Origin of the sequence: Micromonospora sp. MA102, assembly GCF_025460765.1 — a bacterium.
Lineage (GTDB): Bacteria > Actinomycetota > Actinomycetes > Mycobacteriales > Micromonosporaceae > Micromonospora > Micromonospora halotolerans.
In genome coordinates this window covers 172,243-394,351 of the sequence record NZ_JAMWEG010000005.1, presented here as the reverse complement: position 1 = coordinate 394,351, position 222,109 = coordinate 172,243, and the positions used below count along the sequence as shown (strand labels likewise).

Annotated in this window: 221 protein-coding genes (1 of these 221 cut by a window edge); 85 read left to right on the top strand and 136 right to left on the bottom strand. The window is 74.1% G+C overall.

All coding sequences use genetic code 11. The features are described from left to right. A protein-coding gene (locus NFX44_RS13745) for a response regulator transcription factor (protein WP_315974592.1) crosses the window boundary here: on the bottom strand, positions 1-32 show its 5' end (the start). Its footprint begins 607 nt before the window's first position; the window shows 32 of its 639 coding nt (coding positions 1-32); the start codon lies at positions 30-32; its stop codon lies off the left edge, out of view. A gap of 5 nt (positions 33-37) precedes the next feature. Further along, positions 38-1,240, bottom strand: coding sequence for a sensor histidine kinase (locus NFX44_RS13740; RefSeq protein ID WP_262283904.1), 1,203 nt, complete (start codon positions 1,238-1,240; stop codon positions 38-40). 45 nt (positions 1,241-1,285) lie between these two features. Between NFX44_RS13740 and NFX44_RS13735 the strand changes: the two genes are divergently transcribed. The 3 genes from NFX44_RS13735 to NFX44_RS13725 all read left to right on the top strand — a co-directional run bounded on the left by NFX44_RS13735 (position 1,286) and on the right by NFX44_RS13725 (position 2,974). Continuing rightward, positions 1,286-1,879: a CDP-alcohol phosphatidyltransferase family protein gene (locus tag NFX44_RS13735; RefSeq protein ID WP_262283903.1), complete on the top strand. Its 594-nt coding sequence runs from the start codon at positions 1,286-1,288 to the stop codon at positions 1,877-1,879. Further along, positions 1,876-2,346, top strand: a complete 471-nt coding sequence (locus tag NFX44_RS13730; RefSeq protein ID WP_262283902.1) for a VTT domain-containing protein — start codon at positions 1,876-1,878, stop codon at positions 2,344-2,346. The genes NFX44_RS13735 and NFX44_RS13730 overlap by 4 nt, the downstream gene beginning before the upstream one ends. A gap of 64 nt (positions 2,347-2,410) precedes the next feature. Continuing rightward, positions 2,411-2,974 carry a dihydrofolate reductase family protein gene (locus NFX44_RS13725; RefSeq protein WP_262283901.1) on the top strand — a complete coding sequence of 188 codons (564 nt, stop codon included), beginning with the start codon at positions 2,411-2,413 and terminating at the stop codon, positions 2,972-2,974. A gap of 113 nt (positions 2,975-3,087) precedes the next feature. On the opposite strand, the gene NFX44_RS13720 is transcribed toward NFX44_RS13725, so the two are convergent. Beyond that, positions 3,088-3,864 carry a hypothetical protein gene (locus tag NFX44_RS13720; protein ID WP_262283900.1) on the bottom strand — a complete coding sequence of 259 codons (777 nt, stop codon included), beginning with the start codon at positions 3,862-3,864 and terminating at the stop codon, positions 3,088-3,090. Between the two features lie 104 nt (positions 3,865-3,968). After that, entirely contained in the window at positions 3,969-4,934 is a 966-nt protein-coding gene (locus NFX44_RS13715; RefSeq protein WP_262283899.1) for a phosphotransferase enzyme family protein, read from the bottom strand. Between the two features lie 116 nt (positions 4,935-5,050). On the opposite strand from NFX44_RS13715, the gene NFX44_RS13710 reads away from it, so the two are divergent. Next, complete coding sequence (locus NFX44_RS13710) at positions 5,051-5,836, top strand: pentapeptide repeat-containing protein (RefSeq protein WP_262283898.1); 786 nt, start codon at positions 5,051-5,053, stop codon at positions 5,834-5,836. On the opposite strand, the gene NFX44_RS13705 is transcribed toward NFX44_RS13710, so the two are convergent. The 4 genes from NFX44_RS13705 to NFX44_RS13690 all read right to left on the bottom strand — a co-directional run bounded on the left by NFX44_RS13705 (position 5,828) and on the right by NFX44_RS13690 (position 8,121). Beyond that, entirely contained in the window at positions 5,828-6,511 is a 684-nt protein-coding gene (locus NFX44_RS13705) for a hypothetical protein (protein ID WP_262283897.1), read from the bottom strand. The two genes, NFX44_RS13710 and NFX44_RS13705, sit on opposite strands and share 9 nt — an antisense overlap. 280 nt (positions 6,512-6,791) lie before the next feature. Next, entirely contained in the window at positions 6,792-6,950 is a 159-nt protein-coding gene (locus NFX44_RS13700; protein ID WP_262283896.1) for a hypothetical protein, read from the bottom strand. 52 nt (positions 6,951-7,002) lie between these two features. After that, positions 7,003-7,371, bottom strand: coding sequence for a hypothetical protein (locus NFX44_RS13695; RefSeq protein ID WP_262283895.1), 369 nt, complete (start codon positions 7,369-7,371; stop codon positions 7,003-7,005). Between the two features lie 33 nt (positions 7,372-7,404). Continuing rightward, entirely contained in the window at positions 7,405-8,121 is a 717-nt protein-coding gene (locus NFX44_RS13690; protein WP_262283894.1) for a vancomycin high temperature exclusion protein, read from the bottom strand. A gap of 58 nt (positions 8,122-8,179) precedes the next feature. Here NFX44_RS13690 and NFX44_RS13685 point away from each other — a divergent pair, with 58 nt between their 5' ends. After that, on the top strand, positions 8,180-8,635 hold the full coding sequence (locus NFX44_RS13685; protein WP_262283893.1) for a hypothetical protein: 456 nt from the start codon (positions 8,180-8,182) through the stop codon (positions 8,633-8,635). A gap of 9 nt (positions 8,636-8,644) precedes the next feature. Here the strand turns inward: NFX44_RS13685 and NFX44_RS13680 are convergent, their stop codons facing one another. The 4 genes from NFX44_RS13680 to NFX44_RS13665 all read right to left on the bottom strand — a co-directional run bounded on the left by NFX44_RS13680 (position 8,645) and on the right by NFX44_RS13665 (position 10,584). Beyond that, positions 8,645-9,367, bottom strand: a complete 723-nt coding sequence (locus NFX44_RS13680; protein WP_262283892.1) for a bifunctional 2-polyprenyl-6-hydroxyphenol methylase/3-demethylubiquinol 3-O-methyltransferase UbiG — start codon at positions 9,365-9,367, stop codon at positions 8,645-8,647. Between the two features lies 1 nt (position 9,368). Next, positions 9,369-9,731 (bottom strand): PH domain-containing protein, encoded by a 363-nt coding sequence (locus tag NFX44_RS13675; protein WP_262283891.1) that lies wholly within the window; start codon positions 9,729-9,731, stop codon positions 9,369-9,371. Positions 9,732-9,829: 98 nt separating this feature from the next. Continuing rightward, complete coding sequence (locus tag NFX44_RS13670) at positions 9,830-10,144, bottom strand: hypothetical protein (protein WP_262283890.1); 315 nt, start codon at positions 10,142-10,144, stop codon at positions 9,830-9,832. A gap of 131 nt (positions 10,145-10,275) precedes the next feature. Beyond that, positions 10,276-10,584, bottom strand: a complete 309-nt coding sequence (locus NFX44_RS13665; RefSeq protein ID WP_151462084.1) for a 4a-hydroxytetrahydrobiopterin dehydratase — start codon at positions 10,582-10,584, stop codon at positions 10,276-10,278. 184 nt (positions 10,585-10,768) lie between these two features. Here NFX44_RS13665 and NFX44_RS13660 point away from each other — a divergent pair, with 184 nt between their 5' ends. Next, positions 10,769-11,206, top strand: a complete 438-nt coding sequence (locus NFX44_RS13660) for a (deoxy)nucleoside triphosphate pyrophosphohydrolase (protein ID WP_262283889.1) — start codon at positions 10,769-10,771, stop codon at positions 11,204-11,206. 85 nt (positions 11,207-11,291) lie between these two features. On the opposite strand, the gene NFX44_RS13655 is transcribed toward NFX44_RS13660, so the two are convergent. The 5 genes from NFX44_RS13655 to NFX44_RS13635 form a co-directional block, all read right to left on the bottom strand. Then, positions 11,292-12,395 carry a succinate dehydrogenase/fumarate reductase iron-sulfur subunit gene (locus NFX44_RS13655; protein ID WP_262283888.1) on the bottom strand — a complete coding sequence of 368 codons (1,104 nt, stop codon included), beginning with the start codon at positions 12,393-12,395 and terminating at the stop codon, positions 11,292-11,294. A gap of 3 nt (positions 12,396-12,398) precedes the next feature. Continuing rightward, complete coding sequence (locus NFX44_RS13650) at positions 12,399-14,309, bottom strand: fumarate reductase/succinate dehydrogenase flavoprotein subunit (protein WP_262283887.1); 1,911 nt, start codon at positions 14,307-14,309, stop codon at positions 12,399-12,401. A gap of 11 nt (positions 14,310-14,320) precedes the next feature. Next, positions 14,321-15,127, bottom strand: a complete 807-nt coding sequence (locus tag NFX44_RS13645) for a hypothetical protein (protein ID WP_262283886.1) — start codon at positions 15,125-15,127, stop codon at positions 14,321-14,323. Between the two features lie 239 nt (positions 15,128-15,366). Then, positions 15,367-16,761 (bottom strand): TldD/PmbA family protein, encoded by a 1,395-nt coding sequence (locus NFX44_RS13640; protein ID WP_262283885.1) that lies wholly within the window; start codon positions 16,759-16,761, stop codon positions 15,367-15,369. Then, positions 16,758-18,194: a TldD/PmbA family protein gene (locus tag NFX44_RS13635; protein WP_262283884.1), complete on the bottom strand. Its 1,437-nt coding sequence runs from the start codon at positions 18,192-18,194 to the stop codon at positions 16,758-16,760. Before NFX44_RS13635 ends, NFX44_RS13640 begins: the two co-directional genes overlap by 4 nt. Before the next feature lie 256 nt (positions 18,195-18,450). On the opposite strand from NFX44_RS13635, the gene NFX44_RS13630 reads away from it, so the two are divergent. The 5 genes from NFX44_RS13630 to NFX44_RS13610 all read left to right on the top strand — a co-directional run bounded on the left by NFX44_RS13630 (position 18,451) and on the right by NFX44_RS13610 (position 24,423). Beyond that, positions 18,451-19,554: an ABC transporter ATP-binding protein gene (locus NFX44_RS13630; RefSeq protein WP_262283883.1), complete on the top strand. Its 1,104-nt coding sequence runs from the start codon at positions 18,451-18,453 to the stop codon at positions 19,552-19,554. Then, a complete protein-coding gene (locus NFX44_RS13625) occupies positions 19,551-20,585 on the top strand; it encodes an ABC transporter ATP-binding protein (RefSeq protein ID WP_262283882.1) in 1,035 nt (344 codons plus the stop codon). The genes NFX44_RS13630 and NFX44_RS13625 overlap by 4 nt, the downstream gene beginning before the upstream one ends. Next, complete coding sequence (locus tag NFX44_RS13620) at positions 20,582-21,583, top strand: ABC transporter permease (protein ID WP_262283881.1); 1,002 nt, start codon at positions 20,582-20,584, stop codon at positions 21,581-21,583. The genes NFX44_RS13625 and NFX44_RS13620 overlap by 4 nt, the downstream gene beginning before the upstream one ends. A 13-nt stretch (positions 21,584-21,596) precedes the next feature. Further along, on the top strand, positions 21,597-22,583 hold the full coding sequence (locus NFX44_RS13615) for an ABC transporter permease (protein ID WP_262283880.1): 987 nt from the start codon (positions 21,597-21,599) through the stop codon (positions 22,581-22,583). Between the two features lie 94 nt (positions 22,584-22,677). Next, positions 22,678-24,423 (top strand): ABC transporter substrate-binding protein, encoded by a 1,746-nt coding sequence (locus NFX44_RS13610; RefSeq protein ID WP_262283879.1) that lies wholly within the window; start codon positions 22,678-22,680, stop codon positions 24,421-24,423. A gap of 52 nt (positions 24,424-24,475) precedes the next feature. Here NFX44_RS13610 and NFX44_RS13605 read toward each other — a convergent pair whose 3' ends face one another. Beyond that, positions 24,476-26,620 (bottom strand): prolyl oligopeptidase family serine peptidase, encoded by a 2,145-nt coding sequence (locus tag NFX44_RS13605; RefSeq protein WP_262283878.1) that lies wholly within the window; start codon positions 26,618-26,620, stop codon positions 24,476-24,478. Between the two features lie 87 nt (positions 26,621-26,707). Here NFX44_RS13605 and mshB point away from each other — a divergent pair, with 87 nt between their 5' ends. The 3 genes from mshB (at position 26,708) to NFX44_RS13590 (ending at position 28,678) form a co-directional block, all read left to right on the top strand. Then, entirely contained in the window at positions 26,708-27,634 is a 927-nt protein-coding gene (gene mshB / locus NFX44_RS13600) for an N-acetyl-1-D-myo-inositol-2-amino-2-deoxy-alpha-D-glucopyranoside deacetylase (RefSeq protein WP_262283877.1), read from the top strand. Positions 27,635-27,651: 17 nt separating this feature from the next. Beyond that, complete coding sequence (locus tag NFX44_RS13595; RefSeq protein ID WP_262283876.1) at positions 27,652-28,125, top strand: hypothetical protein; 474 nt, start codon at positions 27,652-27,654, stop codon at positions 28,123-28,125. Between the two features lie 88 nt (positions 28,126-28,213). Further along, positions 28,214-28,678 (top strand): hypothetical protein, encoded by a 465-nt coding sequence (locus NFX44_RS13590; RefSeq protein WP_262283875.1) that lies wholly within the window; start codon positions 28,214-28,216, stop codon positions 28,676-28,678. On the opposite strand, the gene NFX44_RS13585 is transcribed toward NFX44_RS13590, so the two are convergent. After that, the gene (locus NFX44_RS13585) at positions 28,679-29,629 is read right to left on the bottom strand and encodes a GNAT family N-acetyltransferase (protein WP_262283874.1); all 951 of its coding nucleotides are present in this window, start codon (positions 29,627-29,629) and stop codon (positions 28,679-28,681) included. Between the two features lie 79 nt (positions 29,630-29,708). On the opposite strand from NFX44_RS13585, the gene fdxA reads away from it, so the two are divergent. After that, entirely contained in the window at positions 29,709-30,035 is a 327-nt protein-coding gene (gene fdxA, locus NFX44_RS13580; RefSeq protein ID WP_007464872.1) for a ferredoxin, read from the top strand. Beyond that, complete coding sequence (dapC, locus tag NFX44_RS13575; RefSeq protein ID WP_315974593.1) at positions 30,032-31,141, top strand: succinyldiaminopimelate transaminase; 1,110 nt, start codon at positions 30,032-30,034, stop codon at positions 31,139-31,141. The genes fdxA and dapC overlap by 4 nt, the downstream gene beginning before the upstream one ends. A 51-nt stretch (positions 31,142-31,192) precedes the next feature. Here the strand turns inward: dapC and NFX44_RS13570 are convergent, their stop codons facing one another. After that, positions 31,193-33,034: a M48 family metallopeptidase gene (locus tag NFX44_RS13570; protein WP_262283873.1), complete on the bottom strand. Its 1,842-nt coding sequence runs from the start codon at positions 33,032-33,034 to the stop codon at positions 31,193-31,195. 145 nt (positions 33,035-33,179) lie between these two features. Here NFX44_RS13570 and NFX44_RS13565 point away from each other — a divergent pair, with 145 nt between their 5' ends. From NFX44_RS13565 to NFX44_RS13550, 4 genes are all read left to right on the top strand, one after another. Next, positions 33,180-34,148, top strand: coding sequence for a DUF4034 domain-containing protein (locus NFX44_RS13565; RefSeq protein ID WP_262283872.1), 969 nt, complete (start codon positions 33,180-33,182; stop codon positions 34,146-34,148). 77 nt (positions 34,149-34,225) lie between these two features. Then, a complete protein-coding gene (locus tag NFX44_RS13560; protein WP_262283871.1) occupies positions 34,226-35,251 on the top strand; it encodes a prephenate dehydrogenase/arogenate dehydrogenase family protein in 1,026 nt (341 codons plus the stop codon). A 5-nt stretch (positions 35,252-35,256) separates the two neighbouring features. Next, on the top strand, positions 35,257-35,898 hold the full coding sequence (locus NFX44_RS13555) for an SIMPL domain-containing protein (RefSeq protein ID WP_262283870.1): 642 nt from the start codon (positions 35,257-35,259) through the stop codon (positions 35,896-35,898). Beyond that, positions 35,898-36,545, top strand: coding sequence for a nucleoside/nucleotide kinase family protein (locus NFX44_RS13550; RefSeq protein ID WP_262283869.1), 648 nt, complete (start codon positions 35,898-35,900; stop codon positions 36,543-36,545). Before NFX44_RS13555 ends, NFX44_RS13550 begins: the two co-directional genes overlap by 1 nt. Here the strand turns inward: NFX44_RS13550 and NFX44_RS13545 are convergent. The 3 genes from NFX44_RS13545 to dapD form a co-directional block, all read right to left on the bottom strand. Next, positions 36,522-39,110 (bottom strand): hypothetical protein, encoded by a 2,589-nt coding sequence (locus NFX44_RS13545; RefSeq protein ID WP_262283868.1) that lies wholly within the window; start codon positions 39,108-39,110, stop codon positions 36,522-36,524. The genes NFX44_RS13550 and NFX44_RS13545 overlap by 24 nt on opposite strands. 84 nt (positions 39,111-39,194) lie before the next feature. Next, the gene (locus tag NFX44_RS13540) at positions 39,195-39,761 is read right to left on the bottom strand and encodes a sugar O-acetyltransferase (RefSeq protein ID WP_315974591.1); all 567 of its coding nucleotides are present in this window, start codon (positions 39,759-39,761) and stop codon (positions 39,195-39,197) included. A 103-nt stretch (positions 39,762-39,864) separates the two neighbouring features. Continuing rightward, entirely contained in the window at positions 39,865-40,824 is a 960-nt protein-coding gene (gene dapD / locus NFX44_RS13535; RefSeq protein ID WP_262283867.1) for a 2,3,4,5-tetrahydropyridine-2,6-dicarboxylate N-succinyltransferase, read from the bottom strand. Positions 40,825-40,848: 24 nt separating this feature from the next. On the opposite strand from dapD, the gene dapE reads away from it, so the two are divergent. Further along, on the top strand, positions 40,849-41,922 hold the full coding sequence (gene dapE / locus NFX44_RS13530) for a succinyl-diaminopimelate desuccinylase (protein WP_262283866.1): 1,074 nt from the start codon (positions 40,849-40,851) through the stop codon (positions 41,920-41,922). Between the two features lie 49 nt (positions 41,923-41,971). On the opposite strand, the gene NFX44_RS13525 is transcribed toward dapE, so the two are convergent. Continuing rightward, the gene (locus tag NFX44_RS13525) at positions 41,972-42,133 is read right to left on the bottom strand and encodes a hypothetical protein (protein ID WP_262283865.1); all 162 of its coding nucleotides are present in this window, start codon (positions 42,131-42,133) and stop codon (positions 41,972-41,974) included. Between the two features lie 156 nt (positions 42,134-42,289). On the opposite strand from NFX44_RS13525, the gene NFX44_RS13520 reads away from it, so the two are divergent. Both NFX44_RS13520 and NFX44_RS13515 read left to right on the top strand, forming a co-directional pair. Continuing rightward, positions 42,290-43,156 carry a TIGR00730 family Rossman fold protein gene (locus NFX44_RS13520; protein ID WP_262283864.1) on the top strand — a complete coding sequence of 289 codons (867 nt, stop codon included), beginning with the start codon at positions 42,290-42,292 and terminating at the stop codon, positions 43,154-43,156. 2 nt (positions 43,157-43,158) lie between these two features. Next, positions 43,159-43,704, top strand: a complete 546-nt coding sequence (locus NFX44_RS13515) for a TIGR00730 family Rossman fold protein (protein ID WP_262283863.1) — start codon at positions 43,159-43,161, stop codon at positions 43,702-43,704. 126 nt (positions 43,705-43,830) lie between these two features. Here the strand turns inward: NFX44_RS13515 and carB are convergent, their stop codons facing one another. Genes carB through pyrR form a run of 5 tightly spaced genes read right to left on the bottom strand, consistent with a single transcriptional unit; the run spans position 43,831 to position 51,121 of the window. Beyond that, entirely contained in the window at positions 43,831-47,178 is a 3,348-nt protein-coding gene (carB, locus tag NFX44_RS13510; RefSeq protein WP_262283862.1) for a carbamoyl-phosphate synthase large subunit, read from the bottom strand. Next, entirely contained in the window at positions 47,171-48,346 is a 1,176-nt protein-coding gene (carA, locus tag NFX44_RS13505; protein WP_262283861.1) for a glutamine-hydrolyzing carbamoyl-phosphate synthase small subunit, read from the bottom strand. Before carA ends, carB begins: the two co-directional genes overlap by 8 nt. After that, complete coding sequence (locus NFX44_RS13500) at positions 48,343-49,620, bottom strand: dihydroorotase (protein ID WP_262283860.1); 1,278 nt, start codon at positions 49,618-49,620, stop codon at positions 48,343-48,345. The genes carA and NFX44_RS13500 overlap by 4 nt, the downstream gene beginning before the upstream one ends. Then, the gene (locus NFX44_RS13495) at positions 49,617-50,543 is read right to left on the bottom strand and encodes an aspartate carbamoyltransferase catalytic subunit (RefSeq protein WP_091309760.1); all 927 of its coding nucleotides are present in this window, start codon (positions 50,541-50,543) and stop codon (positions 49,617-49,619) included. The genes NFX44_RS13500 and NFX44_RS13495 overlap by 4 nt, the downstream gene beginning before the upstream one ends. Further along, positions 50,540-51,121, bottom strand: coding sequence for a bifunctional pyr operon transcriptional regulator/uracil phosphoribosyltransferase PyrR (pyrR, locus tag NFX44_RS13490; RefSeq protein ID WP_151461582.1), 582 nt, complete (start codon positions 51,119-51,121; stop codon positions 50,540-50,542). The genes NFX44_RS13495 and pyrR overlap by 4 nt, the downstream gene beginning before the upstream one ends. A 285-nt stretch (positions 51,122-51,406) precedes the next feature. On the opposite strand from pyrR, the gene NFX44_RS13485 reads away from it, so the two are divergent. Next, positions 51,407-51,895 (top strand): transcriptional regulator, encoded by a 489-nt coding sequence (locus tag NFX44_RS13485; protein ID WP_013285505.1) that lies wholly within the window; start codon positions 51,407-51,409, stop codon positions 51,893-51,895. Positions 51,896-51,957: 62 nt separating this feature from the next. Here NFX44_RS13485 and nusB read toward each other — a convergent pair whose 3' ends face one another. The 4 genes from nusB to aroB form a co-directional block, all read right to left on the bottom strand. Continuing rightward, positions 51,958-52,368, bottom strand: a complete 411-nt coding sequence (gene nusB, locus NFX44_RS13480; protein ID WP_210406048.1) for a transcription antitermination factor NusB — start codon at positions 52,366-52,368, stop codon at positions 51,958-51,960. 23 nt (positions 52,369-52,391) lie between these two features. Continuing rightward, on the bottom strand, positions 52,392-52,949 hold the full coding sequence (gene efp, locus NFX44_RS13475; RefSeq protein ID WP_151461581.1) for an elongation factor P: 558 nt from the start codon (positions 52,947-52,949) through the stop codon (positions 52,392-52,394). A gap of 128 nt (positions 52,950-53,077) precedes the next feature. After that, the gene (gene aroQ, locus NFX44_RS13470; RefSeq protein ID WP_262283859.1) at positions 53,078-53,509 is read right to left on the bottom strand and encodes a type II 3-dehydroquinate dehydratase; all 432 of its coding nucleotides are present in this window, start codon (positions 53,507-53,509) and stop codon (positions 53,078-53,080) included. Beyond that, positions 53,506-54,582: a 3-dehydroquinate synthase gene (gene aroB / locus NFX44_RS13465; protein ID WP_262283858.1), complete on the bottom strand. Its 1,077-nt coding sequence runs from the start codon at positions 54,580-54,582 to the stop codon at positions 53,506-53,508. The genes aroQ and aroB overlap by 4 nt, the downstream gene beginning before the upstream one ends. Positions 54,583-54,719: 137 nt before the next feature. Between aroB and NFX44_RS13460 the strand changes: the two genes are divergently transcribed. Then, positions 54,720-55,244, top strand: coding sequence for a DUF2243 domain-containing protein (locus tag NFX44_RS13460; protein WP_262283857.1), 525 nt, complete (start codon positions 54,720-54,722; stop codon positions 55,242-55,244). Then, positions 55,241-56,014, top strand: a complete 774-nt coding sequence (locus tag NFX44_RS13455) for a cytochrome c oxidase assembly protein (RefSeq protein WP_262283856.1) — start codon at positions 55,241-55,243, stop codon at positions 56,012-56,014. The genes NFX44_RS13460 and NFX44_RS13455 overlap by 4 nt, the downstream gene beginning before the upstream one ends. Here the strand turns inward: NFX44_RS13455 and NFX44_RS13450 are convergent. The 12 genes from NFX44_RS13450 to NFX44_RS13395 form a co-directional block, all read right to left on the bottom strand. After that, the gene (locus NFX44_RS13450) at positions 56,004-56,513 is read right to left on the bottom strand and encodes a shikimate kinase (protein WP_262283855.1); all 510 of its coding nucleotides are present in this window, start codon (positions 56,511-56,513) and stop codon (positions 56,004-56,006) included. The genes NFX44_RS13455 and NFX44_RS13450 overlap by 11 nt on opposite strands. Then, positions 56,510-57,688, bottom strand: coding sequence for a chorismate synthase (gene aroC / locus NFX44_RS13445; protein WP_262283854.1), 1,179 nt, complete (start codon positions 57,686-57,688; stop codon positions 56,510-56,512). The genes NFX44_RS13450 and aroC overlap by 4 nt, the downstream gene beginning before the upstream one ends. Before the next feature lie 100 nt (positions 57,689-57,788). After that, on the bottom strand, positions 57,789-58,604 hold the full coding sequence (locus NFX44_RS13440; RefSeq protein WP_262283853.1) for a shikimate dehydrogenase: 816 nt from the start codon (positions 58,602-58,604) through the stop codon (positions 57,789-57,791). Next, the gene (gene mltG / locus NFX44_RS13435; protein ID WP_262283852.1) at positions 58,604-59,824 is read right to left on the bottom strand and encodes an endolytic transglycosylase MltG; all 1,221 of its coding nucleotides are present in this window, start codon (positions 59,822-59,824) and stop codon (positions 58,604-58,606) included. The genes NFX44_RS13440 and mltG overlap by 1 nt, the downstream gene beginning before the upstream one ends. Further along, positions 59,821-60,282 carry a Holliday junction resolvase RuvX gene (gene ruvX, locus NFX44_RS13430; RefSeq protein ID WP_262283851.1) on the bottom strand — a complete coding sequence of 154 codons (462 nt, stop codon included), beginning with the start codon at positions 60,280-60,282 and terminating at the stop codon, positions 59,821-59,823. The genes mltG and ruvX overlap by 4 nt, the downstream gene beginning before the upstream one ends. 74 nt (positions 60,283-60,356) lie before the next feature. Further along, positions 60,357-63,035 carry an alanine--tRNA ligase gene (alaS, locus tag NFX44_RS13425; protein ID WP_262283850.1) on the bottom strand — a complete coding sequence of 893 codons (2,679 nt, stop codon included), beginning with the start codon at positions 63,033-63,035 and terminating at the stop codon, positions 60,357-60,359. After that, a complete protein-coding gene (locus NFX44_RS13420; RefSeq protein ID WP_262283849.1) occupies positions 63,032-63,337 on the bottom strand; it encodes a DUF6167 family protein in 306 nt (101 codons plus the stop codon). The genes alaS and NFX44_RS13420 overlap by 4 nt, the downstream gene beginning before the upstream one ends. 31 nt (positions 63,338-63,368) lie before the next feature. Next, on the bottom strand, positions 63,369-63,830 hold the full coding sequence (locus NFX44_RS13415) for a DUF948 domain-containing protein (protein WP_091321699.1): 462 nt from the start codon (positions 63,828-63,830) through the stop codon (positions 63,369-63,371). 152 nt (positions 63,831-63,982) lie between these two features. Then, the gene (locus tag NFX44_RS13410) at positions 63,983-64,600 is read right to left on the bottom strand and encodes a hypothetical protein (RefSeq protein WP_262283939.1); all 618 of its coding nucleotides are present in this window, start codon (positions 64,598-64,600) and stop codon (positions 63,983-63,985) included. Between the two features lie 2,801 nt (positions 64,601-67,401). After that, positions 67,402-68,892: a replication-associated recombination protein A gene (locus tag NFX44_RS13405; RefSeq protein WP_262283848.1), complete on the bottom strand. Its 1,491-nt coding sequence runs from the start codon at positions 68,890-68,892 to the stop codon at positions 67,402-67,404. Between the two features lie 73 nt (positions 68,893-68,965). Further along, positions 68,966-69,178 (bottom strand): hypothetical protein, encoded by a 213-nt coding sequence (locus tag NFX44_RS13400; protein WP_091309808.1) that lies wholly within the window; start codon positions 69,176-69,178, stop codon positions 68,966-68,968. 109 nt (positions 69,179-69,287) lie between these two features. Continuing rightward, on the bottom strand, positions 69,288-69,842 hold the full coding sequence (locus NFX44_RS13395) for a GNAT family N-acetyltransferase (RefSeq protein ID WP_262283847.1): 555 nt from the start codon (positions 69,840-69,842) through the stop codon (positions 69,288-69,290). Between the two features lie 26 nt (positions 69,843-69,868). Between NFX44_RS13395 and NFX44_RS13390 the strand changes: the two genes are divergently transcribed. Further along, complete coding sequence (locus tag NFX44_RS13390; RefSeq protein ID WP_262283846.1) at positions 69,869-70,609, top strand: GNAT family N-acetyltransferase; 741 nt, start codon at positions 69,869-69,871, stop codon at positions 70,607-70,609. Positions 70,610-70,757: 148 nt separating this feature from the next. Here the strand turns inward: NFX44_RS13390 and NFX44_RS13385 are convergent, their stop codons facing one another. The 3 genes from NFX44_RS13385 to NFX44_RS13375 form a co-directional block, all read right to left on the bottom strand. Further along, complete coding sequence (locus tag NFX44_RS13385) at positions 70,758-72,134, bottom strand: MFS transporter (protein WP_262283845.1); 1,377 nt, start codon at positions 72,132-72,134, stop codon at positions 70,758-70,760. Continuing rightward, the gene (locus NFX44_RS13380; RefSeq protein WP_262283844.1) at positions 72,131-72,724 is read right to left on the bottom strand and encodes a helix-turn-helix domain-containing protein; all 594 of its coding nucleotides are present in this window, start codon (positions 72,722-72,724) and stop codon (positions 72,131-72,133) included. The genes NFX44_RS13385 and NFX44_RS13380 overlap by 4 nt, the downstream gene beginning before the upstream one ends. A gap of 69 nt (positions 72,725-72,793) precedes the next feature. Continuing rightward, a complete protein-coding gene (locus tag NFX44_RS13375; protein ID WP_262283843.1) occupies positions 72,794-73,603 on the bottom strand; it encodes a sugar nucleotide-binding protein in 810 nt (269 codons plus the stop codon). 155 nt (positions 73,604-73,758) lie between these two features. Between NFX44_RS13375 and NFX44_RS13370 the strand changes: the two genes are divergently transcribed. Continuing rightward, the gene (locus NFX44_RS13370) at positions 73,759-74,994 is read left to right on the top strand and encodes a low temperature requirement protein A (protein WP_262283842.1); all 1,236 of its coding nucleotides are present in this window, start codon (positions 73,759-73,761) and stop codon (positions 74,992-74,994) included. 78 nt (positions 74,995-75,072) lie between these two features. On the opposite strand, the gene NFX44_RS13365 is transcribed toward NFX44_RS13370, so the two are convergent. Beyond that, positions 75,073-75,630, bottom strand: coding sequence for a hypothetical protein (locus NFX44_RS13365; protein ID WP_262283841.1), 558 nt, complete (start codon positions 75,628-75,630; stop codon positions 75,073-75,075). Between the two features lie 214 nt (positions 75,631-75,844). Here NFX44_RS13365 and NFX44_RS13360 point away from each other — a divergent pair, with 214 nt between their 5' ends. Then, positions 75,845-76,441, top strand: a complete 597-nt coding sequence (locus NFX44_RS13360; protein WP_262283840.1) for a TetR/AcrR family transcriptional regulator — start codon at positions 75,845-75,847, stop codon at positions 76,439-76,441. Positions 76,442-76,598: 157 nt separating this feature from the next. On the opposite strand, the gene aspS is transcribed toward NFX44_RS13360, so the two are convergent. After that, positions 76,599-78,404, bottom strand: coding sequence for an aspartate--tRNA ligase (gene aspS, locus NFX44_RS13355; RefSeq protein ID WP_262283839.1), 1,806 nt, complete (start codon positions 78,402-78,404; stop codon positions 76,599-76,601). Positions 78,405-78,541: 137 nt separating this feature from the next. Between aspS and NFX44_RS13350 the strand changes: the two genes are divergently transcribed. Further along, the gene (locus NFX44_RS13350; protein WP_262283838.1) at positions 78,542-79,255 is read left to right on the top strand and encodes a DUF998 domain-containing protein; all 714 of its coding nucleotides are present in this window, start codon (positions 78,542-78,544) and stop codon (positions 79,253-79,255) included. Here the strand turns inward: NFX44_RS13350 and NFX44_RS13345 are convergent. The 3 genes from NFX44_RS13345 to NFX44_RS13335 form a co-directional block, all read right to left on the bottom strand. After that, positions 79,224-80,828, bottom strand: coding sequence for an MFS transporter (locus NFX44_RS13345; RefSeq protein WP_262283837.1), 1,605 nt, complete (start codon positions 80,826-80,828; stop codon positions 79,224-79,226). The two genes, NFX44_RS13350 and NFX44_RS13345, sit on opposite strands and share 32 nt — an antisense overlap. Before the next feature lie 97 nt (positions 80,829-80,925). After that, complete coding sequence (locus tag NFX44_RS13340; protein ID WP_262283836.1) at positions 80,926-81,975, bottom strand: S1 family peptidase; 1,050 nt, start codon at positions 81,973-81,975, stop codon at positions 80,926-80,928. 210 nt (positions 81,976-82,185) lie between these two features. Then, positions 82,186-82,659: a helix-turn-helix domain-containing protein gene (locus tag NFX44_RS13335; RefSeq protein ID WP_262283835.1), complete on the bottom strand. Its 474-nt coding sequence runs from the start codon at positions 82,657-82,659 to the stop codon at positions 82,186-82,188. Positions 82,660-82,714: 55 nt separating this feature from the next. Here NFX44_RS13335 and NFX44_RS13330 point away from each other — a divergent pair, with 55 nt between their 5' ends. Then, positions 82,715-83,224, top strand: coding sequence for a PaaI family thioesterase (locus tag NFX44_RS13330; protein ID WP_262283834.1), 510 nt, complete (start codon positions 82,715-82,717; stop codon positions 83,222-83,224). A 20-nt stretch (positions 83,225-83,244) separates the two neighbouring features. Here NFX44_RS13330 and NFX44_RS13325 read toward each other — a convergent pair whose 3' ends face one another. From NFX44_RS13325 to NFX44_RS13315, 3 genes are read right to left on the bottom strand one after another with little or no spacing between them, the layout of a single operon-like run. Continuing rightward, positions 83,245-84,180 (bottom strand): acyl-ACP desaturase, encoded by a 936-nt coding sequence (locus NFX44_RS13325; protein WP_262283833.1) that lies wholly within the window; start codon positions 84,178-84,180, stop codon positions 83,245-83,247. A 51-nt stretch (positions 84,181-84,231) separates the two neighbouring features. Further along, entirely contained in the window at positions 84,232-85,572 is a 1,341-nt protein-coding gene (gene hisS / locus NFX44_RS13320; protein WP_262283832.1) for a histidine--tRNA ligase, read from the bottom strand. A 58-nt stretch (positions 85,573-85,630) separates the two neighbouring features. Further along, entirely contained in the window at positions 85,631-86,350 is a 720-nt protein-coding gene (locus NFX44_RS13315; RefSeq protein ID WP_262283831.1) for an MBL fold metallo-hydrolase, read from the bottom strand. Between the two features lie 258 nt (positions 86,351-86,608). Between NFX44_RS13315 and NFX44_RS13310 the strand changes: the two genes are divergently transcribed. Both NFX44_RS13310 and NFX44_RS13305 read left to right on the top strand, forming a co-directional pair. Beyond that, positions 86,609-87,478 (top strand): peptidylprolyl isomerase, encoded by an 870-nt coding sequence (locus NFX44_RS13310; RefSeq protein ID WP_262283830.1) that lies wholly within the window; start codon positions 86,609-86,611, stop codon positions 87,476-87,478. 65 nt (positions 87,479-87,543) lie between these two features. Further along, the gene (locus NFX44_RS13305; protein WP_262283829.1) at positions 87,544-88,380 is read left to right on the top strand and encodes a peptidylprolyl isomerase; all 837 of its coding nucleotides are present in this window, start codon (positions 87,544-87,546) and stop codon (positions 88,378-88,380) included. A 61-nt stretch (positions 88,381-88,441) separates the two neighbouring features. Here the strand turns inward: NFX44_RS13305 and NFX44_RS13300 are convergent, their stop codons facing one another. The 8 genes from NFX44_RS13300 to ruvC all read right to left on the bottom strand — a co-directional run bounded on the left by NFX44_RS13300 (position 88,442) and on the right by ruvC (position 97,905). Further along, the gene (locus tag NFX44_RS13300) at positions 88,442-90,886 is read right to left on the bottom strand and encodes a bifunctional (p)ppGpp synthetase/guanosine-3',5'-bis(diphosphate) 3'-pyrophosphohydrolase (protein WP_262283938.1); all 2,445 of its coding nucleotides are present in this window, start codon (positions 90,884-90,886) and stop codon (positions 88,442-88,444) included. 257 nt (positions 90,887-91,143) lie between these two features. Then, positions 91,144-91,710 (bottom strand): adenine phosphoribosyltransferase, encoded by a 567-nt coding sequence (locus NFX44_RS13295; RefSeq protein WP_262283828.1) that lies wholly within the window; start codon positions 91,708-91,710, stop codon positions 91,144-91,146. Positions 91,711-91,805: 95 nt separating this feature from the next. Next, positions 91,806-92,999, bottom strand: a complete 1,194-nt coding sequence (gene secF / locus NFX44_RS13290; RefSeq protein WP_262283827.1) for a protein translocase subunit SecF — start codon at positions 92,997-92,999, stop codon at positions 91,806-91,808. A 1-nt stretch (position 93,000) separates the two neighbouring features. After that, positions 93,001-94,947 carry a protein translocase subunit SecD gene (gene secD / locus NFX44_RS13285; RefSeq protein WP_262283826.1) on the bottom strand — a complete coding sequence of 649 codons (1,947 nt, stop codon included), beginning with the start codon at positions 94,945-94,947 and terminating at the stop codon, positions 93,001-93,003. A 222-nt stretch (positions 94,948-95,169) separates the two neighbouring features. Next, a complete protein-coding gene (gene yajC / locus NFX44_RS13280) occupies positions 95,170-95,532 on the bottom strand; it encodes a preprotein translocase subunit YajC (protein ID WP_262283825.1) in 363 nt (120 codons plus the stop codon). A 123-nt stretch (positions 95,533-95,655) separates the two neighbouring features. After that, the gene (ruvB, locus tag NFX44_RS13275) at positions 95,656-96,720 is read right to left on the bottom strand and encodes a Holliday junction branch migration DNA helicase RuvB (RefSeq protein ID WP_262283824.1); all 1,065 of its coding nucleotides are present in this window, start codon (positions 96,718-96,720) and stop codon (positions 95,656-95,658) included. A gap of 58 nt (positions 96,721-96,778) precedes the next feature. Next, positions 96,779-97,381, bottom strand: a complete 603-nt coding sequence (gene ruvA, locus NFX44_RS13270) for a Holliday junction branch migration protein RuvA (RefSeq protein ID WP_262283823.1) — start codon at positions 97,379-97,381, stop codon at positions 96,779-96,781. Then, entirely contained in the window at positions 97,378-97,905 is a 528-nt protein-coding gene (ruvC, locus tag NFX44_RS13265; protein ID WP_262283822.1) for a crossover junction endodeoxyribonuclease RuvC, read from the bottom strand. Before ruvC ends, ruvA begins: the two co-directional genes overlap by 4 nt. Before the next feature lie 181 nt (positions 97,906-98,086). Here ruvC and NFX44_RS13260 point away from each other — a divergent pair, with 181 nt between their 5' ends. Then, the gene (locus NFX44_RS13260; protein WP_262283821.1) at positions 98,087-98,869 is read left to right on the top strand and encodes a 3-hydroxybutyrate dehydrogenase; all 783 of its coding nucleotides are present in this window, start codon (positions 98,087-98,089) and stop codon (positions 98,867-98,869) included. A 14-nt stretch (positions 98,870-98,883) separates the two neighbouring features. Further along, on the top strand, positions 98,884-100,803 hold the full coding sequence (locus NFX44_RS13255) for a helix-turn-helix domain-containing protein (protein ID WP_262283820.1): 1,920 nt from the start codon (positions 98,884-98,886) through the stop codon (positions 100,801-100,803). A gap of 15 nt (positions 100,804-100,818) precedes the next feature. Here NFX44_RS13255 and NFX44_RS13250 read toward each other — a convergent pair whose 3' ends face one another. The 10 genes from NFX44_RS13250 to NFX44_RS13205 form a co-directional block, all read right to left on the bottom strand. Next, the gene (locus NFX44_RS13250; RefSeq protein ID WP_262283819.1) at positions 100,819-101,427 is read right to left on the bottom strand and encodes a TetR/AcrR family transcriptional regulator; all 609 of its coding nucleotides are present in this window, start codon (positions 101,425-101,427) and stop codon (positions 100,819-100,821) included. An 11-nt stretch (positions 101,428-101,438) separates the two neighbouring features. After that, complete coding sequence (locus tag NFX44_RS13245) at positions 101,439-103,004, bottom strand: MFS transporter (protein WP_262283818.1); 1,566 nt, start codon at positions 103,002-103,004, stop codon at positions 101,439-101,441. Positions 103,005-103,152: 148 nt separating this feature from the next. Beyond that, a complete protein-coding gene (locus tag NFX44_RS13240; RefSeq protein ID WP_262283817.1) occupies positions 103,153-104,319 on the bottom strand; it encodes an acyltransferase in 1,167 nt (388 codons plus the stop codon). Positions 104,320-104,368: 49 nt separating this feature from the next. Beyond that, the gene (locus NFX44_RS13235; protein ID WP_262283816.1) at positions 104,369-105,682 is read right to left on the bottom strand and encodes a glycosyltransferase 87 family protein; all 1,314 of its coding nucleotides are present in this window, start codon (positions 105,680-105,682) and stop codon (positions 104,369-104,371) included. A gap of 176 nt (positions 105,683-105,858) precedes the next feature. Then, positions 105,859-106,878 carry a branched-chain amino acid ABC transporter permease gene (locus tag NFX44_RS13230; protein WP_262283815.1) on the bottom strand — a complete coding sequence of 340 codons (1,020 nt, stop codon included), beginning with the start codon at positions 106,876-106,878 and terminating at the stop codon, positions 105,859-105,861. Next, positions 106,875-107,756: a branched-chain amino acid ABC transporter permease gene (locus NFX44_RS13225; protein WP_151461886.1), complete on the bottom strand. Its 882-nt coding sequence runs from the start codon at positions 107,754-107,756 to the stop codon at positions 106,875-106,877. The genes NFX44_RS13230 and NFX44_RS13225 overlap by 4 nt, the downstream gene beginning before the upstream one ends. Positions 107,757-107,823: 67 nt before the next feature. Continuing rightward, positions 107,824-109,074: an ABC transporter substrate-binding protein gene (locus tag NFX44_RS13220; protein WP_262283814.1), complete on the bottom strand. Its 1,251-nt coding sequence runs from the start codon at positions 109,072-109,074 to the stop codon at positions 107,824-107,826. A gap of 47 nt (positions 109,075-109,121) precedes the next feature. Beyond that, positions 109,122-109,814, bottom strand: coding sequence for an ABC transporter ATP-binding protein (locus NFX44_RS13215; RefSeq protein ID WP_262283813.1), 693 nt, complete (start codon positions 109,812-109,814; stop codon positions 109,122-109,124). Continuing rightward, positions 109,801-110,562 carry an ABC transporter ATP-binding protein gene (locus NFX44_RS13210; protein ID WP_262283812.1) on the bottom strand — a complete coding sequence of 254 codons (762 nt, stop codon included), beginning with the start codon at positions 110,560-110,562 and terminating at the stop codon, positions 109,801-109,803. The genes NFX44_RS13215 and NFX44_RS13210 overlap by 14 nt, the downstream gene beginning before the upstream one ends. Before the next feature lie 220 nt (positions 110,563-110,782). Beyond that, positions 110,783-111,982 (bottom strand): FAD-dependent monooxygenase, encoded by a 1,200-nt coding sequence (locus tag NFX44_RS13205; protein WP_262283811.1) that lies wholly within the window; start codon positions 111,980-111,982, stop codon positions 110,783-110,785. Positions 111,983-112,138: 156 nt separating this feature from the next. On the opposite strand from NFX44_RS13205, the gene NFX44_RS13200 reads away from it, so the two are divergent. Then, positions 112,139-113,065 (top strand): TetR/AcrR family transcriptional regulator C-terminal domain-containing protein, encoded by a 927-nt coding sequence (locus NFX44_RS13200; protein ID WP_262283810.1) that lies wholly within the window; start codon positions 112,139-112,141, stop codon positions 113,063-113,065. Here the strand turns inward: NFX44_RS13200 and NFX44_RS13195 are convergent. Genes NFX44_RS13195 through NFX44_RS13185 form a run of 3 tightly spaced genes read right to left on the bottom strand, consistent with a single transcriptional unit; the run spans position 113,049 to position 116,263 of the window. After that, positions 113,049-114,125 (bottom strand): zinc-binding dehydrogenase, encoded by a 1,077-nt coding sequence (locus NFX44_RS13195; RefSeq protein ID WP_262283809.1) that lies wholly within the window; start codon positions 114,123-114,125, stop codon positions 113,049-113,051. The two genes, NFX44_RS13200 and NFX44_RS13195, sit on opposite strands and share 17 nt — an antisense overlap. Continuing rightward, complete coding sequence (locus tag NFX44_RS13190) at positions 114,122-115,564, bottom strand: aldehyde dehydrogenase family protein (protein ID WP_262283808.1); 1,443 nt, start codon at positions 115,562-115,564, stop codon at positions 114,122-114,124. Before NFX44_RS13190 ends, NFX44_RS13195 begins: the two co-directional genes overlap by 4 nt. Before the next feature lie 45 nt (positions 115,565-115,609). Further along, positions 115,610-116,263: a TetR/AcrR family transcriptional regulator gene (locus tag NFX44_RS13185; RefSeq protein WP_262283807.1), complete on the bottom strand. Its 654-nt coding sequence runs from the start codon at positions 116,261-116,263 to the stop codon at positions 115,610-115,612. Positions 116,264-116,491: 228 nt separating this feature from the next. On the opposite strand from NFX44_RS13185, the gene NFX44_RS13180 reads away from it, so the two are divergent. Further along, positions 116,492-117,664 carry an acyl-CoA dehydrogenase family protein gene (locus NFX44_RS13180; RefSeq protein ID WP_262283806.1) on the top strand — a complete coding sequence of 391 codons (1,173 nt, stop codon included), beginning with the start codon at positions 116,492-116,494 and terminating at the stop codon, positions 117,662-117,664. Between the two features lie 51 nt (positions 117,665-117,715). Here NFX44_RS13180 and NFX44_RS13175 read toward each other — a convergent pair whose 3' ends face one another. Then, a complete protein-coding gene (locus NFX44_RS13175) occupies positions 117,716-118,753 on the bottom strand; it encodes an aminotransferase class V-fold PLP-dependent enzyme (protein ID WP_262283805.1) in 1,038 nt (345 codons plus the stop codon). Positions 118,754-118,914: 161 nt separating this feature from the next. After that, positions 118,915-120,303 (bottom strand): cation:dicarboxylase symporter family transporter, encoded by a 1,389-nt coding sequence (locus NFX44_RS13170; RefSeq protein WP_262283804.1) that lies wholly within the window; start codon positions 120,301-120,303, stop codon positions 118,915-118,917. Between the two features lie 133 nt (positions 120,304-120,436). Between NFX44_RS13170 and NFX44_RS13165 the strand changes: the two genes are divergently transcribed. The 3 genes from NFX44_RS13165 to NFX44_RS13155 all read left to right on the top strand — a co-directional run bounded on the left by NFX44_RS13165 (position 120,437) and on the right by NFX44_RS13155 (position 123,110). Next, entirely contained in the window at positions 120,437-122,023 is a 1,587-nt protein-coding gene (locus tag NFX44_RS13165) for a sensor histidine kinase (RefSeq protein WP_262283803.1), read from the top strand. Further along, positions 122,020-122,700, top strand: coding sequence for a response regulator (locus tag NFX44_RS13160; RefSeq protein ID WP_262283802.1), 681 nt, complete (start codon positions 122,020-122,022; stop codon positions 122,698-122,700). Before NFX44_RS13165 ends, NFX44_RS13160 begins: the two co-directional genes overlap by 4 nt. A gap of 68 nt (positions 122,701-122,768) precedes the next feature. Next, positions 122,769-123,110 carry an NIPSNAP family protein gene (locus tag NFX44_RS13155; protein WP_262283801.1) on the top strand — a complete coding sequence of 114 codons (342 nt, stop codon included), beginning with the start codon at positions 122,769-122,771 and terminating at the stop codon, positions 123,108-123,110. A gap of 49 nt (positions 123,111-123,159) precedes the next feature. Here NFX44_RS13155 and NFX44_RS13150 read toward each other — a convergent pair whose 3' ends face one another. Further along, the gene (locus NFX44_RS13150; protein ID WP_262283800.1) at positions 123,160-123,747 is read right to left on the bottom strand and encodes a suppressor of fused domain protein; all 588 of its coding nucleotides are present in this window, start codon (positions 123,745-123,747) and stop codon (positions 123,160-123,162) included. A 12-nt stretch (positions 123,748-123,759) separates the two neighbouring features. Then, positions 123,760-127,293 carry a DNA polymerase III subunit alpha gene (dnaE, locus tag NFX44_RS13145; RefSeq protein ID WP_262283799.1) on the bottom strand — a complete coding sequence of 1,178 codons (3,534 nt, stop codon included), beginning with the start codon at positions 127,291-127,293 and terminating at the stop codon, positions 123,760-123,762. Between the two features lie 186 nt (positions 127,294-127,479). On the opposite strand from dnaE, the gene NFX44_RS13140 reads away from it, so the two are divergent. Next, on the top strand, positions 127,480-127,821 hold the full coding sequence (locus tag NFX44_RS13140; protein ID WP_091309963.1) for a PadR family transcriptional regulator: 342 nt from the start codon (positions 127,480-127,482) through the stop codon (positions 127,819-127,821). Beyond that, positions 127,818-128,762, top strand: coding sequence for a permease prefix domain 1-containing protein (locus tag NFX44_RS13135; RefSeq protein ID WP_262283798.1), 945 nt, complete (start codon positions 127,818-127,820; stop codon positions 128,760-128,762). The genes NFX44_RS13140 and NFX44_RS13135 overlap by 4 nt, the downstream gene beginning before the upstream one ends. 66 nt (positions 128,763-128,828) lie before the next feature. Here the strand turns inward: NFX44_RS13135 and NFX44_RS13130 are convergent, their stop codons facing one another. Then, positions 128,829-129,398, bottom strand: coding sequence for a GNAT family N-acetyltransferase (locus tag NFX44_RS13130; RefSeq protein WP_262283797.1), 570 nt, complete (start codon positions 129,396-129,398; stop codon positions 128,829-128,831). A 170-nt stretch (positions 129,399-129,568) separates the two neighbouring features. On the opposite strand from NFX44_RS13130, the gene NFX44_RS13125 reads away from it, so the two are divergent. Both NFX44_RS13125 and NFX44_RS13120 read left to right on the top strand, forming a co-directional pair. After that, positions 129,569-130,108: an RNA polymerase sigma factor gene (locus tag NFX44_RS13125; protein WP_262283796.1), complete on the top strand. Its 540-nt coding sequence runs from the start codon at positions 129,569-129,571 to the stop codon at positions 130,106-130,108. Continuing rightward, entirely contained in the window at positions 130,101-130,643 is a 543-nt protein-coding gene (locus tag NFX44_RS13120; RefSeq protein ID WP_262283795.1) for a hypothetical protein, read from the top strand. The genes NFX44_RS13125 and NFX44_RS13120 overlap by 8 nt, the downstream gene beginning before the upstream one ends. 9 nt (positions 130,644-130,652) lie before the next feature. Here the strand turns inward: NFX44_RS13120 and NFX44_RS13115 are convergent, their stop codons facing one another. Then, the gene (locus tag NFX44_RS13115) at positions 130,653-132,053 is read right to left on the bottom strand and encodes a serine/threonine-protein kinase (RefSeq protein ID WP_262283794.1); all 1,401 of its coding nucleotides are present in this window, start codon (positions 132,051-132,053) and stop codon (positions 130,653-130,655) included. 169 nt (positions 132,054-132,222) lie between these two features. On the opposite strand from NFX44_RS13115, the gene NFX44_RS13110 reads away from it, so the two are divergent. After that, positions 132,223-132,816 carry a hypothetical protein gene (locus NFX44_RS13110; protein WP_262283793.1) on the top strand — a complete coding sequence of 198 codons (594 nt, stop codon included), beginning with the start codon at positions 132,223-132,225 and terminating at the stop codon, positions 132,814-132,816. 72 nt (positions 132,817-132,888) lie between these two features. Here the strand turns inward: NFX44_RS13110 and NFX44_RS13105 are convergent, their stop codons facing one another. The 7 genes from NFX44_RS13105 to pgsA form a co-directional block, all read right to left on the bottom strand. After that, positions 132,889-133,638: a YebC/PmpR family DNA-binding transcriptional regulator gene (locus NFX44_RS13105; protein ID WP_151464323.1), complete on the bottom strand. Its 750-nt coding sequence runs from the start codon at positions 133,636-133,638 to the stop codon at positions 132,889-132,891. Positions 133,639-133,818: 180 nt separating this feature from the next. Continuing rightward, positions 133,819-134,472, bottom strand: a complete 654-nt coding sequence (gene pdxT, locus NFX44_RS13100) for a pyridoxal 5'-phosphate synthase glutaminase subunit PdxT (protein WP_262283792.1) — start codon at positions 134,470-134,472, stop codon at positions 133,819-133,821. 56 nt (positions 134,473-134,528) lie between these two features. After that, positions 134,529-135,446 (bottom strand): pyridoxal 5'-phosphate synthase lyase subunit PdxS, encoded by a 918-nt coding sequence (gene pdxS / locus NFX44_RS13095; RefSeq protein ID WP_107075150.1) that lies wholly within the window; start codon positions 135,444-135,446, stop codon positions 134,529-134,531. Positions 135,447-135,583: 137 nt separating this feature from the next. Further along, entirely contained in the window at positions 135,584-136,087 is a 504-nt protein-coding gene (locus NFX44_RS13090) for a hypothetical protein (RefSeq protein ID WP_262283791.1), read from the bottom strand. Between the two features lie 82 nt (positions 136,088-136,169). Continuing rightward, positions 136,170-137,330: a glycosyltransferase family 4 protein gene (locus tag NFX44_RS13085; protein WP_262283790.1), complete on the bottom strand. Its 1,161-nt coding sequence runs from the start codon at positions 137,328-137,330 to the stop codon at positions 136,170-136,172. A gap of 14 nt (positions 137,331-137,344) precedes the next feature. Beyond that, positions 137,345-138,274 (bottom strand): phosphatidylinositol mannoside acyltransferase, encoded by a 930-nt coding sequence (locus NFX44_RS13080; RefSeq protein ID WP_262283789.1) that lies wholly within the window; start codon positions 138,272-138,274, stop codon positions 137,345-137,347. Further along, positions 138,271-138,891, bottom strand: a complete 621-nt coding sequence (gene pgsA, locus NFX44_RS13075; protein ID WP_262283788.1) for a phosphatidylinositol phosphate synthase — start codon at positions 138,889-138,891, stop codon at positions 138,271-138,273. The genes NFX44_RS13080 and pgsA overlap by 4 nt, the downstream gene beginning before the upstream one ends. Before the next feature lie 251 nt (positions 138,892-139,142). Between pgsA and NFX44_RS13070 the strand changes: the two genes are divergently transcribed. Beyond that, positions 139,143-141,305, top strand: coding sequence for an elongation factor G-like protein EF-G2 (locus NFX44_RS13070; protein WP_262283787.1), 2,163 nt, complete (start codon positions 139,143-139,145; stop codon positions 141,303-141,305). Between the two features lie 57 nt (positions 141,306-141,362). Here the strand turns inward: NFX44_RS13070 and NFX44_RS13065 are convergent, their stop codons facing one another. From NFX44_RS13065 to thrS, 4 genes are all read right to left on the bottom strand, one after another. Continuing rightward, positions 141,363-142,421, bottom strand: coding sequence for an aldo/keto reductase (locus tag NFX44_RS13065; protein WP_262283786.1), 1,059 nt, complete (start codon positions 142,419-142,421; stop codon positions 141,363-141,365). A 74-nt stretch (positions 142,422-142,495) separates the two neighbouring features. Then, positions 142,496-143,116 (bottom strand): hypothetical protein, encoded by a 621-nt coding sequence (locus NFX44_RS13060; protein WP_262283785.1) that lies wholly within the window; start codon positions 143,114-143,116, stop codon positions 142,496-142,498. Positions 143,117-143,162: 46 nt separating this feature from the next. Continuing rightward, a complete protein-coding gene (locus NFX44_RS13055) occupies positions 143,163-143,675 on the bottom strand; it encodes an HIT domain-containing protein (protein ID WP_262283937.1) in 513 nt (170 codons plus the stop codon). A gap of 116 nt (positions 143,676-143,791) precedes the next feature. Then, positions 143,792-145,816, bottom strand: coding sequence for a threonine--tRNA ligase (gene thrS, locus NFX44_RS13050; RefSeq protein WP_262283784.1), 2,025 nt, complete (start codon positions 145,814-145,816; stop codon positions 143,792-143,794). Between the two features lie 206 nt (positions 145,817-146,022). On the opposite strand from thrS, the gene NFX44_RS13045 reads away from it, so the two are divergent. Next, entirely contained in the window at positions 146,023-146,907 is an 885-nt protein-coding gene (locus NFX44_RS13045; RefSeq protein ID WP_262283783.1) for a YcnI family protein, read from the top strand. Between the two features lie 89 nt (positions 146,908-146,996). On the opposite strand, the gene NFX44_RS13040 is transcribed toward NFX44_RS13045, so the two are convergent. Beyond that, a complete protein-coding gene (locus tag NFX44_RS13040) occupies positions 146,997-147,923 on the bottom strand; it encodes an ADP-ribosylglycohydrolase family protein (RefSeq protein WP_262283782.1) in 927 nt (308 codons plus the stop codon). A gap of 73 nt (positions 147,924-147,996) precedes the next feature. Here NFX44_RS13040 and NFX44_RS13035 point away from each other — a divergent pair, with 73 nt between their 5' ends. From NFX44_RS13035 to NFX44_RS13025, 3 genes are all read left to right on the top strand, one after another. After that, positions 147,997-148,686: a response regulator transcription factor gene (locus NFX44_RS13035; RefSeq protein ID WP_089155714.1), complete on the top strand. Its 690-nt coding sequence runs from the start codon at positions 147,997-147,999 to the stop codon at positions 148,684-148,686. 29 nt (positions 148,687-148,715) lie between these two features. Further along, positions 148,716-150,104, top strand: coding sequence for a HAMP domain-containing sensor histidine kinase (locus tag NFX44_RS13030; RefSeq protein ID WP_262283781.1), 1,389 nt, complete (start codon positions 148,716-148,718; stop codon positions 150,102-150,104). A 237-nt stretch (positions 150,105-150,341) separates the two neighbouring features. Continuing rightward, on the top strand, positions 150,342-150,617 hold the full coding sequence (locus NFX44_RS13025) for a hypothetical protein (protein WP_262283780.1): 276 nt from the start codon (positions 150,342-150,344) through the stop codon (positions 150,615-150,617). Here NFX44_RS13025 and NFX44_RS13020 read toward each other — a convergent pair. Further along, complete coding sequence (locus NFX44_RS13020; RefSeq protein WP_262283779.1) at positions 150,574-151,599, bottom strand: adenosine deaminase; 1,026 nt, start codon at positions 151,597-151,599, stop codon at positions 150,574-150,576. The genes NFX44_RS13025 and NFX44_RS13020 overlap by 44 nt on opposite strands. Continuing rightward, positions 151,596-152,423, bottom strand: coding sequence for a trans-aconitate 2-methyltransferase (locus NFX44_RS13015; protein WP_262283778.1), 828 nt, complete (start codon positions 152,421-152,423; stop codon positions 151,596-151,598). The genes NFX44_RS13020 and NFX44_RS13015 overlap by 4 nt, the downstream gene beginning before the upstream one ends. An 84-nt stretch (positions 152,424-152,507) precedes the next feature. Here NFX44_RS13015 and NFX44_RS13010 point away from each other — a divergent pair, with 84 nt between their 5' ends. Both NFX44_RS13010 and NFX44_RS13005 read left to right on the top strand, forming a co-directional pair. Further along, positions 152,508-153,491: an aldo/keto reductase gene (locus NFX44_RS13010; RefSeq protein WP_262283777.1), complete on the top strand. Its 984-nt coding sequence runs from the start codon at positions 152,508-152,510 to the stop codon at positions 153,489-153,491. 91 nt (positions 153,492-153,582) lie between these two features. Continuing rightward, entirely contained in the window at positions 153,583-153,780 is a 198-nt protein-coding gene (locus tag NFX44_RS13005; protein ID WP_262283776.1) for a hypothetical protein, read from the top strand. A gap of 93 nt (positions 153,781-153,873) precedes the next feature. Here NFX44_RS13005 and NFX44_RS13000 read toward each other — a convergent pair whose 3' ends face one another. From NFX44_RS13000 to NFX44_RS12970, 7 genes are all read right to left on the bottom strand, one after another. Beyond that, complete coding sequence (locus NFX44_RS13000; protein ID WP_091424054.1) at positions 153,874-154,077, bottom strand: cold-shock protein; 204 nt, start codon at positions 154,075-154,077, stop codon at positions 153,874-153,876. A gap of 288 nt (positions 154,078-154,365) precedes the next feature. Continuing rightward, the gene (locus NFX44_RS12995; protein WP_151462148.1) at positions 154,366-154,638 is read right to left on the bottom strand and encodes a DUF4235 domain-containing protein; all 273 of its coding nucleotides are present in this window, start codon (positions 154,636-154,638) and stop codon (positions 154,366-154,368) included. Further along, complete coding sequence (locus NFX44_RS12990) at positions 154,635-154,976, bottom strand: DUF3618 domain-containing protein (RefSeq protein ID WP_262283775.1); 342 nt, start codon at positions 154,974-154,976, stop codon at positions 154,635-154,637. The genes NFX44_RS12995 and NFX44_RS12990 overlap by 4 nt, the downstream gene beginning before the upstream one ends. Continuing rightward, positions 154,973-155,407, bottom strand: coding sequence for a phage holin family protein (locus NFX44_RS12985; protein ID WP_262283774.1), 435 nt, complete (start codon positions 155,405-155,407; stop codon positions 154,973-154,975). Before NFX44_RS12985 ends, NFX44_RS12990 begins: the two co-directional genes overlap by 4 nt. A 306-nt stretch (positions 155,408-155,713) precedes the next feature. Further along, complete coding sequence (locus tag NFX44_RS12980; protein WP_262283773.1) at positions 155,714-156,910, bottom strand: mechanosensitive ion channel family protein; 1,197 nt, start codon at positions 156,908-156,910, stop codon at positions 155,714-155,716. Positions 156,911-156,987: 77 nt separating this feature from the next. Beyond that, on the bottom strand, positions 156,988-157,809 hold the full coding sequence (locus NFX44_RS12975; RefSeq protein WP_262283772.1) for a DUF1206 domain-containing protein: 822 nt from the start codon (positions 157,807-157,809) through the stop codon (positions 156,988-156,990). A gap of 63 nt (positions 157,810-157,872) precedes the next feature. Then, complete coding sequence (locus tag NFX44_RS12970) at positions 157,873-158,238, bottom strand: hypothetical protein (protein ID WP_262283771.1); 366 nt, start codon at positions 158,236-158,238, stop codon at positions 157,873-157,875. A 74-nt stretch (positions 158,239-158,312) separates the two neighbouring features. Here NFX44_RS12970 and NFX44_RS12965 point away from each other — a divergent pair, with 74 nt between their 5' ends. Beyond that, on the top strand, positions 158,313-159,539 hold the full coding sequence (locus NFX44_RS12965; protein WP_262283770.1) for a cysteine desulfurase-like protein: 1,227 nt from the start codon (positions 158,313-158,315) through the stop codon (positions 159,537-159,539). Next, positions 159,536-159,823 carry a GNAT family N-acetyltransferase gene (locus NFX44_RS12960; RefSeq protein ID WP_262283769.1) on the top strand — a complete coding sequence of 96 codons (288 nt, stop codon included), beginning with the start codon at positions 159,536-159,538 and terminating at the stop codon, positions 159,821-159,823. The genes NFX44_RS12965 and NFX44_RS12960 overlap by 4 nt, the downstream gene beginning before the upstream one ends. A 26-nt stretch (positions 159,824-159,849) precedes the next feature. Here the strand turns inward: NFX44_RS12960 and NFX44_RS12955 are convergent, their stop codons facing one another. After that, entirely contained in the window at positions 159,850-161,352 is a 1,503-nt protein-coding gene (locus NFX44_RS12955; protein ID WP_262283768.1) for a glycoside hydrolase family 3 protein, read from the bottom strand. A gap of 135 nt (positions 161,353-161,487) precedes the next feature. On the opposite strand from NFX44_RS12955, the gene NFX44_RS12950 reads away from it, so the two are divergent. The 5 genes from NFX44_RS12950 to NFX44_RS12930 all read left to right on the top strand — a co-directional run bounded on the left by NFX44_RS12950 (position 161,488) and on the right by NFX44_RS12930 (position 166,069). After that, positions 161,488-161,610 (top strand): hypothetical protein, encoded by a 123-nt coding sequence (locus NFX44_RS12950; RefSeq protein WP_255474570.1) that lies wholly within the window; start codon positions 161,488-161,490, stop codon positions 161,608-161,610. Positions 161,611-161,699: 89 nt separating this feature from the next. Beyond that, positions 161,700-162,650 (top strand): TIGR03557 family F420-dependent LLM class oxidoreductase, encoded by a 951-nt coding sequence (locus tag NFX44_RS12945; protein WP_262283767.1) that lies wholly within the window; start codon positions 161,700-161,702, stop codon positions 162,648-162,650. Between the two features lie 52 nt (positions 162,651-162,702). Beyond that, the gene (locus NFX44_RS12940) at positions 162,703-164,334 is read left to right on the top strand and encodes a RecQ family ATP-dependent DNA helicase (protein WP_262283766.1); all 1,632 of its coding nucleotides are present in this window, start codon (positions 162,703-162,705) and stop codon (positions 164,332-164,334) included. A 66-nt stretch (positions 164,335-164,400) separates the two neighbouring features. Beyond that, positions 164,401-164,904 (top strand): hypothetical protein, encoded by a 504-nt coding sequence (locus tag NFX44_RS12935; protein WP_262283765.1) that lies wholly within the window; start codon positions 164,401-164,403, stop codon positions 164,902-164,904. A 124-nt stretch (positions 164,905-165,028) separates the two neighbouring features. Further along, positions 165,029-166,069 (top strand): helix-turn-helix domain-containing protein, encoded by a 1,041-nt coding sequence (locus NFX44_RS12930; RefSeq protein ID WP_262283764.1) that lies wholly within the window; start codon positions 165,029-165,031, stop codon positions 166,067-166,069. Positions 166,070-166,253: 184 nt separating this feature from the next. Here NFX44_RS12930 and NFX44_RS12925 read toward each other — a convergent pair whose 3' ends face one another. Genes NFX44_RS12925 through NFX44_RS12890 form a run of 8 tightly spaced genes read right to left on the bottom strand, consistent with a single transcriptional unit; the run spans position 166,254 to position 174,849 of the window. Beyond that, entirely contained in the window at positions 166,254-167,243 is a 990-nt protein-coding gene (locus NFX44_RS12925; protein WP_262283763.1) for a DNA topoisomerase IB, read from the bottom strand. Continuing rightward, positions 167,227-168,198, bottom strand: coding sequence for a glycosyltransferase family 9 protein (locus tag NFX44_RS12920; protein ID WP_262283762.1), 972 nt, complete (start codon positions 168,196-168,198; stop codon positions 167,227-167,229). Before NFX44_RS12920 ends, NFX44_RS12925 begins: the two co-directional genes overlap by 17 nt. Further along, positions 168,195-168,896 (bottom strand): SDR family oxidoreductase, encoded by a 702-nt coding sequence (locus tag NFX44_RS12915; protein ID WP_262283761.1) that lies wholly within the window; start codon positions 168,894-168,896, stop codon positions 168,195-168,197. Before NFX44_RS12915 ends, NFX44_RS12920 begins: the two co-directional genes overlap by 4 nt. Further along, positions 168,893-170,371: a PfkB family carbohydrate kinase gene (locus tag NFX44_RS12910; RefSeq protein ID WP_262283760.1), complete on the bottom strand. Its 1,479-nt coding sequence runs from the start codon at positions 170,369-170,371 to the stop codon at positions 168,893-168,895. Before NFX44_RS12910 ends, NFX44_RS12915 begins: the two co-directional genes overlap by 4 nt. An 11-nt stretch (positions 170,372-170,382) precedes the next feature. Then, positions 170,383-171,075, bottom strand: coding sequence for an SIS domain-containing protein (locus tag NFX44_RS12905; protein ID WP_262283759.1), 693 nt, complete (start codon positions 171,073-171,075; stop codon positions 170,383-170,385). Beyond that, the gene (locus NFX44_RS12900; RefSeq protein WP_262283758.1) at positions 171,075-172,292 is read right to left on the bottom strand and encodes a glycosyltransferase; all 1,218 of its coding nucleotides are present in this window, start codon (positions 172,290-172,292) and stop codon (positions 171,075-171,077) included. Before NFX44_RS12900 ends, NFX44_RS12905 begins: the two co-directional genes overlap by 1 nt. Then, entirely contained in the window at positions 172,277-173,251 is a 975-nt protein-coding gene (locus NFX44_RS12895; protein ID WP_262283757.1) for a glycosyltransferase, read from the bottom strand. Before NFX44_RS12895 ends, NFX44_RS12900 begins: the two co-directional genes overlap by 16 nt. Continuing rightward, a complete protein-coding gene (locus tag NFX44_RS12890) occupies positions 173,248-174,849 on the bottom strand; it encodes an HAD-IIIA family hydrolase (RefSeq protein ID WP_262283936.1) in 1,602 nt (533 codons plus the stop codon). Before NFX44_RS12890 ends, NFX44_RS12895 begins: the two co-directional genes overlap by 4 nt. A 263-nt stretch (positions 174,850-175,112) precedes the next feature. On the opposite strand from NFX44_RS12890, the gene NFX44_RS12885 reads away from it, so the two are divergent. From NFX44_RS12885 to NFX44_RS12875, 3 genes are all read left to right on the top strand, one after another. Beyond that, positions 175,113-175,550: an SRPBCC family protein gene (locus NFX44_RS12885; protein ID WP_315974589.1), complete on the top strand. Its 438-nt coding sequence runs from the start codon at positions 175,113-175,115 to the stop codon at positions 175,548-175,550. Beyond that, positions 175,547-176,548: an SDR family oxidoreductase gene (locus NFX44_RS12880; protein WP_262283755.1), complete on the top strand. Its 1,002-nt coding sequence runs from the start codon at positions 175,547-175,549 to the stop codon at positions 176,546-176,548. Before NFX44_RS12885 ends, NFX44_RS12880 begins: the two co-directional genes overlap by 4 nt. Positions 176,549-176,662: 114 nt before the next feature. After that, the gene (locus tag NFX44_RS12875) at positions 176,663-177,430 is read left to right on the top strand and encodes a polyprenol monophosphomannose synthase (RefSeq protein WP_262283754.1); all 768 of its coding nucleotides are present in this window, start codon (positions 176,663-176,665) and stop codon (positions 177,428-177,430) included. Between the two features lie 303 nt (positions 177,431-177,733). Here the strand turns inward: NFX44_RS12875 and NFX44_RS12870 are convergent, their stop codons facing one another. Continuing rightward, a complete protein-coding gene (locus NFX44_RS12870) occupies positions 177,734-179,326 on the bottom strand; it encodes an NAD(P)/FAD-dependent oxidoreductase (protein ID WP_262283753.1) in 1,593 nt (530 codons plus the stop codon). Positions 179,327-179,398: 72 nt separating this feature from the next. Here NFX44_RS12870 and NFX44_RS12865 point away from each other — a divergent pair, with 72 nt between their 5' ends. Further along, the gene (locus NFX44_RS12865) at positions 179,399-180,832 is read left to right on the top strand and encodes an aldehyde dehydrogenase (protein WP_262283752.1); all 1,434 of its coding nucleotides are present in this window, start codon (positions 179,399-179,401) and stop codon (positions 180,830-180,832) included. Positions 180,833-180,892: 60 nt separating this feature from the next. On the opposite strand, the gene NFX44_RS12860 is transcribed toward NFX44_RS12865, so the two are convergent. Further along, the gene (locus tag NFX44_RS12860; RefSeq protein ID WP_262283751.1) at positions 180,893-181,297 is read right to left on the bottom strand and encodes a ChaB family protein; all 405 of its coding nucleotides are present in this window, start codon (positions 181,295-181,297) and stop codon (positions 180,893-180,895) included. 144 nt (positions 181,298-181,441) lie between these two features. On the opposite strand from NFX44_RS12860, the gene NFX44_RS12855 reads away from it, so the two are divergent. The 4 genes from NFX44_RS12855 (at position 181,442) to NFX44_RS12840 (ending at position 183,811) form a co-directional block, all read left to right on the top strand. Further along, positions 181,442-182,419: a YihY/virulence factor BrkB family protein gene (locus NFX44_RS12855; RefSeq protein ID WP_262283750.1), complete on the top strand. Its 978-nt coding sequence runs from the start codon at positions 181,442-181,444 to the stop codon at positions 182,417-182,419. Positions 182,420-182,505: 86 nt separating this feature from the next. Then, positions 182,506-182,922: a DUF2795 domain-containing protein gene (locus NFX44_RS12850; RefSeq protein WP_262283749.1), complete on the top strand. Its 417-nt coding sequence runs from the start codon at positions 182,506-182,508 to the stop codon at positions 182,920-182,922. Positions 182,923-182,977: 55 nt separating this feature from the next. Beyond that, a complete protein-coding gene (locus NFX44_RS12845; protein ID WP_262283748.1) occupies positions 182,978-183,439 on the top strand; it encodes an SRPBCC family protein in 462 nt (153 codons plus the stop codon). 108 nt (positions 183,440-183,547) lie between these two features. Beyond that, on the top strand, positions 183,548-183,811 hold the full coding sequence (locus tag NFX44_RS12840) for a hypothetical protein (protein WP_262283747.1): 264 nt from the start codon (positions 183,548-183,550) through the stop codon (positions 183,809-183,811). A gap of 37 nt (positions 183,812-183,848) precedes the next feature. Here NFX44_RS12840 and NFX44_RS12835 read toward each other — a convergent pair whose 3' ends face one another. Then, a complete protein-coding gene (locus tag NFX44_RS12835) occupies positions 183,849-185,093 on the bottom strand; it encodes a sugar MFS transporter (RefSeq protein ID WP_262283746.1) in 1,245 nt (414 codons plus the stop codon). A 181-nt stretch (positions 185,094-185,274) separates the two neighbouring features. Between NFX44_RS12835 and NFX44_RS12830 the strand changes: the two genes are divergently transcribed. Then, positions 185,275-185,484 (top strand): hypothetical protein, encoded by a 210-nt coding sequence (locus NFX44_RS12830; RefSeq protein ID WP_262283745.1) that lies wholly within the window; start codon positions 185,275-185,277, stop codon positions 185,482-185,484. Here NFX44_RS12830 and NFX44_RS12825 read toward each other — a convergent pair whose 3' ends face one another. Continuing rightward, entirely contained in the window at positions 185,485-185,931 is a 447-nt protein-coding gene (locus NFX44_RS12825) for a hypothetical protein (RefSeq protein WP_262283744.1), read from the bottom strand. 164 nt (positions 185,932-186,095) lie between these two features. On the opposite strand from NFX44_RS12825, the gene NFX44_RS12820 reads away from it, so the two are divergent. Next, positions 186,096-186,458 carry a DUF6401 family natural product biosynthesis protein gene (locus tag NFX44_RS12820; protein WP_262283743.1) on the top strand — a complete coding sequence of 121 codons (363 nt, stop codon included), beginning with the start codon at positions 186,096-186,098 and terminating at the stop codon, positions 186,456-186,458. A 58-nt stretch (positions 186,459-186,516) separates the two neighbouring features. Here NFX44_RS12820 and NFX44_RS12815 read toward each other — a convergent pair whose 3' ends face one another. Beyond that, positions 186,517-187,380, bottom strand: a complete 864-nt coding sequence (locus tag NFX44_RS12815; protein ID WP_262283742.1) for a hypothetical protein — start codon at positions 187,378-187,380, stop codon at positions 186,517-186,519. Positions 187,381-187,580: 200 nt separating this feature from the next. Here NFX44_RS12815 and NFX44_RS12810 point away from each other — a divergent pair, with 200 nt between their 5' ends. From NFX44_RS12810 to NFX44_RS12800, 3 genes are all read left to right on the top strand, one after another. Continuing rightward, positions 187,581-189,719, top strand: coding sequence for a SpoIIE family protein phosphatase (locus tag NFX44_RS12810; protein ID WP_262283741.1), 2,139 nt, complete (start codon positions 187,581-187,583; stop codon positions 189,717-189,719). Between the two features lie 40 nt (positions 189,720-189,759). Beyond that, positions 189,760-190,521, top strand: a complete 762-nt coding sequence (locus NFX44_RS12805; protein WP_262283740.1) for an HAD family hydrolase — start codon at positions 189,760-189,762, stop codon at positions 190,519-190,521. A gap of 65 nt (positions 190,522-190,586) precedes the next feature. After that, a complete protein-coding gene (locus NFX44_RS12800; RefSeq protein ID WP_262283739.1) occupies positions 190,587-191,882 on the top strand; it encodes a sodium:proton antiporter in 1,296 nt (431 codons plus the stop codon). On the opposite strand, the gene NFX44_RS12795 is transcribed toward NFX44_RS12800, so the two are convergent. Both NFX44_RS12795 and NFX44_RS12790 read right to left on the bottom strand, forming a co-directional pair. Then, positions 191,832-192,887, bottom strand: a complete 1,056-nt coding sequence (locus NFX44_RS12795) for a sensor histidine kinase (RefSeq protein WP_262283738.1) — start codon at positions 192,885-192,887, stop codon at positions 191,832-191,834. The two genes, NFX44_RS12800 and NFX44_RS12795, sit on opposite strands and share 51 nt — an antisense overlap. Before the next feature lie 66 nt (positions 192,888-192,953). Then, entirely contained in the window at positions 192,954-193,922 is a 969-nt protein-coding gene (locus NFX44_RS12790) for an NAD(P)/FAD-dependent oxidoreductase (RefSeq protein WP_262283737.1), read from the bottom strand. Positions 193,923-194,003: 81 nt separating this feature from the next. Between NFX44_RS12790 and NFX44_RS12785 the strand changes: the two genes are divergently transcribed. Then, entirely contained in the window at positions 194,004-194,228 is a 225-nt protein-coding gene (locus NFX44_RS12785; RefSeq protein ID WP_262283736.1) for a DUF3072 domain-containing protein, read from the top strand. A 1-nt stretch (position 194,229) separates the two neighbouring features. On the opposite strand, the gene NFX44_RS12780 is transcribed toward NFX44_RS12785, so the two are convergent. Next, positions 194,230-194,730, bottom strand: a complete 501-nt coding sequence (locus NFX44_RS12780) for a metallophosphoesterase (protein ID WP_262283735.1) — start codon at positions 194,728-194,730, stop codon at positions 194,230-194,232. A 68-nt stretch (positions 194,731-194,798) separates the two neighbouring features. Further along, positions 194,799-196,625 carry a glycoside hydrolase family 15 protein gene (locus NFX44_RS12775; protein WP_262283734.1) on the bottom strand — a complete coding sequence of 609 codons (1,827 nt, stop codon included), beginning with the start codon at positions 196,623-196,625 and terminating at the stop codon, positions 194,799-194,801. A gap of 109 nt (positions 196,626-196,734) precedes the next feature. Here NFX44_RS12775 and NFX44_RS12770 point away from each other — a divergent pair, with 109 nt between their 5' ends. Continuing rightward, positions 196,735-197,322 (top strand): general stress protein, encoded by a 588-nt coding sequence (locus NFX44_RS12770; protein WP_262283733.1) that lies wholly within the window; start codon positions 196,735-196,737, stop codon positions 197,320-197,322. A 51-nt stretch (positions 197,323-197,373) separates the two neighbouring features. Here the strand turns inward: NFX44_RS12770 and NFX44_RS12765 are convergent, their stop codons facing one another. Continuing rightward, positions 197,374-197,958, bottom strand: a complete 585-nt coding sequence (locus NFX44_RS12765) for a DUF1684 domain-containing protein (protein WP_262283732.1) — start codon at positions 197,956-197,958, stop codon at positions 197,374-197,376. Between the two features lie 126 nt (positions 197,959-198,084). On the opposite strand from NFX44_RS12765, the gene NFX44_RS12760 reads away from it, so the two are divergent. Together NFX44_RS12760 and NFX44_RS12755 are read left to right on the top strand one after the other, a co-directional pair. Further along, positions 198,085-198,567, top strand: a complete 483-nt coding sequence (locus NFX44_RS12760; protein ID WP_262283731.1) for a MarR family winged helix-turn-helix transcriptional regulator — start codon at positions 198,085-198,087, stop codon at positions 198,565-198,567. An 11-nt stretch (positions 198,568-198,578) separates the two neighbouring features. After that, positions 198,579-199,565, top strand: coding sequence for a pirin family protein (locus NFX44_RS12755; protein WP_262283730.1), 987 nt, complete (start codon positions 198,579-198,581; stop codon positions 199,563-199,565). 51 nt (positions 199,566-199,616) lie between these two features. On the opposite strand, the gene NFX44_RS12750 is transcribed toward NFX44_RS12755, so the two are convergent. Continuing rightward, a complete protein-coding gene (locus tag NFX44_RS12750; protein ID WP_255474581.1) occupies positions 199,617-199,745 on the bottom strand; it encodes a hypothetical protein in 129 nt (42 codons plus the stop codon). Positions 199,746-199,884: 139 nt separating this feature from the next. Here NFX44_RS12750 and NFX44_RS12745 point away from each other — a divergent pair, with 139 nt between their 5' ends. Then, positions 199,885-201,474, top strand: a complete 1,590-nt coding sequence (locus tag NFX44_RS12745) for a phospholipase D-like domain-containing protein (RefSeq protein ID WP_262283935.1) — start codon at positions 199,885-199,887, stop codon at positions 201,472-201,474. Here the strand turns inward: NFX44_RS12745 and NFX44_RS12740 are convergent. Then, positions 201,423-202,178, bottom strand: coding sequence for an acetoacetate decarboxylase family protein (locus tag NFX44_RS12740; RefSeq protein WP_262283729.1), 756 nt, complete (start codon positions 202,176-202,178; stop codon positions 201,423-201,425). The genes NFX44_RS12745 and NFX44_RS12740 overlap by 52 nt on opposite strands. 354 nt (positions 202,179-202,532) lie before the next feature. Between NFX44_RS12740 and NFX44_RS12735 the strand changes: the two genes are divergently transcribed. Then, positions 202,533-203,357, top strand: a complete 825-nt coding sequence (locus NFX44_RS12735; RefSeq protein WP_262283728.1) for a SigB/SigF/SigG family RNA polymerase sigma factor — start codon at positions 202,533-202,535, stop codon at positions 203,355-203,357. Between the two features lie 92 nt (positions 203,358-203,449). Here NFX44_RS12735 and NFX44_RS12730 read toward each other — a convergent pair whose 3' ends face one another. Continuing rightward, entirely contained in the window at positions 203,450-204,181 is a 732-nt protein-coding gene (locus tag NFX44_RS12730; protein ID WP_262283727.1) for a class I SAM-dependent methyltransferase, read from the bottom strand. Between the two features lie 96 nt (positions 204,182-204,277). Between NFX44_RS12730 and hrpB the strand changes: the two genes are divergently transcribed. After that, complete coding sequence (hrpB, locus tag NFX44_RS12725) at positions 204,278-206,869, top strand: ATP-dependent helicase HrpB (protein ID WP_262283726.1); 2,592 nt, start codon at positions 204,278-204,280, stop codon at positions 206,867-206,869. Positions 206,870-206,875: 6 nt separating this feature from the next. Here hrpB and NFX44_RS12720 read toward each other — a convergent pair whose 3' ends face one another. Further along, on the bottom strand, positions 206,876-207,601 hold the full coding sequence (locus NFX44_RS12720; RefSeq protein WP_262283725.1) for a PP2C family serine/threonine-protein phosphatase: 726 nt from the start codon (positions 207,599-207,601) through the stop codon (positions 206,876-206,878). 208 nt (positions 207,602-207,809) lie between these two features. On the opposite strand from NFX44_RS12720, the gene NFX44_RS12715 reads away from it, so the two are divergent. Both NFX44_RS12715 and NFX44_RS12710 read left to right on the top strand, forming a co-directional pair. Further along, complete coding sequence (locus NFX44_RS12715) at positions 207,810-210,419, top strand: glycoside hydrolase family 9 protein (protein ID WP_262283724.1); 2,610 nt, start codon at positions 207,810-207,812, stop codon at positions 210,417-210,419. Between the two features lie 65 nt (positions 210,420-210,484). Next, positions 210,485-210,805: a multidrug efflux SMR transporter gene (locus tag NFX44_RS12710; protein WP_262283723.1), complete on the top strand. Its 321-nt coding sequence runs from the start codon at positions 210,485-210,487 to the stop codon at positions 210,803-210,805. A 37-nt stretch (positions 210,806-210,842) separates the two neighbouring features. Here NFX44_RS12710 and NFX44_RS12705 read toward each other — a convergent pair whose 3' ends face one another. Next, on the bottom strand, positions 210,843-211,355 hold the full coding sequence (locus NFX44_RS12705; protein ID WP_262283722.1) for a GNAT family N-acetyltransferase: 513 nt from the start codon (positions 211,353-211,355) through the stop codon (positions 210,843-210,845). Between the two features lie 121 nt (positions 211,356-211,476). Here NFX44_RS12705 and NFX44_RS12700 point away from each other — a divergent pair, with 121 nt between their 5' ends. Genes NFX44_RS12700 through NFX44_RS12690 form a run of 3 tightly spaced genes read left to right on the top strand, consistent with a single transcriptional unit; the run spans position 211,477 to position 214,316 of the window. Then, entirely contained in the window at positions 211,477-212,517 is a 1,041-nt protein-coding gene (locus tag NFX44_RS12700; RefSeq protein ID WP_262283721.1) for a serine hydrolase, read from the top strand. After that, on the top strand, positions 212,517-213,770 hold the full coding sequence (locus tag NFX44_RS12695) for an MFS transporter (RefSeq protein WP_262283720.1): 1,254 nt from the start codon (positions 212,517-212,519) through the stop codon (positions 213,768-213,770). Before NFX44_RS12700 ends, NFX44_RS12695 begins: the two co-directional genes overlap by 1 nt. 12 nt (positions 213,771-213,782) lie before the next feature. Beyond that, positions 213,783-214,316, top strand: coding sequence for a GNAT family N-acetyltransferase (locus NFX44_RS12690; protein ID WP_262283719.1), 534 nt, complete (start codon positions 213,783-213,785; stop codon positions 214,314-214,316). A gap of 4 nt (positions 214,317-214,320) precedes the next feature. On the opposite strand, the gene NFX44_RS12685 is transcribed toward NFX44_RS12690, so the two are convergent. The 5 genes from NFX44_RS12685 to NFX44_RS12665 are packed head-to-tail and all read right to left on the bottom strand — an operon-like array spanning position 214,321 to position 218,888. Further along, positions 214,321-214,578 carry a UBP-type zinc finger domain-containing protein gene (locus NFX44_RS12685; protein WP_262283718.1) on the bottom strand — a complete coding sequence of 86 codons (258 nt, stop codon included), beginning with the start codon at positions 214,576-214,578 and terminating at the stop codon, positions 214,321-214,323. Beyond that, positions 214,575-216,155, bottom strand: a complete 1,581-nt coding sequence (locus NFX44_RS12680) for a Na+/H+ antiporter (protein WP_262283717.1) — start codon at positions 216,153-216,155, stop codon at positions 214,575-214,577. The genes NFX44_RS12685 and NFX44_RS12680 overlap by 4 nt, the downstream gene beginning before the upstream one ends. 37 nt (positions 216,156-216,192) lie before the next feature. Next, complete coding sequence (locus NFX44_RS12675) at positions 216,193-217,158, bottom strand: TIGR03885 family FMN-dependent LLM class oxidoreductase (protein WP_262283716.1); 966 nt, start codon at positions 217,156-217,158, stop codon at positions 216,193-216,195. A 41-nt stretch (positions 217,159-217,199) separates the two neighbouring features. Continuing rightward, complete coding sequence (locus NFX44_RS12670) at positions 217,200-218,612, bottom strand: NADP-dependent succinic semialdehyde dehydrogenase (RefSeq protein WP_262283715.1); 1,413 nt, start codon at positions 218,610-218,612, stop codon at positions 217,200-217,202. Positions 218,613-218,624: 12 nt separating this feature from the next. Then, the gene (locus tag NFX44_RS12665) at positions 218,625-218,888 is read right to left on the bottom strand and encodes a DUF6343 family protein (RefSeq protein ID WP_262283714.1); all 264 of its coding nucleotides are present in this window, start codon (positions 218,886-218,888) and stop codon (positions 218,625-218,627) included. A gap of 168 nt (positions 218,889-219,056) precedes the next feature. On the opposite strand from NFX44_RS12665, the gene NFX44_RS12660 reads away from it, so the two are divergent. Next, positions 219,057-219,899 (top strand): GDSL-type esterase/lipase family protein, encoded by an 843-nt coding sequence (locus NFX44_RS12660; protein WP_262283713.1) that lies wholly within the window; start codon positions 219,057-219,059, stop codon positions 219,897-219,899. 56 nt (positions 219,900-219,955) lie between these two features. On the opposite strand, the gene NFX44_RS12655 is transcribed toward NFX44_RS12660, so the two are convergent. From NFX44_RS12655 to NFX44_RS12645, 3 genes are all read right to left on the bottom strand, one after another. Then, a complete protein-coding gene (locus NFX44_RS12655) occupies positions 219,956-220,693 on the bottom strand; it encodes an EcsC family protein (RefSeq protein ID WP_262283712.1) in 738 nt (245 codons plus the stop codon). A 39-nt stretch (positions 220,694-220,732) separates the two neighbouring features. Next, positions 220,733-220,879: a hypothetical protein gene (locus tag NFX44_RS12650; protein WP_262283711.1), complete on the bottom strand. Its 147-nt coding sequence runs from the start codon at positions 220,877-220,879 to the stop codon at positions 220,733-220,735. 93 nt (positions 220,880-220,972) lie between these two features. Continuing rightward, positions 220,973-221,848: a peptidase M23 gene (locus tag NFX44_RS12645; protein ID WP_262283710.1), complete on the bottom strand. Its 876-nt coding sequence runs from the start codon at positions 221,846-221,848 to the stop codon at positions 220,973-220,975. Positions 221,849-222,109: the final 261 nt, after the last annotated feature.

Below are 222,109 nucleotides of genomic sequence, written 5' to 3'. Positions count from 1 at the left end.
CGGACCAGCTGCTGGTCGTCGGCGATCGCCACACGGATCACGGTTTCGCCACCGGCAGGTTGGCCTGAACGACGGTGCCGCCGCCAGGTCGCCGACTCAGCTCCCAGCTCCCACCGCGAGCGCGCACGCGCTCCTCGATGCCGAGTAGGCCCGAGCCGCGCGTGGGTGCAGGGGGCGGCCCGATGCCGTCGTCGCTGACCCGCAGACGGGTGCGGTCGCCGATGCGGACCAGTTCGACGCAGGCGGCCGTGGCTTTCGCGTGGCGGGCGATATTGGTGAGGGCCTCCTGGGCGATGCGGTAGACGGTCAACACGCCGATCTCGTCCAGGCCTGGCTCAGGGTCCAGACGTACCTGCACCGCCACGCCCTGCTGGCGCAGCGGCTCCGCGAGTAGCTCGTCGATGTCGGACAGGCGCGGCGGCGCGCTCACCGCGATCGCCGCGTCCGGGTCGCGCAGGTGCACGACGAGCGTGTCGAGCTCGCCCAGTGCGGTGCGTCCGCTGTCCGCGATCGCCCGCAGCGCCGCCCCCGGGTCGTCACTGAGCTGGCCCGCCTCGGCTTGAACCACCATCGCGGTGACGTGGTGGCCGACCACGTCATGCAGCTCGCGGGCCAGGTTCGTGCGCTGCTCCAGCCAGGCTGCCTGGCCGCGCAGCTCGCCTGCCTCCCGGGTGAGGGCGTAGCCGCGTGACCACGACCGGAACAGGATCGCCAGGAGGTAGCCGGCCGTCACGAAGACGATCGGCTGCTCGTACAGCCCACGCTGGTCGAGCTGCGCGACAGCGAGGGCGCCGGCGGCACCGGTCAGCCCGACAACCCACCCCAGCCACGGGCGTCGGGCCGGGTCTTCGCAGGTCGAGACGAACACGAGGCCGGCGGCAGCGAGGCCCAGCTGCACCGACTCCCCGGTGCTCACCATCGCCACGAACCCGGCGCAGAGCGCGAAGACCAGGGCCCGGTAGCGCGGCCGCAGCGCCACGGCCCCGAGGCCGATGGGCAGCACCAGCCGCGCCCAGCCCGCCGGCACGGAAAGGCCCCCCTCGACGGTCGTGACCACGACGGCGACGATCAAGCCCGCCGCGCCGTACGCGAGCCGGCGCACCCGCCCCGGGCCGCGCAGCCCTTCCCGGATTCTGGTCCTCACCTGCACAGTCTCGGCGATCAGCCCGGAAGCCGGCCAGGTACCCCGGTACCAGATCGGCCGGCACCCCGGTGCCGCCCCCGCGACCTCGATCGGCACCTCGGCACGTTCCGCCCGGAACGCTCACCGCACGACGCTGCAGAGGTGACTCTTGTCGACCCCCGCACCGCTGTCACCGTCGGCCCTCTCCGTACGGTTCCCAACTACATCACGGCCATCCGCACGGTCGTCTCTGTCACCGTCGGTGTCGCCGCCCTCGTCGCCGGATCCGTCGTACTGCTGGCGGTGGCGTACGGCATCTACTGGCTCGGCGACGTGCTTGACGGCTGGGCCGCCCGCAGGCTCGGACAGGAGACCCGGGCCGGGGCCGTCCTCGATATCGTGAGCGACCGCGCGTGCACCGCCGTGCTCTGCGTGGGTCTGGTCTCACTCGTGCCCGACGTCGCGGTCGTGGCCCTGGTGTTTCTGCTCTCGTTCCTGGTGCTCGACACCATGCTGTCGCTGGCGTTCCTGTGCTGGCCCGTGATCAGCCCCAACTACTTCTTTCTGGTCGACCGGCGGGTATGGGCGTTGAACTGGTCGCCCATGGCGAAGGCCGCCAACACCGCCGGGGTTGTCGGCGCCATCGCGTTCGGGCAGTACCGGCTCGCGCTGGCCGTCGCCGTCGCCGTCGTTGCGGTCAAGCTGTGGTCGACCGCGGCGATGGTCCGGCTGCTCGAACGGGACGGCCGGGCATGAGCAGCCTCGCCGAGGCGGTACTGGCGCTCGGGTACGGTCTCGCCTCGGCCCTCGTCCCGATCGTCAACGCCGAGGCCTACGCCGTAGTCGCCGGACACCGTGGCGGCCACGCTCTGGTCGCCGTCCTCGCCCTGGCGGTCGGGCAGACCGCCGGCAAGCTGCTCCTGTTCGAAGCCGCGCGTCGCGGAACGGGGCGGCTGGCCCAGAAACTCGCGCATCGGAGCCGATCGGGTCGCGCGGCGGCCAGGGGCGCCCGTTGGGCCGGGCGGATCCAGCGCTGGCTCTCCCGCCGGCGCACCGCCCTGCCGACGGTGCTCGTCTCCGCCGCAGTCGGGGTTCCACCGCTGGCCGGAGTCAGCCTCGCCGCCGGCACCGCGGGCCTTCGACACTGGGAGTTCGCCGTCGCGTGCCTACTCGGGCGAGTGTTCCGTTTCGCCCTCCTCGTCCTTCCGGCGGCGTTGGCCTGACCGGTGATTCTTCCGCGCCGTGCTGGTCTGTACGTCGAGTACCGACTCACGGGAGGCTGACACGATGCGAAAACTGACCTTCGGCATGAACCTGAGCCTGGACGGCTACATCGCCGCGCCCGGCGACGACCTCGGGTGGAGTGTGCCGAGCGACGAGTTGTTCCAGTGGTGGTCCGACCGGGTGGGGTCGACAGGCACGGCGCTGTACGGGCGCAGACTGTGGGAGACGATGAGCTCCCACTGGCCGACCGCCGACCAGCAGCCGGGCGCCACACCGGCGGAGATCGAGTTCGCCCGCCGCTGGCGGGACATGCCCAAGGTGGTGTTCTCCTCGACGACCAGCACGGTCGACTGGAACACCCGCCTGGTCACCGGCGACGCGGTCACCGAGATCACCCGGCTCAAGGCCGGGGACGGCGGCCCCATGGATATCGCCGGCGCCACACTCGCCGCAGCGGCCATGCGGGCCGGGCTGATCGACGAGTACGCGATGGTCACCCATCCGGTCCTGGTCGGTGGTGGCACGCCGTTCTTCGCGGCCCTGGACGACTGGGTGAACCTGACCCTGGTGGAGACCCGGACGTTCCCTGGCGGCGTGGTCCTGACCAGGTACGAGACCAGGCGCTGAGTACCCGACCTCGGATCCGGCCGGACTTCGGGCCGCCCATTGGTAACGGCGGGTGACAGGCTTGTGCGACGGGTTGCGGACCACGCCCGGCAATGGGGGACCAGCGAGCGCGGTCACGCTGCCCGGGCGGAATCGCGCGCGGTGGCGTCCGGCGTCGGGTCGCCGTCCGGCTTCCGCCGCTTCAGCCGGGCCACGCCGACGATGTTCGGACCGGCACCCCAGATCAGGAGCACGACGAGCCACTGGGCCCAGTTCGCCGCGCTCATCCGGCCCGAGAGCAGGTGCCGGACCGTGGCGTAGGGGGTGAATGCCTGCGCGGGCTGGAGGAGGTCGACCGCCCCCAGCACGGCCCACGTGCCCAGCGGCAGCACGATGGTGGCGAGGCACGCGACGACGGCGGGCCGCAGCAGCAGGCCCAGCCCGGTGCCCACCAGTTGGGCGACGATCTGCACGAGCACGCCGCCCAGCACGATGGTGGCGGCGTGGCGCCAGGGGTCCGGGGCGGTGCCCGACGGCGCGAGTGCGACAGCGGCGGCGGACACCAGGCCTCCGAAGGCTCCGACAGCGGCCGCCAGGAGCGTCGCCGCCAGCAGGGTCGGGGCGAACCGGGTGGTGCGGGGTGCCCGGCGCAGGTCCTGGGCCAGCAGGACGCCGAGGAACGGCACCGTCACGGACATCAGGCTCTGCACCGGATCGGAGAGGGTGGCGAAGGTCAGGTCGCCGGGTTGCTCGGCGGCGGCCATCGCCATCGCGGCCAGCGGGCCCAGCAGCAGAGTGATCGCGATCAGCCACCCCCGGGGCCGCGTCCCGACCGAACGGCGGAGCGCACGGAGAGTCGCCGGGGCCAGTGCGGCCGGTTGGTCGTCGGTGTCCACAGTGTGCTCGCTCACGTCCCTGCCCCCGTCCTGCCGTTCCGTCATCTTCTCGCGTCCGGACCGCTCGGCGCTGTCCCGGCCACGGGATCGTGTTCGGACGGTGGGCTGGTGTCGCGACGTCAGGCCGTGTAGCCGGGGTCGGCGACGGTCTCGGCGATCCGGGTCAGCCAGTGCAGGTCGTTGGCGCGGGATTCCGGACTGGCCCCGGAGTGGAGGATGCTCCTCAGGAAGACGGCGGCGTCGTCGAGGTGCCGTTCGCTGCGGTAGTAGCTCAGCGTGGTCCGGTCCGGTTCCAGCGGCCCGTAGCCCCGGCGGAAGAGCTCGGCGCGGCGCGCGTTGATCGGGTGGTCGCCGAAGTCCCGGCTGAAGACGAACATCAGGTCCCGCTCGCGAGGCGCGAGGATCGGTGCGTCCCAGTCCACGACGTGCAGTGGGCCGTCGCGGTCGGCGATGAGGTTGCCGGGGTGGATGTCGGCGTGGCACACGACGTGCCGACCGTGCGTCACCCGGGAGGCGAGGTCGTCGACCGTTTCCGACAACCGGTGCAGCGCGGCACCGTACCGGCCCCAGAAGGCGGCGAGAATCTCGCTCGCGGCGGCCTGCTCGCCGAGGGCGCGGAGCCGATCGCCGGCGCTCGACCGCCAGGTCTCGACCGGCAGGACCGCGGCGATGTCGGCGCTCGGCGTGACCGCGTGCAGCCGACCGAGGAACTCGCCGTACTCGATCCACTGGCGGTCGGTGAGGCCGCGGCCCCACAGACTGCCGCCGTCGTGGAACGGGTAGAGCAGCAGCCGGTGGTCGCCGAACCGGCGACCGACCCCGCCGTCCGGCCGGTCGATCGGCGCGACGACCTGCCGGACGCCCTGGGCGCGGAGGAAACCGGGCAGCAGGACGGCGGCCCGCGTGTACTCGCCGCGGCGCATCTTCAGGAAGTAGCGCCCGCCGTCGGACGTGTCCACCCGGTACGCCCAGGCGTCCCCGTCCAGTCCGACGGGCATGAAGACGAGGCCGACGATGTCCACGCCCCAGGCGCCGGCCACCTCGGCCGCCAGCAACCGCTCGTCGACATCCGGCTTGTCGATCACGGTCGGAGCGTCGCAGCCGGCCGACCCTCCGGCAAGTCATTTCGCCCGCCGGCCGGGCCGCGCCGCCGACTCTTCCGGGGGCGCGGTGTGCCGGGCGTCGCGGCTAGCCTGCTGGGGTGGCTGAATTCACTGCCGCCGATCTGCGCGGCTCGCGGTTCGAGCACGTCGACCTCAGCGGCGCCCAGCTGCGCGCCGTCGACCTGTCCGGTGCCCGGTTCCGTGGCGTCGACCTGAGCGGGGCCAGCATGCGTGGCGTCGAGCTGGTCGGCGTCGACATCCACGGTGAGATCGAGAACCTGACGATCAACGGCGTCGACGTCGGGCCGCTGATCCAGGCGGAGCTGGACCGGCGGCACCCGGACCGGGCCAGGATGCGCCCGACCGACCCGGCCGGCTTCCGCGCGGCGTGGGACATCCTGGAGCGGCTCTGGAGCGGGACCGTCGAACGGGCCGGCCGGCTGCGGCCCGAGCTGCTGCACGAGTCGGTCGACGGTGAGTGGTCGTTCATCGAGACGCTGCGGCACCTGGTCTTCGCCACCGACGCGTGGATCGGGCGGGCGGTGCTCGGCGACCCGTCGCCGTGGGATTCCCTCGACCTGCCGTGGGACGAGATGCCGGACACGCCGGGTGTGCCGCGCGACCGGGACGCGCGGCCCCCGCTCGACGCGGTGTTGGCGCTGCGCCGCGACCGGATGTCCACGGTGCGCGAGGTCATCGAGCGGCTGACCCCCGAGTCACTCGACGGCCGCACCGAGCCGGTGGAGGGCCCTGGCTGGCCGCGACCCCGCAGCTACCCGATCCGGGAGTGCCTGCTGGTCGTCCTCAACGAGGAGTGGGAGCACCGGCTCTACGCGGAGCGCGACCTGGCCGTGCTGGAGGCACGCGGGGCTGGTTCAGGCTGACCCGTTGACGAGCTTGCGGAGCGCGGCGACGGCGGCCCGGTCGCTGACCTCGGCGTAGATCTTCTTGTCCGGGCCGGCCAGGACGACGTACGGGCACGCCTGGTCGTCGCCCGTCATGGCCTTGTCGAGCAGCTTGCGGCCGGTGGACACCTCGTACACCCGAAGGCGCCAGCTCGCCCGCAGCAGCGTCAACGTCAGCGGCTTCGGGTCGTCGTACTTGCAGCGGCGGATCGTCGCACCGCTGCTGACCCGGTCGAGGCAGGCGACCATCTGCACCTTCGTGGGCGACTCCGCCGCCCAGGTCTGCTCCACCTTCTTCGACAGGCCCTGTGAGAAGTAGTAGGTGCCGTTCTGGTAGCGCAGGCCGGAACCGTCCCCGATGAGCAGCACCAGCGGGTGCGGCGCCTTGCCGGCGCGTTTCGGCGACTGCGGGTAGTAGACGCCGTCGTCGCACACCCGGTTCAGGTCGGAGATCTCCTCGGCCGGGTACTGGCTGGCCTGCGGCCCCTGCTGCACGGGCTCCTCGCTCACGTCGGGCTCGGCGGTCGCCCCGGGGCTGTGACCGGTGCTGGGCGGCGGGGGCGCCTCCCGCGCCGGTCCGGACGCGGTGGTCGTCGCGGAGCGCAGCAGGAGCACGCCGCCGGTCAGACCGAGGCAGCCCACCAGCAGCACCACGCCCACGATGACGGCGGCGACGACGAGGGTGCGGTTGCGCGGGCCGGGCGGCGGCGCCCACGGCGCCGGCGGCTGCGGCCCGAACGGGACCGCCGGTGGCGCGTACGGCGGCGGTCCGTATCCGGGCGGCGGCGGCCCGAGTGGGTGAGGTGCCGAAGGATCGGCTGGTCCTGTGCCCGGTGCCGGCTCCATCGCCGGTCCCGCGCCCGATTCGGCCCCCGTGCCGGTCATGCGCAGTTCCTCATTCCATCGAGGCGAAGCGCGAAATCTACCAGGACCGTCAGCCCGGGTGGGGGCGCGTGAGCGGCGCCCGGAGCGCGATCCAGTAACGCCGGGCGGTGCCCAGTTCGGTGTCCTCGTGGCGGCCGGGACCCCACTCCCGGTGGGCCGCCAGCCGGGCGGAGTGCAGCCGGACGGTGGGCGCGATCAGCGCGGGCATCCGGCAACGATAGCGCCGGCCGCGGACGGCCGCCGGGCAGCCAGGTGCCCCGCTAGTCGGTCCCCTGTGGCGCGAGGAGCCGGTCGTGCAGGACGTCCCGGCAGCGCAGCAGCCGCGCGGTGATCTCGTCGAACAGCGCCGGATCGGTCCGGCCACCGCGCCACACGGCCCGCAACGCGGCCTGGCCCACGGCCAGCTGGGTCGCCGCCCCCTCGACCAGACTGGCGTAGTCCGCCCGGATCGGCGGCGGGGCGGACCGCGCCGCCTCACGGGCCGCGAGCAGCGGCGCCCCGGCCCGCGCGAAGATCTCGTCGGGGTCCGCCTCACCCGCGCCGAGCCGGGACAGCACATGCTCCAGTTCGGTCGCCGCGACGGTCATCCGACCGACCGCCGCCAGCGTCTCCTCGGCCAGCTTCACCACGCCGCGACCCTACCCCGACGGCCGGGCCGCGCCTCAGCCCGCGCGCAGGGCGTCGTCCACCCCGGTCTCGCGGCGCCCCAGGTGCACCGGATCCCGGCCGGAGAGGACGTCCAGCGTGGCCTTGACGCAGGCCCCGTACTCCCGGGTGGCGCTGACCCGCCAGCGTTGCGCGTACCGCCGGGCGGTGTCGTCGCCCACGCCGTTGGCGGCCACGCCGAGGTGCCGGCAGAGCGACACGGCCCGGGCCAGGTGGAAGGACTGGGTCACCACGGTCGCCCGCTCCACACCGAAGACGCGCCGGGCCCGGGCACAGGAGTCGTAGGTGTCGAAGCCGGCGTGGTCGAGCACCACCTTCCCGGCCGGCACGCCCCGGTCGACGAGCCAGCGCCGCATGGCGTCGGGCTCGTCGTAGTCGTCGTTCATGTGGTCGCCGGAGACCAGGATGACCCGGACCTTGCCGGCGGCGAGGAGCCGCTGCGCGATCTCCAGCCGGGCGGCGAGGAACGGCGACGGGGTGCCGTCGGCCTTCACCTTGGTGCCGAGGACCAGGGCGACCGGGGCTTCCGGCACGTCGGCCTCGGTGAACAGGTGGCCCTTCGCGCCGCCGCGGACCCACGCCACGCTGGCCGCGGTGCCGGCGGCCACCAGCGCCGCGCCCACCACGACCACCGCCACGGTACGGCGGATCCGGCGTACCGTCGGTCTGCGGTCGGTGCACCATCCCCTGACCCTCGCGAACAGCCCCCGCATGCGGGCGATTCTGTCAGGCGGCGGCGCCCACCGGGTTCCCGGCGGCAGGAGGACGGCGATGGGGAAGCGGCATCCGGCGCTCGCGCGGCTCGACGTGCTGGTCGGTCGGTGGACGGTGCATCCGGAGGTCGAGGGTCTCGGTGCCGGCTGGACGGAGTTCACCTGGGTGGAAGGGGGCCGGTTCCTCCGCCAGCACAGCGACGCCGAGCCGGTGCCGGAGACGGCGCCGCTCGCCTGGCGGGAGAACAACCCGCTCCCGACCACCCAGCTGATCGGCCTTGACGACTCGGACGAGGAGTTCGCGGTGCTGTACGCCGACGCCCGCGGCGTGCACCGGGTCTACCGGATGACGTTCGCCGACGGCGTCTGGCGGATGTGGCGGAACGTGCCCGGCTTCCACCAGCGGTTCATCGGGACGCTGCGGGAGGACGGCACCGCCATCGACGGCCGCTGGGAGCGGTCCGCCGACGGCGCCGACTGGACGCTCGACTTCAAGCTGTCGTACCGGCGCTGACCCTCGGGGTCACCGTGCCGCGCGGGCGAGCACGATCAGCTCTCCGTCGTCGCCGGCGCCGACCGGCTCCCCGGCCCAGCCGCCGAGCACCCGCTCGACCGTGAAGCCGGCCCCGGCGAGGGCGGTCCGCAGCTCCGTCTCGGTGCGGAAGCGCAGCGTGCCCGGGGTGCGCAGCTCCGCGCCGCCGGGCAGCAGGTAGTGGTGCAGGAAGCTCACCAGGCCGTCGCGTACGGCGGTCAGCTCGGTCCAGGCGTCCACCGTCGTGCCGTCCGGCAGGGTGAGCCGGCGAAGCGAGTCGGTGGGGTTCCAGCGTTCCCAGCGCCGCGCGGCCGGGTCGCGGGAGTCGAACGCCAGCCGGCCGCCGTCGACCAGGGCCCGGCGCAGGTGGCGGAGGGTGTCCGCCCACGTCCCGTCGTCACGGATCTCCTGCGCCACGTGGCTGGTCAGCACGGCCACGTCGTACGCCGCGTCGGGCAGGTCGGCGGCGGTGCCGGGGAGCCAGGTGACCCGGTCGCCACCGGGTCTGGCCCGGGCGGCGGCGAGCGACGCGGCCTCCGGGTCGACGCCGGTGACGCGCTGGCCGGCGGCGGCCAGGGCCATGGTGAGCCGGCCGGTGCCGCAGCCCAGGTCGAGGACCCGGGCGGGCGTCCGCCCGACGAAGCTCAGGAAGAAGTCGTCGTCGCGCCCCCACGCGTTGTCCGCGTCGTAGAGCGCCGGCAGGTCGACCGGCACGTCAGGAGATGTGGTGGAGGATGACGTTGTGCACGTGGTGGCTCTTCTGCGCGCCCCGGAACTCCACCTCGTAGGTGTGCGTGCCGACGTGGATGGCGATGGCCCCGCTGGAGAAGAACGAGCCGCCCCACGACTTGTTGCTCACCACGCTCACGCTGGTGATCTTCGCGTACGGGATGCTGGTGATCGCGTACCGCTTTCCGACGAAGGAGCGGTCCTGGATGACGACCCGCCGGTCGGTCAGGCCGATGAACCCGGTGCCCGTGCCGACCGCGTCGTACACGGCGATGATCTGCTCGCCGGGCAGGAGCCCGCTCTGGATCTGCTGGAACTGTTCCTTGCGGTCATACGTCGGATCGGCCATGCCCTCGACGGTAGGTGGGGCTCGCCAGCCGGCCGGCGCCCCGGTGACCGACGGCGGCAGCCCCCGTCCTCCGGGACGGGGGCTGCCGGGGTTCGGGGTCAGTGGTCGACGCGCGGGTCGTGGTCACGGCTGCGGCTGCCGGCCTTGGCCAGGCCCCGGCTGATCAGGTAACCGACGGTCAGCAGGGTGATGTACCACCAGGCCTTGTCGGCGGCGAAGTAGTCCCCGCCGTTGTTCGCGGCACCGTCGCCCACGGCGTTCGAGGCGATCAGGACGCCGATGACGGCGAGCAGGTAGACCGCCAGCTCGGTGGTCTTCCACGCCGGCTTGGTCTCCTCGCCGTGCCGGTGCGGGTGCCGGACGTCGCGTTCGACGTGGTCGGTGGCCCGGTTGGTGGCCGTGGGCGTCGTCATGGTCAGCTCCTCAAGGGGTTTGGCATGTTCCGTCGTCTTCGGGAGCCTTTGCGGTTCCCTGGTGCCGGATGTCCTACCCCGGAGGATTTAGTTGCTAACAAGAAACTATCAGGGATCTTTCAGGAGGACGCTCAGAGATCGGTGACCGCGCGGACCGCGTCCTCGATGCGCGCGGCCAGCAGCACCTCGCCCTCGGTGAGCGGTTCGCCGTCGCCGTGACCCACCCTGATCTGGGTGCGGTCGGCCCGGCGGCTGATCTCCGGACGCAGGCGCAGCGCGTCGGCGACCACCGCGACGCGCTCGGTGAGCGCGGCGTGCTGGGTGTCGTCGATGACGAGCGTGCGGCGGATCTGTTCGCCCTCCCGCGTCCAGCCGGACAGCAGGGCGAGCGCGTCGCTGAGGTAGTCGTGCTTCGCCCGGCCGTTGAACAGCACGCGCATCACCGCACCTCCAGGGCGTCGTTCCCGGCTTGTGGCCAAATCGTCGCCATCCCGTGTCCCAGTCGACGCCCTCTAGTCTGTCGTCGCACAGATGGTGTGTCCACGCCCACACTTCCGTGTTCTGCTGACCTGACGGTCGACTCAGCTACCCAAACCGCCGATTGATCTGGCACGCTGGACGCCCGTGCGGACCGAATGGGTTAGCGGGAACGGGCAGGACCGGCGGGAGCCCAGGGTGGTCGTCGGGGCGGCGATCATCGCGGACGGCAGGGTCCTGGCCTGCGCGCGCTCCGCGCCACCGGAGGTGGCCGGGCGCTGGGAGTTCCCCGGCGGCAAGGTGGAGCCGGGAGAGACCGAGACCGAGGCGCTGGCCCGCGAGTGCGCCGAGGAACTCGGCGTCCGGGTGGAGATCGGCGCGCGGGTCGGCCGCGACGTGCGGATGGCCCACGGCCGTTCCGTCCTCCGGGTGTACGTGGCCCGCCTCCTCCACGACGACCAGCCGAAGGCCCTGGAGCACCTGGAGCTGCGCTGGCTCGCGGCCGGCGAACTCGACACCGTCCCCTGGCTGCCGGCCGACGTGCCGATCGTCGCCGCCCTGCCCCCGCTGCTGGCCGGCTCCTGATCGACGGACTCGGACACCGGGACGGAAACGGGACGGGGGCCGGCGGCATGTGCCGCGGCCCCCGTCGTCGTTGTCAGCGTGCTGCTCAGTGCTTCGGCTCGTCCTGCTGCGGGTGGGCGAAGTTCAGGTGCTCCGGGGGCAGCGGGAAGGTCACGTCGTCACCGAACGGCGACGGCGCGGCGGCCCGGTCGAAGGTCAGTTCGGTCAGCGGCAGCTTGCCGTTGACGTCGACCGCGGGAGCGGTCGGGTGCGGCACCTCGCGGTGCCAGTTGACACCCTGCTGCGCCTGCCGTTCGGCCGCCGTGTCGTGCGAGCCGCCCGCGTGCGAGTGCACCCCGCCGTGTGCCGCACCGGCGGCCACCGCGCCACTCGAATGCCCGCTGGTCACGCTGGTCTGAGGCACCTGACCCCTCCGGAAGATCTTGCTACCAAGCCACACAAGGGGATCGTACCTGCGGTCGACGACCCGCTCCTTCATGGGGATGATCCCGTTGTCGGTGATCTTGATGTGCTCGGGACAGACCTCGGTGCAGCACTTGGTGATGTTGCAGAAGCCGAGCCCCATCTCGGACTGCGCGTACTCCTTGCGGTCGGTCTTCGCGTCGAGCGGGTGCATGTCCAGCTCGGCGGCCCGGATGAAGAACCGGGGACCGGAGAAGGCCGGCTTGTTCTCCTCGTGGTCGCGGATCACGTGGCAGACGTTCTGGCAGAGGAAGCACTCGATGCACTTGCGGAACTCCTGCGAGCGCTCGACGTCCACCTGCTGCATCCGGTAGTCGCCCGGGGCCACGTCGGCCGGCGGCGCGAACGCCGGGGTCTCCCGCGCCTTCTCGTAGTTGAACGAGACGTCGGTGACGAGATCCCGGATGACCGGGAAGGTGCGCAGCGGGGTGACCGTGACGGTCTCCCCCTCCTCGAACGTCGACATCCGCGTCATGCAGCTCAGCCGGGGCTTGCCGTTGATCTCCATAGAGCAGGAGCCACACTTGCCGGCCTTGCAGTTCCACCGGCACGCCAGGTCCGGCGCGTCGGTGGCCTGGAGGCGGTGGATCACGTCGAGGACGACCTCGCCCTCGTTGACCTCGACGGTGTAGTCGCGCAGCTCGCCGCCGCTCTCGTCGCCCCGCCAGATGCGGAAGGGCCGCTTCGTGCCCGGCTGGCCGGTCGCCTGCGTCTTGTCAGTTGCCATACCTCAGCGCTCCCCCTCGGTGAGGGCGTCGAACTCGGCGAGTTCCTCGTCGGTCAGGTACTTGGCCAGCTCGGCCCGGTCGAACAGCGAGATCAGCTCCGCGCGCATCTTCGGCAGCGGCTTCCGGTCGAGCCGGACCGTGTCGCCGTCGAGCGAGCAGACCAGGTTCACCCGCCGCCACTTCGGGTCCATGGCCGGGTGGTCCTCCCGGGTGTGCCCGCCGCGTGACTCCCGCCGCTCCAGGGCGGCCTTCGCGGTGCACTCGGAGACGACCAGCATGTTGCGCAGGTCGAGGGCGAGGTGCCAGCCCGGGTTGTAGCGCCGGCCGCCGGCCGCGCTCACCTTTGCCACCCGCTCCCGCAGCTCGGCCAGCCGGCTCAGCGCGTCGACCAGCTCACCCTCCCGGCGGATGATGCCGACCAGGTCACCCATCACCGCCTGAAGGTCCTGCTGGAGCACGTACGGGCTCTCGCCGGTGTCCCGCTGGAGCGGGGCCAGCGCCGTCTCCACCGCAGCCTCCACCGCCGCCACCGCCACCGCGGGGCGGGAGGTGAGCTGGTCGGCGTACGAGGCGGCGTGGCCGCCCGCGCGCTTGCCGAAGACCAGCAGGTCGGACAGCGAGTTGCCGCCGAGCCGGTTGGAGCCGTGCATGCCGCCGGAGACCTCACCGGCGGCGAAGAGCCCGCGCACCGTGCCGTACGCCGCACCGGAGTCCGGGTCCACCTCGACGCCACCCATCACGTAGTGGCAGGTCGGGCCGACCTCCATGGGCTCCTTGGTGATGTCGACGTCGGCCAGCTCCTTGAACTGGTGGTACATCGAGGGCAGCCGGCGGCGGATCTCCTCGGCCGGCAGCCGGGAGGCGATGTCCAGGAAGACACCGCCGGCCGGCGTGCCCCGACCGGCCTTGACCTCGCTGTTGATGGCGCGCGCGACCTCGTCGCGGGGGAGCAGCTCCGGCGGGCGCCGGTTGTTGTCCGGGTCCTTGTACCAGCGGTCCGCCTCGGCCTCGTTGTCCGCGTACTGCTTGCGGAACACGTCCGGGACGTAGTCGAACATGAACCGCTTGCCCTCGGAGTTCTTGAGCACCCCGCCGTCGCCGCGGACCGACTCGGTGACCAGGATGCCCTTCACCGAGGGCGGCCAGACCATGCCGGTCGGGTGGAACTGGAGGAACTCCATGTTGATCAGCGTCGCCCCGGCGCGCAGCGCGAGGGCGTGACCGTCCCCCGTGTACTCCCAGGAGTTCGAGGTGACCTTGTAGGAGCGACCGACGCCGCCGGTCGCCAGGACCACGGCCGGGGCCTCGAAGAGGATGAACTCGCCGGACTCGCGGTAGTAGCCGAACGCGCCGGCGACCCGGTCGCCGTCGAGCAGCAGCTCGGTGATGGTGGTCTCGGAGAAGACCCTGATCCGGGCCTCGTAGTCGCCGTGCTCCCGCTTGTCCTCCTGCTGGAGGGACACGATCTTCTGCTGGAGGGTGCGGATCAGCTCCAGGCCGGTCCGGTCGCCGACGTGCGCCAGCCGCGGGTACTCGTGGCCGCCGAAGTTGCGCTGGGAGATCTTCCCGTCCTTGGTCCGGTCGAAGAGCGCCCCGTACGTCTCCAGCTCCCAGATCCGCTGCGGCGACTCCTTCGCGTGCAGCTCGGCCATCCGGAAGTTGTTGAGGAACTTGCCGCCGCGCATGGTGTCCCGGAAGTGCACCTGCCAGTTGTCCCGGGAGTTCACGTTGCCCATGGCGGCCGCGGCGCCGCCCTCGGCCATCACCGTGTGCGCCTTGCCGAACAGCGACTTCGAGATGATCGCGGTCTTCTTGCCGGCCAGCCGGGCCTCGATCGCCGCGCGCAGGCCGGCGCCGCCGGCCCCGATCACGACGACGTCGTAGTGGTGTCGTTCGATTCGCGTCTCAGTCATGTCAGGGGCCTTCAGTTGATGAACCGCAGATCAGGGAACCACTCGGCCGCGACCGCCATGACGTAGAAGTCGGTCAGCGCCAGGGTGCCGAGGGTGATCCAGGCGAGCTGCATGTGCCGGACGTTCAGCCAGGACACCCCGCTCCACGCCCGGTAGCGCAGCGGGTGCTTGGAGAAGTGCTTGAGCCGCCCGCCGATGATGTGCCGGCAGGAGTGGCAGGAGATGGTGTACGCCCAGAGCATCACCACGTTGACCAGCAGCACGATGTTGCCCAGGCCGAAGCCGAAGCCCTTGGGCGAGTGGAACGCGTAGATCGCGTCGTAGGTGTTGATCAGCGAGATGATCGCGGCGGCGTAGAAGAAGTAGCGGTGCAGGTTCTGGCCGAGCAGCGGGAACCGGGTCTCACCGCCGTACGCCTGGTGCCCGTCCGGCACGGCGCAGGCCGGCGGCGACAGCCAGAACGACCGGTAGTAGGCCTTGCGGTAGTAGTAGCAGGTGAGCCGGAACAGCAGCAGGAACGGCAGGGTCAGCGCCGCGTCCGGGATGATCCACCAGCCGGGCAGGAAGCTGCCGAAGTGCGAGGACCCCTCGACGCACCGCTCGGTGACGCAGGGGGAGTAGAACGGCGTCAGGTAGTGGTACTGGTCCACCCAGTACCACTTGTGCATGAAGACCCGGACCGTCGCGTAGATGACCCAGGCGCTGAGCCCGACGACGGTGATCAGTGGCGCGAACCACCAGCGGTCCGTTCGCAACGTCTTCGCCGCGATGGCGGCGCGCCCCCGCGCCCCCCGCGGCCTCGTTGCCGTTGATGTCATTCGAGTCGTCTCCCTGACGGCGCCCTCGCGGGGGCGGCGGATCACACCTTCCGTACCGGTCAGCGGACCGGCGAGACCGCGTCCACTGCCACGTCTTGCGCACGCACAGACCGCACCGGCGAACCGGTGCAGCTAAATGACACACGTTACGCCGATCTTCGCGGCCCGGCCGCGCAACGCAGTGTCCCGTGTGTCCGGGAGGTTGGAAAGACCCGTACCAAGATCAATATCTTGGACCGTCAGCCGGACGCGCCGCCGGTGAAGTTCCAGGACGCCAGCCGCAGCGCCGGGGCCTCCCACCAGAAGCCGTCCATCCGGTCCGGCTGGCGGACCGGCACGCGGCCCAGGCCGAGCACCCGGCCCGGACCCATCGCCCGCGGGTAGGACTCGGTGAACCGGAAGTCGCGGACGGCCCGGGTGGGCACCCCGTCCTCCACCAGCCAGACGCCGTTGCGGGTCAACCCGGTGACCACCAGTTGCTTCGCGTCGAGCACCCGGGTGTACCAGAAGTCGCTGACCAGCAGGCCCCGCGCCATCCCGGCCACCAGGCCGGCGGTGTCCGGGTCGGCCACCGCGCCGGTCACCCCGGCGCTGAGCTGCCCGGCGGCCACCTTTGCCGGGCCGCCCACGGGCAGCAGGCGGAGATTGCGCGGGAGCGGACCGAACGTGGACGCGCCGACCATCCCGTGCCCGGTGGACCCGGTGCCCGCCTCCGCGCCGCTGCGCCGGTCGTGCGCCACCGCCGCCGTGGTGCCCGCCTCGACCAGGGTCAGCGGCCGGCGGGGCGTGCCCTCCAGGTCGTACGGCAGCCCGGAGGCGTGCAGCGGATCGTCCACGAGGGTCACCGCCGGGTCGAACTGGGCCGCGCCAAGCTCGGCGAAGGACTGCCGCTCGGCGTGCCGCTTGCCGTTGAAGCCGTACCAGGAAAGGTTCTGCAGGAGGTCGGCCACGGCGGCCGGTTCGAGCACCACCTCGTAGCGCCCCGGGGGCAGCTCGACGGGGTCCGCCGCGGCCCGGGCCTTCGCCGCCGCCCGCGCGCCGAGGGCCCCGCCGTCGAGGTCGGCCAGGCGGTCGGCGGCGTGCCGGGCCACTCCGTCGGCGCCGCCGGCGCGGGCGATGCCGTCCATGGCCGCCTCGACCGACCGCCCCACCGCCGACTGGCCGGCCGAGTTGGCGAACGCCCCGGACCGGTGGGCCGTCCGGCAGTAGCCGGCCGCCTCCAGCCCTTCGACCGCGTCCACGAAGGCGCTTACCCGGGCGGCCCGCTCGTCGGGTGAGGCCGCCGCGGTGGCCTCGTCGACGGGCGCGCCGGACGGGACCGGCGCCGGCGGGGTGAGCCCCGGCCAGGCCGGGTCGGGCGGGGCGAGCCGGGTCGCGGCCAGGGTCCGCTCGACCAGCGCGGTCAACCCGTCGGGGTCGACCAGGCTGCCGCTGCCCGCCGCCGTCCGCCCGTCGGCGTGCAGCCGCAGCCGGACCGCGGTGCCCGACTCGGCGACGTTCTGGTGGATGAACGAGTTGGCGAACCGGGTCAGCGCCAGGTCGGCCCGGGTCACCACCACCTCGGCCTGGGCGTCCGGCCCGGCCAGCCGCCGGACCAGCTCCACCACGCGGCCGGCGAGGTCCAGCTCGCTCATGCCCGCACCCCCACCCGGACGTTGCGGAAGCGGGCCGGGGCGGCCGGGTGGCCGGTGTGCCCGGTCTGGCCCGGCTGCCCCTTGCCGCAGTTCGGCGTGCCCCACGGCACGATCTCCGATGAGAGCATGTCCATGGACCGCCAGAAGACCGGCCCGATCCCGGTGTAGGTGGGGTTGCGCAGCATCCGCCCCCGGCGGCCCTTCTTCACCTCCCAGCCGACCTCGCAGCCGAACTGGAAGTTGAGTCGCTTGTCGTCGATGGACCAGGAGCGGTTGAGGTCCATGAGCACTCCGTCGTCGGTGGCCGCGATGATCTCGTCGAGGGTGTGCGGGCCCGGCTCCAGGCCCACGTTGGTCATCCGCACCATCGGCAGCCGCGCCCAGCCGTCCGCCCGTACGCTGCCGCCGTAGTCCAGGCCCGCGACGGCGGCCGAGTCCCGGCCGGCGAGCACCCCCACCCAGCGCCCCTCGCGGACCGCGTCCCGCTTGACCGCCGGGGAGCCCTCGTCGTCGAAGCCGAAGCTGCCCAACGCGCCGGGGATGGTCGGGTCGATGGTGACGTTCATGAGCTCGGAGCCGTACTGCAGCGCGCCGAGCCGGGTCAGGTCCAGCCAGGACGTGCCGGCGAAGGCGGCCTCCCAGCCGAGGATCCGGTCCAGCTCGATGGCGTGCCCGACCGACTCGTGGATCTGCAGGGCGAGCTGCTCGCCGCCGAGGATCAGGTCGGTCTCGCCGGACGGGCACTCCGGGGCGGTGAGCAGCTCCCGGGACTCCTCGGCGATCCGGGCGGCGTGCGCGGCGAGGTCCAGCGAGGTGACCAGCTCCCACCCCGTGGTGCCGTACTGGCCCCGGTAGCTCGGATAGGAACGGCGCTGGGTCTCGCCGTCGCCGATCGAGGTGGCCGAGATGCCGCCGCCGCACTCGCGGATGCGCTGGTCGATGCGGTGCCCCTCGCTGGAGACGAACCACTTGGCGGTGTCCCAGATCTGGTAGAGCCCCTCGGCCAGGTCGGCGCCGTGCTCGCGCATCGTCGCGGTGGCGCGGGCCAGCAGGTCGCCCTTGTCGGAGAGCGGCACGCCGAGCGGGTCCACGTCGCAGGCGGAGGCCCAGCTGGCCACCGTCGCCTCGGCCGGGAGCAGGTCGATGGGCGGGCCCGGGACCCGCGCGCTCGCGGTGGCGATGGCCGCGGCGCGCCGGCCGGCGTCGCGGGCCGCGGCGTCGGACAGCTCGGGTACGGCGTGGAAGCCCCAACTCGACCCGACCAGGGCGCGCACGCCCAGCCCGATGCTCTCGTCCTGGGTCAGCTCCTCGATGTCGCCGTTGCGGGCCGACATCGACTCGTAGCGGCGGTGCATCACCCGGGCGTCCGCGTACCGCGCTCCGGCGTCGAGGGCTGCCTGGACAGCGGCGGTGGCCGCGTCGAATCCGGTCATGCGCCCGACCCTAGGCGAACCGACCGACGTGCGTCAGCCGAGCAGTTCCTCGGGGTGGATCGCCGCATCTCCGGTCGCGCCTCGCCTGCGACGGCGAGGCGGCGTTGCCCAGTCGCAACCATGAATGTCCAGGTGAGGGCTGTTCAGGTTGGAAACCCAGTCGTTACGCTCGGGCCGCTGACAGGCCGCGTTTTGTAGCTTATTTTCGCCTCCAGAAGTTTGTTGTAAGTTCTCTTCGTCACAGAGGGAGGCGGTCATGGGCAGGTCGGAGACAACGCCGTCCGGGGAGCCGGACCGCCCCGAGGTGCCGGAGCAGCGCACCGGCGAGGGCCCCTATCTGCAGGTCAAGGACCTGCGGGTGCGGTTCGAGACCGAGGACGGCGTGGTGAAGGCCGTCGACGGGGTCTCGTTCGCCGTCGAGCGCGGTCGCACGCTGGGCATCGTGGGGGAGTCGGGTTCGGGGAAGAGCGTCACGTCGCTGGCGATCCTGGGTCTGCACAACACGAAGCGGGCCACCATTTCGGGGGAGATCTCGGTGGGTGGTCGTCAGTTGGTCGGGTTGCCGGAGGAGGAGGTGCGGCGGCTGCGGGGCCGGGACATGGCGATGATCTTCCAGGATCCGTTGTCGGCGCTGCACCCGTACTACACGGTCGGCAGGCAGATCGCGGAGGCGTACCGGGTGCATCATCCGCGGGCGGGGAAGCGGGAGGCGCGGACCCGGGCGGTGGACATGCTGGGCCGGGTGGGGATCCCGCAGCCGGGGAAGCGGTTCGATCAGTATCCGCACGAGTTCTCCGGGGGTATGCGGCAGCGGGCGATGATCGCGATGGCCCTGGTCAACGACCCGGATTTGTTGATCGCTGACGAGCCGACCACGGCGTTGGATGTGACGGTGCAGGCGCAGATCCTGGATCTGCTCAGTGATCTTCAGGATGAGTTCCGGTCGGCGATCATCCTGATCACGCATGACCTGGGTGTGGTCAGCCAGGTGGCCGACGACGTCCTGGTCATGTACGGGGGGCGGGCGGTCGAGCACGGCAGTGTGGAGCAGGTGCTGCGGCGGCCGCAGCATCCGTACACGTGGGGGTTGTTGTCGAGCGTGCCGTCGCTGCACGGTGACGCGGACGCGGACCTCGTGCCGATCAAGGGCAACCCCCCGTCGTTGATCAACCTGCCGTCGGGGTGCGCGTTTCATCCGCGCTGCCGGTACGCCGGCCGTAACGGCGACCGCTCCCGCACCGAGGTGCCCCAGCTCCGGGCGGCCGGGGAGGCGGGCCACCTGGTCGCCTGCCACCTGCCGGCCGAGGAGCGCACCCGGCTCTACCAGCAGGACATCGCCCAGGTGGGAGTGGCCCGATGAGCACCGAGACCGAGCCGCTGCTGCGCGTGCGGGGGCTGACCAAGCACTTCCCGGTGCGCGAGGGCTTCCGCGCCACGGGCGCCGTCCGGGCGGTCGACGGCCTGGACTTCGACGTCCGGCCGGGGGAGACCCTCGGCCTGGTCGGGGAGTCCGGCTGCGGGAAGACCACCACGGGTCGGATGCTGGTGCGGTTGCTGGAGCCGACCTCCGGCACCATCGAGTTCGCCGGGCGGGACATCACCCACGCCCGGCGCGGCGCGCTGCGGCCGCTGCGGCAGGACCTGCAGATCATCTTCCAGGACCCCTACGCCTCGCTGAACCCCCGGCACACCGTCGGGCGGATCGTGGCCATGCCGTTGCAGGTCAACGGCATCAACCCGCCGGGCGGCATCCGCAAGCGCGTGCAGGAACTGCTGGAACTGGTCGGGTTGAACCCGGAGCACTACAACCGCTACCCGCACGAGTTCTCCGGCGGGCAGCGCCAGCGCATCGGCATCGCCCGCGCCCTCGCGCTGCGCCCGAAACTCATCGTCGCCGACGAACCCGTCTCGGCCCTGGACGTCTCCATCCAGGCCCAGGTCATCAACCTGCTGCGCGACCTGCAACGCGACCTCGACCTGGCGTTCGTCTTCATCGCCCACGACCTCGCCGTCATCCGGCACTTCTGCCACCGCGTCGCCGTCATGTACCTCGGCAAGATCGTCGAGATCGGCGACCGCGACGACATCTACCAACGACCCCAGCACCCGTACACCCGGGCCCTGCTGTCGGCCATCCCCGACGTCACGGCCCTCGGGCCGGCCGGGCGGATCCGCCTCACCGGCGACGTGCCCACCCCACTCAACCCGCCGTCGGGCTGCCGCTTCCGCACCCGCTGCTGGAAGGCGCAGGAGCGGTGCGCCACCGAGGAGCCGGCGCTGGTGCCCCGGGACGGCGGCAACCAGGCCACCGCCTGCCACTTCCCGGAGACGGGAACGATCAGCCAGGGCGCCGGACCGGCCGCCGCGACCGCCGAGGAGGTGTCGAAATGAGCCTGTCCCCGGTCGAGGGCGTGGCGCTTGCCGAAATCGAGTCCACCGGTGCGGGCCCCGAGGAGAAGGGGCTCGTCGGGCGCTCGCCCGGCCAGCTGGTCTGGAACCGGCTGCGCCGGGACCGCACCGCTCTGATCAGCGGCATCGTGCTGGCCGTGTTCATCGTGGCGGCGGTCGCGGCGCCGCTGCTCCAGCGGCTCTACGGCATGTCGCCGAGCCAGCAGTTCGGTGACCTGCTGGACTCCACCGGCATGCCGCTCGGCTACGTGGGCGGGGTGAGCGGCGACCACTGGTTCGGGCTCGAACCCGGCCTGGGCCGGGACATCTTCATCCGGATGATCTACGGCATCCGCACCTCGCTGCTCATCGCGCTGGGAGCCGCGGTCGTCACCACGGCGATCGGGGTGGTGCTGGGCATCGTCGCGGGTTACCTGGGCGGCGTCGTCGATTCGGTGATCATGTGGGTCACCGACGTCGCGCTGGCCATGCCGTTCCTCATCTTCGCGCTGGCCGTGGTCCCGACGTTCTCCCTGCGGTTCTACGGCCCCCGGGACGCGGTGCCCACCTGGTTCGCGGTGACCACGTTGATCGTGGTGTTCGCCGCGTTCGGCTGGACCGGCACGGCGCGACTCGTCCGCGGGCAGGTGGTGTCGCTGCGCGAGCGGGAGTTCGTCGAGGCGGCCCGGGCCAGCGGCGCCGGGCTCGGCCACATGCTCTTCCGGCAGTTGCTGCCGAACATCTGGGCGCCCATCCTGGTGGCGTTCTCCCTCGCGGTGCCGTCGTACGTCACCGGTGAGGCGGCGCTGTCCTTCCTCGGCGTCGGGCTGCCCGAGTCGGTCCCGAGCTTCGGCCGGATGATCTACCGCAGCATCGACTACCTGCAGACCGACCCGGCGTACGTCTTCTTCCCGGGCATCACCATCTTCGCGCTCGTGCTGGCGTTCAACCTCTTCGGCGACGCGCTGCGCGACGCGCTCGATCCGAAGTCGTCACGGTAAGGGGTTCGGCGCCATGGTGCGGTTCCTGCTGAAGCGAGTGCTGCTGGCGGTCTCGGTGCTGCTCGCGGTGAGCATCGTCAGCTTCCTCATGTTCTTCGCGCTGCCCCGCGACCCGGTCACCGGCATGTGCCCGAAGAACTGCAACGCCGAGCGCCTGGAGCGGGTGCGGACGGAGCTGGGTCTCAACGACCCGAAGCCGACGCAGTACGCCAACTACATGAAGGGCATCTTCGTCGGCCGCGACCTGGGCAGCGCGCAGGGCGGCGAGTGCGAGGCGCCCTGCCTCGGCTACTCGTACGTGAACAGCGAGGCGGTCAGCGACACCTTCGCCCGGGTGCTGCCCGTGACGTTGAACATCGTGCTGCCCGCGGCGGTGCTCTGGCTCGCGCTCGGGGTGGGGCTCGGGATGATATCGGCGCTGCGCCGGGGCTCGCTGCTCGACCGCGTCTCGATCGGGCTCACGCTCACCTTCGCCTCGTTGCAGCTCTACTTCGTCGGCGCCGTGCTGTTGCTGATCTTCGTGTACTCGTTGAAGATCCTGCCGACGCCGCGGTACGTGCCCTTCCTCGACAACCCGGTCGAGTGGGCGCGCGGGCTGGTGCTGGCCTGGGTGACGCTGGCCCTGCTGTTCTCCGCGATCTACGCCCGGCTGTCCCGGGCGCAGATGCTGGAGACGCTCTCCGAGGACTTCGTCCGGACCGCCCGGGCCAAGGGCGTGGCGAAGCGGAAGGTCTACGGCCGGCACGCGCTGCGGGCGGCGATCACGCCGATCGTGACGATCGCCGGTCTGGACGTGGGCGCGGCGCTCGGTGGCACGGTCATCACCGAGACGACGTTCGGCATCCAGGGGTTGGGGCGTACCGCCGTGGAGGCGGTCCGCCAGGGTGACCTGCCGACCATCATGGCCACCGTGCTGATCTCGGCGCTCTTCGTGGTCGTCGCGAACATCGTGGTCGACCTGCTCTACGCGTTCATCGATCCACGGGTGCGTCTCGGCTGAGCTGGCAGGTCGCAGTCGATTCGTTATCTGCTCGAAATTTACCGCGGATGAAACCTAAGCGAAGCTTTCCTTCATCGGACCCGGAGGAGTGAGTATGCGAGCAAGACTCGCCACCGCCATGGGCGGTGCGATGGCACTGGTGGTCGCCCTCAGTGCATGCAGCAAGAACACCGGCGACAACGCCGACAAGGTGGACAGCAACAAGCCCCGCAGCGGCGCCATCGCGACCGACCCCAAGGACTCGCTCGGCCCGGCGGCGGACGTTCCCGGCGCGGCCAAGGGCGGGACCTTCTACATCCTGCGCGAGAACAAGATCTCCCACCTGGACCCGCAGCGGGTCTACTCGTTCGCCGGCCTGATGGGGAGCCAGCTCTACGCGCGCTTCCTCACCACGTTCAAGGACGACGGCAAGGGCAACGTGACCCTGGTCGGCGACCTGGCCGAGACCCCCGGCAAGAACGTGAACAACGACTGCAAGGTCTGGGAATTCAAGATCAAGCAGGGCGTCAAGTTCGAAGACGGCCGGCCGATCACCTCGAAGGAGATCGCGTACGGCATCGCCCGCTCGTTCGACCCCGACCTGACCGGTGGCCCGACCTACCTGCAGGAGTGGCTGGTCGACAGCCCGCAGTACGACACCAAGTGGAACTTCAAGGCCAACAAGACCTCGCTGCCGCCGGGCCTGAGCACCCCGGACGCGCAGACGCTGCGCTTCGAGTTCAGCAAGCCGCGCTGTGACCTGCCGTTCGCCGTGTCGCTGCCGGCCACCGCGCCGCTGCCGGCGGACAAGGACACCGGCGTCAACCTGGACAACCAGCCGTTCTCGTCCGGGCCCTACAAGATCACCAAGCACCAGCCCGGCGTGGAGATGGTGCTCGAGCGCAACGAGAACTGGGACCCGGCCACCGACCCGGTGCGGCACGCCTACCCGGACAAGTTCATCTGGTCGTTCGGTGCGGACAACGCCACCCAGACCAACCGGGTGCTCGCCGGCACCGGCAACGACGCCGCCGCCGTGGGCACCGGCGGTGTGCCGTCCGAGCTGATCGCGAAGGTCACCGGCGACGCCAAGCTCAAGGAGCGGATGATCGTCGCCGCCACGCCGAACGCCTACCGGCTGAGCATCAACACGACGCGGGTCACCGACCTGTCCGTGCGGCAGGCGATCAACTACGCGATCGACCGCAGCAGCATCACCAAGAACCTCGGCGGCCCGTACGGCGCCGTGCCGCTGACCACGCTGCTGCCGCCCACCACGCTCGGCTACAAGCAGTTCGACGCGTACCCGGCGGGGGAGAGTGGCAACCCGGACAAGGCGAAGGAGCTGCTCGCCGGCAAGCCGGTGAACCTGGTGCTCGGCACCTCCGACGACACCCCCTCGCAGGAGACCGCCACCCAGGTCAAGAACGCCCTGGAGAAGGCCGGCTTCACCGTCACCATCAAGCCGATCCCCGAGGACGGTTACCTCGACTTCGTGAAGAAGAAGAGCAACCCGTGGGACATCTGGGTCGACTCGTGGGCGGCGGACTGGCCCAGCGGCGCGTCGATCCTGCCGGTGCTCTTCGACGGCCGCAACATCAAGGCCGAGGGCAACAGCAACACCTCCCAGCTCAACAACGACGCCATCAACGCCGAGTTCGACCGCGTGCTCGCGGAGGACCCGGCCAAGCAGGCCGAGGAGTGGAGCGCGCTCGACGAGAAGCTCATGAAGGAGTCGGCGCCGGCGGTGCCGCTGTACAACGAGGTCGTCTCCGTCGCGCACGGTGAGAAGGCCGGCGGCCTCTTCATCGGCAGCATCTTCGGCTGGCCCAGCTTCGTGAACGCCTACGTCAAGCAGTGACAGCCTGACCCCGCGGGGGCCCCGGTCCGATCCGGCCGGGGCCTTCGCGCGTTCACAGGTGCCGGCGGAGGAAGTCCAGCTCCAGGCGGAGCAGCCGCTCGGCCACCCCGCCGGCGGCCATGTGGCTGGCCCCGGTGAGCGGCAGCACCGCATGCGGCCGGCCGGCGGCCAGCAGCGCCGCCGAGAGCCGCAGCGTGTGCGCGGCCAGCACGTTGTCGTCGACCAGGCCGTGCACCAGCAGCATCGGCCGGGCCTGCGCCGGGTCGCCGACCGGCTCGGCCGCCAGCTCGACCAGCGAGTGGTGGGCGTAGACGTCCATCCCGTCGTCCGGCATCCCCAGGTAGCGCTCGGTGTACGCGGTGTCGTACAGCGTCCAGTCGGTGACCGGGGCGCCGACGATCGCGCACCGGAACAGCTCCGGGTGGCGCAGCACCGCCAGCCCGGCCAGCCAGCCGCCGAACGACCAGCCGCGCACGGCCACCCGTTCCAGGTCCAGGTCCGGGTGCTTGCCGGCCAGCGCGGTCAGCGCGTCCACCTGGTCGGACAGGATCACGTCGGCCACCCGCCGGTGGATCGCCTTCTCGAAGGAGGGGGCGATGCCGGGCGTGCCCCGGTTGTCGATGGTTACCACCGCGAAGCCCTGCTCGGCCCACCACTGCCGTTCCAGCCAGGCCCCCCGCGCCGCGATCACCTCCTGGTGGCCCGGGCCGCCGTAGATGTCCAGCAGCACCGGCAACTTCGTGCCCTTCACGTGCTCCCCCGGGTAGAGCACCGCACTGGGCAGCCGCCGGTCGGTCACCCGGACCAGCGTCGGCCGCGGCGCGTACGGCGGGGTCGCGGCCCGCGACGCCAGCTCGCCCACCTCGCGGTCGTCGTGCCAGACCCGCCAGCGGGTGCCCGGGTGCTCCAGCGAGGCCGCCCCCACGGCCAGGGTGCTGCCGCCGATCGCGGCGGTATGCCAGCCGGGGTCGCTGCCCATCCGGCGGGCGTCCACCCCACCCCCGATCGCCGTGCGCACCCGGTAGAGGTGGCGCTGGCTCGGCTCGCCCTCGCTCGCCTCGACCAGCAGGTCCGACGCCGAGTTCGGCCCGGCCGGCAGCCGGCCCACCACCCGCCGCACGTAGAGCGAGGGCGGGGTGAGCAGGGTGCCGTCGGCGAACAGGCAGCGGGCGTCGTACCCGTCGTGGGCCAGCTCGCCGCCGACCAGCACCCGCCCGTCGGGCAGGTGCGCCGGGGTGCCCGGGATCGGCTCCACCCAGCGCGGGTCGGCCAGCTCCGCGTGCACCTGCGTCTCGCCGGTACGCGGGTCGACGGCCAGCACCAGCCCGTGCTGCTGCGACCGGCGCAGCACCGTGATCAGCGGGCCGCCGTCCGCCCAGTCGACCGAGGTCAGGTACGGGTAGGTCTCCCGGTCCCAGTGCACGTCGACCCAGCCGCCGTCGAGGTCCAGCAGGTGCAGGCTGACCTCCGCGTTCGGCCCACCGGCCCGGGGGTACGCCACGGACGTCGGCGGGCTCGCCGGGTCGGCCGGGTCGTGCAGGTGCCAGCGGTCCAGCCGGGACTCGTCCACGCGCGCGGCCAGCACCGAGCGCCCGTCCGGGGACCACCAGTAGCCGCGGAACCGGCCGAACTCCTCCGCCGCGATGTGCTCGGCCAGCCCCCAGGTCACCCCGCTGTCCTCGCCGGCCAGCAGGTTGTCGGTGCCGTCCGGCTCGACCACCCGCAACTGGCCCCGGCGCACCCCCTCGGCGGCGTCGGTGACGTAGGCCAGCCGTTCGCCGGTCGGGTCCGGACGCGGGTCGATCACCGGGCCGACGGCGGCCACCTCGACCACGTCACCGTGCACCAGGTCGGCCCGGAACAGCCGGCCGGCCAGCGCGAACGCGGCCACCCGGCCGGCGCCGTCCAGGGCGTACGAGCCGATGCCCGCGGCGCTGAGCCGCAGCCGCTCGCGCAGTGCCCGTTCGCCCGGCGCCAGCGCGGCCGGTTCGCCGTCCGCGCCGAGCAGCACCGCCGGGTCGGCGACGAGCTGCTCCTCGCCGGTGGCGACGTCGAGCAGCCAGAGCGCGTCGGCCGGGTCCTCCGGTCCCGACGAGCGCAGAAAGATGACCCGGGAGCCGTCGTCGGCGACGGAGACGGAGCGCGGCGCCCCATGGCTGAACCGACGGGTGCGGGCGGCCAGCTCGGGAAAGTCCACGCCTGTAGAGAGTAGGCCGGGGCCGGGCGTGATGTGGCCGACCTGGGCGGACGCGTAAGCATCGGGCGGGCAGGACCGCCGGTTAGAGTGACGGGCGTGACGACGCTGCCCGACCGACGCCTGCTGCTGGTCCACGCGCACCCCGACGACGAGTCCATCGGCACCGGCGCGACGATGGCGCACTACGCCGCCGCCGGCGCCCACGTCACCCTGGTGACCTGCACGCTGGGCGAGGAGGGCGAGATCCACGTGCCGGCGCTGGCCCAGCTCGGCGCGGGCGAGGCCGACCAGCTCGGCGGCTACCGGATCGGCGAGCTGGCGGCCGCCTGCGCCGCGCTCGGCGTCACCGACCACCGCTTCCTCGGCGGCGCGGGCCGCTACCGCGACTCCGGGATGATGGGCCTGGCCACCAACGAGCACCCCCGCGCGTTCTGGCAGGCCGACCTCGACGAGGCCGCCGGGCACCTGCTGGAGATCATCCGGGAGGTCCGCCCGCAGGTGATGATCACGTACGACCCGAACGGCTTCTACGGCCACCCGGACCACATCCAGGCGCACCGGGTCGCCATGCGCGGCGTGGAGCTGGCCGCCGCCGAGGGGATCGCCCCGGCGAAGGTCTACTGGACGGCGATGCCGCGCGGTGTGCTGGAGGCCGGCCTGGACGCGTTCACCGAGTCGTCGGACAACCCCTTCGCCGGCATCGACAGCATCGACGAGCTGCCCTTCGGCACCCCCGACGAGGGGATCGCCGCGCGCATCGACGCCACCGACCAGCACGCCGCCAAGGAGGCGGCCATGCGGGCCCACGCCACCCAGATCCCGGCCACCTCCTGGCTCTACTCGATCGCCGGCAACTTCGGCGCCGAGTTCATGGGGGTCGAGTACTTCACGCTCGCGGTCGGCGAGAAGGGGCCGGGCAGCGGCCCGTACGGCTGGGAGGACGACCTGTTCGCCGGGTTGGCGCCGGAGCGGCCGGACCGGTCCCCGGTCACGGCGGCGGCCGGCCTCCGGTGACGCTGCCCGCCGTACCCATGTCGGTCGCCCCCGAGCAGGAGCCCGCCGCGCCGCCCGAGCCGTCGGGCCGGGCGGTCGACCTCGCGCTGCGCGTCGCCGGCGGGGTGGTGGCGGTCTGGGCCGGCGTGCTCGTCGCGGTGCTCGACCTGCTCTACGCCACCTGGGCCTGGGAGGTGGTCAAGGGCCGCCCCGGAGGTGCCGGCAAGGCCCTGGTCGGGCTCGCGCTCGCACTGGGCGGGATCGCCGCGGTGGTGGTGCTGACGGTGCTGGTGAGCGGGTTCGCCCACCGGGCGGTGGGCACCCGCTGGGCGGCGGCGCTGGCCGCCCTGCCCTGGTTCGTGGTGATCGTCGCGGGCGGCTTCCGCACGGTCGAGGGCGATCTCGCGCTCAGCGGCGACAACGTGCTCGGCCTCGCGTTGATCGTCGCCGGCGCGGTCACCTTCGCGGTGCTGGGCTTCCGGCAGCTCGTGGTGCCGCCGGCCGTCCGCTGAGGGTGCAGACGCCGCACAGGTTGCGGTGGTAAGTATTCCTGCCAGGAGCCCACCCGGTGGGGGCGGGCGGTACGGCGGGAGGCGTGCGATGTTCCAGCGGTGGCGTGCGGTCGGCGTGCTGGCGGCCGCGTTGTTCGTGGTCAACGTGGCGGCCCGGGTGGTCATCAAGCTGGCCTACCCGGACGACGACACCGCCGCGGGCCGGGTCTCGCTGGTGATGTTCCTGGTCATCGGGCTGATCCTGGCCGCCACGGCGTTCCGCTGGGGCGCGGACCGGCCGGCCGGCCACTGGACCGGCGACCTGGCCGTCGCGGTGGTCACCGCGCTGGCGCTGACCGTCTTCGTGGGCCCGCTGCTGGTCGGCGAGAACCCGTTCGAGGGCGGCGCCGGCCTCTTCTTCGCCCAGATCTGGCTCTACCTCGCGGCCACCGTGGCCGGCGTGCTGGCCGGCTACCTGGTCCTCACCGCGCTGGGCCGCGACCACCGCTCCCGGCAGCTCAAGCGCTACGCCGAGCTGAAGGCCGCGAAGCCCCGCAAGGTCGTCCGCCGCTGATCAGGCCGGGGCGACCCGGGTCAGGTAGGTGTGGTGGGTGGTGAAGCCGAGCCGCTGGTAGAGGGCCACCGCGGGGGCGTTGTGCTGCTCCACCTGGAGGAAGGCGCGCGTGGCGCCCTCCGCCCGGCCCCAGTCGGCCAGCGCCCGGATGACCGCGCCGGCGAACCCGCGCCGGCGGGCCTCCGGCAGCACCTCGATGAGCGTGAGGCCGAGCCAGCGGCCCCCGCCGGTGACCGTACCCCGGCCCACCGCGAGCAGCCGCCCGTCGACGTGCAGGTGGGCGAAGCGGATCCGGTCCACGGCGGTGAGCACGTGCCGGGCCGCGTCCGGCAGCCCGCCCTTGCGGCCGGCGGCCACCGCCAGCCACTCGGCCGAGGGCGTGGTCGAGAGGCCGACCGCGGGCAGGTCGGGGCGATCCGCCGGCAACGCGGTGAGCGGCGCGGTCTGCACCAGCACCGGTGGCCGGGCGGTCCAGCCGCGCGCGTCCAGCTCGGCGCCCACCGGCGCGGCCAGCGGCAGCGGGGTGTTCACCATGGCGGGTTGGCCGCGCTCGGCGTACCAGCGCTCCACGGCGTCGAGCGCGGCGGGCAGCGGGCGGTCCGGGTCGCCGACCGGCAGCGCGCTGTTCGCCCGGCCGGTCCAGCCCTCGGCGCCGCGCAGCAGCCAGTCGCCGAGCCGCCCGCGTACCGGGGCGGGCCACGCCTCGTCGGCGGCCAGTTCTAGCGCGACCACGGCGGCGGCCGTCGGCCGGCGGGCCGGCGGCACCCGTTTCGCGCGGTGCACCTCGTCCACCGGGACCCGCAGCCGCCCCCGGTCGGTGGACAGCGTGATGTGGGTCTCGCTCAGCTCGACCAGCTCGCCGAGCGCGTCGGAGAAGAGCGGCCGGCCTTCGCGAATCCCCACAATCCGCCGGACCACGATCCGGTGTCCCACGTCCTGCTGTCGGAGCACGATCGACCCCCTCCCCGGCGAGATACTAGGCTCTTACCGTCGCGGATGATCGCGGCGAGTCTTGCGGAGGAGAAGACCGGTGACCTACATCATCGCCGAGCCGTGCGTGGATGTGCTCGACAAGGCATGCATCGAGGAGTGCCCGGTCGACTGCATCTACGAGGGCAACCGGATGCTCTACATCCACCCCGACGAGTGCGTCGACTGTGGTGCCTGTGAGCCGGTCTGCCCGGTCGAAGCGATCTTCTACGAGGATGACGTCCCGGAGCAGTGGAAGGACTACACCGGGGCGAACTACGAGTTCTTCGAGGACCTGGGCTCGCCGGGCGGCGCTTCCAAGATCGGCAAGGTGGAGAAGGACGCGACCTTCGTGGCCGCGCAGCCGCCGCGCGGAGAGGGCCACTGAACCGGTCCGCGCCGGTCTCGTCGCGGCTGCCCGAGTTCACCTGGGACTCCCTGGACGCCGCGGCCGCGACGGCCGCGGCGCACCCGGACGGTCTCATCAACCTCTCGATGGGCACGCCGGTCGACCCGGTGCCCGCGCTGATCCGGCAGGCGCTGGCCGACGCGTCGGACGCGCCGGGCTACCCGCTGACCGCGGGCACGCCCGCGCTGCGGGCCGCCATCGCGGCCTGGGTGGCGCGCGCCTGCGGTGCGGGCGTCGACGGGCTCGGGGTGCTGCCGACCATCGGCTCCAAGGAGCTGGTCGCCTGGCTTCCCACGCTGCTCGGCGTCGGTCCCGGTGACGTGGTCGTGGTGCCGTCCATCGCCTACCCGACGTACGAGGACGGGGCCCGGCTGGCCGGTGCCACCACGGTGCGCACGGATTCGCTGACCGCCCTGGGCCCCGACCCGCGGGTCCGGCTGGTGTGGGTGAATTCGCCCGGCAACCCGACCGGGCGGGTGCTGCCCGCCGGCCACCTGCGCAAGGTGGTGGACTGGGCGCGGGAGCGCGGCGCGGTGGTCGCCAGCGACGAGTGCTACCTGCCGCTGGGCTGGGACGCCGAGCCCGTCTCGGTCCTCTCGCCCGAGGTCTGCGGCGGGTCGTACGAGGGTGTGCTGGCGGTGCACTCGCTCTCCAAGCGCTCCAACCTGGCCGGCTACCGGGCCGGTTTCGTGGCCGGCGACCCGGCGCTGGTGGCCGAGCTGCTCAAGGTCCGTAAGCACGCCGGCATGATCGTGCCCGCCCCGGTGCAGGCCGCCATGGTGGCCGCGCTGGGCGACCAGGCGCACGCCGACGCGCAGCGGGAGCGCTACCGGGCCCGGCGGGAGAAGCTCCACGCCGCGTTCACCGGCGCCGGTTTCACCGTCGAGCACTCCGAGGCGGGGCTCTACCTCTGGATGACCCGGGACGAGGACTGCTGGGACACCGTCGACTGGCTGGCCCGCCGGGGCATCCTGGTCGCGGCCGGCGTCTTCTACGGCCCGGCCGGCTCCCGGCACGTCCGGGTGGCGTTGACCGAGTCCGACGAGCACGTCGACGCGGTCGCCGGCCGGCTCGCCCAGCCCTGACCGTCGTGCCGCGGCGGCCGGCCCTCGTAGGGTCCGGCCGCCGCGGACGCGTCAGCCGTTGATCCGCTGGAACACCCGCAGCAGGGTGTCCCGGCTGCGCTTCTCCAGGAACTCGCTGGCCATCAGCTCCTGCACCGACACGGTCCGGCCGTCGAAGAGGGTGAGGGTGGCCTTCAGCGGCACCTCGCGCTTCACCTCGACCGAGGTGATCTCCTCGTACGGCAGGTACGGGTGCCGGGCGGCCAGGTCGGCGACCGGCACCGCGCCGACGAGCGCCACGAGGCGCTTCTCGCCCTCGCTCGACTTGCCCGGGTCGGGGATCAGGACCAGGCCGTTGTCGAGCACGAGGATGTCGTGCTCCCGGCCGTCGATCTTGATGTTGGCGAGCCCGCCGATCAGGTCGGCGTTGCGGGCCGAGGCCCGGGCCTGCACCACGGTGGCGTGGGCGGCGTCGACACCCAGCTCGGCGAGGCGGGCCAGCGCCTCGTCCAGGGTCTCCGGCGCGACCGCCAGCTTGGCGATGCCGGCCAGGTCCAGCGGCTCGCCCGCCGGGCCGACCAGCTGGGCCGGGCCCGACCAGGAGAGCTGCCAGCGGGCCCGCCCGGAGCGGACCGCGGCGTTGTCCAGCAGGGTCTCCATCGGCCCGGCGAAGGCGGCGGCGGCCTCCCTGCGGGTGGCGCCGCTGAAGAACTGCTCGGCGAACTCCCCGAGCCGGCCGGCGCGGACCAGGTCCAGCAGGATCGGCAGGCCCGGGGTGGGGGTGCCGGTGAACCGCCCGGCCGCCCGGTAGATGCCGTCCGCCTGCCGCTGCACCGAGGCGGCCACCGACTCGGCGACGAACTCGGCCCACGGCAGCAGCCGCCGGCCGCCGTGCTCGACCACCAGGCCCTGGAGCTGCCGCCCGGCGCCGGCCACGTCGGCCAGCAGGGTCCAGGCCGGCCGGTCGTCCGGCGCCACCACCGCGCCGGGCGTGGCGGTCATCGCGGCGACGCGTACGCCGATCGGGGGGTGGGTGTCCCAGCGGGACGGCTCGGGCTCCGGCGCGTTCTCCCGCAGCTCGTCGATCTCCTCGCGGCGGGCCTGGAGCAGCATGGCGAACCCGCCGAAGAGGTCGTCCGGCGCGAGCCCGGCGGACCAGCCCGGCTCGACGTAGCGGCGCATGTAGAAGCCCCAGGCGGCGTCGAGCGCGGGCAGCGTACGCAGCGCCGAGGTCGCCGCCTCGGTGCCGGCGAGCGCCACCGACGACCGGTCCGCCTCCAGCTCCTGGCGGCGCGAGGCCGCGTTGTCGACCATCAGGTAGAGCTTCGCGTAGCCCCGGAAGATCCAGCCGACCGGGTTGCGCGGGCTGATCCGCTCGACGGTCTCCTCGATGGCGAGCCGTCCCCGGTAGGCGACGCCGCCCAGCCGGGTGTGCTGGCCGGAGTAGTGGCCCAGCTCGTGCGCCAGCACCGAGCGGAGCTGGTCGATCCGCATGGCCTGGAGCAGCGGCAGTCCCACGTAGAGGGTCCGCCGCCCGCCGATCAGGCCGAGCAGGCGGCTCTGCTCGCCGACCGCCGCGTTCACCTCGGGCACCAGGCGGATCTCGTCGGGCGCGCGGGTGCCGACCGCGGCGGCCAGCTCCCGCACCGTGGCCCAGAGCCACGGGGCCGCCCGCTCGTCCAGGATCAGGCCGGGCGCCGGCTCGTTCTTGGTGCGGATCGCCTTCCACAGCCCCACCCCGACGGCGCCGAGGGCGACGACCAGCGGCAACAGCAGCTTGCCGGTGATCACACCGCTGGTGTGGCTGAACAGCCAGACGCCGAGCGCGGCCACGGCGGCGAGCTGGAGCAGCGCGACGACGTAGAAACCGATCAACATGACCACCGAGGCGAGCGCCCGGTACGTGGCGGACATGTGCTTCCTTTCCCCGTTGAGACCGGCCCGTCCGGTCGGGCCGCCGGGGGACCGTACGACGCGAGCGCGGCTCGGACAACCCCCTTCCGTGCCCATCCGGCGGCCCCTACGATCTCCGTCGACGCGCACGGGGGAGGACGAGGACATGTGGCCGTTCCGGCGGAGGACGAAGCAGCAGAGTGGACCCGGGCTGCCGGTCGACCCGACGATGGGTGACCCGGCCGCCGCGGCGCTCTCCGAGGCGCTGGCCCGGCGGGACTGGCGGACCGCCCGGGACGTGCTGGTCACCGTCACCGACCCCGACCACCAGGCGTTCTGCCTCTCCGCCGCCGGCCGGGTGCCGGGTGTGCAGGAGTGGATCGGCGAGTGGGCCGACGCCGAGCCGCGCGCCACCCTTCCGCTGCTGGTCCGGGGCACCCACGCCGTGCACTGGGCCTGGGAGGCCCGGGGCGGGGCCTCCTCCTCGCTGACCAGCCAGGAGCAGTTCCGCGAGTTCCGCAAGCGGCTGACCTTCGCCGAGAACCTGCTGGACGAGGTGGCCGCGCGGGACCCCGACGACACCACCGCCCGGGCCTTCCTGGTCACCTCGGCGCGGGGCCGCCAGGTGGACCGGGAGGAGGCGGCGCGGCGCTTCGCCGACGTGGTCGCCCGGCACCCGTGGCACCGGCTGGCCCATGTCCAGATGCTCCAGTACCGGTGCGCCAAGTGGTTCGGCAGCGACGAGGAGATGTTCGACTTCGCCCGGTCCGCGGCGGCCAAGGCGCCGGCCGCCAGCGGCCTGGCCCACCTGGTCGCGGCGGCCCACCTGGAGATGTGGCTGAAGCTGCCCTCCGGGGAGGACGACGCCCACCTCCGCGACCCCGGGGTGCTCGCCGAGCTGCGCGCCGCGGCCGACCAGTCGGTGCGCCATCCGGAGCACGGCCACTACCCGGGCTGGCCGCAGCCGCACAACAACTTCGCGATGTGCTTCGCCGTGGGCGGCGACCACGACGCCGCCGCGGAGCGCTTCCAGGCGCTCGGCGACCTGGTGACCGAGCTGCCGTGGACGTACTTCGGCGACCCGGGCCGGGCGTACGCCCGGTGGCGGCGGACGGTGACGGAACGCCAGGCCTGAGCCGCGGGCGGTATCCTCGGCGGGACTTCCAGCGGGGCCGGGGCCGGCTCCGGACTACGGAACGCCGAGGTGGGCCGATGGTGGGCGGGGCCGGCGGGCAGGCGCGCGCGGCGGTGGTCGGCACCGGCCTGATCGGGGGGTCGGTGCTGCTCCGGCTGCGCGACGCCGGGCTCGACGTGGCCGGCTGGGACCCCGACCCGGCGACCCGGCGGCGGGTCCGCGAGCAGGGCGTCGCCGCGCCCGACACGGTCGAGGAGGCGGTCGCCGGCCGGGACGTCGTGTTCCTGTGCGGCCCGCTGCCCACCCTGCCCGCGACGGTGGCGTCGGTGGCCGCGGCCACCGACGACCGGTGCGTGCTCACCGACGTGGGCAGCACCAAGGCCGAGGTGGCCACGGCCGCCGTCGCGCAGGGGCTCGGGCACCGGTTCGTGCCCGGCCACCCGATGGCCGGCGCCGACCGGGCCGGCCTCGACGCGGCCAGCCCGGCGCTGCTCGACGGGGCCGCCTGGGTGCTCTGCCCTGGCCCGACCGGGATGCCCGCGTTCCGGTCGCTCGCCGCGCTGCTCATCGACGTCTTCCACGCCCGGGTGGTGCCGATGTCCGCCCCGGAGCACGACAGCGCCGCCGCGCTCGCCTCCCACCTGCCCCACCTGCTCGCCGGCGCGCTGGCCGGCACGGTGCAGCGCTCGGCGCTGCGCGACGCGGTGCTCGCGCTCGCCGCCGGCAGCTTCTCCGACGGCACCCGGGTGGCCGGCGGGCCGCCCGAGCGGACCGCGAACATGCTGCTCGGTAACCGGGAGCGTGTGCTGGCCGAGCTGGACGCGGTCCGGGCCTACCTCGACGAGCTGGCCGAGGCGCTGCGGGCCGGCGACCCCGGAAAGCTGGCCGGCCGGCTCGCCGAGGGCCGCACCGCCCGCGCGGCCCTGCGCGGCCGCGCGTTCACCGCCCACCGGCGCGAGTTCCCGGCCGCCGCCGACCACGCCGGCGAGCTGGCCTACCTGCGGGAGCTGGGCGCGGCCGGCGGCCACCTGACCGGCTGCCGGGTGGCGGCGGGCGGGGTCACCTACACGGGTCACCTTCCGGCCACCCCGCCACTAGGCTGAGCCGCATGGCGGACGCACCGGTCGTGGCGGTACGCGGCGAGGCGTACCGGGAGGTGGCCCCCGAGCTGGCCCGGTTCTCCGTGACCGCGACCGCGCGGGACCGCGACCGGGAGACCACGCTGGCCCGGTTGGCCGAGCGGACCGCCGCCGTGCGGGTGCTGCTCGACGCGGCCGAGCCCGCCGTGGACCGGCGGGAGACCGGCCAGCTCCGGGTCTGGCCGGAGACGAAGCGCTCGGGTGAGCGGGTGGTGGCCTACCACGGCAGCGTGACCACCACGGTCACCGTCGTCGACTTCACCGCGCTCGGCGAGCTGATGCTGCGCCTGGCCGACCAGGAGCAGGTCGAGGTGGCCGGTCCGTGGTGGTCGCTGCGGCCGGACAGCCCGGCGTACCGGGAGGCCCGGCACGCGGCGATCGCCGACGCCCTGGCCCGCGCCCGGGAATACGCCGAGGCGCTCGGCGCCCGGGTGACCGCCCTGTTGGAGCTGGCCGACACCGGCCTGGCCGCCGCCCCGGCGATGATGGCGAAGGCGGGCTTCGGCCGGGCCGGGGAGGCCGCCCCCGAGCTGGAGCTGGATCCGCAGCCGCAGCCGGTGCAGGCGGCGGTCGAGGCCCGGTTCACCATCAGCGAACCGGTGCTCGGCTGATGGCCCCCGCGCAGGTGCTGCCGCTCGGCGAGCTGCTGGCCCGGGCCCGGGCCCTCGCCGGGGACGGCCCGCGGCAGCTGCTCGGCATCGCCGGCGCGCCGGGAGCGGGCAAGTCCACGCTGGCCGAGCGGATCGTCGCCGAGGTGGGTCCGACCGCCCGGCTGGTGCCCATGGACGGCTTCCACCTGGCCCAGTCGGAGCTGACCCGGCTGGGCCGGGACGCGCGCAAGGGCGCGCCGGACACGTTCGACGCCAACGGGTTCGTCTCCACCCTGCGCCGCCTGCGCCGGCTGGAGCCGACCTCGGTGTGGGCGCCGGCGTTCCGGCGCGACCTGGAGGAGCCGGTCGCCGGAGCGATCGAGGTGCCGCCCGAGGTGCGACTCGTGGTGACCGAGGGCAACTACCTGCTGGTGCGTGAAGAGCCGTGGGAGGAGGTCCGCACGCTGCTGCACCAGGTCTGGTTCCTCGACCTCGACGCCGAGCTGCGGCTGCGCCGGCTCACCGCCCGGCACGAGGCGTACGGGAAGACGCCGGAGCAGGCCCGCGCCTGGGCGCTCGGCAGCGACGAGGCCAACGCCCGGCTCGTCGCCGGCACCGCCGAACACGCCGACCTGGTGGTCCGGCTAGCCGACCCCCTGCCGGGGTGACGGCACGGCCCGGCGCAGCAGCCGCGCCACCACGGCCCGCTCCCGGGTGAACTCGGCCGCCTCCGGATAGCCGCTGTGGTTGCGGATGGGCGGGTCGGCCACCTCGCCCCCGGCGGGGTGCAGGGCCTCCGGGTCGACCACCGGCACGTCCCGTTCCCCGGCGGTGACCGGCCAGCCCAGCGGATCGGTGTCGCGCCAGAAGTTGGTCCACGAGACGTGTCCGCCGGGCCAGGTGAGCGCCCGGGCCAGGGTGCGCAGCCGCTCGGGGCCGAAGTACGCGGGGAAGACCCGGCCGTAGAGGCGGGTGAGCTGGCACCCGTAGGAGAAGAACCAGGTCCGCCGTCGCCACCGGCGGGGCAGCTGCAGCAGCATGGCGGCGCAGATGACGGTGCCCTGGCTGTGCCCGGAGAGGATCACCCCGTCCATCCGGTCGGGGTGCAGCGGGGGAAGCGCGAGCAGCCCGGCGACCCGGGTCTGGAGTTCCGGCACGGCACGCTCGGCGTAGCTGGGCGGGGCGAGCGGGTGTGCGGCGCGGGGCCAGAAGGTGCCGACGTCCCAGATGACGCCGACCGAGCGGCGCACCGTGTCCGTTCGGTAGACCAGCAGCCCGAGCGCGCTCATCACCACGGGCAGCCAGCCGAGCATGGTGTCGCCCCGGTTGGCCGTCCAGTGAATGGCGGCCGGCCATCCGGAGGGGGAGAGCGGGCTGGGCCGGCTGCGGGAGAGCGCGGCCGCGCAGCAGAGCGTCACCAGCACCACGGAGACGGCCGCGTAGCAGCCGACCAGCCGGATCGCGTGCTCGCCGACCAGCCGGTGCAGCGCCCGGAACGTGCTGACGTCGCGGCAGCGGCGCAGGTCGTGCGCGGAGAGGTTGGCGCCGTCGGCGGTGAGGGCGGCGTACTCGGCCCGGCGCAGCGACTGGAGCAGCACGGCGGCCCGGACCAGCATCGCGAGCAGGGCGAGCAGGGCGACCACGCAGGCCAGCCCGGCCCAGAAGACCGCCAGTGGGGGCACCACCCGGCTGTGGCCGCTCGGGTCGGCCCGGCTGTCGAGCCGGTCGCTGACCCAGTAGAGGAGACCGGCGCAGTAGGCGACCGCCATCATCCACCCGAAGCCGGCGATGAGCGCCGGGCCGCGCCCGCCCCAGGCGAGGTCGGTGTGCGCGCCGAGCGGCTGCACCGGCACGGCCGGCCGGGTCCGCGGCAGCAGCAGCCCGGTCACGGCGATCGCGATGGCCGGCCCGGCGAGCGTCCAGCTGCTCAGGGCGTCCGGCGCGTCCGGGAGGCCGGGCAGGCCGCGCTCGGTCCAGGCCACCCCGAGCGGCAGCAGCAGGCCGCCGGCCACCGGCCCGAACAGGGCGCGCCGCCCGGAACGGTTCACCGCGCCGATGGTGACCAGCAGCAGCGCCTGGTACGTGGCGAGCCAGGCGACCGCGGCGTCGTAGCCGGGCAGCGACCGGTCGGTGCGGCAGCCCGCGATGCCCGGATCGGCGACGCACCCGATGGGCGGCCGGTACGTGGACAGCGGCCGGCCGGCGGGCCCGTCGGGCAGCAGGAGCAGGGTGAACGTCCCGGCCAGCCCCAGCCCGGTGAGCAGCGCCACGGTCGCGCTCCACCGGCCGAGCGGCGTGGCGCCCTGCCGCCGGGTCAGCCAGGGCCGGCCCAACGCCACCACGGCGATCGCCACCACGGCCGCGAGCAGGCCGACGGTCGGCCAGGCGACCGCGGCCCGCAGCCCGCGCGGCGGGTCCATGAGGAGCACCGCAGCCACCGGGACCGCCGCCGCGATCACCGCCCCGGTGCACAGGTGCAGCACGGCGGCCCGGCGCAACTGCCCCTCGCCGTTCCAGAAGGTCGGGTCCTGGAGCGGGTTCTCCAGCGGCTCCGGCCGGTCCGGCGGGTCGGCCGGCGGGCCGTCCTGCCGCGCCGCGGGGCGGGGGTGCGGCTCGGCGGGCATCTCGGCCTCGTACTGGTAGGTGCGCCAGGCGACCCCGCCGAGCCCGGCCAGCAGGAGCAGCGGCAGCAGCAGGCCCGCGGCGAGCGCCCGGGTGTCCTGGCGCCACCAGGCGTTGCCGAGGAACTCCATCGGGCCCGGGAGGTGGCCGAGGCAGTCCAGGCCGACGCACTGCCAGCCGATCAGGTCCACCCCGATCCCGGTCGCCGTGATCACGAGGGTGCCGGTGAGGCTCAGGCAGAACAGCCGGATGAGCCAGGCGGTGATCCCGGAGCGGCTGGCCCAGCGTTCCTGGTCCGGGTCCGGCGGGATGCCGGTGCGGGCGTAGAGCGCCACGTTGGCCAGGGTGAAGGGGAGCAGCAGCGTCCACAGGGCCCGCTCGACGTCGCGCCGGGTCCGCGCGCCGGAGGTCAACTGCCCCCAGCTGTACGCCTCGACGGTGATCGGGTCGTCCCGGCCGGCCGTGCTGGCGCGGTAGAAGCCGGTGACCGCGCCGCCGGCGACCAGGTCGGGCTGCGCGCCGTCGCCGCCGGGGGCGGGGCGCAGCCCGAGCAGTTGGTCGGGTGGGGTGTTCGACACCCCGTGCACGCGCAGTTCGAGCACCCGTTCCATGACGCCCCCTGGGTGAACCGGTCATTACCCAGAGTGCACCCTCGGGCCGGAATCCGCACCCCGCCGAAGCATCGTTTCAGCAGGTCAGATGGTCTCTTCGAGGCTCCGAACCGGACGAGCGGGGTTACCCACGGCCACCACGTTGGGGGGTAGATCCCGAGTCACCACCGCGCCCGCGCCGACCACGGTGTTGTCCCCGATGGTCACCCCGGCCAACACGATGGCCCCGCCACCGAGCCAGACGTTGTCGCCGATGGTGATCGGCTGGGCCGCCTCCCACTTCGCCCGCCGGGCCGCCGGCTCGACCGGGTGGGTGGCGGTGAGGAGCTGCACGTTCGGTCCGATCTGGACGTCGGCGCCGATGGTGATCCGGGCGACGTCGAGGAAGACCGCGTTGAAGTTGACGAAGCTGCGCGGCCCGATGTGGGTGTGGTGGCCGTAGTCGCAGTAGAGCGGCGGACGCACCCAGGCGCCCTCGCCGACCGTACCGAGCAGCTCGCGGAGGGCGGCGAGACGGCCCTCCGGGTCGTCGGCGGAGCTGCGGTTGAAGCGTTCGTTGAGCCGGGCGGCCCGGTCCAGATCGACGGTGATCTCCGGGTCGTCGGCGATGTACGGCTCGCCGGCGAGCATGCGGTCCTTCATGGCGGTCACCGGGCGATCATGCCCCGCGGAGTGGCGGCCGCGGGACCGGTTGCCTCGGACAGACCCCCACGGCGGACGGGGCGGGGCCTTCCGGCCTGTCCCGCGCCGTCGCTCAGTCGTTGGCGTGCAGCGCCGCGTTCAGCTCGATGCCCCGGCCGGTGCGCGGCTTCGCCTCCAGCGCGCCGGTCACCGAGTTGCGCCAGAACAGCAGGCCGTCCACCCCGGAGAGCTCGCGGGCCTTGACCACCCGCCCGTCCGGCAGGGTGATCTTCGAGGCGGCGGTGATGTAGCAGCCGGCCTCCACCACGCAGTCGTCGCCCAGGGTGATGCCCACGCCCGCGTTCGCGCCGACCAGGCTGCGCTCGCCGATGCGCACCTTCTCGGTGCCGCCGCCGGAGAGGGTGCCCATGATCGAGGCGCCCCCGCCGATGTCCGAGCCGTCGCCGACCACCACGCCCTGCACGATCCGTCCCTCGACCATGGAGGTGCCCAGCGTGCCGGCGTTGAAGTTGACGAAGCCCTCGTGCATCACGGTGGTGCCGGCGGCCAGGTGCGCCCCGAGCCGGACCCGGTCCGCGTCGGCGATCCGCACACCGGCCGGGACCACGTAGTCGGTCATCCGGGGGAACTTGTCCACCCCGTACACGGACAGGTGGCGGCCGGCGGCCCGCTCGATGACCCGCAGCTCGTCGACCCGCTCCGGCGGGCACGGCCCGGCCGAGGTCCACGCCACGTTGGCCAGCTTGCCGAAGATGCCGTCGAGGTTGAGCTCGTTGGGCCGCACCAGGCGGTGGGAGAGCAGGTGCAACCGGAGGTACGCGTCCGCGGCCTCCTTGATCGGATCGTCCAGCGAGCCGATCACCGTGACCACCTGGACCGTGCGCAGGCCGGGCAGCGCCCGCTCGCCGACCGCGCCGGGCGGCAGGTCCAGCACGTCGGCCTCGTCCTCACCGGCGACCAGCGGCAGCTCGCCGAGCCCCAGCTTGCCGGTCGGATACCAGGTGTCCAGGACCTGGTCGTCAGCGGTGATCGTGGCCAGGCCGATGCCCCAGGCAGACTGTGCGGTCGTCACGGTGCTGACGGTACCGTGCGAGACATGCAGAACCCGTTGACCCCCGAGGTCTTGGCCGATCCGGTGGCGCTGACCCGCGCGCTGGTCGACATCGAGTCCGTGTCGCTCAACGAGAAGGCGATCGCCGACTGCGTCGAGGAGGTGCTGCGGGGCGTGCCGCACCTCACCACCTACCGGCACTCCAACACCGTGATGGCGCGCACCGACCTGGGCCGGGCGCGCCGGGTGGTGCTCGCCGGCCACCTGGACACCGTGCCGCTCAACGACAACTTCCCGTCAACCATGCGCGGCGACCTGATGTACGGCTGCGGCACCTCCGACATGAAGTCGGGCGTGGCCTTCGCGCTGCACCTGGCCGTGAGCCTGCCCGACCCGCGCTACGACGTGACCTACTTCTTCTACGAGGCCGAGGAGATCGAGTCGAGGTACAACGGCCTCACCCTCGTGTCCCAGGCGCACCCGGAGTGGCTGACGGCCGACTTCGCGCTGCTGCTGGAGCCGACGTACGGGATCGTCGAGGCGGGTTGCCAGGGCACCATGCGGGCGATCGTCACCACGCACGGCGAGCGGGCCCACGCGGCCCGGTCCTGGCACGGGGTGAACGCCATCCACGGCGCCGGCGAGGTGCTGCGGCGGCTGACCGCGTACGAGGCGCGCCGCGTCACCATCGAGGGGTGCGACTTCCGCGAGGGCCTGAACGCGGTGCGGATCACCGGCGGGGTGGCGGGCAACGTCATCCCCGACCGCTGCGAGATCGAGATCAACTACCGGTACGCCCCGGACCGTGACCCGGCGGCGGCCGAGGAGCACCTGCGCGAGGTCTTCGCCGGCTTCGACCTGACGGTCACCGACGCGGCGGCCGGCGCGGCCCCGGGCCTGGACAACCCGCCGGCGCAGGAGTTCGTGGCTGCGGTCGGCGCGGCCCCAATCGGCAAGTTGGGCTGGACGGACGTGGCCCGGTTCGCCGCCATGGGCATCCCGGCGCTGAACTTCGGACCCGGCGACCCCAACCTGGCCCACCACAAGGACGAGCACGTCGAGCTGACGAAGATCCGCGACGGCGCGGCCACGCTGCACCGCTGGCTCGCCCCGTCCTGAGTACGCGACCGGGGGCCCGCGTCACCGACGCGGGCCCCCGGCCGGACCATCAGAGCGTGGTCGTCAGCGGGGCGTCCGTCTCGGCGGTCTCGCCGGTGAGGTCGGTGTGGTGGGCTTCCATCATCCGGGCGCGGCGGCGCTCGGCCACCACGTCACGGATCCGCCGCTGCATCTGCCGGCGGATCCGGATCATCTCGCTGTTGCTGATCAACGCTGGCTCCTCCCCCGAAGGCGCGTCGCCCGGGCATACCCGGTATGTGAATAGTAAGACGTACGAGCGAGCCATTTAGTTGCCCATGATCACGAAGAATTTCTCCGCGTCGCCCGCCTCCGCACCGCGCCGCCCCGGCTCCACTACGGTGGCCCCATGAGCCAGAGCAACGGGCGGCCACCCGGCCGCGGGCCGAGCGGGGTGCGGCACCGGGGCGCCGTGACCCTGCGCAACCAGGCCATCCCGACCAGCACCGCCGACCAGCGGCTGCTCGACTCCCGGGGCCGGGGCGACTGGAAGACCAGGGACGCCTGGCGGGCGCTGCGCATCCTGTCCGAGTTCGTCGAGGGCTTCGACACCCTCGCCGACCTGCCGCCCGCGGTCAGCGTCTTCGGCTCGGCCCGCAGCAAGCCGGACAGCGCCGAGTGCCGGCTGGCCGAGGAGCTGGGCGGCGCGCTGGCCCGGGCCGGCTACGCGGTGATCACCGGCGGTGGGCCGGGCGTGATGGAGGCCGCCAACCGGGGCGCCAGCGGGGCGGGCGGGCTCTCCGTCGGGCTCGGCATCGAGCTGCCGTTCGAGCAGGGCATCAACGACTGGGTCGACCTGGCCATCGACTTCCGCTACTTCTTCGCCCGCAAGACCATGTTCGTCAAGTACGCCCAGGCCTTCGTGGTGCTGCCCGGCGGCTTCGGCACCATGGACGAGCTCTTCGAGGCGCTCACCCTGGTGCAGACCGGCAAGGTGACCCGCTTCCCGGTGGTGCTGATGGGCGTCGACTACTGGCGGGGCCTGCTCGACTGGCTGCAGGGCAGCATGGCCGCCGAGGGCAAGATCGGCCCGACCGACCTGGACCTGATCTGCCTCACCGACGACGTCAACGAGGCGGTCCGGCACATCGTGGAGGCCGAGGCGGTGCTCTCGGCCGAGCAGGAGGCCGTCCGCGAGGAGGCCGTCGCCCGCCTCGGCGCCGACCAGCAGGCCGCCGCCGAGGCCACCTCCGACGGGCCGGCGGAGCAGGGCTGACCGTGGCCAACGTCTGCGTGTTCTGCGCGTCCTCGCGTACCCTCGACGCCCGCTGGCTGGACCTCGCCACGAAGACCGGCGCGGAGCTGGCCCGGCGCGGGCACACGCTGGTCAGCGGCGGCGGGTGCGTGGGAATGATGGGCGCGGTGGCCGACGGGGCGCGGGCGGCCGGCGGCCGGACCCTGGGCGTCATCCCGCAGGCCCTGGTCGACCTGGAGGTCGCCGACCTGGCGTCCGACGAGCTGCTGGTCACCGACGGGATGGCCAGTCGCAAGACCCTGATGATCGACAAGTCGGACGCGTTCGTGGCCCTGCCCGGCGGGCTCGGCACCCTGGACGAGCTGTTCGAGGTCTGGACCACCGCCACCCTGGCCATGCACGCCAAGCCCATGGTGCTGGTCGACGCCGACGGCTTCTACCGCCCCCTGCTCGACTGGCTGCGCTCCCTGGCGAGACAGCACTTCCTCAAACCCGCCGGCCTGGACCTCCTGCTGGTGGCCGACACGATCCCCCAGGCCCTGGACCTCCTGGACGCCCGCCTGACCTGACCCGTCCCCCGCCCCCGCCCCGCCCCCGCCCCGCCCCGTCGATCATGAGGTTGACGGCGAAGTCGATCTCCCTAAGTGCCGCCAACCTCATGATCGACGCGGTTGGCTGCGCGGTTGGCACCGCTGTCACTCGCCGGCCCGGAGGGCGGCGTGGAGTTCCTGGAGGGGGCGGACGCGCATGTCGCCCCGGATCCGCGCCTCGATGCCCATCACCGCCGCTGCCGCGCCGGGCACCGTGGTGACGCAGGGGATGTCCGCCGTCACGGCGGCGCTGCGGATCTCGTAGCCGTCGGAGCGGGCGCTCGCGCCGGAGCCCTGCGGGGTGTTCACCACCAGCGCCACGTCGCCGCCGAGGATCAGCGAGACGGCGTCCTCGCCCTCGCCCGACTCGTAGTGCTTGCGGATCTGCTCGCAGGCGATGCCGTGCCGGCGCAGCACCTCGGCCGTGCCGGTGGTGGCCACGATCTCGAAGCCCAGGTCGGCCAGCCGCTTGATCGGGAAGATCATGCCGCGCTTGTCCCGGTTGGCCACCGAGACGAAGATCTTCCCGGCGGTCGGCAGCGACCCGTACGCGGCGGACTGCGACTTGGCGAAGGCGTGCCCGAAGTTGGTGTCGATGCCCATCACCTCGCCGGTGGACTTCATCTCCGGGCCGAGCAGCACGTCGATGCCCTTGCCGGACGGGGTGCGGAACCGCTTGAACGGCAGCACCGCCTCCTTGACCGCGATCGGGGCGTCGGCGGGCATCGTCCCGCCGTCCCCGGTGGGCGGCAGCATCCCCTCGGCGCGCAGCTCGGCGATGGTGGCGCCGAGCGCGATCCGGGCCGCCGCCTTGGCCAGCGGCACCGCGGTGGCCTTGGAGACGAACGGCACCGTCCGGGAGGCGCGCGGGTTGGCCTCCAGCACGTAGAGCGTGTCGCCCTGGAGCGCGTACTGGACGTTGAGCAGGCCCTTCACGCCGACCCCGCGGGCGATCTCCTCGGTGTAGCGGCGCACCTGCGCCAGGTGCGAGCCGGCCAGGGTGATCGGCGGCAGCGCGCAGGAGGAGTCGCCGGAGTGGATGCCGGCCTCCTCGATGTGCTCCATCACGCCGCCCAGGTAGACCGCGCCGTCGGCGTCGACTAGGGCGTCCACGTCGATCTCGATGGCGTCGTCGAGGAAGCGGTCCACCAGCACCGGGTGGTCCGGCGAGATGTCGGTGGCCCGGCCGATGTAGTCGCGCAGGGTGGCGTCGTCGTAGACGATCTCCATGCCCCGGCCGCCGAGCACGTACGACGGGCGGACCAGCACCGGGTACCCGATCTCGTCGGCGATCGCCTTGGCCTCGTCGTACGACGTGGCCATGCCGTGCGCCGGGGCGCGCAGCCCGGCCCGGGACAGCACCGCGCCGAACGCGCCGCGCTCCTCGGCCAGGTGGATCGACTCCGGGGAGGTGCCGACGATCGGCACGCCGGCGCTCTTGAGCCGCCGGGCCAGCCCGAGCGGCGTCTGCCCGCCGAGCTGCACGATCACCCCGACCACGCCGGGGCCGCCGGCCGCCTTGCCGGACGAGTCCTCGGCGTGCCAGACCTCCAGCACGTCCTCGAAGGTGAGCGGCTCGAAGTAGAGCCGGTCGGCGGTGTCGTAGTCGGTGGAGACGGTCTCCGGGTTGCAGTTGACCATGACGGTCTCGTAGCCGACCGCCCGCAGCGCCTGCACGGCGTGCACGCAGGAGTAGTCGAACTCGATGCCCTGGCCGATCCGGTTGGGCCCGGAGCCCAGGATGAGCACCTTGGGCCGGTCCGAGGGCCCGACCTCGGTCTCCTGGTCGTACGTGGAGTAGTGGTACGGCGTGGTCGCCTCGAACTCGGCCGCGCAGGTGTCCACCGTCTTGTAGACCGGCCGGATCCCGAGCCGGTGGCGCAGGGTGCGGACGCCGTCCTCGGCCGCCAGCTCGGGGCGGAGCGCGGCGAGCTGCCGGTCGGAGAGGCCGGCCCGCTTGGCCCGGCGCAGCAGGTGGGCGTCGAGCACCGGGGCGTCCACGATCTCGGCCCGCAGCTCCACGAGCGCGGCGATCTGGTCCAGGAACCAGGGGTCGATCCCGCCGGACGCCTCGGCCACCTCGGCGATCGACGCGCCCAGTCGCAGCGCCCGCTCGACCGTGTAGATCCGGCCGTCGTGCGGCATCCGCAGCGCGGCGAGGGTGTTCTCCCTGGTGGCCCCCTCCGGGTCCGGAGTGGTCCAGAAACCCGATGATCTGGTTTCCATCGAGCGCATCGCCTTGTTCAGCGCCTCGGTGAAGTTGCGCCCGAGGCTCATCGCCTCGCCGACCGACTTCATGGTGGTGGTCAGCTCCGGGTCCGCGCCGGGGAACTTCTCGAACGCGAACCGGGGGATCTTCACCACCACGTAGTCCAGGGTCGGCTCGAACGCCGCCGGGGTCTTCAGGGTGATGTCGTTGGGGATCTCGTCGAGGGTGTAGCCGATGGCCAGCTTCGCGGCGATCTTGGCGATCGGGAAGCCGGTGGCCTTCGACGCGAGGGCCGAGGAGCGGGACACCCGCGGGTTCATCTCGATCACGACGATCCGGCCGTCGGCCGGGTTCACCGCGAACTGGATGTTGCAGCCGCCGGTGTCGACACCGACCTCGCGGAGCACCGCGATGCCCAGGTCACGCAGGCGCTGGTACTCCCGGTCGGTGAGCGTCATGGCCGGGGCCACGGTGACGCTGTCGCCGGTGTGCACGCCCATCGGGTCGAGGTTCTCGATCGAGCAGACCACCACCACGTTGTCGTGGCGGTCGCGCATCAGTTCGAGCTCGTACTCCTTCCAGCCGAGCACGCTCTCCTCGATGAGCACCTCGTGCACCGGGCTGGCGGCCAGGCCGGCCCCCGCGATGCGGGTCAGGTCCTCGTCGGTGTGCGCCATGCCGGAGCCGAGCCCGCCCATGGTGAACGACGGCCGGATCACCACCGGCAGGCCCAGCTCGCCGACGGTCTCGCGGACCTCGTCCATCGTGTGGCAGACCCGGGAACGGGGCACCAGCGACGACGGGTCGTCCATGCCGAGGCGTACGCCGGCCTTGGCCACGATCTCCTTGAACAGCTGCCGGTCCTCGCCCCGGTTGATGGCCTCGATGTTGGCGCCGATCAGCTCGACGCCGTACTTCTCCAGGATGCCGGCCTCGTGCAGGGCGACCGCGGTGTTCAACGCGGTCTGCCCGCCCAGGGTGGGCAGCAGCGCGTCGGGGCGCTCCTTGGCGATGACCAGCTCGACGAACTCCGGGGTGATCGGCTCGACGTAGGTGGCGTCGGCGAACTCCGGGTCGGTCATGATCGTCGCCGGGTTGGAGTTGACCAGGCTGACCCGGATCCCCTCGCTGCGCAGCACCCGGCACGCCTGCGTGCCGGAGTAGTCGAACTCGCAGGCCTGGCCGATGACGATCGGCCCGGAGCCGATCACCAGGACGTGCTTGAGGTCGGTCCGCTTAGGCATCCGTGCGCCCCTCACTCTGCTTCCGGTCGGGGCCGCGGCCCTCGATCAGCTCGGCGAAACGGTCGAAGAGGTAGTCCGCGTCGTGCGGGCCGGCCGCCGCCTCGGGGTGGTACTGGACGGTGAAGGCGGGCACGTCCCTGGCCCGCAGCCCCTCGACCACGTTGTCATTGAGGCAGACATGGGAGACCTGGACGCCGCCGAACTCGGTGTCGATCACCTGGTCGGGGACGACCACGCCGTGCGCCGCGCCCGGCACCTCGACGGCGAAGCCGTGGTTGTGGCTGGTCACCTCGACCTTGCCGGTGGCCCGGTCGAGCACCGGCTGGTTGATGCCGCGGTGGCCGTAGCCGAGCTTGTAGGTGCCGAAGCCGAGCGCCCGGCCGAGGATCTGGCTGCCGAAGCAGATGCCGAACAGCGGGATCCGCCGGCCGAGCACCTCGCGCGCCAGGGCGACCGGCCCGTCGGCGGTGGCCGGGTCGCCCGGCCCGGGCGAGAAGAAGACCGCGTCCGCGCCGGTGGCCAGCAGGTCCTCGATCGTGGAGCCGGCGGGCAGCACGTGGGTGGTGACGCCGCGGGTGGCGAGCCGGCGGGGCACGTTGCGCTTGATGCCCAGGTCCAGGGCCGCGACGGTGAAGCGGTGCTCGCCCTGTGCCGGCACCACGTACGGCTGGGCGGTGGTCACCTCGGCGGACAGGTCCGCGCCGACCATCTGCGGCGCGTGGCGGACCCGGTCGAGCAGGGCGGCCGGGTCGTCGCCGATGCTGGAGATGCCGACCCGCATGGCGCCCCGCTCGCGCAGGTGCCGGGTGAGCGCCCGGGTGTCGAGGCCGCTGATGCCGACCACGCCCTCGGCGGCGAGCCGGTCCTCCAACCCGCCGGTGGCCCGCCAGTTGGAGCCGATCCGGGCCGGGTCGCGCACCACGTAGCCGGCCACCCAGATCCGGCCGGACTCGTCGTCCTCGCCGTTGACGCCGGTGTTGCCGATGTGCGGCGCGGTCTGCACCACGACCTGCCGGTGGTAGGAGGGGTCGGTGAGGGTCTCCTGGTAGCCGGTCATGCCGGTGTTGAAGACCGCCTCACCGAAGGTCTCCCCGACGCTGCCGTACGCCTCGCCGTGGAACGTGCGCCCGTCCTCCAGGACGAGGATCGCGGGCCTCCGCTTGGTCATCGAACTGCCTTTCCGTCCAGGACCGTCGGCTCGCCGCGCAGGAAGGTCGCCACGATGCGACCCGGCAGCGTCATGCGGGCGTACGGGGTGTTGCGACTGCGACTGGCCAGTTCCGCCGGCTCGACGACGCGGTGGGCGGCCGGGTCGACCAGGGTCAGGTTGGCCGGCACGCCGGGGGCCGGGTCGAGCCCGTGCCCGTCCAGCCCGGCGATCCGGGCCGGTGCGCGGGACATCCGCTCGGCGATGAGGTCCCACTGCGGCCCGAGCACGTCCAGCGCGATGGAGAGCGCCGTCTCCAGGCCGAGCATGCCCGGCCGGGCGTACGCCCACTCGCACTCCTTGTCCTCGACGGCGTGCGGCGCGTGATCGGTGGCGACGATGTCGATCACGCCCTCGGCCAGGGCCGCCCGCAGCGCGGCGACGTCGGCGGCGGTGCGCAGCGGCGGGTTGACCTTGTAGACCGGGTCGTAGGTGGTGGCCTTCTCGTCGGTGAGGAGCAGGTGGTGCGGGGTCACCTCGGCGGTGACCTTCACCCCCCGCGCCTTGGCGTGCCGCAGCACCTCGACGCTGCCCGCCGTGGACACGTGGCAGATGTGCAGCCGGCTGCCGACGTGCTCGGCCAGCAGCACGTCCCGGGCGATGATGGCCTCCTCGGCGACCGCCGGCCAGCCGGTCAGCCCGAGCCGGGTGGAGACCTCGCCCTCGTGCATCTGCGCGCCCTCGGTGAGCCGCGGCTCCTCGGCGTGCTGGGCGATCACCCCGTCGAACGCCTTGACGTACTCCAGGGCCCGGCGCATCAGCTTGGGGTCGGCGACGCAGTGCCCGTCGTCGGAGAAGATCCGCACCCGGGCCGCCGAGTCGGCCATCGCGCCCAGCTCGGCCAGGCGCTCGCCGGCCAGGCCGACGGTGACCGCGCCGATCGGCTGCACGTCGACCAGCCCGGCCTCCCGGCCGAGCCGCCAGACCTGCTCGACGACGCCGGCCGTGTCGGCCACCGGCGAGGTGTTCGCCATGGCGCACACCGCCGTGTAGCCGCCCAGCGCCGCCGCCCGGGAGCCGGACTCCACGGTCTCGGCGTCCTCCCGGCCCGGCTCACGCAGGTGGGTGTGCAGGTCGACCAGGCCGGGCAGGGCCACCAGGCCGGTGGCGTCGAGCACCGTGGCGTCCGGCGCGGCGAGGCCGGCGCCGGTCTCCGCCACGACGCCGTCGCGGATCAGCAGGTCGGTCGGCGCGCCGCCGACCACACTCACGTTCCGGATCAGGTACGCGGTCACCGGTTGTTCCCTCCGAGCAGCAGGTAGAGGACGGCCATCCGCACGGAGACCCCGTTGGCGACCTGTTCGACGATGGTGGAGCGGGGCGAGTCGGCCACCTCGGGCGTGATCTCCATCCCCCGGTTCATCGGGCCGGGGTGCATGACGATCGCGTGCTCGGGCAGCCGGCGCATCCGCGGCCCGTCCAGCCCGTAGCGGCGGGCGTACTCGCGGGCGGAGGGGAAGTAGGAGTCGTTCATCCGCTCCCGCTGCACCCGCAGCATCATCACCACGTCCACACCGGGAAGAACGGTGTCGAGGTCGTAGGAGACATCGGTGCCGGGGGCCAGCGCGGGAGAGATGTCGACCGGGATGAGGGTGGGCGGGCCGACCAGGGTGACCTTCGCGCCGAGGGTGGAGAGCAGCAGCACGTTGGAGCGGGCCACCCGGGAGTGCAGCACGTCGCCGACGATCGCCACGTGCAGGCCGTCCAGGCGACCCAGCCGGGAGCGCATCGTGTAGGCGTCGAGCAGCGCCTGGGTGGGGTGCTCGTGGGTGCCGTCGCCGGCGTTGACCACCGAGCCGTCCACCCAGTTGGCCAGCCGGTGCGGGGCGCCGGAGGCGGGGTGCCGGACGACGACCGCGTCGGCGCCCATGGCCTGGAGGGTGAGCGCCGTGTCCTTCAGGCTCTCGCCCTTGGCCACGCTGGAACCCTTGGCGGAGAAGTTGATCACGTCGGCGCTGAGCCGCTTGGCGGCCGCCTCGAACGAGATCCGGGTGCGGGTGGAGTCCTCGTAGAAGAGGTTGACCACGGTCCGGCCGCGCAGCGCCGGCAGCTTCTTGACCTCGCGGCCGGCCACCGTGGCCATCTCGGCCGCGGTGTCCAGGATCTCGGTGGCGGTGGCCGCGTCCAGGTCGGCACCGGAGAGCAGATGACGGATCATGAGGCGCCTCCGTGCAGCCGGACCTCGTCCGCGCCGTCCGTCTCGGCCAGGGTGACCTTGACGCTCTCGGCGAGCGCGGTGGGGATGTTCTTGCCGACGTAGTCGGCGCGGATCGGCAGTTGGCGGTGCCCCCGGTCGACCAGGACGGCGAGCTGCACCGACGCCGGGCGGCCGACGTCGCTGAGCGCGTCGAGGGCGGCCCGCACGGTGCGGCCGGAGAAGAGCACGTCGTCGACGAGGATCACCCGTCGCCCGTCGATCCCGCCCGGGGGCAGGTCGGTGGGGCCGACCGCGCGGGTGGCGTGCCGGCGCAGGTCGTCGCGGTAGAGCGTGATGTCGAGCACCCCGACCGGGACGGTCACGTCCTCGAAGGTGCTGATCCGGGCGGCGAGCCGCTTCGCGAGCGGGACCCCACGGGTGGGAATGCCGAGCAGCACGGTGTCGGCGGCGCCCTGGGTCTTCTCCAGGATCTGGTGTGCGATGCGGTCGACCACCCGCGACACGTCGGCCGCGGCGAGGATCACCTTCACCGAGGGTTGTCGCGGCGGCGACGGGTGGGCAGCCGGTGGGTAGGCCACGGCGGACCTCCTTCCCCGCCTCACGGGACGGGTCGTTAAAGGACGTCTGGTTGGCTCCGGCAGGCCGTGGCGGGCCCGGACCGGGGCTTCGTGCCACGTTACCAGCGGTCACCGGGTCGGCCGCCGCCGGGACTGACCAGCGGGTCAGCGTGGAGAAATGGGGACAACCCGCACACCGGGCCGACCGGGGTCGTCACGAACACTTGACCGCGTGTCGCAATCCCCGTACCGTCACGCTCCGTAGCGATAGCTGGGAGAACCCCGAGCAGCACTGGGAGTGTCCGAATGCCCTCTGAATACGCCAAGTCGCTGGGCGCCCGCCTGCGCTCCATCCGCCAGCAGCAGGGCCTGTCCCTGCAGGGGGTGGAGGAGAAGTCGAACGGGCGGTGGAAGGCCGTGGTGGTCGGCTCGTACGAGCGCGGCGACCGCGCCGTCACCGTGTCCCGCCTGGCGGAGCTGGCCGACTTCTACCGAGTTCCCGTCTCGGAGCTGCTGCCCGACGGCAGCGGGGTGCGCCACGAGCCCACCAGCAAGATCGTTCTGGATCTGGAGCGGCTCTACGACGAGGCCTCCGAGGACCTGGCCTACGTCGCCCGGTACGCCCGCGCCATCCAGCAGCAGCGCGGCGACTACAACGGCCGCGTGCTCTCCATCCGCGCCGACGACCTGCGCGCCCTCGCGATCGTCTACGACGCCTCGCCGTCGGGTCTGATCGAGCGGCTCACCGAGCACGGTGTGCTCGTCGCCGACCCCCGCGCGTTCTTCGCGTCCTGACCCAAGCACGACGAAGGGCCCGCGCCGTCCGGCGCGGGCCCTTTTCTTGTCCTGTCGAAGCCTCAGCGGGTGGCGTACTCGGCGATGCGGCCGAGGATGCCGTTGAGGAAGCGCGGCGAGTCGTCGGTGGACATCTGCCGGGCCAGCTCGACGGCCTCGCTGATCGCCACGGCGTCGTCGATCTCGTCGACGTAGAGCAGCTCGTAGACCGCGATCCGGGCCAGGTTGCGGTCGACCGCCGGCATCCGGTCCAGCGTCCAGCCCTCGGCGTAGCTGGCGATCACCTCGTCGATCCGGTCCAGGTGCGCGGCCACGCCCTCGACCAGGCCGACCGCGTAACCGACGTGCTCCGGTCGGGGCTTCTCGATCCGCTCCAGGTAGCCGGCGAGCACCTCGACGGGCGGCCGGTCCCGCAGGTCGGCCTCGAAGAGCACGTCCAGCGCCCGCTTGCGCGCCTTGCGGCGCGCCGGCATCTGCTGCTTGGGACCCTCGGCCATCAGGCTCGGCCGAGGTAACGGCCGTCGCGGGTGTCGACCTTGATCTTCTCGCCGGTGGTGATGAACAGCGGCACCTGGACGGTGGCGCCGGTCTCGACGGTCGCCGGCTTGTTGCCGCCGGTCGACCGGTCGCCCTGCAGACCCGGCTCGGTGTAGGTGATCTCGAGCACGACGGAGGTCGGCAGCTCGATGTAGAGCGGCAGGCCCTCGTGGGTGGCGACGGTGGCCTCGGCCTCCGGGAGGAGGTAGTTGGCCGCCTCGCCGACGGTGCCGCCGGGGACGGTGATCTGGTCGAACGTCTCCAGGTCCATGAAGACGTAGTCCTCGCCGTCGGCGTAGAGGTACTGCATGGTGCGCTTGTCGACGGTGGCGGTCTCGACCTTGGTGCCCGCGTTGAAGGTCTTGTCGACCACCTTGCCGGACAGCACGTTCTTCAGCGTGGTACGCACGAACGCACCGCCCTTACCGGGCTTGACGTGCTGGAACTCGACGACGGCCCACAGCTCGCCGTCGAGGTTGAGAACCAGGCCGTTCTTGAGGTCGTTGGTGGAGGCCATTTCCTGCCTTGATCTTCAATTGGCGGACAGACCCACGAAGTCTACTAGCTGTGTCGAACCGGGGCCGCCGCGCTGCGCGCCACCCCGGCGGCCGCCCCGCGCGACGCCCCCGGGCGACGTGCCGAACGTCACGCGCCGCGGGTCGCCAGGTGGCGCAGGGCCAGCCGGTAACCGTCCACGCCCAGCCCGCAGATCACCCCGGTGGCCACCGCGGAGACCACCGAATGGTGCCGGAACTCCTCGCGGGCGTGGATGTTGGAGATGTGCACCTCGACCAGCGGGCCGCGCAGCAGGGCGCAGGCATCCCGGACCGCGATCGAGTAGTGCGACCAGGCGGCCGGGTTGAGCACCACGGCCGCGCCCTCGTCGGCGGCCGCGTGCAGCCAGCCCAGCAGCTCGTGCTCGGCGTCGGTCTGCCGGACCACCACGTCCAGCCCCAGCTCGCGGCCGGTCTCCTCGCACATGGTCACCAGGTCGGCGTAGCTGGTGACCCCGTAGACCTCGACCTGGCGGGTGCCGAGCCGGCCCAGGTTCGGCCCGTTGAGCACGTAGACCCTCACGAGCTGATCTCCTCGTACGCCCGCGCCAGCAGCTCGTCCGGCGGCCCCTCCAGGATCGCCGGGCGGGCCAGGCCGTCCAGCACCACGAAGCGCAGCCGGCTGCCCCGGGCCTTCTTGTCCACCCGCATGGCGGCCAGCAGCTCCGGCCAGGCGTCGGCCCGGTAGCCGGTGGGCAGGCCGAGCGCCGCCACCACGGCCCGGTGCCGCTCCGCGGTGGCCGCGTCCAGCCGCCCGGCCAGCCGCGCCAGGGTGGCCGCGTAGACCAGGCCCACGGCGACGGCGTGCCCGTGCCGCCAGCGGTAGCCCTCCACCTTCTCGATCGCGTGGGCCAGCGTGTGCCCGTAGTTGAGCACCTCACGCACCCCGGACTCGCGCAGGTCACCGGAGACCACGTCCGCCTTGACCCGCACCGCCCGCTCGATCAGCTCGCGGGTCACCGGCCCGGTCGGGTCCAGCGCGGCGGCGCGGTCCCGCTCCACCAGGTCGAGGATCACCGGGTCGGCGATGAACCCGCACTTGACCACCTCGGCCATCCCGGCGGCCAGGTCGGCCGGCGGCAGGCTGTCCAGCGTCGCGAGGTCGCAGATCACCCCGGCCGGCGGGTGGAAGGCGCCGACCAGGTTCTTGCCGGCCGCCGTGTTGATCCCCGTCTTGCCGCCGACGGCGGCGTCGACCATGCCGAGCAGGGAGGTCGCCACCGGCACCCAGCGCACCCCGCGCAGCCAGGTGGCCGCCACGAACCCGGCCAGGTCGGTGACCGCGCCGCCGCCCACCCCGACCACCGCGTCGCTGCGGGTGAAGCCCGCCTCGCCGAGCCGGTCCCAGCATGCCGCGGCCACGTCGACGTGCTTGCCCGCCTCGGCGTCCGGCACCTCGATGAGCAGCGGGGTCACCCCGCCTTCGCGCACCCGCCCGGCCAGCTCCTCGGCCAGCCCTTTGAGCGGCGGCGCGTGCAGGAAGGCCACCCGCTCGGCGTCGGGCAGCAGCCGGGGCGGCGGGTCCAACAGGTCGCGTCCCACCAGCACGTCGTACGGTCGGTCGCCGCCGACCGGGATCCGGGTCACCTCGTCCATCGCGGGCAGCCTAGTCGAGCCGGCGGCGTCGGGGCGGCGACTGTCCACTCCGTGGCCGATCCGCCGTCCCCGACGTTTGACCGGACAGGAGCGGGCAGTAACGGGGGGACGAGACCCCCGACGGCGGAGGTGCAGGCATGACCCGACCAACCATCGACGGCGCGGACATCCGGGTGCCGGCGACGATCCTCGGCGTGGGCCTCGGCGGCTTCGTCGACGGCATCCTGCTCCACCAGGTGCTCCAGTGGCACCACATGCTGAGCAGCACGAACACCGACCGGATCGGGGTCAGGTACTACCCGGTGGACACCGTGGCCGGGCTCAGGATGAACACGCTCTGGGACGGGCTGTTCCACACGGCCACCTGGGTGGCGGTGCTGACCGGCCTGGCCCTGCTCTACGCCCGGGTCACCCGGTCCCGCGGGCGGCTGTGGCGCTCCCCCGCGCTGTGGGGCTGGGCCCTGGTCGGCTGGGGCCTGTTCAACCTGGTCGAAGGGATCGTCGACCATCAGATCCTCGGCATCCACCACGTGCGCGGTGGCCCGCACCAGCTCTGGTGGGACCTCGGCTTCCTGGCCCTCGGTGTGGTCCTCGTCGTGATCGGCTGGGCGGTGCAGCGGCGCGCCTCGACCGTCGACCTCTGCGGGCCGGAGCCGCGGTGAGCCTCGCCCACGCCGGGCACGCCGCCGGCGGCTTCCCGGCCGCCGCGCTCGTACCCCCGGTCCTGTTCTGGGTCTACCTGGCGGCGGCCCTGCGGCAGCGGGACCCGGGCCGGCCCGGGTGGGACCACCGGCGGACGGCGAGCTTCGGCCTCGGCGCGGCGCTGCTCGCCGCCGGCCTGCTGCTCACCGCCGCCGACCTGCCCGGGCACATGGCGCAGCACCTGGTGCTCGGCATGCTGGCGCCGCTGGCCCTGGTGCTCGGCGCACCCGGCACGCTGGCCCTGCGGACGGTGGACCGGCGGGCCGGTCGCGCGGCGCTGCGGCTGCTGCGCCACCCGGCCCTCCAGGTGCTCGCCCACCCGGTGACCGGGCTGCTGCTCACCGCGGGCGGGCTCTGGCTGCTGTACCTCACCCCGCTGTACCGGGCCACCCTGACCCACCCGGCGCTGCACGGGCTGGTGCTGCTGCACTTCGTGCTCAGCGGCTACCTGTTCACCTGGTCGATCGCCGGGCCGGATCCCGGCCCGCACCGGCCCCGGGTCCCGGTCCGGCTGGTCGTGCTCGGGTTGGGCGTGGCGGCGCACGCCGTGCTCGCCCAGCTCCTCTACGCCGGGCTGCTCGTGGACGTGCCGGCGACCGGGGACGAGCTGCGGGCCGGCGCGACGGTCATGTACTACGGCGGCGACCTGGCCGAGATCCTGCTGGCCCTCGCCCTGCTGGTCACCTGGCGGCCGGAGCGGGCGCCCCGGCCCGTGGCGGTCAGGGCTTGAGCAGGGCCGCGATCTCGGTCGCGATCTCCTCCGGGGTACGCCCGTCGGTCAGCACCGTCGCGGTGGCCACCTCGGCGTAGAGCGGGCGGCGCTGCTCCATGAGGTGCCGGAGGGTGGCGCGCGGGTTCAGCGCCAGCAGCGGCCGGCCGGCCCCCAGGCCGATCCGCTTCACGGCGTCGGACAGCTCCACCGACAGGTGCACCACGGTGTGCCCGACCAGCGCGGCGCGGTTCTCCTCGGCCAGGACCGCGCCGCCGCCGAGGGCGAGCACGCCCGCGTGTGAGGCCAGTCCCGCCGCCACCGCGGCCCGTTCGAGGGTACGGAAGTGCTCCTCCCCCTCGTCCACGAAGATCTCCGGGATCGGCTTGCCGGCGAGCTGCTCGATGTCGCCGTCGGTGTCCCGGAACCCGACGCCGAGCGCCGCCGCGAGCGCGCGCCCCACCGTGGTCTTGCCGGAGCCGGGCGCCCCGACCAGCACGCAGACCGGCCGGGTGCTCACTTGATGACCAGGGCGTCGAGGTAACCGGACAGGTTGCGGCGCATCTCGGCGACCGAGTCGCCGCCGAACTTCTCCACGGCCGCCTCCGCCAGCACCAGGGCCACCATGGCCTCGGCCACCACGGCCGCGGCCGGCACCGCGCACACGTCCGAGCGCTGGTTGATGGCGGTGGCCGGCTCGCCGGTGAGCACGTCGACCGTGGACAGCGCCCGGTTCAGCGAGGAGATCGGCTTCATGGCCGCCTTCACCCGCAGCGGCTCGCCGGTGGTGATGCCGCCCTCCAGCCCGCCGGCCCGGTCGGTCACCCGGCGCACCCCGGTGGCGGTCGGCAGGATCTCGTCGTGCGCCTCGGAGCCGCGCGAGCGCGCCTGCGTCCAACCGTCGCCGATCTCCACGCCCTTGATGGCCTGGATCGACATCAGCGCGGTGGCCAGCCGGGCGTCGAGCTTGCGGTCCCACTGCACGTGGCTGCCCAGGCCCGGTGGCACCCCGTACGCCAGCACCTCGACCACGCCGCCGAGCGTGTCGGCCGCCTTCTTGGCGGCGTCGACCTCGGCGACCATCCGGGCGCTCGCCTCCGGGTCGAGGCAGCGCAGCGGGTCGGCGTCGATCCGGGCGGCGTCGGACGGGGTCGGGCGCAGGCCGGGCTTGACGCCGATCGGACCGAGCTCCACCACGTGGGAGACGATCTCGACGCCGAGGGCCTGCTGCACCAGGGCCTTGGCGATCGTGCCCACGGCGACCCGAGCGGCGGTCTCCCGGGCGCTGGCCCGCTCCAGGATCGGCCGGGCGTCGGTGTGGCCGTACTTCTGCATGCCGGCCAGGTCGGCGTGGCCGGGGCGGGGGCGGGTGAGCGGGAGGTTGCGGGCCTGCCCGGCCAGCTCCTCCGCGTCGACCGGGTCGGCGGCCATCACGGTGCGCCACTTCGGCCACTCCGAGTTGCCCACCCGGATGGCCACCGGGCTGCCGAGCGTCACGCCGTGCCGGAGCCCGCCGATGACCTCGACCTCGTCCTGCTCGAAGGACATCCGGGCGCCCCGGCCGTAGCCGAGCCGGCGCCGGGCCAGCTCGCCGGAGATTTCCGCGGTGGTCACCTCGATGCCGGCGGGCACCCCCTCCAGCAGCGCGACGAGGGCGGGTCCGTGCGATTCACCTGCAGTCAGCCAGCGCAACACAGCGGTCAGTCTGTCACGCCCGGTGTCCAGCGGATCGTCCCGCCCGCCGCGTCCCGCCCTGCGGACGCGGCCGTCCGCCCGGCGGGCGGTGACCGCGCGGTCAGGCCTCCGCGCGGGCCCCGGCCAGCGCGGCGCGCATCGCGTCGCGGGGCGCGGACACGCCGGTGAACTGCTCGAACTGGCCGACCGCCTGGGCCAGCAACAGGTCCAGCCCGGAGACCACCCGGCAGCCGGCGGCGACCGCCGCCGCGGCGAGCGGTGTGGGCCACGGGTCGTAGACCACGTCGAAGAAGACCGTCCCGGGCCGCCAGTCGAAGTTGTCCGCGAGCGGGTCGGCCACGCCCTTCGGCACCGTGGAGACCACGAGGTCGGCCCGGGCGTGCGCCGGGGCGCCGTCCCAGGGCGCGCCGGCCAGCGGAACGCCGACCGCCTCGGCCGTCGAGCCCAGCTCCCGCACCGCCTCCGGCCGCCGCGCCACCACTGTCACCTCGGCCGCGCCGATCCGGGCCGCCGCCGCGATGGCCGCCCGGGCGGTGCCGCCCGCGCCCAGCACGGTGACCGTGGCACCGGCCGCGCAGCCGGCGCCGGTGAGCACGTCGACCATGCCCGCGACGTCGGTGTTGTCGGCGTACCAGGTGCCGTCCGGCCGGCGTACCAACGTGTTGGCGGCGCCGACCGCGGCGGCGATCGGCGAGGCCTCGTCGGCCACCGCGAGCGCCGCCTCCTTGCCCGGCATGGTGACCGACAGGCCGGCCCACTCCGGGCCGAGGCCCGCGACCAGGCCGGCCAGCTCGTCGGCCGCGCACTCGATCCGGGTGTACGACCACCCGGTCAGCCCGGCCGCCGCGTACCCGGCGTTGTGGATCACCGGGGAGAGCGAGTGGGCGATCGGCCGGCCGACCACGGCGGCCTTCATCAGGTGCAGTTCTCCCCGGTGAGCACCTTGTTGTCGCACATCTGCCGCTGCAGCTTGCGGAAGTCGGCGTCGTTCGAGCCGTAGCCCATGGTGCCCTTCTGGTCCACCGTCATGAAGAAGATCCAGTCGCCGGGCGGCGGCTCCAGGGCGCCCTTGAGCGCGGCCTCACCCGGGTTGCTGATCGGGGTGATCGGCAGGCCGGCGACGTTGTGCGTGTTGTACGGGTTCTTCAGGTCGTTGATCTCGCTCTGCAGCAGGTCGTCGGAGTCCTTCGGGTCCTTGCCCTGCAGGCGGAAGTAGTAGTTGATGCCGCTGTCGATGCCGAGGCACTTGCAGCCGATCTTGCCGGCGTAGACCCGGTTGTAGATCACCCGGGAGACCTTCGGCAGGTCCACCGCGTTGACCGACTCGGCCTCGGCGATCGAGGCGGTGATCAGCGCCTCGTACGGCGAGATCTTCCGCTCCTTCTGCGCCCGGTCGACGAAGTCGAGCTGCTGGGCCACGGTCAGGAACTGGTCCACCATCATCGACAGGATCTGCTCGGCGGTCGCCTTCGGCGGGATCTCGTAGGTGGACGGGTAGAGGAAGCCCTCGATGCTCTTCGGGCCCTTCTTGCCGTCTTCCCGGTTGAACCAGAAGGCGGGCACGCCCAGCTTGACCGGGTCCTTCGCGGCGGTCTGGAAGTCCTTGACCGGGATCTTGGTCTGCTTGGAGAGGATCTGGTAGATGTTCACGCTGATCGTGCCCTCGGGGATGGTCACCCCGTTGACCACCCGGCTCTTCGGGTCGAGCATCAGCGTGATCACGTCCGCGGCCTTCATCTGCTTGCGGACCTTGTAGCGGCCGACCTGGATGTTCTTGCTGCGCGAGTTCGCGTCGGCGGCCTCGATGAACGCCTTGGTGCTCTTCACCACGCCGGCGTCGTAGAGGGTGATCCCCATGTCGGTGAGGGTGTCGCCGGCCTTCACCTCGATCAGCACCTCGCCCGTGCCCGGCCCGTCGTAGTCCGGGGTGACGAAGTGGTTGCGGATCCGGTCGAAGCCTACGTACGCGCCGCCGCCGATGCCGCCCAGCAGCACGATCGCCATCAGCAGGGCGAAGATGGTCTTGCCCCGGCCGCCACCCGAACCACCGTTGCGCTTGCGCACGGCGCTGCGCCGGTGCCGGCCCTTCTCCCCCCTCTCCGCCTCGTCGAACCCCAGATCAAGATCGTCGATCATTGCGTCCGCCTCCGCTGCGCGTCCAGCCAGCTCTGCAGAATCTCCACCGCGGCGGCCTGGTCGACCACCGCCCGTTGGCGCTTTCCCCGGACGCCCCGTTCGGCCAGCCTACGACTCGCGACCACGGTCGACATCCTCTCGTCCGTCAGCGTCACCGGAATCGACCCCATTACATCGGCCAACCGGGCAGCGTACGCTGAGACGTTCGCCGCCGCGGGACCATGCTTTCCGGCGAGGTTGACCGGCAGGCCGACGACGATCTCGACCGCCTCGTGCTCCGCGGCCAGCCGGACCAGCTCGGCGATGTCGGTGGGCACCGCGTCCGGGCCGGTCGTCAGATCGCGGGCCAGGGTGACCAGCGGGGTGGCCAGGACGCCGTGCGGATCGGAACGAGCCACCCCGACCCGGACCTGGCCGACGTCGACGCCGAGCCGGACACCACGGGACAGTTCAGCCATCTACCGGACACTTCCCCTCCGGTACGGGCCAGGGCGGACCCGGCGGCCCGCCCTGGCTTCCATCGGTGCGCACATCAGACGTCGGCGATCGCCTTCTCCACGGTGGCCAGCAGGTTCGGCGCCTCCGCGGCGGGCAGGCCGCCGCCCTGAGCGAGGTCGTCGCTGCCACCGCCGCGACCCGAGAAGGCCGCCTTCACCAGGTCCTTCGCGGTCAGGCCCCGGCCGCGCGCGGCCTGGTTCACGGCCACCACCAGGGACGCCTTGCCGTTCGCCCGGGCCGCCACCGCCACCACGGCCGGGCGGACCGGGTCGATCCGGCCCCGGATCTCCTGGGCCAGGGTCCGCACGTCGTTGCCGGCCGCGCCCTCGGGCGCCTCGGTGCCGACGTACGCGACGCCGCGGACGTCCTTCGCCTGCGCCGCCAGAGCCGCGGCCCCGCCGAGCACTAGCTGGGCGCGGAGCTTCTCCAGCTCCTTCTCCGCGTCGCGGAGCTGCGTGACGGTCTGCTCCACCCGGTCGGCGACCTGGTCACCCGGCACCCGGAACAGCTCGGCGAGCCGGGACACCAGCAGGTGCTCGCGGGCCAGGAAGCCGAAGGCGTCCATGCCGACCAGCGCCTCGATCCGGCGCACCCCGGAACCCACCGACGCCTCGGAGAGGATCTTGACGAGGCCCAGCTGGGCCGAGCGGGCCACGTGCGTGCCCCCGCACAGCTCTCGGGCGTAGTCGCCGACCTCGACGACCCGGACCCGCTCGCCGTACTTCTCGCCGAACAGCGCCATGGCGCCGATCCGGCGCGCCTCCTCCTGGCTGGTGATGAAGGCGTGCACCTCCAGGTCGGCCAGGAGCACCTCGTTGACCTGCTGCTCCACGTCGTGCAGCACGCTCGGCGCCACCCCCGTCGGGGTGTTGAAGTCGAACCGCAGCCGGCCCGGCGCATTCAGCGAACCCGCCTGGGTGGCCGACTCGCCGAGGAAGTTGCGCATGGTCTGGTGCACCAGGTGGGTGGCCGTGTGCGAACGGGAGATGGCCCGCCGCCGGGACACGTCGATCTCGGCGTAGCCGGTCTCGCCGGCGCGCACCTCACCGCGGAGCACCTTGGCCCGGTGCACGATCAACCCCGGCACCGGCTGCTGCACGTCGAAGACCTCGAGCTGGCCGCCGCCGACCGTGATCAGGCCCTGGTCGGGCTGCTGGCCGCCGCCCTCCGCGTAGAACGGCGTGGTGTCGAGCACCAGCTCGATCGTGTCGCCCTCGACCGCCGCGGCCACCTGGGCGCCGCCGGCCAGCAGCGCCCGCACCCGGGACTCCCGGGTCAGCTCGGTGTAGCCGGTGAACTCCACCGCCCCGCCGCCGTCGAGCACCGACCGGTACGCCGACACGTCGGTGTGCCCGGTCTTGCGCGCCTGCGCGTCGGCCTTGGCCCGGCTGCGCTGGTCGGCCATCAGCCGGCGGAAGCCCTCCGCGTCGACCTGGAGGCCCTGCTCCGCCGCGATCTCCAGCGTCAGGTCGATCGGGAAGCCGTACGTGTCGTGCAGCTGGAACGCCTTGTCACCGGAGATCGACGCCTGCCCGGCCGACTTGGTCTCCGCGATGGCGGTGTCCAGGATCGTGGTGCCCGCCCGCAGGGTGGCGAGGAAGGCGTCCTCCTCGGCGTACGCGTACTGGGAGATCCGGCCGAAGTCCTCGGCCAGCTCCGGGTAGGACGGGGCCATGCAGTCCCGGGCCACCGGCAGCAGCTCGGGCAGCGCCCGGTCCTGGTAACCGAGGAGGCGGACCGCGCGGATGGCCCGGCGCATGATCCGGCGCAGCACGTAGCCGCGGCCCTCGTTCGACGGGGTCACCCCGTCGCCGATCAGCATGAGCGCCGTGCGCACGTGGTCGGCAATCACCCGCAGCCGCACGTCGTCCGGGTGCGACTCGCTGGCCACGTGGCCGGAGTGCGCGCCGTAACGCTTGCCGGTCAGCTCGGCGGCCCGGGCCAGGATCGGCCGGACCTCGTCGATCTCGTAGAGGTTGTCGACGCCCTGGAGGATGGAGGCCATCCGCTCCAGGCCCATGCCCGTGTCGATGTTCTTCGCCGGCAGCTCACCGAGGATCGGGTAGTCCTCCTTGCCGGTGCCCGGCCCCCGCTCGAACTGCATGAAGACGAGGTTCCAGAACTCCATGTAGCGGTCCTCGTCGACCGCCGGGCCGCCCTCGCGGCCGTACTCCGGGCCGCGGTCGTAGAACAGCTCCGAGCACGGGCCGCACGGGCCGGGGATGCCCATCGACCAGAAGTTGTCCGCCTTGCCCCGGCGGACGATCCGCTCGGCGGGCACGCCGACCGACCGCCAGAGCTGGAACGCCTCGTCGTCGTCCAGGTAGACCGTCGGCCAGATCCGCTCCGGGTCCAGCCCGAAGCCGCCCGCCTCGACCGGCTTGGTGACCAGGTCCCAGGCCAGCGGGATGGCGCCGTCCTTGAAGTAGTCGCCGAAGGAGAAGTTGCCGTTCATCTGGAAGAACGTGCCGTGCCGGCTGGTCTTGCCGACCTCGTCGATGTCCGGCGTCCGGATGCACTTCTGCACGCTGACCGCACGCCGGTACGGCGGGGTCTGCTGGCCCAGGAAGTAGGGGACGAACTGCACCATGCCGGCGTTGACGAACAGCAGGTTCGGGTCGCTGATGGCGGGCAGCGGAGCGGACGGCACCACGGCGTGGCCGTTGGCCTCGAAGTGGGCGAGGTACCGCCGCTTGATCTCCGCCGTCTTCATCGCTGGTGCTCCTCCGGGAAAATCTCTCGGTCACCGATCCGCGGGTCCTCCCGCAGCTCGGCGAACTCGTCGTCGTACGCCTCGCCGCGGGCGAAGGCCTCGTGAATCTCCTGCTCGCGCTCGGCCATCCCGGCCCGGACGTCGTCCACGAAGCTGCGGACCGACTCGACGAGACCGCCGGCCGACTCGGACAGCCCGCTGGCGATCCCCGCCGGCGTGTACGCCTGCGCGGTCCGGGTGGCCTTGCGGACCACCAGCACGCCCACGGCCAGGCCGATGCCCAGCCAGAACAACCGCCTCATGCTCTCATCCTCCCGCTGTTCGCCGGCCGGGTCAGCGGTTGCCGCGCCTGGCGGCCCGGCGCTGCTGCTTGATGGTGTCGCGCACCTCGCGCTCGGTCTCGGCGTGCCGGCGCGCGGCGGCGGCCTTGCGTACGCCGTAGCCGAACGCGGCGACCTTGACCAGCGGGTTCGCGGCGGCGGCGGAGACCACGGCGGCCAGGTTCGCGACGTTCGCGGTGACGTTCTGCGCGTGGGTGGTCATGGTGTCCACCTTGGCCAGCTGCAGGTTGACCCCGTCGAGGGAGGTCTGCACCTGCTCCAGGGCCGTGTTGACGTTCTTCACGGTGGTGTTCACGTCACCGAGCAGCGGCGCCGTGCGGTCGTTCAGGTCGGCGATCATGCGGGTCGTCGCGTCGACGGTGTGCCGCAGCCGCAGGATGGGCACCGCCAGCACGAGCACCAGCATCAGGAACGCGCCGGCCGCGATCAGCGCAGCGATCTCTCCACCACTCACGCCCATGTCCTCCTCAAGCAGTGTCCCGGGACCCGACGCCCCGGGACGCGCGACCGTACCTGGCCGGTCCGTCGCACGCCGACCCGTGACCGGTCAACGGGGCGGACGGGCCCCGCCAGCCCCAGACCCTACCGTCCGTGATGGAAACCGGCTCACGACGGTGAGGGTGCCGGCTCACCGAGCGGGTCGTCGGTGAGGGTCGGGTACGGGTCCTCGCCGGTGAGTGACGGATCGGTGGTCGGCTGCGGCCCGGTCCGCTCGTCGTCGATCGCGTTGCGCACCTTCACCGACACCAACGAGCCGGTGCACTCCCCCGCTGCGGGCGCGGGCACCGGAGACGGCGCCGGCTCGCCCGCCACGGCTGGCGGCACGCAGGTGGGCTCGCGCACCCAGAGGTCGAGGGTCAGTTCGTCCCGGCGCCAGCAGGTGTAGCTGCCCTTGACCTTCTGCTCCGGGCAGCGGTCCACCTTCCACCGCTGCCAGCCGTCCTGGGACAGCGCCGCCTCGTAGGCCTGCGCGGTCTCCTTCCAGGCCTTCTGCGACTCGACGGTGCGTTCCCGCAGCCGGCAGTCCTGGAGGCACCAGCGGCTGCCGCTGACGTTGTCCACCGTCTTCGTCGCCGCCCAGGACGGCACGCTCAACGCGTCGAGGGTGTCGAAGACCGGGTCGTGGCTCAGCGTGCGCAGCCCGAAGAAGAGCGGCAACGCGCCGAGCAGCACCACGCTGACCAGGGCGAGGATGCCCATCCGCAGCCGCCGCCGCTCGCGCATCTGCCGGCGTAGCTCCGAGCGGGCGCCCCGCAGGCCGCCCGCCGAGTCGTCGGCGTCCCCCGGCGCGGTCTCGGCCCGGCGCAGCGCCGGTCCGGCGCCGTCCTCCGGGCCCGGCCGCGCCTCCGCCGGGTGCACGACCGCGGCGGCCCGCGCCACCGCCGGCTCCCCGGGGGGTACGACCGCGGCCGCCCGTGCCACCGCCGGCGCGCCGGGCCCCTGCGGTACGGCGCCCGGGCCACCCGTTCCGGGCCGGGTGGGCTCCGGCGCGAGCGGGTTCGCCCGGCCGGCCGGCCGCTCGTCCGGCCCCGCGGGGCGGGCCACCGAGGCGGCCGCCCGGGCCACCGGGGGGCCACCGGCCGCGGCGCGCGGCTCGCCGGCCGGGACTCCGCCGTCCGGGCGGGCCGCGCCCCTGGCGGGACCGCGTGCGTCGCCGGCCGCGAAGCCACCGGTACGGGACGGGTCGCCGGCCGGACCGCGCCCGCCGGGACGGTCGCCGGTCGGCAGGCCGCCGGTGCGCGCCGGGTCACCACCGGCGGGGACACCGCCGGTGCGGCCGGGATCGCCACCCCGGCCTCGTCCGCCGACCGGCACACCGCCGGACCGGGCCGGATCACCGCCGGCCGGGAAACCGCCCGTGCGGGCCGGATCACCGCCGGCGGGGAAACCGCCCGTGCGGGCCGGATCGTCGGCGGGCGGGCGCCCGCCGGGCCGGGGGCCACCGGGCGGCAGGCCGCCGGTGCCGTCGCTGTCCGGCCGGGCGGCGCCACGGGCACCGTCGCCGGGAGCGGCCGGGCCGGCGGGCCGGGCCGGGCCCCGGGTGGGGCCGGCCTGGTCGGGCTTCAGGGGCGGCACCGCCGCGCCGACGCGGCCGGTCGCGCCACGGTCGGGGGCGGTCGGGCCACCGCGCCGGGTGGCGGCCGGCTCGTCCACCGGGGGCCCGCCGGGGCGGCGGACCGCCGGCATGGCGGGGTCGCTGTGCGAGGTGCGGCCGGCCTGGCGCAGCCAGTCGGCGGGACGGTCGGGACGCTGCGGGCGCGGCTCGTCGGCGGCGTCGTGGGCCGCGCGGCGCGGGGCCGGACCGCCGCCGGTGGCACCGGGTCCACCCGGCCCGTCGGCGGCGGCGCGGCGGCCGGACGCGGGCGGGGCGTCGTCGGGGGCACGGTGGCCGGACGCGGTCGCCGGGCTGTCGGGAGCCGCACGGCCGCCGGGCGCGGACGCCGGGACGGCACCGGCTCGCCGGCCGGTCGGTGGGACGTCGGCACCGGGCCGGGGGCCGGGTGCGGCGCCGGCCGTGGTGCGGCGCGGGGTCGGTGCGGCTCCGTCCGGCCGACGCTCGACGTCGGGACCGGCGCCGGGCACCTGCGGGGCGTTTCCGGTGCGCGGCACCATCGGGTGGTCCGGCTCCCCCGCGCGACGACGGCCAGCGCTCCGACCGGCGCCACCGTCCACGGTGGGCACGCCGGCGTTGGACGGCTCGGGGCGTTGCGGGGCGCGACCACGACGCGGCTCGGGCTCGCCCGGCTGCGGCCCGCCGGTCACCGGGTCGGTGGGCCGGCCGACGCCGGGCGCGGCGGCGCGCGCCGAGGGCACGCCGGTGCGGCCGGGATCCACGGCGGCCCGCCGGCCGGCACCGGAGACGGGCTGGACCGTGGGGTCGACCGGGCCCGCGGGGGCGCGCCGGCCGGCACCGGAGACGGGCTGGACCGTGGGGTCGGCCGGGCCCGCGGGGGCGCGCCGGCCGGTGGCGGGCGGAGCGCCGTCGGGCACGGCCCGCCGGTGACCGCCGGTGACCGGGGGGACGCCGGGAGCGAGGTCGGGTGCACCGCGACGGCCGGATGCGCCGCCCTCGGAGGCCGGCCGGCGACCGGCCCCGGAGACCGGGCGGACGCCGGGGTCGGCGCCGTCGGGCAGGGCCCGCCGGCCGCCGCCGGGGGCGGGCCCGACCGCCGGGTCGACGCCGCCCGGCCGGGGGCCGCCGGCCGGGCCGGCGGGCGCCTCGGCGCCGTGCCGGCCGCGCGGCGTGGGCGGAACCGCGTTCCGGGCGCCGTCGGGGCCGGGCCAGGCGGGGCCGGGATTCGGGCCACCGTGACCGCGGTCGGGGGCGGAACCGGCGCCCTGACCGGCGCGACCGGGAACCGGGCCGGCGGGGGGCGCGACGCGCGGGCCGGGCGGGCCGCTCATCCGACCGGGAGCCGGCGGCTGCTGACCGGTCGGCCCGTCCGGGCTCCGGCGGGGCGGGCGGGACGGTTCGCCGGGGCCACGGGTGGGCGCGGCGGGGCGCCGGGCCGGGTCCGGTGCGCCGGGCCAGGGACCGTCGACGGGGGGGCGGGGCGCCGCCGGATCGGGGCCGCCGGGGCGGGCGGGTGGCATGGCGGGGGCCGGGCGGGCCTCGGGGCCGCCGGGGCGGGCGGGTGGCATGGCGGGGCCCGCCGGGCGGGCCTCGGGGCCACGGCGGGCGGCTGGGGTCTCCGGCCCGGGTCGGGCGGCCGGGGGCGGCGGCACCGCGCCCGGGCGGGCGGCCCCGGGCGGTTCCGGCGCGGCCGGACCGGGCCGGGGCCCCGGAGCGGCGGGCGGCAGCCCGCCCCGCGCGGGCGGCACGGCGCCGGGCGCCTCCCCGTCCGGGCCCAGGTCACTGCGCTGCTGCTTGGCCGTCCGCAGGTCGTCGATCCAGCCGAACTCCTCGCCGGCGGCCGCCTCGGCGGGCTCGGCGTCGGCCTTGCCCCGCCCCCACCGGCGGCCCTTGGCACGCGGGTCCCGCCGCTCGTCGGGGCCGTCCGCCGGCTGCTCCGGACCACGCGCCATCACTGCTGACCCTCCCCCACGGCGTCGCTGCCGCCCTCGTTCGCGCCGTCGGCCCGCGCGGCGTCCGCCGGGCGGCCACCGCTCACCGCCGCCTCGACCCGTGCCGGCGGCGCGGGCAGGCCGCGCACGATCCGGCGCAGCAACGGCAGCCGGGTGGCCACCGCCCGCTCCGCGCCGTGCCCGCTGGGTTGGTAGTAGTCGGTCCCGACGAGGTCGTCCGGAACGTACTGCTGGGTGACCACGCCGCGCTGGTCGTCGTGCGGGTAGCGGTAGCCGGCCCCGTGGCCGAGGCCCCGGGCGCCGGCGTAGTGGGAGTCGCGCAGCCCGCGCGGCACGGCCCCGCCGCGACCGGCGCGCACGTCGGCGATGGCCGCGCCGATGGCGGTGGTGGCCGAGTTGGACTTCGGGGCGGTGGCCAGGTGGATGACCGCCTGGGCCAGGTTGAGCTGGGCCTCGGGCAGGCCGACGTATTCGACGGCGTGCGCGGCGGCGGTCGCGACGGTCAGCGCCGTGGGGTCGGCCATGCCGACGTCCTCGCTGGCGAAGATCACCATGCGCCGGGCGATGAACCGGGCGTCCTCGCCGGCCACCAGCATCCGGGCCAGCCAGTGCAGCGCGGCGTCCACGTCCGAGCCGCGCATGCTCTTGATGAACGCGCTGGTCACGTCGTAGTGGGCGTCGCCGTCGCGGTCGTAGCGGACGGCCGCCACGTCGACCGCCTGCTCGGCGACGGCGAGGTCGATCCGCTCCACGCCGCGGGCCGTCGCGGTGGCCGCCGCCGCCTCCAGGGCGGTGAGCGCCTTGCGGACGTCGCCGCCGGCGAGGCGGACGAGGTGGTCCTCGGCGTCGGTCGCCAGCGTGAGGGCGCCGCCCAGCCCGCGCTGGTCGGCGACCGCGCGGCGCAGCAGGCCGCGGACGGCGTCGTCGTCGAGGGGCTGGAGGGTCAGCAGCACGCAGCGGGACAGCAGCGGCGAGATGACCGAGAAGTACGGGTTCTCGGTGGTCGCCGCGAGCAGCGTGACCGTGCGGTCCTCGACGGCGGCGAGCAGCGAGTCCTGCTGCGTCTTGCTGAACCGGTGCACCTCGTCGATGAAGAGCACGGTCGGCGGGCCCCCGGCGCGGCGCTGCCGGCGGGCGGTCTCGATGACCGCGCGGACGTCCTTCACCCCGGCGGTCAGCGCCGACATGGCGACGAAGCGGCGGTCGGTGGCCCGGGCCACCAGGTGCGCGATCGTGGTCTTGCCGCTGCCGGGCGGCCCCCAGAGGATCACCGACATCGGTGCCGCGGCCTCGACGAGTTGGCGTAGGGGGGCGCCGGGCGCGAGCAGGTGGTCCTGACCGACCAGCTCGTCGATGCTGGCCGGCCGCATCCGGACGGGCAGCGGCGAATCCGCCGCGGCGGCGGTGAACCCGTCGACGCCGCCGGAACCCGCGGGGGCGCTGGGCGCTCCGGCGGGTTCGCCGAGGGTGAAGAGGGCGTCGGATTCCATCACGAGAACAGTACCGGGCCGGGCCGACGACGCTGGAATCGCGCCGCCGCCCGGCCGGGATGGTCGTTTCCGGTCAGCCGCGACCCGGACGCCGGCCCCGGTACCAGCGGCCGCCGCCACCGCCGCGCGGGCCGGACCCGACCCCGGCCAGGTAGAGGGAGAGCAGCAGGAAGCCGATGAGCATGAGGGTGTGGGTGTTGAACAGGTCGGGCGCGCCGAAGTTCGTGTTCAGGAAGTCGATCAACAGGGCGAAGCCGAACACGATGGCCGCGAGAATGGCGAGCATGGTCGTTCCTCCGGTGGGGGGTCCCAGTAGGTCGGCGACGGATGTACCCAATCGGTCTGTTCGTCAATCTCCACCGTGGAACGCCCCTGCCGGGGGCAGGTGTTTCCGGTCAGCGGTCGGTGGCGAGGATCGCGTACCGGACGGAGTCCCACCAGGAGCCCCGGACCAGCAGGTGGTCCCGGCTGATGCCCTCGCACCGCAGGCCGGCCTTCTCCAGCACCCGCCGCGAGGCGACGTGGTCCGGCCGGGTCGTCGCCTCCACGCGGTGCAGCCCCACCGGCCCGAACGCCAGGTCGAGCAGGAGCCCGGCGATCGCGGTGCCGAGCCCGCGGCCCCAGTGGTCGGGGTGCACCACGTAGCCGATCTCGCCGCGCCGGTGCGGCACGCTTTCCACGGTGAGGGTGCCCAGCCCGAGCAGGCGGTCGCCGTCGACGGCGGCCAGCCGGTACGCCGGCCGCGGCTCGCCGCCCGCCTCCTCATGCCAGGTGGACACGGCGTCGTGCACCTCGTCCGGGGTGGGCGCCCGCTCGTCCAGCACCCGGTCCAGCACCCGCGGCTCGGTCAGCAGCGCGTGCAGCGCGGGCACGTCGTCGTCGGCCCATTCCCGCAGCACGAAGCCCGGCCCGGTCAGGCGCACAGCCCGTACGGAGTGGATGGGGGTCACGAGTTCTCCTCTCGTAGGCTGGCCGCATGATCGCTGCCGACCAGGTCCTGCTGGGCCGGGACACCCTGCTCGCCGCCACCGGTCACCACCCGTACGCCCGGCACGCGCTCTGGCGCGACCGGGAGGCGCGGGGCTGGCGGCGGGACGGCGCGGTCGGCTGGCTGCTGCCGCCGGGGCAGGGGCCGGCCGGCGGCGCGCTCGGTGCGGCCGGGCCGGCGCTGGACGTCTTCGCGGGCCTGGTGGCGGACGGGACGCTGCACACCGGCCAGTGGCTGCACCTGCCCCGGACCAACCCGGCGGAGGTGGCCGACCGGTTCACGGTGGCGCGCCTCGACGAGTGGGACTTCCTCTGGACCACCACCGCGCCACCGGAGCAGCCGGAGCAGGAGCGGGTCGCCCGTCTCACCGAGGCCGACCACCCCGCGCTGGCCGCGCTGATCGACGAGGCGTTCCCCAGCACGACGTCCCGCCCGGGCGACCCGCGGATCGTCGACTGGTACGGCATCCGCGACGGCGACCGCCTGGTGGCCTGCGGCGCCGACCGCAGCCGGGGCGACATCGGTTTCCTGGCCGGGTTGACCGTGGCGCCCGACCGCCGGGGCCGCGGGCTCGGCGCGGCGCTCACCGCCGGGATGACCCGCGCCCTGCTGGCCCGGTACGACCAGGTGGCGCTCGGCGTCTACACCGCGAACGTCGGGGCGATCCGGCTCTACCGCCGGCTCGGCTACACCGGCACCGAGCCGCGTACCTCGGTCCACCTGGGCTGATCCACCCACCACTACCACCTCCCGCCGGCTTCCCCGTTCGCCTGGCCCGGCCGCCTCGCCGAGCCGGCGGCCCACCCACCGCCCCGACCCCGCCACCTCGCCGACCTGGCGAGGCCGGGCCGGAGCGGCGGGGTCGGGCACGGGACGCTCAGTGCGACCGGGCGGGCGCCGAGGCGGTGGCCGGGACCGGGTCGACCGGGCCGGCGGGGTCGAGTGCCGGGCCGGGGTGGCCCGGCCCGGAGGCTGAGTCACCGGGCCGCTGCTCGCCCGCGGCGGGCTCCGCCGCCGCCGTCCGGCACCCCGCCCGCCAGGCCGGCAGGTAGAGCGGGGCGGCCACGGCGAGCACCACCGCGCCGACCAGCATGGCGACGGTGATGCTGGTGGCGTCGGCCAGGGCGGTCAGCACCACCGCGCCGAGCGCGCCGGCCGGCTGGCCCATCATCGAGTTCAGCGAGAGCACGCTGGTCCGGAACGGCCCGTCGACCTGCCGGTGCAGCAGCCCCATGTGCAGCGGGTTCGACGCGCCGTGCACGGTGTAGCAGGCCAGGTAGGCGATGAGCACCCCGATCGGGCCCGCGAGCAGGCCCATCCCGACCACGGTGACGCCCTGGAGCACCCGCATGAGCGCCGCGGCGGGCGCGGCGCCCAGCCGGCGCAGCATCAGCGGGGTCAGGGCGGCGCCGGCCGCGTTGGCCAGCCAGGCCGCCGAGCTGGCCGGGCCGAGCAGCGCGGCGGCCCGGTCGCTGTCGCCCATCACCTCGGCGAGGCGCACCGGGAGCAGGGACTCGAAGGTGACCATGCCGAAGCCCCAGAACAGCTCGACGGCGACCAGGGCGAGCAGCACCCGGTTGCGGCCCAGCAGGCCGAGCGCCTGGCCGACCATCCGGGGCGCCTCGGCCACTGAGGCCCGCACCGCGGCGGCACCCTGGGCCGGACGGTGCTCGACCAGCAGGACGGTGAGCGCGACAAGCGCGAGCGCCTGGAGGGCGATGGCCACCAGCACGGGCAGGGCCAGCGCGCTGACCGGGCCGACCGGGCCGAGCGCGACCAGGCCGCCGCCGAGCAGCGCGCCGGCGCCGATGGCCACGCCGATCACGGTGCCGGCCCAGCCCAGGCCGCGCTCGTACTCGGCCTTCGGGTCGGCGGCCAGGGTGGCGTCGACGTACCAGGACTCCAGGGGGCCGCTGTCGAGCGCCCGGTAGATCCCCTGCAGCGCCCAGACCAGGAAGAACATCCAGAACGAGTCGGCGACGACGAAGAGCACCAGCGAGACCAGGCAGACCGCCCAGGCGACGAGCAGCACCGGCTTGCGGCCGAGCGCGTCGGCGAGGCCACCGGTGGGCAGCTCCAGCGCCAGCACGACCAGGCCCTGCGCGGTGGCCACGAGGCCGATCTGGGACAGCGACAGGCCGCGCTCCTGCATCAACAGGATCATCACCGGGGTGAGCAGGCCGGTGGGCAGCCAGCGCAGCCCGTAGAGCGTGAGATAGCGGAACCGGACCTGGCGTACGGAGAGGGCGGTCACCGGAACTCCTTCGGCATCGGGTAGGCGGCCAGGAAGATCTGGACCGGCTGGGCGCCGGGCTCGGCCGGGTCGGCCTCGGCCCGGTGGCGTTCGAGCAGCGCCCAGACCTCGGCCTTGATCTCCTCCAGTCGGGCGGTCGGGATCGTCATGAAGATGTCGCTCATGCCGAAGGCGTCCCGCCACTCCGGCGCCCACTCCTGCTGGGTGGCGAACCACTGCTCCGCGTGCTGGGCCAGGAGGCGCACCTGGTCGCCCTGGATCCAGTCGATCGCCGCGCGGGCGTCGGGATCGTCGTCGAAGTCGGTGGGCTCCCAGTTGGTGACGTCGTGCGCGGCCTGCCACCAGCGTTGCCGGCCGGTCCCCCGGTCCGGGTCCTCCACGACCAGCCCCACCTCGGCGAGCTGGCGCAGGTGGTAGCTGGTGGCCCCGGTGTTGGTGCCGAGCAGCTCGGCCAGCGTCGTGGCGGTGGCCGGGCCCTTCACCCGCAGGGCGCCGACCAGGCGCATCCGCAGCGGGTGGGCCAGCACCCGCACCTGTCGGTGGTCCAGCCGCACCTCGCGCGGCTCCGGACGCGACCTCTCGTTCTCCATGCCATGCACAATATCTGTGCATAGTTTCCGTGCACAAGAGTTGTGCACAGAAACTGTGCAAGAGGGGAATCAGGCCAGCACCTCGGTGATGCCGCGCAGCCGGGTACGCAGCAGGCCGGCCGCCCGCGACGAGTCGAGGCGGACCTGGGCGGGGCGGTGCAGGCCCGACTCGGCGATGGTGGCCGTCTTCAGACCGCCCGGGTCGAGGCCCTCGTGCCGGGCCACGAGCAGCCCCATCTCGGCACGGCTGACCGCCTCCGGACCGGCCACGTTGAGCGGGCCCGCCACGTCGGAGGGCACCAGTTCCAGCACCGCCGCGGCCAGGTCGGCCACGTGCACCGGGCAGCGGGCCTCGTCGGTGAAGAGCACGGCCCGCCCGGCCAGGGCGTCCCGGCAGAGCTGGATCTGCTTGCTCCCCTCCCCCACGATCAGCGAGGTCCGCACCAGCACCGCCCCCGGATCGACCGCCCGCACCGCCGTCTCGGCGGCCGCCTTCGCCGCCCCGTACGGGTGCACCGGCGTGGGCACGTCGTCGTCCAGATACGGCGTCGGCCGGCCGGCGTGCAGCGCGTCGCTGGACAGGTGCACGAGCCGCGCCCCCACCTCGGCGGCGGCGCACGCGATGTGGGCGGCCCCGTCGGCGGTGACCCGCCAGTCGTCGTACCGGTAGGGGGTGGCCACGACGGCGTCGGGGCGTACCTCGGTCAGCAGCGCGCGGACCGCGGCGCGGTCGGTGACGTCGAGCCGTCGCGGCGCGACGCCCGGCACCGCGACGGCGGCCGAGTGGTACGTGCCGGTCACCCGGTGCCCGGCCGTGACGGCCTGCCGGCACACCTCGGCGCCCAGGAGGCCGCTGGCCCCCACCACGAGCAGATTCATCCCGTCCTCCAGACGTCGAAAGGCCCGCGCCATCATGACGCCGGCCTTTCGTCGACTCAGGATCAGGTCGGGTCGGCCACCGGGGGCGGCCAGGCTGACGCGACGTCTGCGGCGGCTCGCTCGTTGGTGCGACGAAGGGTGGACGGAGGCGGACGATGGCGGCGGGACGCGGTGCCGGCCTGCTGCGCCCTCCCTTGAGCTCGGGTCGCGCCACGTTCCTGGAGCTCTTCTTCGACCTGGCCTTCGTTGTGGCCCTCACCCGGGTCACGCAACGGTTCGTCGACCTGAGCGATGACACCGGCTGGGCGCTCGTCGCGGGGCTCGGTCGTACCCTGCTGCTCTTCCTGGCGCTCTGGCTGATCTGGTCACACACCACCTGGATCACCAGTCGCTACGAACCGGAGCGGTCGATCATCCAGGCCGTCGTGGTCGGCACCATGCTCGCCGGCCTGGTCATGGCGGTGTCACTGCCACGCGCGATGGAGGAGCGAGCGCTGCCGTTCGCGGCCGCGTGCCTGCTGGTGATGGTGGTGCGGCCGCTGGTCATCGCCGCCGCGCTGCATGGCCATCCGCGACGTCTGGTGCCGCTCCGGCTCGCCGCGTGGGCTGCGGCGAGCGCGCCGCTCTGGCTGGTCGGCGCGTGGGGCCCCGAACCACTTCGCCTGCCGCTGTGGGCTGCCGCCCTCGCTGTCGACTACCTCGCCTGGGCCCTGGGCTGGCCGCTGCCGCGGCTCGGGGCCGCCGCGGTGCACCGCTGGCGGATCGCCGGGACGCATCTTGCCGACCGCCACCAGCAGATGTTCCTCGTCGCGCTCGGTGAGACGATCTTGGTGATCAGCACGGCTTTCGGCGGCACGCACTACTCCTCGGTGCGGGCAGCGGCCTTCGGGGTCGCGTTCGCCACCAGCGCGCTGCTCTGGCGGATCTACTTCCACCGTGCCGGTCTGCTGCTGACCGAGGCGTTGGGTCGGGCGGGTATGCCCGGCCGGCTGGGCACCGTGTCGGAACGGATGCATCTGCTGATCGTGCTCGGCGTGCTCGTCACCGCGGTCGGCTACGAGCTGGTGATCGATCATCCGTACGGGCCGCCGCGGCCCGGTTGGCTCCTGTTCGTGGTAGGCGGTCCGGTGCTCTTCCTCGTCGCCCGTACGCTGCTGGAGTACGAGATCTTCGGCCGGGTATCCCGATCCCGGGTGATCGGCCTGGTGGCCCTGCTGCTGTTCACGCCGGCGTTGGCCCGCTGGGCACCGATGGTCGGGCTGAGCGTGGTGGCCGGAGTGCTGGCCCTGGTCGCGCTACTCGACGCGCTGCGGACCCGGGAAGGGCCGCTGGAGTCTTCCGCCGCGCCGATCGCGCGGGAGGCATCCGGCGATCGCGACTCCGAGGCGTGACCGGACGCCATCAGCGGCGACATCTCGGCGACGCGGTCCCGAGCCGATGACGACCAGTCGTAGGTCGTGTTCTGCAGGTCAGTACGCCTTCGCGGCGCGGCCGAGGCGGACGGCCGAGATGAGGAAGAAGATGGCGCCGGGGATGGCGTAGCCGATCGCGTTGGTGAGCGCCGGGTCGTCCGCGGCGGCGGCCGCGACGAACGATCCGCCGGCGAGCACGGAGAGGCCACCGCTGATGATCATCGGCCACTGGCCGCCCATGTTGCGGCGGGTCACACCCACGATCAGCTGCACCAGCCCGGCCACGATCGCCCAGGCACCCCACACCTGGAGCATCGCCGGAATACCGGACGTGCCGGCGACGGCCAGGCCGATCGCGGCGAGCAGGCTGACCGCGATGTTCACGTACAGCAGGGTGGGTGATGCGGTGGCGCGCGACGCGCGGGCGTCGATGACGGCGGCGGCCGCGTCGAACAGCGGGTAGATCACGAAGAGCGTGACGGCGAGAGAGGTGAGGTTTCCGGCGATCGCAAACGCCACGCCGGCCCAGACGATGGCGAAGGCGAAGCGGACGAAGTACAGCCGCCGCAGGGCGGACGCGGTCGTCGAGATGCCGGGGGAGGCAACGGTGGTCATGGCCATCCTTTTCGAGGCTGCTGAGGGGGACCGCGACCAGCAGGGGCACCCGGCCGGAACGCCGCCCTGTAGAACGAACGTTCTGTCTGATCGTCAAGGTAACGGGCCGCGCTCCGCCCCGTCAAGACCGAACGTTCTATCCACCTGTCCGCAGCGGTCGGACCCGGTGGTCGGAACACCGGGACCGAACGTTCTGTCCGTTAAGCTGGGGCTCATGGCGCGTAGCGAAACCGGCGTCCGGCCGTCCGAGGCGCGACAGCGGCTCCTCACCACCGCGACCAGGATTTTCTACGCGGAGGGGATCCACTCGGTCGGCGTGGACCTGATCATCGCCGAGGCGAAGGTGACCCGGGCCACGTTCTATCGGCACTTCCCCGGCAAGGAGGACCTCGTCCTCGCTTACCTGCAGGCGGCCGACCAAGCCATCCGCGACCAGGTGGACACGGCCTTCGCCGCCGCCCTGCCGGCGCCCGACGCCCTCCGGGCCGTTGCGGAGTCGATCGCCCGGGACATCCGGTCCCCCGGCTTCCGCGGCTGCGCCTTCCTGAACGCCGTTGCGGAGTATCCCGACCCCGACCATCCCGTGCACCAAGCCGTCCTCGCGCATCGGCAGTGGTTCCTCGACACGGTCAACACCCTGCTGGCGAGCATCCAGGAGAGCGACGCCGAGTCCGCCGCGCGGCATTTCGTGATGCTCCGCGACGGTGCCATGGCGGCCGGCTGCCTCTTCGACCCTGCGCTGATCTCCGAGACCTTCCTCCACGGCGTCGAGGGACTCGTCCGGACCCACGCCGCACGCCGGCCATCCTGAGCTACCGGGCGCTCACCGCCCCTCGACTGCGCAGCACCTGAGCGCGTCGCTGCGTCATTCCACCCACCCCTCGTACGCGTCGATCATGAGGCCAGCGGCCGCGACACGCCGGAGCGGTCCCGGGCCAACCTCATGATCGACGGCGAGGAGCGGCGGATCAGGTCGGGTCGGCCACCGGTGCGGCCGGGCCGGCGGTGCCGGCGTGCGGGCCGGTCGGCGCCTTCGGCTTGGCGTCGATCCCGGCCTCGGCGCGCTGCTGGCCGGTGATCGGCGTGGGCGCGCCGGTCAGCGGATCGAAGCCGCCGCGGGTCTTCGGGAAGGCGATGACCTCGCGGATCGAGTCCGCGCCGGCCAGCAGCATGCACACCCGGTCCCAGCCGAAGGCGATGCCGCCGTGCGGCGGAGCGCCGTACTTGAACGCCTCCAGCAGGAAGCCGAACTTGTCCTGCGCCTCCTCGGCGGTGATGCCGAGCAGGTCGAAGACGCGCTGCTGCACGTCTCCCCGGTGGATACGGATCGAGCCGCCGCCGATCTCGTTGCCGTTGCACACGATGTCGTACGCGTAGGCCAGCGCCCGGTCCGGTGCCTCCTCGAACCGGTCCACCCACTCGGCGTTCGGCGACGTGAACGGGTGGTGCACGGCCGTCCAGCCGCCCTCGTCGGTCTTCTCGAACATCGGCGCGTCGACCACCCAGCAGAACGCCCAGGCGCTCTCGTCGACCAGCTTGGCCCGCTTGGCGATCTCGATCCGGGCGGCGCCGAGCAGCTCCTGCGCCTCCCGGGCGTCGGTGCCGGCGGCGAAGAAGACGGCGTCGCCGGGCTTCGCGCCGACCGCGTCGGCCAGGCCGGCCAGGTGCGCCTCGGAGAGGTTCTTGGCCACCGGGCCGCGCGCCTCGCCGGTCTCCGCGTCGAGCACCACGTACGCGAGGCCCCGCGCGCCGCGCGCCTTGGCCCAGTCCTGCCAGCCGTCCAGCTCCTTGCGGGTCTGGCTCGCGCCGCCCGGCATGACGACGGCGCCGACGTAGCCGCCCGCGTCGATCGCGCCGGCGAAGACCCGGAACTCGGTGCCGCGCAGGTAGTCGGTCAGCTCGGTCAGCTCGACGCCGTAGCGCAGGTCCGGCTTGTCCGAACCGTAGCGGGACATGGCGTCGTGCCAGGTGATCCGCGGGATCGGCCGGGGGATCTCGTAGCCGGCCAGGTCGGACCAGAGCTTGGCGACGATCGCCTCGCCCAGGTCGATCACGTCGTCCTCGGTGACGAAGGACATCTCGATGTCGAGCTGGGTGAACTCGGGCTGCCGGTCGGCCCGGAAGTCCTCGTCGCGGTAGCAGCGGGCGATCTGGTAGTAGCGCTCCATGCCGCCGACCATGAGCAGCTGCTTGAACAGCTGCGGCGACTGCGGCAGCGCGTACCAGCTGCCCGGCTGGAGCCGGACCGGGACCAGGAAGTCGCGGGCGCCCTCCGGGGTGGAGCGGGTCAGCGTCGGGGTCTCGATCTCCAGGAAGTCCCGCTCGTGCAGCACCGAGCGGGCGAGCTGGTTGGCGCGCGAGCGCAGCCGCATGGCCTTCGCCGGGCCGCCGCGGCGCAGGTCGAGGTAGCGGTACTTGAGCCGGATGTCGTCGCCGGCCTCGATCTGGTCGTCGACCGGAAGGGGCAGCGGCGCGGCCTCCGAGAGCACCTCCAGCGCGGTGGCGGTCACCTCGACCTCGCCGGTCGGCAGGTCGGGGTTCTCGTTGCCCTCGGGGCGGCGGGTCACCTCGCCGGTCACCTTCACGCAGAACTCGTTGCGCAGCGCGTGCGCGTCCTCCTCGCGGAAGACCACCTGGACGACACCGGAGGCGTCGCGCAGGTCGACGAAGATGACACCGCCGTGGTCGCGCCGGCGGGCCACCCAGCCGGCGAGCGTCACCGTCGAGCCGGCGTCCGCCGCGCGCAGGCTTCCGGCGTTGTGGGTACGGATCACGGCTTGCGTCTCCTCATCTGGTCCACGTCTGCTCCCCGCATTCTGTCAGGGCGGGCCGGCCGGCTCCCGGGCACCCGCCAGGCCGGGCCCGCGCCGAACCCCGGACCGGGGCCGGGCCGGGCGGTTACCGTGGCCGGGTGCGTGCCGTACCCAGCTGGGCCGTGGCCACGGCGGCGGCCGCGCCCGTCCTGCTGGTGGCGGGCTGGACGGTGGCCGGCGCCCGGCAGCCGCCCGGCTACGACCCGGTGCGGGACACGATCAGCGAGCTGGCCGGCGAGGGCGCGACCGACTCGTGGCTCATGGCGGGCTGCCTGGCGCTGCTGGGCTGCTGCTACCTGGGCACCGCGCTGGTCCTGCACGCGGCCGGATTGCCCAGCCGGTTCCTGCTCGCGCTCGGCGGGACGGCCACCATCGCGCTGATCGCCTTTCCGCGGCCGCAGGTCGGCGGGTCGCCGGCACACGGGACGGTGGCCACGATCGCGGTGCTCGCCCTGTCGCTCTGGCCGGCCGGGTCGGCGCTGCGGCTGCCCCGGGCCGTCCGGCGCGGCGTGGCCGCCTCGCCCGCCGGCACGCCACCGTGGGCGTTCCGCCGGCCGGTGGCGCTGGCCGCGACCGCGCTGCTGCTGGTCCTCTTCGGCTGGTTCGTCGTCGAGGTGACCGGCGGGTCGCGGACCGGGCTGGCCGAACGGGTGGCCGCGCTGGCGGTCGCGCTCTGGCCGCTGGCCGCGGTCCTGTCCGCCCGCCGGGCGCACCGCCGCTTCCTCGCGCATTCACCGGAACCACCGGCGGCGGACCCGGCCCGGCCGGACGGGCCGCCGGTCAGTCCGGGTCGGCCGGGAGCAGGTGGTTGACCCGCACGTCGCCCTCGGCCAGCGCGCGGGCGCGCTCCTCGACCGCCCGGTCCGCCCCGGTGAGCCGGCCGCCGTGCTGGCGCAGGTGCTCCTCCCAGGACGGCACCTGGTAGACCTCGACGAAGCCGTGCGTCCGCTCCCCGGCCCGGAACAGCCCCCAGCGCATCGCCCCGGTCCGCCGCCGGGACCGGCCGACCACCCGCATCGCCTCGACGAACTCGGTCTGCCGCTCGGGGTGGACCGTGTAGGAGACGGTGACCAGCACCGGGCCGCCGCGTGGCTGCGGCTCCAGGGCCAGGTTCGGCTCGGGCCAGTAGATCGCCGGGTCGCGGTCCACGCCGCGGGTCTCCCGCAGCGGCCAGAGCAGCACGCTGAGCGCGCCGAGCGCCATCACCACGGCGGCCGCCGTGAGCGCCCCGACCAGGCCGGTGACCTCGCCGAGCCCGCCCCAGGCGACCGCGCCGAGCGCCTGCCCGCCGGCGAAGAACATCTGGTAGACGGACAGGCCGCGGGCGCGTACCCAGCCGGGGAGGAACAGCTGCATGGCGGCGTTGACGCTGGACAGCACGGTCATCCAGGCCAGCCCGGCGGGCACCAGCGCGGCCACCGCCACGGCCGGCTCCGGCACCAGCGCGAGCACCAGCAGCACCCCGGCGTAGAGCAGGCCGGCGAGGAGCAGCAGCCGGTTGCTGGAGAGCACCCGGCGGACCCGGGGCAGGACCAGGGCGCCGGCCACCGCGCCGACGCCGAGCGCGCCGAGCAGCACCCCGTACCCGCCGGCGCCCAGGCCGAGCCGGCGGCTGGCGACCAGCGGCAGCAGCGCCCACAGCGCGCTGCCCGGCGCCACGAACAGGGTGGCCCGGAGCAGGATCCGGCGCACCACCGGGGAGTGCCGGACGTACCGGCCGCCGGCCCGCAGCGCCGCGGTGAACCGTTCCGGCACCGGCTCGGTCTCCGGCCGGTCGGGACGCCAGCGCAGCAGCGCCAGCGCGAAGATCGCGAACGAGACGGCGTTGACCGCGAAGACCACCGCGACGCCGGCCCGGGCCACCAGCACGCCGGCCACCGCGGGCCCGACCGAGCGCGCCAGGTTGACGCTGATCGAGCCGAGCGCCGAGGCGGAGACGAGCTGCGCCCGGGGCACCAGTTCCGGGATCACCGCCTGCCAGGCGGGCAGGGTGAGCGCCTGCCCGACGCCGAGGCCGAAGGTGAGGGTGAGCAGCAGGGCCGGCGGCATCCGGTGCGCCGCGGTCAGCGCCGTGAGCAGGACGCCGACCGCGGCCAGGAAGCACTGCACGGCGATCAGCAGCCGCCGCCGGTCGAAGGTGTCGGCGAGGGCGCCGGCCGGCAGGGCCAGCAGGAGCACCGGCAGCAGGCTGGCGGTCTGCACCAGGGAGACCAGGGTCGGCGCGTTGGGCTGGTCGACGAGCAGCCACTGGGCGCCGACGGTCTGCATCCAGGTGCCGACGTTGCTGGCCAGCACAGCCAGCCAGAGGCTGCGGAACGCGGCGATCCGCAGCGGCGCCCAGGCGGACGCCGGCTGCGCGGGCGGGACGGTCGCGGGGCTGCTCACCGGGCGGAACGTACCCCGCCCGGCGGCGGTCAGTCCGGTGATCCACGAACGCGGACGGGCCGCCGGTCGTCCCGGCGGCCCGTGCGCGTGCGATCGATCAGAAGACGCTGACGCCGTAGCGGCTCAGCACCTCGGTGACCGGCTGGAAGTAGGTGGTGCCGCCGGAGGAGCAGTTGCCGCTGCCACCGGAGGTGAGGCCCAGCGCGGTGCTGCCGGCGAAGAGCGAGCCGCCACTGTCGCCGCCCTCGGCGCAGACCGTGGTGCGGATCAGGCCGGAGACGCTGCCCTCGGCGTAGTTGACGGTGGCGTTCAGGGCGGTCACCGAACCGCTGCGCACGCCGGTGGTGCTGCCGGAGCGCCGGACCGACTGGCCGACGTAGGCGTTGCCCGCCGTGGTGATGTCCTGGTAGCTGCCGTTGTAGAGGTACACGTTGCCGGCCGCGTTGGCCGAGTTGCTGTGCCGCACGATGCCGTAGTCGTTGCCCGGGAAGCTGGTGCCGGCACGGGTGCCCAACACGGCGGTCTGGCCGGAGTTCGAGTACCAGGTCGAACCCAGGTTGGTGCAGTGACCGGCAGTCAGGAAGTAGTAGGTCGAGCCGCTGCGCACGTTGAAGCCCAGCGAGCAGCGGTAGCCACCGGTGTAGATGGCCTGGCCGCCGGAGATCCGGGTGCTGAGCACGCCGGCCTCAGCCTCGATCCGGACCGCGCCACCGGTGCGGGCGGCGGCGGCCTTGACCCGCTCCAACTTGGCGCCGGTGACGGTGCTGTCCACGGAGACGACGACCTGGTTGGTGGCCGGGTCGGTCCACCAGGCGGTGCCCGGGATCTTGGCGGACCGCTCCAGCTCGTTGGTGGCCGCCGCGAGCTTGTCGGCGCCCCGGGTGACGAGCTTCGGGGTGGCGCCCGCGGCGCGGACCTGGCGGGCGGCCGCGGCGTCGGTCACCGCGACGACCATGGTGCCGCTGCTGTCGGCGTACGCGCCGGCGGCGCGGTCACCGAGCTTCGTGGCGAGGGCGGCGGCGGCGTCGGGCGAGGCGGGCGAGGCGGGTGCCGCCTGAGCGGGTGCGCCGAGGAGCGATCCGGTGACCAGGGTGCCGGCCACCGCGACGGCGACGGCGCGGCGGAGTGTGGACCTCGTGGGTCGCATGTAACAACCTCCGGATGGGGGTGACGGGCACTGTCATGTGGACGCGCCCGGGGACAACCCGGCCGACCTGGGGAAACCGGCCGGGTCCACCAAAGTATTCACATATTTAAGATCCTAAGCAAGACATGCCTTTGCCCGAATTCGCAGGGCCGCGCGATGTAACCGCGAAGCAACATCATCGACATCGGCTGTCAGAGCCGGGCGGTCCGTTCAGCCGCGGCGGCGGGCGCCCGGGCCGGGGCGCGGCAGCACCTCGCGCGGGTCGGTCACCTCGTGCCCCTCGGCGCAACTCAGCGCCACGCGCACCTCCGCGCCGCAGTCGCGGTGGGCCACGGTCAGCGGCGAGCCCTCCGGGTCGGCGAGGTAGCGGTCGCCCCAGCCGAGCACCGCCACCAGCACCGGCCAGAGGTCGAGCCCCTTGCCGGTGAGCCGGTACTCGTGCCGCAGCCGGCTGCCCGGCTCCCGGTACGGCTCCCGGCGCAGCACGCCCTGCTCGACCAGCATGGCCAGCCGGTTGGTGAGCACCTGCCGGGGGATGCCGGTGCGCACCCGCATGTCGTCGAAGCGGCGCACGCCGTTGAAGACCTCCCGGAGCACGACCAGGGTCCAGCGCTCGCCGAGGATCTCCATGGCGCGGGCGATCGTGCAGTTCTCGACCGACCAGTCCAGTGCCGCGGGTCTCATGCCGACAGGCTAGGTCTGATTGACAGACTCAGCAACGCGCTGCGAGGCTGCGTCCATGACACAGACGCAGGGGCGCACCCGCACCTTCACCTGGTCCGACCCGGTCGCCGGGGCCGCGCACATCGGCCGGCGCGGCGGCCTGGAGCTGCTGCGCGCCATGATCGCCGGCGAGTTGGCCGCGCCGCCGGTCATGCACCTCATCGACATGTCCCGGATGGAGGCCGACGAGGGCCGCGTCGCGGTCGAGCTGGTGCCCCAGGAGTTCCACTACAACCCGCTGGGCACCGTGCACGGCGGGGTCCTCTCCACGCTGCTGGACACCGCCGCCGCGTGCGCCGTGCACACCACCCTGCCGGCCGGCGTCGGCTACACCTCGCTGGACCTGAACGTGAAGTTCCTCCGCCCGGTCACGGTCGCCAGCGGCACCCTGCGCTGCGAGGGCACCGTGCTCCAGCGGGGCCGCCGCACAGCCCTGGCCGAGGCGCGGCTGACCGACGCGCGGGACCGGCTGGTCGCGCACGCCACGTCGAGCTGCCTGATCTTCTCCCTCGACCAGCCCGCCTGAACCCGCCCGGCGCGCTGCCCTCAGCGGGCCGCGGCGAGGCGGGCGGCGCGGGCCGCGCGCTTCTCCTCGAACCGGGACGCCTGGGTCTCCAGGGTCTCCAGCTGGGCGGCGATCTGGTCGCGCGCGGCCTCGCCGTCGGCGTCCAGCCCGGTCGCCTCGAAGAGGTTCCACTGGCGCAGCACCGGGACCACCACCTCGTCCCGGTGCTGCCGCAGGTCGTAGATGCCGGCCAGCGCGATCGCCACCGACTTGCGGGCGAAGCCGTCGATGCCCACGCCCGGCATCTGGAAGTCGGCCAGCACGTCCGCGACGGCCCGCATGGCCTGGTTCGGGGCCAGCTCGAGGGCGGCGCCGAGCAGGTTGCGGTAGAAGACCATGTGCAGGTTCTCGTCGGCCGCCACCCGGGCCAGCAGCGCCTCGCAGGCCGGGTCGCCGGTCGCCCGCCCCGTGTTGCGGTGCGAGATCCGGGTGGCCAGCTCCTGGAACGAGACGTACGCCAGCGAGTGCAGCACCTCGTCGTCGTGGGTGTTCACGTAGCCCGCCGACATGTGCGTCATCCGGGCCCGCTCCAGGGCCACCGGGTCGACCGCCCGGGTCACCGTCAGGTAGTCGCGGATCGCCGTGCCGTGCCGCCCCTCCTCGGCGGTCCACCGGTGCACCCAGGTCCCCCACGCGCCGTCCCGCCCGAACAGGGTGGCGATCTCGTGGTGGTACGAGGGCAGGTTGTCCTCGGTCAGCAGGTTGACGATCAGCGCGGTCCGGGCCACGTCGGGAATGGTCGAGTCGCCCTCGGTCCAGGCTTCGCCGCCGAGCGGGCCGTCGAAGGTCCGCCCCTCGCTCCACGGCACGTACTCGTGCGGAAACCACTCCTTGGCCAGCGACAGGTGCCGGTCGAGGTTCTTCTCGACCACGGGTTCGAGTTCGAGGAGCAGAGCGGTCTGGCTGAGCACGGTCACGGCGATCTCCCTACGGTGGCGTAACTTACGCCACCGTAGGTCCAATCGTCGTCAGGCGCCAGCCGTGACCGGCCCCACCAGCGGCTTCAGGTCGGCGCGGGGCGGCGTCCACTCCCCCGCCGCGGCGGCCACCTGCTCACCCGAGCGGATGTCCTTCACCTCGTCGCCCTCGGCTCCAGGGAACCACACGTACGGGATGCCGCGCCGCTCGGCGTACCGGATCTGCTTGCCGAACTTGGCCGCGCTCGGCGACACCTCGGTCGGGATGCCCCGGGAGCGCAGCGCCTCGGCCACCCGGTTGCTGGCCGCCCGCTCCTCCTCGGCGGTCACCGCGACCAGCACGCAGGTCGGCACGTCCCGGGAGACCGACAGCGCGCCCGAGCCGAAGAGCAGGCCGAGCAGCCGGGTCACCCCGATCGAGATGCCCACCCCCGGGAAGCGGGTGGCGCCGGAGCTGGCCAGGTTGTCGTACCGGCCGCCGGAGCAGACCGAGCCGAACCGCTCGTAGCCGATCAGCTGCGTCTCGTAGACCGTGCCGGTGTAGTAGTCCAGGCCGCGGGCGATCCGCAGGTCGGCGACGCAGAGGCCGGGCGAGTGCGCGGCGGCGGTCTCCACCACGGCGGTCAGCTCGGCGATGCCCTCGTCCAGCAGCGGGTCGGTCACCCCCAGGGCGCGCACCGCGTCGGCGAACGAGGCGTCCGGCGCGGAGATCTCGGCGAGGGCCAGGCACGCCTTGGCCTGCGCCTCGCTCGCCCCGGCGGTCTCCGCCAGCAGCTCGGCGACCTTCGCCGGGCCGATCTTGTCGAGCTTGTCGACCGCGCGCAGCGCCGCCTCCGGGTCGGTCAGCCCGATGCCCCGGTAGAAGCCCTCGCAGATCTTGCGGTTGTTGACCTGGATCCGCACCGGCGGGATCGGCAGCGAGCGCAGCGCGTCGCCGATCACCAGCGGCATCTCCGCCTCGTAGTGGGCCGGCAGGGTGTCCCGGTCGACGATGTCGATGTCGGCCTGGAGGAACTCCCGGTAGCGACCCTCCTGCGGGCGCTCGCCCCGCCACACCTTCTGGATCTGGTAGCGGCGGAACGGGAACTGGAGCTTGCCGGCGTTCTCCAGCACGTACCGGGCGAACGGCACGGTCAGGTCGAAGTGCAGGCCGAGCGCGTCGTCACCGGCCGGGCCGTCGGCGTCGGCCTGCAGCCGGCGCAGCACGTAGACCTCCTTCGAGGTCTCCCCCTTGCGCAGCAGCTGGTCGAGGGGCTCGACCGAGCGCGTCTCCAGCGGCGCGAAGCCGTACAGCTCGAAGGTGGCGCGGATCCGGTCGAGCACGAACTGCTCGATCATCCGCTGGGCGGGCGTCCACTCCGGGAAACCGGAGATGGGCGTGGGCTTGCTCATCGCGTACTCCTTGGGCGCCGCGCGGGACCGCGCGGTGAGGTCGTGGGTCGCGGCCGGGTTACAGGCCGCGGGTGGGCGCGGCCGGGCGCGCGCCGCCGGTGCCCGACACCTCGACGAGGTACGGGTTGGTCGCGCGCTCGCGGCCGATGGTGGTCTGCGGGCCGTGGCCGGGCAGGACGACGGTGTCGTCGGCCAGCGGGAGAACCTTCTCCCGGAGGCTGTCCAGCATGCGGGGCATGCTGCCGCCCGGCAGGTCGGTGCGGCCGATCGAGCCCGCGAAGAGCACGTCACCGGAGAGGCAGATCTGGTCGGCCTCCCAGGGCGAGCCGGCGCCGGGCATCCGGAACAGCACCGACCCGCCGGTATGGCCCGGGGCGTGGTCGACGGTGATCTCCAACCCGGCCAGCGACAGCGTCGCGCCGTCGGTCAGCTCCGCCACGTCCTCCGGCTCGGCGTACGGCAGCCGCCCGCCGAAGAGCTGCGTGAGGTCCATCGAGAGCGCCTTGGCCGGGTCGGCCAGCAGCTCCCGGTCCTCCGGGTGCACGTACGCGGGGATGCCCCGCGCGCCGCAGACCGGGGCCACCGAGAACGTGTGGTCGAGGTGGCCGTGGGTGAGCAGCACGGCGGCCGGGTGCAGGCGGTGCTCGGCGAGCACGGCGTCGAGCCGGTCGAGCACCCCGATGCCGGGGTCGACCACCACGCACTGCTCCCCCGGCGCGGTCGCCACCACGTAGCAGTTGGTGCCGAAGGCGTCCGCGGGAAAGCCGGCCACAAGCACGTCCGCTCCCCTTCCGTCCGGTCGTCGTCCCTGTCAGCAGCCTAGCCGCACGGGCGACCGGGTTTCGCCGACCACCGGCCCCAGCCGCCCCGCCAGGCACAGTGACAACGCCCGATAAACCGAGGCCGGACCTCGTACACCACTTTCCCAGCCGGTACCCGTACACTCTGGCGGGCGTGTGGCGTGGCGCACCCCCGCAACAGCGGGCGGGCAGCGCCCGGCGCCGGCGACGACCAGGGTAGAGGAAGGGGAGCACGGGTGGCTTCCAGCAGGGACCGGCAGCGCAAACTGGCGCGGGCCAAGCTCGACCGGCAGCTCGCCCGGCGGGCCGCGGCCACCAAGCGCCGCCGGCAGATCCAGGCCGGCGTCGGCGCCGCCGTGGTGCTCGCGTTGATCGTGGTCGGTTCGGCCTGGGCGCTCGGCGCCTTCGACTCCGACCCGAAGAAGCAGGCCGCCGAGGACACCTGCCTCTGGACGCCGCAGGACGCCACGGCCAACACCAATCTCAAGGACGTGGGCACGCCGGCCACCACCGGGCTGCCCACCCAGGGCACCCGGACGATGACGGTCACCACCAACCAGGGCGGCCCGATCACCGCCGACCTGGACCTGGCCGCTGCACCGTGCGGCGCCGCCAGCATCTCGTTCCTGGCCGGCAAGTCGTTCTACGACAACACCAAGTGCCACGAGATCACCACCGAGGGGGCGCTGCGCTGCGGCGACCCGAGCGGCAGCGGCATGGGCGGCCCGTCCTACTCGTTCTACAACGAGAACGTCCCCACCGCGCCGGAGGCCAGCCCGTCCGCCTCGCCGGCGCCGGCGCAGCCCCCGGCGTACCCGAAGGGCACGGTCGCCATGATCGGCAACCCGCCCGGCAGCAACGGCAGCCAGTTCCTGATCTTCTTCAAGGACTTCAACCCGGCCACGCCGGCGTACACCGTCGTCGGCAAGGTCACCGGCGGCCTCGACGTGGTGGAGAAGATCGGCGCCCTGCCGACCGTGGACAATGGGAGTGGGGCCAAGGTCAAGCCGAAGACGGACGTGGTGATCCAGAGCCTCACCGTCGGCGAGTCGAACGCCGCGCCGGCCGCCACGAGCGCGCCCGCGGCGAGCCCCAGCGCCGGCTGACCCGGCCGCCCCACCCTGAGCAGCGGCGAGCACCGCCGCACCCGAAAAGCATGTGAGGAGTGACCGTGACGTCCACGAGAGAGCGGCAGCGCGCGGCGGCGCGGGCCCGCCTCGAGCGGGAGATGGCCGAGCGTGCCGCCAAGGCCCGCAAGCGCCGGCAGACCCAGGCCATCGTCGGCGCCGCGGCCGTGCTGGTGCTCGTCGTGGCCGGCACCGTCTGGCTCGCCACCTCGCTCGGCGGTGACGACAAGAAGCAGAACACCGCCGCCACGACGGGCAACGTGCAGTGCGCGTTCACCGAGGTCCCCAAGGAGGGGCGGCCGAAGCAGATCAAGGACGTCGGGCTGCCCCCGGCCCAGCAGGCCAACAAGGGCACCCAGACCATGACGATCGACACCAACCTGGGCCCGATCACCGCGAAGCTCGACCGCAGCCTGGTGCCCTGCACCGCCGGCAGCTTCACCCAGCTGGCCAGCAAGGGCTTCTTCGACAACACGAAGTGTCACCGGCTCGTCACCCAGGGCATCAAGGTGCTCCAGTGCGGCGACCCGAGCGCGACCGGCAAGGGCTGGCGGGAGACCGACGGCACCGGCGGCCCGAGCTACAACCTGGCCGAGGAGAACCTGCCCACCAACAAGCGGCCCCCCTACCCGGAGGGCGTCATCGCGATGGCCAACTCCGGCCAGCCGGGCAGCACGGGCAGCCAGTTCTTCATCGTCTACGGCGACTCCCAGCTCGACCCGAACTACACGGTGCTCGGCACCATCACCGGCGGCATGGACCTGGTGAAGCAGGTGGCCGCGGCCGGTGACGACGGCGCCTTCGCCCAGCAGGCCGGCGGCGGTCACCCGAAGAAGGAGATCGTCATCAACAAGCTGAGCATGAGCGACATCCAGGGCTGACAGCCCCCGCAACGAAAAGCGCCCGCCGGCTCGGAGCCGGCGGGCGCTTCTCGTCGTGCGGTCAGGCGCCGGAGGTGACCCGGTAGGCGTCGAAGACGCCGTCGACCTTGCGGACCGCGGCCAGCAGGTGCCCGAGGTGCTTCGGGTCGGCCATCTCGAAGCTGAACCGGCTCACCGCCACCCGGTCCCGGGTGGTGGTGACCGTCGCGGAGAGGATGTTGACCCGCTCGTCGGAGAGCACCCGGGTCACGTCCGCGAGGAGCTTGTGCCGGTCGAGGGCCTCCACCTGGATGGCCACCAGGAAGGTCGAGGCGGAGGTGAGCTTCCAGCTCACCTCGACCACCCGCTCGCTCTGCGCGCGCAGGTCTTCGGCGTTGGCGCAGTCGTCCCGGTGCACGCTCACCCCGCCGGAGCGGGTGACGAAGCCGAAGACGGCGTCCGGCGGCACCGGCGTGCAGCAGCGCGCCAGCTTGATCCAGACGTCGCTGACGCCCCGGACGACGACGCCCGGGTCGCTGCTGCTCTGCCGGCTGCGCGGCGGACGGGTGGCGACGGCGGTCTCGGCGATGTCCTCCGCCGCGCCCTCCTCGCCCCCGTACGCGGCCATCAGCTTCTGCACCACCGACTGGGCCGAGACCTGGCTGTCGCCGACCGCCGCGTAGAGCGAGGCCACGTCGGCCAGGTGCAGGTCCCGGGCGATCGCCATGAGCGCGTCCGAGGTGAGCATCCGCTGCAACGGCATGCCCTGCTTGCGCATCGCCTTGACGATCGAGTCCTTGCCGGCCTCGATCGCCTCCTCGCGCCGCTCCTTGTTGAAGTACTGGCGGATCTTGGTGCGGGCGCGGGGGCTCTTGACGAAACCCAACCAGTCCTGCGTCGGGCCGGCCGTGTCGGACTTCGACGTGAAGATCTCGATCACGTCGCCGTTGGACAGCGTCGACTCCAGCGGCACCAGCTTGCCGTTGACCCGCGCGCCGATGCACTTGTGCCCGACCTCGGTGTGCACCGCGTACGCGAAGTCCACCGGCGTCGACCCGGTCGGCAGCGGGATGACGTCACCCTTGGGGGTGAAGACGTACACCTCCTGGCTGGACAGGTCGAACCGCAGCGCGTCGAGGAACTCGCTCGGGTCGGCCGCCTCCCGCTGCCAGTCCAGCAGCTGGCGCAGCCAGGTCATCTCGTCGATGTGCGCCGGCGGGCCGACCACCGGGGTGCCCTTGTGCTCCTTGTACTTCCAGTGCGCGGCGATGCCGAACTCGGCGGTGCGGTGCATCGCGTAGGTGCGGATCTGCATCTCCACCGGCTTGCCGGTGGGCCCGATGACCGTCGTGTGCAACGACTGGTACATGTTGAACTTGGGCATGGCGATGTAGTCCTTGAACCGGCCCGGCACCGGCTGCCAGTTGGCGTGGATGACACCCAGCGCCGCGTAGCAGTCCCGCACCGTGTCGACCAGGATCCGCACCCCGACCAGGTCGTAGATGTCGTTGAAGTCGCGCCCCCGCACGATCATCTTCTGGTAGATCGAGTAGAGGTGCTTCGGCCGGCCGGTGGTCTCCGCCTTGATCTTGGCGGCCTTGAGGTCGGTGGACACCTTCTGGGTCACCTGGCGCAGCAGCGCCTCGCGCTGCGGCTGGTGCTCGCCGATCAGCCGGTTGATCTCCTCGAACCGCTTCGGGAACAACGTGCCGAAGGCGAGGTCCTCCAGCTCCCACTTGATCGTGTTCATACCGAGGCGGTGGGCCAGCGGGGCGAGGATCTCCAGCGTCTCCTTGGCCTTCTGCTCCTGCTTGGGGCGGGGCAGGAAGGTCAGGGTGCGCATGTTGTGCAGCCGGTCGGCCAGCTTGATCACCAGGACCCGGGGGTCCTTCGCCATGGCCACGACCATCTTGCGGATCGTCTCCGCCTTGGCCGCGTCGCCCAGCTTGACCTTGTCGAGCTTGGTGACGCCGTCGACCAGCAGGGCCACCTCGCCGCCGAAGTCGGCGCGCATCTGGTCGAGGGTGTATTCCGTGTCCTCGATCGTGTCGTGCAGCAGCGCCGCGACCAGGGTGGTGGTGTCCATGCCGAGGTTGGCCAGGATGGTCGCCACCGCGAGCGGGTGGGTGATGTAGGGGTCACCGGACTTGCGGTACTGACCCGAGTGCCAGCGCGCGGCCGTGTCGAAGGCGCGCTGGAGCAGCCGGGCGTCGGCCTTGGGGTGGTTCTCGCGGTGGGTGGCGATCAGCGGCTCCAGCACCTCGCTGACCTGCGAGGTCTGCCAGGGCGCGTTGAAGCGGGCCAGCCGGGCGCGCACCCTGCGGCCGGTCGGCGCGTTGGAAAGGGCGAAGCCGGCGCCGGGCGTGGGATCCGCCGCGGCGTCGGTCGGGAACGGCACCACGACCGCCCCGCCGTCCGCCTTCCCGTCGGGCCCACCGCCGGTGCCGGTCACTCGCGCCGGCGGGTTGCCGCTGCGCTCGGTCACCGAGCCGTCCGCGTCGCCTGTCGGGTGCACCGTGCCCTCCACCGGAGGGACGACATCGTGGGACACCGGCCTCCTCACCGCTCGCCGGGAAGCGCCGGCCGTCCGGCCGACGTCCTGTCCAACCGGCCGAGGGGCCGGAGTTGTTCCGCGCCGGGCATCGGAACCTCGCGGCCCCGGCAGCCCCGCGCCGCCGGACGGTCACCCGTCCGGTCAAGCAAAGGGCAATGCTACCCGTACGCAGGGTACGCCGCCGCTCCGCCGGACGGACCGCGCCAGGACCGTCCGGCGGGCCGGCGGGGTCAAACGGTCAGCAGGGCATGGACCGGACGCGGAGCGAGCCGCTCCCGCCCCTTGAGGAAGCTCAGCTCCATGAGGACCGTGAAGCCGACCACGGTGCCGCCGGCCCGCTCCACCAGGTCCAGGGTGGCCTCCGCGGTGCCGCCGGTGGCGAGCACGTCGTCCAGGACCAGGACCCGGTGGCCGGCCGTGAAGGCGTCCTGGTGGACCTCCAGGGTCGCCTCGCCGTACTCCAGGGCGTAGGAGGCCGAGTGGGTGGCCCGGGGCAGCTTGCCGGCCTTGCGCACCGGCACCACGCCGACCCCGGTGGCGTACGCGACCGCCGCGGCCAGCACGAACCCCCGCGCCTCGATGCCGACCACCGCGTCGAACGAGTCCCGCCCGTGGTACGCGATGATCCCGTCGATCACCTCGCGGAAGGCCGTGCCGTCGGCGAAGAGCGGCATCAGGTCCTTGAACATGACCCCGGGCTTCGGGAAGTCCGGCACGTCCAGCACCCGGCTGGCGACCAGTTGGGCGACCTCCGGGCCGCTGTCTCCCCGTACCCCGGTGGTGTGGGTCTCCGTCACGGTGCGTCCCATGTCCTCTCGAACGACGGCGGCGTCCGTCATGCCGCTTTCACAGCATGGCGGACGCCGCCGGGTCGATCCCTACCGGGTGGCGGTCAGCGGCGCTTCGCGCCGCCGGGCCGGTTGCCCCCGCCGCCGGCCGGACGCCCACCGCGGGCGCCGCTGGGGCGCTTGCCGGCCGGCCGGGCGCCGACCTTCGGGGCGGCGCCGGCCAGAGCGGCCGCCTCGGGGTCGATGGTCTCGTCCGCGGTGGCCGCCGCGGCCCGCGGCGCGCCCTTCGGCGTGACCTCGCCGCGCGCGATGGCGCCCCGGCGGGCCAGCACCCGCTTGTTGTGCGCGCTGATCCGCGGGTCCTGGTTCTTGAGCAGCACCAGCAGCGGAGTGGCCAGGAGGATCGAGGTCAGGAAGGCCACCGCCATACCGACGAAGAGCACCAGACCCAGGTCCTTCAGGGTGCCCGCGCCGAGCAGGCCGGCGCCGATGAAGAGCAGGCCGCCGACCGGGAGCAGGGCGACCACCGAGGTGTTCAGCGACCGCATGAGGCTCTGGTTCAACGCCAGGTTGGCCGCCTCGCCATAGGTCTGGTTGTTGTTCGCGGTGATGCCGCGGGTGTTCTCCTGGACCTTGTCGAAGACCACCACCACGTCGTAGAGCGCGAAGCCCAGGATGGTCAGGAAGCCGATGATCGTCGACGGGGTGACCTCAAAACCGACCAGCGAGTAGATGCCGGCGGTGAGCACGAGGTTGGTGAACAGCGACGCGATGGCGGCGACCGCCATCCGCCACTCGAAGCGGAGGATCAGGTAGATCGCCACCACCGCGACGAAGATCACCAGGCCGAGCAGGGCGCGGGAGGTCACCTGACTGCCCCACGCCTCGGAGACCTGGCTGCCACTGATCTGGTCGGCGTTGATGCCGAACGACTGCGCCATCTCGGTCTTGACCTGGTTGGCCTGCTCCGCGGTGAGCTGCCCGGTGCGCAGCTCGTAGTACTCGCCGCTGGTGCTGCCGACCTTCTGCGCGGTGACCACCTCGGCGCCGCCGCCCTTGGCCGCGAGCGCCGCGTCGACCTTCGCCTCGGCCTGCTCCAGCGTGCCGACGCTGGCCGGCACCTGGAAGGAGTTGCCACCGGCGAACTCGATGCCGAGCTTGAAGCCGCTGATCGCGAAGCTCAGCACGGCGATGAGCACCAGCACACCGGCCACGCCGAACCAGAGCTTGCGCTTCCCGACGATATTGAGATCGGCCTCGCCCCGGTAGAGCCGGGCGGCCAGACCACTCTTAGCCATCTCAGGCCTCCTTGACGCGCGGGTTGCGGGCGGAGCCCGACTCGGCCGACCGGGCCGGCAGGGCCCGGCCGAGACCGCTGACCCGCGGGGACAGGAACGCCCGGGTCCGGGCGAACATCGTCATGATCGGGTGACGGAAGAGAAAGACGACGAGCAGGTCGAGGACGGTCGCCAGGCCGAGCGCGAAGGCGAAGCCCTTCACCGCGCCGACCGAGACGATGTAGAGCACCACGGCCGACATCAGGGTGATGGCGTTCGCCGAGATGATCGTCCGGCGGGCCCGGATCCACGCCCGCGGCACCGCGCTGCGCGGGCTGCGCCCCTCCCGGATCTCGTCCTTGAGCCGCTCGAAGTAGATGACGAACGAGTCCGCCGCCACACCGAGTGAGACGATCATGCCGGCGATGCCGGCGAGGGTGAGGGTGAATCCGATCGACCGGCCGAGCACCACGAGTGCGCCGAAGACCAGCAGCGCCGAGAGCACGAGGCTCAGGAAGATGACCGAGCCGAGCAGCCGGTAGTAGAAGAACGAGTAGATGATGACCAGCAGCATGCCGATGCCGGCCGCCAGCAGGCCCGCCTTGAGGTGGCTGTCACCCAGCGTCGCAGTGACGTTCTGCTGCTCCTGCGGCTCGAAGGTCACCGGCAGCGCGCCGTAGCGGAGCTGGCTGGCCAGCGCGTTGGCGCTCTTGTTGTCGAAGCTGCCGGTGATCTGCGAGTCACCGGTCAGCACGCCCTGGATCTCCGGGGAGGAGACGATCTCGTTGTCCAGCACCACGGCGACCCGGCACTTGCCGTCCTGGCCGAGCGCGGTCTGGTCGCAGGCCTGACCCTCGTTGTTGAACGCCTCGCGGGTCAGCGCGGTCCACTTCTCCTGGCCCTTGCCGGTGAAGTTCAGGCTGACCACCCAGGAGCTGGTCTGGTCGAGCACGGCGTTGGCGTCGTCGACGTCGGTGCCCAGCACCTTGGCCTTGTCGAGCAGGTACTTGGCGCCGGACTCGCAGGCCACCGCCTGCTGGTTCTCGTCCTTGATCGACGCGGCGGGCCGGTCGTCGAGCTGGGCGCAGGTGATGGTCGGGACGTTGAACTGCATCCCGACCGGCAGCACCGCGATCTCCTGCGGGGAGAGCGTGCCGAACGGCTTGAGCTTGTCGGCCAGCGACGGGTCGGCGGTCAGGTCGGCCGGCGCCTGGAGGCCCGAGGCGGCGGCCCAGGCGGCCGCGCCCACCTTCTGCTCGATGGCCTTGCGCTGCTGCTCGACGCTCTGCGGCACCGGTTCGGCGCTGGCGCTCGGGCTCGGGCTGGCGGCGCTCGGCGTCGCCGACGGGGTCGGCGCGGCGGCGCTGGCGCTCGGCGTCGGGGCCATGCCGCCCTGCCCGCCGGCGCTCGGCGACGTGGTGGCCTTGGCTCCGGCGCTCGGGGTCAGCTTCGGCGCGGCGCTGCCGGACGGCGTCGGCGTCGCGCTGCCGGAGGGGGCCGGGGTGGCGCTGCCCGAGGGAGCCGGGGTGGCGCTGGCGGTCGGCGCCGGCGCGGCGGCGGCGCCGCTGCCGTCGGTGGCCTTGAGCACCTTGCGGAAGCGCAGCTCGGCGGCCTCACCGACGTTCGTGAGGTCCCGGTTCTGGCCGGGCAGGGAGATGACGATGTTCCGGTTGCCCTCGGTGACCACCTCGGCCTCGGCCACGCCGAAGGCGTTGACCCGGTTCTCGATGATCTGGCGCGCCTCCTCCAGGTTGGCGGAGGTCGGCGGCTTGCCGTCCACGGTGTTGGTGGCCTCGAGCGTCAGCCGGGTGCCGCCGACGAGGTCCAGGCCGAGCCGGGGCTCCAGCCGATCCTTCCAGCCACCGCTGGCGCCGCCCGAGAAGAACACCAAAAGATAGAGGACGACGAAGATGAACCCGAGTACGGCGAGCTGCCGTCCGGGGCGCATCTGTCCCTGAGGTGGTGCCACGGCTGTCCTGTCTCCCTGTACGGTCGCGCCGCTTCGGCAGCGGCGGGATTGTCGGGCCGGGGGTGTCCGCCCGACTGCTCCGGGGGCCGGCGCCGCCGGACGGCACGCCTACCCGGCGCACGACGCGGCGGCGTCGCGCGGGGTCCCCGCGTGCCGGCGTCGGACGCCGACCCAACTATCCACTTGTGTGAGTGAATCCGCTGCCCCGTAAGGGGCCGGTGGTCACTCCTTGACCGACTCGGCTTCCTCGGTGATCGTCTCCGCCTCCGGGACCTCGACCCGCTTGACCACGCGGGCGATCGCCGGGCGGGCGTACCGGGTCTGCACGCCCGGGGCCACCTCGAGCAGAACGGTCTCGTCCTCGACCCCGGTCACCGTGCCGTAGAGCCCGCCGATGGTGACGACCTCGTCGCCCACGCCGAGCGCGGACTGCATCTGCTCGGCCTCACGGCGACGCTTCTGCTGAGGGCGGATCATCATGAAGTACATGACGCCGAAGAGCAGAGCGATCATGAGGATCGGCGTCAGACCGCCGGCTCCTCCGCCACCTGCTGCAAGGTTCTGCACGCTTGTCGACCTTCCCATTGGCCTCCACTCCCACCCGGTGGGGTGCCGGAGCGGAGGCGACTTCTCACGTCCTGTACAAACCGCGGCGAAGTCTAATCCCTGCACCTGAGAACACCGAATGCGGCACAGATCACGTTCGGATCACGGCTGATCGGTCTGGGCCGAGAACAGATCGGGCGCCGGAGGGGCATCCGTGCCAAATGTACCATTCGGCGGGGTACGCCCCAGATGGTGCCAGGCGGCCGCGGTGGCGACGCGGCCGCGCGGGGTCCGTGCCAGCAGCCCGGCGCGGACCAGGAAGGGCTCGCACACCTCCTCAACCGTGTCCGGCTGCTCCCCCACCGCCACGGCGAGGGTGGAGAGCCCCACGGGGCCGCCCCGGAACGAGTCGACCAGGGCCGTGAGCACGGCACGGTCCAGCCGGTCCAGGCCGAGCGCGTCGACGTCGTAGACGGTCAGGGCGGCCCGGGCGGTCTCCAGGTTGACGACCCCCTCGGCGCGGACCTCGGCGAAGTCGCGGACCCGGCGCAGCAGCCGGTTGGCGATCCGGGGCGTCCCCCGGGACCGGCCGGCGATCTCGGCCGCCCCGTCGGCGGTGATCGGCACGCCGAGGATCCGCGCGGACCGGTGCAGCAGCGTCTCCAGGTCGGCCGGGGAGTAGAAGTCCAGATGCGCGACGAAGCCGAACCGGTCCCGCATGGGGCCGGTGAGCAGGCCGGACCGGGTGGTCGCGCCGACCAGGGTGAACGGCTCCACGTCGAGCGGGATGGCGGTCGCCCCCGGACCCTTGCCGACCACCACGTCGACCCGGAAGTCCTCCATGGCGCTGTAGAGCAGCTCCTCGGCCGGCTTGGCGATCCGGTGGATCTCGTCGATGAAGAGCACGTCACCCTCGGCCAGGCTGGTCAGGATGGCGGCCAGGTCGCCGGAGCGCTCGATCGCCGGCCCGCTGGTCACCCGGATCCCCGAGCCCAGCTCGGCGGCCACGATGTTGGCCAGGGTCGTCTTACCGAGGCCGGGCGGCCCGGACAGAAGGATGTGGTCGGGCGGGGAGCCGCGCCGCATCGCCCCCTTGAGCAGCAGGTCGAGCTGGTCGCGGACCCGGTGCTGGGCGATGAACTCCTCCAGCCGCTTCGGCCGGACGCTGGCCTCCGCGTCGAGTTCCGCGTCGCTGACGTACGCCGAGACCAGGTTGTCCCCCGTCATGAGCTGATCTTCATTCGCGACTGCGGGGCTCGCAAACCCGGCTCACTCCTCGCGCTCGTCATCGCGTGCGGCCCAGGAGGCGGATGGCCTGCTTGAGCAGGACCGGCACGGGCGGGGTCTCCCCCTCGACGGTCTCCGCGACCGCGGCCACCGCCTGCTCGGCCTGGGCGGCGCTCCAGCCGAGCCCGACCAGGGCCTGGCGGACCTGGTCCGGCCAGGCGCCGGCGGTCACCCCGGCCGCGCCGTCGACGCCCACCGGCACCGGGCCGACCCGGTCGCGCAGTTCGAGGACGAGCCGCTCGGCCCCCTTCTTGCCGATGCCGGGCACCCGGGTGAGCGCGGCGGTGTCGGCGTTGGCGATGGCCTTGCGCACCGCGTCGGGGGTGTGCACGGCGAGCACCGCCTGGGCCAGCCGCGGCCCCACCCCGCTGGCGGTCTGGAGCAGCTCGAAGAGCTGCTTGGCATCGTCGTCGGGGAAGCCGTAGAGGGTGAGCGAGTCCTCCCGCACCACCAGGCTGGTGGCCAGCCGGGCGGGCTGGCCGACCCGCAGGTCGGCGAGGGTGCCGGGCGCGCACTGCACGGCCAGGCCGATGCCGCCCACCTCCACCACGGCGTGGTCCGGACCGGTCGCGGTCACCGTGCCGCGCACGCTGGCGATCATCGCGCTCCTCCTCGTCGTGCCCGCTCGGCGGCGGCGGCCAGCTTGGACCGGGTGCCCCCGCGCCAGATGTGGCAGATGGCCAGGGCCAGGGCGTCGGCGGCGTCGGCCGGGCGGGGCGGCTCGGGCAGCCGCAGCAGCCGGGTGACCATGGCGGTCATCTGCGCCTTGTCGGCCTGCCCGGAACCGGTGACCGCCGCCTTCACCTCGCTCGGCGTGTAGGTCTGCACGGGCAGGCCGGCCCGCGCCCCGGCGAGCACGGCGATCCCGCTGGCCTGGGCCGTGCCCATCACGGTGCGGACGTTGTGCTGGCTGAAGACCCGCTCGACGGCCACGGCGTCGGGGCGGTGCTCGGCGACCAGATCGGTGAGCGACCGGTCCAGGTGCAGCAGGCGCAGCGGCAGGTCGTCGGCGGGGTCGGTGTAGACCACGTAGTAGGCGACCAGGGTGCAGGGACGGCCCGGCACGCCCTCGACCACGCCGACCCCGCACCGGGTCAGGCCCGGGTCGACGCCCAGCACGCGCACGCCGCCTCCTCCCCGATCCACCGGCAGTACGTGTGTTCGACACCCTACTGGTGCGCCCCGACGCCCGGCCGGGCGGACACGCCGGGAGCGGCGGACACGATCCGCGCCACACACTGAAGCGGTCGAGTATGTGTCGCCGCCCCATGTGCCGCCGGCCACACAGCTCGTAACTTCTTGCGCCATGACGGCAGAACCCGTGGCGGTCCCCCACGTCGTGAACGTCGACCTCTCCGGTCGCGCCGCGCTGGTGACCGGTGGTGGCAGCGGCATCGGACGGGCCTGCGCCCTGCGGCTGGCGGCGGCCGGCGCGGCGGTGCTGGTGGTCGACCGCAACGTGGAGGCGGCCAAGGCGGTGGCCGCCGAGGCGGGCGGCCGCGCGGAGGGCGTGGACCTGGCCGACCCCGAGGCGGTGGACCGGCTCGACGTCGACGTGGACATCGTCGTCAACAACGCCGGCCTGCAGCACGTCGCGCCGGTGCAGGAGTTCCCCGTCGAGCGCTTCGAGTACATCCAGCGGGTGATGGTGGAGGCGCCGTTCCTGCTGATCCGCCGGGCGCTGCCGCGGATGTACGCGAACGGGTGGGGCCGGATCGTCAACATCTCCTCGGTGCACGGGCTGCGCGCCTCGCCGTTCAAGGCGGCGTACGTCTCGGCGAAGCACGCCCTGGAGGGGCTGTCGAAGGTGGTGGCGCTGGAGGGCGCCGCGCACGGGGTGACGGCCAACTGCATCAACCCGGCGTACGTGCGGACCGCGCTGGTGGAGAGCCAGATCGCCGACCAGGCGGCCAGCCACGGCATCGGCGAGGACGAGGTGGTCGAGAAGATCATGCTGGCCCGGGCGGCGATCAAGCGGCTGATCGAACCGGAGGAGGTGGCGGAGCTGGTCGCGTACCTGTGCTCGCCGCCCGCCGCGTTCATCACCGGCGCGTCGATCGCCCTCGACGGGGGCTGGACGGCCAACTAGTGGCCTCGCGCACAATGTCGGTCATGTCGTCGCCGGTCGAGTTCCTGGAGCTGCTGGCGCGGGAGGCCGCCGCGGTCGAGTTCGAGGGCCCGCTGGTCGCCGCCCGCGCCGCCGGCCTGCCCGCCGAGCGCCTCGCCGAGCTGGAGCAGGCGAAGCTGGTTGCCTTGCGGGTCCGCGCGCTGCTGGAGCGGCGGCGCCGCCGGGAGATCGAGCTGTCCGGCCTGTACGACACGGCCAGCGACCTGGCCGGGCTGCGCGACCTGGACGACGTGCTGCGGGCCATCGTGCACCGGGCGCGGATCCTGCTCGGCACCGACGTGGCGTACATGACGCTCAACGACGACGAGCGCGGTGACACGTACATGCGGGTCACCGACGGCTCGATCTCGGCGCGGTTCCAGCGGCTGCGGCTGGAGATGGGCGACGGCCTGGGCGGCCTGGTGGCGCAGACCGGCACCCCGTACGTCACCTCGAACTACCAGGAGGACGAGCGGTTCCGGCACACCGGGGAGATCGACGGCGGGGTGGGTGAGGAGGGCCTGGTGGCCATCCTGGGCGTCCCGCTGCGGTTGGGGTCGAGCGTGATCGGCGTGCTGTACGCGGCCAACCGCTCGGCCCGGCCGTTCGCCCGGGAGGAGGTGTCGCTGCTGGTCTCCCTGGCCGCGCACGCCGCGGTGGCGATCGACACGGCCCGGCTGCTGGCCGAGACCCGGTCGGCGCTGGAGGAGCTGTCGGCGGCGAACAGCACGATCCGGGCGCACAGCAGCTCGGTGGAGCGGGCGGCCGCCGCCCACGACCGGATGACCGCCCTGGTGGTGCGCGGCGGCGGGATGGAGGACGTGGCCTCGGCGGTCACCGAGGTGCTCGGCGGGGCGCTGCTGGCGCTGGACGCCGAGGGGCGGCGGCTGGCCCGGGTGGGCGAGATCGAGGAGCCGGACCGGGCGGACATCGTGGAGGCGGTGGCCGCGTCCCGCACCGAGGGGCGCAGCGTCCGCCGGGGTCCGCTCTGGTACGCCGCCGTGGTGGCCGGCGCCGAGAACCTGGGCGCCCTCGTGCTGCGCCCGGACGGCGAGCTCGTCGACGCCGACCAGCGGATCCTGGAGCGGGCCGCGCTGGTCACGGCGTTGCTGCTGCTGTTCCGCCGGACGGTGGCCGAGGCGGAGGGGCGGGTCCGGGGCGAGCTGCTGGACGACCTGATCGCCCGGCCGCTGCGGGACACCGACGCGCTGCGCAGCCGGGCCCGCCGGCTCGGTGTCGACCTGGACTCCCCGCACGTGCTGGTGGCGGTCGGCGACGACGCGATCGCCGCCACCGGCTCGGCCCGGCAGCGGGTGCTCTCCTGGGCCACCACGTACGCCTCGACGCGGGGCGGCCTGGCCGCGGCGCGCGACGGGCGGGTGGTGCTCATGCTGCCCGGCCGGGACGCGGGCGGCGCGGCGCGGGCGGTGGCCCGGGACCTGTCCCGGGTGACCGGGCGCCCGGTGACCGCCGGGGCGAGCGGGCCGTCGACCGGCCCGGCGTCGCTGGCCGCCACGTTCGCGGAGGCGGAGCGGTGCCTGACCGCCCTGGGCGCGCTGGGGCGGGCCGGGCAGGGTGCGAGCACGGCCGAGCTGGGTTTCGTCGGGCTGCTGCTGGGCGCGGTCGGCGACTCGGGCGACCGGGACGTGGCGGGTTTCCTCACCGCGACGGTGGGGCCGGTGGTCGACTACGACGCGCGGCGGGGCACCGCGCTGGTGAAGACGCTGGAGGCGTACTTCGGGGTGGGTGGCAGCCTGGCCCGGGCGGCGGAGCTGCTGCACGTGCACGTCAACACAGTGACCCAGCGGCTGGAGCGGGTCGGGCAGCTGCTCGGCGCGGACTGGCAGAAGCCGGAGCGCGCCCTGGAGGTGCAGCTCGCCCTGCGCCTGCACCGGCTGCGCACCCCGGCCGCCTGACCCGGCCGGGGGTCGTCAGCGGGCGCGGAGGCCTTCCAGGACGGCGTCCACGACCCGTTCGGGGAGGATCTGGTCGTCCAGCTCGGGGTGCCAGCGCAGCACCCGCTGGATCAGCATGGGGCCGGTCAGCAGCGCCGTGGCCAGCTCGACGTCGAGGTCGGCGCGGAGCTCGCCGCTGTCCACCCCGCGGCGCAGCACCTCCCGCATCAGCTTCCGCCGCGGCGCGACGATGTTCTGGTAGAGCTGGAAGTGGTCGGGGCTGCGGTTCACCTCCGGGACCAGGCACGGCATGATCTTCGCGGCTCGCGGGTCGACGTTGTGGCCGACCGCGCCGACCAGCAGCACCAGGTCGTCGCGGACGGACCGCCCGGCGGGCTGGGGCGGCACCCCCTTGAGCCGGCCCAGCGCGTCCATCAGCAACGCGTCCTTGCCGGACCAGCGGCGGTAGATGGTGGCCTTGCCCACCCCGGCGCGGGCGGCGATCGCCTCGATGGAGAGCGCCTCGAGCGTGCTGCCCTCCGCGAGCAGGTCGAGGGTGGCCTCCACGATCGCCTCGTCCGCGCGGACGCTCCGCGGTCGCCCGGGCGACCGCGGAGCATCAGCCATGGAAGTCATGTCAGACATTGTCGCCGAACCTACGCGGTCCCGGCCAACTCCGGCTCGGCGGCCGGCCGGGACTCGGTCTCGACCACCGGGCGGCCCGGCATCCAGCGCAGCACGATGCCCATCCCGAGCAGCGCCACCAGCGCGGAGATCCCCGCCGCCCAGTGCATCGCCGAGACGAACGAGTCGTTCGCCGCGTCGATGAGCCGGGGCGCGCCGGTCCCGAGCCGGCCCGCGACCGCGTACGCCCCGGAGATCGACTCCTGGGCCGCGTCGCGGACGGGGGCGGGCAGGCCGGACAGGGTCGACGCCACGTCGTTGCGGTAGACCGCGGAGAGCACCGAGCCGAGCACCGCCACGCCGAGCGCGCCGGCCACCTGACGGACGGTGTTGCTCACGGCCGAGCCCACGCCGGCCTTCTCCCGGGGCAGCGCCGACATGATCGACTCGGTGGCCGGCGGCATGATGTTGGCCATCCCGGCGCCCTGGACGAAGCCCAGCGCCGAGAAGATCCAGATCGGGGTGTCGGCGTCGATGAGCACGAACGCGCCGAGCGCGGCGGCGGTGAGCAGCAGCCCGACACCGGCCACCGCCCGGCCCCCGTAGCGGCGGACCATGGCGGCGCTGCGCGGCGCGAAGATCAGCTGCGCGGCGGCGAAGGGCAGGAAGAGCAGGCCGCTCTCCAGCGGGCTGTAGCCGCGGACCAGCTGGAGGTAGAACGCGCCGAAGAACATCACGCCCATGGCGGCGAAGAAGACCAGGCCGACCAGCGCCACCGGCGCGGCGAACCGGGGCACCCGGAACAGCCGGACGTCCAGCGACGGGTGGTCGCTGCGCAGCTCGTGGGCGACGAACCAGCCGAGCACCGCGAGCCCGCCGAGGATCGCGACCCACACCCGCGCCCGGTCGAAGCCGTGCTCGCCGCCGTCGATGATGCCGTAGGTGAGGGCGACGAGGCCGACCACGGACAGCAGCACGCCGAGCAGGTCGACCCGGCCGGGCCGGGGGTCGCGCGACTCCGGGACGAGGGTCGCGACGAGCACCACGCCGAGCACCACCACCGGCACGTTGATCAGGAAGACCGAGCCCCACCAGTAGTGCTCCAGCAGGGCGCCGCCGAGCACCGGGCCGATGGCCACGGCCAGGCCGACCGCGCCGGCCCAGACGCCGATCGCCTTGGCCCGCTCCCGGGGGTCGAAGACGTTGGAGATGATCGACAGGGTCACCGGCATGATGGCCGCGCCGCCGACGCCCATGAGGGCGCGGGTGGCGATGAGCTGGCCCGGGTCCTGGGCGTACGCGGAGAGCAGCGAGGCCAGCCCGAACAGGGCCAGGCCGACCATCAGGAAACGCTTGCGGCCGAGGCGGTCGCCGAGGACGCCGAAGGTGAAGAGCAGCCCGGCGAAGACCAGGGTGTAGGAGTTGATCGCCCACTCCAGCTCGCCCTGGCTGGCCCCGAGGCCGTGCACCGGGTCGGCGAGTGTACGCAGGGCGACGTTGAGGATGGTGTTGTCGAGGACGACCACGAGGAGGCTGATCACCAGCACTCCCAGGATCGCCCACCTCCTCGGGTGTCCGGTGTTCTCGTGCGGTTCCACTCGGGTTCTCCCCCCGGCTCACCCGCGTCAAAATACGATACGGGACAGACTCGTAACGGAGTCGAGCGTAGGTGAGAGCGTTTCGATACGGAACCGGTCCGTATCGTTTGTGTCCCAGGTCACCCCCGTTCGAGTGAGCCCGCGAGGGTCAGTTGATCTCGCGCACCTGGCGCAGTGACCGGTTGAGCTGCCCCTTCATCCACCGGGCGACGGGTCGCTCGACGAACCGGTGGATCAGCCACGCGGCCACCAGCAGCAACGCGAACAGCGCGCCCAGCAGCAGCCACGGCGGCAAGTGGGTCTGGGCCTTCTTGATGACGGCCACCCCGACCGTCTGGTGCACCAGGTAGAGCGGGTAGGTCAGGGCGCCGGCCGTCGCGACCCAGGGCCACCGCACCCATCCGAAGCGGTTGAGCGCGACCGCCGCCATGACGAGGAAGAAGACCGTCACGATCACGGCCGCCGGCGCGAACGAGACGTCGCGCGCCTTGGCGAGGCCGAGCAGCCGGGTGAGCGAGATCAGCCAGGACAGCCCGACGATCGACCAGAGCAGCAGGTTCTGGCCGAAGCGGTGGATGAGGTAGAGAGCCACGCCCGCGATGAAGTAGCTGGCGTGGCTGGCCGCCGTGACCTCGACGAGCCACTGGTTGTCGAAGTTCGGCACGACGAGCGTGGCGACCGTCCACACGGCGCAGAAGGTGACCACGCGGCGGTAGCTGAGACCGCGGGCGACGACCACGGCGAACAGCAGGTAGAAGATCAGCTCGACGGTGAGCGTCCAGTAGGACATGTCCAGACGCGGAACGCCCAGGAAGTCCTGCATCATCGTGAGGTTGGCCAGCACGTCACGGGCCTGGATCTCCCGGGTGACCGGCACGGCCAGGAGCACGCCCGCCGACACCAGGACCGCGAACCAGTACGCGGGATAGAGCCGCACCACGCGGGAGACGAAGAAGTCACCGACGGGCCGGCCCCACGCGCTCATGCAGATGACGAAGCCGCTGATGATGAAGAACAGCTGAACCCCGAGGAAGCCGTACGCGGCGGCGGAGTGCAGCGGGCCGAAGAGGGCCGCGGCGGAGGGGTTCCGCCACGCGCCGAGCTTGTCCCCCACGAGGTGGTACGCGACGACCATGATCGCCGCGCCGAGGCGCAGCCCGTCGAGCACCAGCAGGCGGGGGCGCCGCGCGCCGGACGGGGTCGGCACCGCCGGGGCCGGGCCGCCGCCCTGCCGGGGCAGCGCCACCTGCGGGTCGGAGCGCGTCGGCTCGGTGGTCGGGGCGGGCGCGTCGCGTTCGTCCGTCGCCTGCGTCATCGACGACTCCTCGGGGTCGGGGCGGTGGAACTCGGCCGGAGGGACCTCGTCATGCCGGGACGCGTTCCGCCGGGGTGACCGCCTGTCCGGCACGCCGCCACTGGTAGAGCAGCCAGAGCGCGGCGAGCGCGAACAGTACCAGCACCGTCGGCACGTAGGCGTCAACCGCGAGCCGCTGGGCGAGCCCGTGCAGGTAGCCTGCCTTCCAGATCAGGCCCCTCGGGATGATCTCGCCGGTCCGGGCGGGCCCCGGCCACATGAGGAAGGGCAGGATCGCGGCAACCGCGACGACACCGGCCAGCACGCGTGCCGTGCCGTGCGAGCGGCGCACGACGTCGACGAGCACCACCGCCATCGGGCCGATCCAGATCCAGTAGTGCGACCAGCTCACCGGCGAGACGAGAAGCGTGGTGAGGCCGACGACGACCATGCCCATGGCCTCCTCGCCGTGCCGCTGGAGCGCGGTCGCGAGGGCGAGGCCGGCGACCGTCACGACGACCACGGACAGCATCCACCAGATCGTGTTCTGCTCGTCGGTCTCGAGCAGGCGGGCCGTGAAGCCCTGCAGGGACTGGTTGCCGCCGTAGCGGGGGCCGAGAATCATCAGCACCCGGTGCGAGTCGAACGCCCGCCCGGCCAGCCAGTAGTCGAACGACCCGCCCGGCTGGATGATCGCGCCCAGCAGCGTGAGGCCCACGAAGGTGACCGCCGCGACGACGGCGGCCCGGATCCGCCGCGTGAGCAGCAGGTAGACCACGAAGAGGCCGGGCAGCAGCTTGGTCGCGGTCGCGGCCCCGATCCCGATGCCCTTGAACCGGCTGCGGTCGGACAGCGCGAGGTCGGCGACGACCAGCAGCATGACCAGGATGTTGATCTGACCCAGCCCGAGGTTGCGCTGCAGCGGCTCGGTCCAGATCAACACGCCACCGATGGCGGCGACCACACCGAGGCGGCCACGGGTGCCCTCGTAGCCGAGCATCCTGGTGGTGAACCACAGGGCGGCGAGCATCGCCGCGACACCCGCCGCGTTCATCAGGTTCAGGGCGACCCGCGGGTCGAACCAGGTCAGCGGGACCAGGAACGGCAGGGTGATCGGCGGGTAGGTGTACGGCAGGTTCAGCGTGGTGTACCCGAGCTGGTAGACGGGCTGCCCGTCGAGGAACGCGTGGGCGGCCCCGAGGTACATCATGAAGTCCGTCCCGGCGAACGGGTACTCCCGCAGGAACGCGATGTACGCCGCGAGCGAGACGGCCAGTACGGCCAGACCAGGGACGAGGAGCCAGTTCGGCACCGGGGTGCGCGGGCGGGCGGCATGATCGGCCGCCGCGCCGGCGGCGAACCGGCGGATGCGCTGGATGACCATAGTGGGCCGAATCCTAGCCCGGATCGCGCTCACCGCGGGTAACGCCCCCTCGGGCGGTTGGTGACTTACCGTAGCGAGTGGACCGCCCACCGTCACACGGGCACGCGGGGTGGCCGTGACGGGCGCGCAAGGCAAGCCACGCCCGACCACGGTCACCCCGCGCTCTCCGCGGCGAACTAACCGCGGCGGGCGGCGCCCCGGCGCCGCGCCAGGTGGGCGATCGTGCCCCAGATGCCGCGCCGGAACAGCAGCACCACGAGGACGAAGATGCCGCCGGTGACCAGGCCGATGGCCTCGAAGCCGGAGAACGACAGCCAGTCCTCCAGCCGGACCACCAGGGCCGCCCCGAGCACGCCGCCCCAGAGGGTGCCGATGCCGCCGAGCACCACCACGATGACCGCCTTGCCGGAGGTGGTCCAGTGCAACACGTCCAGCGAGACGAACCGGTGGCCGACCGCGAAGAGCCCGCCGCCGAGCCCGGCCAGGAAGCCGGACAGGACGAACGCGGTCAGCTTGTAGCGGTGCACCGGGTAGCCGAGCGCGCGGGCCCGGGCCGGGTTGTCCCGGATGCCGACCAGCACCCGTCCGAACGGCGAGTGCACGATCCGCCAGGCGGCGAGCAGGCCGAGCAGCACGATCGGCAGGATCGCGTAGTAGAAGTAGTAGTCGTCGGTGAGGTCCGCGCCGAAGAACTCCCGGGGCACCCCCTGGAGGCCGTTCTCGCCCTGCGTGACCGAGCGCCACTCGTTGGCCACGTAGTAGACCATCTGCGCGAACGCGAGGGTGACCATGGCGAAGTAGATGCCGGTGCGCTTGACCGCGAGGTAGCCGATCGGCAGCGCGAGCAGCGCCGCGGCCAGCGCCCCGGCCAGCACGGCCGCCGGGAAGGGCAGGCCGGCGTGGATCGCCACCAGGCCGGTCACGTACGCCGAGGTTCCCCAGAACGCGGCGTGCCCGAAGGACATCAGCCCGGTGAAGCCGAGCAGCAGGTCCACCGAGACGGCGAACAGCGCCCAGCAGAGGATGTCCACGGCCACCGCCGGGTAGAGCCCGTTCGGCAGCCAGATGGCCACGACCAGGCCGGCGGCGAGCAGCGCGTACCGGACCCAGCCGGGCGCCCGGGCCACGGTGAGCAGCCCGGACGGCGGGGCGGGCCGGGCCGACTCCTCGGCGGGCGTGTCGACAGCACTGGTCATGCCGGTGCCTCCTCTCGGCCGAACAGGCCGGCCGGCCGCCAGAGCAGCACCGCGGCCATCACCACGAACACGACGGTCTGCGACACGATCGGGAAGTCCGACAGGTACGCCTCGCCCCACGCCTGGATCAGGCCGATGCCGAAGCCGGCGGCCACCGAGCCGAAGATCGAACCGAGCCCGCCGATCACCACCACCGCGAAGACCACGATGATCAGGTCGGCGCCCATGAGCGGGTTCACCGCCCGCATCGGGGCGGCGAGCACCCCAGCCAGCCCGGCCAGGGCGATGCCGAAGCCGAACACCGGGGTGACCCACCTCCCCACGTCGATGCCGAAGGCCCGGGTCAGCTCGGGACGCTCGGTGGCGGCCCGGACCACCATGCCGACCCGGGTCCGGCCGAGCACCCACCAGACCGCGACGCAGAGCAGCACGGTGAACCCGAGGATGAAGACCCGGTAGGTGGGGAAGTCGAACAGTCCGAAGTCGACGGTCCCGCTCAGCTCGGCGGGGGTGGCGTACGGGCTGGACTGCACGCCGTACCGGGACTTCACCAGGTCCTGCAGGATCAGCGTGAGGCCGAAGGTGAGCAGGAAGTTGTAGAGCGGGTCGAGCCGGGTCAGCCGGTGGATCACCGCCCGCTCCAGCACCATGCCGAGCAGGCCCAGCGCCAGCGGCATGATCACCAACGCGGCCCAGAACGGCACGCCCGCCTCGGCGAGCAGCACGTACGCCCCGAAGGCGCCGAGCATGTAGAAGGCGCCGTGGGCGAAGTTCACCACCCGGAGCATGCCGAAGATGACCGCGAGCCCGAGGGCGAGCAGGGCGTAGAACGCCCCGCCCACCAGCCCGTTGAACGTGTTCTGCAGGAACCCTGACATCAGCTCGTCACCTCGCCTTCCTCCGTTCTCGACTGCGGGGCTCGCAAAACCGGCTCACTCCTCGCGCTCACATCTTGCAGTCGGCCGACGGGGCGCGGAACGCCTCGGCCGCCGGGATGGTCTTGAGGATCTTCACGTAGTCCCACGGCTCGCCGACCTCGGCCTGCGGCTTCACCTGCGCCAGGTAGGCGTCGTGGATGACCCGGTGGTCCTCCGCGCGGATCTTGCCGTTGCGCAGGAAGAGGTCGTTGACCTCCTTGCCCTCCAGGCCCTTGACCACGGTGTCCGCGTCGTCGGTGCCGGCGGCCTGCACGGCCTCCAGGTACTGCATGGCCGCCGAGTAGTTGGCCGCGTGGGCGAAGGACGGCCGGGTGCCGGTCTGGGACTGGAACTTGTCGGCCCACTCCCGGTTCTGCTGGTCGAAGTTCCAGTACCAGGCGTCGGTGTAGGTGGTGCCGGCGAGCGCGGCCGGGGTGAGCGAGTGGATGTCGGTGATGAACATGAGGCCGACCGCCAGCCCGACGCCCTTGTCCCGCAGCTTGAACTCGTTGTACTGCTTCACCACGTTGACCAGCTCGGCGCCGGCCTGCATGGTGCCGAGCACCTGCGGCTTCGGGTTCAGCGTGGGGGCCTTGAGCAGGAACGAGGAGTAGTCGCCGCTGGTGTTCGGGAACGGCGCCCCGTCCTTGCCGACCACCTGCCCGCCGGCGGCGGTGATGGCGGCGGAGAAGCTCTTCTCCATGTCCTGCCCGAACGCGTAGTTCGGGTAGAGGATGTACCAGTTCTTGCCGACCTGCTGGGTGGTCACCGTGCCGGTGCCGTGGGCCAGCATGTAGGTGTCGTAGGCGTAGTGGAACGTGTACTTGTTGCAGCTCTTGCCGGTCAGGTCGGTGGTCGCCGCGCCGATGTTGAAGTAGAGCTTCTTCTTCTCCTTGGCCACGTCGGCGACCTTGAGGGCGGCCGAGGAGGTCGGCACGTCGAGGATGGCGTCGACGCCCTTGCGGTCGTACATCTCCTGGGCCTTGCTGTTGGCCACATCCGGCTTGTTCTGGTGGTCGGCGGTCTCCACGCTGATGTTCTTGGTGACCGCCTTGTCGCCGTACTTGGCCTTGAAGTCGGCGATCGCCATCTCCACGGCCTTGACCGAGTTCCGCCCGGACAGCTCCGAGTAGGCCCCGGACTGGTCGTTGAGGACACCCAGCACGATCTTGTCGCCGGTCAGCTTCGAGTCGCCACCGGACTGGGGGCCACCGCCACCGCAGCCCGCGACCAGCAGCGCCGCCGCCGACGCGGCGGCCACACCCACGCTTCTACGCATGTCCAAATCCCTTCGTACCGCGCGGTCCACGCGGGTCAGCCGTCGTTTCAGATGCCGAGGTACGCGAGCAGCTCGCGCTCCCGCGAGCGCACCTCGGAGTTGTCCATCGCCTCCGCGATCCGTCCCTCGGCCAGCAGGTAGTGCCGGTCGGCGACGCCGGTGGCGAAGTGCAGGTTCTGCTCGACCAGCAGCACGGTCACGCCGTGCCTCTTGGCCTCGCGCAACAGGTCACCGACCTGCTGCACGAGCAGTGGGGACAGGCCCTCGGTGGGCTCGTCGCAGAGCAGCAGCCGGGCGCCCATGCGCAGCACCCGGGCCAGCGCGAGCATCTGCTGCTCGCCGCCGGAGAGCATGGTGGCCGCCGAGTCCCGCCGGCTGTAGAGGGCGGGGAACGCCTCGTAGACCCGTTCCAGGGGCCACGGGTCCGGGCCGACCCGGGGCGGCAGCGTCAGGTTCTCGGTGACGGTCAGGGTGGCGTACGCGCCCCGGTCGTCGGGGACCCAGCCGAGCCCCAGCCGCGCCCGCTTGTACGCGGGCAGCTTCGTGACGTCCCGATCGGCGAAGCTGACCGTGCCGCGCTGGCCGGGGTGCAGTCCCATGACGCAGCGCAGCAGCGTGGACTTGCCGGCGCCGTTGCGCCCGACCAGGGTGACCACCTCGCCGGCGGCCACCTCCAGGCTCACCTCCCGCAGCACCTGGGCCTCGCCGTACCAGGCGGAGAGGTTCTCAATGCGCAGCATCCGCGGCTCCCAGGTAGGCGGTGATGACCCGCTCGTCGGCGCGGACCTGCTCGTACGGCCCCTCCACCAGGACCTTGCCGGCCTGCAGGACGGTGACCGTGTCGGCGAGCCGGCCGACCACGCTCATGTTGTGTTCGACCATGACCACGGTCCGGCCCGCGCGGACCCGGGCGATCAGGTCGACGGTGCGGTCCACGTCCTCCAGCCCCATCCCGGCGGTGGGCTCGTCGAGCAGCAGCACCTTCGGGTCGAGGGCGAGCGCGATGGCCAGCTCCAGGGCGCGCTTGCGCCCGTACGCGAGGGCCTCGGCCGGTGCCTCGGCCAGCTCGGCGAGGCCGACCATGGCGAGCAGCTCGTCGGCCCGGTCGCGGTAGCGGCGCATGAGCTTCGCCGAGCGCCAGAACCGCCACCCCAGCCCGCTGGGAGCCTGGAGGGCCAGCTCGACGTGCTCCCGCGCGCCCAACTGCGGAAAGAGGCTGGTGATCTGGAAGGAGCGGGCCACGCCGAGCCGGGCGACCCGTTCCGGGGGCAGGCCGGTGACGTCCCGGCCGGCCAGCTCGATCCGCCCGGCGCTGGGCGGGAGGAAGCCGGTGAGCAGGTTGAACAGGGTGGTCTTGCCGGCGCCGTTCGGCCCCACCAGGGCGTGCACGGTCTCCGGCGCCACGTCGAGGTCGACCCCGTCGACCGCCCGGAAGCCCCGGAAGTCCCGGGTCAGCCCTCGGGCCGACAGGATCGCTTGCCCGGCCATCGCCTCACCCTCCGCAGGTCCACCATCGCGCCGGCCAGGTCGGTGACCGGGGTCACAGGGCCGTCGCGTGCAGGAAACCTACGGCGCACCGGCGGAGTCGAGCCATGTCGATCCTCCACACATTCACCCCCCATGGGACGGGCCCGCTCCCCATAGGGGGCGGGCCCGTCCACCGCCAACCGAACTGATCGGCGGCCGTCGACATGTGGTGGCGCCACCGTCAGCGGGCGGCCGCGTACTCCGGCAGGTCGATCCCGTCGGCCTTGCTGAAGAAGAGGCGGGTGGCGAGCCCGCGCAGCGGGCGGGAGGTCATGGCCCGCATCGACAGGTCGCGCATCCGGATCGCGGCCCGGCTGGCCGGCAGGAAACCGGAGATGCCGCCGCCCGGGAGCTCCTGGCTGCGCGTCACGTGCGGGCGCAGCAGCTCCTCGTAGCGGCGGTAGGCCACCGCGTGGTCGCCCCGCGCCGCCGCCAGCTCGCCGGCCAGCAGGTACGCGCCGACCAGCGCGAGGCTGGTGCCCTGCCCGGTGAGCGGGGACGGGCACCAGGCGGCGTCGCCGAGCAGCGCCACCCGCCCGGCGCTCCACGAGTCCATCCGCACCTGGCCGTACCGGTCGAAGTAGAAGTCGCCGGCGGCCGGCGCGGCGGCCAGCAGGTCGGCGGCGCGCCAACCGACGTCGGCGAAACGCTCGGCGAGCAGCCGTTGCTGGGCGGCCCGGTCGCGGCGGTCCACGTCGAGTTCGCCGGAGCGGAAGCTGAAGAAGGCTGCGGTCCGGCCGTCCCGGGTCGGGCGGGTGCCGACCACCCGGCCGCCCGGCGCGTTGTGCAGCAGGAACCATCCGGTCTCGTCCCGGTACGGCGTGGAGAAGTAGGCCAGGTACGCGCCGAGCGGCCGGACGTACGCCGACTCGGGGCCGAAGGCGAGCGCCCGGGTGCGGGAGTGCGAGCCGTCCGCGCCGATCACCAGGTCGACGGTGCGCGGGGCGGAGCGGGTGAAGGTGAGCCGCACGCCGTCCCCGGTCTGGTCCAGGGTCTCGATCGAGTCGTCGAAGACGTACTCGACGTCGTCCCGGGTGGCCTCGTAGAGCAGCCGGGCCAGGTCGCCGCGCTCGATCTCGATGTCGGCGACGATGCCCTCCCCGCCGAAGGCGTGCACCGGCAGCCGGGCGCGCGTCTCGCCCCGCCCGTCGACGTACGCCATGCCCTGCTCCCGGACGGTCGCGGCCCGGATCCGGTCGGTCAGCCCCATCAGGTCGACCACCTGGCGGGCGGTCCCCCGCACGTCGACCGTCTGCCCGCCGGGACGCAGCCCGGGGGCGTTCTCCACCACGGTCACGGCGAAGCCCTGCCGGCGCAGCCAGAAGGCGAGGGCCGGGCCGGCCACGCCGGCGCCGGAGATGAGCACGGTCCTGTCGTTCATGGTGTTCTCCTGAGATCGCGCGTACACCGTCCACCCGGCCCGGGCCGGGCACTGCGCGTCACGCTAGGTCCGTGCGGAGCCGCGCGCCCCCGGCGACCTAGTACGCTGCCCGTTCCGGGGTGCCCGGTGGCGCCGGTGTACTAGTACGCTGCCGGGATGTCGCCGCACGGTCAGGGCCAGGAACCGCCGTACCGGCGGATCGCCGCGGAGATCCGCCGCCGGATCGACCTGGGCGAGCTGCGACCCGGTGACCGGGTGCCCTCGGCCCGGCAGCTCACCCGCGAGCACGGGGTGGCCATCGCCACCGCGACCCGGGTGCTCGCCCTGCTCCGCGCCGAGGGACTGGTGCTGACCCGGCCCGGCGCCGGCACCGTCGTCGCCGCGCCCCGGCCCGAGTCGCGGCGCGCGGAGCCGGAGCTGAGCCGCGAGCGGGTGCTGCGCACCGCGATCGACCTCGCGGACGAGGGCGGCCTGGCGGCGGTGTCCATGCGCCAGATCGCCGCCGAGCTGGGCGTCGCCACCATGTCGCTCTACCGGCACGTACGCGGCCGGGACGAGCTGATCCTGGCGATGGCCGACGCGGTGCTGGCCGACGCCCCGCTGCCGGCCACCGAGCCGGCCGGCTGGCGCGCCCGGCTGGACGTGCTCGCGCGGGCGCAGTGGGCGGTCTACCGGCGGCACCGCTGGGTGCCGCACGTCATCTCGATCGCCCGGCCGCAGCCGCTGCCGCACGGCATGGCGCACACCGACATGGCCCTGCGGGCCACCGCCGGGCTGGGCCTGGACCGGCAGGCGCGCTGGCACGTGGCGATCACCCTGATGGCCTACGTGAAGGGCATCGCGACCAACCTGGAGATGGGCGCGCAGGCGGTGCAGGACACCGGCCTCACCCACGACCAGTGGGTGGACCGGCAGCAGGCCACGTTCCAGGAGGTGATGGCCGGTGGCGGGCTGGCCACCATGGACGCCCTGACCAGCGGCGGAGTCGACCTCGACCTGGAGACCGTCTTCGACTTCGGCCTGCGCCGGCTGCTCGACGGCGTCGCCACGTTGATCGAGGGCGACGTCAGTCCGGGAAGGTGACCACCCAGCGGGCGCCCTCGCCCCGGGCCAGCCGGTCCAGCGCCGCGGGCGCCTCGTCCAGGGGGATGGCCCCGCTGACCAGCGGCGCCAGGTCCAGACTGCCGTCGGCGAGCGCGACGGCCAGCTCCGGCACCTCCCGATCGGGGTCCGAGGAGCCGTAGACCGAGGACCGCAGGGTGCGGGCCGAGTGGAAGATGTCCAGCGCCGACAGGCTGAGCAGGTCGTCCTTGGCGCCCATGCCGACTACGGTGACCGCTCCCCCGCGTCGCGTCGCCCGCCAGGCGGCCCGGATGGTGACGGACCGGCCGACGCACTCGAAGGCGTGGTCGACGCCGCGCCCCTCGGTGCGCGCCCGGACCTCCTTGGCGAGGGTGTCGTCGGAGTGGAGGAAGTCGGTGGCCCCGGCGGCGAGGGCGAGGTCCCGCTTCGCCTCGGCCACGTCGACGGCGAGGATCGGGGCCGCGCCGGCCCGCCGGGCGGCGGTGAGCACGGCGAGGCCGACCCCGCCGAGGCCGATCACCGCCACCGACTCGCCGGGGTTGACCCGGGCGGTGTTGCGGACCGCGCCCGTGCCGGTGAGCACCGCGCAGCCCAGCAGCGCGGCCTGCTCCGGCGGCAGGCCGGCCGGCACCTCGATGGCGGCCCGCTCGGGCACCACCACCTCCTCGGCGAGCGCGCCGAGCCCCAGCGTGACCTGGAGCGGGCCGCCGTCGGCGGTCTCGCCCCGGGCCACCGAGGCGCCGGTGTTGGCCGTGCAGAGCCAGGGCTCGCCGTGCCGGCAGTGCCAGCAGGCGCGGCAGGCGGGGGCCCAGTTGAGCACCACGGGCGTGCCGACGGCCAGCCGCGTGCCGGGGCCGGCCTCGGCCACCACGCCGGTCGCCTCGTGCCCGAGCACCAGCGGGTACGCGGGCGCCACCGTGCCGTCCACCATGGCCAGGTCGGAGTGGCAGATGCCGGCGGCCCGGATCCGCACCCGCAGCTCGCCGGGGCCGGGGTCGGGCAGGCGTACCTCCTCGACGGCCGGGGTGGCGCCCCGGCCGCGGACCACGAGCGCCCTCACCGCTGGATCGCCTTCAGCTCGGTGAACTCCTCGATGCCGTGGCCGCCCAGCTCGCGGCCGAGGCCGGACTGCTTGTAGCCGCCGAACGGGGCGAGCGGGTTGAACGCCCCGCCGTTGACGTCCACCTGGCCGGTGCGCAGCCGGCGGGCCACGGCCAGCGCCGCCTCCTCGTCGGCGGACCAGACCGCGCCGGCCAGCCCGTACCGGGAGTTGTTGGCGATGGCGACGGCCTCGTCGGTGTCGGCGAACGGGATGACCGCGAGCACCGGGCCGAAGACCTCCTCCTGGGCGAGGGCGCTGTCCGGGTGCACGTCGGCGAAGACGGTGGGGGCGACGAAGTGCCCGCGCGGCGGCAGCGGCGCGTCCGGGCCGCCGGCGACGAGGCGGGCGCCGTCGGCGAGCGCCCGGTCGACGTGCCCGCGGACCCGCTCCGCCTGGGCGGCGGAGACCAGCGGGCCGAGGCGGGTGGCCGGGTCGAACGGGTCACCGGGCCGGTATCCGGCCACGGCCGCCGCGACGAGGTCCAGCGCCTCGGCGTACCGGTCGCGGTGGACCAGCATGCGGGTCCAGGCGGTGCAGGTCTGACCCGAGTTGAGCAGTGCGTTGCCGACCCCGACCTTCACGGCGGTGGGCAGGTCGGCGTCGGCGAGGATCACGTTGGCCGACTTGCCGCCGAGTTCCAGGGCGACCCGGGCGATCCGGTCGGCGGCCAGGTGGGCGATCCGCCGGCCGGTGGCGGTGGAACCGGTGAACGAGACCAGGTCGACGTCGGGGTGGGCGGCCAGGGCCTCGCCGACCACCGGCCCGGTGCCGGGCACCAGGTTGACCACCCCGGGCGGCAGGCCGGCCTCGGTGATCGCGTCGAAGAGCAGGTACGCGGTGAGCGGCGTCAGCTCGCTGGGTTTGAGCACCACCGTGCAGCCGGCGGCGAGGGCCGGGGCCACCTTGGCGACCACCTGGTGCAGCGGGTAGTTCCACGGGGTGATCGCGCCGACCACGCCGACCGGCTCGCGGACCACGAGGGAGTTGCCGACGGTCTTCTCCGCCAACGGGCGGGCGGCCAGGTCGACCATGCCGCGCAGCACGGCCAGCGGCAGGCCGGCCTGTACCCGGGTGGCGAGCTTGAGCGGGGTGCCCAGTTCGAGGGCCACCGTGCGGGCGATGTCGTCGGCCCGGGCGGCGAGCGCGGTGTGCAGCCGGTCGAGGTGGGCGGCCCGCTCGGCGGGGGCGGTGGCGGCCCAGCCGGGGAAGGCGGCCCGGGCGGCGGCCACGGCGCGGTCCACGTCGGCCGGGGTGCCGGCGGGGACCTGCCCGAGGACCTCCCCGGTGGCCGGGTTCTCGACCGGGATCGTCCCGCCGTCCGCCGGGTCGACCCAGTCCCCGGCGACGTGCAGATGGCGGCGGACCAGCAGGGCGGGGGGCGCGTCGGCGAGATCCATGGCGTCCCTTCGGGGGGCGGGAAACTAGCAGTGGGAGTTTTGACGCTACCCCGGACCGGTCCCGCGTTCCAGGGGGGTCACCGTTCGGGCGTACTCGGCGGCGAGGCCGTGCAGCAGCGCGTCGAGGCCGAGGGTGAACGCGCCCTCGTCGACGCTGCGCTGGTGGCCGCGGAGCCGGTGGGCCTGGTTGAGGTGCGGGTGGGCCGCGTACAACTCCGGGTCCTCGACGAAACCGCGGGCGAACGAGCCGAGCGCCGAGCCGGCCACGAAGTAGCGCATCGCGGCGCCGATGTGGGTGGCCCGCGCCGGCGGCCAGCCCGCCCGGACCAGGGCGCCGTAGACGGCGTCGGCCATGGCCAGCGCGGCCGGCCGGCGCCCCGGCCCCTGCGCCAGGTACGGGACGATGTTCGGGTGGACGGTCAGGGCCTCGCGGTAGGACCGGGCCCAGCGGCGCAGCGCCTCGACCCAGTCGTACCGGTCGAAGACGCCGACGTCGACGGAGGCCGTGACGCTGTCCGCCACCGCGTCGAGGATCTCGTCCTTGGTGGCGAAGTGGTTGTAGAGCGACGGGCCCTGCACGTTCAGCGCGGCGGCCAGCCGGCGGGTGGAGAGCGCGCCGAGGCCGTCGGCGTCGATCAGCGCGAGCGCGGTCTCGACGATCCGGTCCCGGTTCAGCAGGGCCTGGCGGGGACGGGGCACCTCAGCCCACTTCCGCCGGGCCCGCACCGCACGCCCCTCGCCGGTCGAATCCCGCCACGCCGCCTCCCCCGTCGGAACACCTGCTCACGCACCCTAACCGGGGCAGGGCCGGGGAGCCTCACCGCGACGGCCGGAGGAGGGGTCTGGACGGATGAAAACTTACACCGCTAGTTTAAAGGGCGACCGCCGCCCGCAGCGGTCCACCGTAACGCCGACCGAGGGAGCATCGTGGACTTCGCACTGTCCGACGAGGAACGGGCCGTCCGGGACACCGTGCGCGCCTTCGTCACCCGCGAGGTGCTGCCGCTGGAGCAGGAGGTGCTGCGCCGCGAGCGCGCCCACCAGCCCGGCCTGGACCGTTCCGAGCTGCGCGAGCTGCAGCTCAAGGCGAAGAAGTTCGGCTTCTGGGGCCTGGCCACCCCCGAGGAGTACGGCGGGATGGACCTGCCCGCGGTGCTCCAGTCGCTGATCTGGACCGAGCTGGGCCGCTCCTTCGTGCCGTTCCGCTTCGGCGGCGAGGCGGACAACATCCTGTTCCACGCCACCGAGGAGCAGAAGCGGGAGTTCCTCCTCCCCACCATCGAGGGGGAACGGATCTCCTGCTTCGCGATCACCGAGCCGGGCGCCGGCTCGGACGCGGCGAACATCAAGCTGCGGGCCCGCCGCGACGGCGACGACTGGGTACTCGACGGCGAGAAGACGTTCATCACCAACGGCAACGACGCCGACTTCGCCATCGTGGTGGCGGTGACCGACCCGGAGAAGGGCGCCCGCAAGGGCGGCGCGACCGCGTTCCTGGTGGACCGGGCGATGGGCTGGCGGTCGGAGTTCATCCAGACCATGGGCGAGGGCGGGCCCGCGTCACTGATCTTCGACGGCGTACGCGTGCCGCACCGCAACATCCTCGGCGAGATCGGCCAGGGCTTCACGCTGGGCATGGAGTGGATCGGCAAGGGCCGCTACACCATCCCCTCGCACGCCATCGGCATCGCCGAGCGGGCCCTGCAGATGGCCATCGATCACGCCAACACCCGGGAGACCTTCGGCGCGAAGATCGGCACCAACCAGGCGATCCAGTGGATGATCGCCGACTCGGAGACCGAGCTGGAGGCGGCCCGCTGGCTGGTGCTGAAGTCGGCGTGGACGGTAGACCAGGGCCTGGACCCGCGGCACGCCTCGTCGATGGGCAAGCTCTACGGCGCCGGCATGGTCAACCGGGTGGTCGACCGGGTGCTGCAGATCCACGGCGGCATGGGCTACACCCGGGAGCTGCCGATCGAGCGCTGGTACCGGCAGGTCCGGCTGTACCGGATCTTCGAGGGCACCGACGAGATGCAGCGGCTCATCATCTCCCGCGACCTGCTGCGCGGCTACACGAAGATCGGCGGCCACCTGGCCTGAGCCGGCGCGGCTCCCGCCCGGTCCGGGGGCGGGAGCCACCGCCGCCACGCCTCAGCCGGTCAGCGCCGCCAGGGCCAGGTCGACGTCCTCCTCGGTGGTGTAGAGGTGGAACGCGGCCCGGACCCGCCCGGCGCGGACCGCCGCCCGCACCCCGGCCCGGGCCAGCTTCTCCTGCGCCCCGGGCACCTCGACGGCCACGATCGCGCTGTCGCCAGGAGGCCGGCCCAGCCCGGCGAGGAAGCGGTTGGCCAGCGCCACGTCGTGGGCGTGCACGGCGGGCAACCCGATCTCGGCGAGCAGTTCCAGGGCGGGGGCCGCCCCTACGTAGCTGAACCAGGCCGGCGAGATGTCGAAGCGCCGCGCGTCGTCGGCCAGCCGCAGCGGGGGGCCGTAGTAGGAGGCGTGCGGGTCGGCGCCCGCGTACCAGCCGGCGGCGTCCGGCCGCAGCCGCTCGCGCAGCGCCGGGGCCAGGTAGCCGAAGGCCGCCCCGCGCGGCGCCATCAACCACTTGTACGCGGCCACCGCCACCACGTCGGCCAGCCCCGCGTCGAAGGGCAGCCAGCCGGCCGCCTGGGTGGCGTCCACCGCGACGAGGGCGCCGTGCGCCCGGGCCGCCGCGACGATCGTCCCGTACGGGGCCACGGCCCCGTCGGCGGACTGCACGAGGCTGAACGCCACCAGGTCGGTGTCGCCGTCGATCGCGTCGACCAGGCCGGCGAGCGGCACGGTCCGGACCCGGACGCCGCGCTCCTGCTGCACCAGCCAGGGGAACAGGTTGGAGGTGAACTCCACCTCCGGGACGACCACCGTCGCGCCGGCGGGCAGGGCGGCGGCCACCGGGGCGAGCAGTTGCGAGGCCGTGCTGCCGATCGTCACGTCGGCCGGGGCCACCCCGACCAGCCGGGCGAACCCGGCGCGGGCCCGCTCGGCGGCCTCACCCCAGCCCTCCCAGGAGATCCGGCCCACCCGCCAGTCGGCCAGCGCGTCCTGCAACGCCTGCCAGGCCGGCTCGGGCGGCAGCCCGTAACTGGCGGTGTTCAGCCAGCCGGGCTCCGGCTGCCACAGCTTCTGTGCCTGCTCCACGTCCATGCCACCGACGCTAACGATCACCGCCGGCCACCGGGACGGCCAATCCCGGCCTCGTGGTCCCCTCCGGCCACGCGGCCGGGGGCCACCGGCCACGCCGCCAGGGGTGTGCCGGACGGGCCTGCCGGACCCGGGGGGCCGGCAGGCCCGGGGCGCGGGTCGGCTCAGGCCGTCCGGTCGGCCAGGGCGGCCGGGGTCCCGGCCGGCTCGGCAGCCTCGTCGTCCGCGTCCTCGTCGTCGAGCATGGTCGCCTCGTCGAACGGGCGCTGCCCGCTGAGCACGGCCTGGGCCTGCGCCCGGTCGAACTCGCCGGTCCAGGTGCCGACCAGCACGGTGGCCACCGCGTTGCCGGCGAAGTTGGTCAGTGCCCGGGCCTCGGACATGAACCGGTCGATGCCCACGATCAGCCCGACGCCGTCGACCAGGTCCGGCCGGTGCGACTGGAGACCGCCGGCCAGGGTGGCCAGGCCCGCGCCGGTCACCCCGGCGGCGCCCTTCGAAGCGATGATCATGAAGGCCAGCAGGCCGATCTGCTCGCCGATCGCCATGGGCTTGCCCAGGGCGTCGGCGATGAACAGCGCGGCCATCGTCAGGTAGATCGCCGTGCCGTCGAGGTTGAAGGAGTAGCCGGTCGGCACGGTGATGCCGACGACCGGCCTGCTGACGCCGAAGTGCTCCATCTTGGCGATGAGCCGGGGCAGCGCCGACTCCGAGGACGAGGTGGACAGGATCAGCAGGAACTCCCGGCCCAGGTACCGCAGCAGGGCGAAGATCGAGACACCCGACACCAGGCGCAGCAGCGTGCCGAGCACCACGATCACGAAGATCAGGCAGGTGGCGTAGAAGCCGAGCATGATCTGGGCGAGGCTGGTCAGCGCGTCCACGCCGGTCGCCCCGACGAGCGCGGCCATCGCGCCGAAGGCGCCGATCGGCGCCACCCACATGATCATCGCGAGGATCTTGAAGACCAGGCGCTGGATGAGCTCCACGGCCCGCAGCACCGGCTCACCGCGCCGGCCCATGGCCTGGACGGCGAAGCCGGCCAGCAGGGCGACGAGCAGCGTCTGGAGCACCGAGCCCTCGGTCAGCGCGGAGAAGAGCGAGGTGGGGATGATGCCGAGCAGGAACTCGACGGTGTCGCCGCTCTCCCCGCCGGCCGCGGACTTGCCCGCGTCGGCCACCTCCGGGCCGAGGTTCAGGCCCGCGCCGGGGTGGACGATGTTGCCGACCACCAGGCCGATGGCGAGCGCCACCGTGGACATGAGCAGGAAGTAGCCGAGCGCGAGGCCGCCGACCTTGCCGACCCGGGCCGCCTGCCGCACGGACCCGACGCCCAGGACGATCGTGCAGAAGATGACCGGGCTGATCATCATCTTGATCAGGTTCACGAAGCCGGTGCCCAGCGGCTTCAACTCCTTGCCGACCTCGGGCGCGGCGAGGCCGACCACGATGCCGGCGACGACGGCCAGGATGACCGCCAGGTAGAGGTACCGGGTCCGGTCCCGGCGGGCGGGCCGGGCGGCCGCGGGGGTGGGTGGGGTGGTGATGTCCATGCCGACAATGTGAGGCAGGTCTCACCGCGGGGCACGCTTGCGTTCATTCTGTTCACCCGCGCAGCGGACGGCCGAAAGCGCACCGGGAGGGTGCGCCAGACTTGCCGACGACCGGCGGCGGGAGGAGGGGAACGTGGCCCGACGGCAGTGGAGCATCGCGGGGCAGCTCTTCGCCCTCCAGGCGGTGGTGGTGACGCTGCTCGTGCTGGCCGGCGCGGCCGGCGCCGTCTGGCTGGCCCGCAGCGACTCCCACCAGGCCGCGGAGGACGAGGTGCTGGCCGTGGCGCAGGCCGTCGCCGGCTCCCCCAACGTCCGGGCGGCCCTCACCAGCACCGACCCGCCGGCCACCCTCCAGCCGTACGCGGAGGCGACCCGGGTCGCCACCGGGACGGATTTCGTCGTGGTGATGGCCCCGGACCGGACCCGCTACTCGCACCCGAGCCCGGAGCTCATCGGGCAGCCGTTCATCGGCGACATCGGCCCGGCGCTCTCCGGCGAGCCGTTCACCGTCACCAACGTCGGCACGCTCGGCGAGTCGGTGCGCGCGGTCGTCCCGGTGTACGACGACCGGCACCGGATCATCGGGCTGGTCTCGGTGGGCATCACCACCCGGGCGATCAACCGGAAGCTGCTCGCCCAGGTGCCGGTGCTGCTCGGCGCCGCCGCGCCCGCCCTGGCCCTCGCGGCCACCGGATCCTGGCTGCTCAGCCGCCGGCTCCGCCGGCAGACCCACGGCCTCGGACCGAACCAGATGACCCGGATGTACGAGTACTACGACGCGGTCCTGCACTCCGTCCGCGAGGGCCTGCTGGTGCTGACGCGGGACCGCCGGGTGGCGCTTGTCAACGACGAGGGGCGCCGCCTGCTCGGGCTGGCCGACGACGCGGCCGTGACCGACCGGCCGGTCGCCGGGATCGACCTGCCCCCGGCGGTGGCCGAGCTGCTCGGCTCCGGCCGGGACGCGCACGACGAGCCGATCCTGGCCGGCGACCGGGTGCTGGTGGCCAACCAGCGGACCACCCGCTTCGAGGGCGCCGTGCTCGGCACCGTGCTGACCCTGCGCGACCAGACCGAGCTGCGCAACCTGGCCAGCGAGCTGGACTCGGTCCGCGCCCTCACCGAGGCGTTGCAGGCGCAGACCCACGAGTCGGCGAACCGGCTGCACACCGTGCTCACCCTGGTCGAGCTGGGCCGCACCGACGAGGCCGTCCGGCTGGCCACCCGCGACCTGGCGCTCGCCCAGCAGCTCACCGACCGGGTGGTCGGCGCGGTGACCGAGCCGGCGCTGGCCGCCCTACTGCTCGGCAAGTCGGCGCAGGCCGGTGAGCGCGGCGTGGACCTGGTGATCGAGCCGGACTGCCGGCTCGACGACAGCCCGCTGCCCACCACGGACCTGCTCACCGTCGTCGGCAACCTGCTCGACAACGCCCTGGAGGCGGTCGCCGGCACCCCGCCGCCGCGCCGGGTCCGCGTCCTCGTCGGCACGGTCGACGACGAACTGGTGGTCCGGGTCGGCGACAGCGGCCCCGGGCTGGACCCGGACCGGGTGGCCGACGCGTTCCGGCGCGGCTGGTCCACCAAGAGCGCCGGCCGGGGGCTGGGCCTGGCGCTGGTCGGGCAGGTGGTCCGCCGGCACGGCGGCGCCGCCGGGGTCGTCCGCACCGACGACGGGGAGACCGTGTTCACCGTCCGGCTGCCGGTCCCGCGGGAGGCGCGATGAGCGACATCCGGGTGCTCGTGGTGGAGGACGAGCCGCTGCTGGCCGAGGCGCACCGGGCGTACACCGAACGGGTGCCCGGCTTCGTGGTGGTCGGCGTCGCGCACACCGCGCGGGACGCCATGGCGGCGCTGCGCCAGCACGGCGGCGCGGACGTCGACCTGGTCCTGCTCGACTTCCGGCTGCCCGACCTGCACGGCCTGGACGTGTGCCGGGCCCTGCGGGCGGCCGGCAGCAGCGTGGACGTGCTGGCGGTGACCTCGGCGCGGGACCTCGCGGTGGTCCGCACCGCGGTGTCCCTCGGCGTGACCCACTACCTGCTCAAGCCGTTCACCTTCGCCGCGTTCCGCGACAAGCTGGAGCGGTACGCCGACTACCGGCGGCAGGCCCTCGCCGACGGCGAGGTGGCCGCCCAGCACGAGGTGGACCGCATGTTCGCCACGCTGCGCGGAACGACCCGGCACACCCTGCCCAAGGGCCTGGACGAGCAGACGCTGCACACCGTGCTGGCCGCCCTCGGCGACGGCGGGCTGTCCGCCACCGAGGTCGGCCGGCGCACCGGGACGTCCCGGGTGACGGCCCGGCGCTACCTCGAGTACCTGGTCTCCGCCGACCGCGCGGTCCGGGTGCCCCGCTACGGGACGCCGGGCCGCCCCGAGGTGGAGTACCGGCCGACCTGACGACAGGGGTGGATCGGGCGGCGCGGGGACGGATAGCGTCAGCCTCGCAGCCACTCCGGAGGTCGTCGATGATTCTCGAGATCCGCACCTATCGCCTGAAGCCCGGCACGGTCGACGAGTTCGTGCGGGTGATGCGGGAGGAGGCCGCGCCCCTGCTCGGCCACTTCGGCATCCGGGTGGTGGCTGCCGGAGCGTCGCTGGCCCGTGAGGACGGCCACGAGGAGGCGTACCTGATCCGGGGTTTCCCGTCCCTGGCGGTGCGGGACGAGCAGGAGGAGGCCTTCTACGGCAGCGACGCCTGGCGGGACGGCCCCCGCGACGCGATCCTGTCCCGCATCGAGAGCTACCACACGGTCGTGCTGGAGACCGCCGACGCCGCCGCGGACGTCCTGGGCGGCCACCGGCTCTGAGTTGCCCGTCCTGGCCGCGTCGCCGCGGCAGCCGGCGCAGCCGACCGGGTCAGTCCTCCACCACCGAGGCCCGCGCCGGATCCGCCGGGTCGATGCCGGCGTCCTCCAGCCGCTGCTCCAGCGCCTCGAGACCGTGCGCGTGGCGGAACGTCTTCTCGGCCCCGGTGATGGGCAGCAGCCAGAGCACCCGGATGTGCCCCTCGGGAAAGGCGCACACCTCCAGGTCGGGCCCCCAGAGGTACGGGAGGCTCACCAGCAGGTGGTCACAGCTCGACCCGGGCGTCCACGGACGACCGATCGGCACGGTGTGTCCCACGTCCAGCGCGTTACGCCCGCCCGCCGCGTGGTAGTACGCGTTCATCGTGACCGTCTCCACGTGCTGGTCGGACGGCTCGGCGGTGTAGAGGACGAATTCGAGACCGTGTCCGTGGTGCTGGGTCACGTCCCACAGGCCGGCGCTCACGTACAGCCAGCCGCCCTCCCCCGGCCCCGGCGAGAGGCGGAGGACGTGGAAGGCGGGTACCCGGCCGTGGATCGGCCCGACGGCCGGCGGCAGCACGTCCAGCGCCCGGGTGGGGAACCGCGCCCGCAGGTGGTCCCGCAGGTGGCCGGCGGACGGCGACAGCTCATGATCCACCGGCCGATCCTGTCAGCTGACGTTGGCCGGGCCGAGGACGCTCTTCAGGTCGCCCATCAGCGCGGTGGTCGCGGCCACGCGGAACGGGCCCAGGCGCAGCGTGGTGGTCTTGCCGCCGTTGAGCAGCTTGACGTGCACCTCGGTGTCGCCCGGGTGCAGCACCAGGGTCTCCTTGAGCTTCTCCACCAGCGGCGGCGTGCAGCGGTGCACCGGGATGGTGAGGGTGACCGGCTTGTTCGCCGGGTTGCTGCTGATGTCGGGCATCTGCATGTCCATCGCCATGATCCGGGGCGTGTCGTCGCGGCGGTCGACCCGCCCCTTCACCACGACGATGGCGTCCTCGGCGATGTACTGCCCGATCACCTCGTAGGTGTTGGGGAAGAACAGCGTCTCCACCCCACCGGCCAGGTCCTCCAGGGTGGCCGAGGCCCAGGCCCGGCCCTGCTTGGTGACCCGGCGCTGCACGCCGGAGAGGATGCCGGCCAGGGTGACCACCGCACCGTCGGGCACGGTGCCCTCCTCGGAGAGGGCGGCGATGGTGGTGTCGGCCGCCGCGCCGAGCACGTGCTCCAGACCGAAGAGCGGGTGGTCGGAGACGTAGAGGCCGAGCATCTCGCGCTCGAAGGCGAGCTTGTCCCGCTTGTCCCACTCGCTGTCGCCGATGACCGGCATCACCGTGGTGCTGCCGCCGGTGTCCGCGTCACCGAAGCCGGCGCCGAACAGGTCGTACTGGCCGACGGCCTCCTTGCGCTTGACGTCGGCGTACGCGTCGATGGCGTCGGCGTGCACGGCGAGCAGGCCCTTGCGGCTGTGCCCCAGCGAGTCGAAGGCGCCCGCCTTGATCAGCGATTCGATGGTCTTCTTGTTGCAGGCGACCGCATCCACCTTGGACAGGAAGTCGTAGAAGTCGGCGTACTCGCCCTTCTCCTCGCGGCACCGCATGATCGCCGCCACCACGTTCGCGCCGACGTTGCGCACGGCGGCCAGGCCGAACCGGATGTCCTCGCCGACCGGGGTGAACGGCCCGGCCGAGGTGTTGACGTCCGGCGGGAGGACCTGGATGCGCATCCGGCGGCACTCGGAGAGGTAGAGCGCCATCTTGTCCTTGTCGTCGCCCACCGAGGTGAGCAGCGCCGCCATGTATTCGGCCGGGTAGTGCGCCTTGAGGTACGCGGTCCAGTACGACACCAGGCCGTAGGCGGCGGAGTGCGCCTTGTTGAACGCGTAGCCGGCGAACGGGACGAGGACGTCCCACACCGCCTGGATGGCCTGGTCGGAGTATCCACGCTCGCGGCAGCCGTCCCGGAACGGGATGAACTCCTTGTCGAGGATCTCCTTCTTCTTCTTGCCCATGGCCCGGCGCAGCAGGTCCGCCTGGCCGAGGGTGTAGCCGGCGAGGATCTGCGCGGCGCGCTGCACCTGCTCCTGGTAGACGATCAGGCCGTAGGTGGGGGCGAGGATCTCCCGCAGCGGCTCCTCCAGCTCCGGGTGGATCGGTGTGATCTCCTGGAGGCCGTTCTTGCGCAGCGCGTAGTTGGTGTGCGAGTCCACGCCCATGGGGCCGGGCCGGTAGAGCGCCAGCACGGCGGAGATGTCCTCGAAGTTGTCCGGCTTCATGAGCCGCAGCAGCGAGCGCATCGGCCCGCCGTCGAGCTGGAACACGCCCAGGGTGTCGCCCCGGGCGAGCAGCTCGTAGGCCGGCTTGTCGTCCAGCGGCAAGCCCAGTAGGTCCAGCTCCTTGCCGTGGTTGAGCTGGATGTTCTTGACCGCGTCGTCGATGATCGTGAGGTTGCGCAGGCCGAGGAAGTCCATCTTCAGCAGCCCGAGCGACTCGCAGGTCGGGTAGTCGAACTGCGTGATGATGACGCCGTCGGCGTCGCGCCGCATCAGCGGGATGTGCTCGATGATCGGCTCGGCGGACATGATGACGCCGGCGGCGTGCACACCGGTCTGCCGGATCAGGCCCTCGATGCCCTTCGCCGTCTCGATGACCTTCTTGACGTCCGGGTCGGACTCGTAGAGGCCGCGGATCTCGCCCGCCTCCGCGTAGCGCGGGTGCTTTGGGTCGAAGATGCCGGAGAGCGGGATGTCCTTGCCCATGACGGCCGGGGGCATCGCCTTGGTGATCCGGTCGCCCACGGCGTACGGGTAGCCGAGCACGCGGGCCGAGTCCTTGATCGCGGCCTTCGCCTTGATGGTGCCGAAGGTGGCGATCTGGGCGACCTTGTCCTCGCCCCACTTGTCGGTGACGTACCTGATCACCTCACCGCGCCGGCGCTCGTCGAAGTCGATGTCGACATCCGGCATCGAGATGCGCTCGGGGTTGAGGAACCGCTCGAAGATCAGGCCGTGCGGGATCGGGTCCAGGTCGGTGATGCCCAGGGCGTACGCGACCAGCGAGCCGGCGGCGGACCCACGGCCCGGACCGACCGCGATGCCCTGGCTCTTCGCCCACTGGATGAAGTCGGCGACCACGAGGAAGTAGGACGGGAAGCCCATCTGGATGATGACGCCCAGCTCGTACTCCGCCTGGACGACGTGGCCCTCGGGGATGCCGTTCGGGTAGCGGCGCTTCAACCCCGCGAAGGTCTCCTTGCGGAACCAGGACTCCTCGGTCTCGCCCTCGGGGATCGGGAACCGCGGCATGAGGTTGTGGAACTCGAACATGCCGGCCGGGTCGACCTTCTCGGCCACCAGCAGGGTGTTGCGGCAGCCCTGCTGCCACAGTTCGGACGAGTCGACGGCGCGCATCTGCTCGGCCGACTTCACGAAGTAGCCGCCGCCCTCGAAGCGGAACCGGTTGGGGTCCGCCACGTTGCTGCCGGTCTGCACGCAGAGCAGCACGTCGTGCGCCTCGGCCTGCGCCTCGTGGGTGTAGTGCGAGTCGTTGGTGACCACCGGCGGGATGTCGAGCTTGCGGGCGATCTCGGTGAGCCCGTCCCGGACCCGGCGCTCGATGTCGAGGCCGTGATCCATGATCTCCAGGAAGTAGTTGTCCTTGCCGAAGATGTCCTGGTAGGCGGCGGCGACCTTGAGCGCCTCGTCGAACTGGCCGAGCCGCAGCCGGGTCTGCACGGCGCCGGACGGGCAGCCGGTGGTGGCCATGATGCCCTCGGCGTGCTCGGCGATCAGCTCCATGTCCATCCGGGGCCACTTGACGTAGTGGCCCTCCATCGAGGCGCGCGAGTTGAGCTTGAAGAGGTTGTGCAGGCCGTCCCGGTTCGCCGCCCACATGGTCATGTGGGTGATGGCGCCGTTGCCGGAGACGTCGTCGCTCTTCTGCTCCGGGCGACCCCACTTGACCCGCTGCTTGTGGAAGCGCGACTCCGGCGCCACGTACGCCTCGACGCCGAGGATCGGCTTGACCCCGGCGGCCATGGCCTGCTTGTAGAAGTCGTTCGCGCCGTGCATGTTGCCGTGGTCGGTGATCGCCACCGCCGGCATGCCGAGCCGCGCGGCCTCGGCGAACAGGTCCTTGAGCCGGGCCGCCCCGTCCAGCATCGAGTACTCGGTGTGTACGTGCAGATGCGCGAACGAATCGCCCATGCGTGGCGCCCCCCGGGGTGTGGATCAAGGTTACGTCGGAGTCGACCGACCCACCCTACCGAGGCGATCTGACCGGCTCCACCGTCCGCGCCGGGGGTGTCCCGGGTCTCTCCGTTCCGATGGTGGTGGCGCACACGATGGTGTGCCTCTTGCTCATAGTGTGTGACACACACTATCGTGTGATGCATGGTGAGCGACGAGGTCCTCCGGACCCATCTCCAGGAGCTACGACGCGGCACCGTCGTGGTGGCCAGCCTGGTGGCCCTGCGCCGACCCGACTACGGCTACGCGCTGCTGCAACGGCTGGCCGCGCACGGCTTCCCGGTCGACGCCAACACCCTCTATCCCCTCCTCCGGCGGCTGGAGGAGCAGGGGCTGCTGACCAGCGAGTGGAACACCGAGGAGAGCCGGCCGCGCAAGTTCTACCGCACCAGTGACGACGGTGAAGCGGTGCTGGGCCGCCTCCTCGACGACCTGGCCGCGGTGCAGACGTCCGTCACCCAGCTGATCGAAGGAGTGGGACGATGAGCTCCCTGACCGACCGTTACCTCGCGGCCACCCTGCGGGCCGTGCCGCAGCAGCGCCGGACGGAGCTCGCCGACGAGCTGCGCGCCTCCATCGAGGACATGATCGACGACCGGACCGGCGGCGGCCAGGAGCGCGACACCGCCGAGCGGGAGGTGCTCACCGAGCTGGGCAACCCCGAACAGCTCGCCGCCCGCTACACCGACCGCCGCCTCCAGCTCATCGGCCCGCGCTACTACCTGGTCTGGTGGCGGGTGCTGCGGCTGCTGCTCACCTTCATCCCGGCGATCGTCGGCGTGGTCACCGGCGTGGTCAAGGCCACGGTCGGCGGCGAACCGGGCGCGGCGATCGGCGCCGGCATCGCGAGCGGCCTGCAGACCGCCGTGCAGATCGCGTTCTGGGTCACCCTCTGCTTCGCCGTGCTGGAGCGCACCGACACCTCGCTCAACCTGCCCGAGTGGACGGTCGACCAGTTGCCCGAGGAGACCCGGGAGCGGCAGGTCACCCTGGTCGACACCTGCGCCTCGGTCGTGTTCCTGGTCGTCACCATCGCGTACCTGCCGTGGCAGCACTTCCAGCCGTGGCTGTCCGGGGACGGCTCCCGGCTGCCGATGCTCGACCCGGCGCTCTGGCGCCTGTGGCTGCCGGCGCTGATCGTGGTGCTGGTCGCCAGCGTGGGCCTGGAGATCGCGAAGTACCGGGCCGGCCGGTGGACCTGGCGGCTGGTCGCGGTCAACGCCGTGCTCGAACTGGCGTTCGCGGTGCCGCTGATCTGGCTGCTGCTCACCGACCGGCTGCTCAACCCGGCCCTGATCGAGCGGTTCGCCTGGCTGCGCGAGGGCGGTGCGGACGACGTGACCCGCGTCGCCGCCGTGGTCACCGCCGCGGTCGTGGTCTGGGCCGTGATCGACAGCACGGTGAAGGCCCGCAAGGCCGCCGACTGAACACCCGCCGCCCGCCCGGTCGCGCCCTCCCGACGGAGGCGCGACCGGGCTCGTGCGCGGCCGGCCTCAGACGTTGGCCGCCAGCGCCCGCCACTCCCGGGCGAGCAGGGCGTACACGGCCTCGTCGGTCCACTCGCCCTTGACGAACTCGTTCTCCCGCAGGTGCGCCTCGCGGCGCATGCCGAGGCGCTCCAGCACCCGGGCGGACGCGGTGTTGCGGGCGTCCAGCCGGCCGACGATCCGGTGCAGCCCGAGACCGTCGAAGCCGAGCCGCAGCATCTCCCGCGCCGCCTCGGTGACGTACCCCCGGCCGGTGTGATCGGGATGGGCGACATAGCCGATCTCGCCCTGCCGGTGCTCCCCGCTGGTCCAGCTGAGCAGCACGTCGCCCACGAACTCGCCGGTCTCCGCCAGGACGAGGGCCAGGTTGAGCACGTCACCCGGCTGGCGCAGCGCGGTGCGGCGCACCATCCGGTCGACCGCGGCCCGGGCGGCGGCGTCGGTGTACGGCTCGTGGTAGAGGAACCGGGTCACCTCCGGCCGGCCGCGGTAGTCGCGGAGGACGGCCAGGTCGGCGAGGGTGAAGGCGCGCAGGAGCAGGCGCTCGGTGCGCAGCGGCAGGTCGGGAACGAGCATGCCGGCAGGGTACGGGGCACGGGCCGGCAGGTCAGCCCGGTTTCCCGGTGACCCCGTCGGACCGGGACCGCCCGGGGACCTTGCGTCGGCTGCCGGACTCGTCCGGGGCCTCCGGGCGGCGGCGGGCATAGCCTGGAATCCCGGCCCACCGGCGAGCACTGGACGAGCTGATGCCTCTCCCGGACGGTACCGACGAGCTGGCCCGGTCGGCCGCGCGCGGCGACCCGGGAGCGCTCGACGCGCTGCTGGTCGCCGTCCGGCCCGAGGTGCTGCGCCAGTGCGCCCGCCTGCTGCCCCACCGGCAGGACGCCGAGGAGGCCTGCCAGGACGCGCTGCTCGCGCTGGCCCGGGGGATCACCCGGTTCGAGGAGCGCTCGTCGTTCCACACCTGGCTCTACCGGCTCACCGCCAACCGGGCGCGCTCCACCTACCGGGTGCTGCGCCGGCGCTGGCAACTGGAGGCCGGCGGGGTGCCGCTGCCCGACCCGCCCGACCCCCGGCGGACCAGCGTGGTGGCCGGCACCCGGCTCGACCTGCTCGACGCGCTCGACGCGGTCGCGCCCGACCTCGCCGAGGCGGTGACCCTGCGGGACGTGCTCGGGCTCGGTTACCGCGAGATCGCCGGCCTGCTCGACGTGCCGGAGGGGACGGTCAAGTCCCGGATCCACGAGGCCCGCCGGCAGGTCCGGCGGCGGATGTCCGATGGGTGAGCCGTGCCGCCGTGGCCGCCGGCGCCCCGCCGCGCTCGCCGTCCTCGCCGTCCTCGCGGGTGTGCCGGCCTGCGCCACCGACCGCCCGGTCGCGCCGCTACCGGTCCGGCCGCCCACCCCGGCGACCAGCACCGTCGGCGCCACCGCGCCGCCCACCCCCACCGCACCCGCCCCGGAGCCGTCGACAGTCACGCCGCCGAGCCGGCGCCCCGCGCCGCCCGCGCCGAGCCGCAGCCGGCCGGCCCGGCCGACCGCGTCGACCGCGCGGCCGGACGCGTGTCTCGGCGCGGTCCGCTACGACCTGGTCCTCGCCGAGACCGAGCTGGCGCTCCTGAAGTCGCTCTGCTTCGCCACCGGCGGGGTGCTGCGCATCCGGGGCATCGGGCCGGGTCAGGTCACCGTGGACCGGGAGGACCTGGTCTCTCGCAGCTACGAGGCCGGCGTGGTGGACATCCGGTTCGTGCGGACCGGCACCATCGTGGTGACGATCCCGCAGGACGGCCGGACGTACCCGATCACGGTGGTGGTGGTCTGACCCGGCGGCCTACCGGACCCGCACCCCGGCGAGCAGGGCGTCGACGAACTCCGGGCCACCGCCCGGTGGCGGGGTGAGCTGCACGTAGAGCAGGCCGGCCGGACCGGCGGCCCGCCCGGCGGCCTCGACGATCACGGGCCGGCCGGCCGGGCAGGCGAACGCGGCCACCACCCAGTCCACGCCGCCCTGCCGGGTGTGCCGCAGCGGCGCCGCGGCGCAGTCCGCGTGCGGGCGTTCGGCGAGGAAGCCCTCCGGGGTGGTGCGGCGGGCCGTGCCGGCGGAGAGGCCGACGAAGGCGCCGGGCACGCTCGGGTCCGCCGCCCAGCGGCCCGGGTCCGGGGACATTACCAGCGCCGGTTCCAGCTCGCCGTCGTCGCCGTACTGCCCGCTCCAGCCGGTGCCGTCGGCCCGCCAGCCGGCCGGCAGGGTGACGGTCAGCGGCCCGCTGCGGCCCATGGCGCCGGTCCCGGTGCGGCCGGCGGCGTCGCCGGCCGTCGCACCCGTGGCGACGAGCACCACCGCGACCGCGCCCGAGACGGCGAGCCACCGCCGGCGGAGCGGCGAGGTGGCGGGGGGCCCGGCGGCGGGCTCGGCGCGGGCCGCGGGAGCCGGCCCGCCGACGCCCGGGGCGGCTCGCCGGAGGGCCGCCCGGAACGACGCCGCGTCCGGGTAGCGGTCCGCCGGCCGTACGGCGGTGGCGGTCCGGAGCACCGCGGCGACCGCGGGCGGCACGCCGGCCCGCAGTCCCGGCGGTGCCCGGCCGGGCCGGGAAGCACCGGTCGGCGCGGCGTCGCCGAGCAGCCGGAGGCCGAGGCGGCCCAGGCCGAACACGTCCGCCCGGGTGTCGACGACCGCGAGCGGGTCGTCCTGTTCCGGCGCCATGTAGCCGGGGGTGCCCGCGCGGGCGGTCAGCCCGGAGGCGGCGGCGAGCGCCTTGGCCAGCCCCAGATCGGCGATGAGCACCCGCTCACGGCCCGGACCCGACCGGAACAGGATGTTGCCCGGCGTCAGGTCCCGGTGCACCACGCCGTGCCGGTGCAGCACCGCCACCCCTGCCGCGATCTCGTCCAGCAGCGTCACGGCCGCGGCCACCGGCAGCGGGCCCCGTGCCAGCCGGTCCCGGAGGCTGCCGCCGTCCGCCCAGGCCAGCACGGCGTACGGGCGGCCGTCGGGCAGCTCACCCACGGCGTGCACCCGGACCACACGGTCGTGGTCCAGCCGGCGCAGCAGGCGGGCCTCGTCCAGGAAGCGTTCCCGCACCCGCAGGTCGTGGCTCCAGTTCTCGGCCAGCACCTTGACCGCCACCCGGCCGTCGAGCACCGGGTCGTACGCGAGCCAGACCGTGGCGAAGGACCCCGCCCCGAGCAGCCGCTCCACCCGGTAGGCCCCGATCCGTGTCGGCGCCGTCATCGCATCACCACCCCGGCCGCCGTTCCCTCGACGGTAGACGCCGTGACCGGCCGGGGGCACTCCCGGCGGCCTCCCCCGCCGTTCCTCCGGGCGGTCGGGAACCCGACGAACCGAACCCGCCGGGCCGGAGACCAACAGGGCAGGAGAACCGAACAGAAGGAGAACCGCCATGAACCGTCTCTGGCCCACCATCCTCACCGGGCTGCTGGCCCTCGCCACCGTCGCCCCGGTGACCGCCGCCCCGGCCTCGGCCGGTGTGCCGGCGGCCCGGGCGGCCGCCGACCCCGCACCGGCGGCCCGGATGGGCGCTTCCGCCGCGGAGGTCGAGGTGCTCAGCGTCCGCGGCGCCGGGCCGTACCGGATCGGCGCCCGGCTGGACCGGCTCGCGGCGGCCGGCCTGATCGACTGGACGGCGGCCGGGTGCGCCGGGGTGCGACACGCCGGCGCCACCGGGGCCTGGGCCGGGGTGGTCCTGCTGGCCTTCCGGGACGGCCGGCTGGTGTCGGTGGGTACGGCCACCGTCCCGCCCCGCTCCCCGGCCGGCGCCTCGGTCGGCATGTCCTTCGCCGAACTGGAGCGCATCTACGGGCGGCGCGGGGCGCTGATCCGCAACGACGCCGGGGACGCCGAGGCGTACCTGGTCCGGTTCGGGTCCCGCGTCGAGCTGTTCACCGGTCACCCGATCCGCCCCGGGGTCGGCTTCTACGAGGCCGGCGCGGCGTCCCACGTCGAGCGGGCCTTCCGGCAGGGGACGTCCTGCTGACCGGGCCGGGAGACGACTTCGCGCCGGGCGACCAGGTCACCCGGCGCGAAGCGCGCGTACGTGCGGTGGAGGTCAGCCGACGGCGGCCATGACCTCGTCGGAGACGTCGAAGTTGGCGTAGACGTTCTGCACGTCGTCGCAGTCCTCGAGGACGTCGATCAGCTTGAAGATCTTGCGCGCGCCCTCCTCGTCCAGCGGCACGTTGACGCTGGGGATGAGGGAGGACTCGGCCGACTCGTACTCGATGCCGGCGTCCTGCAGGGCGGTGCGGACCGGGATGAGGTCGGTCGGCTCGGAGACCACCTCGAACGCCTCACCGAGGTCGTTGACCTCCTCGGCGCCCGCGTCGAGCACGGCCATCATCACGTCGTCCTCGGTGGTGCCCTCCTTGGGGACGATCACCACGCCCTTGCGGGAGAACATGTACGACACCGAGCCGGCGTCGGCGAGCGAGCCGCCGTTGCGGGTCAGCGCGGTGCGCACCTCGGTGGCGGCGCGGTTGCGGTTGTCGGTGAGGCACTCGATGAGCATCGCCACGCCGTTCGGGCCGTAGCCCTCGTACATGATGGTCTGCCAGTCGGCGCCGCCGGCCTCCAGGCCGGAGCCGCGCTTGACGGCGCGGTCGATGTTGTCGTTCGGCACCGAGCTCTTCTTCGCCTTCTGGATGGCGTCGTAGAGGGTCGGGTTACCGGCGGGGTCCCCGCCGCCGGTCCGGGCCGCGACCTCGACGTTCTTGATCAGCTTGGCGAACATCTTGCCGCGCTTGGCGTCGATGACGGCCTTCTTGTGCTTGGTGGTCGCCCACTTTGAGTGGCCGGACATCTCATACCTCCGTCTGTTGACCCACGCCTGCGTCGACTGTCCGCGCCCGCGCCGAACCGGGACCGCCGGGCGGTCGGCTGGGGGGCGGCGGCGGGCGGTGAGCCCTGCCGAACCGCCGCAATCCTACCGAGGTCGCGTCCCCGCATGTCACACCCGCACCGGGGGCGGTGCCGCGACAGCTCAGGCGGCGGCCCGGACGAGATCCACGAAGTAGCGGTGCAGCCGCAGGTCGCCGGTGAGTTCCGGGTGGAAGGAGGTGGCCAGCAGGTGGCCCTGCCGCACCGCGACGATCCGGTCGGCGGCCGGCCCGGACGACGACTCCAGCTCGGGGACGCCGCGCCGCGACCTGAAGTCGTCGTCGGTGACCCGGCCGAGCACCTCGACGCCCGCGCCGACCCGCTCGACCCACGGGGCGCGGATGAAGACCGCGTGGAACGGCGGGTCCCCGACCCCGGTGATCTCCACCGGCGCCTCGAACGAGTCGACCTGCCGGCCGAAGGCGTTGCGCCGGACGGTCATGTCGATGCCGGCGAAGCCGCGCTGGTCGGGGCGGCCGTCCAGCACCTCGGCGGCCAGCATGATCATGCCGGCGCACGACCCGTAGACCGGCATGCCGCCGGCGATCCGCTTGTCGATCGGCTCGCGCATCTCGAAGATGTCGACGAGCTTGCTCATGGTGGTCGACTCGCCGCCCGGGACCACCAGGCCGTCGACCGCGTCCAGCTCGGCCGGCCGACGCACCGGACGGGCGTCCGCGCCGGCCCCGGCCAGGGCGGCGAGGTGCTCGCGCACGTCGCCCTGGAGGGCGAGCACACCGATGACGGGTGCGGTCACTCCTCGCTCCTTCCGCTCGTCGGACGGGGCCCGGGCCGGGCCCCGTCCGGTCGCCGTCACCAGCCGCGCTCGGCCAGCCGGTGCGGCTGCGGGATCTCGTCGACGTTGATGCCGACCATCGCCTCGCCCAGGCCGCGGGAGACCTTGGCCAGCACGTCCGGGTCGTCGTGGAAGGTGGTGGCCTTCACGATCGCGGCGGCGCGCTGGGCCGGGTTGCCCGACTTGAAGATGCCCGAGCCGACGAAGACGCCCTCGGCGCCGAGCTGCATCATCATGGCCGCGTCGGCCGGGGTGGCGATGCCGCCCGCGGTGAACAGCACGACCGGCAGCTTCCCGGTCTCGGCGATCTCCTTGACCAGCTCGTACGGCGCCTGAAGCTCCTTGGCGGCCACGAACAGCTCGTCGGCCGGCAGCGACTGGAGCCGGCGGATCTCCTTGCGGATCTTCCGCATGTGGGTGGTGGCGTTGGAGACGTCGCCGGTGCCGGCCTCGCCCTTCGAGCGGATCATGGCAGCACCCTCGGTGATCCGGCGCAGCGCCTCGCCCAGGTTGGTCGCGCCGCAGACGAAGGGGACGGTGAACGCCCACTTGTCGATGTGGTTCTCGTAGTCGGCCGGGGTCAGCACCTCGGACTCGTCGACGTAGTCGACGCCGAGGGACTGGAGGACCTGCGCCTCGACGAAGTGGCCGATCCGGGCCTTGGCCATGACGGGGATCGACACGGCGTTGATGATGCCGTCGATCATGTCCGGGTCGCTCATCCGGGAGACGCCGCCCTGGGCACGGATGTCGGCGGGCACCCGCTCCAGCGCCATGACGGCGACGGCGCCGGCATCCTCGGCGATCTTGGCCTGCTCGGGGGTGACCACGTCCATGATCACGCCGCCCTTGAGCATCTCGGCCATGCCCCGCTTGACGCGGGCGGTGCCGACGACCGGGTTGGCGTTGGTGTTCGGGGAGGTGGATTCGGGCACGGGTCATCGCTCCTTGGACGTGCTCGGGGGGTGGCTGCGCACAGGCTACGACGGTGTCAACGCCGGTCCGACAGCCAATCAGACCCCCGGTGGCCTGCTCTGTGGTCGGCGTCACCGGAGCCCGGGCCACCGCCCGCTCAGCCCGTGGTGACGTCCGCCTTCGGGATGAGCGTGGGGTCGTCGACGTCGAAGTAGCGGGGCCACTCCCGCCCGCGTCCCATCCGCAGCAGGCGTACCAGGGGGCGGCCGCGGGCCGCCCGGGCGTCGCGGACCAGGTCGGTGTGCACCTGCCGGGCCAGGGCCAGCCGCCGGCTCGCCGCGATCACCGCCTCGCAGGCCGGGTCCGCCGGGTCCAGGTCGACCGTGCGCAGCTGCCGGGTGAGGTCGTTCTCCGCGGCCTCCCGCTCCTCGCCGACGGCGTCCAGTGCGATCCGGGCGGCGGAGTACAGCTCGACGCCGTAGCGCTGCTCGGCCAGCACCGCGGCGGCGGCCGCGCGGCGCAGCAGGTGCGCGTCGAGCGCCCGGGCCGCCGACTCGGCCCGGGCCTGCAGCCGCTCGACCCGGCCGGCGGTCCAGATCAGGTACGCCGAGACCAGCCCGAGCGCCAGCGCCCCGCCCACCACCCACCACATGCCCGGCATCGTAGTGCTGCTCCTCATCCCGCCCGGCCGGCGCGGGCACCGGTCGACGCGCTCGTCACAGCGGCCCCACCGGCCACCGGGTTCAGCCCAGCCCCGCCCATTCCTGGTCCATGACCCGGCCGTCGGTGGCCTCGATCGCCGCTGCGTATACCTCCAGAACCCGCCGGGCAACCACGGGCCAGTCGAAATTCGCCACCGCCTGGTCGCCGGCGGCGGTCAGCCCGGCCCGCTGTCCCGCGTCATCGAGCAGTTCGGTCAGGGCGCCGCGCAGCGCCGCCGCGTCCCCGGTCGGGAAGAGCCGGCCGGCCCGCCCGCCGTCCAGCACCCGGCGGAAGGCGTCCAGGTCGCTGGCCACCACGGTGGTGCCGGCGGCGAGCGCCTCGGTGAGGATCATCCCGAAGGACTCCCCTCCGGTGTTCGGTGCGACGTAGAGGTGCAGGCTGCGCAGCATACGAGGTTTGTCGGCCTCGGAGACCATGCCGAGGAAGGTGACCCGGTCCCGCAGCTCGGCCGGGAACTGCCCGTAGAGGTCCTCGGCGTCGCCCGGCCCGGCGACCAGCAGGCGCAGGCCCGGCCGGTGCGGGGCGAGCGCGACGAAGGCGTCCCGCAGGATCGGGAAGCCCTTGCGCGGCTCGGTGAACCGGCCCAGGAAGCCGAGCGTCCCGCCGGTGCCCGGCGCGCACTCCCCCGGCCAGCCGGGCAGCGGCTCGACGCCGGCGAACTTCGCCACCGCCACCCCGTTGGGGATCTCCACGGCGCCGCCGTCCATGTGCTCCACCTGGACCTTGCGGGCCAGCGCGCTCACCGCGATCCGGGCGGTGAGCCGCTCCAGCAGGATCTGGAGCACCCCCTGCGCGGCGGACAGCACCCGCGACCGGGTCATCGCGGTGTGGAAGGTCGCCACCACCGGGCCCCGGGCGCAGAGCACGGCGAGCATCGACAGGCTGGGGGTGAGCGGCTCGTGCACGTGCAGCACGTCGAAGTCGCCCCGGGTGATCCAGCGCCGCACCCGGGCCGTGGAGACCGGGCCGAAGGCGATCCGGGCCACCGAGCCGTTGTACGGCAGCGGCACGGCCCGGCCGGCCGACACCACGTACGGCGGCAGCGCCGCGTCCTCGTCGGCCGGCGCGAGCACGCTCACCTCGTGGCCGAGCCCGAGCAGCGCCTCGGCCAGGTCCATGACGTGGTTCTGCACCCCGCCGGGGACGTCGAAGGAGTACGGGCACACGATGCCGATCCGCATTGCGCCCCGCTCCCTCAGATCGTCCCGGTGGTGGCCGGCGGCTGCGACATGGTGCCGTCGGAGCGCTGGTCCAGCCACATCCGCTGCAACATGTGCCAGTCTTCCGGATGCCGGGCGATGCCCGCCGCCAGACCGTCGGCAATCCGCTGGGTCACCGTGCGCACCCGGGCGTTCAGCGGGGCGCTGTCCTCCGCGGGCAGCTCCAGGGGGCCCTCGATGGCGGCGCGGGCGCCGTCCGGCTCGTACCACAGCGAGGCCACGTAGAGCGGCGCGCCGGTGCGGATGGCCAGCAGGGCCGGGCCGGGCGGCATCCGGGTCGGTCCGCCGAAGAACTCCACGTCCACGCCCCGGGCGGAGAGGTCCCGGTCGGCGAGCAGCGGCACCACGGCGCCCGCCCGCAGCCGGTCCACCAGCACGTCGAACGCCGGCCGGTCGCCCCCGGAGGTGGGCAGGATCTCCATGCCGAGGGCCTGCCGGAAGGCGAGGAAGCGCTTGTAGAGGCCCTCCCGCTTGAGCCGCTCGGCGACCGTGGTGATCGGCCAGCCGTTGGCCGCCACCCAGGCGCCGGCGGCGTCCCAGTTGCCGGCGTGCGGCAGCGCGACCACGGCGCCCCGGCCGGCCGCCACGTCGGCGGCGAGCTTCTCCTGGCCGTCGAGGTGGAACCCGGCGAGGATCTGCGGCCGGCTCAGGCTCGGCAGCCGGAACGCCTCCAGCCAGTACCGGGCGTACGACCGCAGGCCGTCGCGGACCAGCCGCTCCAGCTCCGCCTCGGGCAGGTCGGGGCCGACCACCCGGCGCAGGTTGGCGCGCAGCCGCCGCGTACCCCTGCCGTCGCCGCGGTGGGCGCGGTCGGCGCCCGCCCGGAAGGCGGCGGCGACCACGGGCCGGGGCAGCGCGCGGACCAGCCGCCAGCCGGCGACGTAGCCCGCCTCGGTGAGGTTCACTCCCGGCCGACCAGCTGCGCCTGCCGGTACACGTGGGCCATCCGCTGCCCGACCGTGAAGATCGAGACGGCGGCGAGCAGCCAGAGGGCGATCTCCAGGGCCGGGTCGACGCCGAGGCCGGTGAGCAGGCCGCCCACCCCGACGATCAGCAGCCGCTCGGTGCGCTCGGCGATGCCCACGTTGCAGGTCATCCCGAGCCCCTCGGCACGGGCCTTGACGTAGGAGACCAGGCCGCCGGCGGCCAGGCAGAGCAGCGCGGCGGCCACCGCCGAGTAGTCGTGCTCGGTGGCCAGCCAGTAGGCGACCGCGCCGAAGACGGCGCTGTCGGCGATCCGGTCCATGCTCGAGTCGAGGAAGGCCCCGAACCGGGTGGAGCCGCCGCTCATCCTGGCCATCGTGCCGTCGAGGAGGTCGGTGAGCGCGAAGACCGTGACGATCAGCGCGCCGGCGACCAGATGACCGCGAGCGCCGAAGCCGAGGGCGCCGACGAGCACGCCGAGGGTTCCGGTCACGGTGACCGCGTTGGGGGACACACCGGCGCGGAGCAGGCCGCGCGCGAGCGGCTCCACGACGCGGGTCATGCCCGCGCGGGCCGTCACTTGGAAGATCTTCGCCATGGCGGTCCCACGATAACGGCCGGCAGCGGCCGGCGACACAGCCGGTCGTCCCGACCCGCCTGGCGCTCTTGTGTCGACCCGGTTACCGGTGTGAGATCGAGCGTGGGAGGTGAGCCAGCTCACCGGACCACCCGTCCGCCTACCCGTCGTCCAGGAGATCACCGGAAGATATCGCCGCGGTGCCCGCCCGGGCCGCTTCCCCGTCGCGCGCGGCGGTCGCCACCACCACCGGTTGAGGGAGGTGCGCCGCGATGGCGCAGAAGAATCAGGAGAAGGGTGTCACCGGCGGCGCGCCGGTGGTGACCGAGCCCGGCAGGGTTCGCAACGTGGTGCTCGTCGGGCACTCCGGAGCGGGCAAGACCACCCTGGTCGAGGCGCTGCTCGCGGCCAGCGGCACGATCGGCCGGGCCGGCAGCGTCACCGAGGGCACCACCGTCTGCGACCACGATCCGGCCGCCGTGCGCCAGCAGCGCTCGGTGAGCCTGGCCTGCGCCCCGCTGCTGCACCGCGACGTCAAGGTCAACCTCCTGGACACCCCCGGGTACGGCGACTTCGTCGGCGAGCTGCGCGCCGGGCTGCGGGCCGCCGACGCGGCGCTGTTCGTGGTCTCCGCTGTCGACGGCATGGACGCCGCCACCGCCGCCCTGTGGGAGGAGTGCGCCGCGGTGGACATGCCGCGCGCGGTGGCGGTGACGCGGCTGGACCACCCGCGCGCGGACTTCGACGAGGCGGTGGCCCTCTGCCAGCGGGTCTTCGGCGACAACGTGCTCCCCCTCTACCTGCCGATGCTGGGCGACGACGGCGAGTCGGTCGCCGGCCTCATGGGGCTGATCACGCGGCGGGTCTTCGACTACTCCGAGGGCCTGCCGGCGGCGGTGCGCGAGCCGGACCCGGAGCACCTGCCGGCCATCCTGGAGTCCCGCAACGAGCTGATCGAGGGTGTCATCGCCGAGAGCGAGGACGAGACCCTCATGGACCGCTACCTCGGCGGCGAGGAGATCGGCACCGAGGTGCTCATCGCCGACCTGGAGACGGCGGTGGCCCGCGGCCACTTCTACCCGGTGGTGCCGGTCTGCGCGGAGACCGGAGTCGGGCTGGACGCGCTGCTGGACGGCCTCGTGGCGGCGTTCCCGTCACCGCTGGAGCACGAGCTGCCCGCGGTCACCGGGGTGGACGGCTCGCCCCGGCCGCCGCTGGCCTGCGACCCCGACGGCCCGCTGGTCGCCGAGGTGGTCAAGACGACGGTGGACCGGCACGTCGGGCGCGTTTCCCTGGTCCGCGTCTTCTCCGGCACGCTCCGCCCGGACCAGGTGGTCCACGTGTCCGGTCACGGCATGGCCGAACGCGGTCACCCCGACCACGACGCCGACGAGCGGGTCGGCCACATCTACAGCCCGCTCGGCGCGACGCTGCGGGAGGTGCCGACCGCGGTGGCCGGTGACATCTGCGCGATCACCAAGTCGGGCAGCGCGGAGACCGGCGACACGATCTCCGCCAAGGAGGAGCCGCTGCTCGTCGCCCCGTGGGAGATGCCGGAGCCGCTGCTGCCGGTGGCCATCGTGGCGAAGAGCCGGGCCGACGAGGACGCCCTGGCCCGCAACCTGGCCCGGCTGGTCGCCGGCGACCCGACCCTGCGGCTGGACCGCAACGCCGAGACCCACCAGTTGGTGCTCTGGTGCATGGGCGAGGCGCACGCCGACGTGGTGCTCGACCGGCTGCGCGCCGGCGGTGTGGAGCTGGAGACCGAGCCGGTCCGGGTGGAGCTGCGCGAGACGTTCACGGCCGCCGCGAAGGGCCACGGCCGGCACGTCAAGCAGTCCGGCGGCCACGGCCAGTACGCGGTCTGCGACATCGAGGTGACGCCGCTGCCCCGGGGCGCCGGCTTCGAGTTCGTGGACAAGGTGGTCGGCGGCGCGGTGCCGCACAACTACATCCCCTCCGTGGAGAAGGGCGTCCGGGCCCAGATGGAACGCGGCCTGGTCGGCGGCTACCCGGTGGTGGACCTGCGGGTGACCCTGTTCGACGGCAAGGCGCACAGCGTCGACTCCTCCGACGCGGCGTTCCAGACCGCGGGCGCGCTCGCCCTGCGGGACGCCGCCGAGAAGGGACAGCCGACCCTGCTGGAGCCGGTCGACGAGGTGACCGTGCGGGTGCCCGACGCGTCGGTGGGCGCCGTGATGGGCGACCTGTCCGGCCGGCGCGGCCGGGTGCTCGGCACCGAGCCCGACCCGGACGCCGAGGGGCGCACCCTGGTCCGCGCCGAGGTCCCCGCCACCGAACTGCTCCGGTACGCGGTCGAGCTGCGCTCGATGACCGCCGGCACGGGCACCTTCCGCCGCGAGTTCGCCCGCTACGAGCCGATGCCCACCCACCTCGCCGAGCAGGTCCGCAAGGAGGCCGGCGGGCGGGCCTGACCGCCCCGGGCCGCCCAGGCCCGTCCCGGACCGGTCGCGGGCGGCGGGTGCGGCGGGTCAGGGCCGGGCGGCCGGGACGGGCGGCATCGGCCAGTGCGGGCGGTCGGCGTCGCGCAGGGCGGCCGCGCGCAGGGCCGCGAGCTGGCGCTCCACCTCGGCGAACTGGTCGGGGGCGAGCGGGCCGCGGTCCAGCGCGGCGGCGTTCTCCTCCACCTGCGCGACGGTGCGGGCGCCGGGGATCGGCACGGCCCGGCCGCTGCGCGCCCAGATCCAGCCGAGCGCGCCCTGCGCCAGGGTCCGGCCGTCGGCGGTCAGCGCGCCGCGGACGGCGGCGACCCGGCGCAGCCACTCCGGGGCGGGCCGGCCGCCGCGGAACCACTCCAGCCAGGTCGGCGGGGTGCCGCGCACGTCGTCGCGGGGCAGCGTCGACTCCGGGGTGTACTTGCCGGTGAGCAGCCCCATCCCGAGCGGCCCCCGGGCCAGGCTGGCCAGGTCGTGCTTCTCGCAGACGGCCAGCATGGCCGGGGCGTCCCGGAGCACCGACAGGCCGTGCTGCACGGCGGCGGCGCCCCGGGCGACCTGGGCGAAGGCGGCCGCCCGGTCGGCCCGGTCGGTGCTCCAGCCGTACGCCCGGACCAGTCCGTCGGCGACCAGGTCCGCCAAGGTGCCGATCAGCGCCTCGGCCCGGGGCACCGGGAGGTCGGCGAGGTGCAGCTGGTAGAGGTCGATCCGGTCGGTGTCCAGCCGGCGCAGCGAGTCGACGACGGCCCGCCGCAGGTACTCGGGTGAGGCGTCCTCCCCGGTGGCCTGCCGGGTCCGCTCGTCGAAGGTGTAGCCCCACTTGGTGGCGATCACCGCCTCGTCGCGCCGGCCGGCGAGGGCCCGGCCGAGGATCCGCTCGCCGTGCCCCGCGCCGTACGTGTCGGCGGTGTCGAAGAGCGTCACCCCGAGGTCGAGGGCGCGGCGGACGGCCCGGATCGACTCCGCGTCGTCCACGACGCCCCAGCCCAGCGGCCGGGCACCCTCGGCCCACGGTCCGCCGATCGCCCAGCAGCCCATGCCGAGGGCGCTGACCGCGATGCCGCTGCGGCCCAACGGCCGCGTGGTGACTGCCATCGCCGCATCCTGCCACCTTCCCGGCACCCGTGGGCCGCTTCCTCACCCCGGGTGCCCGGCCGGCCGGCGGACCGTCAGCGGGCGTACGCCAGCAGCACCGGGTCGGCCTGCCCGGCCCAGGCGCCGGTCAGCCGGGCCGGCGCCGGGGCGTCGGCCGGAGCCGGCCGGCGGACCAGGGCCAGCTCGACGTCACCGGCCCGGATCAGCGTCGGGTCGCCGTCGACCACCTCGTCGACGGCGCCGAGCGCCGGCAGGGCGCCGGTCCGGGTGCCGGCCAGGGTCATGTTCGGGGCGCGCACCTCGCGCCGGCCGTCGACCTCGAAGTACTCCTCCGCCTGGCCGGCGTCGGCCAGGACGGCGGCGGCCAGGGCCGGCGCGTAGACCGGGTCGCCGCAGGCGTCGTACACCCAGCGCGGGCCGAGCGCGGAGTGGTCGGTGGTGCCGACCAGCCACCGGTCGGCGCCGGCCAGCGGCGCGCCCCGGTAGGTCAGCGGCACCTGGAGGACCGGACCGTCGCCGACCCGAACCAGCATGGTCTCGATGCCGACCTCGCCGGCCGGGTCGTCGAACCGGAAGGTCGCCACGCGGGTGACCTCGGCGCCGGGGGTGCCGGCGAACCAGGGCCGGCCGGGCAGCCAGGCGGCGAGCAGGTCGAGCTTGGAGGGGCGCAGTTCCGCGCGGTGCAGCAGGGCCATGCCCAAGATCGTACTGTCGGAGCCGGGCCGCGGTCGCCCCCGGCCGTCAGGCCGGCCAGGCCTTGGCGAGCAGGTCCCGGGTGTCGGCGAGGAGTTGCGGCAGCACCTTGGTGCGGCCGATCACCGGCATGAAGTTCGCGTCGCCGCCCCAGCGCGGCACCACGTGCTGGTGCAGGTGCGCGGCGATGCCCGCGCCGGCCACGCCGCCCTGGTTCATGCCCAGGTTGAACCCGTGCGCGCTGGACACGTGCCGGACCACCCGCATGGCGTCCTTGGTGAACGCGGCCAGCTCGGCGGTCTCCGGCGCGTCCAGCTCGGTGTAGTCCGCCACGTGTCGGTAGGGGCACACCAGCAGGTGACCCGGGTTGTAGGGGTAGAGGTTGAGCACGGCGAAGACGTGCTCGCCCCGCGCCACCACCAGGCTCTCGTCCGGCGGCAGGCCCGGGGCGAGGCAGAACGGGCAGCCGGTCGGCTTCTCGTACCCGCCCTCAGGCCGGTCCTCGCCCGAGATGTAGGTCATCCGGTGCGGCGTCCAGAGCCGCTCCAGCCCGTCCGCCAGACCGTTGTCGCCGCCGCTGCCGGCGCCGTCGAAGTGCCGTTCCGCCCCAGTCACACGCCGATCCTACGGTCACCGCGGCGGAACCCACCCGGCCGGACGGGCCCGCGACGGGCGGCTCAGGTGTTGGGCGTGCCCTCCGCCGACGGGCCCGAGTTGGTACGGGACTCGGCGACCTCCCGCACGTGGGCCACCGCCTCCTCGATCGGCACGCCGTTGCGCTGCGACCCGTCGCGGTAGCGGAAGGAGACCGTGCCGGCTGCCACGTCGTCGTCCCCGGCGATCACCATGAACGGGATCTTCTGCTGCTGGGCGTTGCGGATCTTCTTCTGCATCCGGTCGTCACCCGCGTCGACCTCGGCCCGGATGCCCTGCTTGCGCAGGGTGGTGACGAAGTCCTGGAGGTAGTCGGTGTGGTCCTCGCGGATCGGGATGCCGACCACCTGCACCGGGGCGAGCCAGGCCGGGAACGCGCCCGCGTAGTGCTCGGTGAGCACGCCGATGAACCGCTCGATCGACCCGAACTTGGCGCAGTGGATCATCACGGGCTGCTGCCGCGTGCCGTCGGCCGCCTGGTACTCCAGCCCGAAGCCCTTCGGCTGGTTGAAGTCGTACTGGATGGTCGACAGCTGCCAGGTGCGGCCGATGGCGTCCTTGGCCTGCACGGAGATCTTCGGGCCGTAGAAGGCCGCGCCGCCCGGGTCCGGCACCAGGTCAAGCCCGGTCTCCACCGCGCACTGTTCCAGCACGGCGGTGGCCGTGGCCCAGTCCTCGTCCGACCCGACGAACTTGTCGAGCCGGGCCTCGTCGCGGGTCGACAGCTCCAGGTAGAAGTCGTCGATGCCGAAGTCCTTGAGCAGGCTCAGCACGAAGTTGAGCAGGTGCTTGATCTCGGCGGGCGCCTGCTCGCGGGTGCAGTAGGAGTGCGAGTCGTCCTGGGTCAGGCCGCGCACCCGGGTCAGCCCGTGGACCACGCCCGACTTCTCGTACCGGTACACCGACCCGAACTCGAACAGCCGCATCGGCAGCTCGCGGTAGGACCGACCGCGCGACCGGTAGATCAGGTTGTGCATCGGGCAGTTCATGGCCTTGAGGTAGTAGTCCGCGCCCTCGAGCTCCATGGGCGGGTACATGCCGTCGGCGTAGTAGGGTAGGTGGCCCGAGGTGTGGAAGAGCCCTTCCTTCGAGATGTGCGGGGTCCCGACGTACTGGAAGCCCTCCTCGATGTGGCGGGTGCGGACGTAGTCCTCCATCACCCGCTTGAGCACGCCACCCTTGGGGTGGAAGACCGCCAGGCCGGAACCGATCTCGTCGGGGAAGCTGAACAGGTCCAGGTCCGCGCCGAGCTTGCGGTGGTCGCGACGGGCGGCCTCCTCCAACAACCGCAGGTACGCCTTCAGCTCGTCCCGGGTCGGCCACGCCGTGCCGTAGACCCGCTGGAGCTGCGGGTTCTTCTCCGAGCCCCGCCAGTAGGCGGCGGCCGAGCGCATCAGCTTGAACGCGCCGATCAGCCGGGTGTTCGGCAGGTGCGGGCCGCGGCACAGGTCCGACCAGCAGACCTTGTCCTCGTTGGCGGCGAGGTTGTCGTAGATGGTCAGCTCGCCGCCGCCCACCTCCATCACCTCGGAGGAGTCCAGCCCCTCGCCCTTGACCTCGATCAGCTCCATCTTGAACGGCTCGGCGGCCAGCTCACCGCGCGCCTCGTCGAGGCTGCTGAAGCGGCGCCGGCGGAACCGCTGGCCGGACTTGACGATCTCCTGCATCCGCTTTTCGAGCTTCGCCAGGTCGTCCGGCTGGAACGGCTTGGCCACCTGGAAGTCGTAGTAGAAGCCGTTCTCGATCGGCGGGCCGATGCCGAGCTTGGCCTCGGGGAACACGTCCTGCACCGCCTGGGCCAGCACGTGCGCGGTGGAGTGGCGCAGCACGTTCAGCCCGTCCGGGCTGTCGAGGGCGACCGGCTCGACGGCGATCTCCTCGGCCGGCTTCCAGTCCAGGTCGCGCAGCACGCCGTGCGGGTCGCGGACCACCACGATCGCCTTCGGGCCGCTCATCGGCAGCCCGGCCGCGGCCACCGCGTCGGCCGCCGTCGTCCCGGCGGCGACGACGACGGGGTCGGCCACGACGGGGGTACGGGGTGCGGACACGGTGACTCCTGTCGTCGAACGGGTGCGAACGTGCCGGGTACCGGCTCCTGCGATGCTATCGGTCGCCCGGACCCGCGCCGTCGGCGACGCCGCGCTCCCCCGTCCGGGCAGTTCCGTCCCGCGTTGAACCTTTCCGCCGTCCCGCCCGAACTACCGGGTGGGGCCGGAGCCGGTTGCCGGCCGCGTCGACACGGATGGGGAGGACCATGACGATGATCCGTCGGGGCCGGTGGTGGGCGGCCGCGCTGCTGGCCGCCACGGTGGGCGGCACGCTGGGCTGGCCCGGCGCCGCGAGCGCCGCCGAGGTGATCCTCACGACCTCACCCGCCCAGGTGCACCAGGGCGACGCCATCGAACTGGCCGTGGTGCTGCCCGAGGAGCGGGCCGGCAGCCGGACCAGCCGGATCGAGCTGCGGATGCCCGTGGACGCCCCGATCGGCGAGGTCTACCCGCTCTCCGTGCCCGACTGGGCGCCCACCATCACCACCCGCACCCTGGACCAGCCGGTCGCCGGCATCCACTCCTCCGAGCTGAACCAGGTGACCGACGCGGTGACCTGGATCCGCGTGCCGGGCACCACCAGGCCGGCCCGGCTCTCGCTCGGCATGGGCCCCATGCCGGCCACCGACCGGCTGACCTTCACGGTGATCCAGACCTACACCGACGGCACCGTGGTCCGCTGGGCCGACCCGCCCGGCGGCGCGCACCCCGCCCCGACGGTCACCCTGCTGCCCCCGCTGGCGGGCGCCGCCGTCCACGGCGACCCGGCCGCCGAGCCGGCCGGCCACGCCGGCCACGGGAACTCGGCCGCCGAACCGCCGGCCGAGGCGGCCACCCCGGCACGGCCCGCCGATGACGGACCGAGCGCCGACCTGCTGCTGGGCGGCGGGCTGCTCGCCGGGCTGGCCGGCGGCGCGGCGATCGGCTGGCTCCTGAGCCGCCGCCGCACCACCCTCACCCTGCCGTCCGGCTCCTCCGCGCCGACCGGGGGCGACCCCACCCCCGATGGCGACACCCCCGGGGGCGACCCTGCCGGGCCGCGCCCCGCTACCACCGGAACGGCGCCCCTGACCCCCTCGGCCTCCCGCTGACCGCTCCGCCCGCGGAGATCGTGGCGACCTACCGTTCGTGGCGAACGACAACTCGCCAGGATCCGGGACCCGCAACGCCGGACGGGCGGTCAGGCGGGAGTGGTGAGCCAGTCCGGGAGGGGCTCGCGGGCGGCGAGCCAGCCGTCCGGGACCCCGCCGGGGGTGCCGACCCCGGTGTGGGCGGCCACCACGCCGCCGGCGATCGCCGCGGTGGTGTCCACGTCCCCGCCCGCCTCGACGCAGGCGCGGATCGCCGCCGGGTAGTCGTGCAGGTGGGTGGCGGCGACCCAGAGCGTGAAGGGAACGGTGTCCTGCGCGGTCACCCGGGAGCCGTTGCCCAGCGCCTCGGCGACCTCGCCGGCCGGATGGCCGAGCAGCGCGGCGGCCCGGCGTACGCCCCGGTGCACCTCGCCGGCCGGGTCGAGCGCGCCGGCCACCACGGTGAGCAGCCGGGCCGGCTCGGGGCGGTCCCCGTCCAGCCGGGCCCGGGCGGCCAGCGAGGCGGCCACCGCCACGGCGACCGCACCGGCGATCCCCTCCGGGTGCGCGTGGGTCACCTCGGCCGAGGCGCGGGCCTGGTCGGCGGCGCGCCGGGTGGAGTCGGCGTACCAGGCGCCGAGCGGGGCCACCCGCATGGCCGCGCCATTGCCGCAGGAGCCCTGACCGTCGAACGCGGATGCGGCGGCCACCGGCCAGGGCGTGCCGGCGCGGATCAGTTCGAGCAGTTCCACGGCGCCGGCGCCGTAACGGCGGGCCGGGTCGTAGTGCGCCGCGAAGGCGAGCGCGAGGGCGTCCCGGTCCACCCGTCCGTGCGCGGCCAGCACGGTGAGCACCGAGCAGGCCATCTCGGTGTCGTCGCTCCACGGCCACGGGCCGTGCGGCAGCGCGTCGGCCCAGGCGGCGACCGCGCGGCCCGGCACGAAGAACCGCGCGCCGAGGGCGTCGCCGACCGACAGGCCGGCCAGCGCGTCGCGCGCGAGCGTGAGGCGGGTGTCGGGGAAGAGAGTGAACGCCATCGTCGTCCCAGCTTGCCCGGTTCGCGGGAGCGCCGCAACGCGATCAACTTGCCACGCCGAGTACGGTGCTGACGTGGCAACCGTCCTCCTGGTCGAAGACGACCACGTCGTACGCGGTGCGATGTTGCGGTCCCTGACCGACCGGGGACACGCGGTGCACGCCGTCGGCACGGCGCTGGACGCGCTGCGCCGGGTCGCCGCCGAGACACCCGACCTCGTGGTGCTCGACCTCGGCCTGCCCGACCTGGACGGCTCCGACGCGCTGCGGATGCTGCGCGGCATCACCGACGTGCCGATCATCATCGCGACCGCCCGGGACGACGAGCAGTCGGTGGTCCGGCTGCTGCGTGCGGGCGCCGACGACTACATGGTCAAGCCGTTCACCGGCGCCCACCTGGACGCCCGGATCACCACCGTGCTGCGGCGGGCCGGCCGGGCCAGCCGCACCGTCCAGCCGGCCGTGCACACGGTCGGCGGCCTGCGGGTGGACGTCGGCGAGCGCAGCGCCGTGCTGGACGGCGAACCCCTGGCCCTGACCCGCAAGGAATTCGACCTGCTGGCGTATCTCGCCGCACGTCCCGGCCGGGTAGTGTCCCGGCGGGAACTCTTGGAGGAGGTATGGCGGCAGCCCTCGGTCGGCGAGGACCAGACCATCGACGTTCACCTCTACTGGCTCCGCCGCAAAATGGGCGAGTCCGCGGCGAAGCCGCGTTACCTGCGCACCGTGCGGGGGGTCGGCTTCCGGCTGGTGGCGCCGGACTGAGGCCCGCGCTGGCCTGGCTCACGGCCGGCATGTGCAGCCTCGTGGCGCTCGCCTTCCTGATCCCGCTCGGGATCACCCTGTCCGACCAGGCGCGGGAGGAGAAGCTGGCCGACGCGGCCCGGCGCAGCGCGCTGGTCACCGGGGCGCTCGCGGTCAGCACCGACCCGGAGATCGTCCGGCGGGCCGTGGCGGCCAGCGGCGACGACCCGGCGCTGCGGCCCGTCGTACACGGGATCGGGGTCGACGAGGGCGCGGGCCGTGCCGACGCGGCGGCGCTGGACCGGGCCGCCGCCGGGCGGCGTTCGGTGGTCAGCGACGTGCCCGGCGGCGTCCTCCGGCTGGACCCGGTGGTGCTCGGCGACCGGGTCGCCGTGGTGGAGGTCTTCGTTCCGGACGAGGTGCTCGACGCCGGCGGCGGCGGGCGGTGGCTGCTGCTGCTCGCGGTGGCGCTGGCGCTGGTCGGCGCCGCGGTGATCGTGGTGGACCGGGTGGCCGCCCGGGCCGTCGACGCGACCGGCGACCTGGTGAAGGCGGCCCTCGCGGTCGGCGACGGCGAGCTGGGCGTCCGGGTCGAGCCGACCGGGCCGCGGGAGCTGGCCGAGGCCGCGCACGCGTTCAACCGGATGGCGGAACGGCTGGTCGCGCTGCGCGCCGACGAGCGGGAACTCGTGGCCGACCTGTCGCACCGGCTGCGCACGCCGCTGACCGCGCTGCGCCTGGACGCCGAGGCGCTGGAGTCCGACGACACCAGCATCGGCACGTTCAGCGAGGCGGAGCTGGACCGCCGCCGTGGCATCCGGCGGATCCGGCAGGCGATCGTGACCCTGGAGGGCGAGGTCGACCAGCTCATCACGACCACCCGCAAGGCGGTCAGCCAGGAGACCGGGCCGGCGACCTGCGACGTCAGCGAGGTGGTCCGGGACCGGATGGTCTTCTGGTCGGCCCTCGCCGGCGACCAGAACCGGCCGCACCGGGTGGTGGGCGCCCAGCTGCGGATCCCGGCGCCGGTGCCCCGGGCCGAGCTGGCCGCCGCGCTGGACGCGGTCATCGGCAACGTCTTCCGCTACACCCCGCAGGGCACGGCGTTCGAGGTGGCGGTGAGCCGGCGCGACGGCTGGGTGGCGATCCGGATCGACGACGCCGGCCCGGGGATCACCGACCCGGACCGGGCGCTGCGCCGGGGCGCCAGCGACCAGGGCTCCACGGGCCTGGGGCTGGACATCGCGAAGCGGGTCGCCTTGCAGGCCAACGGTTCGGTGAGCATCGACCGGGCCCGGCTGGGCGGGGCCAGCGTGGTGATGCTGCTGGCCGACCCGGAGGCGACGCCCCGGCAGGTCAACCGGTTCGGCCTGGTCGGCCGGATGGCCCGCGACGCCCGGGAGCCGCGGACCGGCCGACGCTGGCCGCGGCCGCGCTGAGCCGGTGGCTGTGGGCCGCCGCAAGTCTTCCTTAGGTGTCGGTTAACGGCGGCCACGAGGCCGGGCCGGGCTGTCAGGATCAGGACCGAACCCATCAGTTCCGCCGCCCGGGAACGCCCCGTAACACCTCCGGTCGGCGGAGCAGTGCGCGCGGCGGGAGTTCGGTCCCCCCACACCTCGCTCCCGCCGCGCGCCGCTTCTCCCGTCGAGCCGCACCCCGGGCGTGAGGTGACCGTGATGACGCCGACCGTCAGCCGCCTGCTCCGCTGGGCCGCCGTGATCGGCCTCGGCGTCGCCCTCACGCTCGCCGCCTGGCAGGACCCGGTGCACGCGGACGGCCCCGGCCGGTCCGCCGACGACCTGCCCGGCGCCGCCGTCGCCCTGGCCGCGATGGTCGGGTTCGGGCTGGCCCTGGCCGGGCGGCGCCGGCCGCTGCGGGTGTCCCGGCGGCCGGTGCCGTCCCGTCCGGTCAGCGCGTCGCGGTCGCCAGGTACGCGTCGATCTCGCCGCTGATCCGGGCCTGTTCCCCCGGCTCCAGGAACGCGGCCGTCACCGCGTCGCGGGCCAGCGCGGCCACCCCGGCCGGGTCGAGGCGCAGCAGCCGGGCGGCCACCGCGTACTCGTCGTTGAGCGTGGTGCCGAACATCGGCGGGTCGTCGGAGTTGACGGTGACCAGCACGCCGGCCTCGACGAGCTGCGGCAGCGGGTGCTCCTCGATGGTCGCCACGGCCCGGGTCCGCACGTTGGAGGTGGGGCACACCTCCAGCGGGATCCGCCGCTCGGCCAGGTGGGCGAGCAGCGCCGGGTCGAGGGCGGCGGAGATGCCGTGCCCGATGCGCTCGGCGCCCAGCTCGCGCAGCGCGTCCCAGACGGTCTCCGGGCCGGTGGTCTCGCCGGCGTGCGGCACCGACCGCAGGCCGGCCGCCCGGGCCTGGTCGAAGTACGGCTTGAACTGCGGCCGCGGCACCCCGATCTCCGGGCCGCCCAGGCCGAAGCTGATCAGCCCGTCGGGCCGCTCGTCGAGGGCGATCCGCAGGGTCTGCTCGGCGGCCGGCAGCCCGGCCTCGCCGGGAATGTCGAAGCACCAGCGCAGCGCGATGCCGAAGTCGGCCTCGGCCCGCTTGCGGGCGTCCTCGATAGCCTCGCAGAAGGCCGGCGCCGGGATCCCCCGGTGTACGTGGGAGTAGGGCGTGACGGTCAGCTCGGCGTACCGGACCTGCTGGCGGGCCAGCTCCCGGGCCACCTCGTGGGTGAGCAGCCAGACGTCGTCGGCGTCCCGGATCAGGTCCACCACGCTCAGGTAGACCTCGATGAAGTGGGCGAAGTCGCGGAACGCGAAGTAGTCGGCGAGCGCCTCCGGGTCGGCCGGGACGGGGGTGCGCCCCTCGTGCCGGGCGGCCAGCTCGGCCACGATCCGGGGCGAGGCGGAGCCGACGTGGTGCACGTGCAGCTCCACCTTGGGCAGTCCGGCGATGAAGGTGGGCAGGTCGGTCACAGGTTCTCCTCTGCGCGGGCGCCGGTGCGGGCCACCACGAAGATCCGGCGGAACGGGAAGTACACCTGACCCTGCCGCACCGGGTACGCCTCGGCGAGGCGTACCCCAAGCTCGGCGCGGAAGTCGGCCCAGCCGGCGGCGTCGAGCGCGGCGCGGACCGGGCGCAGCGCCGTCCCCTCCATCCAGGCCAGCACCGGGTGGTCGCCGCCGGCGGCCGGGAGCAGGTGCACGTAGGTAGTCTCCCAGGCGTCCACGGCGCAGCCGGCACCGACCAGCAGCGCGGCGTAGTCGACGGGGTCCTCGACGGGCGCCTCGCGCAGCAGGGGGGCGAGGGTGTCCCGCCACCGGTCCCGCCCGGCCACCTCGCGCAGCGCCCGGTGCGACGGGGCGGCGAAGTTCCCCGGCACCTGGAACGCCAGCCAGGCGCCGGTCGGCAGGGTGGCGGCCCAGCGGGTGAGCAGCGCCTGGTGGCCGGGTACCCACTGGAGCACCGCGTTGCAGACGACCACGTCGACGTCGGGCTCCGGACGCCAGTCGCGCACGTCCCCGACCGTGAAGGAGACCGGCTCGGCCAGGACGCCGGCCCTGGCCAGGCTGCCGATCCGCCCCAGGGCGCGGGCCCGTGCGATCATCTCGGCGGAGGAGTCCAGACCGGCGATCCGGCTTCCCGGCCAGCGGCCGACGAGGGTCGTGGTCAGGGTGCCCGGGCCACAGCCCAGGTCCACGACCGCGCGGGGCCGCTCCGCCGCGACCCGGGCGAGCAGGTCGTGGAAGGGGCGGGAGCGCTCGTCGCCGTAGCGCAGGTAGGTGCTCGGGTCCCACATGACAGCCTCCAAACCGTACGTACGTCTTGCTAGACGGTACGGCCCGGCGGGCGCCCCGGCAAGCGGCTCACTAGGCTCGACCGGGTGGAACAGCGCAGCTTCGACCGGCTCGGCCGGCACGTCGGCATCATCGGACTCGGCGCCTGGCAGCTCGGCGCGGACTGGGGCGAGGTCAGCGAGAGCACGGCCCTCGACGTCCTGGGCGCCGCCGTCGACGCCGGGGTCACCTTCCTGGACACCGCCGACGTGTACGGCGACGGCCGCAGCGAGCAGCTGATCGGCCGGTTCCTGCGGGCGCGCCCCGGGCACGGGCTGACCGTGGCCACCAAGATGGGCCGGCGGGTGCCGCAGGCGCCGGAGGCGTACACCCTGGACAACTTCCGGACCTGGACCGACCGGTCCCGGGCCAACCTCGGCGTGGACACCCTCGACCTGGTGCAGCTGCACTGCCCGCCCACCGCGGTCTTCGCCGACGACCGGGTCTTCGACGCCCTGGACACCCTGGTCACCGAGGAGCGGATCGCCGGGTACGGGGTCAGCGTCGAGACCACCGACCAGGCGCTCACCGCGATCGCCCGGCCGGGCGTGGCCAGCGTGCAGATCATCCTCAACGCCGTGCGGCACAAGCCCCTGGAGCGGGTGCTGCCCGAGGCCGCGAAGGCCGGCGTCGGCATCATCGCCCGGGTGCCCCTCGCCAGCGGCCTGCTCTCCGGCCGGTACGACGAGCACACCACCTTCGCGCCGGACGACCACCGCAGCTTCAACCGGCACGGCGAGTCCTTCGACGTCGGCGAGACCTTCTCCGGCGTCGACTACGACCTCGGCCTGTCGGCCGTGCGCCGGCTCGCGCCGCTGGTCGGCGAGGGCCGGACGATGGCCCAGTTCGCGCTCCGCTGGATCCTCGACCAGCCCGGCGTCACCGTGGTCATCCCGGGTGCCCGCACCGCCGAGCAGGCCCGGCGCAACGCCGCCGCGGCCGACCTGCCGCCGCTGACCGAGGTGGAGCTGGCCGCCGTCCGCGCCACCTACGACGAGCTGATCCGGCCGCAGGTGCACGACCGGTGGTGACCCCGGACCGGCGGCCCGTCGGCGCGGCGTCGCCCCGGGCCGCCGGCCGCGGGCATGCTGGAGCCGGGCGTACGTCTGCGGAGGGGGAACGATGAGGGGCTGGTTCCGGCTCACCGTGGGGCTGCTGGCCGTGGTGCTCGGTGCCCTGTGGACCGTGACGGGCCTGGGCCGCGTCGAGGGCAGCGTCCTGACCGGTCACCGGATCTGGGCGGTCGCCGGCCCGGTGCTGGTCCTCATCGGACTCGTCGCGCTGTGGTTCGGGATGCGGGCCCGGCGCCGGCGCGGCTGAGCCCCGGCGGGTCCACAGTGCGGAAAAGCCCCGCCTCCCGGAAGGGACGCGGGGCTTCTGCACACCGGCCGGCGCGGCCGGTGCTCCGACAGCTCAGATGGGGCGGACCTGCTCGGCCTGCGGACCCTTCTGACCCTGGGCGATCTCGAACTCCACCCGCTGGTTCTCCTCCAGCGTGCGGTAGCCGCTGGACTGGATGGCCGAGAAGTGGACGAACACGTCAGCACCCCCGCCGTCGACGGTGATGAAGCCGAAGCCCTTGTCAGCGTTGAACCACTTCACGGTTCCCTGCGCCATGTGTATCTCCTTCTAAAACTGGCGGCCGAGCACGCCGTGCGGCCGATTGGCCGTTTTCGAGCAGCGGCGCCTGAGGCGGCCCCCAATGAAGGAGACTTCTCTCAACCCACGCGTCTCTCAACAGCGTGAGACAGCAAACCACGTACGCAAAAACTTCGCACAGCCTACCGGACGAAATTCTCCGACATGTGACCTGACGGATGCGGTAGATCCACTGGCCGGGCCGCTCGGGCCGTGCGAAAGGCCCCTGTCCACCCAGGTGGAAAGGGGCCTTTCGTGCGTATGGAATCAGTCGGGCCAGCTGCCGGTGAGCCGGCGTACGCCGACCGCCCCGCCCCGGTCCACGGCGGCTCGGACGACCGCGAAGATGGCCCCCTGCAAGGCCGCGGCGGCGAGGATCTCGCCCCAGCGGCGGTCCTCGTCGGTCGCGCTGGGCGCCTCGCCGTCGCCGGCCGTCATCTTCCAGACCTGCCGGAAGATGACACCGGCGACGGTGCCGGCTGCCAGACCCATCAGCACCCCGACCGGCTTGTAGACAACCCTGCCGATGCCCTTGCTCACCTGCGCCTCCCACGGACGATCAGCAGCACCACCGCGGTGGCCACCGCGCCGGCCGCGACGGCCGCCCACGGCACCGGGTTGCGCCCGACCGCCCCACCCTTCTCGTGCGCCTGCGCCCGGACCAGCCGGGCCTTCTCCGCCGCCCGCCCGCGCACCCGGGCCACGGTCACCGCCGCCTGCTCGCGCATCCGCACCTTCGCCTGCTCGGCGGAGTGCCGCACCAGGGCCTTGACGTCGGCCCGGGCGGCGAGCAGCTCCATCGTCTCACCCAACTCCACCCGGGTCCGGCGGATCTCCTCCCGGAGTGCCGCCACGTCCCCGGTTCCGTTGCCGGTCATCCCCGCCTCCCGTCCTTCACCGCGGCGGTGACGGTGTCCACGTCCGCCCGGACGCTGCGGACCGTCGCCTCCGGCACCGGCGGGACGGCACGGCTGACCTGCTTCTTGCCGACCAGCGCCAGGACGCCGGCGAGCAGGAAGAGCGCCACCGCGACGATCAGCGCGGCGAGCCACGCCGGCATGACCAGATCCAGCAACAGGATCACGGTGGCGACCAGCGCGCCGGCGCCGTAGAGAGCCATCACCCCGCCGCCGCCGAACAGACCGATCCCGATCCCGGCGTGCTTGCCCTTCTGGGTCAGTTCCGCCCGGGCCAGCGCCAGCTCGTCCCGCACCAGGCGGGTGACCTGTTCGGTGGCCCGCTGCACCAGTTCCGCGGTGGACGGCTCCTGCCCGGTCCGGGACGCGCTGCGACTCGCGACGTCAGCCATGCTGTCCTCCTTTCATCATCACCGCGCTGTATGCCCGGAGTCGCCGCCCGTCAATCCTGCGCGGAGCGGCCGGTCGACCCGGCCGCACACCATGTCCTCGCCCGGCCGCCGGGCGGCGGCCGGATCCGGGGCGTGCGCAGCAGGTCCCCCGGAACGGGCCGATCAAACGCGGTCGCACCCACCTGTCGCGGTCCACCGGCATCCGGCAGATGCAACGGGCGGGCCGGGGCCGAGGTCACGAGCGGGGGCCGGGCGCGCGGAACCCCCGGCGCCGCGCGGGCCGCCGGGGGTTCCGAGGGGTACGGGTCAGCGTCGGGCGTCGGCGTGGTCCTCGCGGCCGACGAACGCCTCGCTGCGGGCCTCGCCGTCGTCGCTGCCGCCGAAGACGCGCGCGTCGTCGGGGACCTCGGTGTCGGGCCGCCGGCGGGCCGGCCGGCGCGGCTGCACAACCTGCCAGGGCAGCGAGCCGGCGGTGTCGCCCACCTCGGCGCGCAGCCGGGGCAGCGCGGTCGGGCGCTGGTCGCGCACCCAGGCCACGAGGTGCTCGCGCACCAGGCAGCGCAGGTCCCACAGGCTGCCGGCGTCGGCCGCGCTGACCAGGGCCCGGACCTTGACCATGCCGCCGGTGGCGTCGGTGACCTGGAGCACGCAGACCCGGCCGTCCCAGAGCTCGGTGCCCTCGCAGAGGCGCCGCAGCTCCTCCCGCATGGCCTGCACCGGGATGGCCCAGTCCAGGTCGAACTCGGCGGTGCCGAGCACCGCCGCCTCGGTGCGGGTCCAGTTCTGGAACGGGGTGCTCGTGAAGTAGGAGGTGGGCAGGATCAGCCGGCGGTCGTCCCAGACCTGCACCACCACGTAGCTGAGGGTCAGCTCCTCGATCCGGCCCCACTCCCCCTCGACCACCACGACGTCGTCGAGGCGCACGGCGTCGCTGAAGGCGAGCTGGAGGCCGGCGAAGACGTTGCCCAGCAGGCTCTGCGCGGCCAGCGCGGCGACCACGCCGACCACACCGGCGCTGGTCAGCACGCCGGCGCCGATGCCGCGGACGGCGGGGAAGGTCATCAGCATCACGCCGAGGGCGAGCACCACGATCACCGCGATGGTGAGCCGGCGCAGCAGCACCACCTGGGTACGCACCCGGCGGGCGTGCCGGTTGTTCGGCACGTCCACCCGGAACCGGGCCAGCGCGGTGTCCTCCGCCACCACCAGGAGCGAGGCCACCAGCCAGGCGGCGGCGGCGATCAGGGCGAGCACCAGGGCGTGCAGGACGAGCTGCCGCCACGGGCTGCCCACCGCGTACAGGGTGGTGAAGCGTACGGCGAGCTGGACGGCGAGCACGGTCGCGGCCAGCTGGAACGAGCGGTGCGAGTGATCGGTCAGCTCGGTCATCAGCAGCGAGCGCCGGCCCAGCCGGCGGGTGGCCCGGTGCACCACCTCGACCAGCAACAGCGCGACCGCCGCCGCGGCGAGCGCGGCGACGGCGGTCACGAGGTAGGTCTGCACGTTCGGTGTCTCCCTCCGGCCGGGCGCGAATCGGGCAAAGGCCCAATGGTGCCCGGACTATCGCGTATCGACCAGGATCACACCCGGCGGTACCGCGACTGGAGGAAGCAGTAGATGCCGAAGGCGGCGATGCCGAGCGCCATGAGCGCGAGCAGCACCGGCCCGTACGACTGGTCGCGGAGGGTGCGCAGGGCGGCGTCCAGGCCACGGGCCTTCTCCGGGTCGTACTTCACGGCAGCGGTCACGATGAGCACGCCGGCGATGGCGAAGACGGCGCCCCGGGCCGCGTACCCGGCCATGCCGAGACGGCGGGTCAGGGTGTGCGTCTTCGGGCTCATCTCGCCGGTCTTCAGGTTGCGCTCGAACTTCTTCTTGAGCCCGTAGATCACCATGCCGATGCCGACCGCGGCGAGCACCAGACCGGCGAGCCCGACGAGCCACCGGCCACCCTCGGAGGCCATCAGCTTCTCGGTGAACTGCTGCTGCTGGTCGGCGGCGTTGCTGCTCGCGTCCTGGAAGACCTTGACGGCGGTCCAGCCCAGCCAGACGAAGACGATCACGCGGACGACGGAGGCGATCCGCTCGAACAGCTTCTCCTTGCCGCGCAGGAAGCGGTGGCCGATGACCGCCTCGAACGCCTGCCAGATCGCCATGGCGAAGAGCCCGATGGCGATGGCGACGAGGAGGAACTTGCCGAGCGGCTGGGCGCCCAGGGTGCGCAGGGCACCGTTCTGGTTGCCCTCCTCCCCCGACTTGCCGAAGGCGATCTGCACGGCCAGCCAGGCGAAGAGGAGGTGCACGATCCCGTAGCCGATGAAACCGGCCCGGGTCAACAGTTCGAGCCACCTGCTGTTCGCGGCCTGGGCGGCGGTGGCTCCGGCGTTCCGGGTGAGAGACATGGCGCCTCAATCTCCTGGTGCGAGGTTTTCCAAACGTCGGCCACCGCCGCCCGGCGTGGCGATTCAGCCGTTCGGGTCGCGGGCCACCCGCACGACGACCTGCTGATCGGTGACGCTGTCCAGGGTCACCGAGAAGCCGCCGGCCTGGGCGGCCTGCTGCCCGACGGTGAGCGACAGCTGCTCCCCGGCCACCTCGACGGTGACCTGGTCGCCCTCGGCCCCGACCAGCTTCGCCTCGACGCCGAGGATGGTGGCGCTCGCGTCGACGCCACGCTGGAAGGTGACGGTGCAGGCGTCCAGGCCGCAGTCGGTGGAGGCGTTCTCCGAGCTGCACCCGGCCAGCAGCGCGGCGCCGAGCGCGAGGCCGGCGAGCAGGCCGGCGGCCCGGCGGGTGGGGGTCAGGAAGGGGGAAACGCGTCGGTTCGTCACCCCGCCAAGGGTACGAGACGACGGCCACACCGCCACCCACCGGTGATCGTTCCGGCGGGGGTTAGGGTCCCGGCATGCCCTTCGACATCGCCCGCACCCGGGCCGCCTACCCCGCCCTGACCGAGGGTTTCGCCCACTTCGACGGCGCCGGCGGCACCCAGACCGCCCGGCCGGTGATCGAGGCGGTCACCGCCGCCATGACCGCCGCCACCGGCAACCGGAGCACCGCGTTCGTACCGGGCCGACGGTCGCTGGACCTGGTGGCCGCGGCCCGTGCCGCGGTGGCCGACCTGCTCGGCGCGGAGCCGGGTGGCGTGGTGCTGGGCCCGAGCGCCACGGCGCTGACCTACACCCTGGCCCGGACGCTCGGCGCGGGCTGGCGCCCGGGCGACGAGGTGGTGGTCTCCCGGCTGGACCACGACGCCAACGTCCGGCCGTGGGTGCAGGCGGCCGAGGCCGCCGGGGCCAGGGTGCGCTGGGCCGAGTTCGACCCGGCGACGGGCGAGCTGCCCGCCGGCCAGTACGCCGACCTGGTCACCGAGCGCACCCGGCTGGTGGCGGTGACCGCCGGCAGCAACGCGACCGGCACCGTGCCGGACGTGGCGGCGATCGCCAAGACCGCGCACGCGGCGGGCGCGCTGGTCTGTGTGGACGGGGTCCACGCGGTCCCGCACGGCCCCACCGACCTGGCCTCGCTCGGCGCGGACTTCCTGGTGACCAGCGCCTACAAGTGGTCCGGGCCGCACCTGGCCGCGATGGCCGCCGACCCGGCCCGCTGGGCGTCGCTGCGCCCCGCCAAGCTGCTCCCCTCCTCCGACGCGGTCCCGGACCGGTTCGAGTACGGCACCCCGAGCTTCCCGCTGCTGGCCGGCGTGGTCGCGGCGGTGGAGCACCTGGCCACCCTGGATCCGGCCGCGTCCGGCGACCGCCGTAACCGGCTCCGGGCCGGGCTGGCCGCGGCCCAGGGCCACGAGGAGGCCGTCTTCGAGCGGCTGCTCGCCGGGCTGGCCGCCCGCCCCTTCGTCACCGTCTACGGCTCGCCGGCCCGGCGCTGCCCGACGGTGTCCTTCCGGGTGGCCGGGTCGACCCCGGCGGAGACCGCGGCGGCGCTCGGCGCGGCCGGTGTCTGCCTCTCCTCCGGCGACTACTACGCCTACGAGTACTTCCGGACGATGGGCCTGCGGGACAGCGGCGGCGCGGTCCGCGCGAGCGTCTACCACTACAACACCGTCGAGGAGGTGGACCGCTTGCTGGCCGAACTCGACCGGCTGGTCGCCGCCGGGGAGAGAATGGCCGGGTGAGCTTCCTGGTCGAGGAGAACCCCGCGCAGCGCCGCTTCGAGATCCTGGTCGACGACGCGCTGGCCGGCTTCACGGAATACGTGGCGCGTGGCGAGGTGCTGGTCTTCACGCACACCCAGGTGGACGAGCGCTACCAGAACATGGGGGTGGGCTCGGCGCTGATCGGGGGCACACTGGACCAGATCCGCGAGCGCGGCGGCCGCGTCGTGACGCAGTGCGAGTTCATGACCCGGTTCATCCAGCGCCACCCCGAGTACGCCGACCTGGTGGTCGCCGAGCCCTGACCGGGGCCGGCCCGGCACCGGTCGGCTCAGCGGACGCCGGCGAGCAGTTCGGCGGCGGCGAGGGCGGAGGCCCGGGTCGCGCCGTGGGTCGCCACGTGCACCGCGCCGGTGACCAGCTCGGGCACGCCCAGCTCGACCACCACCGCGTCCGGCCGGGCGGCCAGGGCGCGGGACACGGCGTCCCGCATCCAGTCGTGCCGGTGCAGGTCCCGCACCACCAGCACCAGCGGGCGGCCGGCCGCGGCGGCGGCCGGGTCGGCGGGGACCTCGTCCCGGGCGTACCGGGCGGTCGTGGTGCCGGGTGCCAGGTCGGCCAGGGGCGCGGCGATCCCCCACGGGGTCTCGTCGCCGATGGCCAGGTTGTGCGGCGGGGCGAACTCCACCACGTGGGCCGGGCCGGCCAGCGGCAGCAGCCCGCCCGTGGCCGTGACCACCCGCAGGGCCCGGCGGGCGGCGGCCAGGCCGATCGCCGAGCCGTCGTCGCCCGGCCGGGCGCCGGACCGGCCGGACCGGGCGGCGACCGTCCAGGCCGCGAGCTGCCCGACCCGCTTCGCCGCCTCGGCCAGCCGCTCTTCGGGCAGCTCGCCCGCGACGACCGCGGCCACGATGGCGTCCCGCAGCTCGCGGGCGTCGGCCTCGGTGGCCCGCTCCCCGCCCACGCAGATCGCGTCGGCCCCGGCGGCGAGCGCGCGGACCGCCGCCCCCGCGAAGCCGTACCGGTCGGCCACGGCCCGCATCTCCACCGCGTCGGTGACCACCACGCCGCCGAAGCCCAGTTCCTCGCGGAGCAGTCGGCCCAGGATGCGCGGGCTGAGGGTGGCCGGCAGGTCGGGGTCCAGGGCCGGCACCAGCAGGTGACCGGTCATCACCGCCTGCGCCCCGGCCGTCACGGCGGCCCGGAACGGGGCCAGCTCGACGGCGTCCAGCCGGGCCCGGTCGCCACCGATGCGGGGCAGGTCGTGGTGGGAGTCGACCCGGGTGTCGCCGTGCCCGGGGAAGTGCTTGGCGCAGGCCGCGACGCCGCCGGCCTGCAGGCCGCGGACCCAGGCGGCGGTGTGCCGGGCCACGAGGGCCGGGTCGGCGCCGAACGAGCGGACTCCGATCACCGGGTTCTCCGGGTTGGAGTTGACGTCGGCGTCCGGGGCGTAGTTGAGCGTGACGCCGACGCCGGCCAGCTCGGCGCCCAGGTCTCGGGCGACGGCCTCGGTCAGGGCCGGGTCGTCGACCGCGCCGAGGGCCAGGTTGCCCGGCCGGGAGCTGCCGCGGACGGACTCGATCCGGGTGACGTCACCGGCCTCCTCGTCGATGGCGACGATCACGTCGGGCCGCTCGGCGCGCAGGGTCGCGGTCAGGGCGGCGACCTGCCCGTGGTCGACGACGTTGCGGGCGAAGAGGACCACCGACCCGAGCCCCTCGGCGAGCCAGCGGCAGACCCACGGCGGCGGTGTGGTGCCGACGAACCCCGGTTGCAGGACGGCGGCCGCCAGGGCCGCCAGGTCTCCGGTCGCTCCCACGGTCCGCTCACTCATGCGCTGTCGTACCCCCGTCTTCCCCACGGCCCGCCGCCCGGCGGTGCTGACATGGTCACACCGCGTCCCTAAATAGTCAACAATCCTTACTGTTAGCGGCTGGCACCGCCGACCGGCCCGTGGGAGAGTGCGGACATGCCTCCCGCCCTGCTCGCCGACGCCACCAGCGCCGCGGACATCCCCGGCGTACGCCTGCTCGGCCTGGTGGTCGGCGGCCTGTTCCTGCTGATCGCCATCCGGGCGATGTTCCGCCGCTGACCCGCGGCGTTCGGATCCCGTCTCCCCGGGGTAGGGCTGTCGTTGTCCGTCGCGTGCGCCCGGCACGCGGGATGCGGCGAGGGGGAACCATGAAGATCGGTTGTTTTCTGTCCAGCGAGGAGTACACCCCGGCGGAGCTGCTGGAACAGGCGCGCGGCGCCGAGCGGGCCGGCTTCGAGGCACTGTGGATCTCCGACCACTACCACCCCTGGGTCGACGCGCAGGGCCAGAGCCCCTTCGTCTGGTCGACCATCGGCGCCCTCAGCCAGGTCTGCCGGTTGCCGGTGACCACCGCGGTCACCTGCCCGACGGTCCGCATCCACCCCGCGGTGATCGCCCAGGCGGCGGCCACCAGCGCGGTGCTGCACGAGGGGCGGTTCGTCCTCGGGGTGGGCAGCGGCGAGGCGCTGAACGAGCACATCTTCGGTGACCCGTGGCCGCAGGCCGACGTCCGGCTGGAGATGCTGGAGGAGGCCATCGACGTGATCCGGGAGCTGTGGACCGGCGACTTCGTCAACCACCACGGCAAGCACTACACCGTGGAGCACGCCCGCATCTACACCCGCCCCGACACTCCCCCGCCCATCTACGTCTCCGGCTTCGGCGGGAAGTCGATCGAGCTGGCCGCCCGGATCGGCGACGGCTACGTGAGCACCATGCCCGACGCCGACATGGTGCGCCGGTTCCGCGACTCCGGCGGCGGCGACAAGCCCTGCCAGGCCGGGTTCAAGGCCGCGTACGCCGACAGCGAGGACGAGGGCGTGCGGATCGCGTACGAGCGGTGGCCCAACGCCGGCGTGCCGGGCGAGCTGTCCCAGGTGCTCCCGTCACCGCGCCACTTCGAGCAGGCCGCACAGCTGGTCAAGCCCGAGATGATGAAGGAGTCGTTCGTCTGCGGCCGGGACGCCGACGCCCACCTGGAGATGATCGACAAGTACGCCAAGGCCGGCTTCGACGAGATCTACGTGGCCAACACCGGCCCGCACTGGCAGGGCCTGTTCGACCTCTACCAGCGCGAGGTCCTCCCCCGGCTCCCTTGAGCCGGGGCCGCCCGGTTTCGGCGGTGATCGCCAGGGGTACCTGCGGCCACTGATGAGACTGACCACGCACTCCACGACCCTGCGCCGCGCGGCCAAGAGCCTCTTCGGCTGGACCGCCCTCCGGCCCAACCAGCTGGCCGCCATGCGGGCGGTCATGAAGCGCCGCGACGCCCTGGTGGTGCTGCCCACCGGCGCCGGCAAGTCGGCGATCTACCAGATCCCGGCCAGCCTGATCCCCGGCCCCACGGTGGTCATCTCCCCGCTGCTCGCCCTCCAGCAGGACCAGATCGCCGCGCTCAACGAGCGGCAACGGCCCGAGCTGCGGGCGGTCCGGATCAGCTCCGACGAGAGCGCGGCCCAGCAGGCCGAGGCGATCGAGGAGATCCGGGCGGGTCGCGCCGAGTTCCTGTTCATCACCCCGGAGGCGCTGAGCAACCCGGAGCGGATGGCCGAGGTCCGCGCGCTCAAGCCGGCGCTCGTGGCGATCGACGAGGCGCACTGCATCTCCGCCTGGGGGCACGACTTCCGCCCGGACTACCTGGCGCTCGGCCACCTCATCGAGGGCATCGGCCGGCCGCCGGTGGTGGCGCTGACCGCCACCGCCTCCCCGCCGGTGCGCGACGACATCGTGGCCCGGCTGCGGCTGCGCGACCCCGAGGTGGTGGTGTCCGGGCTGGACCGGCCCAACCTCTTCCTGGAGGTGGCGCACTGCCCCACCGACGACTACCGGTGGCGGCGGCTGCTCGCCCTGCTCCGCGACGACGAGCGGCCCGGCATCATCTATGTGCCGACCCGGCGGACGGCCGAGGAACTGGCCCAGCGGCTCACCGACGCCGGCTTCCCGGCGCAGTACTACCACGGCGGGATGCCGACCGGCGCGCGCAACGAGCTGCACGAGGCGTTCCTCGCCGACCAGGTGCCGATCATGGTGGCCACCTCGGCGTTCGGCATGGGCATCGACAAGCCGAACATCGCCTGGGTGGTGCACATGGCGCTGCCCGACTCGCCGGACAGCTACTTCCAGGAGATCGGCCGGGCCGGCCGGGACGGCGCGCCCGCCCGGGTGCTGCTGCTCTGGCGCGCCGAGGACGTCGGTCTCCAGCGCTACTTCAGCGGCGGCCTGCCCGACGAGAACGAGCTGGCCGAGCTCGCCGCCCTGCTGCGCAAGCAGCCCCGCACCAAGAAGGAGCTGCGCGAGCTGACCGGCCTCGGGCCGCGCAAGCTCGGCCAGTACCTGTCCCTGCTGGAGCAGGTGGGCGCCGCGGAACCCCGGGCCCGGCAGCGGCTCGCCGCCCCCCGGTACGCCCCGGCGGCCGCCGAGTCCGGCCGCGCCGCGCTGGCCGAGGCGGAGCGGCAGCAGACCGTGACCCGGTCGCGGACCGACATGATGCGCGCCTTCGCGGAGACCACGGGCTGCCGGGGGCAGGCGCTGCTGGCGTACTTCGGTGAGCAGATGAGCGATGTCTGCGGCCACTGCGACAACTGCCACGCCGGCACGAGCGTCGCGTCCGACGGCGCGGTGGGGCCGTTCCCCGTGCACAGCCAGGTGCGCCACCCCGAGTGGGGCGCCGGCCTGGTGCTCAGCTACGAGGAGGACCGGATGACGGTGCTCTTCGACGAGGTGGGCTACAAGACGCTGTCCGTCCGCGTGGTGTCCGAACAGGGCCTGCTGGAGCTGGACTAGCCTGACCCGGGCGCCGCGGTGGCGGCGCCCGTCGACAACGACGACCACGGCGAAAGGGGCTTGATCGTGATCGAGCAGCCGGCGTACACCGGGTTCGGTTTCTCCGACGAGGAGTGGGGGCTGCTGGTCGGTCTGCCGCAGTCGGTCCTCGCGGCGGCCGCCGCGGCCGAGTCCGACGGCACCCGGCGCACCATGGCCGAGAACGCCGCCGGGCTGGAGACGATCGCCGCGGGCCGTGAATCGGCCAGCCCGCTGGTGGCCGCCGTCGCCGGCGAGATCGTCTCCCGGGTGGGCGACCCGGAGGCCGGTGAGGAGCTGCCGGTCATCACCCCCGACGACCCCCACGCGATGATCGAGGACGTGCTGGGCCGGGCCGGGGAGGCCTCCGCGCTGCTGTCCGCCAGGATCGACGAGGGGCAGGCGGGCGCCTACCGGCACTGGCTCGTGGAGATCGCCGAGCAGGTGGTCGGCGCCGCGTCCACGGGCGGCATCCTGGGCCTCGGCGGCGACGTGGTGAGCGACTCGGAGCGGCGTTTCCGGGACCGGCTCGCCACCGTGCTCAACGACTGACCGGACAGTTAACAGATCGTTTCACGTCCGTCAATGACGGATATGTCACGCCCCACGGGTGCCAATTCCCGGCCTCGTGGGGCGTCCTGTTTCACGACGGCTGGACGAACCACGGGGGTCGGGCATGGACACGGAACTCAAGCGGCAGGTCTTCGACACGGAACAGGTTCCCGCCGCCGAGCGCTTCGGACTGTGGCTGGAGATGCTCGCCGACACGCCCGGGCTCATGCGGGTGCGCACCGAGCACGCCGACAACTTCGTCGCCCGCTCGGAGTTCCTCGACCTGGGTCAGATGCAGCTCGTCCGCCACCGCTACCCCTCGCTGGACGGGATCCGGACCCGGAAGCTCATCCAACGCTCCGACGCGGACTACTACGTGCTCGCGCTGACCCTCGCCGGCACCGGCATCGCGGACCAGGACGGGCAGCGGGGCATCTGCCCCGCCGGCGACTTCACCTTCTACGACTGTGCCCGGCCGCAGGAGCTCAGTCACCACGGCGACGACGGGGACCAGCCCGTCAGCTCGGTCGTGGCCTTCATCCCGTACGAGGCGCTGCCGCTGGCGAACCGCCGGCTCGCCCCCCTGTTCGCCGGGCGGATGTCCGGCGCCGAGGGGATCGGGGCCCTGCTGGCCGACTACCTCATCCGGCTCACCAGCCATCCCGAGCAGTACCACGCGGCCGACGCGGAGCGGCTGGGCGCCATCGGGCTCGACCTGATCTCCACCATGCTGGGCCGGCACCTGGTCTCCGAGGACGCGGTGCCCACCGAGGTACGTCGTCGGGCCCTGCTGGCCCAGGTGCGCTCGCACGTCCGCCAGCACCTCGGCGACGGCGCGCTGAGCCCACAGTCGATCGCCGACGCGCACCACGTCTCGGTCCGGTCGCTGCACCGGCTCTTCGAGGCCGAGGAGACCACGGTGGCGGCGTACATCCGGGACGAGCGGCTGGAGCGGTGCCGTCGGGACCTCGCCGAGCCGGCGCTGGCCGACCGGCCCATCCAGCTCGTCGCCGGACGCTGGGGCTTCCGCGACAAGGCCCACTTCAGCCGGGCGTTCCGGGCCGCGTACGGGGAGACCCCGCAGGCGTACCGGGCGCGCCACCTGGACGCGGCACGGATCGTCAACACGGCGGCGTCCGCAGTCAACTCCGGCCGGACATACTGAGTGCGGGCCGGCAGCCGGGCGACCGGCGCGGCCCACTGGTATCGGGGGGCCGCGGCGAGGCGCCCGCGGCGATTTCGCCGCGGGCGGCCGCCCGGTGGCGGCACCCCGTGCGGCACCGGCCGTCGGCGGCCACATCGGTTTCCGGCCCCGTCGTGTTTCCCCCCAGGACCGACGGCGGGGCCGGTCAGCCCGCCTCCTCCTCCAGCAGCACCAGGACGGCCTTCTCCACGGCCTCGCGCGGCATGTCCGGCTGCACCGGGGCCAGCACCCCGTCGTGATAGAGGTCGACGATCCGGGGGTCCACGTAGGACGTACGGGCCACGGTGGGGGTGTTGCCGAGCAGCTCGGCGACCGAGCGCATCACCGCCGCCACCGCCCGCCGGCGGGCCGTCGTGGAACGCTGCGGGCCGGCCGTGGCCAGCTCGGTCGCGGCCAGCACGGTGGCGTGCCAGGTGCGGAAGTCCTTGGCGGTCATCTCCCCGCCGCTGGCCTCGCGCAGGTAGTCGTTGACCTCGTCGCTGCGCACGTCCCGCCAGGTCCGGCCGTCCCAGTAGCCGAACAGGCGCTCCTCGGCCCGCCGCCGGCGGCGCAGGTTGGTCAGCACCCGGCACAGCTCCGGGTCCTCGATCCGGCGGACCTGCTCGATGCCGCCCTTCGCCGGGAACTCGAAGACCACGCAGCCGCCGCGCGAACGGGCGTGCTCGGGTCGCAGGGTGGAGACGCCGAAGGTGGCGTCCTCACCGGTGGCGTACTGGTCGCTGCCGACCCGGAACATGCCCATGTCGAGCAGTCGGGCGACGGTGGCCAGGATCCGCTCCCGCCGCAGGCCGCGCAGCGCCAGGTCGTGCCCGACCCGGTCACGCAGCACGGGCAGCCGGTGGGCCACCTCCAGCACGTGGTCGAACTTGGCCTCGTCCCGCTTCTCCCGCCACTTCGGGTGGTAGAGGTACTGCTTGCGCCCGGCCGCGTCGATCCCGGTGGCCTGGATGTGCCCGTTCGCGTGCGGCGAGATCCACACGTCCTGCCAGGCCGGCGGGATGACCAGCTCGCTCAACCGGGCCAGCTCGTCGGGGTCGCGCACCGCCTCGCCCTTCGCGTCGACGAAGAGCCAGCCCTTGCCGCGCCGCCGGCGTCCGTAGCCCGGCCTGCCCGGATCACTACGCCGCAATCGCACCGGAGACCCGCACCGCCCGTTCCGCCTCGTCCACGGCGGCCACCACCTCGTCGACCTCGATGGCCGTCAACGTCGGGTGGGTTCCTACCCCGCCGGAACCAACCCAATCCCGGTCGATCCCGTCCCGGGGCGTGCACCCGAGCACCCGGTGCCGGGGCCGGTCGGGCGGCGGGCCCCAGTGCGCCGGCGGCACCGGCCCGAAGAGGACCACCGAGGCGGTGCCGTAGCCGGTGGCCAGGTGCGCGATGCCGGTGTCCCCGCTGACCACCAGCCGGGCGCCGGCCACCAGGGCGGCCAGCTCGGCCAGGCCGGTCCGGCCGGCGAGCACCGCGTCCGGGGGCAACCCCGCGTCCCGGGCCACCCGGGCGGCCAGGTCCCGCTCGTCGGTCGAGCCGGTGAGCACCACCCGGTGTCCCCGGGCGGTGAGGATCCGGGCCAGCGCGGCGAAGCGGCCCGCCGGCCAGCGCTTCGCGGGGATCTTGCTGCCCGGGTGCAGCACGGTGGCCCCGGCCGGGTCGGCGGCGGCGGGCGGGCGGCGCAGTGCCAGGTCGCCGGGGTCGGCCGGGAGGCCGTACCAGTGCAGCAGTCGGCACCAGCGGCGCACCTCGTGCTCGTCGTCGTCCCAGGTCGGGCCGGTCAGGTGCCCGGCCTCGGCGTTGCGGTAGGCGAGCAGCCGGCCCGGCCGGACAGCGGCGAGCATCCGGTGCGAATCCGGCCCCCGCCCGTGCAGGTTGACCGCCACCTCGGGCGGCGGGCCGGGCCACGCCGGCCGGTCGGCCAGCCCGGTGGTCGGCAGCACCCGGTCGACCGCCCCGGTCAGCGCGGCCAGCGGCGCCAGCCAGGCCGGCGCGGCCAGCACCAGCTCCCGGCCCGGGAGGCCGGCGCGCAGGCCGCGCAGCGCCGGGACCGCGGTGGCCAGGTCGCCGACCCCGAGCGCCCGCAGCACCAGGATCACGGGTACGACGACTCCTGCTGCGCGCAGACCACCATCTCGCGTACGGCGCAGCCGGCCGGCTGGGAGAGGGCGAACATCACCGCGGCGGCGGTGTCGGCCGGCTCGTTGAGCACCGCGTCCGGCCCGGGGCGGTACTGGGCGTCCCGCTCGTCGAAGAAGGCGGTGCGCATGCCGCCGGGGATGAGCAGCGTGACCCCGACCGTGCCGGCCAGCTCGGCGGCGAGCGCCCGGGTGAAGCCGACCACCCCGAACTTCGCCGCGCAGTACGCGGTCGCGTCGCTGACCGCCTTCACCCCGAGCGTGGAGGCGACCGTGACGACGTTGCCCCGGGACGCCTCCAGGTAGGGCAGCGCGGCCCGGATCACCGCGGCGGTGGCGAGCAGATCCACCGTGACGATCCGCTCCCAGGTCTCCGCCGGCACGTCGACGAGCTTGCCCGGCACGTCCATGCCGGCCGCCGTGACCACGGCGTCCAGCCCCCCGGAGCGTTCCGCGAGGTCCCGGGTGGCGGCCTCGGCGGCCCGGGTGTCGGCCAGGTCGCACTCGACCCAGGGCACGCCGTCGGCGGGCCGCTGCCGGTCCAGCACCAGGGGACGGCCGCCGGCCCGGGCCACGGCAGCGACCACCGCCGCGCCGAGCCCGCTCGACCCGCCGGTGACCAGGACGGTGGTACCGGTCCCGGGTGGGCTGTCGCTCATCGTGCTCCCTCCGCCGTGGACCGGACGACCGTCTCCCGGGCCGGCCCGGTGACCGCCGAGGGCCAGCCGCGCCCGGCCCGGGCCGCCGCGATCATGTCGGTGGTGGACCGGCCGTCCAGGTACGGCACGACCACCGTGTGCCCGCCCCAGCGGGCGAGGATCTCCGCCTCGGGAAGGGTCTCCGCGCCGCCACCGCTGGCGTAGTCGCCGCCCTTGACCCAGATGTCCGGGCGCAGCCAGGACAGCGCCGCGCGCGGGGTGGCCTCGTCGAAGATGAGCACGGCGTCGACGCAGCCCAGCGCGGCCAGCAGCCGACCCCGGTCGCCCTGCGGCACGACCGGCCGCTCCGGCCCCTTCAGCCCGGCCACGCTGGCGTCGGAGTTCAGGCAGACCACGAGGCAGTCGCCGAGCTGCCGGGCCGCCTGGAGAGTCGCCACGTGCCCGGCGTGCAGCAGGTCGAAGCAGCCGCCGGTGGCCACCACCGTGCCGCCGGCCGCGCGTACCCGGGACACCACCTCGCCGGCCGCGGCGGCGCCGATCCGGTCCCCGCCGCCGACCACCAGCGCCGGGGCGGCGGTCCGCACCGGGGCGGGCAGCGCGGTGGCCACTCCCCCGCCGGCCACGTACGCGGACGCCTCGGCCACCGCCTCCTGCACCGCCTCGGAGACCAGCGCGCCCCCGGCCAGGGCCAGGGTGGCCGCCGCGGCGAACCGGTCGCCCGCGCCGCAGGTGTCCCCCTCGGCGGCCGGAGCGGGCACCACCAGCGGGGTGGAGCCGGCGTGGCAGAGCAGCGCGCCGTCCCCGCCCAGGGTCACCGCCACGGCGCCGGCCTGCCAGCGCCGGCGCAGCGCCTGCGCGCCCCGGGACGCGGTGACCAGCCGGGACGCGCCCGGTGGCGCCTTGGCCAGCTCCCGCGCCTCGGACTCGTTGGGGGTGGCCAGGCTCACCCCGGGCACCGCGGCCGGGCCGCGCGGGTGCGGGTCCCAGACCACCGGCGCCCGGGTCGCGGCGAGCGCGGCTCGCAGGGCGGGATGCCGGGCGACACCCCGGCCGTAGTCGCTGACCAGCACGGCGGAGGCCGTGGCGAGCAGGCGCAGCACGGCCTCGCTCGGCTCGCCCGGCTCACCGGCCGGCCCGCCCCGGTCGTGGCGCAGCAGCACCCGGCCGCGGGCCCGCAGCCGGATCTTCTCCGGGGTGGCCCCGGCCAGCGGCAGCGCGTACAACTGCACGCCGGCGGCGGCGAGCAGGGTCCCCAGCCGCGCCCCGCCGGCGTCGTCGGCGACCGCGGTGACCAGCGCGACCTCGGCGCCCTGCGCGGCGGCGAAGACGGCGGCGAGGCCGGCCCCGCCGGGGCGGTCGACGTGCGTGGTCTCCTCGAGCACCGGCACCGGGGAGTCCGGGCAGAGCCGGTTCACCACCCCCTCCACGTCCCGGTCCAGCAGGGTGTCACCGAGCACCACCACGGGTCCCGTCATGCTCGACCTCCTCATCGGGCCTGCACCTTCCCGTCCGGGCCGTCGCCGAGCACCACCTCGACGCCGGTGCGCACCGTGTCGGCCGGCGTCGTGCCCGCCGCGCGGGCGGCGAGCGCCGCCGGCAGCGCCCGGTCGACGTACTCGCAGAGCACGTGGGTGGCGACCAGGTGCAGTTCCTGGACCACCTGGCTGTCCGGCGAGTCGATGGCGAGCGTCTCGTGGCACTCCTCGGCGAGCGGGTTGGGGGCGGGGCCGGTGAAGGCCCAGCAGCGCAGGCCGGTGTCGTGTGCGGCGCGGGCGGCGGTGAGGAGGTTGGTGCTGGTGCCGCTGGTGGACATGAGCAGGAGGATGTCGTCGGGTCGGCCGTGGGCGCGGACCTGGCGGGCGAAGACCTCGTCGTAGCCGTAGTCGTTGCCGATGGCGGTGAGGGCGGAGGTTTCGGCGTGCAGGGCGATGGCGGAGAGGGGTTCGCGGTCGTCGCGGAGTTTGCCGACGAGTTCGGCGGTGAGGTGCTGGGCCTCGGCGGCGCTGCCGCCGTTGCCGGCCACCAGCAGCCGGCCGCCGGAGGCCAGCCGGTGGGCCAGCTCCCCGCCCCAGCGGGCCAGCAGCAGCTCGGCGTCGCGCAGCGGCAGCAGCGCGGCGGCCAGCCGGGTCAGGTGGTCCTCCAGGACCGTCCCGCCGGCGGCCGGCGTGGACGCCGCCATCAGGCGACCACCCGCGTGGGCCGGCGCACGGTGGCCACCTCGGCGTACAGCTCGGCGAGCCGGTCGGCCGTGGTGGACCAGGAGTAGCGGGTGCGGGCCCGCTCCAGGGCCGCGGTGGCGTAGGCGAACCGGCGGATCCGGTCGCCGAGCAGCCCGCGGATCGCCGCGCCGAGGGCCGCCGGGTCGCGGGCGGGCACCAGGTCACCGGTCCGGCCGGGCACCACCGTGTCGATCAGCCCGCCGACGGCGGTGCCGATCACGGGTACGCCGCACGCCATCGCCTCCAGCGGGGTGAGCCCGAACGGCTCGTACCAGGGTGCGGCCACCAGCACGTCCGCCGACCGGTACCAGCGCCCCATCTCCTCCCGGGGCACGGCCCCGATCAGCTTCACCCGGTCGGTGATCCCGAGGGACGCGGCGAGCGCCCGCAGCCGCAGCGCGTACGGGTCGGTCTCCAGCAGCCCGGCCGGCGGGCCGCCGACCACCACGCACTCGGCGTCCGGCACCAGCGCGGTGGCCCGGACGACGTCCTGGAAGCCCTTGCGCTCGACCAGCCGCCCCACGGTGAGGATCCGGGGCCGGGTCCCGTCCCGGTCGGCGACCGGACCGAGCGGCGCGAAGGTGGACAGGTTCACCCCGGACGGCATGACGGTCATCCGGGACCGGGGCACCCCCATCCGGACCAGCTCGGCGACCTCGTCCTGGCACTGGGCGACCACCCGGTCGACGGAGCGGCCCAGCCGGCGCTCGTGCGCGACCCGGCCCGGTGGGCTGGTGTCCTGCGCGCCCTGGTGCCGCCGCTTGACCGTGCCGAGCGCGTGGAACGTCTGCACCACCGGCACCCCGGTGCGCCGCGCGGCGGCCAGCCCGGCCAGCCCGCTCATCCAGAAGTGCGCGTGCACCACCTCGGGCTGCCAGTCGCCGGTGCGCCACCGCTCGGCCAGCCACTCCCCGAACGCCGGCATGTACGGCAGCAGGTCGTCCTTCGCCACCGGCTCGGCCGGCCCGGCGGGCACGTGCACCACCTCGTACCCGTCCGGGGCGCGGACCGACACGGGCAGGTCCACCGCGTCGAGCCGGGTGTACACCCGGACGTCGTGGCCGGCGGCCGCGAGCGCGGCGGAGAGCTCCGCGACATGCGTGTTCTGGCCACCGGCGTCCTCCCCGCCGAGGACGGCGAGCGGGCTGGCGTGCTCCGAGATCATCGCGATGCGCATACTTCCTCCTCCAGCAGCCGGTCCCAGTCGGCGAGGAAACGCTCCAGGCCGTAGCGGTCGCGGGCGGCGGTCCGGGCCGCGGCGCCCGCCCGGCGGGCCGCCGCCGGGTCGTCCAGCAGGCCCCGGGCCGCGTCGACCAGCGTGTCGACCCGGGTGGAGAGGGCGCCGGCGGCCGGCGGGACCGCCTCCACGGCCTCGGTGGTGGCCAGGGCGATTACCGGCATGCCCATGGTCATGGCCTCGACGAGGCTCAGCCCGAGCGAGGTCCAGCGGCACAGGTGCAGGTACGCCCGCCGCTTCGCCAGCTCGGCGTGCATGGCGTGCTGGGGCACGTCGTCGTGGCTGGTCAGCCGGTCCGGGGGCAGGCCCAGGTGCTCGGCGAGCCCGGCCACCTTCATGCCGTAGACGTCCAGCGGGGCGAGGTCGGCGAAGCGGGCCAGCAGGTCGGTGCCGGTGACCCGCCAGCGGCGGACCGGCTCGTTGATGACGACGGCGAGGCGGTCCAGCTCGCCGGTCCACTCGACGGCCGGGGCGACCACCCCGTGCTCGACGACCGCGGTGCGGGTGCCCCCGTTGTCCCAGAACAGCTCGTTGAAGTGGGTCACGTGGGTGAGCAGCAGGTCGTCCCGGTCGGCCATCGGGTGGCGGGTGTTCGGCACGTCGCCCTTCGGGGTGTTGTGCTCGACGTAGATCGCCGGCACGTCCCGGCCGACGCGCCGGCCCAGCCACTCGCAGGCCAGGTCGAACTCCTCGGGCCGCTGGAGCAGCACGACGTCCACGTCGGCGCGGCGCAGCTCCGCCGGGGTCACCTCGACGGCGTTCTCCGGCCACGGGTAGGTCCGTGCCCGGCCCAGCCCGTACGGGCCGCGCTCCGGGGTGACCGGCACGAGGTAGCGGTGCTTGCCGTGCACGAACGACGTGGTCCACGACCCGTGCACGTGCCAGACCAGGACGTTCATCCGACCACCCCGCCGGGGGCGGTGACCAGCGGCTCCGGCGCGTCGGCGGGTACCCCGAGCAGCCGCAGCGCCTCCAGCACCCGGCCCGGCTCGACGGCTGAGAGGCAGGGGTGGCCGGGGACCGGGCAGCGCGTGGCCCGGGTGTCCCGGCAGGCCGCCCCGGCGTCGCCGAGCCGGACGGTGGGCACCCGGTAGGGCCCCCACTGTCCGAACGGGACGGTCGGGGCGAAGAGGCTGACCACCGGCACGCCGAGCGCCGCCGCGAGGTGCGCCGGCCCGGTGTTGCCGACCACCAGCGCGCCGGCCCGGGCGATGACCGCGGCCAGTTCGTCGAGGCCGGTGCGCCCGCCCAGGTCGAGACCGCCCGCGGCGGCGACCTGCGCGGTCAGTTCCCGCTCGTCGGGCCCGCCGGTGACGACCACCCGGTAGCCGGCCGCGCTGAGCACCCGGACGATGCGGGTGGCCAGCTCGAAGGGACAGGCCCGGGTCTCCGCGGAGGAGCCCGGGTGCAGCACCACGTAGCCCGGCTCGCCGGCGGCCGGCGCGGGCGGCAGCCGGTCGGCGCGCAGCCGCAGCCCCGGTTCGTCGCCGGCGGGCAGCGCGAAGCCGGCCGCCGCGGCCAGCGACAGGGCCCGCTCCGGCTCGGGCACCCCGACGGGCACGCGGTGCCGCACGTCGAGCAGGGCGCCCGGATAGTCGTCGCTGATCGCGCTGATCCGCGGCACCCCGGCCATGCGGAGCAGCAGCGCCAGCGGCAGCGCCGACTGGTGGAAGGAGGTGAAGACGACCGCCTCCTCCGCGCCGACCGCCGCGAGCCGGTCGACCAGTGCGCGCATCCCGGCCGGGTCGACCGTCGGGGCCGGGGCGTCGATCCAGGGCAGCGGCCACTCGATGATCTCGTCGACGCCGGGCAGCAGCTCCGCGGCCGCCCGGCCGCGTGGCCCGCAGAGCAGCACCACCCGTTCCGCCCCGGCCGCCACCGCGCGGATCCCGGGGCCGGTGACCAGCACGTCGCCGGCCGCGTCACTGCGCGCCACCAGCACGGTGCCCCGCCGGGGGGCCGGCTCCGGCGCGGCCACCAGCCGCATCCGGCCGAGGATGGTGCCCACGGCGTCCGGCAGGTCGGCGGCGACGGTCGGCGCGGCGGCGACCTCGGCGGCCCGCGTGGCCGCGGTGGGCACCATGATGCCGGCCGCCCCGGCCGCCGCGGCGGCGGCCATGTCGGCGCCGATGTCGCCGACCAGGACGCACCGGGCCGGTGTGGTGCCGAGCGCCCGGGCCGCGGCGTGCACCAGCCCGGGCGCCGGTTTGCGGCATGCGCAGCGGTCCGGCTCGCCGTGCGGGCAGATCTGCCAGCAGTCGAAGGGGCCGAGCAGGTGCTCCACCCGGGCGTTCACCCGGCGCAGGTCGTCGGCGGTGAAGTAGCCCCGGGCCAGGCCGGACTGATTGCTGACGACCGCCAGGCGCAGCCCGGCCGCGCGCAGCCGGTCCAGCGCCTCCCGGGCGCCGGGCAGTGGCCGGACCTTCTCCGGGTCGCCGTTGTAGGGAACGTCCTCGATCAGCGTGCCGTCCCGGTCCAGCAGCACCGCGTCGTACAGGCCGGACGGGAACCGGCCAGCACCCGGGTCAACCCGGGCTGACCTGCACTGATCCCGCTCGTGGTCCCGTCGCACGGGCGGCGGGTTCCCGACCCCCCGAGGAGTAAACATCAACTTCGGCGGAGCAGACCCCGTCGGCGCCGTACGCCGGTCCGCACCGCGCTGCCGCCGGCCCGGTCCGGCGTTACCCGCCGCGCCCGAGAAGCTAACCCGGCCGCTCGTTACGGAGGTCCGGGCGGGGGTATGGGATTGGGGTGGCGATTGTGGAGAAAGTGATCGACGCGCCCCCGCAGCGGATCTTCGACGTGCTCGCCGACGGGTGGACGTACAGCGACTGGGTGGTGGGCACCGTGCACGTCCGGGACGTGGACGACAGCTGGCCCCGGGTGGGCAGCCGGCTGCACCACAAGGCCGGCCCGTGGCCGTTCTCGCTCCAGGACACCTCCACCGTGCTGGAGTGCGACGCCCCGCACCGGTTCGTGGTGCGGGCCGGGCTGTGGCCGGCCGGTGAGGCGATCGTGGTGTTCCGGCTCGAACCGCTGGCCGACGGCCGGACGCGGGTCACCATCGGCGAGGACTTCGCCGCCGGGCCGCTGCGGTGGGTCCGGACCAAGCTCAACGACCTGGTGCTGCACCAGCGGAACAAGGAGACGTTGACCCGGCTCGCCGACATCGCCACCCGACAGAAGGCGGACCAGTGACCCAGCGTGTGGTGATCACCGGGGCGAGCGCGGGCGTGGGGCGCGCGGTGGCCCGGGCGTACGCGGCGCGCGGCGCGCGGCTGGCCCTGCTGGCCCGGGGCGCGGCCGGGCTGGCCGCCGCCGAGCGGGACTGCCGCCGGCTCGGCGCCGCCGAGGTGCGCACCTACCGGGTGGACGTCGCCGACGCGGGCGCCGTGCAGGCGGCCGCCGACGACGTGGCGCACCACTACGACGGGCTCGACGTCTGGATCAACGACGCGATGGTGTCGGTCTTCGCGCCGGCCTGGGAGATCACCGCCGCCGAGTTCCGCCGGGTCACCGAGGTCACCTACCTGGGCACCGTGCACGGCACGCTGGCCGCGCTGCGCCACCTGCGCGCCCACGGGCGCGGGGCGATCGTGCAGGTCGGCTCGGCGCTGGCCTACCGGGGCATCCCCCTGCAGTCGGCGTACTGCGCGAGCAAGCACGCGGTGCAGGGCTTCAACGACTCGCTCCGGGCCGAACTGCTGCACGACTGCCCGGGGGTGAAACTGTCGATGGTGCAGCTCCCGGCCGTCAACACCCCCCAGTTCTCCTGGGTACGCACCCGGCTGCCCCGGCATCCGCAGCCGGTGCCGCCGATCTTCGCGCCCGAGGTGGCCGCGCGGGCGGTGCTCTGGGCCGCCGACCACGGGCCGCGCGAGCTGAACGTGGGCGGCCCGACCTGGCGGGCCCGGCTGGGCAATGTCCTCTTCCCCGGGCTGCTGGACCGGAAGCTGGCCCGGGACGGCTACGACAGCCAGCAGACCGACGCGCCGATCGACCCGGCGACCTGGCGCGAAAACCTGGACCGGCCGGGCGACGACGACCGGGACCGGGGCGCCGAGGGTGTCTTCGCCGACTCGGCCCGCCGGCGCTCGGCGGCACTCTGGGTGAGCACGCACAAGCCCACGGTGTCGGTGCTGGCGATCGGTGGGCTGCTCACGGCGGCCGGCGGGCTGGCCCGCCGGTTACGCTGACCGCCCACGCCGGCGAACCGTCCGGAATCCTCCGGGCGGGCGTCTGTGCGGACCGCGCGGAGGGTACTGGCTACCCTCTCAGGTGAACCTGTCGGCCGACCGAGGATGTCCGTGATGATCGAACCCGTGCAGTTGCCCTCCCCGTGGCGCGACGCACGCCTGACCGTCGTCGTTCCGACCTACAACGAGGCGGGCAACCTCCCGGTGCTGGTCGAGCGCCTCCTCGCGCTGCCGCTGCCGGGCTTGAAGGTGCTCGTCGCGGACGACAACTCCCCGGACGGCACCGGGGAGGTCGCCGACAAGTTGGCCATCGAGCACCCGGACCGGGTGCTCGTGGTGCACCGCCCGGGCAAGGAGGGCCTCGGCCGCGCGTACGTGGACGGCATCGGGCGGGCGCTCGACGACGGCGCGGAGTACGTGGCGCAGATGGACGCCGACCTGTCGCACCCGCCGGAGGCGCTGCCCGGCATGCTCGGCGCGCTGCTCTCCACCCAGTCCGGCGTGGTCATCGGCTCGCGTTACGTGCCGGGCGGCGAGCTGGACGAGAACTGGCCGCTCTACCGGCGCGCGCTCAGCGGCTGGGCCAACCTCTACGTGCACACGCTGCTGCGGGTGCGGATCCGCGACCTGACCGCCGGCTTCAAGATCTGGCGGGCCGACGCGCTGCGCGACATCGGCCTGGAGCGGGTGCAGTCCAACGGCTACAGCTTCCAGGTGGAGATGCACTACCTGGCCACCAAGCTGGGGCACACCATCCTGGAGGTGCCGATCCGCTTCGAGGAGCGCCGTGAGGGCGCCTCGAAGATGACCACCGCCACCAAGATCGAGAGCGCGCTGATGCCGTTCAAGCTGCGGACCCGGCACCGCAACCTGGACACCTGACCCGCGCTCGCCGTTCGCACGGACACTGGCCTCACGCTGCGTCATGACGACGCAGCGTGAGGCTTCGTCGTCATGGCCGCCTCGATCTCCCGCCGCCCTTGCTCTGCAGCCATCGCCGCAGCACCCTCCCCACCTGGGCGGCGAGGAACCGCTCGGCCGCCGAGCCGGCGCCGGCCGGACACCTTGCGTGACCGCCGCCTATGCGGCTGCAGAGCAAAGGCGGTACGGGAGGGATGCCGGCCCGCGGGCACCGGTCAGCGACGTCGACGGGGAAGCGACGAGTGGACCCTGCCGGTTGGCCGGTCAGCGGTAGACGGTCCGGTGCGCGGCGCCGATCACGCCCGCGTACACGCCGCCGGTGAGCGCCCGGTCGCGGGCCAGAGCGGCCCGGGCCGCGTTCGCCCCGGGCGCGCCGTGCACCCCGCCGCCCGGGTGCGCCGAGGCACTGGCCAGATAGAGCCGGTCCACCGGGGTGTCCGCGCGGCCCAGGCCGGGGATCGGCCGCAGGAAGAGCTGCTGGTACGCGGCCGCGGTGCCGCCGCCGAGCGCGCCCCCGACCAGGCTCGGCTCGGCCGCTTCCAGGTCGGCGGGACCGGCCACGTGCCGCCCGACGATCAGCGAGCGGAAGCCCGGGGCGGCCTCCTCCAGCACCTCCTCCATCCGCGTCACGTGCCCGGCGACGTCCTCGGCCCGCCAGTGCCGGCGGAACGGCAGGTGCGTGTACGACCAGAGCGACTCGGTGCCCGGCGGGGAGTGGCTCGGGTCGGCCACCGACATCTGCCCCACCAGCAGGAACGGATCCCGGGGCACCTCGCCGCGGGCCAGCTCCCCGGCGTACGCGGTGAGCCCGTCCAGATCGGCGCCCAGGTGCACGGTGCCCGCGCCGGCGATCGCCCGGTTCTTCCACGGCACCGGCGCCGAGAGCGCCCAGTCCACCTTGAGCGTGGAGCCGTCCCACCGGAAGTGCGCCAGGTCCTCGACCAGCCGGGGCGGCAGCGCGGCCGGGCCGACCAGGTCCAGGTAGAGCGCCGGGGCGGGCACGTCGGCGAGGACCGCCCGCCGGGCCCGCCAGTCGGTTCCGCCGGCGGTGCGCACACCCATGGCCCGGCCCCGGGCGGTGAGCACCCGCTCGACCCGGGCGCCGTACTCGATGCGGCCGCCCCGCTCGACGAGCCGCGCGACCAGCGCGTCGGTGATCCGCTGCGCGCCGCCGACCGGCACCGGCCAGCCGACCTGCTGGCCGAGCATGGCGAGCAGCCAGCCGTACACGCCGGAGCCGGCCTCCTCCGGCGACAGGTCGGTGTGCAGGGCGCAGCCGGCCAGCAGCGCCGGCCCGCCCTCACCGGCGAAGAGTTCGTCGCCGAGCTTGCGCACCGGCACGACGAGCCGGCGGGCGAGCCGCAGCGCGCCGGAGACCTTCAGCCGGCGCAGCAGGGCCAGCCCGCCGCGCACCGGCGGGAACGGGCTCGTGATGGTGTCCAGCATCGGTTCGGCCACCTGGCACCAGTCGGCGTACGCCTGCCGCCACCGGTCGCCGTCGCCCGGCGCGAACGCCTCCAGCGAGGCGGCCGTGGCGTCCAAATCCCGGTTGACCACGGCCGCGCGGCCGTCGGGCAGCAGGTGGGCCAGCACGTCCGGGGCGTGGGTCCAGGACAGACCGTGGCGCTCCAGGTCGAGGTTGCCCAGCACCGGCGAGGCGAAGCCGAGGGGGTAGAAGGAGCTGTAGAGGTCGCTGAGGTAACCGGGGGCGGTCACCTCGGCGGAGCGCACCGCGCCGCCGGGGGCCTGGGTCGCCTCCAGCACCAGCACGTCCCAGCCCGCGTCGGCCAGCAGGTTCGCGGCCACCAGCCCGTTGTGGCCGGCCCCGATGACGACGGCGTCCGCGGTGGAAATCATCCGACCCGCCTACCCGGCCGGTTACCGGGCGAAACGCGTTTGCCTGGCCCGGGTCGGGGCATCCACTGCCGCATGTACACGGTTGCACAGCTCATAGGTGGAGTCTGGGGTGCCGGGGGTTCGGGGGGCGAGCTGGTCGTACACGATCCGGCTGACGGCTCCCCGGTGACCACCGTGCCGGTGGCGACGGCGGACGAGGTGGCCAAGGCCGTCGAGGCGGCCCGGGGCGCGGCGGCGGAGTGGGCGGCGACCGCCCCGGCGGAACGGGCGGCGGCGCTGCACCGCGCGGCGGACGCGGTCGAGGCCGTCGCCGACGAGCTGGCGCAGGCCACCACGGCGGAGATGGGCAAGCCGCTGGACGACGCGCGCGGTGGCGTGGCGGCGGGCATCGGCACGCTGCGACAGTACGCCGAACTCGGCCCGGTGCGGGGCGGCCGCACCCTGCACGGCGCCACCTCCGCACTGGACTTCATGGCGCCCGAGCCGCGCGGCGTGGTCGCCGCCATCACCCCGTGGAACGACCCGGTGGCCGTCTCCTGCGGCCTGCTCGGGGTGGCCCTGGTCACCGGCAACGTGGTCCTGCACAAGCCGAGCGAGCGCACCCCGGCGACCGGCTGGCTGCTGGCCCGCGCCCTGGACTCGGCGCTGCCGGCCGGGGTGCTGTCGCTGCTCACCGGCGGCCCCGAGGTGGGCGCGGCGTTGGCCGGGCAGGAGGTGGACGTGGTCGCCCACGTCGGTTCCACCGCGACCGGCCGGGCGATCGCCGCCGCCGGCGCGCGCACCGGCGCGAAGGTGCTGCTGGAGAACGGCGGCAGCGACCCCCTCGTGGTGGACGCGGACGTGGACCCGGTCTGGGCGGCCGAGCAGGCCGCGCTGGGCTGCTTCGCCAACGCCGGGCAGATCTGCGTCGCGGTGGAGCGGATCTACGTGCACCGGGACGTGGCCGAGGACTTCGTCGACGCGCTGGTGGAGCGGGCCGAGGCGCTCGTCGTTGGCCCGGGCCGGGACCCGGACACCCAGCTCGGGCCGCTGGTCGACAAGCGGCACCGGGACCACGTGCACGGGCAGGTCACCGCTGCGGTGGCCGAGGGCGCGCGGCTGCGCACCGGCGGCGGCGTGCCGGACGGACCAGGGGCCTTCTACCCGGCGACCGTGGTCAGCGACTGCCGGCACGAGATGACCCTGGTCCGGGAGGAGACCTTCGGGCCGGTCGCCCCGGTGGTCGTGGTCGACTCGTTCAGCGAGGGGCTGCGCTGCGCGGCCGACTCCCCGTACGGGCTGGCCGCCACGGTGCTGACCGGCTCGATGAGCCACGCCCACCGGGCCTGGCGGGAGCTGCCGGTGGGCACCGTCAAGGTCAACGCCGTGTTCGGCGGCGCGCCGGGCGGCGCCGCGCAGCCGCGCCGGGGCAGCGGGCAGGGCTTCGGGTACGGCCCGGAGCTGCTCGACGAGTTCAGCACGGTGAAGGCCGTCCACATCGAGGCGCCGGGCGGCGGCCACTGGTGAGCGGCACGACGGGAGCCCGGGACCAGGCTGGTCCCGGGCTCCCGTGTCGTGGTCGGCCGGTCAGCGGCCGCCGCGGGCCTTGCGGGTGGCGTTGTTGTTCGCCTTCTCGATCGCTTTGACCAGCTCCGGCTTGGTCATCCGGGACCGGCCCGGCACGTCGAGCTTCTTGGCCACCTCCATGAGGTGCTCCTTCTTGGCGTTGGCGTCCACCCCGCCGGCCGTGGGGGCCCGCCGGGCCGGCCCGCCGCCGGCCGCCTGCCGGTCGCTCGGGCCTTTGCGCCCCTTCGGCTCCCAGTGGTCGCCGACCTTCTCGAACTCGTGCTTCACGGCGGCGAAGGCGGCGCGGTGCGCCCGCTCCCCCTCGCCGTACGTCTCGACCGCCGAGTCGTGTGTCTTCTCCCAGGTCCGCTGCGCCTTGTCCGGGGAGCGCTTCAGCGTGCTGGGCAGTACCTCGCGCCCGGGCATCTCGTCCTCCTCCGTCTCCGTGGGATCCTCTACCGATTCCCCCCGCCGTCCAGGACAAACCGGCACCGGTTTGTCGACATCCCCCACCGGGTACCGCCCGGGCCACCTGCCGGGGGTGCGCCCGGCGGCGCGGAGGAGGCGGTCATGACGGCGACGACGGACGCGGCGGCCGGCGGCCGGCCGCGGGCCCGGATCCCCCGCCGGGTACGCCAGTTGAGCTGGGCCACCTGGCGCGGGGTGCTGGTCCGCGCCGGGCGCGGCTTCGTCAAGGACAACTGCGCCGACTGGGCCGCCGCGCTCACCTACTACGGGGTGCTGGCGCTCTTCCCCTCGACCATCGTGGTGGTCGCCCTGGTCGGGCTCGTCTCGGACGGGCCGCGCACCGTGGACACCGTGATCGACCTGGCCCGGGAGATCGGCGCCGGCTCGGTGGTCGGCAACGACGCGTTCGTGACGGTGGTGCGCGGCGTGGTGGAGCAGCAGGGCCCGGCGAAGGCGTTGCTCAGCTTCGGTCTGCTCGGCGCGCTCTGGTCGGCCTCCGGCTTCATCGGCGCGTTCACCCGGGCCTCCAACGCGATCTACGGGGTCGAGGAGGGCCGGCCGTTCTACCGGCTCCGGCCGATCCAGATCGGGCTCGCCGCGGTGTCGCTGGTGCTGTTCGCCGTGGTGGCCCTGGCGCTGATCGTCAGCGGCCCCGTGACCGACTTCGTGGGTGACCGGCTGCACGCCGGCGGGCTCACCCGCCAGGTGTGGACGGTGGCGAAGTGGCCGGTCCTCGCGCTGGTGGCGATGACCCTGCTGTCCCTGCTGTTCTGGATCGCCCCGAACGTGCGGCAGCCCCGGTTCCGCTGGCTCACCCCGGGCGGCGCGCTGGCCCTGCTGGCGTGGGTGCTCGCCTCCTTCGGCTTCGGCCTCTACGTGGCGAACTTCGGCTCGTACGACGTGACCTACGGCAGCCTGGGCGCGGTCATCGCCTTCCTGGTGTGGCTCTACCTGTCCAACTGCGCCCTCATGCTGGGCGTGCAGGTCAATGCGGAACTCCAGCGGGGCCGGATGATCCAGGCCGGCGTCGAGCATCCGGACGAGCCGGTGCTGGCGCCCCGCGCGACGCCGGATTCCTGACCGACTTTGCCCGGTTCGGCGGCGGATGACCGGATCGGCCGGCCGCCGTCGGTTTACCTGCGGCCCCCTCGGGCATGTCTGTCGGCATGGAACGAGTCAGCAGCAAGCACTCGCCCAGGGTTGACGACAACATGGCTCAGGACGTCAGTGGCCTGGTCCAGGGCCCGGGGGCCGGGGGCTCCCGCGTCGACGAGTCCCGCCAGCCGGAGCCGGCCGGCGAGGACCAGCCGGAGCCGAAGACGCTCACGGCCGGCGCCAGCCGCGGCGGCAACCCGCAGGGAATGAGCATGGACGACGTCGAGGCGCGCAGTCGGCTCGGCCGGTTCATCACCATGACCGCCCTGCCCGGCGACCGCGACACGCTGGTGGCCAACGCCCGGGAGAACCAGGCGCCGGACGACATCGTGGCGGCGCTGCAGGGCCTGCCCGAGGGCACCCGGTACCAGACGGTGTCCGAGGTGTGGGCCGCCCTCGGGCACAAGAACGAGACGACGCGCTGGTGAGCGGACCGGCCCACGGTCCGCGAGCAGTCACCGGCGGAACAGGAGGAACACCGACATGAGCGGAGTCATGGAACACGTGGACGTGTCCGTCCCGATCCGCACCGCCTACGACCAGTGGACGCAGTTCGAGGAGTTTCCGCACTTCATGGAGGGCGTCCAGGAGGTCCGGCAGCTCTCCGACACGATGACCCACTGGACCGTGGAGATCGCCGGCGTCAAGCGCGAGTTCGACGCCGAGATCACCGAGCAGCTGCCCGACGAGCGGGTGGCCTGGCATTCCACCGGGGGCACCCAGCAGGCCGGTGTGGTGACCTTCCACCGGCTGGACGAGGGGCACACCCGGGTCACGCTGCAGCTGGAGTTCGAGCCGCACGGCGCGGTCGAGAAGGCCGGCGACAAGCTGGGCGTGGTCGACCGCCGGGCCAAGGGCGACCTGGCGCGGTTCAAGCAGTACATCGAGCGGCGCGGTCAGGAGACCGGCGCCTGGCGCGGCAAGGTCGACCGGCCGACCCCCTGAGTCGCCGACCCCCCGGACAACGCGAACCCCGATGGCCGCCGGCGCTCCGGCGGCCATCGCCGCGTCCGGGGGCCGTTTGCGATCATCCGGCCCGGGTACCGCAGGGGAATGACCGACAACGACAGCCACGTGTGGCGCGACGAGGAACGCACTCCCCTGCGCGAACTGGACCGCGCGCTCGCCGGGTCGAGCCTCGACGGGCAGGCGGACGACGTCACGGGCAACGACGCCGGCGAGGAGGCCGCGTTCGGCCACGGGCCGGAGGCGGTGGACCGGGGCGCCGGCCCGGAGGCCGAGCGGCGGGAGATGACCGACGCGGACCGGGCGTACCGGCCGTCGACGACCGGGCGGACCGGCCCGGACAACGGGTGAGTCGCCCTCGGGGCGCCCGGAGTGCGCGCCCCGGGGTTCAGCCGGCCCGGGATCCCCGGGCGGCCGGGCGGGCGCCGGCGGCGTGCAGGGCGACGAGCGCCACCGCGAGCACGACCAGGGTCGGGCCGAGCGCGGCCACCGAGACCCTGGCCAGCAGCACCCCCACCGCGGCCGGCACCAGGGCGGCGCCCAGGCCGGCCGCGCCGATCTGCAGGCCGATGGTCCGGTCCGCGTGGTCGCGGCCCACCCGTTCCGCCGTGGTCAGGGTGAGCAGCGGGAACACCGGCGCCGCCGCGAAGCCCACCACCAGCAGGCCGGCGACGGTCACCCAGCCGGGCGCGGGCAGCGCGATGAGGACGGCTCCCCCGGCCATGCCGAGCAGGCTGCCGCGCAGCACGCGGGCGGTGCCCAGCCGCTCCGCCACCACCCCCTGCACCACCCGCCCCACGAAGAGGCTCCCCCAGTAGCCGGAGACGCACAGCCCGGCCACCGCGGCGGAGAGCTTCCGCCCCTCGGTGAGCAGCAGGAACGCCCACAGGCCGGTGGACACCTCGACGGCCACGTAGACGGCGAAGGCGGCCCCGCCGAGCCACACGGCCGGCAGCCGCAGCGTGGCGCCGATCGAGGTCCGCCGCGCGGGCCCCGCGCCGGCCGGCTCGCCGGGCACCACCTGCGGTGCGACCGGGTCCGGTGGCAGGGTCGCGCCGGCCGGCGGGTCGCCGCGCCACAGCCGCACGGTGAACGCGAACGCGGCGGCCAGGACGAGCTGGGCGGCGGCCACCAGCGCGTACCCCCAGCGCCAGCTCAGTCCGGCGCCGAGGACCGCGGTCATGATCAGCGGACCGATCGCCACGCCGAGCCCGAAGAACGCGTGCATCCAGTTCATGTGCCGGGGACCGAAGGCGGCGGCCGCGTACGCGTTGAGGCCGGCGTCGATCGCCCCGGAGCCGAGCCCGAGGACCAACGCGAAGCCGACCATGACGGCGAGCGCGGGGGTGGACGCGTACCCGGTCAGGGCGGCGCCGGCCAGCAGGGTGCTGCCGGCGAGCAGCCAGCCGACGCCCAGCCGGGCCAGGGTGAACCCGGCGAGCACGCTGGACGTCAGGTAGGCCACCGTGCCCGCCGTGAGCACGACCCCGACCGCCTCGGTGGGCACGCCCAGGTCCCACCGGATGGACGGCCAGCCGACCCCGATCAGGCCGTCGGGGAGCCCGAGGCTGACGAAGGCCAGGTAGGCCAGGAGCAGCAGGGCGGGGCGGGGCGGAGCGGGGACGCGGGACACGAGGCCCCATCCTGCCCAGCCGCCGCCGGCCGGGACCGACCGGGGCCGGGCGCCCCGGTGAGAGTTATGCTCAGCCGAAACGACAAAAAGTGCGATACGGACGGGTAGGAAAACGGACAGCCCATCCAGAATCGGCCGAACGGCTGACGGCGATGCCCCTGCCCCGCGTAACACTTTCGGGATGCAACAGGGCTCCGGTTTCCTCTCCCAGCGTCAGCGCCGCCTTGCCTGGCTCGGCTTCCTGCTCGCCGCGGTTCAGGCCCCCGTCGCCGCCCGGCTCGTCGACGACAGCTCCTGGCTGTTCAGCCTCGTGGTGGCGCTCATGGTGGCGACCGTGATCATCGCCGACGACGGCGTACGCCGCACGGCGCAGGCCCGCTCCTCCGACTGATCAGCCCTCGGCGGGGCGCGCCTCGTGCCCCGGCCGCCCCGGGCTGCGGCGCCGTTCCTTCATCTCCGCCTCGTAGAGGTGCCGCCGGCCGCCGACCAGCTCGTCGCGGGCTCGCCGGTCCAGCTCCCGGAAGAGCGCGTAGTACCCGTCGTCGAAGTCCTCGACGATCTGGAAGGTCCAGCGTCCCGCGATGACGTTGCGCCCGAGCAGGTCCTCCTCCACGCGTGCGGCCAGATCCGGGTGCCCGGCGGAGCGGAACAGCTCCACGGCGTCGTCGAGCATGAGGTCGGCGTGCCCGATGAGCTGGTGCAGCGAGTAGAGGTGCCCACGGGCCCGCTCGACGCACTCCAGCGCCTCGCTGAGCTTGCCCAGGGCCTCGACCGTGGCGTCACTCACACCCGCCGGCCGGCGGTGCGCCTGGTCCGGCCCGTCCACCTGCTGTCCCATTCCGTTCCTCCGCGGGGTCTGCTGCGCGGTCTGCGCGGTATCCCTTCTGCCCCGCGGCGCGCGGCTCAATCCCGCCGGGCGGGGCACCGCATCGCCCGGAGGACCCGGGCATCGGCCGGTCGGCCGAGGCCGCCCCGCTCCCGGCGGGGCTAGCCTCGGTCACCATGCGCGTGCCGAACAACCGGGTGGCGACCCGATCCGCGGCGCTGGCCGCGAGGTCCAGCCTCACCACCCTCACCACCGCCGTCGGCACCGCCGGCCTCGCCGCGGCCGCCGCCAACCCCGGCCTGCTGGCCGCGGTCGACCAGCACGCCGCGGGCGTACGCGACAGCCTGGACGGCGACCGCCGGCCGCTGACCGTGGCGGCGCTCGCCGGATACGCCGAGGGCGTGCGCGACGCGGCGCGGGAGCACGGCTGGGAGCCGCCGGTCGAGCCGGTCGACTGGTCCGAGCCGGACTGGGTGCTCACCCGCCTGCTCGCGGTCTGCCTGCTGACCCGCGTGCTGGACCCTCGCGACCTGGCCTGAGACACGGCGGAGGGTGCCCGCGATCGCCCCGCGGACACCCTCGTCGCCCCGTTGTCGCTCAGCCGTTCGGCCGGCGGAACTGCTGTGTCTCGTCCCCGGCGGTGCCGGAGCGGTACGTGCCCTGCGCACCGAACATCGACGACTGCGGCGTGGCCGGGGCGGGCTGGCCGCCCCGATCGGCCATCTGCCGCTCGTAGTCGCTGCGACCGGCGCCCTGCGCCTGGCGCTGCTGCTGGATCGCCCGGGACTCCGCGGCGGCCCGGTCGAGCCACCGGTCCCAGCGCGCCTGCATGGGCTTCACCAGACCACCGCCCACGCCGACCACCAGGATGCCGGCGATGGTGCCGAGGAACGCGATGAGCACCGGCGTGGTGACCGTGGTGGCGATGCCCACCTGGTTGAGCGCGGCGATGATGCCGAGCGCCAGGACGAAGATCGCCGCCACGTCGGCCAGCACCCGGCCGTACGAGAGCCCACCGAGGGCGCCCGAGACCAGATCCCGCACCGCGTTGGCGATGGCGGCCGCGATGACCACGATGACGATCGCCACGAAGGCCCGCGGCAGCCAGGAGACCACCCCCCGGATCAGGTCACTGATCGCGTTGGGTCCCCACACCCCGAAGGCGAACTGCAGGGTGAACAGCAGGACCGCGTAGTAGGCCAGTTTGGCCAGGATGTCGCTGGCGTCGTATCTCGTGCGTTCGAGCGCGCGTTTGACGCCGCCGCGTTCGACGGCGCGGTCGAATCCCACCCGTTCCAGTGCCGCGTCCACGATTTTGAGGACGGCTCGGGCGATGAGCCAACCCACCACGAGGATCGCGATGAACGCGATGGCCCTCGGGATGAAGAGCAGCACCGACCTCCAGAAATCGGTCAGGGCGTCACCGATGTCGGCCTGCCCGACCGCGAGGGTTTTCGGCATGTTGTCCCTCCTGTCGCGTGAACTGCGCCGCCCGCATACCCGGTCGCGTCGGCAGCACTCCGAGCCGACCCGGGGCAATTTCCCGACATGACCGGGCGAACCGCCCCTGACCTGCACTAACACCCGCGATCGGGTCGGTTGGCGGCCGACGCCCGCGCACGCTCGAAACCTGACCGTCAGCCTCCGGTTAGGCTGCGGTCATGCCAGGCACCGTCGGGCGGGTCCCCACGCCATCAGCCCCCAACCCGGGAGCGAGCGCCGGAGCGGACGCGACCGGGTCCGGCGCGGCGACCGTCCTGGCCCACCCGTGGGCGGACACGCCGCTCGGTCCGCCCGACGGCTGGGATCCGGCGGTCAGTGCCGTGGTCGACCTGGTGCTGGCCTCCCCGGTGCCGATGGCCCTGCTCTACGGCGAGGACCTGGTCCTGCTCTACAACGACGGGTACGCGGAGCTGATCGGCGACCGGCACCCGGCGGCGCTCGGACAGCCGGCGGCGGAGGTGTTCGCCGACCTCTGGCACGACCCCGCCGCCGGGCAGGTGGTCACCCGGGTCTACCGGCGGGGCGAGCCCTACCTGGAGCGGGAGGCCGTGCTGCCGGTCGACCGGCACCAGGCCGGCCACGCCGAGCCCGCCGTGTTCACCCGCGGCTACTCCCCGGTCCGCGACTCGACCGGGCAGATCATCGGCGTGCTCACCGTGGCGGCCCAGACCACCCAGGTCACCCAGCAGCTGCAGAGCCTGAGCGATTTCGCGGCGGCGCTCTCCGGCACCCTCACCCTGGACGACGTCGCCCGGGTCACGCTGCGCTACTGCCTGCACTCCTTCGACGCCGACCGGGTCTCGTTCGTCGTCGACGAGGGCTCCGCCTGGCGGATGGTCCGCCGGGTCCGGGGTGAGCTGCTGGACGAGGCCGACGAGCGGCTGCCGCCGCTGTGGCGGCGGCTGCCCGCCGACTCGACCATCCCGATCGCGGTGACCGCCCGCAGCGGGGTGTCGTCGTTCGTGGGCGACGGCCGGCCGCTACGGGACAACGCGGCGGACCGGCACGACGAGAAGATCCGGGCGATCGCCTCGCTGCCGCTGCGCTCGACCGTCATCCGCGGCGCGCTGACCGTCGGCTACCAGGCCGCGCACCCCTGGTCCCCGGCGGAACGGGCGTTGCTCGCCGCCTCGGCCGAGCTGGTCGGCCAGGCCGCCGAGCGGGCCCGCCGCTTCGAGACCCAGCACGGCACCGCCCAGCTGCTGCAGCGCAGCATGCTCCCGGAGCAGCTGCCCGACCTGCCCCGGCTGCGGATCGCCGCCCGCTACGACCCCGGCGTCGACGGCAACGCCGCCGGTGGCGACTTCTACGACGCGTTCGTGCTGCCCACCGGCGCGCTCGGCGTGGTGCTCGGCGACGTGGCCGGGCACGACGTGCAGGCCGCCGCCCGGATGGGCCAGGTACGCGCCGCGCTGCGCGCGCTGGCCCTCTCCGATCCCCGGCCGGACGCGGTGCTCGGCGGCCTGGACCGGCTGGTCGCCAGCCTGGGCACCGAGGGCGGCACGCAGGAGCTCTTCGTGACCGTGGTCTTCGGGGTGATCGAGGCCGACCGGGAGCAGGTCACGCTGGCCAGCGCGGGCCACCCCGCGCCGCTGATCCGGCGCTGCCCTGCCGACAGCGACCCGGTCGCCGAGTACGTCGAGGTGCCGCCGGCCCCACCGCTGGGGTTGGGCGGCCGCCCGCGGACGGTCACCGTGCCGTTCCGCCCCGGCGACACCCTGCTGCTGTTCAGCGACGGGGTGGTGGAGCGGCGCTGGCAGGACCTCACCGCGGGCCTGACCGGGCTGAGCTCGGCGGTGACCGCCGCGAGCAGCGGGGACCCGAGGGCGCTCTGCGCGGTGGCGACCGCCGCGGTTCCGGGCGCCACCGAGGACGACGTGGCCGTGCTGGCCGTCGAGCACGCGGTCAAGCCGAGCCGGTCGGCCCGCATGGAGGTGCCGGCCGAGCCGACCGCGCCGAGCCGGGTCCGGCACTGGCTAACCGCCCAGCTCACCGACTGGCAGGTGCCCGATGCGGTGGTCGGCGCGGCGGTGCTCTGCACCAGCGAGCTGACCACCAACGCCCTGCTGCACGCCGGCACCGCCGCCCGGGTCGAGATCGACCTGAGCCCGGAACGCCTGCTGGTCTCGGTCGCCGACTCCGGCACCCGGGGGCAGGTGACCCGGGCGCAGACCGACACGCTGAGCAGCCGGGGCCGCGGGCTGGGGCTCATCGAGGAGCTGAGCGACGCCTGGGGCACCGACCCCACGGTGCGCGGTTCGACGGTCTGGTTCGAAATCCTCATCCCGTCGGGGTGACCGCGCGTCGGGGCCGGCCCGGACGGGTAGGAGGGGTGCCATGCCTGACGACAACCGCTGCGGCGTCCTCTTCGACGTGGACGGCACCCTGGTAGACACCACGTACCTGCACACGGTGAGCTGGTGGGAGGCGCTCCGCCAGGGCGACCACCGGGTGCCGATGGCGCGGATCCACCGGGCCATCGGGATGGGCTCGGACAAGCTCCTCGACCACCTGCTCGGCGCGGAACGAGACCGGGACGCGGACGGCAAGCTGCGCGACACGCACGACGCGCTGTACGCCGAGTACTGGGAGCGGTTGGTGCCGCTGCCCCGGGCGGTGGATCTGCTGCGCGCGTGCGCGGCCCGCGGTCTGCGGGTGGTGCTGGCCACGTCGGCGGCCGAGCACGAGGTGGCCGCCCTGCGGGCCGCCCTCGACGCCGACGACGTGATCGACACGGTGACCTCCTCGGCGGACGCGGAGGAGAGCAAGCCGGCGCCGGACATCCTGGCGGCCGCGCTGGCCCAGTCGGGGCTGGCCGCCGAGCGCGTGGTGTTCGTCGGCGACTCGGTCTGGGACGTCGCCGCCGCCGGCAAGCTGGACGTGCCCTGCATCGGGCTCACCTGTGGCGGCACCAGCCGCGGCGAGCTGGCCGGCTCGGGAGCGGTGGCCGTCTACGACGACCCGGCCGCCCTGCTGGACGGCCTCGCCGACAGCGCGATCGCCGCCCTCACCGACCCGGGCAGGTCGGTTCGCGCTCCGCGCCGGGCCGGCGACACGGTGACCGGTCCCACGGGCGAGAAGACGGACACGGAGGCATAGCCGGGACCGCTTCGGGGCACTGGTGACCACCTGCCCGTACCGCCGGGCGGCGGAAGGGTGGTGCCGTGGAACCGGTCGATGTCGCGTTCGCCCTGCTGGGCGTCGGCGCCCTGCTGGCGGGGATCCTGCCCCGGGTGCTGGAACGCCGGCCGCTGTCGATGCCGATCGCGTTCCTCGGCCTCGGCATGCTGGTCTTCGTGCTGCCCACCGGCCTGCCGACACCGGACCCGCTGCGCTGGCCGGAGCTGACCACCCATCTCACCGAGGTCGGCGTGATCGTCGCGCTCATGGGCGCCGGCCTCAAGATCGACCGGCCGTTGAGCTGGGCCCGCTGGTCGTCGACGTGGCGGCTGCTGGCCGTCGCCATGCCGCTGTGCATCGCCGCGGTGGCGGTGCTGGGCTGGTGGTGGGCCGGCCTGGTGCCGGCCGCGGCGCTGCTGCTGGGCGCCGCGCTCGCCCCGACCGACCCGGTGCTCGCCTCCGACGTGCAGGTCGGCGAGCCGACCGACGTGGAGGACTCGGAGGACGAGGTGCGCTTCGCGCTCACCTCCGAGGCCGGGCTGAACGACGGCCTGGCCTTCCCCTTCGTCTACGCGGCCATCGCCATCGCCACCACCAGTCTTGCCCCGGCGGACTGGCTGGCCCACTGGCTCGCGGTCGACGTGCTCTACAAGCTCGCCGTCGGGGTGGGCGGCGGCCTGCTCGTCGGCTGGCTGCTGGGCAAGCTGTTCTTCCGGGCCCCCAGCGACCTGCGGCTGGCCCGGCACGCCGAGGGCTTCCTCGCCCTCGCCGCGACCTTCCTGGCGTACGGGCTGGTCGAGGTGGTCGGCGGGTACGGCTTCCTGGCCGTCTTCGTGGCGGCCCGGGCGATTCGCGCGGCGGAACGCACCCACGAGTTCCACTCCGTGCTGCACGACTTCGCCGAGCAGGTCGAGCGGCTGCTCACCGTGCTGTTGCTGCTGCTCTTCGGCGGCGCGGTGATCGGTGGGCTGCTCGCCCCGCTGACCTGGCCGGCGGCCCTGGTGGGGCTGGCCCTCGTGTTCGTGATCCGGCCGCTGGCCGGCTGGCTGTCGCTGCGCGGCGCGCCGGGCCGTCCGGCCGAACACTGGGTGATCTCGCTGTTCGGCATCCGCGGCGTCGGCTCGTTCTACTACCTGGCGTACGCCACCAGCAAGACGGAGTTTCCGCAGGCCGAGCTGATCTGGGCGACGGTCGGCCTCGTGGTGATGATCTCGGTGGTGGTGCACGGGATCGCGGCTACCCCGGTCATGCAGCTGCTGGACCGGGCCGGCGAGCGGACCCGGGAGGCCTCAGAGGGGGGCCGGGCGGACGAACCCGCCCTGGACGGCGTCCGGGGCTGACCGGGGCGCCGGCACCAGCCGGGCGGCCGGCAGCTCCAGGTGCAGCCGCACGGTGGTCACCCCGTCGGCGACGTGCACGTCCACCAGGTCGCAGAGCCGGTGCACCAGCAGCAGCCCCCGGCCGCGCACGCCGGTCACCGGCGGCGGGATCCGGCCGGCCAGGGGGTCGGCCAGCTCGCCCGGGCCGCTGACCTCGCAGACGAGGTCGCCCGCGGCGGCCCAGCACCGGGCGATGGCCGGCCCGGCGCCGTGGGTGAGCGCGTTGGAGGCCAGCTCGGTGACGGCGATCCGCAGGTCGTCGATCCGTTCCGCGGTGAGCCCGGCGGCCTCGGCGACGGCCGCCACCGCCGCGCGCAGCGCCCCGAGGCCCTCCGGCCGGACCGGCTCGGCGTGCGCGCCGTCGGGTGGCGGGGGCAGCGGGCGGGCCAAGCGGCGCAGCACCGCCCGGGGCGGCCGGTAACCGGCGCTGGGCCGGGCCACTCCCCCGCTGACCAGCCAGGGATGGGTGCGGGCGATGTCGGCGAGCGTCGCCGCCGGCAGCCGGGACCGGTCGAACAGGCAGCGCATGGTGAGTGGCCGGTCGGCGAGACCCAGGTTGATCATGGCTTCGTGCTCGACGCAGTGCCGGTGGGTGGCCGGCCGCCGGTCGGGCCACAGCGATTCGCCCACGACGCGGACCCGGCGGCCGGGGAACCGGTTGACGAAGTCACCCAGCGTGGTCGCGATGATGGCCGCCGGGTTGCGCCCCAGCACCGCCATGTCGGCCAGGTCGACATCGTCGAGCGGGTCGAGCAGCGGCCGGACCAGGCGCAGCCGATCGGTGGGCACGGCGACCAGCACCGGTTCACCGGCGGCCCGTCCGGCTTCGACGAACCTGCGCACGGCGGCGTGGTAGTCCCGGTCGTCGGTGTAGAACAGGGCCTCGTGGCGCAGCCCGTCCTCCGGGAACGGCGACCGGTCGACGCCGGCCCTGCCGTCCCGCGGCCGACCGCCGGCACCGCTCACTGCCCCTGCACCTCCCCGCCGAAGGATACCCGTGGGTGACGGGTCGCCTGCGCGCAGTGGCACCGGTCAGCCACGTTCCGCGAGCAGCCGGGCGGCCAGGGCACGGCCCAGGTCCCGGCCGGAGCGCCAGGCGCCCTGCACCCGCGGCCGCCCGAAGGCGTCGCCGGCGAGGCCGATCCCGTCGTCGTCCAGGTGGTAGGGGCCGTCGCCGCCGGCGGCGGGTTTGGCGTACGTCCAGCGGTGCACGTGGGTCAGCTCGGCCGGCTCGGGCAGGCCGAGGAGGTCGCGGACGGCCTGCTCGATGGCGGGGCCGGCGGCGGTGGGCTGGAGCAGGTGCCCGGAGGCGAACTCGGCGGTGGTGTGCGCGACCAGCACCGGGGCGCCGTCGCCGCGCCGGTCCCCGTCGTCGCAGACCGAACTCAGCACCGGGTGGTCGTTGACGAACGCGCCCCGGAAGTCCGGCCAGCGGCGGGCCGGGAAGCGCAGCACCCCGGCCAGCGCGGAGGACCAGCGCTGGGCCGCCACCGCCCGGGTGGCCGCCGCCAGCGCGGGGTCGAGCAGCAGGGCGGCCTGCGGGCCCGGCATGGCCAGCACGACCGCCTCGGCGGCCCGCCCGTCCACGCGGGGACCGGGCTCGACGGTCATGACCAGCCGGTTGTGCGCCACCGGCAGGTCCCCGGCCAGGTGTTCCACGAGCGAGCGGAGCCCGCGCGGGGCGGCCCAGCGCACCGGGCCGGCCACCTCCTCGCGCCCCCGCGGCCCGTACGCGACGAACGTGTCGGTCCACTCCCGGGCCAGGCCGGCGGCCCGCCACCCCTCGACCACGGCGGCGAAGTCGGGGTCGTCGACGGTGAAGTAGGCGGCGCCCAGGTCGACGGGGCGGCCCTCGAAGCGCTTGCTGGCCATCCGCCCGCCGGTCACCCGGGCCCGTTCGCATATCCGGACGGGGATGCCGGCGCGGGACAGCTCGGCCGCGCAGGCCACCCCGGCGACGCCCGCGCCGACCACCACCACACCCGCCCGGTCCGCAGTCATCGAATGATCGTAGGGGGCGACCGGCATGAAGACCGCGCGACGGGGGTAGTGGAACACCTGTTCGAGGAGAGGTGATCACCCATGGCCGACCGCAGCAGCGGCAGCAAGGACAACGTCAACCCGGACGCCGCCGTGAAGGACCCGGACGACTGGGTCACCGGCGACGAGCCGCCGACCGCGGCGCAGGAGTCGTACCTGCACACCCTGGCCCGGGAGGCGGGCGAGGAGGTGCCGGACGGGCTGACCAAGGCCGAGGCGTCCCGCCGGATCGACGAGCTCCAGGCGGAGACCGGTCGCGGCCGGTGACTCAGCGCGGGGACAGGCGGTGCAGCTCGACCCCGTCGAGCCGCCCCGCCGCCACCCGCGCCGTCAGGTAGGTGGCGTGCGGCTGGGCCCGCCGGTCGGTGGGTGAGCCGGGGTTGAGCAGCCGCAGGCCACCCGGGGCCACGCTGTCCCACGGGATGTGGGAGTGCCCGAACACCAGCAGGTCGCAGTCACCGAACGCGGCGGCGCAGCGCTCCTCCCGGCGGGTCTTCGGTCCGGTCTCGTGCACTACCGCGACCCGCAGCCCGTTTAGCTCGACCCGGGCCACCTCCGGCAGCCGGGCGCGCAGGGGCGGTCCGTCGTTGTTGCCGTACACCCCGACCAGCCGGCGGGACCGGGCTTCCAGGGCGTCCAGCAGCGACACGTCCACCCAGTCGCCGGCGTGCAGCACCACGTCGGCGGCCTCGACCGCCGCCCAGAGCGGCGCGGGCAGGTCCCGCGCCCGCTTCGGCACGTGCGTGTCGGCCATGATGACCAGCTCCATGCCCCGATCCTGCCCCCCGCCGGTCCCGCTGTCGCGGTGGCGCCGGCACCGGACCCGGGCGCTCCGGCTCAGCCCCCCTGGTCCTCCATGAGGACGGTCGGCGCGGCCGGCTGGCCGCCGCGCCGCCCGGCGGCCGCGGTGATCCGGCCCGCGGCGTTGATCAGGCCGATGTGCGAGAACGCCTGCGGGAAGTTGCCCAGCTGCTCACCGGTGTTCTCGTTGATCTGCTCGGCAAGGAGGCCGAGGTCGTTGACCTGTGCGGCGAGCTGCGCGAACAGCCGCCGCGCCCGGTCCAGCTCGCCGGCCTCGGCCAGGCAGGCCGCCAGCCAGAACGAGCAGATCAGGAAGCCCGCCGGGTCGTCGTTCCAGCGGCGCAGCAGGCCGTTGCGGGACAGCCGGCGCTCCAGCAGGTCGATCGTGGCGCGCATCCGCGGGTCCCGGGCGGGCAGGAAGCCGACCAGCGGCATGATCAGCACCGAGGCGTCCAGCTCGTCGGAGTCGAAGGCGCCGGTGTACGCGCCGACCCGGTCGTTCCAGCCCCGGCGGAGCACCACGGCGCGTACCTCGTCGCGGGCGGCCGCCCAGCGCGCCACGTCGGCGGGTTCACCGATGCGGGCTCCGAACCGGACGGCCCGGTCCAGCGCGGTCCAGCACTGCACCTTGGACGACAGATAGTGTCGCTCGCCGTCGCGCGCCTCCCACATCCCCGCGTCGGGCCGGTGCCACTCCCCCACCGCCTGGTCGGCGAGGGCGTGCAGCAACTGCCGCACCTCGGCGGACATCGGGTCGAGGTAGTACCGCATGAGCCACGCCGCGTCGAGGACCTCGCCCAGCACGTCGTTCTGCCGCTGCCGCCAGGCGTCGTTGCCGACCAGGACCGGCCGGCTGCCGGCGTATCCGGCGAGGTGGTCGAGGGGGTGCTCGGTGAGGTCCCGCTCGCCCTCGACGCCGTACATGATCGGCACCGGCTCGTCGCCGGTCCGGCCCACGGCCCGGGCCACCCAGCTGAACTGCCGGTCCGCCTCGTCGGGGCAGGCGGCCAGCCAGAGCGCCTGAAGGGTGAGGCTGCAGTCGCGCAGCCAGACGAACCGGTAGTCGTAGTTGCGGTCGCCGCCCAGCTCCTCCGGGATCGAGGTGGTGGCCGCCGCGACCACCGCCCCGCTGGGCCCGTAGGTCATCCCCTGCACCACCATGGCGCTGCGGCGGACCAGGTCGTGGTAGTCGCCGTGGTAGTCGTGCAGGGCGGCCCAGGACCGCCAGCCGGCGATGGCGTCGGCCAGCACCTGGTCGGCGTCGGGCAGCGCCGGAGCGCCACCCTGGTAGGTCGGGGCGTACCCGAGGGTGAAGTGGTGGGTGCTGCCGGCGCGGGCGGTGAACCGCCCGGACGCGGAACCTTCGCCGCAGGTCAACGGCACGTTGGCGCGCAGCTCCAGCCGGTCCGCGCCGCCGGTCGCCGCGATCACCCCGTCGGTGTCGGTGAGGTAGGCGGTGACCCGGCCGTACTCGAAGCGCGGCGCGTAGTCGACGCGCATCGGCACCTCGCCGGTGAGCCCCTCGACCACGCGGGCGAGCACCCGCGGTGACCGCAGCCCGATCCGGTGCCCGCGTGCGCCGGGCTCCAGCGCCAACGCGTCGGTGACGGCCGCCGTCCCGGTCGCGGTGGTGAAGACGGTACGCAGCACGAGCGTGTCGTCCAGGTAGGACCGTGTGCTCGTGAACCCGCCCACGGGACGGATGCTCCAGTGCCCGGCCGCGTCGTCGAGCAAACGGCCGAACACCGACGGCGCGTCGAAGCGGGGCGGGCACCACCAGTTGACCGCGCCGGCCTGGTCGACCAGGGCGGCGCTGTGCCCGTCGGCGAGGAAACCGTGCTCGCTGATCCGTCCGGTCCGCACGGGGTTGGCTACCCGAGCCGGCGGCCGCCATGCGCCGGCATCGGTCCGGACGGCCGCGTTACCGCCCGACGCGGGTGGGAACGCGGCGGGTTGACGAAGGAGGATGCTCATGACCAGTTCCTCGAGTCCGACCGCGGCCTGGCGGCCCGGTATGCCGGGCAGCGACAACCTCCCGTCCGGTCCGAGCGGCCGCCCGTCGCCGCCCAGCGGGGACGGGCACGGGCCGCAGGCCGGCCCGCCGACCGTCACGATCGGGTCGTACCCGGACTATCCGTCCGCGCAGCGGGTGGTGGACTATCTGGCCGACAACCGGTTCCCGGTGGAACGCACGGCGATCGTGGGGACGAACCTCACCCTGGTCGAGACCGTGATGGGCCGGTTGACCACGGGCCGGGCCGCCCTGGTCGGCGCGGGCACCGGCGCCTGGTTCGGCCTGTTCATCGGGTTGCTCTTCGGCATCTTCACCGCGGGGAACTGGCTCGCGGTGATCGTGGTGGGCCTGGTGATCGGCGCGATCTGGGGCGCCGTGTTCGGCGCGGTGGCCCACGCCATGACCGGGGGTCAGCGCGACTTCACCTCGGCGAGTTCGCTGCGGGCCAGCCAGTACGCGGTCACCGTGGACGCGGAGCTGGCCGACCAGGCCCGGCAGCTGCTCGGCCGGATGCATTTGACCCCGACCGGCGCCACCGCCCGCTGACCGGTCGGTTCCCGACGCCCCGGCGCACCGTCGCGCCGGGGCGTCAGGCCGTCAGTGGTACGACCGCTCGCCGGCCCGGATCGGGACGTCGACCCGGTTCTCCGGCGGGGCCAGCGGGCAGGCCCACCGGTCGTCGTAGGCGCAGCTCGGGTTGTAGAGGTAGTTGGCGTCGAGCCGGACGCGGTTGCCGGGCAGCACCGTCAGGCCGCGCCCGAAGGTCCCCTTCACCGTGTCGGTGAGGTAGCGCCCGCCGCCGTACGCCCCGGCCCCGCAGGTGGCGTCGCGCACCGGGAGGAACAGCCCGCCGCCGTACGCCTCGATCCACCACAGGGTGAGCGGCCCCCAGGGCGTCTCGGCGACCGCGACCCGCCGGTACCGCACCACCCCGTCGGGCCCGCCGGTGTCGATGCTCTCGGTGCCCGAGGCGGGGCGCAGGGGCGCCTCGACCACGGCCGCCGGGTCGGGTGGGAACCAGCGCAGCCCGGTGAAGCCGGGCCGGTCGGCCGGCGGCAGGGGGCTGCTGGGGTGGGTGCGGAACAGCTCGTCGCGGGCGGCCCGGAAGCCGGCCAGGTCGAGGTCGGAGAGGTAGAGCCGCGCCACCCGTTCACGCCAGTCCTGCACGTCGAGATCATCCACCCCCCGACCCTAGCCCGACGCTGTGGTTCAGATTCGAAAATCACCGCCGTACGACATCACTGTCGCGCGGGTCACTACGGCGACGGAGACCTTGTTTAAATTTTAAATAGTGCTACTGTCATGGCCATGACGGAGAGCCTGGACCCCGAGCGGCTGGCCTGCTGGCGCGCCTACATCGAGGCGAGCCAGCGGCTGTTCACCCAGCTTGAGGAGGACCTGCGCGCCGACAGCGAGCTGAGCTTCGCCGACTACCACGTGCTGGTGCTGCTCTCCGAGGCGCCCGGGCAGCGGCTGCGGATGGGCGAGCTGGCCGGGCGCCTGGTGTTCTCGCCCAGCCGGCTGACGTACCAGATCTCCTCCATGCAGAAGCGCGGCCTGGTGGCCCGGGAGTCGTGCCCGGACGACCGGCGCGGCAGCGAGGCGGTGCTCACCGCCGCCGGGCTGCTGACCCTGCGCGAGGCGGCGCCGCACCACCGGCGCTCCGCGCGCACCCACCTGATCGACGACCTCGACGACGCCGAGGTCGCCTGCCTCACCCGGGTCTTCGAGCGGCTCGGCCGGCGCCTCCGCGCCGACCGCGACGCGTCGTCCACCCCGGCCGACAAGTAAGGAGACCCGCGATGCCCGCGATCACCGTCGACGACGTCCTCGTCCTGCCCCGCCTGCCGGAGCTCGCCGAGTCCACCACCTACCGGCCGGTCCGCCGGCTGACCACCGCGCCCAGCGGCTACGAGGGCGAGGGCTTCCCGGTCCGTCGGGCCTTCGCCGGGGTCCCGATGACCGAGCTGGACCCGTTCATCCACCTCGACCAGATGGGCGAGGTCGACTACGCGCCGGGCGAGCCGAAGGGCACCCCGTGGCACCCGCACCGCGGCTTCGAGACGGTGACCTACATGATCGACGGGATCATGGACCACCAGGACTCGCAGGGCGGTGGCGGCACCATCACCGACGGCGACACTCAGTGGATGACGGCGGGTCGCGGCCTGCTGCACATCGAGGCGCCGCCGGAGCACCTGGTGATGAGCGGCGGCCTCTTCCACGGCCTCCAGCTCTGGGTCAACCTGCCCCGGGTGGCGAAGATGAACCCGCCGCGCTACCAGGACATCCGCGGCAAGGAGTCGGCGCTGCTGACCACGCCCGACGGCGGCGCGCTGATCCGGGTGATCGCCGGCGAGATCGCCGGACACCAGGGCCCCGGCTCGACCCACACCCCGATCACCATCGCGCACGTGACGCTCCAGCCCGGGGCCGAGCTGAACCTGCCCTGGCGGCCCGACTTCAACGCGCTGGTCTACGTGCTGGCCGGCCGGGGCACCGTGGGCACCGACCGGCGGCCGGTCCACCTCGGCCAGCTCGCCGTGCACGGGCCGGGCGACGCGCTGCGGGTCACCGCCGACGCGCGGCAGGACGCCAACACCCCGGCGCTGGAGCTCTACATCATGGGCGGCCAGCCGATCCGCGAGCCGGTGGCGCACTACGGCCCGTTCGTGATGAACACCCGCGCCGAGCTGGTCCAGGCGGTCGAGGACTACCAGGCCGGCCGGCTCGGAGTGATCCCGGCCGAGCGGCTGCCGCACAGCGGCGGCGAGGGCGACCGCCCCTGACCCGCTCCGTCCGACGGGCGTCCCGGTCCACCGGGGCGCCCGTCGCCGGTCTCAGGAGACGGCGAAGATCCCGGCCACCCCGAGGATCACCATCAACAGGACCGCCACCAGCGCACCCCGTTCACCCTCCACCGCCTGCTCGCGGTACTCGGTCACGGTGTTCGGCGTCTCGGCGGGCATGCTGGGGCCTCCTCGGTTTCGCGATCCAGGGGTCCGGCGCACCCCCACGCGAACACCCGGCCGACCGGGGACGGTCGGCGTGCGGGGCCGTGCCGGGGGTCCTACCGTGAGGACGATGTCGACCTCGGGAGGCTGGAACGTGGCTATGCGGGACTGGTTCCTCTCCGCACAGGAACGCGCCAACCCACGGTCAGAGTTACCCGTCTGGACGAGCGGAAACCTCGTCGAGCCGTTGATTCACGGCAGCGCGTACTTCGACCGGCTGGTCAGTGAGGTGGAACACCTCCGGGCCGGTGACCACCTCTTCTTCACCGACTGGCGCGGCGACCCGGACGAGCGGATGCGGCCGGACGGGCCGACCGTGGTGCAGCTGTTCGCGCGGGCCGCCCAGCGCGGGGTGATCGTCAAGGGGCTCATCTGGCGTTCCCACCTCGACGCGCTCTCCTACAGCGAGAAGGAGAACCGCGACCTCAGCGAGGTGATCTGCGCCGCCGGCGGGGAGGTGCTGCTCGACCAGCGGGTCCGCCGCGGCGGTTCGCACCACCAGAAGCTGGTCGTGCTGCGCCGCCCCGGCGACCCGGAACGGGACATCGCCTTCGCCGGCGGGATCGACCTCTGCCACAGCCGGCGGGACGACGCGGCGCACGGCGGCGACCCGCAGCCGGTCGCCATGTCCGCGCGATACGGCCCGCACCCGCCCTGGCACGACGTGCAGCTCGCGCTCCGCGGGCCGGTGGTCGGCGCGCTGGACACCACCTTCCGGGAGCGGTGGACCGACCCCATGCCGCTGGACTCGGAGAACCCGATGGCCTACCTGCGGGATCGGCTGCGCGGCGCGGACCTGAGCCCGGACCCGCTGCCCGACCAGCCCGCCGACCCGCCGCCCCGTGGGCCGCACCACGTGCAGGTGCTGCGCACCTACCCGGCGGTACGCCCGCGCTACTCGTTCGCCCCGGACGGCGAGCGGACGGTGGCCCGGGGCTACACCAAGGCGGTCCGCCGGGCCCGCCGGCTGATCTACCTGGAGGACCAGTACCTCTGGTCGACCGAGGTGGCCGACCTCTTCGCCCGGGCGCTGCGCGAGCAGCCGGAGCTGCACCTGGTGGCCGTGGTGCCCCGGCACCCGGACGTGGACGGCCGGTTGGCGCTACCGCCGAACATGGTCGGCCGCGCGCAGGCCCTCGAACTCTGCCACCGGGCCGCCCCGGACCGGGTGCACGTCTTCGACGTGGAGAACCACGAGGGCACCCCGGTCTACGTGCACGCGAAGGTCTGCGTGGTGGACGACGTCTGGGCCAGCGTGGGCAGCGACAACTTCAACCGCCGCTCGTGGACCCACGACAGCGAGCTGTCCTGCGCGGTGCTGGACGACACCCGGGACGAGCGGGCCCCGACCGACCCGGCGGGGCTGGGTGACGGCGCCCGGGTGTTCGCCCGCGACCTGCGCCTGCGGCTGTGGCGGGAACACCTGGACCGGGACCCGGACGGCGGGGACGACCACGACCTGCTCGACCCGGCGGACGCGGTCGCGGCGATCACCTCGGCGGCGGCGGAGCTGGAGCGGTGGCACGAGTCCGGGCGCACCGGGCCCCGCCCGCCGGGGCGGTTGCGGCCGCACCGCCCGGAGCGGCTGCCCTGGCGCACCCGGCTGTGGGCGCTGCCGGCGTACCGGCTGGTCTACGACCCGGACGGCAGGCCGCTGCGGGCCCGGCGCGCCGGCACCTGGTGAGCCGCCGCGACCGGGTCGCCGCTGGGCAGCGGCTCGTCCAGCGCGTTCGGTCGGGCCGGGTACGCGAACGACACCCGGGGCGAGTAGTAGCCCCAGCAGACCTGTAGCGGGTTGGCCGGCCGGAGCGCGTAGACCGGGTGCTCCGGGGCCAGGAACTCCACCGACTCGACCTCGAACGGCGACACCGGCTCGGCCACGTACGGGTAGTCCGCGACGATCAGCTCGCCGTCGCGGGCCGTGAGGTAGCGGTGGTGGCCGCTGTGCGCCTCGGTGCCGGTGTGCCCCACCCCGGCGGTCACCTGGATGAGCGGCCGCCCGTCGGCCCAGGTCTCGGTGGCGAGCCGCCCGCCCCGCACGTCGACCAGGGTCTCCCCGGCCGTGGCCGGGGCGCCCCGCGCCGAGGCGTACTGCCGGACCCGCGGGCTGGAGGCGAGGTAGTGGGTCCACCAGCCGCCCGGCGTATCGCCGTCGGGGGGAGCCATGTCCGCGAGTGAGACACCGAGGAAGGTGAGCGAGTACGCGCCGAACCCGGAGGTCTGGGTCTCGTCGTCCACCACGTACTGGCAGAGGAACACCTGGCGATCGGGATGCGGGCGGAGACCGGCCGGGACGAGCGCCGCGACCGCGTCGGGGTCCGCCGGGAGCCAGCTGAGCAGCAGGGTCCGGGCGTTGACGACGAGTTGCGGAGCGGCGGGATCCAGCACGGTGCCTCCGTAGACGTGTACACCTGGACGCTACGGGCGGTCCCGTCTGCGGGACAACGACGGAAAGGCGACAGTGTGAGCCAACTGTCGGGTTTCACGTTGACCGGTCGGCCTCGGACATCGGCCGTCCGGTCAGTCGGGTCCGGCCGCCTCGGTCCACCGCAGCACCGGCCATCCGAGGGTTTCTGCCCCGGTTCAGACCGTTCATGCCAGGACACGACATAAGTACATCGTACTTTCGGCTAGATTTCGTCGGGCCGATCAGGCTAAGGTGACTTCCGAACGGCCTAACTGAAGCTAAACCGAAGCGTCACGTCTTTTTGTTTCGCGGACGAGGTGCAGGGAGGACCACCCATGACCGCGCACACGATCAGCGAGCCGGCGACGAGAACGCCGTCCACCTCCGAGAAGCTCGACCCGCGGGCGCTCACCGACAGCGCCGCGGACCTGCTCAACGCGATGGCGGCGCTCCCCGCCCACCACCCGTCGCGCGCCGCGCTGCGCGACCGGGCGATCGAGGCCTGGCTGCCTCTCGCCAACCACCTCGCCCACCGCTACAGCGGCCGGGGCGAGCCCACCGACGACCTGGCGCAGACCGCCGCGGTCGGCCTGATCAAGGCCATCGACAAGTTCGACCCGTCCCGCGGCGTCGACTTCGCCGGCTACGCCATCCCGACCATCATCGGCGAACTGAAGCGCCACTTCCGCGACCGGACCTGGGACATCCGGGTGCCGCGCCGCCTCCAGGAGCTGCGGCTGGCCATCTCCGACGCCAACAGCACGCTGCTCCAGACCCTCGGCCGCTCCCCGACGGTCGCCGACATCGCCACCCACCTCAACCTCACCGAGGAAGAGGTCCTGGAGGGCCTGGAGGGCGCCCGCGCCTACAACGCGGTGTCGCTGTCCACCCCGACCGGCGACGGCGACCGCGCCACCGAGCTGGGCGACATGCTCGGCGGCGAGGACGGCGAGTTCGAGCTGGCCGAGCTGCGCGTCGCCCTCGGGCCGGCGCTGGCCACGCTCGACGAGCGCGAGCAGAAGATCCTCACCCTGCGCTTCTACGGCAACCTGACCCAGTCGCAGATCGCCGAGCAGATCGGCGTCTCGCAGATGCACGTGTCCCGGCTGCTGGCCCGGGCGCTCACGAAGCTGCGCGGGCAGCTCGACGGAACGTACTAGGGGGTGGCGGCGGTGACCGGGTCGGCGGGCCCGGTCACCGTTGACGACCACTCGGGCCCGGCCGGCGGTGCGTCGGCCGGGCCGCTCCGTGTTCAGCGCAGCACCAGCAGGTCCAACGCATCGACCACCGGGGCGTGCGGGGTCCGCCGCGCCGCCGCGCGCAGCCGGCACACCCCCCGCTCGTAGTCGGCGTCGTCGAGCAGCGCCAGCGGGGTGTGCGCGGCGCGGCGAAGCCCGTCGGCCGCCGCCCGCAGCGAGCGGGCGCTGACCTGCGGCACCGACTCCAGCGCCACCGGGGCGAACCCGGCCGGCTCGAACGCCGCGCAGACCTCGGCCACCGAGGGATAGCCCTCCACCACCCGCAACGCCTCCGGGAACCAGCGGAACAGCGAGACGCCGCCGCCCCGGCCGGCGAAGACCGACCGGATCAGCACCGGCGCGCCGGGACGCAGCACACGGCGCAGCTCGGCGGCGACCGCCGGCAGGTCGGGCAGGTGGTGCACCACCGTGGAGATCCACGCGCCGTCCAGGCCGGCCGCCGCGAGGGGCAGAGCCTCCGCCCGCCCGGCCACCATCCCCGGGTACGCCGAGCGGGCCCGCATCGCCGCCGCCGGCTCGACCGCCACCACGTCCACCCCGTACCAGGCCCGGAAGGCGGCGGCCCACGTGCCGGTGCCCGCCCCCACGTCGAGCACCCGGTCGCCGGGTCCGACGGGCAGGTGCCGGGACACCGCGGCGCGCCAGCTCGCCAGGCCGTCGGCCGGCAGGTGCCGGGTGGCCGCGAAGGCGGCGGCCGAGGCTTCGTCGTACGCCATCATCGCCATGACCCTCACTCCACGCGAGGAAGCGGTCACGGTCAATGTGAGAAGTCGAACAGGACCCCGCGCCGGCCGCCCGGCCGGGGGTGCGAGAGTGGGTCCGTGCTCTCCGACGTCTCCCTGGACCTGCCGGTCCGGCCGGTCCTGCCGACGCTGGTCGAGGCGCTGGACGCGGCCGGCGCGGCGGTCCTGGTGGCGCCTCCCGGCACCGGGAAGACCACCCTGGCGCCGCTCGCGGTCGCCGACGAGGTTCCCGGCCGGGTGGTGATCGCCCAGCCCCGCCGGGTGGCCGCCCGGGCCGCGGCGCACCGGATGGCCGCGCTGCTCGGCGAGCGGGTCGGCGAGCGGATCGGGTACGCCGTGCGCGGCGAGCGCCGGGTCGGTCCACGGACCCGGATCGAGGTCGTCACCACCGGGCTGCTGGTCCGCCGGCTGCACCACGACCCGGAGCTGCCCGGGGTCGGCGCCGTGCTGCTCGACGAGGTCCACGAGCGCCAGCTCGACGCCGACCTGGCGCTGGCGTTCACCGTGGAGGCCCGCGGCACGCTCCGGCCGGACCTGTGGCTGCTGGCCATGTCGGCCACCCCGCAGGCGGACCGGTTCGCCGCGCTGCTCGGCGGGGCCGCTGCCGCGCCGGTGATCCGCGCCGAGGCCGCCCTGCACCCGGTGGACCGGATCTGGGTGCCACCGTCCCGCCCGGTCGCCGCGCCCGGCGCGGGGCGGGTCGACCCGGCGCTGCTGGACCACGTGGCGGCGACGGTGCGCCGCGCGCTGCGCGAGCGGGCCGGGGACGTGCTGGTGTTCCTGCCCGGCGCCGGCGAGATCGCCGCCGTCGCGGGCCGCCTGGCCGACCTGCGGGACGCGGTCGCCGTGCTGCCCCTGCACGGCCGGCTCCCCGGCGCCGCGCAGGACGCCGCGCTCGCGCCGCTGCCCGGCCGGCGCCGGGTGGTGCTGGCCACCGCCGTGGCGGAGAGCAGCCTGACCGTGCCCGAGGTCCGCGTCGTGGTGGACGCCGGGCTGAGCCGGGTGGCCCGCACCGACCTGGCCCGCGGGCTGGGCGCCCTGGTCACCGTGCCGGTGTCCCGGGCGGCCGCCACCCAGCGGGCCGGCCGGGCCGGGCGGGAGGCGCCGGGCGCGGTCTACCGGTGCTGGTCGGAGGCGACCCACGCCCGGCTCGCTCCGCAGCCCGAGCCGGAGATCGCCTCCGCCGACCTGACCGGGTTCGCGCTGGAGCTGGCCGCCTGGGGCACCCCGGATGGCGCCGGCCTGGCCCTGCCCGATCCCCCGCCGCCCGCCGCGCTGGCCGTCGCCCGGGACACGCTGGCCACGCTCGGCGCGGTCGACGAGGACGGCCGGATCACCGCGCGCGGGCGGGCCATCGCAGCCGCCGGAGCGCATCCCCGGCTGGCCCGCGCGCTGCTCGACGGCGCGGAGCGGGTCGGCGCCGACGGGGCCGCCGAGGTGGTGGCACTGCTCGCCGAGGAGACACTCGGCGGTGCCGGGGACGACCTCACGGCGCTGTGGCGCCGGCTGCGCACCGGCGCCGACCCGGCCGCCACCGCCCGCTGGCGGGCCGAGGTACGCCGCCTGCGCAGCGCCCTGCCCGACGGCCCGGCCTCCGGGCGCTCCGGGCGGGACCGCCGGCCCGGCGACCGGACCTCCGGGAACGCCGGACCCGACCGGCTTTCGGGGCGCTCCGGACGGGACCGCCTGCCCGACGACCTGGCGGCGGGGCTACTGGTGGGGCTGGCGTACCCGGAGCGGTTGGCGCGGGTGCGGCGGGCCGGCGGGTCCGCGTACCTGATGGCCGGCGGGACCGCCGCGGAGCTGGCCGCCGGGTCGGGGCTGGCCGGGTCGGCGTGGCTGGCGATCGCCGTGGCCGACCGCTCCCCCGGCGCGCCGACCGCCCGGGTCCGGCTGGCCACCCCCGTCGACGAGTCGACCGCCCGGGAGGCCGGCGGGCCGCTGCTGCGTGCCGACCGCGAGGTCGGCTGGTCCGGCGGCGACGTGGTGGCCCGGGAGGTGGTCCGGCTCGGGGCGATCGAGCTGGTCGACCGGCCCCTCGCCGCGCCCGAGCCGGCGCGGCTCACCGAGGCGGTGCTCGCCGGGCTGCGCCAGGACGGCCTGGCCCTGCTCACCTGGACGCCCGAGGCCACGGCCCTGCGCCGGCGGCTGGCGTTCTGCCGGCAGGCGCTCGGCGACGAGTGGCCGGACGTCTCCGACGCCGCGCTGCTCGCCGCCGCACCGGCCTGGCTGGGCCCGGAGCTGTCCCGCGCGCGCCGCCGGGCCGACCTGGCCCGGATCGACGTGGCGGCGGCGCTGCGCCGGCTGCTGGACTGGCGGCAGGCGGCCCGGCTGGACGAGGTGGCGCCCGAGCGGCTCCCGGTGCCGAGCGGATCGCGGATCCGGCTGGACTACGCCGACCCGGCCGCCCCGGTGCTGGCGGTGAAGCTCCAGGAGACGTTCGGCTGGGCGGCCGCGCCCCGGATCGCCGACGGCCGGGTGCCGGTGCTGCTGCACCTGCTCTCCCCCGCCGGCCGGCCGGTGGCGGTCACCGCCGACCTGGCCTCGTTCTGGCGGACCGGCTACCCGCAGGTGCGGGCGGAGCTGCGCGGGCGCTACCCCCGCCACCCGTGGCCGGACGACCCGACCAGCGCCGAGCCGACCCGTCGCGCCAGCCCGCGCCGGCGCTGACCCCGGCTACTCCTCGACGACGTCGGCGATCACCACGGTGACGTTGTCCGGGCCGCCGGCCCGCAGCGCCAGGTCGATCAGCTTGGCCGCGCACGCCTCCCGCTCCGGGTAGCCGCCGAGCACCTCCGCGAGGGTGTCGGGGCGGACCACGTTGGAGAGCCCGTCGCTGCACAGCAACCAGCGGTCGCCAGCCCAGGGCACCATCGTCGCGTAGGTCGGGGAGATCTCGTCGCCCTGCAACGCCTGGGTGACCACGGCCCGGCGGGGGTGGCTGCTCGCCTGCTCGGCGGTGATCACGCCCTGGTCGACCAGCATCTGCACGAAGGTGTCGTCCCGGGTGACCTGCTTCAGCACGCCCTCCCGGAACAGGTAGGCCCGGGAGTCGCCGACGTGGGCCAGCGCCAGGCAGCTGCCGGTGCGGGCGAACAGCAGCGCCGTGAGGGTCGTGCCCATGCCCTGGCGTTCCGGATCCTCCTCGACCGCCTGCCGGATCCGCGCGGTGGCCAGCTCGATGCCGCCCTGGAGGGCGGCGACCAGCGCGTCCTCCGGTGTCTCCACGTCCAGCGGCGCGAACGCGTCCATCGCGATCCGGCTGGCCAGGTCACCGGCGGCCATGCCACCCATGCCGTCGGCGACGGCGACCAGCCAGTCGCCGGCGTGCTGGGCGTCCTGGTTGCCACTACGGATCAGCCCACGGTCGCTCGCCCCGACGGAACGAAGCTTCAGGGTCATGGGACGCAGCCTGCCAGTTGTAGGGCTCGGTTGTCTCTAGGAGATCAGGACCATGCTACGTGGCGCGGTGAATCTCACTGTCCGCGGCGGCGCGGGAGCCATCGGACCGGATCGATTGACAGCGGGGGAACGCGCTGGAAACATCTGCCTGGTACTGGGAGCGCTCCCAGCTCCGACCCCCGTCCCCCTGCGCACGGAAGGAACCTCCGTGACCCCACCCCGACGTCGGCTCGCCGCCCTCGCCGCGGCCACCACCCTGGCGCTCACCGGCGGCACCGCCGGCCCGGCCCGCGCCGAGGTGCCGCCGGACGCCCCCGAACAGCTGCGCAACGGCGACTTCAGCGCCGGCACGTCCCCCTGGTTCTCCTACGGCACCGGTGACCTCGGGGTGACCGACGGCCGGCTCTGCACCACCGTCGCCGGCGGCCTGGCGAACCCCTGGGACGCCGGCATCGGGCAGGACGCCGTGCCGCTGATCGCCGGCGCCGAGTACGAACTCTCCTTCGACGTCTCCGCCACCCCGGGGGCCGCCGTCCGGGCGGTGCTCCAGCTCGGCAGCGCCCCCTACACGACCTACGCGAGCGTCGACGCCACCGCGACCGCCGCCGCCCGGCACGTCACCACGACGTTCACCGCCCCGGCCGACAACGCCGGAGCCCAACTGATCTTCCAGGTCGGTGGGAGCGCCGAGGCGCAGACGTTCTGCCTGGACGATGTCTCGCTGCGCGGCGGCGAGGCGGCCCCGCCGTACGAGCCGGACACCGGGCCGCGGGTGCGGGTCAACCAGGTGGGCTACCTGCCCGGCGGGCCGAAGAACGCGACAGTGGTCACCGACGCCGCCGAGGCGCTGCCCTGGCAGCTCCGCTCGGCCGCCGGGACCGTGGTGGCCGACGGGACCGCAACCCCGCGCGGCGTCGACGCGGCGTCGGGGCAGCGGGTGCAGACGGTCGACTTCTCCGCGTACCGCACCCCGGGCACCGGCTACACGCTGGTCGTCGACGGGGAGACCAGCCACCCGTTCGACATCTCCGGCACCCTCTACGACCGGCTGCGCGCCGACTCGCTCCAGTTCTTCTACGCCCAGCGCAGCGGCGCCCCGATCGACGGCGACCTGATCGGCGCCGGCTACGCCCGCCCGGCCGGCCACCTCGGCGTGGCGCCCAACCAGGGCGACACCGACGTGCCCTGCCAGCCCGGCGTCTGCGACTACTCCCTCGACGTGCGCGGCGGCTGGTACGACGCCGGCGACCACGGCAAGTACGTGGTCAACGGCGGCATCGCCACCTACCAGCTGCTCAACGCCTTCGAACGCACCAGGACCGCCGAGAGCGCCGGCGGCGGGACGGCACTGGGCGACGCCACCCTGCGGGTGCCCGAGCGGGGCAACCAGGTCCCGGACATCCTCGACGAGGCCCGCTGGGAGCTGGAGTTCCTGCTGCGGATGCAGGTGCCGGCCGGTCAACCGCTGGCCGGAATGGTCCACCACAAGATCCACGACCGGAACTGGACCGGGCTGCCGCTCGCCCCGCAGGACGACCCGCAGCCCCGCGAGCTGCACCCGCCGTCCACCGCCGCCACGCTCAACCTGGCCGCCGTGGCCGCCCAGTGCGCCCGCCTCTACGCGCCGTCCGACGCCGCGTTCGCGACCCGCTGCGGCACCGCCGCGAAGACCGCGTACGCGGCGGCCAAGGCCCACCCGGCGGTCTACGCCTCGGCCGCCGACGGCACCGGCGGCGGCGCCTACGACGACACGAACGTGACCGACGAGTTCTACTGGGCGGCCGTCGAGCTGTGGCTGACCACCGGCGCGGCGGCGTACCTGACCGACCTCACGGCCTCGCCGCTGCACACCGCCGACGTCTTCGCCACCGGCGGGGCGTTCGGCTGGCAGAGCGTGGCCGCGCTGGGCCGGCTCGACCTGGCCACCGTCCCCAACGGCCTGCCGGCCGCCGAGCGGACCCGGATCCGCGCCTCGGTCACCGCGGCGGCCGACCGCTACCTGGCCACCGCCCGGGACCAGGCGTACGGGCTGCCGCTGCCCGGCGGGGCCGACGCGTACGTCTGGGGCAGCAACAGCAACCTCGTCAACAACGCGGTCGTGCTGGCCACCGCGTTCGACCTGAGCCGGGACGCGAAGTACCGCGACGGGGCCGTGCAGAGCGCCGACTACCTGCTCGGCCGCAACGCGCTGAACATGTCCTACGTGACCGGCTGGGGCGAGCAGCACGCGCGCAACCAGCACAGCCGCATCTTCGCCCACCAGCTCGACGCGGACCTGCCCAACCCGCCCGCCGGTTCCCTCGCTGGTGGCCCGAACGCCGCCCTCCAGGACCCGTACGCGGCCAACCTGCTCGCCGGCTGCGCGCCGATGTTCTGCTACGTCGACGACATCAACTCGTACGCGACCAACGAGGTGGCGATCAACTGGAACTCCGCGCTGGCCTGGCTGGCGTCGTTCCTCGCCGACCAGGGTGACGCGGCGGCCGTACCGGCGCCCACCTGCGCGGTCACGTACACCACCCACGGCAGCTGGCCGGACGGCTTCACCACCCAGGTGACGGTGCGGAACACCGGCAGCTCGGCGGTGACCGGGTGGAGCCTCCGGTGGGCGTTCGTCGGTGACCAGAAGGTGAGTGGTTACTGGTCGGCGAAGGTCACCCAGTCGGGCGCCACGGTCACGGCGAAGAACGAGTCGTGGAACGCGAGGATCGGCCCCGGCGGCACGGTCACCTTCGGGCTGAACGGCTCCACGTCCGGCGGCCCGAACCCCAACCCGAACCTGATCACCCTCAACGGCGCCGCCTGCACCATCTCCTGACCGACCGGTGGCCTCCCGCCCGGCGGGAGGCCACCGGATCGCCGGGCAGGCGTGATCATGGAGGCATGGCGTACCTCTTACTGCTCGGCGCGATCACCGCCGAGGTGATCGGCACCAGCCTGCTCAAGGCGACCGACGGCTTCACCCGGCTCTGGCCCACGCTCGGCGTCGCGGTCGCGTACCTGTCGTCGTTCGGCCTGCTCTCCCTGACGGTCAGGGACATCCCGGTCGGCGTCGCGTACGCGGTCTGGTCCGGGCTCGGCACCGCCGCCATCATGGCGATCGGCGCGGCCTTCCTCGGCGAGCCGCTGACGGTCGCCAAGGTGGCCGGCGCGGGCCTGGTGATCGCCGGGGTGGTCGTGCTCAACCTCGGCGGCGCGCACTGACACCGAAACCCGGCGAACGTCCGCCGCTGAACCGGCGTCAGGCCACCGGCCGCCGCATGGCGACCCGGTCGGCCGGGTCGAGCCCGAGCGCCGCCTCGGCGGCCAGCAGGCCGGCCAGCCCCGGGGTCACCTCGACCCCGGTCAGTTCCCGGAACCCGCAGCGCGCGTAGTACGGCCCGTTCCACGGCACGCTGCGGAACGTGGTCAGGGTCAGGGCGGGCAGTCCCACCCCGGCGGCCCACCCGGCCACGTCGTCGAGCAGGCCCCGGCCGATCCCCCGCCGGGCGTGCCCGGGATCGACGCTGAGCTGATGCACGTGCGCACACCCGTCGACCAGGTCGACCACGGCGAAGGCCACGGGCCGGTCCGCGGCGTCGACCGCGACCCGGAGCCGGCCGGCCCGCTGGGCGGCGGCCAGCACGTCCAGCGGCAGCGGCGGCATGTCGGCGACGTCGACCATGCCGATCTCCCGGAACGGGGCGCCGGAGGCCACCTCGATCCGCTGCACCTCGGTCACCTCGTCGGCCCGGGCGGTCCTGCTGCGCGTCACGGCCCCGACCCTGGCAGAGCGGCACCGCGCCCGCGAGGGGATTTCCGGGAGGCGCCGGTGTGACGGGGGTCGCGTGACGCGGGGCGATCGACCCCGCGGCGCCCACCCTAGGGTCGAGGTCATGACCGTCAACGAAGACGTCAGCGTCGATCTCGGCGCGGTGCGCGCCGCCGTCGCCCGGCAGGCCACGCGGGTGACCGAGGGTATCGCCGACATGGACCACTACCTCGCGGCGCAGGTGGCCGACGAGTCGCACCGCGAGGTGACCGGGCCGTTGCTGCCGGGCGCCGGGGCGAGCGGCGTGATCCGCCACCGTGGCGAGGTGATCGGCACCTGGGGCGACCCGGCGACACCGGAGATGCTGTTCAGCGGCACCAAGGCCGTCGTCGCCACGGTTGCCGGGGTGGCCTTCGACCAGGGCCTGCTCGACCCGGCGGCGCACGTGCGCGACAGCGTCGACCACCCGTTCCTCACCGGCCTCGGGGTCGAGGGGATCACCTGGGAGCACCTGCTCCAGCAGACCAGCGGCTGGACCGGCGAGCTGTGGGGCAAACCGACCGGGGCGGACGCGCAGAGCCGTCGCGAGGGCTTCGAGCGGGAGGGCGCGCCCGGCACCGGGTGGGCCAACAACGACGTACGGGTGAACCTGCTCTGCCTGGCGCTGACCCTGCTGTTCCGCCGTCCGCTCGGCGACGTGCTCCACGAGGCCGTGCTGGACCCGCTGGGCGCCTCCTCCTCCTGGTCCTGGCACGGGTACGCGGACTCGCTGGTCGAGCTCGACGGAATCCGGGTGCCGGTGGTCAGCGGCGGCGCGCACTGGGGCGGCGGGCTCTGGATCTCCGCCGCCGACCTGGCCCTGCTCGGCGAGGTCTACCGGCGCGGCGGCACGTGGCAGGGCCGGCGGCTGCTCAGCGCGGAGTGGATCCGCCGCACGTGGGCGCCGTGCCCGCTCAACCCCGACTACGGCTACCTCTGGTGGCGCAACGAGTCGAACCGGGTGCAGCCGGGCGCGCCCCGGACGGGCCGCTGCGCGCGGGGCAACGGCGGCCGGCACCTGCTCTGGGTCGACCCCGCCCGCGAGCTGGTCATCGCCTCCCACTGGGGCGACCGGGTGGCCGAGCTGATCACCGAGGTCTCCGCAGCCCTGCCCACACGCCGCTGATGGGTCGGCTCTCGCCGATCCCGCCGCCGGGCACGCTGCGCACGCTCTCGCTCGCCACCCTGGCCAACACGGTGGGCTCCGGGCTCTGGCTGGCCGGCGGCGCCCTGTACCTGACCCGTGACGTCGGGCTCTCCCCCGCCGCGGTCGGCGCCGGCCTCACCGTCGCCTGGCTGGTCGGGCTGACCGCCAGCGTGCCACTCGGCGCGCTGGCCGACCGACGCGACCCGCGTACCCTCCGCGCCGCCATCCAGCTGGGCCAGGCGGTCGCGGCGGCGGCGTACCTGCTGGTGGGGTCGATGCCGGTGTTCCTCGCGGTCGCGATCGTCGAAACCCTGCTGGCCTCCGGCAACCTGGCGGTCCGCGCGGCGCTCGTCGCGGCGGTCGCCGGCCCGCGGGGCCGGGTGCACGCCTTCGCCACCCTGCGCGCGGTGGCCAACCTGGGCATCGCGGCCGGCGCCGCGCTGGCCGGGTCCGCCCTGGCCGTGGACACGCACCGGGCGTACCAGGTGCTGGTGGTCGGGAACGCGGCCACCTACCTGCTGTCGGCGGTGCTGCTGATGCGGCTGCCGGCCCACCCGCCGGCGCCCCGCGCTCCCGCGGCCGGCCGACCGCGGCGGGCGCGGGCGCTGCGGGACGGGCGATTCCTCGCCGTGAGCGGCGCGTCGGCGGTGCTGGCCCTGCACCTGACCGTGCTCACGCTCGTGGTGCCGCTCTGGACGGTCACCCGGGCCGGCGCGCCGCCGCCGGTGGTGTCGGCGGTGCTGCTGACCAACACGGTGCTCACCGTGCTGCTGGCCGTCCGGCTGAGCCGGGGCGCGGACACCGCCGCTCCCGCCGCGCGGAAGCTCCGCCGGGCCGGCCTGGTGCTGGCGGCGGCGACGCCGCTCTACGCGGTCACCGCGGGCCTGCCCACCGTCCCGGCGGTCGTGCTCCTGCTGGCCGCCACGGCGGTCTGGACGTTCGGTGACCTGTGGCACGCCGCCGCCGGGGCGGGGCTCGCCTACGACCTGGCCCCGCCGGACGCCATCGGCGCCTACCAGGGGGCCGACGGGCTGCTCGCCGGACTGGCCCGGGCGGTCGGCCCGGCCCTGCTCACCCTGCTCGTGCTCGACGGCGGGGTGCCGGGCTGGCTGGCGCTCGGCGCGCTCTTCGCCGGCGTCGGCCTGGCCGCCCCGGCGCTGACCCGGTGGGCGCTGGCGAACCGGGAGCCGGCCCGGTCGCCGGCCGGCGACCGTCCGGCCGCGCCCGTGTAGCAGCATGGCGGCATGACCGACCAGCAGACCATCGCGATCCGCCCCGGCGGACCGGCCGACGCCGCCACCGTGCTGCGGCTGCTCGACAGCGCCACCGCCTGGCTGGCGGCGCGCGGCCGGACCGGCCAGTGGGGCACCGAGCCGGCCTCGACCGACCCGCGCCGCATCGCGCAGGCCGACGCGTGGGCGGGCGGCGGCGGGCTGTACCTGGCCCAGCTCGGCGACGTCGCGGTGGGCGCCCTGGTGGTGGGGTCGGCCACCGCGTACGTGCCGCCGGCCACCGAACCGGAGCTGTTCGTCAACCTGCTGGTCACCGACCGGGCGTACGCGGGCCACGGGATCGGGGCGCGGCTGCTCGCGTACGCGGCGGAGCTGGCCCGGGAGCGTGGCCTGGGGCTGCTCCGGGTGGACTGCTACGGCGGGGACGACCGGGCGCTGGTCCGGTTCTACGAGGGCTGCGGCTTCACCGCCACCGACCGGTTCACCGTCGAGCGCCCGGGCCGGCCGCCGTGGCCCGGCCAGGTGCTGGAACGCCGCCTCGGCTGAGCGGTCAGCCGATCTCCTCGTCGACGAAGCACCAGCGCCAGGTCTCGCCGGGCTGGATCGAGCGCATCACCGGGTGCCCGCTGGACTCGAAGTGCTTCGTGGCGTGCTGGTAGGGCGAGGAGTCGCAACAGCCCACGTGCCCGCAGGCCAGGCAGGCCCGCAGGTGCACCCAGTCGTCGTTGCCGATGGCCACGCAGTCGGGGCACTCGGTCGTGGTCGTCGGCTCGGCGTCGCTCGCCTCGGTCAGGTGCTGGCAGCTCACTCGTCGGTCTCCTGTCGCAGCAACGACTCCTCCAGGTCCAGGTCGCGGTAGGCGCGGACCAGCACCTCCTCCGGGATCTTCCCGGAGTCGCGGGCGGCCCGGAACACCTCCCGCTCCGCGTCGATCATCTCCTGCCGCAGTCGACCGTACGCCCGCGAGGGGGTTTCCCGCGTGTCACCCCCGAGCCGTTCCCACGCCAGGTTGGTACGACTCTGCACCAGCCCGCGCAGCCGTTCCACGACGGCGTCCGGCGCCCCGCCGGCCAGTTCCTCAAGCCGTTCCCGGGCGGCCCGGCCGGCCTGCTGCTGCACGGCGGCGGCGGAGAGCGCGTCCTGCACCGGATCGTCCGGCGGCAGTTTCGCCGCCCGCGCCACGGCTGGCAGGGTGGCGCCCTGCCCGACCAGGGTCACCACGATCACCGCGAACGCGAGCCAGATGAACAGCTGCCGCGGGTACGCCCGGTCGTTGGCCAGGGTGAGCGGCAGCGCGAGCGCGGCGGCGAGGGTGACCACGCCACGCATCCCGGCCCAGCCGATGACGAAGGGGACCTGCACCGGGGTCGGCGCCTCCCGGCGGCGGGCCTGGGGCACCAGCCGGGCCAGGTAGGTGGCCGGGACGAGCCAGACGAACCGGGCCAGCACGACGGCGGCCAGCACCGCGGCGGTGACGCCGACCAGCCGGCCGACCGGCTCGTTCAGGTCCCGGACCACCTCGGGCAGTTGCAGGCCGACCAGCAGGAAGACCAGCCCTTCCAGCAGGAACTGGATCAGCCGCCAGAACGCCCCCACCTGGAGCCGGGACGCGGCGGACATCAGCAGCGGCTGCTTGTGCCCGATGCCCAGCCCGGTGACCACCACGGCGACCACCCCGGAGGCGTGGATCTCCTCGGCGGCGAAGACCACCGCGAACGGCACGATCAGCGACAGCGCGTTGTCCAGCACCGGGTCGGTGATGCGCTTGTGCAGGGAGCCGAAGAACACCACGCCCAGCAGCCCGACGAGGACGCCGCCGCCGGCGGAGACCAGCACCTCCCAGGCCACCGCGCCGACCCCGACGTGACCGCCGGCCGCGGTGGCCGCGGCCACCGCCACCCGCAGCAGCACCAGCGCCGTGGCGTCGTTGACCAGGCTCTCCCCCTCCAGGATCGTCACGATCCGCCGGGGCAGGCCCACCCGCCGGGCCACCGCCGTGGCGGCGACCGCGTCGGGCGGCGCCACGACCGCGCCGAGCGCCAGGCAGATCGCGTACGGGACGCCGGGCAGGATCAGGTGGACGACGGTGCCCACCACGAACGCGGTGAAGAGCACCAGCCCGACGGCGAGCAGCAGGATCGGCCGGAGGTTGAGCCGGAACGCGGGCACCGACGTCTTCAGCGCGGCCACGTAGAGCAGCGGCGGCAGGATGCCCACCAGCACCAGTTCCGGGTCGAGACGGACCTGCGGGAAGCCCGGCACGAAGGACAGCGCGAGGCCGAGCACGACCAGCAGGATCGGCGCCAGCAGGCCGAGTCGCCGGGCCAGCGCCGCGCCGAAGGTCGCGATCGCGAGAAAGGCCACGACCTCGATCAGAGCTTCCATGGGTTACGAGCCTAGGCGGCCGGCGACCCCGACGTGATCACGAGGCGGTACGGAGCTTCGGCAGCACCTCGGCCCCGAACGTGTCGATGAAGGCGCGCTGCTCCTGCCCGACGTGGTGCAGGGCGATCTGGTCGAAGCCCAGGGCGAGGTACTCCTCCAGCCAGCCGACGTGCCGGCCCAGGTCGGCGGAGACGTTGACCACCGAGGTGACCCGCTCCATCGGCACGTCCTCGCTGACCGCGTCGAAGTGGTCGGCCAGTTCCAGGTCCCAGCAGACCGGCGGGGCGAAGACGTTGCTGCGCCACTGGTCGTACGCGATGGCCTCGGCCTCGGCCTGCTCGGGCGCCCAGCTCACGTGCACCTGGAGGTGCAGCGACCCGCGCCCGCCGGCGTCCCGGTAGGCGTCGATCATGCGCCGCAGGTGGGCCACCGGCGCGTTGACGGTGATCAGACCGTCGGCCCACTCGGCGCACCAGCGGGCGGTCTCGACGCTGACCGCCGCGCCGATGAGCGCGGGCGGCTGCTCGGGCCGCGTCCACAGCTTCGCCCGGTCCACGGTGACCAGGCCGTCGTGGCTGACCTCCTCGCCGGCGAGGAGCGCCCGGATCACGTCCACGCACTCGCGCAGCCGGGCGGCGCGGACGTCCTTGCGCGGCCAGCCGGTGCCGGTGATGTGCTCGTTGCTCGCCTCACCGGTGCCGAGCGCGGCCCAGAACCGGCCCGGGTACATGGCGGCCAGGGTGCCGATGGCCTGCGCGATCACGGCCGGGTGGTAGCGCTGGCCCGGCGCGTTGACCACGCCGAACGGCAGGTTGGTGGCCTGGAGCGCGGCGCCGAGCCAGGACCAGGCGAAGCCGGAGTGGCCCTGCCGGGCGCTCCACGGCGAGAAGTGGTCCGAGGACATGGCGGCGTCGAAGCCGGCCCGCTCGGCGTGGATCACCGCCGCCAGCAGGTGGGCCGGGTGGATCTGTTCGTGGGACGCGTGGAAGCCGAACACCGTCATGGGCGCACCTCCTACCCATGACGGCGTCCGGTCAATCGCGACTACTCCGAGTGCGCCCCGGCCCCGGCGCCGGCCTCCCCCTCGCCGACCCAGACGGTCTTGGTGTTGCAGAACTCCCGCATGCCCACGGCGGACAGCTCGCGCCCGTACCCGGAGTTCCGCACCCCGCCGAAGGGCAGCTCCGGGTAGGACGTGGTCATGCCGTTAATGAAGACGTTGCCGGCGTCCAGGTCGACGGCGAAGCGCTCCTGCTCGGCCGGGTCGTCGGTCCACGCGTTGGAGCCGAGGCCGAAGTTGGTGCCGTTGGCGACCTCGATGGCCTCCTCGTAGGAGTCGACCCGGTAGAGGCCGGCGACCGGCCCGAACACCTCCTCGGACCACATGCGCATCCCCGGCCGCAGGTCGGTGACCACGGTCGGCGGGTAGTACCAGCCGTCGCCGGAGGGCTTCTCACCGCCGCACAGCACGGTGGCGCCGTTGTCGACCGCGTCCCGCACCTGGGCGTGGATCTCGTCCCGGCCGCCCTCGCTGGCCAGCGGGCCCACGTCGGTGTTCTCGTCCATCGGGTCGCCCACCCGCAGCGCCGACATCCGGGCGGCGAACTTCTCGGCGAAGGCGTCGAAGACGTCGGTGTGCACGATGAACCGCTTGGCGGCGATGCAGGACTGGCCGTTGTTCTGGCAGCGGGCCGTGGTGGCCACCTCCGCCGCCTTGTCCAGGTCGGCCGAGGGCATCACCACGAACGGGTCACTGCCGCCCAGCTCCAGCACGGTCTTCTTGAGCTCCCGTCCGGCGATCTGGGCGATCGAGCGGCCGGCGCCCTCGCTTCCGGTGAGCGTGGCGGCCCGGACCCGGGGGTCGCTGAGGATCCGGTCCACCTTCTCGGAGCCGACCAGCAGGGTGGTGAACGCGCCTTCCGGGAAGCCGGCCCGGCGGAACAGCTCCTCGAGGTAGAGGGCGGTCTGCGGGACGTTGGAGGCGTGCTTGAGCAGCCCGGTGTTGCCGGCCATCAGGGCCGGCGCGGCGAACCGCATCACCTGCCAGAGCGGGAAGTTCCACGGCATCACGGCCAGCACCGGGCCGAGCGGCTGGTGGCGGACGTACGCCCGCTTGGCCTTGACCGCGGCGGCGTCGGCGGGCTCGTCGGCGAGCATCTTCGGGGCGTTGGCGGCGTAGAAGCGGCAGGCCGTGGCGCACTTGGTCACCTCGGCCTTCGCCGCGGCGTAGGTCTTGCCCATCTCGGTGGTCATCAGCCGGGCGGTCTCGTCCCGCTCGGCCTCCAGCAGCTCGGCGGCGGCGATCATCCACCGGCCGCGCTCGGCGATCGTGGTCCCGTGCAGCTGGTGGAAGGCCAGGTCGGCCCGCTCGATCGCCGCGTCGATCTGCTCGTCCGACATGGGGTCGTACGTCTTGAGCACCTGTCCGGTGGCGGGATTGGTGGTGGCGATGGGCATGTCGTACTCCTGTCACTCGAACAGCGAGTGCCGCACGCCCGGCTCCTCGCTGCGGCGCGCGGCGCGGCGGCGCTGGATGACGACCAGGTCGACCACGGCCACCACGGCGAGGATCGCGCAGACGACGCCCAGCCAGGTCACGCCGGCGGCGAACGCGAGCACCGCGAAGACGGTCATGACGACGAGGCCGAAGAGGGCGAGGGCGAGCCGCAGGTTCAGCGCGCTGTACGCGTGGCCGACCGTGCCACGGGCACGCCGGGGCTGTGATCGCGTCATTCCCCCGGGCTACCCCGGCACGGCCCGGCCTAACCAGGTCCCCCGGCCGTAACACGCCGATGTGAACGACGGTTGTCGATGCCGGAAGGGCGACAGGGCCCCCGCCCGGACGCCCGAGGCGCATAGGGTCGACGCGCCGCTTCTGCCGCCGGACGGGGGAGGGACGGTATGCCTCGACGTTGGATCGCCACGCTGGCCTGCCTCGCGGCGCTGGTCGCGCTCGCCTGCGACGGCTCGGGCTCGGCGTCGCCCCGCCCGTCGGGCTCCGCGCCCCCGGGCACGGCCACGGTGCTGACCGCGCTCGGCGACTCGATCACCAGCGGCTTCGGCTCCTGCCTGGTGCTGGTGAGCTGCGAACGCAACTCCTGGTCCAGCGGGGACGGCCTGCGGGTGCGCAGCCTCTACCGGCGGCTGCACGAGGACAACCCGGCGCTGCGGGCCCACAACCGGGCGGTGCCGGGCGCCCGCGCGGCCGGCCTCACCGACCAGGCCCGGGCGGCGGTACGCGACCGGGCCGACCTGGTCACGGTGCTGATCGGGGCGAACGACGCCTGCCGGAACGACATCGACGACATGACCGCGCCGGCCACCTTCCGGGGACAGGTCGACGCGGCGCTGGCGGTGCTGCGCAGGGGCCGACCGAAGGCCCGGGTGCTGGTGGTCAGCCTGCCCGACCTGCACCGGCTCTGGCAGCTCGGGCACACCGAGCACCGCGCGGTGCGGGCCTGGTCACGCGGCGTATGCCCGGCCCTGCTGGCCGACGCCACGTCGATCGCGCCGGCCGCGGTGGCCCGCCGGGCCCGGTTCCGGGAGCGGATCGACGCCTACGACGCGCAGCTGCGGGCCGCCTGCCGCGCGTACGGGTCGCGCTGCCGGTGGGACGGTGGCGCGGTCCACCGGACCCGGTTCGGCCTGGACGAGGTGAACGCGCTGGACTGGTTCCACCCGAACGCCGCCGGCCAGGACTGGCTCGCCGACGTCACCTGGGACGCCTCCGGCTGGGCGGACTGACCGGGGGCCGGCCGGCGGCACCCTGACCGCCGCAGGCCGGTGCCCGCGCGCGGCGGTCAGGGCCGGCGCGGGCCGGGGAGCTGGCGCGGGCCGCCCCGGTAGAGGGCGCGGGCCCGGTCGGCGAGGTCCCGGGTGGCCGACGAGTTGGCCCAGGTGCCCAGGATGATCGCGGCGCCGGGGATCACCTTGGCGAACATCCGCTTGGCGGCGCGCACCCCGGCCATCCGGGCCAGCCGGACGCCGAGCTGGAGCATCACCCGGCCGAGCGGGCGCTGCCCGCCCATGCCGAACAGCGCGCCGGCCCGCTCCCGACCGGCGGCCACCCCGAGGGCGAGCCGGGCGCTCTCGGCGACCTTGTGCACCCGCTGGAGCACGAGCAGGTCGGTGGCCCGGTCGGGGTGGACCGGGTCGACTTCGTACGCGGCGGCCACGTGCAGCACGAGCCGGGCCTGGGTCCACGCGAGCACGCCCACGTCGATCACCGCCCCGGGCAGCCCGGCCGCGCCGGAGACCGCGCCGGAGAGCCGGGCGTGGTTGACGAACTTGCGCACCGCCTGGTCGGCCAGCTCGTCGGCGGGGACGTCCGGATGCTGCGCCCGCTCCCGCTCGGCCCACTGCGCCGCCTCCGGCCCGAGCCGGCGCACCGCCTCCAGGGCCAGGTGCTCCGGCGCGTACTGCGGGTCGTCCCGCATCCGGTCCCAGAGCCGGGCCGGAGGCCCCTCGGGCGCCTCCACCGGCGCGGCCGGCTTCGGGGGGAGGGTGGGTTCGCCGTCGACGGGGGCGGAGTCGGTCACGAGGGGGCTCCCGGGGGTCGTTGCTGCGGGGCGGAGCGGTCAGCGCCGGCGGGACGACAGCCGGGTGGCGAGCTGCTTGAGCTTCGCCTGGTTCTCCGGCTTGGCCAGCTCGCGCCGGCCGCGGTCGACCAGCTGCTGACCGCGGGGCGATCGCAGGAAGGCGGTGAGTCGTTGCACCAGCGCCATGACGTCCTCCTGTCCGCGGCCCCCCTCATGTTGTACCCGGGACCGGCAAGTCTCTGGTACCCGGGCCGGCCCCGCGGCAACCCCGGCGGAGCGTCAGCCCAGGATCTCCTTGACCACCGTGTTGGCGCGCCACTCGTGCTGGGCGTACGCGTCGGGGAACGCGGAGACCTGGACGGCCTGGGCCGCGACGGTGAGCGGCAGGTCCTGCCAGCCGGGGATCTCCTCCAGGGCGGAGAGGAACGCCTTGGTGGCGTACTCCGGGTCCATCAGCTCCTCGACGGTGCCCCAGCCGCTGCTCGGCCGCTGCTGGAACAGCCCGACCGAGTCGTGGTCCCAGCCGATGGCCTGGTGCGGGTAGTTCTGCGACTCGGGCAGCACGGCGCTGGCGTAGTTGAGCAGGGTGCTCTCCTGCATGGCGGTGGCCACCGCGATGACCAGGCCGCGACGCGGCACGCCCATCTCCCGGCCGGCCTGCACGATCTTCTTGGCGTTGTTCATCTGGGTCTGGTCCAGGCCGGCGACCGGGACGATCCGGCGCGGCTTGGGCTTGGCCTTCGGCTTCGGCTTGGTGGTCGCCGACGGGCTGGCCGAGGGGGCTGCGGCGGCGGGGGTGGCCGGGGCGGTGCTCTCCCGGGTCAGGCCGCGGGAGGCCGCGTCGACGGCCGCGCGCTGGGCGACCTCGGCCGAGGCGGCGGGGTTCGGGGTGTCACCGGCCGGGCGGGCGCCGATCTGGCTGAAGCCGCCGACCAGGCCGAGGCAGCAGACCGCGCCGGTGGCCATGGCCATCTTCGTCCGGCCGGGCCGGGCGGCGAGGGGGTTCATCAGGGCGGTGAAGCGGGTACGCAGGGAACCGCGGGCAGTGGATGCCTCGGCGCAAGCGGTCAACTGTTCGGTCGAAGGGGTATCGTCCGAACGGTCAGCCGAGCCGTCGAGGCCGTACTGGTCGTCGAGGGTGCCGTCGTCACGCATTCGACGAGGCTAGACAGGGCAAACCGGGATCACCCAGGCCCATCGGGTGGCCCTCGCCACACTCTGCGCCCGCGAAACCGGACAGCCGTCGCCGCCCCGGGCCGGCCGGTGACGGACCTCGCGACCCGGGAAAACCTCCGGTGTGGCGCGGGTCGCACCGCCCCGGGCAGGAACCTCGCAGCCTTCCCGTGCCTGCCCAGTGATCGACTAACTCGTCCTTTCGGTGGACCCGCACCCGGACCGGGAGGAGGAGCGAATCGC

What these genes read in the sequence shown, in the direction of transcription:
- NFX44_RS13730 (WP_262283902.1), top strand. Translation starts at nt 1,876, where the DNA reads ATGAGCAGCCTCGCCGAGGCGGTACTGGCGCTCGGGTACGGTCTCGCC.
- NFX44_RS13725 (WP_262283901.1), top strand. Translation starts at nt 2,411, where the DNA reads ATGCGAAAACTGACCTTCGGCATGAACCTGAGCCTGGACGGCTACATC.
- NFX44_RS13700 (WP_262283896.1), bottom strand. Translation starts at nt 6,950, where the DNA reads ATGCCCGCGCTGATCGCGCCCACCGTCCGGCTGCACTCCGCCCGGCTG.
- NFX44_RS13690 (WP_262283894.1), bottom strand. Translation starts at nt 8,121, where the DNA reads ATGCGGGGGCTGTTCGCGAGGGTCAGGGGATGGTGCACCGACCGCAGA.
- NFX44_RS13685 (WP_262283893.1), top strand. Translation starts at nt 8,180, where the DNA reads ATGGGGAAGCGGCATCCGGCGCTCGCGCGGCTCGACGTGCTGGTCGGT.
- NFX44_RS13675 (WP_262283891.1), bottom strand. Translation starts at nt 9,731, where the DNA reads ATGGCCGATCCGACGTATGACCGCAAGGAACAGTTCCAGCAGATCCAG.
- NFX44_RS13670 (WP_262283890.1), bottom strand. Translation starts at nt 10,144, where the DNA reads ATGACGACGCCCACGGCCACCAACCGGGCCACCGACCACGTCGAACGC.
- NFX44_RS13665 (WP_151462084.1), bottom strand. Translation starts at nt 10,584, where the DNA reads ATGCGCGTGCTGTTCAACGGCCGGGCGAAGCACGACTACCTCAGCGAC.
- NFX44_RS13655 (WP_262283888.1), bottom strand. Translation starts at nt 12,395, where the DNA reads ATGGCAACTGACAAGACGCAGGCGACCGGCCAGCCGGGCACGAAGCGG.
- NFX44_RS13650 (WP_262283887.1), bottom strand. Translation starts at nt 14,309, where the DNA reads ATGACTGAGACGCGAATCGAACGACACCACTACGACGTCGTCGTGATC.
- NFX44_RS13645 (WP_262283886.1), bottom strand. Translation starts at nt 15,127, where the DNA reads ATGACATCAACGGCAACGAGGCCGCGGGGGGCGCGGGGGCGCGCCGCC.
- NFX44_RS13640 (WP_262283885.1), bottom strand. Translation starts at nt 16,761, where the DNA reads ATGAGCGAGCTGGACCTCGCCGGCCGCGTGGTGGAGCTGGTCCGGCGG.
- NFX44_RS13635 (WP_262283884.1), bottom strand. Translation starts at nt 18,194, where the DNA reads ATGACCGGATTCGACGCGGCCACCGCCGCTGTCCAGGCAGCCCTCGAC.
- NFX44_RS13630 (WP_262283883.1), top strand. Translation starts at nt 18,451, where the DNA reads ATGGGCAGGTCGGAGACAACGCCGTCCGGGGAGCCGGACCGCCCCGAG.
- NFX44_RS13625 (WP_262283882.1), top strand. Translation starts at nt 19,551, where the DNA reads ATGAGCACCGAGACCGAGCCGCTGCTGCGCGTGCGGGGGCTGACCAAG.
- NFX44_RS13620 (WP_262283881.1), top strand. Translation starts at nt 20,582, where the DNA reads ATGAGCCTGTCCCCGGTCGAGGGCGTGGCGCTTGCCGAAATCGAGTCC.
- NFX44_RS13615 (WP_262283880.1), top strand. Translation starts at nt 21,597, where the DNA reads ATGGTGCGGTTCCTGCTGAAGCGAGTGCTGCTGGCGGTCTCGGTGCTG.
- NFX44_RS13610 (WP_262283879.1), top strand. Translation starts at nt 22,678, where the DNA reads ATGCGAGCAAGACTCGCCACCGCCATGGGCGGTGCGATGGCACTGGTG.
- NFX44_RS13595 (WP_262283876.1), top strand. Translation starts at nt 27,652, where the DNA reads ATGTCGGTCGCCCCCGAGCAGGAGCCCGCCGCGCCGCCCGAGCCGTCG.
- NFX44_RS13590 (WP_262283875.1), top strand. Translation starts at nt 28,214, where the DNA reads ATGTTCCAGCGGTGGCGTGCGGTCGGCGTGCTGGCGGCCGCGTTGTTC.
- NFX44_RS13570 (WP_262283873.1), bottom strand. Translation starts at nt 33,034, where the DNA reads ATGTCCGCCACGTACCGGGCGCTCGCCTCGGTGGTCATGTTGATCGGT.
- NFX44_RS13565 (WP_262283872.1), top strand. Translation starts at nt 33,180, where the DNA reads ATGTGGCCGTTCCGGCGGAGGACGAAGCAGCAGAGTGGACCCGGGCTG.
- NFX44_RS13560 (WP_262283871.1), top strand. Translation starts at nt 34,226, where the DNA reads ATGGTGGGCGGGGCCGGCGGGCAGGCGCGCGCGGCGGTGGTCGGCACC.
- NFX44_RS13555 (WP_262283870.1), top strand. Translation starts at nt 35,257, where the DNA reads ATGGCGGACGCACCGGTCGTGGCGGTACGCGGCGAGGCGTACCGGGAG.
- NFX44_RS13550 (WP_262283869.1), top strand. Translation starts at nt 35,898, where the DNA reads ATGGCCCCCGCGCAGGTGCTGCCGCTCGGCGAGCTGCTGGCCCGGGCC.
- NFX44_RS13545 (WP_262283868.1), bottom strand. Translation starts at nt 39,110, where the DNA reads ATGGAACGGGTGCTCGAACTGCGCGTGCACGGGGTGTCGAACACCCCA.
- dapE (WP_262283866.1), top strand. Translation starts at nt 40,849, where the DNA reads ATGCAGAACCCGTTGACCCCCGAGGTCTTGGCCGATCCGGTGGCGCTG.
- NFX44_RS13520 (WP_262283864.1), top strand. Translation starts at nt 42,290, where the DNA reads ATGAGCCAGAGCAACGGGCGGCCACCCGGCCGCGGGCCGAGCGGGGTG.
- carB (WP_262283862.1), bottom strand. Translation starts at nt 47,178, where the DNA reads ATGCCTAAGCGGACCGACCTCAAGCACGTCCTGGTGATCGGCTCCGGG.
- carA (WP_262283861.1), bottom strand. Translation starts at nt 48,346, where the DNA reads ATGACCAAGCGGAGGCCCGCGATCCTCGTCCTGGAGGACGGGCGCACG.
- NFX44_RS13495 (WP_091309760.1), bottom strand. Translation starts at nt 50,543, where the DNA reads ATGATCCGTCATCTGCTCTCCGGTGCCGACCTGGACGCGGCCACCGCC.
- NFX44_RS13485 (WP_013285505.1), top strand. Translation starts at nt 51,407, where the DNA reads ATGCCCTCTGAATACGCCAAGTCGCTGGGCGCCCGCCTGCGCTCCATC.
- nusB (WP_210406048.1), bottom strand. Translation starts at nt 52,368, where the DNA reads ATGCCGGCGCGCCGCAAGGCGCGCAAGCGGGCGCTGGACGTGCTCTTC.
- efp (WP_151461581.1), bottom strand. Translation starts at nt 52,949, where the DNA reads ATGGCCTCCACCAACGACCTCAAGAACGGCCTGGTTCTCAACCTCGAC.
- aroB (WP_262283858.1), bottom strand. Translation starts at nt 54,582, where the DNA reads ATGGACGAGGTGACCCGGATCCCGGTCGGCGGCGACCGACCGTACGAC.
- NFX44_RS13460 (WP_262283857.1), top strand. Translation starts at nt 54,720, where the DNA reads ATGACCCGACCAACCATCGACGGCGCGGACATCCGGGTGCCGGCGACG.
- NFX44_RS13440 (WP_262283853.1), bottom strand. Translation starts at nt 58,604, where the DNA reads ATGAAGGCCGCCGTGGTCGGCCGGCCGATCGCCCACTCGCTCTCCCCG.
- mltG (WP_262283852.1), bottom strand. Translation starts at nt 59,824, where the DNA reads ATGATCGACGATCTTGATCTGGGGTTCGACGAGGCGGAGAGGGGGGAG.
- ruvX (WP_262283851.1), bottom strand. Translation starts at nt 60,282, where the DNA reads ATGGCTGAACTGTCCCGTGGTGTCCGGCTCGGCGTCGACGTCGGCCAG.
- alaS (WP_262283850.1), bottom strand. Translation starts at nt 63,035, where the DNA reads ATGAAGACGGCGGAGATCAAGCGGCGGTACCTCGCCCACTTCGAGGCC.
- NFX44_RS13420 (WP_262283849.1), bottom strand. Translation starts at nt 63,337, where the DNA reads ATGAGGCGGTTGTTCTGGCTGGGCATCGGCCTGGCCGTGGGCGTGCTG.
- NFX44_RS13410 (WP_262283939.1), bottom strand. Translation starts at nt 64,600, where the DNA reads ATGCGCGAGCGGCGGCGGCTGCGGATGGGCATCCTCGCCCTGGTCAGC.
- NFX44_RS13405 (WP_262283848.1), bottom strand. Translation starts at nt 68,892, where the DNA reads ATGGAATCCGACGCCCTCTTCACCCTCGGCGAACCCGCCGGAGCGCCC.
- NFX44_RS13400 (WP_091309808.1), bottom strand. Translation starts at nt 69,178, where the DNA reads ATGCTCGCCATTCTCGCGGCCATCGTGTTCGGCTTCGCCCTGTTGATC.
- NFX44_RS13390 (WP_262283846.1), top strand. Translation starts at nt 69,869, where the DNA reads ATGATCGCTGCCGACCAGGTCCTGCTGGGCCGGGACACCCTGCTCGCC.
- NFX44_RS13380 (WP_262283844.1), bottom strand. Translation starts at nt 72,724, where the DNA reads ATGGAGAACGAGAGGTCGCGTCCGGAGCCGCGCGAGGTGCGGCTGGAC.
- NFX44_RS13375 (WP_262283843.1), bottom strand. Translation starts at nt 73,603, where the DNA reads ATGAATCTGCTCGTGGTGGGGGCCAGCGGCCTCCTGGGCGCCGAGGTG.
- NFX44_RS13370 (WP_262283842.1), top strand. Translation starts at nt 73,759, where the DNA reads ATGGCGGCGGGACGCGGTGCCGGCCTGCTGCGCCCTCCCTTGAGCTCG.
- NFX44_RS13365 (WP_262283841.1), bottom strand. Translation starts at nt 75,630, where the DNA reads ATGACCACCGTTGCCTCCCCCGGCATCTCGACGACCGCGTCCGCCCTG.
- NFX44_RS13360 (WP_262283840.1), top strand. Translation starts at nt 75,845, where the DNA reads ATGGCGCGTAGCGAAACCGGCGTCCGGCCGTCCGAGGCGCGACAGCGG.
- NFX44_RS13340 (WP_262283836.1), bottom strand. Translation starts at nt 81,975, where the DNA reads ATGCGACCCACGAGGTCCACACTCCGCCGCGCCGTCGCCGTCGCGGTG.
- NFX44_RS13335 (WP_262283835.1), bottom strand. Translation starts at nt 82,659, where the DNA reads ATGAGACCCGCGGCACTGGACTGGTCGGTCGAGAACTGCACGATCGCC.
- NFX44_RS13330 (WP_262283834.1), top strand. Translation starts at nt 82,715, where the DNA reads ATGACACAGACGCAGGGGCGCACCCGCACCTTCACCTGGTCCGACCCG.
- hisS (WP_262283832.1), bottom strand. Translation starts at nt 85,572, where the DNA reads ATGAGCAAGCCCACGCCCATCTCCGGTTTCCCGGAGTGGACGCCCGCC.
- secF (WP_262283827.1), bottom strand. Translation starts at nt 92,999, where the DNA reads ATGGCTAAGAGTGGTCTGGCCGCCCGGCTCTACCGGGGCGAGGCCGAT.
- yajC (WP_262283825.1), bottom strand. Translation starts at nt 95,532, where the DNA reads ATGGGAAGGTCGACAAGCGTGCAGAACCTTGCAGCAGGTGGCGGAGGA.
- ruvB (WP_262283824.1), bottom strand. Translation starts at nt 96,720, where the DNA reads ATGACGGGGGACAACCTGGTCTCGGCGTACGTCAGCGACGCGGAACTC.
- ruvA (WP_262283823.1), bottom strand. Translation starts at nt 97,381, where the DNA reads ATGATCGCCAGCGTGCGCGGCACGGTGACCGCGACCGGTCCGGACCAC.
- NFX44_RS13260 (WP_262283821.1), top strand. Translation starts at nt 98,087, where the DNA reads ATGACGGCAGAACCCGTGGCGGTCCCCCACGTCGTGAACGTCGACCTC.
- NFX44_RS13255 (WP_262283820.1), top strand. Translation starts at nt 98,884, where the DNA reads ATGTCGGTCATGTCGTCGCCGGTCGAGTTCCTGGAGCTGCTGGCGCGG.
- NFX44_RS13250 (WP_262283819.1), bottom strand. Translation starts at nt 101,427, where the DNA reads ATGTCTGACATGACTTCCATGGCTGATGCTCCGCGGTCGCCCGGGCGA.
- NFX44_RS13240 (WP_262283817.1), bottom strand. Translation starts at nt 104,319, where the DNA reads ATGACGCAGGCGACGGACGAACGCGACGCGCCCGCCCCGACCACCGAG.
- NFX44_RS13235 (WP_262283816.1), bottom strand. Translation starts at nt 105,682, where the DNA reads ATGGTCATCCAGCGCATCCGCCGGTTCGCCGCCGGCGCGGCGGCCGAT.
- NFX44_RS13230 (WP_262283815.1), bottom strand. Translation starts at nt 106,878, where the DNA reads ATGACCAGTGCTGTCGACACGCCCGCCGAGGAGTCGGCCCGGCCCGCC.
- NFX44_RS13225 (WP_151461886.1), bottom strand. Translation starts at nt 107,756, where the DNA reads ATGTCAGGGTTCCTGCAGAACACGTTCAACGGGCTGGTGGGCGGGGCG.
- NFX44_RS13220 (WP_262283814.1), bottom strand. Translation starts at nt 109,074, where the DNA reads ATGCGTAGAAGCGTGGGTGTGGCCGCCGCGTCGGCGGCGGCGCTGCTG.
- NFX44_RS13215 (WP_262283813.1), bottom strand. Translation starts at nt 109,814, where the DNA reads ATGCTGCGCATTGAGAACCTCTCCGCCTGGTACGGCGAGGCCCAGGTG.
- NFX44_RS13210 (WP_262283812.1), bottom strand. Translation starts at nt 110,562, where the DNA reads ATGGCCGGGCAAGCGATCCTGTCGGCCCGAGGGCTGACCCGGGACTTC.
- NFX44_RS13205 (WP_262283811.1), bottom strand. Translation starts at nt 111,982, where the DNA reads ATGAACGACAGGACCGTGCTCATCTCCGGCGCCGGCGTGGCCGGCCCG.
- NFX44_RS13200 (WP_262283810.1), top strand. Translation starts at nt 112,139, where the DNA reads ATGTCGCCGCACGGTCAGGGCCAGGAACCGCCGTACCGGCGGATCGCC.
- NFX44_RS13190 (WP_262283808.1), bottom strand. Translation starts at nt 115,564, where the DNA reads ATGGATCTCGCCGACGCGCCCCCCGCCCTGCTGGTCCGCCGCCATCTG.
- NFX44_RS13175 (WP_262283805.1), bottom strand. Translation starts at nt 118,753, where the DNA reads ATGGACGTGGAGCAGGCACAGAAGCTGTGGCAGCCGGAGCCCGGCTGG.
- NFX44_RS13170 (WP_262283804.1), bottom strand. Translation starts at nt 120,303, where the DNA reads ATGGACATCACCACCCCACCCACCCCCGCGGCCGCCCGGCCCGCCCGC.
- NFX44_RS13160 (WP_262283802.1), top strand. Translation starts at nt 122,020, where the DNA reads ATGAGCGACATCCGGGTGCTCGTGGTGGAGGACGAGCCGCTGCTGGCC.
- NFX44_RS13155 (WP_262283801.1), top strand. Translation starts at nt 122,769, where the DNA reads ATGATTCTCGAGATCCGCACCTATCGCCTGAAGCCCGGCACGGTCGAC.
- dnaE (WP_262283799.1), bottom strand. Translation starts at nt 127,293, where the DNA reads ATGGGCGATTCGTTCGCGCATCTGCACGTACACACCGAGTACTCGATG.
- NFX44_RS13140 (WP_091309963.1), top strand. Translation starts at nt 127,480, where the DNA reads ATGGTGAGCGACGAGGTCCTCCGGACCCATCTCCAGGAGCTACGACGC.
- NFX44_RS13135 (WP_262283798.1), top strand. Translation starts at nt 127,818, where the DNA reads ATGAGCTCCCTGACCGACCGTTACCTCGCGGCCACCCTGCGGGCCGTG.
- NFX44_RS13130 (WP_262283797.1), bottom strand. Translation starts at nt 129,398, where the DNA reads ATGCTCGTTCCCGACCTGCCGCTGCGCACCGAGCGCCTGCTCCTGCGC.
- NFX44_RS13125 (WP_262283796.1), top strand. Translation starts at nt 129,569, where the DNA reads ATGCCTCTCCCGGACGGTACCGACGAGCTGGCCCGGTCGGCCGCGCGC.
- NFX44_RS13120 (WP_262283795.1), top strand. Translation starts at nt 130,101, where the DNA reads ATGGGTGAGCCGTGCCGCCGTGGCCGCCGGCGCCCCGCCGCGCTCGCC.
- NFX44_RS13115 (WP_262283794.1), bottom strand. Translation starts at nt 132,053, where the DNA reads ATGACGGCGCCGACACGGATCGGGGCCTACCGGGTGGAGCGGCTGCTC.
- NFX44_RS13110 (WP_262283793.1), top strand. Translation starts at nt 132,223, where the DNA reads ATGAACCGTCTCTGGCCCACCATCCTCACCGGGCTGCTGGCCCTCGCC.
- NFX44_RS13105 (WP_151464323.1), bottom strand. Translation starts at nt 133,638, where the DNA reads ATGTCCGGCCACTCAAAGTGGGCGACCACCAAGCACAAGAAGGCCGTC.
- NFX44_RS13090 (WP_262283791.1), bottom strand. Translation starts at nt 136,087, where the DNA reads ATGCCGGGCATGTGGTGGGTGGTGGGCGGGGCGCTGGCGCTCGGGCTG.
- NFX44_RS13085 (WP_262283790.1), bottom strand. Translation starts at nt 137,330, where the DNA reads ATGCGGATCGGCATCGTGTGCCCGTACTCCTTCGACGTCCCCGGCGGG.
- pgsA (WP_262283788.1), bottom strand. Translation starts at nt 138,891, where the DNA reads ATGGCGAAGATCTTCCAAGTGACGGCCCGCGCGGGCATGACCCGCGTC.
- NFX44_RS13070 (WP_262283787.1), top strand. Translation starts at nt 139,143, where the DNA reads ATGGCGCAGAAGAATCAGGAGAAGGGTGTCACCGGCGGCGCGCCGGTG.
- NFX44_RS13065 (WP_262283786.1), bottom strand. Translation starts at nt 142,421, where the DNA reads ATGGCAGTCACCACGCGGCCGTTGGGCCGCAGCGGCATCGCGGTCAGC.
- NFX44_RS13060 (WP_262283785.1), bottom strand. Translation starts at nt 143,116, where the DNA reads ATGGCCCTGCTGCACCGCGCGGAACTGCGCCCCTCCAAGCTCGACCTG.
- NFX44_RS13045 (WP_262283783.1), top strand. Translation starts at nt 146,023, where the DNA reads ATGACGATGATCCGTCGGGGCCGGTGGTGGGCGGCCGCGCTGCTGGCC.
- NFX44_RS13040 (WP_262283782.1), bottom strand. Translation starts at nt 147,923, where the DNA reads ATGGCGTTCACTCTCTTCCCCGACACCCGCCTCACGCTCGCGCGCGAC.
- NFX44_RS13030 (WP_262283781.1), top strand. Translation starts at nt 148,716, where the DNA reads ATGTGCAGCCTCGTGGCGCTCGCCTTCCTGATCCCGCTCGGGATCACC.
- NFX44_RS13025 (WP_262283780.1), top strand. Translation starts at nt 150,342, where the DNA reads ATGACGCCGACCGTCAGCCGCCTGCTCCGCTGGGCCGCCGTGATCGGC.
- NFX44_RS13015 (WP_262283778.1), bottom strand. Translation starts at nt 152,423, where the DNA reads ATGTGGGACCCGAGCACCTACCTGCGCTACGGCGACGAGCGCTCCCGC.
- NFX44_RS13005 (WP_262283776.1), top strand. Translation starts at nt 153,583, where the DNA reads ATGAGGGGCTGGTTCCGGCTCACCGTGGGGCTGCTGGCCGTGGTGCTC.
- NFX44_RS13000 (WP_091424054.1), bottom strand. Translation starts at nt 154,077, where the DNA reads ATGGCGCAGGGAACCGTGAAGTGGTTCAACGCTGACAAGGGCTTCGGC.
- NFX44_RS12990 (WP_262283775.1), bottom strand. Translation starts at nt 154,976, where the DNA reads ATGACCGGCAACGGAACCGGGGACGTGGCGGCACTCCGGGAGGAGATC.
- NFX44_RS12985 (WP_262283774.1), bottom strand. Translation starts at nt 155,407, where the DNA reads ATGGCTGACGTCGCGAGTCGCAGCGCGTCCCGGACCGGGCAGGAGCCG.
- NFX44_RS12975 (WP_262283772.1), bottom strand. Translation starts at nt 157,809, where the DNA reads ATGTCTCTCACCCGGAACGCCGGAGCCACCGCCGCCCAGGCCGCGAAC.
- NFX44_RS12965 (WP_262283770.1), top strand. Translation starts at nt 158,313, where the DNA reads ATGCCCTTCGACATCGCCCGCACCCGGGCCGCCTACCCCGCCCTGACC.
- NFX44_RS12955 (WP_262283768.1), bottom strand. Translation starts at nt 161,352, where the DNA reads ATGAGTGAGCGGACCGTGGGAGCGACCGGAGACCTGGCGGCCCTGGCG.
- NFX44_RS12950 (WP_255474570.1), top strand. Translation starts at nt 161,488, where the DNA reads ATGCCTCCCGCCCTGCTCGCCGACGCCACCAGCGCCGCGGACATCCCC.
- NFX44_RS12945 (WP_262283767.1), top strand. Translation starts at nt 161,700, where the DNA reads ATGAAGATCGGTTGTTTTCTGTCCAGCGAGGAGTACACCCCGGCGGAG.
- NFX44_RS12940 (WP_262283766.1), top strand. Translation starts at nt 162,703, where the DNA reads ATGAGACTGACCACGCACTCCACGACCCTGCGCCGCGCGGCCAAGAGC.
- NFX44_RS12930 (WP_262283764.1), top strand. Translation starts at nt 165,029, where the DNA reads ATGGACACGGAACTCAAGCGGCAGGTCTTCGACACGGAACAGGTTCCC.
- NFX44_RS12915 (WP_262283761.1), bottom strand. Translation starts at nt 168,896, where the DNA reads ATGAGCGACAGCCCACCCGGGACCGGTACCACCGTCCTGGTCACCGGC.
- NFX44_RS12910 (WP_262283760.1), bottom strand. Translation starts at nt 170,371, where the DNA reads ATGACGGGACCCGTGGTGGTGCTCGGTGACACCCTGCTGGACCGGGAC.
- NFX44_RS12905 (WP_262283759.1), bottom strand. Translation starts at nt 171,075, where the DNA reads ATGGCGGCGTCCACGCCGGCCGCCGGCGGGACGGTCCTGGAGGACCAC.
- NFX44_RS12900 (WP_262283758.1), bottom strand. Translation starts at nt 172,292, where the DNA reads ATGCGCATCGCGATGATCTCGGAGCACGCCAGCCCGCTCGCCGTCCTC.
- NFX44_RS12895 (WP_262283757.1), bottom strand. Translation starts at nt 173,251, where the DNA reads ATGAACGTCCTGGTCTGGCACGTGCACGGGTCGTGGACCACGTCGTTC.
- NFX44_RS12875 (WP_262283754.1), top strand. Translation starts at nt 176,663, where the DNA reads ATGATCGAACCCGTGCAGTTGCCCTCCCCGTGGCGCGACGCACGCCTG.
- NFX44_RS12870 (WP_262283753.1), bottom strand. Translation starts at nt 179,326, where the DNA reads ATGATTTCCACCGCGGACGCCGTCGTCATCGGGGCCGGCCACAACGGG.
- NFX44_RS12865 (WP_262283752.1), top strand. Translation starts at nt 179,399, where the DNA reads ATGTACACGGTTGCACAGCTCATAGGTGGAGTCTGGGGTGCCGGGGGT.
- NFX44_RS12860 (WP_262283751.1), bottom strand. Translation starts at nt 181,297, where the DNA reads ATGCCCGGGCGCGAGGTACTGCCCAGCACGCTGAAGCGCTCCCCGGAC.
- NFX44_RS12855 (WP_262283750.1), top strand. Translation starts at nt 181,442, where the DNA reads ATGACGGCGACGACGGACGCGGCGGCCGGCGGCCGGCCGCGGGCCCGG.
- NFX44_RS12850 (WP_262283749.1), top strand. Translation starts at nt 182,506, where the DNA reads ATGGAACGAGTCAGCAGCAAGCACTCGCCCAGGGTTGACGACAACATG.
- NFX44_RS12845 (WP_262283748.1), top strand. Translation starts at nt 182,978, where the DNA reads ATGAGCGGAGTCATGGAACACGTGGACGTGTCCGTCCCGATCCGCACC.
- NFX44_RS12840 (WP_262283747.1), top strand. Translation starts at nt 183,548, where the DNA reads ATGACCGACAACGACAGCCACGTGTGGCGCGACGAGGAACGCACTCCC.
- NFX44_RS12830 (WP_262283745.1), top strand. Translation starts at nt 185,275, where the DNA reads ATGCAACAGGGCTCCGGTTTCCTCTCCCAGCGTCAGCGCCGCCTTGCC.
- NFX44_RS12825 (WP_262283744.1), bottom strand. Translation starts at nt 185,931, where the DNA reads ATGGGACAGCAGGTGGACGGGCCGGACCAGGCGCACCGCCGGCCGGCG.
- NFX44_RS12820 (WP_262283743.1), top strand. Translation starts at nt 186,096, where the DNA reads ATGCGCGTGCCGAACAACCGGGTGGCGACCCGATCCGCGGCGCTGGCC.
- NFX44_RS12815 (WP_262283742.1), bottom strand. Translation starts at nt 187,380, where the DNA reads ATGCCGAAAACCCTCGCGGTCGGGCAGGCCGACATCGGTGACGCCCTG.
- NFX44_RS12810 (WP_262283741.1), top strand. Translation starts at nt 187,581, where the DNA reads ATGCCAGGCACCGTCGGGCGGGTCCCCACGCCATCAGCCCCCAACCCG.
- NFX44_RS12805 (WP_262283740.1), top strand. Translation starts at nt 189,760, where the DNA reads ATGCCTGACGACAACCGCTGCGGCGTCCTCTTCGACGTGGACGGCACC.
- NFX44_RS12790 (WP_262283737.1), bottom strand. Translation starts at nt 193,922, where the DNA reads ATGACTGCGGACCGGGCGGGTGTGGTGGTGGTCGGCGCGGGCGTCGCC.
- NFX44_RS12785 (WP_262283736.1), top strand. Translation starts at nt 194,004, where the DNA reads ATGGCCGACCGCAGCAGCGGCAGCAAGGACAACGTCAACCCGGACGCC.
- NFX44_RS12780 (WP_262283735.1), bottom strand. Translation starts at nt 194,730, where the DNA reads ATGGAGCTGGTCATCATGGCCGACACGCACGTGCCGAAGCGGGCGCGG.
- NFX44_RS12770 (WP_262283733.1), top strand. Translation starts at nt 196,735, where the DNA reads ATGACCAGTTCCTCGAGTCCGACCGCGGCCTGGCGGCCCGGTATGCCG.
- NFX44_RS12760 (WP_262283731.1), top strand. Translation starts at nt 198,085, where the DNA reads ATGACGGAGAGCCTGGACCCCGAGCGGCTGGCCTGCTGGCGCGCCTAC.
- NFX44_RS12755 (WP_262283730.1), top strand. Translation starts at nt 198,579, where the DNA reads ATGCCCGCGATCACCGTCGACGACGTCCTCGTCCTGCCCCGCCTGCCG.
- NFX44_RS12750 (WP_255474581.1), bottom strand. Translation starts at nt 199,745, where the DNA reads ATGCCCGCCGAGACGCCGAACACCGTGACCGAGTACCGCGAGCAGGCG.
- NFX44_RS12735 (WP_262283728.1), top strand. Translation starts at nt 202,533, where the DNA reads ATGACCGCGCACACGATCAGCGAGCCGGCGACGAGAACGCCGTCCACC.
- NFX44_RS12730 (WP_262283727.1), bottom strand. Translation starts at nt 204,181, where the DNA reads ATGGCGATGATGGCGTACGACGAAGCCTCGGCCGCCGCCTTCGCGGCC.
- NFX44_RS12720 (WP_262283725.1), bottom strand. Translation starts at nt 207,601, where the DNA reads ATGACCCTGAAGCTTCGTTCCGTCGGGGCGAGCGACCGTGGGCTGATC.
- NFX44_RS12710 (WP_262283723.1), top strand. Translation starts at nt 210,485, where the DNA reads ATGGCGTACCTCTTACTGCTCGGCGCGATCACCGCCGAGGTGATCGGC.
- NFX44_RS12700 (WP_262283721.1), top strand. Translation starts at nt 211,477, where the DNA reads ATGACCGTCAACGAAGACGTCAGCGTCGATCTCGGCGCGGTGCGCGCC.
- NFX44_RS12695 (WP_262283720.1), top strand. Translation starts at nt 212,517, where the DNA reads ATGGGTCGGCTCTCGCCGATCCCGCCGCCGGGCACGCTGCGCACGCTC.
- NFX44_RS12690 (WP_262283719.1), top strand. Translation starts at nt 213,783, where the DNA reads ATGACCGACCAGCAGACCATCGCGATCCGCCCCGGCGGACCGGCCGAC.
- NFX44_RS12680 (WP_262283717.1), bottom strand. Translation starts at nt 216,155, where the DNA reads ATGGAAGCTCTGATCGAGGTCGTGGCCTTTCTCGCGATCGCGACCTTC.
- NFX44_RS12675 (WP_262283716.1), bottom strand. Translation starts at nt 217,158, where the DNA reads ATGACGGTGTTCGGCTTCCACGCGTCCCACGAACAGATCCACCCGGCC.
- NFX44_RS12670 (WP_262283715.1), bottom strand. Translation starts at nt 218,612, where the DNA reads ATGCCCATCGCCACCACCAATCCCGCCACCGGACAGGTGCTCAAGACG.
- NFX44_RS12665 (WP_262283714.1), bottom strand. Translation starts at nt 218,888, where the DNA reads ATGACGCGATCACAGCCCCGGCGTGCCCGTGGCACGGTCGGCCACGCG.
- NFX44_RS12660 (WP_262283713.1), top strand. Translation starts at nt 219,057, where the DNA reads ATGCCTCGACGTTGGATCGCCACGCTGGCCTGCCTCGCGGCGCTGGTC.
- NFX44_RS12650 (WP_262283711.1), bottom strand. Translation starts at nt 220,879, where the DNA reads ATGGCGCTGGTGCAACGACTCACCGCCTTCCTGCGATCGCCCCGCGGT.
- NFX44_RS12645 (WP_262283710.1), bottom strand. Translation starts at nt 221,848, where the DNA reads ATGCGTGACGACGGCACCCTCGACGACCAGTACGGCCTCGACGGCTCG.